This window comes from Roseomonas sp. F4, assembly GCF_053891155.1.
In genome coordinates, this window is the sequence record NZ_JBSSHK010000004.1 from 112,499 (window position 1) to 334,888 (window position 222,390).

A 222,390-nucleotide genomic window follows, 5' to 3' on the forward strand; every position below is an offset into this window, starting at 1 on the left:
TTCGTATCCGGCAGGCGTTCCATGTGCCGGACCATGTCGTAGCCGAGATAGCCGAACAGCCCCGCGGCAATGGAAGGCAGGCCAGCCGGCATCGGCATCCGCGTCGCCTGCACCAGGGTCCTCAGGCTGTCCAGCGGTGGTGCCGGATCGGCCTCGAAGGCATGCGGGGCGGAGAGTGCGTGGCGGTTGATCTCCGCGCGGCCATCGCGGCAGCGCCAGACCAGGTCGGGCTCCATGCCCAGCGCCGAAAAGCGGCCGCGCGCGGCGCCGCCTTCCACCGATTCCAGCAGGAAGGCGTTGTGGCGCCCCTGCACCAGGCGGAGATAGGCGCCGACCGGCGTGTCCAGATCCGCCACCCGCTCGCGGAACACCACCTGGCCCTGGCCGGCTGCGAGGCCCGCGGCGAAATTGGCAAAGCTGGACATGGCGCTCATGGAACCACCTGTTGCAGCAGGGTCGGGCTGATCTGCGGCGCGGCCCGTTCGCGCAGCGCCGCGACATAGGCGGCGTTCAAGTCATCGGCCATCTGCTGCTGCGTGGTGCGGCGGGCCGCGTCGAGCGCGGCCTGATCGGAGGCCGGATCGGTCGAGACGATCTCCAGAAGCTGGGCTACGGCAAAGCCGGCGGCGGTCGGCGCCATCGTCGGCTCATTTACCGCGATGCCGAATAGCACCGGCAGCAATTCGCGCGGCACGGTCAGGCCCGGCGCGCCCGGTTCCGGTTGGCGGCCGAAGGGACCCATGCGGGTGCTGGTCAGGCCGGCGGCGGTGGCTGCCGCCTCCAGAGTCTGGCCGCCGCGCACGGCCGCGAGCAGGCTGGCCGCCCGTTCCTCCTGCGCCCGGCGCCGGGCGTCGTTGGTCCAGGCGAGGCGGACATCGGCCTCCACCTCCTCGAAGGGCCGCAGCGCCGGGGCGCGCACGGCGCGGATCTCGATGCCCATGAAGCCCTGCGCCTCGCGGAATTCCTGCAAACGGGGGGCGGCGCCCTGATCGGCGGCGAAGATGGCACGCAGCGCCTCAGCCCGCGCGGCCACCGGCACGGGCAACACGGCGGGACGACCTTCCGCATCGCGCCCCTCGGCATCCAGGGTCACATTGGCGACGGTCAGGCCGAACTCGCGGGCCGCATCCTCCAGCGGCGTGCCGCCGGCAATGGCATCCTCCACGCGGTTGGCCCGCTCAAATGCCAGGTCGCCAGCGCGTTCCATGGCCACATCCTGACGCAGGCGGTCGCGCACCTCCTCCAGCGTCGAGGTGTGGCCCGGGGTGATGCCGGCCACGCGCATCACATGCCAGCCGAAGGGTGACTGGACCGGCTCGGTGACGCCACCCTGCGGCGCGCCAAAGGCGGCCTCGGCCAGCGCGGGCAAGGGCAGGTCGGCGCGCGGCACATTGCCGAGGGACAGCGCAGCGCCGCCGGCCGCCGTCGCCGCCTGTTCGATCGCTGCGAAGTCGGGATTGGCGCGCCAGGCCTCGGCGATGCGTCGGGCGGCGGCCTCATCCGGCAGCAGCGCCTGTTGCAGGTCGCGGCGCTCGGCGGTCTCGTACTGTCCGCGGCGCTGCTCATAGGCGGCGGCGAGATCGGCGTCCGAAACCTCGATCTGGTCGGCGAGGTTGTCGGCGGTCAGCACGGCAATCGTCGCCTCCCGCAGGGCGGGGGTGGAGAAGCGCTCGGGGTTGTTGGCATGGAAGCGCTGCAAGGCCGCCTCGGTCGGCGCCTCCGGCTCCGGCGCATCCAGCAGGGGCAGTTCCACCACCTGGGCGACGCGCCGTTCCTGCTCATAGCGCACCATGGCGCGGGCGAGCACATCCGGCGCAGGTGCGCCGGCGCGCACGGCGCCGGAGAGCTGGATCCGCTGGAGGTCGTCGCGGACGATGCGCAGGAACTGCGCCTCCGTCATGTCGTTCTGGCGCAGGAACTGGTCGAGCACGAGGCGATCGTACTGGCCGGCGGTCTGGAAATTCGGGATGGAGAAAATATAGGCCTGCACTGCCGCATCGGGCGTGGAAAGGCCGAGCCGTGCGGCCTCCGCGCGCTGGGCGCGTTCGGCGATCAACTGCTCGACCGCCTGCATGGCGATGGCGCGGCGCAGCGGCTCCTCCGCCTCGAAACCCTGGCCGAGCTGGGACTGCACCCGCTGCAATTCACGGCGGGCGGCCATCTGGGCCTCGGGCACCTCGATATCGCCGCCCTCCATGCGGACCACGGCGGTTTCCCGGCCGAAATTGCGCACGGTGTCCTCGATCCCCCATATGCCGAAGGACAGCACCAGCAGCATGAAGAGGACCTTGGCGAACCAGGTCTGGGTGAGCTTGCGGAACCAGGTGATCATGCCGTCCCGGTAGCCGGAAACGCCGCCGGTTGCCAGCCCGGCACGAGGTTGCTAGGCGAGCTTAACGCTCAAGGAGATGCCCGTGACCCCCGGAATCCGCCCCCTCATCGCCGGCAATTGGAAGATGCATGGCACGTTGCGGGAGGCTGTGGCGCTGGCCGAGGCGGTACGGGCCGGGGCCGGCGGGTTGCCGGCGGACCTGCTGATCTGCCCACCTTTCATCCACATTCCGGCCTTGGCCGCGATGGCGGGGCCGACAGTGGCCTTGGGCGCGCAGGATTGCCATGCGGCGGCCAAGGGCGCGCATACCGGCGACATCTCCGCCACCATGCTGCGCGATATAGGCGCCAGCCATGTGATCCTGGGCCATTCCGAGCGCCGCGCCGACCATGGCGAGACCGATGCCGTGGTTCAGGCCAAGGTGAAGGCCGCGCTCGGCGCCGGCCTGGTGCCGGTGGTCTGCGTCGGCGAAACCGAGGCGCAGCGCCTGGCGGGGGAGGCGGAGGCCGTGGTGCGCCGGCAACTCGCCGAGTCGCTGCCGGACGACTTTGCCGGCATCATCGCCTATGAGCCAGTCTGGGCCATCGGCACCGGCCGCACCCCGACCGAGGCCGACATCGCCGCCATCCACGCCACCATCCGCGACAGCCTGGTCGCGCGCTTCGGCGCAGCGGGGCAGGGCACGCATATTCTCTATGGCGGCTCGATGAAGCCGGGCAATGCGAGGGCGATCCTTGCCTTGCCGAATGTCGATGGCGGGCTGGTTGGCGGCGCCAGCCTGGTCGCGGCGGATTTCCTGGCCATCGCGGTGGCGGCAGGGTGATGATGCGGGCTCTGTCCCGGAGATGGGCGGAGCCGAGATAGGCCTCAGGCTGGCACTGATCGCCCGCCGCTACGCCGCGGCGCGGGCGTCGGTCGACGCCAGGACGGGCCACGTGACGGGTTCAGACATCGCCGCCGCTTAAGGTCGTTCCGTGCCGCTGGCCTTACAGCCAGAGACCCGCTAGAAGGCGCCCGCCATGACCAATCTCCTTCTTGTCATCTTCCTGCTCGTCACCCTGGCGCTGATCGGGGTCATTCTCGTTCAGCGCAGCGAGGGTGGCGGCCTGGGCATCGGGGCCTCCCAGGGCATGGGCGGCTTCATGACGGGGCGCGGCACCGCGAACCTGCTGACGCGCACCACGGCCGTACTCGGCACCATCTTCATGGCGCTGGCCCTGGTCCTGGCCATGCTCGGCAAGGGCCAGGCGCCGCGTGGCTCGATCCTCGACATGCCCGCGGGCAGCCCGCCGGGGGCCGCCGCACCGGCCGCCCCCGTGGCCCCGGCCGCGCCGACGGTGCCCAACAACTGATTTCCAACCCCGCGCCCTGCGCGCGGGTCATGCCTGACATTATCGGTTCCACTCGCCGGATGGGTTCCCAGACCCGTCCGGCTTCGCTATGAGAGGCGTCCATGACGCGGTTCGTATTCGTCACCGGCGGCGTGGTTTCCTCCCTCGGCAAGGGCATTGCGGCGGCGTCGCTTGGCGCGCTGTTGCAGTCACGCGGCTACAAGGTGCGCCTTCGCAAGCTCGACCCCTATCTCAATGTCGATCCGGGCACGATGTCCCCGTATCAGCATGGCGAGGTCTTCGTGACCGATGACGGGGCGGAAACCGACCTCGACCTCGGTCACTACGAGCGCTTCACCGGGGTCCACGCCTCCAAGCTCGACAACTGGACCACCGGGCGGATCTATTCCGACGTGATCGCGGCGGAGCGCCGCGGCGACTATCTGGGCGGGACCGTCCAGGTGATTCCGCACATCACCGACAAGATCAAGGCGGTGATCCAGGCCGAGACGGATGGCTACGACTTCGTCCTGGTCGAAGTCGGCGGCACCGTCGGCGACATCGAATCGCTGCCGTTCCTGGAGGCGATTCGCCAGCTCGCCAACGAACTCGGCCCGACCCGCAGCCTCTTCATCCATCTGACGCTGGTGCCCTATATCCCGTCCGCCGGGGAGCTGAAGACCAAGCCGACCCAGCACAGCGTCAAGGAATTGCTGGGCGTCGGCATCCAGCCGCAGATCCTGCTCTGCCGCTGCGACCGACAGATCCCCGAGAGCGAGCGCCGCAAGATCGCGCTGTTCTGCAATGTGCGCCCTGAGTCGGTGATCCCGGCCTATGACGCCGACAGCATCTATTCCGTGCCGATCAGCTACCATGCCGAGGGGCTGGACCGCGAAGTGCTGCGGCACTTCAACCTGTCCTTCTACGGTGAGCCCGACATGCGGCGCTGGGAGAAGATCGTCCAGTCGATCCGCGCGCCGGAGGGCGAGGTCTCGATCGCGGTGGTCGGCAAGTACACCAATCTGCTGGACAGCTATAAGTCGCTGGCCGAGGCGCTGGCCCATGGCGGCATCGCCAATAATGTGAAGGTGAGGCTGAACTGGGTCGACAGCCAGGTCTTCGAGGCCGGCGACGAGGAAGCCGTCAAGCAGCTGGAAGGGGTGCACGGCATCCTGGTGCCCGGCGGCTTCGGCGAACGCGGCTCCTCCGGCAAGATCGAGGCGGTGCGCTTCGCGCGCACCCGCAAGATCCCCTTCTTCGGCATCTGCTTCGGCATGCAGATGGCGGTGATCGAAGCGGCGCGGAACCTGGTCGGCCTGAAGGGCGCCTCCTCCACCGAATTCGGCAACTGCGCGGAACCGGTGGTGGGCCTGCTGACGGAATGGACCCGCGGCAACCAAGTGGAAACCCGGACGGCCGGCGGCGACCTGGGCGGCACGATGCGCCTGGGCTCCTATGTCGCGAAGCTGGCCGAGGGGTCCCTGGTGCGGGACGTCTATGACGGTGCGGCCGAGGTCACCGAGCGCCATCGCCACCGATTCGAGGTGAACGTCACCTATCGCGAACGGCTGGAGGAGGTGGGCATGCGCTTCGCCGGCATGTCCCCGGATGGCTCACTTCCCGAGATCGTCGAGGTGCCGGACCACCCCTGGTTCATCGGCGTGCAGTTCCATCCGGAGCTGAAGTCCAAGCCCTTCGAGCCACACCCGCTGTTCAAGGGCTTCATCGCCGCCGCCGTGCGGCAGGCGCGACTGGTCTGATGGACCCCCAGGCTCGCTTGCGGCGCTTCGGCATCGGCATGGCGGTCACCCTGGCGGTGACGGTGGTCGTGGGGATGCTGTTCGGATCGCTGGCGGTGCCCGTTGCCCTTACCGTCGGGCTGGGCGCGACGCTGCTGCTGGGCGGCGGTCGGGGCAAAGGCTGAACACGGAACGCTGATCAGGCCGCCCCCCGACCGTCAAGACATCGCTCATCTTTTTGCGATGCAATGGCCGCCATGCGCACATTGACCGGTGCTTCAGGCGTCGAATCCTATCTGTTCGAACCGGGCGACCTTGTGCGCCTGGTGCGCGATGAGGGCGGTGCGGTGAACACCGCCCGCGCTGGCGATTGGGGGCTGGTGACGCGGGTGCATCCCTGCGGCGCGCTGGACCTCAAGCTCGCTGGCTATAGCCGGGCCAAGGATTCGGTGCTGACCCGCGCGGTCTCCGTGCCCTGCGGCAAGGTCGAGCCCTGCGACCGGCAAGGCATGCCGCTGCGGCGTGGCTTCGCGGCGGTGTGGGACACCCGCCGGCCCAGGTGAGCATCAGCCCGGCCGCATGGCGCCCGGGGAGACGCCATAGGCCCGGGTGAAGGCGCGGTAGAAGGTCGCCACGCTATCGAAGCCGCATGAGAAGGCGATATCCGCCACCTTGCGTCCCCGGCCGCAGGGACCTCGCAGCAAAGCGCAGGCGTTTTCCAGGCGTCGGCGCGTAACATGGCGGGCAAAGCTCTCCCCGGTCGGCTCGAACAGCAGACTGAGCTGGCGCACGGAGATATGCAGCGCGGCCGCCGCTCGGGCCGAGTCGAGGGCAGGATCGGCCAGATGCCGTTCTACGAAGCGCTGCGCTTCCGCCAGTCGCGCGGCGCGCAGCGCCTGCTGGCCCTCCGGGGTCGGTTGGGGGCTGTCGGCCTGATGCAGCCCAACCAGGCCAATCAGATGGCGTAGCGCGGCCTCAGTGGTCGTGGGCTCCATGCGCGGCGCCTCTCGCAACAGGGACTCGAAGTAACGGCAGATCACGGCGCCCAGCCCGGATTCGCCACGTATCAACTTGCGCGGCAGGCGGCCACGTGCGCGCGTTGGCAGCATCGGGTCGAGCAGCGCGCGGGGAAACTTCACCAGATGGAACGCGGCGCGGCCCTGCTGGCGCACCGTCTGAGGAATGCTGGAACTTGTCAGGCCCAGATCGCCGGGCCGCAGCGCCACTTCCGCATCCCCCTCCGCCCGGACCAGGGCGGCGGCGGCGGGACAACTGGCGACCAGGGAATAGGTCTCATCATCGGTCCGCGCCACCTCCTGCCGCCCGCGCAGCCAGTCATGCGCGGGAGCCTGGAAGGCAACGAGGCTGAAGGCACCGAAGCGCGAGCCGGAAAGCGACGCCTCATAACCACTGGCATGGTCGAAGCGGCACGGCTGGAACTGGTAGAAATGCCGGCAGGCGGCCTCCCGCCAATAGTCGAACTGTTGGCGTGCGGGCAGGCCGGCGGTGGAGAGGATGGGCGTCATCGGGCTGTACGGGATCGGAACGGGAACCGCCATTCTAGCAGCACCAGGCAGGGGTGCGAGCGGTCCGCCGGCTTTTGCCGGGATTGAGATACCGCCCTGCCGGGATCGCGGCGCGGCGGGGCCGGGACAGGCGTAGCAGGCCTCCGCCAGGCGGTACCATTCCGGGCCGCCACCGGCCGGCAGAAGGCCGGCTGAGAGGGATAGGACCCGACCATGTCGCCTGAGATCGAAGACACCACTAATCTTGCCATCATCACTGGCACCGCGGGAGACGACAAACTGACCGGCGGCGCCGGCCCCGATGTGCTGATCGGGCTGGGAGGCCATGACGACTACATCGTCGATGACGCGGGCGACGTGGTGGTGGAAGCCGCCGAGCCCGGCATCGACGAGGTCTTCACCACGCTGAACACCTATACGCTGCCTGAGAATGTCGAGAACCTGATCTTCACCGGCACGGGCCATTTCACCGGCACGGGCAACGGTATCTCCAACTTTCTGATGGGCGGCGCGGGTGACGACACGCTGGATGGCGGTGCCTGGAACGACACCATGATGGGAGGTGCCGGGAGTGACGACTACTACGTCGACAATGCCTGGGATCAGGTCTGGGAGTCCGCCGAGCCCGGTATCGATGAGGTGTTCACCACGCTGAACGCCTATACGCTGCCCGAGAATGTCGAGAACCTGATCTTCACCGGCACGGGCAACTTCGCCGGCACCGGCAACGGCATCTCCAACTTCCTGATGGGCGGGGCGGGAGATGACACGCTGGATGGTGGCGTCTGGAATGACACCATGATGGGAGGTGCCGGGAGTGACGACTACTACGTCGACAATAGCTGGGACCAAGTCTGGGAATCCGCCGAGCCCGGCATCGACGAGGTCTTCACCACGCTGAACGCCTATACGCTGCCCGGGAATGTGGAGAACGTGATCTTCACCGGTAGCGGCAACTTCGCCGGCACGGGCAACGGCATATCCAACTTCGTGATGGGCGGCGCGGGCGACGACAGGCTGGATGGCGGCGCCTGGAACGACACCATGATGGGGGGCGCCGGGGACGACACCTATCTGGTCGATAACAGCTGGGATCAGGTCTGGGAATCCGCCGGCGGCGGCCAGGACCAGGTGCTGACCACGCTGAACGCCCTCAGCCTGGGCGAGCATGTCGAGGGGCTGCGCTTCACCGGCAGCGGCGACTTCACCGGCGTCGGCAATGCGCTCGACAACAGGCTGGAAGGCGGCACTGGCAACGATGTGTTCACCGGCCTGGCCGGCGCGGATGTGTTCGTGGCCGGGGCTGGTGCCGATCTCGTCACGGATTTCACCCTGGGCGAGGACCGCGTGGCGCTGACCGGCCATGGCAGCTTCGAGGATTTGCTGCCTTTCCTGTCGCAGCAGGGCAGCGATGTTCAGATCGCCCCGGGGGAGGGGGTGCTGACCCTGGCAGGGATCGAGCTGTCCGCGTTGTCGGCCTCCGACTTCCTGTTCGGCTGAGGCAGACGCCTGGTCGCGCGAGGCGGCTTGCCGATCCGTCGCCAGACCGTTAAGCGCGAGCGGGAATCCTCCCCCCGACACGGAGCCCAGCCCATGGCCGCCATCGCCGATATCATCGCCCGCGAGGTCCTCGACAGCCGGGGCAACCCGACGGTGGAGGCGGAGGTGATGCTGGACTCCGGCGCGGTCGGCCGGGCCATCGTCCCCTCCGGTGCCTCAACCGGCGCGCATGAGGCGGTGGAACTGCGCGATGGCGACAAGGCCCGCTTCGGCGGCAAGGGCGTGCAGAAGGCCTGCGCCCATGTGGAAGGCGAGATCTTCGACGCCATCGGCGGCATGGACGCCGCCGACCAGGTGAAGATCGACGAGACGATGATCGAGCTGGACGGCACGCCGAACAAGTCCCGCCTCGGCGCCAATGCCATCCTGGCCGTGTCGCTGGCCACCGCGAAGGCCGCGGCCGCCGATCTTGACATGCCACTTTACCGCTATGTCGGTGGCGTCTTCGCCCGCACCCTGCCGGTGCCGATGATGAACATCATCAATGGCGGCCAGCATGCCGACAACCCGATCGACATCCAGGAATTCATGATCATGCCGGTCGCCGCCGGCACCATCGCCGATGCGGTGCGGATCGGCTCGGAGGTCTTCGCGCAGCTCAAGAAGGCGCTGCACGATGCCGGCCACAACACCAATGTGGGCGATGAGGGCGGCTTCGCGCCGAATATCGGCAGCGCCGAGGAGGCCCTGGGCTTCATCAGCAAGGCCTGCGAGAAGGCCGGGCACCGGGTGGGGGAGGACATTCTGTTCGCCCTCGATGCCGCTTCCACCGAATTCTACAAGGACGGCCGCTACGTGATGGAAGGCGAGGGCAAGACCTTCGATTCCGCCGGCATGGTCGACTATCTGGAAGCCCTGACGAAGAAGTTCCCCATCGTCTCCATCGAGGACGGCATGTCCGAGGATGACTGGGAGGGCTGGAAGCTGCTGACCGAACGCCTCGGCGGCAAGGTGAACCTGGTCGGCGACGATCTGTTCGTGACCAATACCGAGCGCCTGCGCCGTGGCATCGAGACCAGCACGGGCAATGCGATCCTGGTGAAGGTCAACCAGATCGGCACGCTGACCGAGACGCTGGAAGCGGTGGAGACCGCGCATCGCGCCGGCTTCAAGGCCGTGATGAGCCACCGTTCCGGCGAGACCGAGGATGCGACCATCGCTGACCTCGCCGTCGCCACCAATTGCGGGCAGATCAAGACCGGCTCGCTCTCCCGCTCCGACCGTACCGCGAAGTACAATCAGCTGATCCGCATCGAGCAGGAATTGGGCTCCGCCGCCCGCTATGCCGGGCGGAGCGTGCTGCGCCGCTGATCAAGGCGTCGGACCGTGGCATGGAACGCACGGTCCACTCCTTAACGTATTGAGAGGGCGCGATTCCGCTGGACATGCGGGTCGCGCCCTTCTTCACTGCGCGCATTGGCGGGGGGGCCTGCGAGCGTGTCTGATATGTATCTGCCGCCACAAAGGCGGGGGGGTTTTGGCGCCTGGGTCCTGCGCAAACTGCGCGCGGCGGTGCTACCGGCGCTGTTGCTAGCGACAAGCGGCTATTTCGTCTGGCACGCGGTGCATGGTGAGCGCGGGCTGATCGCCCGTGACCTTCGACAGGAACGCATCCAGGAAGCACGGCTGGAACTGGAGCGCGTTCGGACGGAGCTGGAACTGGTGGAACGCCGCGTCGCCGGCCTACGTGGCGAACGGCTGGACCGTGACCAACTGGATGAACGGGCGCGCCAGTTGCTGAACCTCGTCGACAAGGACGAGATCGTGGTGCCCTATGAGGCCGATCGACGCCTGTTCTGATCGAAATCCGGCAGGCCCCGCAGTGGCGCCAGCGGGCTGGTAGCCACCACCAGAAGCGACAGGCCGAAGCCCAGCGCCGCCAGCCATAGCGCGGCGAGGAGGCCGAAGCCTGCGGCCACCGCGCCCCCGGCCAGCGCCCCAAGCGGGCGCACCCCGAACACCGCCACCTGCATCACCGCCCCCACGCGCCCCAGCAAGGCGGCCGGCGTGACAGCCTGCCGCAGGCTGGTCTGCGCCACCTGCCACAGCATTGGGCCGAAGCCGAGCAGCGCCATGCACAGGGCCAGGGTGGCGAAGCCGGGCGCCGCCGTCAGCCCCACCATTCCCGCCACGGACAGGCCTGGACCGCAGAGCAGGACCATCCCAAGCGGCATCACCCGGCTGAGCCCCGGCGCCACCAGAGCGCCCAGCACCAGTCCCGCGCCATAGGCGCCGAGCGCGAGGCCGGTGGTGCCGGCCTCCAGCCCCAGCGGCCCCAACGCCAGCGGTACCGCCACCGCCATCAAGGCGAAGAAGCCGGCATTCCAGGCGATGGCGGCCAGCGCGATGGCCCGCAGCAGCGGCTCCGCCAGGACATAGCGCGCGCCCTCCGCCACGGCGCGTGCCATGCCGGAGCGTTGGGGCTGGGGGGATGCGGGCAGGGCTGGCAGGCGCGAGGCGAGGATGGCGGCGGCGAGGCCCGCCAGCGCGGCCACGCCCAGCCCCACCTGAGGCGCCCCCCAGCCTGCCAGCGCGCCGGCGACCGGCGCGGCCGCCAGCGTCGCCAATGCCCGTCCCAATTCCAGCCGCGCGTTGGCGGCCGGCAGGGCAGGGCGCTCCACCAATGCGGGCAACAGGGCGAAGACCGCGAGTGCCGCGGCGACCACGCCGGCGGCACCGAGGAAGGCGGCCAAGGCCAGCAATATCGGCTGGCCAGAGAGCGGCAAAGCGAGGCCGAAGCCCAGCGCCGCGAGCAAGCCGCCACCGGCCAGCAGCCGGCGCCGGTCCATCCGGTCGGCCAGAACGCCGGCGGGCAGGGCCACCAGCAGCCAGGCGGCGCCCTGGGCGGCGACCAGCGCGCCGGTCAGGCCGGGTCCGGCGCCAAGGGCTAGGGCCGTGACCAGGGGAAGGACGGCCAGGGCGAGCTGATCCGCGCCGTGCAGCGCGGCAAAGGCCATGGGAAGGAGAATGCGATGATTGGGTGGCATCTGCGCGGTTCCAGATTCTTGCGGAACCAGGGGTGCCTCCGGCACGATTCAGGCGCCATCCGGCGGTTGCGCCGCAACGACGAAACAGCCCAAAAAACGAGTTAACCGATCTATGGTTAATCCTCGTATTGCATTGCACAATCAGCGCTTTTGCCGATGAAGACATGCTTGCACGGACCAGATTGCGCGCGTAGATGCGAGGACAGGGAAGCCCTGAGGAGGACACCGCATGGCCGAAACCGCCGCCCGACCAGCCCGCGGCAAGGGGGCCTCCAAGGGGGCCAATCAGCCCGCCATCAGCAAGGACGAGCTGACCCGCGCCTATCGTGACATGCTGCTGATCCGCCGCTTCGAGGAAAAGGCCGGCCAATTATATGGCATGGGCCTGATCGGCGGCTTCTGCCACCTTTATATCGGTCAGGAGGCCGTGGTGGTCGGCATGCAGCTCGGCCTGAAGCCGGGCGACCAGGTCATCACCTCCTATCGCGACCACGGCCATATGCTGGCCACCGGCATGGAGGCCCGCGGCGTGATGGCGGAGCTGACCGGCCGTATCGGCGGCTACTCCAAGGGCAAGGGCGGGAGCATGCACATGTTCTCCCGCGAAAAGGGCTTCTACGGCGGCCATGGCATCGTCGGCGCGCAGGTGTCGCTCGGCGCCGGCCTCGCCTTTGCCAATTGGTACCGCGGAGACGGTGCCGTGGCGCTGGCCTATTTCGGCGAGGGCGCCTCGAACCAGGGTCAGGTCTACGAAAGCATGAACCTGGCGGCCCTGTTCAAGCTGCCCTGCGTTTTCATCATCGAGAACAACAAATACGGCATGGGCACGTCCGTGGAGCGCGCCAGCGCCTCCCGCGACCTGTCGAAGAACGGCGCGCCCTGGGGCATCCCCGGTGAGCAGGTGAACGGCATGGATGTGATTGCCGTGAAGGAAGCCGGTGAGCGCGCCATCGCCCATTGCCGCGCCGGCAACGGCCCGTACCTGCTGGAGATGAAGACCTACCGCTACCGCGGCCATTCCATGTCCGACCCGGCCAAGTACCGGACGCGGGAGGAGGTGCAGAAGATGCGAGAGCAGAACGACTGCATCGAGACCGCGCGCAAGATGCTGCTGGAGGTCTTCGAGACCAGCGAGGCTGCGCTGAAGGTCATCGACGACGAGGTGAAGGCCATCGTGCAGGACAGCGCCGAATTCGCGCAGACCTCGCCGGAGCCCGATGAGAGCGAATTGTGGACGGACGTCCTGGTGGAGTCCCGCTGATGACGCAGATCCTGATGCCCGCCCTCAGCCCCACCATGACGGAGGGCAAGCTCGCCCGCTGGCTCAAGGCGGAAGGCGATACGGTGAAGGCCGGCGACGTGATCGCCGAGATCGAGACCGACAAGGCGACCATGGAAGTGGAAGCCGTGGATGAGGGCACGCTGACCAAGATCCTGGTGCCCGAAGGCACCGAGGGCGTTTCGGTGAACACTCCGATCGCCGAGCTGGACGACGGCAGCGCCGCGGCGCCGAAGCCCGAGGCCCCGAAGGCGGAAGCCGCTCCAGCCGAGCCCGCCAAGGCTGAGCCGCCGACCGCGGAGAAGATGGAAACGGCGAAGCCCGCCGCTGCCCCGGTGCCGGCTCAGGCCGCCGCCGCGCCGGAAAAGGATTGGGGCGCCACCAAGCCGATGACGGTGCGCGAAGCCCTGCGCGACGCTATGGCCGCCGAGATGCGCCTCGACAAGGACGTGTTCCTGATCGGCGAGGAAGTCGGCCAGTACCAGGGCGCCTATAAGATCAGCCAGGGTCTGCTGGACGAGTTCGGCCCGAAGCGCGTGATCGACATGCCGATCACGGAACACGGCTTCACCGGCATGGCGGTCGGCGCGGCGATGACGGGGCTGAAGCCCATCGTCGAGTTCATGACCTTCAACTTCTCCATGCAGGCGATTGACCAGATCGTGAATTCGGCGGCGAAGACGCTGTACATGTCGGGCGGCCAGCTCGGTTGCCCGATCGTCTTCCGCGGTCCGAACGGCGCGGCCAGCCGCGTCGCGGCGCAGCACAGCCAGTGCTACGCCAGCTGGTACGCGCATCTGCCGGGCCTGAAGGTGCTGGCGCCCTGGTCGGCGGCGGACGCCAAGGGCCTGTTGCGCGCCGCGATCCGTGATCCGAACCCGGTCATCTTCCTGGAGAACGAGATCCTCTACGGCCAGACCTTCGACTGCCCGACGGATGAGGATTTCATCCTGCCGATCGGCAAGGCGAAGGTGGAGCGCGAGGGCACGGATGTGACCCTGGTGGCCTTCTCCATCATGGTCGGCATGGCCATGCAGGCGGCCGAGGAACTCGCCGCCCAGGGCATCAGCGCGGAGGTCATCAACCTGCGCACGCTGCGGCCGCTGGATATCGAGACGGTGGTGAAGTCGGTGAAGAAGACCAACCGGCTGGTCACGCTCGAGGAAGGCTGGCCCTATGCCGGCATCGGTGCCGAGGTCGCCATGCAGATCCTGGAGAACTGCTTCGACGACCTGGATGCGCCGCCGGTGCGCGTGCACGGCCTGGATATCCCCATGCCCTATGCCGCGAACCTGGAGAAGCTGGCCCTGCCGCGCCTCGAACAGGTGATCGAGGCCGCCAAGCGCGTGACCTACAAGTAAGGGAGGCAGCTCATGGCCACGAACATCCTGATGCCGGCGCTGTCCCCCACGATGACCGAGGGCACGCTGGCGCGCTGGCTGAAGAACGAGGGCGACACGGTCAAGGCCGGCGACATCATCGCCGAGATCGAGACTGACAAGGCGACCATGGAAGTGGAAGCCGTGGATGAGGGCGTTCTGGGCAAGATCCTGGTCCAGGGCGGCACCGCCGGCGTGAAGGTCAACGACCCGATCGCCGTGCTGGTGGAGCCGGGCGAATCCGCCGATGCGGCGCCGGCTCCCGCCAAGGCGGAAGCCCCGAAGGCCGAGGCGAAGCCGGCACCCGCGCCCGAGACGCCAAAGACCGAACCGGCCGCCGCACCGAAGGCCGAGGCGCCGAAGACTGCCGAATCCGGCGACCGCACCATTGCCTCGCCCTTGGCGAGGCGCATGGCCGCGCAGGCCGGGCTGGACCTGGCCGGCGTCAGCGGCAGCGGGCCGAATGGCCGCATCGTGAAGACCGATGTGGAAGCCGCGCTGGCCAAGCCGCAGGTCGGGAAGGCGGAGCCTGCCAAGGCCGAACCGGCGCAGGCCCCGGCACCCATAGCCCCGGCCCCCGCCGCCGCACCGGCACCGAAGGCGTCGGCGCCCGTCATCACGGCGCCGCATACCGCCGTGCCGAACAGCAGCATCCGCAAGGTGATTGCGCGCCGCCTGTCGGAATCCAAGCAGACGGTGCCGCATTTCTACGTCTCGATGGATATCGAGATCGACGCGCTGCTGAAGCTGCGGGCGCAGTTGAACGCGACCTCGCCGAAGGACGGGCCGGGCGCCTTCAAGCTCTCGGTCAATGACCTGGTAATCAAGGCGGCGGCGGTGACGCTGCGACGGTTCCCGCAGGTGAATGCGACCTGGACCGAGGACGCGATCCTTCAGTACCACGACGTCGACATCTCGGTCGCCGTCAGCATCCCGGACGGGCTGATCACGCCCATCATCCGCAAGGCGGATCAGGCGGGTTTGGCCTCCATCAGCAACCAGATGAAGGATCTGGCGGCGCGGGCCAAGAGTGGAAGACTGAAGCCGGAGGAGTTCCAGGGCGGCGGTTTCTCCATCTCCAACATGGGCATGTATGGCGTGCGCGACTTCGCGGCCATCATCAACCCGCCCCAGGCCGGCATCCTGGCGGTCTCCGCCGGGGAGCAGCGGCCGGTGGTGAAGGATGGCGCCTTGGCGATTGCCACGGTGATGACCTGCACGCTGTCGGTCGACCACCGCGTGGTGGATGGCGCGCTGGCGGCGGAATGGATCGCGGCATTCAAGAATATCGTCGAGCAGCCGCTGAGCCTGATGCTGTAGTCGAGGTGAAGGCCCTCTCCCCCCGTTGGGTGGAGAGGGCTTTCGCCGCTTTCATCTGAAAGGCTGCATGTGACCAGCGGTCTCACCCTGCGCGACGCGACCGAGGCGGACCTCCCTGAGATCCTCCGCCTGGTCCGGGAGCTCGCGGATTACGAAAAGCTGCTGCACGAGGCGGTTGGCACCGAGGCCGATTTTCGCGAGGCCCTGTTTGGCTCGACCCCCCGCGTCTTCTGCACCCTGGCGGAGCGTGAGGGCAGGGCAATCGGCCAGGCGATTTGGTTCTACAATTTTTCGACTTTTACGGGCCGCCCCGGCATCTATCTCGAAGACATCTATGTCGAGCCCGCCCATCGCGGCCTCGGCGTCGGCGGCGCCTTCTTCCGGCATCTGGCCCAGCGGGCGGTGGCGGAAAACTGCACGCGGATGGAATGGCAGGTGCTCGACTGGAACGCCCCGGCCATCCGCTTCTATGACCGCATCGGCTCGGAAAGCCGCGATGAATGGCGCATACGGCGCCTCTCGGGCGACGCGCTGCGCGCCCTCGCAGGAGAATCCTGAAATGGCCGAGACTTTCGATCTCGTCGTCGTCGGCGGCGGCCCCGGTGGCTATGTTGGTGCCATTCGCGCCAGCCAACTCGGCATGAAGGTCGCGCTGGTGGAGCGCGAGAATCTGGGCGGCATCTGCCTCAACTGGGGCTGCATCCCGACCAAGGCGCTCCTGCGCGCCTCCGAGATCAATCACCTGCTGCACAGCCTGGATAGCTACGGCTTCGCCGCCGACAATATCCGCTTCGATTTCGCCAAGGTGGTGAAGCGCAGCCGGCAGGTGGCGGGCCAGCTTTCGGGTGGCGTCAAGCACCTGATGAAGAAGAACAAGGTCACGGTCTTCGATGGACACGGCAAGCTCGCCGGCCCGGGGAAGCTCTCCGTGACCAAGGACGGCAAGCCCGTCGCGGATATCGCGGCCAAGCACATCCTGCTGGCGACCGGCGCGCGCGCGCGCGTCCTGCCGGGGATGGAGCCGGACGGCAAGCTGATCTGGTCCTATCGCGAGGCGATGACCCCTGCCGCCCTGCCCAAAAAGCTGATCGTCATGGGAAGCGGCGCCATCGGCTCCGAATTCGCCAGCTTCTATCTGAACATGGGCGCCGAGGTCACGCTCATTGAGGTGATGGATCGCATCCTGCCGGTGGAGGACGAGGAAATCTCGGCCTTCGTCCACAAGGCTTTTGCCAAGCAGAAGATGCACATCATCACGGGCGCCCGCGTGCAGGGCGTCCGCAAGGGCGCGGACAGCATCACCGCCATCGTCGAGGCCGGCGGCAAGGTGCAGGAAATTACCGCGGACCGCATGATCTCGGCCGTCGGCATCGTCGGCAATGTCGAGGACCTCGGCCTCGAAGGCACCAAGGTGAAGGTGGAGCGGACCCACATCGTCACCGATGCCTATGGCAATACGGGCGAGCCCGGCGTCTATGCCATCGGCGACCTCACCGGCGCGCCATGGCTGGCCCATAAGGCGAGCCATGAGGCGGTGATCTGCGTCGAGGCCATCGCCGGCAAGCATCCACATGCCATGGACGTGCTGAACATCCCCGGCTGCACCTATTGCCGCCCCCAGGTCGCCAGCGTCGGCCTGACCGAGAAGAAGGCCAAGGAGCTGGGCCACGAGGTCCGTGTTGGCCGCTTCCCCTTCATCGGTAACGGCAAGGCCATCGCCATGGGCGAGCCGGAGGGCCTGGTGAAGACGGTGTTCGACGCCAAGACCGGCGAATTGCTGGGCGCGCACATGGTCGGACCGGAAGTCACCGAGATGATCCAGGGCTACGGCATCGCCCGCACCCTGGAATCGACCGAGGCAGAGCTGATGCACACCGTCTTCCCGCATCCCACGGTTTCGGAGACGATGCATGAGTCGGTGCTTGATGCCTATGGCCGGGTGATCCACATCTAGCGACATGGCCATACGCGTCGAAATCAACCACGCCCGCCCCGCCACCGAGCTCTCGGCGGCGGCGGCGAAAACCGGCGCCGAGAGGCATCCGGAAAAGGCGCGGCGCCCGGACAACCCCATCCAGCGGAAGCCCGACTGGATCCGGGTCAAGGCGCCCACCAGCCCGATCTACCGGGAAACCCATGCGCTGATGCGCGCCAATGGGCTGGTCACGGTGTGCGAGGAGGCGGCCTGCCCGAATATCGGGGAGTGCTGGTCGCAGCGCCACGCCACCATGATGATCATGGGCGACACCTGCACCCGCGCCTGTTCCTTCTGCAACGTCATCACCGGCATGCCCAAGGCGCTGGACACGGACGAGCCACGCCGGGTGGCGGATGCGGTGGCGAAGCTCGGCCTACGCCACGTGGTCATCACCAGCGTTGATCGCGACGACTTGGCCGATGGCGGGGCGGAGCATTTTGCCCAGACCATCCGCGCCATCCGTGCCGCGGCGCCGGAGACCACCATTGAAATCCTCACCCCCGACTTCCTGCGCAAGGATGGGGCGCTGGAGGTGGTGATCGATGCGCGGCCGGATGTGTTCAACCACAATCTGGAAACCGTGCCGGCGCTCTATCCCTCCATCCGCCCCGGTGCGCGCTACTACCACTCGCTGCGGCTGCTGGACCGGGTGAAGCAGCGCGACCCCTCCATCTTCACCAAGTCCGGCATCATGGTCGGGCTGGGGGAAAAGCGGATCGAGGTGCTGCAGGTGATGGACGACCTTCGCAGCGCCGATGTCGATTTCCTGACCATCGGCCAGTACCTCCAGCCCTCCGTGAAGCATGCGGCGGTGGACCGGTTCGTGACGCCGGATGAGTTCGCCGATTACGGCCAGGCGGCGCGCGGCAAGGGCTTTCTCCTGGTCTCCGCCACGCCTCTGACGCGGTCCAGCTACCACGCGGATCGCGACTTCGCGGCGCTGCGGGATGCGCGGGCGGCAAAGCTGAAGGCCGCCTGATGCCGACCCATGCGGAAAAGCGCGTGCTGCCCTACACGCAGGAGCAGCTCTTCGACATGGTGGCGGATGTGCGCCGCTACCCGGAATTTCTGCCCTGGTGCGTCGGCGCGCGCATCGTCTCCCGCACCGAGGACGAGCTGGTCGCTGACCTGACCATCGGCTTCAAGATGTTCCGGGAGACGTTTCGGAGCCATGTGACGCTGGAGCGGCCGCATCATGTGCATGTGCGCTACCTGACCGGTCCCTTCCGCTACCTGAACAACCATTGGCGCTTCAACCCGGTGGCCAACGGGACCGAAGTCGATTTCTTCGTCGATTTCGAGTTCAAGTCGCGTCTGCTCCAGGCCGTCATCGGCACCGTTTTCAACGAGGCGGTGCGGCTGATGGTGCGGTCCTTTGAACGCCGCGCGACAAACCTCTATCGCCGCGCGCCCCCGCCGCCGGCGGCGAGCCCCGCGCCTTCCGCCTGACGCGCGGATGCTGATCGCCCATCTGTCAGACCCGCATCTGCGGCCGCGGGGCGAGCTGTATCAAGGCTTGGTGGATTCCAACGCCATGTTCCAGGCGGCGTTGGAGCAGCTCGACCGAATGGCGCCGCAGCCCGATCTGGTGCTGCTGAGCGGCGATGTAGTGGACCATGGCACGGAGGCTGAATATGCCTTCGCAGCCGATTTGCTGGGGCGCATTCGGCCGCCCTTGGTGATCATACCCGGCAATCACGACGAACGCGCCGCCTTCCGTCAACACTTTGGGGATCCAGCAGGTTCAGGACCGCTGCATGTGGACGCCGGCGCGCATGGCCCGGTGCGGGTGCTGGGCCTGGATGTCACCGTGCCCGGCGCGCATCACGGCCAGATGGATGACGCCGCCTGTGAATGGCTGGAGGCGCGGCTGGCGGAGGACCCCACGCGCCCGACCATCCTGATGATGCACCAGCCGCCCTTTGCCAGCGGCATCCCGTTCATCGACCCCTATCGCTGCCTCGAAGGCGAACGTCTGGCTGCCATTGTCGCGCGCTATCCGGCGGTGGAGCGTATCCTCTGCGGTCACGTCCACCGCTTCATGTTGCTGCGCTTCGGCGGCACGATGCTGGTGACAGCGCCGAGCACCACCACGGCGCTGGCCCTGCGCCTGAACCCCGATGCCGCCCCGGCCAGCTTCGTGGAGCCCCCCGCCATGCTGCTGCATCATTGGCGGGCGGAGACGGGGCTGGTGACGCATCTGGTCCCGATCGGGGCCTTCCGGGGGCCGCTGCCCTTCTTCTGAACCTACGACGATCGGCCGCAATGCTTGCCGTTGGGCAGATAGGGCCAGAACAGCCGGTCATTCTTGTAGAAGCGCTCCAGCGCCGCCGGGCCCACCAGCAGGTCCGGCACGCCCAGGCGGAATGCCAGGTACAGGTCCTCCGGCTTCACGCCGCGATTGCGCTCGGCATCCAGCCAGTCATCCTGCGCGCCGTGCTGGATTTTGGTCACCAGCCGCCGGTTCAGCGCCTGCACCAGCTCCCGCGCCTCCGTCAGCCAGGCGCCGTATTTGGCGCCGGGCGTGGCGGCGGTGATGGGAATCTTGCGAAAGCCCGCACCCTCCTGCCGCCAGCAGCTCATGATGTCGTAGTCGGAAACCATCAGCAGGCCGCCCGGGCTGGTGACGGCGCCGGAGGTGCCGCTTTTCGCCGTGGTTACCGCGGTCTTGGCCGGCAGCAGCCCGTGCAGGGATCGCGCGGCGAGGTTGGGGCAGCGGAAGATCAGCAGCACGGCGCGGGCGGCGGTGATCTGGCGGATCGTCATGACATCCTGCGGGTCGAAGCCGCTGTCGCGGGCGTAGCGGATGTCGCTCGCCGAGGCGCCTTCCTGCCTTGCGGCTACCTCGCGCTGATCCGCCAGGATGTCGCCGATACTCACCTGCAAGCCGCTCATCCAGCCACGCCCCATTCCCTGCCGTTTGAAAGAAAGCATGGGCCGGCGATGGACGGATGGCGTGGGCGTTGCGCGTTGTTTCACGGCTTTGCGTCTGCCCTGGCGCAGGTAATCGGGGCAAGCTGCGCCGCATGACCTACATCCTCTACGGCGATGCCGGCTCCGGCTCCGCCCCGGTCGAGATGGCGCTGGCCGAGGCCGGCGCCGCGGTGGAACTTCGTGACGTACCGCTGGAGGGTGACCACCAGCTGCGCGCCGACTACCTCGCCATCAATCCGATGGGCCGGCTGCCGACGCTGATCCTGCCGGACGGCACGGTGATGACCGAGAGCCTCGCCATCCTGGTGACGCTGGCGGATATCCACCCGCGCCTTTTGCCGCCGCCCGGCGATTCCGGGCGGGCGCGGGCACTGCGTTGGATGGCGCTGCTGGCCGGCGAGTTCTACCCGCAGATCACCCGCTGGGATTACCCCGCCCGCTTCGGCGTCAGCCCCGACCAGCATCAGGCGCTGCGGGACGGCGCGCTGACTATGGCGCGCGACGTTATGCGGGTGGTGGAGGCGCATGCCGGCCTGACCGGCGACCCGGCCGCGCCTTTCCTGCTCGGCGCCCGGTTCAGCGTCGCCGACATTTACCTCACCGTGCTGTCGCGCTGGGCGGAGGGCCGGGTCTGGACGCCCGCCAACCTCCCGAAAATCGAGGCGCTGGCCCAGGCCGTGGCCCGGCGCCCGGCCATCGCGCCGCTCTGGCAGCGTCATGGACTCGCCGCCCCGGCTTGACGCAGACGGCGTCGCATAGCGGAGTGGGCCGGCACAACGCCGGAGCCCCGCGACATGGTCCACGCCCCCGAACGCCCGCCCGCCGGCGCGCCGCCCGTCCGCATTAACCTCTATTCGGACACCCAGACCAAGCCCGGCGCGGCGATGCTGGACGCCATGATGCGGGCCGAGGTGGGCGACGAGCAGCATGGCGACGACCCTACCGTCCATGCGCTCTGCGACCGCATGGCGGCGCTGATGGGCAAGGAGGCGGCGGTGTTCATGCCCTCCGGCACCATGTGCAACGTCGCCTCCACCCTGGTGCATTGCCGCCCAGGCGAGGAGATCATTGCGCATGAGACGGCGCATATCCTGACCAGCGAGGGCGGCGCCCATGCCGCGCTCGGCAGCGTACAGATCTACCCGCTGAAGGGTCCTCGGGGCATGTACACGCCGGACGCCCTGCGCGGCGCGCTGCGCGGCAAATCCCGCCACACGCCGACGCAGCGACTGGTGGAGGTGGAGCAGACGGCGAATACCGGCGGTGGCGCCGTCTGGGCCAAGGCGACGCTGGATGAGATCGCCGGCATTGCCCATGGCGCCGGCCTTTCTACCCATATGGACGGCGCCCGGCTTATGAATGCCTGCGTCGCCGCCGGCGTCGCCCCGGCCGATATGGTGGCGGGCTATGACAGCGTCTGGCTGGACTTCACCAAGGGCCTGGGCGCGCCGCTCGGCGCCGTGCTCTGTGGCAGCGCGGAGTTCATCGACGAGGCCTGGCGCTGGAAGCAGCGCCTCGGCGGCGCCATGCGGCAGGCGGGCATCTGCGCGGCGGGGTGCCTCTACGCGCTGGACCACAATGTCGATCGGCTGGCGGAGGACCACGCCAATGCCAAGGCTCTCGCCCGGGGCCTTGCGCAGATGGAAGGCGTGGAGGTGCAGGACCCCGACACCAACCTGGTTTTCTTCACGATCCCTGGCACCGGCGTGGCGGCGACCGAACTTGTGCGGCGGGTGCGGATGGAGGGGGTGGCGCTGTCCCTGCTTGGCGGCCGTCTGCGCGCCTGCACCCATCTCGATGTGACGCCGCCCATGATCGAGGACGCGCTGACCATCATTCGCGGGGCACTGGCGCGCGGGTAGGCCTGCGCGCACCTCGACCGGGCTGGGTTCTGCTGAACTCAGCTCGCTAGCGCGCCGGGTCCATGCCGAAGTGCTCCTGGAACAGGCGGCGATAGGTGCCGTCCGCCTTGCGGGCGCGGATGACGCCGCTCACCGCCTCCTCCATCTCAGGCTCTCCCTTGCGCAGGACGACGCCCTGAAAGGCGGGCTCCACGCCGCTGCCGGCGATGCGAAGCCCGGAATTGGGCGTATTGGCGAGGTAGTGGGAGGCAGCGAGCCCGCTGGTCACCATGGCGTCGATGCGGTTGGTACGGATATTGAGAATAAGGTCCGTGAAGCCCGGCAGGCTGCGCACCTCCCGCACACCGGGGATGGCCTTGGCGATGCTTTCCTGCTGCGATCCCGTGCCGGCGCCGACGACCAGGCCGCGCAGATCCGCCATCTCTCGCACCCGCGCATTGTCGGCGCGCACCACGGCGACGGTGTCGTCATAGGCATAGGGCTCGGAGAAGGCGAAGGTCTGCTGGCGCTGGTCGGTAATGGTGACGCCGGACATGACGGCATCATATTGCCCGGCCAGCAGTCCCGGCAGCATGCCACGGAAATCCAGCTTGGACCATTCCGCCCGCAGGCCGAGATCGGCGCAGATCAACTCCCCCCAGGCGATGTCATAGCCGGTCAGGCGGTTGTTCGAATCCGTATAGGTCCAGGGCACGCGGGTGCCGGTGGTGGCAATCTTCATCACGCCCGCGCGGCGGACGGATCGCAGATCCGCCCGCGCCAGGCGTGGCGCGGCAAGCATGGGGGCCAACGCCAGGCCCGCCAGGGCGAGCAGGCGGGAACGCGGGGTGAGGCGCATCAGCGGGGCTCCTTGGTTGGGCGGCTGGGTTTGGCCAGGCCGAGATTCGCGCGCAGCGTGGTGCCGGCATAGGCGTCCTGGAACAGGCCGCGACGGCGAAGCTCGGGGATCACGAGGTCCACGATCTCCCGCAGCGCGCCGGGGAAGGGCGGCATGATATTGAAGCCATCCGCAGCGCCGGCCAGGAAGCGTTCCTCCATCTGGTCCACGATCTGCGCGGGCGTGCCGACCAGCTCCCAATGCCCGCGCCCGCCCATGGTGGCGAGGTAGAGCTGCCGGATGGTCAGCCCATCCCGTCGCGCACGATCCAGCAGCGCGGCCTGGTGGCCCTTGCCCGCATTGGTCTCCGGCAATTCGGGCACGGGGCCATCCAGCGGATAGGCGGACAGGTCGATGCCGCCGAGCAGGGTGGAGAGCAGCGAAAGGCCGACCTTGGGATGCACCAGGGCCTGCAGCTCCTCGAACTTCTCCCGCGCCTCGGCTTCCGACCGGCCGACCATGATGAAGCAGCCGGGCATGATGTGCATCTGGTCCGGGGCGCGGCCGAAGGCGGCCATGCGGCCCTTCAGATCGGCATAGAAGGCCTGGGCGGCCGGCAGGGTCTGCTGGATGGTGAAGACCACCTCCGCCGTGCGCGCCGCCAGGTCCCGTCCAGCGTCGGAGGAGCCGGCCTGCACGATCACCGGCTGGCCCTGGGCGGAAGGCGGGACGTTCAGCGGGCCGCGCACCAGGAAGTGCTCGCCGGTGTGGTGCAGGATATGCAGGCGCTCGGGGTCGAAGAACAGGCCGCTGTCCTGGTCATGCAGGAAAGCGTCCTCCTCCCAGCTCGACCACAGGCCGCGCACCACATCGACGAACTCCTCGGCGCGAGCGTAGCGGTCGCCATGCGGCATCTGCACGGGGGTGGAGAAGTTCTGCGCCTCCGCCGCGAACATCGAAGTGACCAGGTTCCACCCCGCGCGGCCGCCGCTCAACTGGTCCAGCGAGGCGAAGCTGCGGGCGACGTGATAGGGCTGGGTGTAGGTGGTGGAGGTGGTGGCGATCAGGCCGATGCGCTGCGTCACCTGCGACAGCGCCGGCAGAAGCTGCATCGGGTCCAGGATGGCACCGCGGTCGCTGCGGCTGAAGAAGTCCATATCCGCCCAGACATTGTTGGTATCGGCGATGAACATGAAATGCAGGCAGGCGGATTCCGCGAGCTGGGCGAGATCCCGGTAGTAGCCGAAATCGATGCCGGCCATCCGCGTGGCGCCCGGGTGGCGCCAGGCGGCGACGTGGCGGCCATAGGGTTCGACGAAAAGGCCCAGCGTCATCTGCCGGCGTCGCGTCATCTCAATGCGCTCCCGTGGTGGGGTTCGAAAGGCTGGGCATGCGATGGCGGGCCAGCACGGCGGGATCAGGACGCAGGCCGAGGCCCGCGGCTTCGGGAAGGGTGAACTGGCCGTCGCGCAGCCGTGCGGCGCCGGGGAACAGCGCATCCCATATCGCCAGGCCGCGCACCGGCCATTCCAGCATCCAGCCATTCGGCATCGCGGCCAGCGCATGGGCATGGACCACCACATTCAGCAGCGTGGTGAAGGAATGGCTGCAGACGCGCGGCGCCATCGGGGCGGCGGCCATGGCGGCGAGGATGCCGCAGCGCGTCACATCAGGCTGCAACACATCCACAAGCTTTGCGATCCGCGACAGGCCGGGCAGCCCGCATTCGCCCTCGCCAGAGGCGATCGGCACCGGGCTGGCGGCGCGCAGCCTCGCCTGACCATCGAGGTCGTCGCGATCCAGGGGTTCTTCCAGCCAAGCCAGTTCGAAGCGGGCAAAGGCGCGGGCGCGGGCCAGCGCCGTCGGCTCATCGAAGGCCTGGGCGGCATCGACCATCAGCAGCGCGCCGGGCGCCGCGGCATCGCGCGCGGCTTCGAGGAAACCGAGATCGCCTTCCAGAGTCGCTCCGAAAGGCGGCCAGCCGATCTTATGCGCGGCGAAGCCGGCCGCACGCTCCCCGGCAATGCGTGCCGCCGTGCCCGCTGGCGTGGTGGCGACCTTGGCGCTGGCGTAGCAGGGCAGCGTGCTGCGCGGCGCGCGCGCCAGGAGCTTGGCCACCGGCAGCCCGGCGCGCTGGCCTGCCAGGTCCCATAGCGCGATCTCCGCCGCCGCGATGGCCTGCATCACGACGCCATCGCGCCCGATCCACTGCGTGCCCTTCTCCATCCGCCGCCGCAGCGCCGGCACGTCATCCGTGTTTTGCCCCAGCAGGATGTGGCGCAGCCCTTGCGCGGTCACATGGGTGATGGGCGCCTCCACCACGGCATGGCACAACCAGGGGCTGCCATGCGCCTCTCCCCAGCCTTCGCGCCCATCCTCTGTGACGAGGCGCAGCAGGAAGCATTCCTCCTGCCGTCCGCCGGGGGTCTCGGGGGGCAGGCGGAGCGGATGGGGCTCCACCGCCGTGATGCGCGTCACGCCTTCAGCACCTTGCCGAGAAAGGCGCGGCTGCGGGCTTCCTGCGGCGCCGCGAAGAACTCGGCGGGCCGGCCCTGTTCAACGATCGCGCCTTCCGCCATCAGCACGACGCGATGCGCCACTTCGCGTGCGAAGCCCATCTCATGCGTGACCACGATCATGGTCATGCCTTCGGCGGCCAACTGGGTCATCACCGCCAGGACTTCACCGACCAGCTCGGGGTCCAGCGCGCTCGTCGCCTCGTCGAACAGCATCACGCGCGGCTGCATGGCGAGCGCGCGGGCGATGGCCACGCGCTGCTGCTGGCCACCGGAAAGCTGCGCGGGATATTTCGCCGCATGGGCGGAGAGTCCGACACGTTCCAGCAGCGCGCCAGCGCGCGTCTCGGCTTCCCGCGGCGACAGCTTCAGCACCTGGCGCGGGCCTTCCATGACATTGCCGAGCGCGGAAAGGTGCGGCCACAGGTTGAAGGACTGGAACACCATGCCGACACGCTGGCGCAGCCGCGCCAGGTCACGCATTCGCTGGCCGCTGCCGATGGGTTCGCCATCGATCAGGATGCGCCCGCTGTCATGCTGTTCCAGCTGATTCACGCAGCGCAGCAGCGTCGATTTTCCGGCGCCGGAGGGACCGATGACGGTCACCACCTCGCCCTCCGCGATGTCGAGGGTGATGTCGCGCAGCACCTGCGCCGTGCCGAAGCGCTTGCAGACGCTCTGGAAGGAAACGACGCCCATCTACTTCACCGTATAATAGCCGAGCCGGCGCTCGAGCACCGTCTGGGCGATCTGCAACAGGCTGGTCATCAGCAGATACAGCAGGCCTGTCATCACCATGACCTCCACGACCCGGTAGGTGGAGGAGTAGATGCTCTGCGCCGTCAGCATCAGGTCCGGCACCGCGATGACGGAGACCAGCGAGGAATTCTTCAGCAGTGTCGTCGCCTGGCCGATATAGGGCGGCAAGGCGGGGCGCGCGGCCTGCGGCAGCACGATGCGGCGCATCGCCTGGGCGGGTATCATGCCGATGGCCAGCGCCGCTTCCCGCTGCCCGGCGGGCACGGCGCGGATGGCGCCGCGAAAGATCTCCGCGAAATAGGCGGAGGAATTCAGCGACAGGGCGATGATGCCACCCTCCCAGGGGCCGACGCGGATGCCGGCGGCGGGGAGCGCGTAGTAAATGGCGAAAAGCTGCAGCAGCAGCGGCGTGCCGCGCACGATCCACACATAGGTCCAGGCGAGGCCCGGCAGGACGCGGCCCGGCCCGATGCGGATCAGCGCGATGCCGAGCCCCATGATGCTGGACAGCAGCAGTGACGCCGCGCTGATGGTCAGCGTAATCCAGCAGGCCTCCACCAGATGCGGTCCATAGGTAGCAACGAAGCCCCAATCGACCATCGGATCAGGCCCTGCCATTCATGCGGTAGAAGGACTCGCTGACATCCAGATGCGCCAGCATGCTGCGGTGCCATGCATGGAAATGCGGCCGCAGAGCGTTGATGCCATCGATGCGCGCCTGCGGCGCCGGCGCAGCCTCATGCCGCGTCACATAGTCCCGCACTTCCTTGTACAGAGCTGCGACATCCAGGGTGGTGATGGCGCGATCGCGCATCACGACCTTGCCGTTGACGATGACGTCGGAGACATCTTGCCCCTTGGCCCGCCACAGCACGAGGTCCGGTATGGAAAGCCGGTCCGAGGTCCAGGGATCGCGCAGCAGGGATGACGTATCCAGCACAACGAGATCCGCCGGCGCGCCCGGCACCAGGCGGCCATGATCCGGTGCGAAGCCCAGCGTGCGCGCGGCATTCACCGTGCCCATCGCCAGCACTTGCGGCGCCGTCAGCACCGGCGTGGCACCAAGGTCGAAATCCGGCACGCGGGACAGGGTCGCGGCCAGGCGCAGTTCCATGAAGGGATCGTCGTCATCGTTCAGCGACTTGTCGTCGATGCCCATGGCGACATTCACGCCAGCGCGGATCATGTGCCAGATCGGGGAGATGCCGTTGCGCACATGCAGGTTGCAGGAGGCGTGATGGGTGGTGGAGGCGCCACGTGCGGCCAGCAATTCGATATCCGCCTCGTTCAGCCAGACGGCGTGGCCCAGCGTGGTCTGCGGCCCAAGCATTCCCTGCCGGTCCAGATGCGTGACCAGCGAATGGCCGTAGGTCTTGATGCTCCAGGCGCGCTGGTGCGGGGTCTGCTGCGTATGGATATGGATGGGCAGGCCGCCATGCGCCGCGGCACTGTCGCGGATACGGGCGAAGAAGGCATCCGTGGTGCCATGCGCCCAGGAAGGGCCATGGAAGATGCGCGACATCGGCCCGTCATGCGCCGCGTGCAGCGCATCGAACAGCGCCATGTACTGGCCCTGGATCGCCACCGGATCATAGCGCGTCATCGGCTCCACAAAGGCGCGCTGCGCTGGGGGCAGAGTGGCCAGGAAGCCCTGCTCATCGACGCAGAAGCGGTTGCGGTCCCGCATCGCCGGCGAATAAGCCAAGCGAATGCCGGAGCGGCGATAGGCCTCGATCGCCGCCTGCGCCTCCTCCAGCGCCCGCGGGCCCTCATCATTCCAGCCGGTGTGGTGGATGGTGGTGGCGCCCATGCGGAGATGCCGCACGGCCGAGAGCGCGGCGCAAAGCTCGTTCGGCAGGTAGACCATCGACGACCAGTCGAGGAAGGCGTTCTCCAGATAGTCGTAGAGCACGCCCTTCTGGATGGGGGACAGGCCGCGGCCATGCGAATGGGCGTCGATCAGACCGGGCATCACCACGGCATCCGCGCGGCCCATCACCGGCAATTCGGGATGCGCAGCCATCAGCGTGGCGGCATCGCCAATCTCCGCCACCTGGTCGCCCAGGATACGCACCGCGGCATCCCGCCGCACCGCGCCCGTCGAGGGGTCCGTGAGGACCCAGCCACCCCTGATCAGCATCGTCGCACGCCATCCATTTTGCCAGGCCGGGCACGACCAATGTCATGCCGCAGCTATGGACCTGAGCCGGTTGGACGTACTCCCGATTGTTATACGTTGATCCGGGAACGCAGACACGGCAAGAGCTTTTCTTGCGGTTATCAGAATGGCGCAGCGGCGGGGTGATGGCGCATGACGATATTCCGGCGCGGCAGGCCGGCCTGGCGCGCGACGCTGATCCCACTGCCGGAGATGATCGCCGATGCGGTCGCGGAAGCCATCGCGATGGGGCGCCTGCTGCCGGATGACCGGGTGGTGGAGGCTACGGTGGCCGCCGAGCTCGGCGTCAGCCGCGTGCCGACGCGGGAGGCGCTGAAGGTGCTGCACACGCAGGGCATCCTGACCGGCGGCCGCCGCGGCTTTCGTGTCGCCGCCTTCGATGCGGAGATGATCGCCCGCATCATGGAATTGCGGCTTATGCTGGAATGCCTGCTGCTACGCGACGCGATCGCCAATTGGCGCGCCGGCCGGGCCGATGTTGCGGCGCTGGATGCCGCGATCGCGGAGCTGGAGGGCGCCGCCAGGCGGGGCGAGAAGTTGGGCTCGCTGCGTGCCGATCTGGCCTTCCACCGCGCCATCGGCGTGGCGGCGCGGAACGGCATCACGCTGACGCTGTGGGAGGCAATCGCGCGGCATGCGCTGATCATTTTCAGCCGGCCGGAATATCGCGACGACGACCTGGCCGCGGTGGTGGCGCAGCACCGCGCCCTGCGGCAGTTCATCCACGACCAGATCACCGATCCGGGCACCCCTGACGCGCTGCGTCAGGGGATCGAGGCGCATCTCCTGCAGGTTCCGCGCGCCCGCGGCTTCCGGTAGGCGCGCGGATTATCCGGCCAGCTTTGCCAGCAGCCGCGCATGGCTGCGGGCACCCTGGTGGAAGCAGCGCAGGTCGAACTTCTCGTTCGGGCTGTGCACCTGGTCATCCTCAAGCCCGAAGCCCATCAGCACGGTATCCAGTCCCAGAACGTCCTTCATCGAGGACACGATGGGGATGGACCCGCCGCAGCCGATCATCGCGGCCGGCCGGCCATATTCGTCGGCCAGCGCAGCCTGCGCCGCCTTCACGAATTCACTGTCCGCCGGCACCTCGATCCCCGGGCTGGCGCCGCCGCCCTGGAAGGTGGCGGTCGCATCGGCGGGAAGCCGTGCCCGCACGAATTCCTGGAAGGCCGCAAAAACCTTCTCATGGTGCTGGCCGGGCACGAGCCGGAAGGTGATCTTGGCATGCGCCTCGCTGGGGATGACGGTCTTGCTGCCGGCGCCGGTATAGCCGCCCCAGATGCCGTTGATATCGGCCGTCGGCCGCGCCCAGAGCCGCTCCAGCGCGCCGCGATCCTTCTCCCCCACCGGCACCGAGAGCCCGATGGCGCCCAGGAAGTCGTGCTCCGAAAAGCCCAGCGCCTGCCATTGCGCGCGCAGCTCGGGCGTCAGATCGGGGATGCCGTCATAGAAGCCCGGAAGCTGCACACGACCATTGGCATCGTGCAGGTCGCCCAGGATCCTGGTGATCAGGTTGTTTGGGTTCAGCGCGCTGCCGCCATACATGCCGGAATGCAGGTCGCGGTTCGCCGCCTTGATGTCGAGCTGCACGAAGCACATGCCGCGCAGCCGGGTGCTCAGCGCCGGCGTGTCGATGTCCCACATGCCGGTGTCGCTGATGATCGCGACATCCGCCTTCAGCTCCGCGACATTCGCCGCCATGAAGGGGGCGAGGTTGGGGGAGCCGATTTCCTCCTCGCCCTCGATCACCGCGGTGATGGCGCAGGGCGGGCCGCCGGCCACCTTGTTCCAGGCGCGCAGCGCGTCGATCCACATCAAGGTCTGGCCCTTGTCGTCCACCGCGCCGCGCGCGACCACGCGCTGGCCATGCGGGCCATCCACCAGCACCGGCTCGAAGGGCGGGCTGGTCCACAGCTCCAGCGGGTCCGGCGGCTGCACGTCGTAATGGCCGTAATAGAGCAGGTGCCGCTTGGCGCCGCCGGCCGGGCCGGGGTGATGCGCCACCACCACGGGGTGCTTCGGCGTCTGCCGCAGGCTGGCCTCGAAGCCGAGTTCCAGAAGCTGGTCGCGCACCCATTCGGCGGCGCGCACGCAATCCCCCGCATGGTCGGGCTGCGCGCTGATGGAGGGGATGCGCAGCCACTCCACCAGCCGCGCCACCGCGGCGTCGCGATCGGCATCCAGGGCGGCGAGAATCTGGTCGGTCTGGCTCATGCAGTGGGCTCCAAGGCGCGGCGGATCAGGGTGAAGGCGGCGGCGACGGTGGCGGCGCGGATCGCCGTGCGGTCGCCGGGGAAGATCTTTTTCAGGGACAACGTGCGCAGACCGTCGCGGGCGCAGGCCATATGCACCAGCCCCACTGGCTTGGCCGCGCTGCCGCCGCCTGGCCCGGCGATTCCGGTGCAGGAGATGGCGAGGCTGGCGCCGCTGGCCCGCAGGGCGCCTTCGGCCATGCGACGGGCCACGGCTTCACTCACCGCCCCGACGCTGTCGATCAGCGCCGCTGGCACGCCGACCATCGCCGTCTTGGCCTCATTGGAATAGGTGACATAGCCGGCGAGCAGGGTGGCGGAGGAGCCGGGGATGGCGGTCAGCGCCGCGGCGATCAGCCCGCCGGTGCAGGATTCCGCCGTGGCCAGCGTCATGCCGCGCGCCTGTAACTCGGCCAGCAGGCGTTGCGCATCCTCCAGCGTGGTGGCGGGCAGCATCACGTCAGCACTCCCGGAAAAAACGCATGAAAGGCCAGCAGCGCCGCGCCGGCGATGGCACCGGCGATCACATCATCCAGCATCACGCCGAAGGCGCCGGGCTGCCGGTCGAACCAGGAAATCGGCCAGGGTTTCGCGATGTCCAGCAGCCGGAACAGGGCGAAGGCCAGCAGGGCGCCGGGCAGGGTGGTGGCCGGCAGGGCGGCCAGCGCCAGTAGCATGCCCGCCCCCTCATCCGCCACGAACCAGCCGGGGTCCTCCACGCCGTCGCGCAGCACCTCGCCGGCCGCCCACCAGCCCGCCACCAGGCACAGCGCCGCGAGGCCGAGGCAGGCGACCGGCCCCAGCCACAGCGCCGGCAGCACGATGGCGGAGCCCCAGGTGCCAGGCCCCGGCCGCAGCCGGCCGACGCCGCCCAGCGTCGCCACCATCAGGGCAGGGGTCATGGAATGCGGTCGAGGAAGGCGTCGAGGGCGGCGATGGCCGCCGGTTCCTCCAGCGTCGGGCAATGGCCGGTTTCCGCGATCTCGACGAAGCGCATGTCCTGGCGCAACTCGCCCATCCGCAGGGCCGTGTCCTCCGACAGCAGGGTGGACAGCGCGCCACGCACCAGCATCAGCGGCGCATGGGCCAGCGCGCCGAAGGCGGGCCACAGGTCGGGCATGGCGCCGGCGGCCGCCATCGCCCGGGCGATGCGGATGTCCCAGCGCGGGTGCCAGGCGCCATCCGGCCCGGCTCGGAAGGTGCCGGCGGCGAAGCGGCGCCAGCCGGCCTCGTCCATCACCAGCGGCGGCAGCACGGCCTTGAGATGGGCCACCGCCGCTTCCAGCCCCGGCAGCGCCGGGTCATGGCCGACAAAATCCCTGACATGGTCCAGCGCCACAGGCTCCAGCACCGGCCCCACATCATTCAGCACCACGCCGGTGAGCGCGGTCGGGCGCAGAACGCCCATGATCATGGCCAGGATGCCGCCGAAGCTGGTGCCAACCACCACGGCGCGGTGGCAATGCAGCGCGGCCATGGCGTCCAGCACGTCGCGCAGGCTGTCTTCCACGCCATAGCGCGCCACATCCGGCGCGCGGGCGCTTTCGCCATGCCCGGCGAAATCCAGCGCCAGCACACGCCGCTTGCCGGCATGGCGGTCCGCCAGCAGGTCGAAGTCTTCCGAAGTGCGGGTCAGCCCGTGCAGGCAGAGGATCGGCGTCCGACCCTCCGGCCCCGGATGGTCCAGCGCGGCGAGCTTCAGCCCATCGCGAGCGTGGAAAAAGACCCGCTTCATCGGCGGCCGGCCATCAGGCTGGCCAGCGGATGCGGCAGGTCGCCGGTGGCGGGGTTGCGGGCGCGATAGACCACCACATTCTCGATCACCCGCTGCACGTAGTTGCGCGTCTCGCCGAAGGGGATCTGCTCCATCCAGTCCAGGATATGCGGCCCTTCCGGCGTGCGCGGATCGCCATAGGTGCCGAGCCACTGGTCAACGCGCCCGGGCCCGGCATTGTAGCCGGCGGCGGCCAGCGGCATGGCGCCGCCGAAGCGCTCCAGCATCTGGTTGATGAAGGCGCTGCCGAGCCGCAGGTTATGCGCCGCATCGGTGGTCAGCATCGCCGTCGTATGCGGCACGCCCAGCCGCCGGGCCACGCTGGCGGCGGTGGCGGGCAGAAGCTGCATCGGCCCGCGCGCATTGGCGGAGGACACGGCCGAGAGGTCGAAATTGCTTTCCTGCCGCGTGATGGCATGGACCAGCGCCGGCTCCGCGCCATCGGTGGGCGCGGGGTAGGGGGTGGGCCAGCCATCTTCCAGCAGCATCACCCCATCCGCCCCCGCCCGTCGCGCCACCCAGACGGCGTGATCCGGCCGTCCGATGGCCACCCCCAGCCGGGCGATCAGCCAATGGTCGGAAGGCTCCGGCGCCAGCTCCTCCAACCGCAGCAGGAAGATGCGGGCGCGGTCGGACTGGCCAAGGTCGGACAGCGCGATCACCGCCCGCACCAGCTCCCGCCCCAGGAAACGCACGCCACCCTCCTGCGGCGGGGCCGGGCTTGGCACGCCGGCAATGCGGGCGGCGAGCTGGGCCGGACTCTCGCCCAGCGAGACACTGGCGAGTTGGCCGTAGAAGGCGGTGGGCAGCGTCGCCGCTTCCCGCCACTTCGCCTGGGCCTCGCCGGTGCGGCCAAGGCTGGCCAGCGCCGCACCTTCCCAATAGGCGCCGCGGGCGCGGGTGATGACGCTGCGGCTGCCCTCGCCGACGCGGGCGAAGTGGCCCAGCGCCTGGGCCGGCTGGTTCAGCACACGCAGTGCGATGAAGCCGGCGAGGAATTCCGCCTCCTGCCGCGGTTCGCCGGGCTCGGACTGGCCGTGATTGGCGGCGAGGCGATAGGCGCTGGCGGGGTCGCCCAGGCGCAGCAGCTTGCGCGACAGCACCTGGCGTTCGACCCAGATGGCGCGCTGCGCGGCGGGTGAGAGGTCGCGCTGCAGCGGCTCGGCGGCCTGCCAAACGGCGGCGGCCTCGGCATCGCGCTCGGCACGGCGCAGCAGGCGGGCGGTGTCATGCGCGGCGCCGATATGGCGCTGCGGGCCGGCATTGGCGGTGGCGGCAAGCCGCGCTTCCAGCGCCGCGCGGGCATTGGCATCCAGCATGGGAAGGAGCCGCGCGGCGGCGCCCGTCTGCCCGGCCCAGGCGAGGCGGTCCGCGCGGGCCGCATGGTCGGCGGAGGTCAGCGCGATGCCGTAGCGGGCCTGCACATCCTGCTCGGCAAAACCGTCGCCATCGGCATCGCGCCAGCCGGCGCGGATCGCGGTCGTTGCCTCCGCCGTTCGGCCGGCGCGCGCCAGCGCATCGGCGAAGCGCAGCGCGCCGGGCAGGGTGCGCGGCGCGCTACGGCCGAACTGGCGCAGCACCAGTGTGTCATCGGCATCGCCGACCAGCGCTTCCTCCGCCCGGGTGGCGACGGTGATGGGCATTGGCCAGTCGGGGTTGGCGTCCAGCCAGGACACGATCTCCGCGGCGCTGGCCCCGCCATTTCGGTTCTGCACCCGGCTCCAGACCACCAGCTTGCGCACCACCGGATCGGCGGCCAGCGACAGGCTGTCGGCTTCCAGGAAGCGGTTCTGGCGCAATGCCTCCAGCGCCTGGCGGCCGGCGACACGCGCCGAATCGCTTGCCCAAGGCTGTGCCATGGCCGGGGTTGCGAGAGCGAGAAGCAGGAGGAGCAGGGGGATACGGCGCATGCAGGTAGTCTAGCGCAAATCGCGCCGCGTCTCGCGCCCTTGTCGTGCCGAGCCCGGGCCATTAGGTTCTTTGGCCCACTCAACCACGCTGGAATGACCGGAAAAAACATGTTCAGGGGATCGCTGGTGGCGTTGATCACGCCCATGCAGGAGGACGGAACCCTGGACGCCAAGGCTTTCCAGGATTTCGTGAAGTGGCAGATCGCGGAAGGCACCCAGGGCCTTATCCCGGTGGGCACCACGGGCGAGAGCCCGACGCTGAGCCATGCCGAGCACCACCAGGTGGTCGATCTGTGCATCGCCGCCGCCGCCGGCCGCGTGCCGGTGATCGCCGGCACCGGCTCCAACAGCACGTCCGAGGCCGTGGACCTCACGCGCCACGCCAAGGCGGCGGGGGCGGATGCGGCGTTGGTGGTGACGCCCTATTACAACAAGCCGACCCAGGAAGGCATGTACCGCCATTTCATGGCGATCGCCGATGCGGTGGAGCTGCCGATCTTGATCTATAACATTCCGCCGCGAAGCGTGGTGGACATGTCCGTGGAGACCATGGCGCGGCTGGCCAAGCACCCGAATATCGTCGGTGTGAAGGATGCCACCGCCAACCTGACCCGCCCGCTGCACACCACCGCCGCCATCGGCCCGGATTTCTGCCAGTTGTCGGGCGAGGACCATACCGCGCTCGCCTTCCTCGCGGCCGGCGGACATGGCTGCATCAGCGTGACGGGCAACATCGCGCCGCGCCTGTGCCGGGAGATGCATGACGCCTGGGCCGAGGGGCGCATCAAGGACGCCATGGCGATCCAGGCCCGGCTGACCCCGGTGCATGACGCCATGTTCTGCGAGACCTCGCCCGGCCCGGTGAAGGTGGCCGCAAGCCTGCTCGGCCGCGGCACCGACCATTGCCGCCTGCCCATGGCCCCGGTGGCGGAGGCGACGCGCACCCGCGTTCGTGCCGCCATGACGGGCGCCGGATTGCTGAACTGATGGCAGAGCCCAAGAAGAAAAGCGCCCTCATCAGCCACGGCATCGCCGCCCAGAACCGCAAGGCCCGCTACGACTACAAGATCGGCGAGGAGATCGAGGCCGGCGTGATGCTGGTGGGGCCGGAGGTGAAGTCGCTGCGCGCCGGCCGCGCCACCCTGACCGAGGCCTGGGCCGGCGAGCGGGACGGGGAGATGTGGCTGTTCAACTGCTACATCCCCGAATGGCAGGCCGGCAGCCATGTCGCCACCTTCGAGCCGCGTCGCCCGCGCAAGCTGCTGCTGCACCGCAAGCAGGTGAAGGAGCTTTCGGCGAGCATCGCCCGGGATGGCATTTCGCTGGTGCCGCTGGCCATCCAGTTCAATGAACGCGGCGTGGCCAAGATCATGCTCGGCGTGGGCGAGGGCAAGAAGAAGCACGACAAGCGTGCCGCCATCGCGGAACGCGACTGGTCGCGCGACAAGGCGAGGCTGATGCGCGACCGGGGCTGAAAGCCCCTCGACGCGACTCCGAAAGGATCGCGAGGCTGCGGCATGCGCAACCTCGCTCCGATCCTGATCCTCCTGCTGGCCGTCGGATGCGCCAGCGCCCAGACTCCAGCGGCCGATCCCGGCCTGCTGGCCATCGAGGTCCCCGGCACGGGCCGGACCATCGAGGCGCGGCTCTGCCGGCCGGAAGCCGCCGGCCCCGCGCCGCTCGCTGTCATCAACCACGGCTCGCCCGCCAATGCCGCCGCCCGCGCCACCATGCAGCCAACGGCTTGCACGGCGGAGGCGGTGCGCTGGTTCCTCGATCGCGGCTTCGCCGTGCTGCTGCCGCTGCGCCGGGGCTATGGCGCGGCGGGCGGTGAATGGGCCGAAACCTATGGCCGCTGCGCCACGCCGGACTACGCGGCAGGTGGCCGGCAGAGCGCGCGGGACATCGCCGCAACGGTGGAATATGGGCGGCGGCTGCCCGGCATCCGGCCGCAGGGCGTGCTGGTGGTGGGGCAGTCGGCCGGCGGCTGGGGCGCGCTGGCCCTGGCGGCGAACCCGCCGGAGGGGGTGGTGGCCGTGCTGAACATGGCGGGCGGAAGGGGCGGCTGGGCCGGGGGGCAACCCAACACGGTTTGCACCCCGGACCAGCTGGTGGTCGCCGCGGGCGATTACGGGCGCAGCGCGCGGCTGCCGACGCTCTGGGTCTATACGGCCAATGACAGCTTCTTCGCGCCGGCGCTGGCCGCCGCGATGCACGGGGCCTTTACCGGGTCTGGCGGCAACGCCCAGCTCGCCGCGCTGCCCGCTTTTGGCCAGGATGGGCACAGCCTGTTCTTCGGACGTGGCGGTAGTGCCGTCTGGGGGCCGGTGGTGGAACCCTTCTTGGGCGCACATGGCTATGCCGCGCGTGAGCGCTAGGGGACTATTGCAGGCTGCCCCAGCGCCCCGTTGCCGGCTCGGCGGAGGCCCATTTCCAGCCCTCCGCCTGGCGGCAGGCCGTGGTCAGGAACCACTGGCTTTCGCCCTGGACCGAAAACAGCGCTTCCCGGCACTCGGCCAGGGCACTGTCGATCACTCGCACCAGCCGCAGCTCCCCCTCGCGGTTGCCGATGGGAATGCGATGGCGCACGGCCCAGCGGCCGGTGCTGTCCGGATCCAGCCCGCCGATGGCGGCGGCCAGGGCATCCTGTTCCTCTGTGCTGCGCCACCGCATGACTGTCTGCATCCCTGCGGTGACGCCGGCGCGGACGCTGATGCCCAGCGCATAGCCCAGCGCGGGATTGCTGCTGGCCAGCGCGGCGCCACCGCCGGCGACCGCGCCGGTGATCTCCGGCACCTGACCGCAGCCCGGCAGGGCCAGGGCCAGCAACAGCGCCAGGCGCTTCACTGCAGGCTGCCCCAGCGTTCCGTCGCGGGTTCGGCGGTCGCCCAGCGCCAGATGGTGCCGTCGCGGCAAATGGTGGCCGTGTAGAAGGCGCGGGCGGGCGGCTCCTCGACGGAGAAAACGATCTCCTTGCAATCCAGGTCGCCGGCGGCGATGCGGCGGACCACGGTGACTTCGCCGCGTTCCTCGCGCTCGATCGGCAGGGAATGGTCGGTGTCCCAGCGGGTCACGCCACCGACATCCAGCGTCCCCGCCACGGCGGCGAGTCGCAGCTGGGCGGCGTTGCGGCTGCGGCGCTGGGCATATTGCAGCCCGGCCCGGGCGCCGGCCTGCACGCCAAGGCCAATGCCCGTCGTCGCCGCCGCATTGGCGCCCACCGCCTCCGCCAGGCTGGCGCCACCGATACCGGCCGCAGCACTGCTGCCCTCGGACAGCAGGGCACCGCAGCCGGGCAGGGCAAGGCAGGCGAGGAGAAGGCCAAGGGGTCTGATGCGGATCATAGGCCAGGGTTGGCGGGAAGACGCACAATCCGGCAAGTCCCTTGCCGTTCACGGATCGTTGGGCAGGCGCCCCTTGCATCGGGACAAGGCATCGGCACCTATCAGGGCTGAGGAGCAAGCCATGGCCGACGACGAGGATGTGAAGCTCACCGGCAAGCTGCGTGAGAAGCTGGTGGAGGCGAAGCAGGGCTGGGCACGGGATGGGCGGCTGCTGACCGGCACCACCTCCACCCCCGAGGCCGATCGCCTGCCGCCGGGCCAGCGCCTGGTGACCGATTTTCCCGTGCTCGATCTCGGCGTGCAGCCGGATGTGAGTCGCGAGAAGTACCGCCTGCGGATCGAGGGGCTGGTCGCCGCGCCGCTGCGGCTGACACTCGATGAGTTTCTCGCGCTGCCGCAGGCCAGCCGCACCAACGACATCCACTGCGTCACCCAATGGTCGCGCTACGACAACAGCTGGCAGGGCGTGCCAGTGCCGGACCTGCTGGCGCTGGCGCGGCCGAAGGCAGAGGCGCGTTTCGTCGCCCTCACCAGCTACGACGGCTATACCACCAACCTCGCCATCGAGGATTTCGCGCGTCCCGAGAACCTGTTTGCCCATTCCTGGGAGGGGGCGCCACTGGAACGCCAGCATGGCGGGCCGCTGCGGCTGGTGGTGCCGCATCTGTATTTCTGGAAGAGTCCGAAATGGCTGACCCGCGTCGAGCTGCTGCGCGAGGATCGTCCCGGATTCTGGGAGGTGCGTGGCTACCACAATCGCGGCGATCCCTGGATGGAGGAGCGTTATGGCTGAGGTTTCGCGCCGCGCCCTGCTCGCCACGCCCCTGCTGATGGCCGCCGCCCCCGCACCAAACGTCTTCGACTTCCGGCTGGAGGCGCTGGAGGGCGGCCCTATGCCGCTGGCAGATTTTCGCGGTCAGGCGCTGCTGGTGGTGAATGCCGCCAGCTTCTGCGGCTTCACCCCGCAATATGAGGGGCTGCAACGCTTGCATGACCGTTTCGCGTCGCAGGGCTTTTCCGTGATCGGCGTACCCTCCAATGACTTCCGGCAGGAGAGCGCCGAGGCGGCGAAAATCCGCGAATTCTGCGAGACGGTCTACGGCATCACCTTTCCCATGGCCGGGCTGACGACGGTGCGCGGGCCTGGGGCGCATCCCTTGTTCGCCTGGCTCGCCGCCCGCGCCGGCGGCCCACCGCGCTGGAATTTTCACAAGTTCCTGGTGGCGCGGGATGGGGTGGCGGTGCGCAGCTTCCCTACCTCGGTCGCGCCGGACAATCCGGCGCTGCTGCGGGCGGTGGACGCGGCACTGGGCGGCCGTCCGATGGGCTGAATACGGAGTCTGCAACTTCTACGTTGCTGCCTCGTTGTCCCGCTGTCGTGAACCGAGGGACATTCTCATGAACAGCATCGTTTACATCGTCGGCGCCGTCGTCATCGTCATTGCCATTCTGAGCTTCCTCGGCCTGCGCTGAGGTGGGGGCAGGGGGTGTGGCGCGCCGCGCTCCCCAGCCCGCTCAACCCAGGCGACGGAGAATCTCCGCCACCACGGATTCGAACATCTCCGTCGTCAGCCGGCCGGTATTCGTGTTGTAGCGGCTGACGTGATAGCTGTCCGCCAGCAGCGTACCGTCAGGTAGAGCATGCATAGCGCCGTGCGCGAAGCGATGGCGCGCCGCTGGAATGCGATGGCTTTTCAGCACCGCGTTATGGGCGACCAAGCCTAATGCCAGCACCACACGCAGATTCGGCATCGCCGCCCGTTCAGCCGAGAAAAAGCGGTTGCAGGTGGTGATTTCCGCTGGCGTCGGCAGGTTGGCCGGCGGCACGCAGCGCACCGCATTGGCAATACGCACGCCCAGCAATTCCATGCCGTCCTTCGGATCTTCCCGGTACACACCGCGGGCCAAGCCGTACTTCAATAAGGTCGCATAGAGCAGCTTGCCGGCGTGATCGCCGGTGAAGGGGCGGCCGGTGCGGTTCGCCCCGCGCACGCCGGGCGCCAGGCCCGCGACCAGAATCGCCGCATCCTGCGGCCCCCAGCAGGGCACCGGGCCGTTGTGCCACTCCGGCCATGCGGCACGGTTGGCCAGGCGGTATTCGACCAGCCGGGGACAGAGCGGGCAGTCATGGCTGGGCGTCTCGGGCGGGTTCAAGGCGTGGTCTTTCCGGAACACTGGCAGTAGAGCGGCGGATATGATCCTGATCGCCCTTGGCGCCAACCTGCCCGGCCCGGATGGGCGCAATGCCATGGCCACCTGCCGGGCCGCCGCCGCCGCGCTGGATGCCTTGCCGGGGCTGCGGCTGCGGGCGCTGTCCCGCTGGTACGCCACAGCCCCTGTGCCGCCCAGTCCCGGCGCGCCCGACTACGTCAATGGCATGGCGCGCCTTGCCCCGCGCCCGGGCGCCGTGCCACCGGATCCCGCGGCGCTGCTCGCCGCTTTGCAGGAGATCGAAACCCGCTTCGGCCGGGTGCGTCCCTACCTGAACGCGCCGCGCACGCTCGACCTGGACCTGATCGATCTGGACGGGCTGCTGCGCGACGCGCCCGACCCCATCCTGCCCCACCCCCGCGCCCATCTGCGCGCCTTTGTCCTGGCACCGCTGGCGGATGTGGCGCCGGACTGGGTGCATCCGAGGCTCGGCAGCACGGTGGCAGCGCTGCTGGCGGAGGCGGATCGCACCGGGGTGCGCGTGCTGAGCTGAGCCACGGGATTGGCACGAGCCGCGCCTTGCAAGCTGCGCCCCGGCTGGCTACATGGAGCGTTCACCATAGGGTGGGGAGGGGAGTCCCGCGCGCAGAGTCTGCGTATCGGGTGCCCCGGACTATTCCCCCCGCATCGGGATTGGAGCCGCCATGGCGCGCGTAACCGTCGAGGACTGCATCCTCCGCGTCCCCAACCGCTTCGAGCTGGTGCTGCATGCCGCGCAGCGCGCCCGCAACATCAGCCGTGGCGAGGACCTGACCCTTGACCGCGACAACGACAAGAACCCGGTCGTGGCGCTGCGCGAGATCGCGGAAGCCACCGTCGACCTCGACCTGCTTCAGGCCGACCTAGTGAAGTCGCTGCAGCGCGCGCCGGAGCCGGAGCCGGCGGAGGAGGAGGTGCTCGACCTCATCGCCACCGACGAGAACATCTTTGGCGTCATGGATGTGAACGAGGAGCAGATCGGCGAAGGCGCCGGCCTGGAAGACCTCTCCGCCGACGATATCGAGGCGGCGATCGCCGCCGAACTCGGCGGCAAGCGCTGACCGCAGGCGGCCCGCGCGGGGGGTGTTCCCCCGCGCAGCCGACCAAGGCCCGGATGGGCCGCAGATGAACGCGCCCGCCGATCCCCCGGCCGCCTCCGGTATTGCGCTGGAGCCACCGCCCGCCGCGCCGCCGCTCGCCCCCGCCGGGCCGGCCCCTGCGCAGGAGACCATAGGGCAGGAACTGGCGCGCCTCGTCGCCGCCTATTCGCCCCGTGCCGACACATCCCTGATCGAGCGCGCCTGGCTCACTGCCGTGGCGGCGCATGAGGGGCAGAAGCGCGACAATGGCGACCCCTATATCATCCATCCGGTCGCGGTCGCCCGCACGCTGATCCATTATCGGCTCGACGTCGCCTCCATCGCCACGGCCCTGCTGCATGACGTGGCGGAGGACACCAAGGTCGGCCTGGCCGAGTTGGAGAAGCGCTTCGGGCGCGAGGTCAGCCGGCTGGTGGATGGCGTCACCAAGCTGACGCGGCTGGAGCTGCAGTCCGAACGCACCAAGCAGGCGGAGAACTTCCGGAAACTGGTCCTCGCGATGAGCGAGGATATTCGCGTTCTCTTGGTCAAGCTCGCCGACCGGCTGCACAACATGCAGACCCTGCATTTCGTCCCGCAGGAAGCCCGCCGCCGCAAGACGGCGCGGGAGACGATGGAGATCTTCGCCCCCCTGGCCGGCCGCATCGGCATGGATGCGCTGAAGACCGAGCTGGAAACCCTCTCCTTCCGCGAGCTGGAGCCGGACGCCTTCCAGTCCATCCTGGCCCGCCGCGGCTTCCTTTACGGCCAGGGCGCCGACCTGATCGCCGAAATCCGCACCGACCTCCGCCGGGTGTTGGAGGAATCGGGGATCGAGTTGCTGGAGCTGACGGGGCGGGAGAAGTCGCCCTATTCCATCTGGCTGAAGATGCACGGCAAGAGCATCGAATTCGAGCAGCTCTCCGACATCATGGCCTTCCGCGTCATCGTCCCGGACAAGGCCGCCTGCTACCAGGCGCTCGGCATCCTGCATTCGGCCTATCGCGTGGTGCCGGGGCGGTTCAAGGACTACATCTCCACCCCCAAGACCAATGGCTACCAGTCGATCCATACCGGCCTGACCGTGCCGGAACGGCGCAATGCCAAGATCGAGGTGCAGATCCGCACGCGGGAGATGCATGAGGTCGCGGAATACGGTGTCGCCGCGCACTGGATCTACAAGCAGGGCGGAGAGGCGGCGCGGGATCGCCAGAACTTCCCCTGGGTGAAGGCGCTGCTGGAAATCCTGGAACAGGCCAGCGAGCCGCAGGAATTCCTGGACGCCACTCGGATGGAGCTGCACCGGGACGAGGTGTTCTGCTTCACCCCGAAGGGCGAGCTGATCGCCCTGCCGCGCGGCTCCACCTGTGTCGACTTCGCCTATCAGGTGCACAGCCAGGTTGGCGACCAATGCGTCGGCGCCAAGATCAACGGCCAGATCAAGCCGCTTCGCACGCCGCTGGAAAACGGCGACCAGGTGGAGATCATCACTGCCCGCGGCGGCACGCCCAATCCGCAATGGGCGCGCTTCGTCGTCACCGGCAAGGCCCGCGCCCGCATCCGCCGCTTCGTCCATGCCGAGCAGCGCCAGCAGCAGCAGCAGGAAGGCCGCGCCGCCATCGCCAAGGTGTTCCGGGCGGAGGGGGTGGAGTTTTCCGAGAAGATCGTCGAGCCGGTGCTGAAGACGCTGAAGCAGACCGGCTTCGAGGAGCTGTGCCTGGTGGTCGCCTCCGGCGCCATCTCGCCCAAGGATGTGCTGCACGCGGTCTATCCGGAACTGCGCGGCCCGCCCCGCGCGGCGGACCCGTTGCCGCTGGCACGTTCCCGCCCCCGCGCGGTGCCGCTGGCCAAGGGCGGCTTCAAGCGCGACGTGACCATGGGCATCACCGGCCTCGTGGCGGGGATGGAGGTGCATTTCGCCGGCTGCTGCCACCCGCTGCCGGGCGACCGCATCGTCGGCATCGTCACCACGGGCAAGGGCGTGACGGTCCATAAGAACGACTGCCACAACCTCTCGGGCTTCGCCGAAAGCCCGGAACGCTTCATCGATGTGGACTGGGACTATGCCGATGGCAGCGGTGTCGCCCATACCGGGCGCATCGAGGTGGTCATCAACAACGAGCGTGGCGCGCTGTCCACCATCACCGAATCGATCGCACGCCAGGAAGGTGCCATCGAGAATATCCGCATCGTCCATCGCGGCCCGGATTTCCAGGAGATCGCGGTGGATGTGGAGGTGCAGGACCTGCGCCACCTGTCCAACATCATCGCCGCCCTGCGCGCCCTGGAAGGCGTGGCGCAGGTCGAGCGTTCCAAGGGCTGAGCTTTACATCTCCATGATCATAGGCCTCGGCAGCGACATCATCGACATCCGCCGGATCGAGCGGGTGATCGGCCAATATGGCGACCGCTTCCTCAACCGCATCTTCACCCCGGCCGAGCGCGCCAAGGCGGAACGGCGGACGGAGAAGATCCGCGCGGCGACCTATGCCAAGCGCTATGCGGCGAAGGAGGCCGCCTCCAAGGCGCTCGGCACCGGCTTCCGGGCCGGGGTGTTCTGGCGGGATCTGGGCGTGGTCAACCTGTCCTCCGGCCAGCCGACCCTGCGGATGACCGGCGGCGCCGCGGCACGGCTGGCGGCGATCACCCCGGCGGGGCTGGTCTCCCATGTCGCGCTGACCATGACGGACGAATTTCCCTATGCCCAGGCCATGGTGATCATCACCGCGGTACCGTTGCCGCGTATGTCACCGTGATGCTGCCTTCCTTGACAGGCGAGGCCGCGTCGCGCTCTATCCCGCCCCGCAGAGACGCGTCCGGCAATTGGGGCGTCCGTTGAGGATGCCCGCGCAAATTCCCTCCATGGTCAAACATAAGTCGGGCGGCTGGCTCGAATCCATCAAGACGGTGGTGTATGCGGGGCTGATCGCCATCGGCATCCGCACGGTGGCCTTCGAGCCCTTCAACATCCCGTCCGGCAGCATGATCCCCACCTTGCTGGTGGGCGATTACCTGTTCGTCTCGAAATATTCCTACGGCTATTCGCGGCATTCCATGCCGTTCAGCCCGAACCTGTTCCAGGGCCGCATCTTCGGCAGCCTGCCGGAGCGTGGCGACGTGGCGGTCTTCAAGCTGCCGCGTGACAATTCCACGGACTACATCAAGCGCATCATCGGCCTGCCCGGCGACCGAATCCAGGTCCGGGCCGGCGTGCTGTACCTGAACGGCCAGTCCGTGCGGCGTGAACTGATCGGCCCCTATACAGTGGAGGGCGACGGCCCCCGCCTGGTGGTACGCGAGTACCGCGAGCTTCTGCCGCCGCAGCCGGGCGTGACCGCCCATGCCCATAACATCCTCGAAATGTCCGACGACCAGCCCTTCGACAACACCCAGGAATACCGGGTGCCGGAAGGTCATGTCTTCGCCATGGGCGACAACCGCGACAACAGCCTGGACAGCCGGGCCCAGAATGCGGTGGGGTTCATCCCGGTGGAAAATCTGGTGGGGCGCGCGGAGTTCATCTTCTTCTCCGTCGACGGCTCCGCCCGCTGGTGGGAGGTCTGGGCCTGGCCGATGGCAATCCGCTGGAGTCGCCTGCTCAGCGCGGTACGGTGACCGCGACGGAGGAAGCGCGCCCCGATCCGACCCGTATCGAGCGCACGCAGCGCCGGAAGGACCGGAACCAGGCACGCCGCGTGGCGGAGGCTGTGACGACCCGCGCCGGGCATGACGCAGCGCTCGGCGATTTCGCCGCCACCCTGCCGCATCGCTTCCAGCGCCCGGAATTGCTGGTGGAGGCGCTGACCCATCGCTCCGCCGCCAATCCGCAGCAGCAGCAGCTCGACAGCAATGAAAGGCTGGAATTCCTCGGCGACCGCGTGCTGGCGCTGGTGATGGCCGAATGGCTGGCCGAGCGCTTTCCGCGGGAGCGGGAAGGGGCCCTGGGCAAGCGGCTCGGCGCACTGGTCTCGGCCGAGACGCTGGGCAAGGTGGCGGAACGCATGGAACTCGGCGCCGCCCTGCGCGTGCCGCCGGGCGAACAGCGTGCCGGCGTCATGGCCCGGCAGTCCGTGCTGGCCGATGCGCTGGAGGCGCTGCTGGGCGCGCTTTATGTCGATGGCGGGTTGGACCCGGCGCGGCTGCTGATCCGGCGGGAATGGGAGAGCTTCCTGGAAGCTTCCTCCCGCCCGCCCTCCTCGCCGAAGAGCCGGCTGCAGGAATGGACCTTGGGGCGGGCGTTGGGCCTGCCCGACTATATCCTCGTCGCCACCACCGGCCCCTCCCACAGCCCCATCTTCCGGGTGCGAGTCGTGGCGGCGGGGCGGGAGGCGGAGGCGACGGGCGACAACAAAAGGGCCGCCGAGCAGGCGGCCGCGGAGAAGCTGTTGACGATTTTGGGTGCGGCATGAGCGAGACGGAAACCCCCGTGTCTGTGGAGGGTCCGCGCCGCTGCGGGCTGGTGGCGATCGTCGGCGCGCCGAATGCCGGCAAATCGACGCTGGTGAATGCGCTGACCGGCACCAAGGTCACCATCGTCTCGCCGAAGCCGCAGACCACGCGCTTTCGAATCCGCGCTGTGGTCATGCAGGGCCTCGCGCAGCTGGTCCTGGTGGACACGCCGGGCATCTTCGCCCCGCGCCGCCGTCTGGACCGCGCCATGGTCGCGGCCGCCTGGGGTGGCGCGCAGGATGCCGACCTCGCGGTGCTGATCGTCGATGCCCGGGCTGGGCTGACCGATGCGGTGCGGGAGATCGCGGAGAAGCTGAAGCAGAGCAAGCGGCCCACCATGCTGCTGCTGAACAAGGCGGACCTGGTGGAGCCGCCGCGACTGCTGCCGCTGTCCCAGGCGCTGAACGAGATCATGGACTTCCAGGAGACGTTCATGGTCTCCGCGCTGAAGGGCAGGGGCCTCGACCGGGTGCTGGAGGTGCTGGCGCGCAACCTGCCTGAAGGCCCGTGGCTGTTCCCGGAGGACGACCTTTCCGACCTGCCACAGCGCATGCTGGCCGCCGAGATCGTACGCGAACAGGTGCTGCGCCAGACGCATGAGGAAGTACCCCACCACGCCACGGTGGAGACGGAAAGCTGGACGGAGCGCAAGGACGGCAGCGCCCGGATCGACGTGACCATCTACGTCACCCGCGCCACCCAGAAGGCGATCCTGATCGGCGATGGCGGGGCCAAGATCAAATCGATCGGCCAGTCGGCGCGGCGGGAGTTGGAGGCGCTGCTGGAGCGGCGCATCCATCTGTTTGTGAATGTGAAGGAACGCGCCGGCTGGGATGAGGAGCGGGGGCGCATCCGCGCGCTCGGGCTGGAAGATCAGGGCTGACTCGCGGCGGGGGCCTGATGCCCCCGCCAATGCGCCCGCAGGTCCATCACCACCTTCGCCACCACCAGCATCGCCAGGGCGATGGTCGCGTCGTTCGCGGCCATGGCGATGACGCCACCGAAAATGATGACGATGTGCAGCAGCACCACCCGGCCATAGGGCTGGTTCATCAGCACCTTGGGCTCCACCTGCCGCCACTCACCTTCGCCCAGGAAATTCAGCGCGTAGGACAGGCCATGGCTGGCGATCAGTGCCAGCAGCGCCCAGAGCAGCCCCGCCGGGGACAGAAGCTGCGCCACCGCCGCCTCCAGCGTCGCCCCGCCGCCAAGAAGCGTGGTCAGGAAGGAGCCGTGGACATAGGTGAAAAGTCCATAATGCACGGCGAAGAAGGGCATCAGGAACAGCATCTGCATCTCCCGCCGCAGCGCCAGCACCGTGCCCATGCGCAACAGCTGGAACAGGCCGATCACCACATTCTCGGCCCAGAACAGCAGCATCAGCTCGTAGCTCGACCAATAGCCCAGCAGCGCGCCGGCCAGCGGCACCAGGTTGGCCAGGACCAGCGCGACCGAGGAGGCGAGCAGGGGCGTTTTCAGTGCGACGAACATAGGACTTCCATCGCGGCATTCGGGTAGGGGTTCAAGCGCCGGGGCGGCCATAGGACGCCCGGCTGGAACGGCGGATCCATCTCTTCAGCGACATCAACGAAAGCATCAGCTGAAGCCGGATGCGCGGCGGCACCCGGCGCTGGGGTTGGATGGAACCCGGGGAAGGGACGCGTCAGCGCAGCACGACTTCAACGAAGCGATTCTGCGGGCTGAGCAGATCGTTCGGCACAAGGAGCCTGCGGATGACACGCGTGGTGATCTGGTTCTCCAAAACGCCAAGCCTCTCGAGTTCAGCCGCGACCGCGAGGGTGCGCTGCATGGCCAGGTTGAGGTTCGCGACCTCGGAGCTTTCCTCCTGCGCTGCGCCTTCCACATTGAGTTGCGGTGCGCGGCTCATGAGCACCCTCCTCGACTCATCCGAAAGTTCTTCCCGCGGAAGCCGCAGTGATGCTTCGTGATAGGCCAGAGCCCTTCGCAATTGCTCAGGCAGTTCGTTGAGAATCCGCCTGCAGCGCTCCGTCACGGCAGAACTTCCGGACTCGAAGAAGCAGATATAGGTGCGCGAAAGAGCCGCTGCCGGTGGCGCATCCAGCGCCAGGGCCAGACCGATCGCGGCCACTGCCGCACGCATCGTGCTGAAGCCTCGCATCGCCGCTTCCTTTCCGCCGCCTGCCACACCAGTCTGTCCGCCGTGACCATCGAATGGACCGCCCCCGCCATCATTCTCGACATCCGCCCGCATGGCGAGGGCGGCGTCATCGCGACGCTGTTGACGGAGGAGCACGGCCGCCATGCCGGCCTCGCCAAGGGCGGCGCCTCCCGCGGCCAGGCGGCGCTGTGGCAGCCGGGCAATCTGGTGGAAGCGCGCTGGGTGGCGCGCCTGCCGGAACAATTGGGCGCGCTGAGCGCGGAGCTGGTGCATCCGGCCGCGGCCCTGGCCATGGAGGACCCGCTGGCGCTGGCCGCGCTCCGCTCCGCCTGCGCGGTCGCCGAGGCCGCGCTGCCGGAGCGGGAGGCGCATCCGCGCATCTTCCACGGCCTGGTCGCCTTCATCGCCACCTTGGCGCGCGGCACGGAGCTGGCCTTGCCCGACCTGGTGCGGTGGGAGGCCGATCTGCTGGCCGATCTCGGCTATGGGCTCGATCTCACCACCTGCGCGGTCACCGGCAGCCATGATGACCTGACCTTCGTCTCCCCGCGCTCCGGCCGGGCAGTGTCGGAAGCGGCGGCGGGGGAATGGCGCGACCGGCTGCTGCCGCTGCCGGCCTTCCTACTCGGCCAGGGGCCTTCCAGCCCGCTGGACTGGGCGGCGGGGTTGCGGCTGACGGGGCATTTCCTGGCGCGCGACGTCTTCGGTGTGCAGCACAAGGGCCTGCCGGCGGCGCGGGGGCTGCTGGCGGATCGTGTGTTGGCGGGGACTTTGAGCGGGATAAGTTGAGGCGGAATCACCAGGAAGTCTGAATTCCGCGATCCAGTCGGCCCGCCTTCCCGTCAGTCGAAACGTGTCCCGATGCGGCTCAGGTCGCGGGACCAGATGATGAAACGTGGCTGTGCGAAAACCCGTGTCATCAGCACGAAGCCGAAGGACGTCATGGCGCGCGAATCGAGACTGTTGTCGCGGTGATCCCCCAGGACGAAGAGCTGCCCCTCTGGAACCCGATATTCGGGCGTATTGTCGAATGGCTGCCCGTCATCCTGCTCGAGCACGTCGAAGCTCACGTCGTCGCCCGGCAGCGTCTCGCGATATCGTTGCATGACGGTACGCCTGCCGGTCTCGTCGACCTCATGGCGCCCGATGAATTCGCGTGACACCGGCTGGCCGTTCAGGTGTAGACGGCCCTGCCGCATCTGGACCCGATCTCCCGGCAGGCCGATGACACGCTTCACCCAGCCGGTGGTGTCCGTGTCGTTGCGCCGGAAGATGATGATCTCGCCACGGCGGAACAGCTTCGGCACCGGGTCCCGGATGCTGTCGGCAAAGAAGATGTCGCCGATCACCAGGGCGGGGGCCATCGAACTCGCTGCGATGCTGAACGTCTCGGACCGGGCGGCCGTGGACCAGGCGCCCGCCGGCAATCCAATCAACAAACCCAGCCAGAGGCGCAGGGCATAGGATAGGCGGAAGCCGGGCCGTGTCCGGTCGGTCGGGCCTCTTGCTGCAGCCCTTGGCCGGCCCGGGCCAGGCGAGGGCAGGGAGCACCGCGCAGCGTCATCCGGCATGTCATCTCCACGGATTTGCATCGTATACCGAAATAAAGCATGGAAGCACGGCAGACGCCATCGCAGGTTTAGGCCGGATGGCGGCGAAGTCCTCTCACTGAAAGCCCCTCAACAGGGAGCGTCGGCTGGGCTAGAAGGGGCGTCAGACCGGAACGAAGCACGAATCACCACCCATGCCGGACGACATCACGCCGCCGCCCGAAGGCGGCAACATGCGGGAGACGGGGCTGGCCGCGGCCCTGTCCGAGCGCTACCTCGCCTATGCGCTGTCGACCATTGTCAGCCGCTCCCTGCCGGATGTGCGGGATGGGCTGAAGCCGGTGCATCGGCGGCTGCTCTACGCCATGCACCAGCTCAAGCTGGACCCCGCCTCCGGCTTCAAGAAATGCGCCCGCATCGTCGGCGACGTGATGGGCAAGTACCATCCGCATGGCGACAGCAGCATCTATGAGGCGCTGGTCCGCCAGGCGCAGGACTTCGCCGCGCGCTACCCGCTGGTCGAGGGCCAGGGCAATTTCGGCAATATCGACGGCGATAACGCCGCGGCCATGCGCTACACCGAAGCGCGGCTGACGGATGTCGCCCAGGCGCTGCTCGACGGCATCGAGGAGAACGCGGTCGATTTCCGCGCCACCTATGATGGCGAGGAGAAGGAGCCGCTGGTCCTGCCGGCGGCCTTTCCAAACCTGCTGGCCAATGGCTCGACCGGTATCGCGGTCGGCATGGCCACCTCCATCCCGCCGCACAATGCGGGCGAGCTCTGCGCCGCCGCCCTGGTGCTGATCGAGAACCCGCAGGCCGGCATCGACGAGCTGATGGCCCATGTGCGGGGGCCGGACTTCCCCACGGGCGGTCTGCTTGTGGAAAGCCCTGAATCGATGCGGGAGGCCTATGCCACCGGCCGGGGTGGCTTCCGGCTACGGGCGCAATGGACCGAGGAGAAGCTGAAGAACGGCACCTGGCACATCGTCGTCCACGAAATCCCCTACCAGGTCCAGAAGTCCCGGCTGATCGAGCAGATCGCGGCGCTGATGGAGGAGAAGAAGCTGCCTCTGCTAGGTGATGTGCGGGACGAAAGCACCGACAAGGTGCGGCTGGTGCTGGAGCCGAAGACGCGGGCGGTCGACCCGAAGCTGCTGATGGAGACGCTGTTCCGCAACACCCAGCTGGAAACCCGCTTCCCGCTGAACATGAACGTGCTGGACGCGGATCGCACCCCGCGGGTGATGGGGCTGCGCGACGTGCTGCGCTGCTGGCTGGACCACCGGCATGTGGTGCTGGTGCGCCGGGCGGAGCACCGGCTGCAGGCTATCGCGCGGCGGCTCGAGATCCTCGACGGCTATCTGATCGTCTACCTCAACCTGGATGAGGTGATCCGGATCGTGCGGGAGGAGGACAAGCCGAAGGAGGCGCTGATGGCGACCTTCAGCCTGACCGAGAACCAGGCCAATGCCATCCTCGACATGCGCCTGCGCGCGCTGCGCAAGCTCGAGGAAATGGAAATCCGCAAGGAACACAACAAGCTCAGCAAGGAGCAGTCGCGGCTGAAGGGCCTGCTGTCGAGCGAGGCGAAGCGCTGGGCGGCGATCGCGGATGAGGTGCGGGAGACGCGCCGCCGCTTCGGCGAGGAGACGGAACTGGGCCGGCGCCGGACGATCCCCGGCACCGTCGAGGCCAGCGGCCCGGTGGACGAGACGGCCTTTATCGAGCGCGAGCCGATCACCGTCATCCTGTCCGAAAAAGGCTGGATCCGCGCGCAGAAGGGCCATCTGGGCGCGGAGGCGGAGCTGCGCTTCAAGGAGGGCGACAGCCTCAAGCAAGCCATCCATGCCGAGACCACCGACCGCATCGTGGTGCTGGCGACGAATGGCAAGGCCTACACCGTGAAGGCCGACACCCTGCCGCGCGGCCGGGGCGACGGCCAGCCGGTCCGGCTGCTGCTCGATCTCGGCAATGGCGACGATGTGGTGACCCTGTTCATCCATCGCGAGGGCCGCCGCTTCCTGCTCGCCGCCACGGACGGCAAGGGCTTTGTCGTGAAGGGCGAGGACCTGCTGGCGGAAAAGCGCACCGGCAAGCAGGTGCTGGTGGTGGATGCGGCGGTGGAGACGCTGCTGTGTATCCCGGCGGAGGGTGACAGCGTGGCGACCATCGGCAGCAACAACCGCCTGCTGGTCTTCCCCCTGTCCCAGGTGCCGGAAATGGCGCGTGGCCGCGGCGTGCAGCTGATGCAGCTCAAGGATGGCGCCACGCTGCAGGACGCCAAGGTGTTCACGGCGAAGGAGGGTTTGTCCTGGCGCTATGGCACCGGGGTGAAGGTCGAGACCGACCTGCGCACCTGGTCCGGCCAGCGCGCCAGCGCCGGCAAGATGCCACCGGACCGCTTCCCGAAGAGCCGCAAATTCGGGGTTTGATTCCGAACTCGACATGAACGCGCCGGCCATGCTGTCCTCGCCCATCCGGGAGGACAGCATGGCCAAGAAGCCGAAAGAGGCCGCCAATGGCGGCTCGACCTTCATTCACTTCGCCACCAACCGCGCCCGCATGGATGCCGCCTTCGGCATGGATGCGGACAAGGCCGCGCCGGCCCGGCTCTGGCTGGGCCGGGTCGAGGTGGAGCTGCTTGGGAAGCCCGAGGCGACGGAGGCCAGGCGCGATCTGCTCCATCCGCCGGAGGTCGCCGGGCTCGACGATTTCATCGATCCAGCCGGCGGCGACTGCGCGCAGCTGCTGGATTCCTGGCTGGCGCAAGCGGTGTCGGATCAGGCGGTGCCGCTGCTGTTCATCCACGGCTTCTCCAACAGCTTCGAATCCGCGGTGACCCGAGCGGCGCAGCTACAGGAGTTCTACGGCGGGGCAGGGCTGGCCCTGGCGCCCCTGGTGTTTTCCTGGCCCTCGGATGGGAAGGTGATCGTGGCCGGCTCCGGCACGCTGATCGGCGGGGCGAAAGAACAGTACCGCCGCGACCAGCTCGATGCCGCCGCGGCCGGGCCCGCGCTGGCACGGTTGCTCGCCCAGATCCGCAATGCGCGCACACGGGTCGCCGGCAAGCCGCCGCGCCTTGCTTTGCTAGCCCATTCCATGGGCAATCACGCCTTGGCCTATGGGCTGCTGTCGCTCGCCAACGGGCTGATGTCGCGGGAGATGCGGGGCCTGTTCGGCGATGCGGTCATGGCCTCGGCCGATGTCGATTCAGGCGCCTTTGCCGCCGGCATGTCCCTGCGGATGATGGCGGAGCTGGCGGAGCGCGTGACCGTCGCGATCAGCCGCGACACCACGCTGAGCCTGGCCAGCCGGATCGCCAATGACGACAGCCGGCGGCTTGGCCATTTCGGGCCGGAGGATCTGACGGTGCTGCCTGCCAATATCCAGGTGGTGGATTACTGGCCCGGCCTGTCCTGGAACACGAAGGATGAGGTCCAGCCCACGGGTGGGACCGACTTCGATACCATCCAGCACCAGTGGTATCGCAACGACCGCAACGCCCGTACCGATCTGGCGGCGCTGCTGGCTGGCGGAAAGCCGCCCCGGCGCAAGAACCTGGCCGCAGAAGACCAGATGGTTTCGACCTTCGATGGTCCGATCAGGCGCCACGCCTATCTGCCGCAGCCCGGATCGTAGGGGACGCCATCCGCCGCCGTCACCCGGTGACGGTCAGCTTTTCTTCCGGCGCCAGGGCCTCGGCATGGTCCTGGTGTTCGCTGAGCACGCGCCAGACGCCGCCGGCCAGCGTCTCACTCGGCCGGAAGCGGGACTTATAGGCCATCTTGGCGCTCTGGGGGACCCAGTAGCCGAGATAGACGTACGGAAGCCCAAGCGCCCGCGCGCGGGCCACGAGCCACAGCACGATATAGGTGCCGAGGCTGCGGCGCCCCGGCTCCGCCTCATAGAAGGAATAGACGGCGGACAGGCCGTCTGACAGCCAGTCGGTCAGGCAGGCGGCGACCAGCCGGCCATCCGGGTCGCGGAATTCGACCACGCCCGTTGTGATCGGCGTGTCCTCGACCATGGCGCGATAGTCGTAGAAGCCCATCGCCGCCATGTCGCCATCGCCATGGCGCGCACCCTGGTAGCGTTGGAACAGGCTGAACTGCTCAGCACTGGCCCGCGCCGGAAGCTCGGCGGCGGTCAGGTCGGCGTTCTGGCGGAAGACGCGGCGCTGGGTGCGGTCTGGGATGAAGGCGCCGGCGACGATGCGGATCGGGATGCAGGCGCGGCAACCCGGGCAGACCGGCGAATAGGCGATATTGTGGCTGCGCCGGAAGCCGGCGCGGGACAGCCGGTCATGCAGCGGTTCGGCTTCGATGCCCGACAGCTCGGTCACGATCTTCCGTTCCGTCCGCCCGGCCAGATAGGGGCAGGGAAGCGGTGCGGTCGTGTAGAAGAATTGGGGGCGTCGTGCGGGGCGGTGCAACATCTGATTATCGGATAGTCTCCGCCTTCGCCCGCCGCAAATCAACCATCCTCGGCAGCCAGACCCCGATGATTGCGCACCTTTTCCAGATAGGCGCTACGCACCATCAACGTACCCGAGAACAGGTCGTGCAGCGTGCGGTGGCGTGAGGAGAACAGGGCTGCCAGCAGCGGCACGCCGCCCGCGGCCCAGGAGAGGGCATAGAGCGTGGTGGCGGTGAAGGCCTGGCCGAGGCTCGGCGCCGCGCCATCCACCTCCGACCGCACCGCCAACCCCATCATCGCCTGGCCCGGCGTGGCCGAGAGCGGGGAGGCGATGGACAGCGTGCCGTAGAGAATCGGCAGCATCAGCGCCCAGGGCAGCAGCAACAGCCCGCCCGCCAGACCCAGCGTCAGCATGGTGAGCATCGCCGCCCCGCCCCAGACCAGCCAGGACAGGATCAGCAGCAGTACTGCATCGATCATCCAGGCGATCAATCGGCGACCCAACACGCCGGCGAATGGGTCGGGGGAGGCGGACAAGGGCTACTCCACAGCGATTCAGGGACTCAGTCGGATGGATCCAGCCTCCGTATCCGGCTGCCTTCCGAGACGCACAACGTCACCGGACCGCCATGGTTGCAGCAGGGAGGCGAAATTGTCGGACATGGGGTGCCCCGACTGGCCGGTGGCGATGATCGCCAGCAGCCCATCCGTATCCGCTAGATCGGCCACCATGCGCAGCCCCGCCCCATGCAGATGGGCGAAGGGGTTGGTGCCAGCCTCCCGCATCCCGCCTCTGGACAGGGTTTCGTTGTCGCCGCCGGTCGGCGCCTCCAGCCGAGTCAGCCGGCCCAGCAGGGGCACAAAGCGCAGAAGCGGATGTTCGAAGGCGGCGACATGGGCGGTGCCCCAGCGCCAGGCGGCGGGGTCGCTGCCTTGGGCCGATTCCAGCTCCGCCGCCGCCTCGCCCAGTGCGCGCGCCAGCAGCGGGCCGCAACCCTCCGACCCGCACCAGGCTGTTCCGCGGGCGGGGTCGAGCAGCAGGCGGGCCAGGAATTCCGGGCCGGCCGTGGTGCCTTCTGGCGCGTCGCCGGCTTGCAGGACCAGTTGGCGGAAGCGGCGCAGCCAGGCGTGGTGGATCAGCGGCTGGGGCGCATCGGCGCGCATCGCGCCGTCCCAGTCTGCCAGCAGCGCATGCGCCTGGCTGGCAAGGCCCGCCGGGGGCGGCACCGCGCGCAGCACCGGCAGCAATTCGCGGGCGAGGAGGGAAACCACGTCATTCTGCATGGCCGCGAAGCCGGCGGCATCGTGGCGGGGGCGCTCGGCCAGCAATTCGCGGATGCGGCGCAGGCGCCAGTCGCCAAACCAGTCGCGTCCGAGGAAGACCGGGTGGTCCGCCGGAGCCGGGCGGGAATTGGCATTGGCGATCAGACCCGACTCCGGATCCTCGATATGCGCCATGGCGTCGAAGGGCACGAAACCCCGCCAGTCCATGCTGCCATCCCAGCCCCGCGCCGGCAGGCTGCCATCGCCGCTGGCGCGGATCGGCGTGCGGCCGACCAGATATTGCGCGATCCGCCCGGCGGCGTCGGCCACCAGCAGGGTCTGCGGCGGGCTGCTGAACAGGGCGGCTGCTTCCCGCGCCTCAGCGACCGATGTCGCGCGGTTCAGCCGCATGAGTGAGCTGGCGGCCGTGTCCTCCGGCGCCAGGTTCGCCATGGCGACGGCCAGCACATGGCCCTGCGGTGCCTCCGCCGGGTCGAGGTCGGAGATCACCGGGCCGTGCCGCGTTTCCCGCACCCGCAGCACCTCCGGCGCCTCCTGCCCACGCACCGCGATGCGTTCCTCCCGGATGGTGAAGGGAAGGGGGCCGTCGGGAGTGAGATAGGCGTCGGGGCCGGCCAGGCGCTCGACGAAGACGTCCTGCGTGTCCGAATGGGTGGTGGTGAAGCCCCAGGCGAGGGACTGGTTGCGGCCGATGACAATGCCTGGCACGCCGGGCGCGGTGGCACCCGCCCGGAACTGCCCATCCGGCAGGTCGATCCGCGCCAGGTACCAGAGGATCGGCGCGTTGAAGCCGAGATGCGGGTCATTCGCCAGCAGCGGCGCGCCGCTGGCACTTCGCCCCGGCGCCACGGCCCAGGCGTTGGAGGCGGAGCTGGGCAGGGGCGCGTCCTGACCAAAGACCGGGATCGCCGCCAGGATGCGGTCCAGGTTCAGCCCTGGCGGCAGGGCGGCGAGGTCGGCGCGGCCCGGGCTGGCATCGCGCGGCCAGAGATCCTCGACCTTCGCGGGCGGCAGCGCCGCTTCCAGCCGCGCCCGCTCCAGTTCCCGCCGCCAATTGCCCGACAGCCACAGGCCCATGACCTTGCCCCAGAGCAGGGAATGGGCGGGCCGCCAGGGCTCCGGCTCCCCCATCGCCAGGAATTCCGGCGCGGCGAGGCGGCCGCGAAGGGCGATCAGCGCATTCACCCCCTCGGCATAGGCTTCCAGCAAGGCACGGGTTTCGGGATCGAGCGCCGCGAAATCCGCCTCTGCCCGCTGCATCAGGCCCAGGGTGCGGGAGAGGCGGTCGAGCCGCAGGGCGGAGGCGCCGCCGATCTCGGCCAGGCGGCCGGCGGCGCCGCGGCGCATCACCTCCATCTGGAACATGCGGTCGCGGGCGTGCAGGTAGCCCAGCGCGCGCGCGGCATCCTGTTCATTCTCCGCGCGGATGCGCGGGATGCCGTGGGAGTCGAGGCTGATCGCGACCGGCGCGGACAGGCCCGGCAGGGTCTGCTCCTCCCGGATGTCTGGCAGGGCCGTGAAGACCAGGGCCATCGCGAAGGCGATGGCGAGGCCGGCGAGTAGGACGCCGAAGGGGATCAGCCGGGCGAGGAAGCCGAGGAGGAAGCGCATGCGGCGCCAGATGGACCGGATGCGGTGGGAAGGGAAGGGTGGGGCTGCGTCAGTTGCGGAAGAGCGGGCCGGCATGGGGCATGAGGACGGGCGCCGGATCGCGCATCTGCCATAGGCCGGTCAGCACCCAGCGTCCCTGCATCAGCCGCCATTGCGGTGGCCGTGGGCGCAGCACGCAGCCCGTCCAGCCTTCGTTCCAGCCGCCGGAACGCGGCTGGAAGCCGACGCTTTCGTAGAAGCCGCGCGTGCCGACGTCGGCCGTCAGCGTCACACGCCCGCCGGCGCCGCGGGACTGCGACAGGTTGGCGGCGAATTCGATGAGGATATCGCCCACATTCCGCGCCGCCGGGTGCCCCGCCAGACTGTCGATATGCACGCTGCCTTGGCGCAGCGATTCCGGCCGGTCGATGGACATCATTCCGACCGGCTTGCCGGAGTGGAAATAGGCATAGACCTGAAACTGCGCGGGATCGGTCTCCAACTCCAAAACCTCTCCCCGTTCCTGGGCGACGGTCAGGCGATTGGCGAATTCGGGCGTGTTGCCGGGCTCAGCTAGGAATTGCTTCAGAGCATTGATCAGCCAGCGGCCGCAGAGCGCCACCTCCCCCTCATCCAGCAGGCGTATGGGCGGATCGGTGACCCAGCCCAGGCTGAGATCCTGCCGGTCCGGCTGGAAGTTGAGGTTGGGCTGGTGTCCGGACATGACGCGCCTGATCCTCCCTGTTGCGGGGAGGATGGCAGGATTTCAGGGCGCGCCACAACCGGGACGTGTGGCGGCGCCCCTCAGCCCATATTCACCATGATGGTCTTCTTATGGGTGAAGTGTTCCAGCATCGCCTCCAGCGAGGCTTCCTTGCCGAGGCCGGAGGACTTCACGCCACCATAGGACAGGTTCGCCTGCACCACGAGGTTCTGGTTGATCTGCACCAGGCCTGCCTCCAGCCGATGCGCCAGATCCAGGCCGATCTTCAGGTTGTTGGTCCAGAGCGAAGCCGCCAGCCCGTATTCGCTGTCATTGGCCTCCGCCAGCACGGCTTCGGCCTCGTCGAAGGGCTGGATCACGGTGACCGGGCCAAAGATCTCCTCCCGCACTAGGCGGCTCGACCCATCGAGGCCGGTGAAGATCACCGGGCGGATGAACAACCCCTTCTTCAGCGCGGGGTCGGAGGGCATGGCGGAGCAGACCAGGGCGGTGGCGCCCGGCGTCTTCGTGCCCTCATCGATGAAGGCCTGCACCTTCTCGAACTGGCCCTGGCTGATGATGGTGCCGATGTCGGTCTTCTCATCCAGCGGGTCGCCCATCACCATCTTGTCCACCGCCTCCTTCATCGCCGCCACGAAGCGGTCGAAGATCGGGCGTTCGACATAGATGCGGCTGGCCGCCGTGCAGCTCTGCCCCTGGCGGGTGAAGCGCATGGAGGTGATGGCGCCGGAGACGGTCTTTTCGAAATTGCAGTCCGCGAAGACGATCATCGGCGATTTGCCGCCGAGTTCCAGGGTGACGGGAATCAGCTTTTCCGCCGCGGCCTTGGCCACGATCTTTCCCGTCTCGACCGACCCTGTGAACGTCACCTTCTTGACCAGCGGATGGGCCACCAGCGGCGCGCCGCATTCCGGGCCCTGGCCGGAGACCATGTTGAACACGCCGGGCGGCAGGATGCGGTTCATGATCTCGCAGATGCGCAGCACCGCCAGCGGTGCTTCCTCCGCCGACTTCACGACCACGGCATTGCCCGCCACCAGCGCCGGCGCGACCTTCAGCGCCATCAGCAGCATCGGCACGTTCCAGGGGATGATGGCGCCGACCACGCCCAAAGGCTCCCGCACCGTCACCGACAGCACATCGGGGGCGAAGGGCACGCTCTCACCCTTCAACTCGCCACCGAGGCCGCCGAAGAATTCGAAGATATCGGCCACCACATTGGCCTCGACGCGGCTTTCGGTGCGCAGCGCCTTGCCGGTTTCCAACGCGATCAGCAGGCCCAGCTCATCCACATGGGTGCGGATGGCTGCGGCGCAGGCATGCACCAGGGCGCCGCGCTTGCCGGCCGGGACCTTGGCCCAGGCCTTCTGAGCCTTTGCCGCATCCTGCACGGCGGCGTCGACATCCGCCGCATCCCCCTCCGCCGCGGTCGCCACCTGTTCGCCGGTCGCGGGATTCACCACGGCGAAGGTCTTGCCGGAGCGTGCCGGCACGTAGCGCCCGCCGATCAGATGCACGCCGGACAGGGCCTTCGCCAGGGCGAAGGGATCGGTGGTCGGCGCCTCGGGCGTCTTGTGGGGCAGGTCGAGCATGGGTTTCCTCCCGCGGGAACACGGCACTATAAGCGGCGACCACCATTCGCGGCGCCGAGGCGCAAGATGCGTCGCCAGGCGCCGGGCGGCAATGCCGGGACGAACACAGGGAAAGGGACTTCATTGACCATGGAGAAGGCGCCGAGCGGACCGTTGCGTGGCCTGAGGGTCCTTGACCTGACACGCGTGCTGGCCGGACCGACCTGCACCCAGATGCTGGGCGACCTCGGCGCCGAGGTCATCAAGATCGAGAAACCCGATTCGGGCGACGACACCCGCGGCTTCGCCCCGCCGGTCTGGCCGGAGACGAAGGAAAGCGCCTATTTCCTCGGCGTCAATCGCAACAAGAAGTCGCTGACGCTCGACATCTCCAAGCCTGAGGGCCAAGCGATCGTCCATCAGCTTCTGGATGGCTGCGACATCCTGGTGGAGAATTTCAAGGTCGGCGCCCTGGCCAAGTACGGGCTGGGCTTCGAGCAGCTGAGCCAGAAATTCCCCGGCCTGATCTATTGCTCCATCACCGGCTTCGGCCAGACCGGCCCCTATGCGCCGCGCCCGGGCTATGACTCGCTGATCCAGGCGATGGGCGGCGTCATGTCCCTGACCGGGGAGCCGGACGGGCTGCCGCAGAAGGTGGGCGTGCCGGTGGCGGACCTGTTCGCCGGCCTGTACGGCTGCATCGGCATCCTGGCGGCGCTGCGCCACCGGGAACGCACAGGCCAGGGCCAGCAGGTGGATATCGGCATGCTGGACACCAGCGTGGCCTGGCTGGCGAACCAGGGCATGAACTACTTGGCCACTAAGGAAAATCCGCCCCGCCTGGGCAACCAGCACCCAAATATCGTGCCCTACCAGGTCTTCCCGACCCGGGACGGCCACATCGTGCTGTCCGTCGGCAATGACCCGACCTTTGTCCGCTTCTGCGAGGTCACCGGCCAGCAGGCGCTGCTCTCCGACGAGCGCTTCGCCACCAATGCCGCCCGCGTCGCCAACCGTGACTTCGTGACACAGACCCTGACGCCCGTGATGCAGCAGCGCAGCACCGATGAATGGGTCGCCGCGCTGGAAGCCGCCAAGATCGGCTGCGGCCCGATCAATACATTAGAGAAAGTCTTCGCGGACCCGCATGTGCAGGCCCGCAAGGTGGTGGTGGAGATGGCGCATTCCTCCGGCGCCACGGTGGAAGTCATCGCCAATCCGGTGCGGCTGTCCTCCACCCCGCCGGATTATCGTGTGCCGCCGCCGCGGCTCGGCGAGCATTCGGAGGAGGTGCTCTCCGGCCTTCTCGGCATGAGCGAATCCGCGATCCAGGCGTTGCGGGACAAGGGCATCGTCTGAGATGCGCCATGGCAGGCTGCGCTACCTTCTGGGCGCGGCCTTCCATGGCCTCGCCTGGACCGAATGGGGGCCGCTGGATGGCGCGCCGGTGGTCTGCGTTCATGGCCTGACCCGCAATGGGCGCGACTTCGATGTGTTGGCGGGGGTGCTGGCCGGGCAGGGCAGGCGGGTGTTCTGCCCGGACCTGCCGGGGCGAGGCGCCTCCGACTGGCTGCCCGATCCGCGGCTTTACGTGCCGCCGAGCTATGTGGTGGCGCTGGGGCATCTGCTGGCGCGGCTGGATGGGCCGGTCGATTGGGTCGGCACCTCCCTGGGCGGAATCTGTGGCATGTTGTTGGCTGCGGCGCCGGGCTCGCCGATCCGCCGGCTGGTGCTGAACGATGTCGGCAGCCGCGTCCCCGCCTCCGCCGCCGCTCGGATCGCCGCCTATGTGCGGGAGGATCGGCGTTATGACGACCTGGCGGGGTTGGAGGCGCATTTGCGGGAGGTGCACGCCCCCTTCGGCGCGCTGACCGACGCGCAATGGCGCCATATGGCGGAAACCAGCGCCCGCAGCCTGCCGGAGGGCGGCATCGCCAGCCACCACGACCCGGCCATCGCCGTGCCCTTCGCCACAGCGGCGGAAGGGCCGATCGAACTCGGCATGGTCTGGGCCCATGTGAAGCAGCCCAGCCTGATCCTGCGCGGCGCCGAAAGCGATGTGCTGGAAGCCGCCACAGCGGCCGAAATGGCAGGGCGGCCGGGGGTGACCTTGGTGGAGATCGCCGGCGCCGGCCATGCCCCGGCGTTGATGGACCCGGCGCAGACGCGGCTGGTGGCGGACTACCTGGGACGCGACTGAGCCGCGTTGCCCGCCAGGGCTTTCGCCAACGGCCGGGGCGGCGCCGCGCCTTCCAGCCTCAGCAAGCCGAAACGCAGCGCCCAGGACTGCCAGCGGGCCAGGGCACCGGGGGGCGGCGCGGGAAGGGGGGAAAGTCGCGCCGCGGCTGCCGGCGCCATGTCCTGCAGACGCGCCTGCCGCGCCCGTTGCAGGCGCCACCAGGCCAGCACCCTGGCCTCGGCTTCCTTGGCATGGGTATAGGCCAGCAGGGCTTCCACCTCCGCCCGCTGGGCACGAATTCCGATGAGCGCGTCGTTGCTCATGTCTGGTTATGCCGCATCGCAGCAACCTACCGCTTTCGCGGTGGTTGCATCAAGCAAAGGCGAAGCCGGTGAAGCCCAGCACATCGTGCCCCTGCGGGGTGAACAGCACCGCGCCGTTATAGGGGTTCTCCAGCGTGATGCCGCCGAAGAAGGTCTGGATGTGCAGGCGCAGCGGGTCGCGGTCGGCGCGGTCCACCACCATGGTCAACTGCCGCACCGGCATGGACCGCACGCAGACCCCGCCCTGCACATAGCGCATCATCACGTCGCGGGGTGCGATGAAGCTCACCTCCAACCGCGCGCCTTCGGCCGCATGTTCACCGTTGAACATGGCGGCGAGGCCGGACTGGGCCTGGGGCGAATTGAGCAGCAGGCAGCCCATCTCCACCATATCGGCCCAGTCCGCCCAGGCGGTGACCATCTGGTACAGCGGTCCGCCCGGCTTCCATTTCCGGCCGCGCTCGGCCTCCGAGGCGCGGCGGGCGACGCGGCGTTGCTGCTGGGCCTCGATCATCGCCTCATAGCGGGCCAGCAGCTCGGCGTTGCTGAGCAACAGGTGGCGGCCGCGGGCATGGCCCTCGGCGCCGCCGCGATGGGTGGAGGCGACACCCTCGCTCGCCCGCAACAGCCCCTCGACATCCCGCTCGGTGAAGGCGTGGTGCTGCATGGATTGGTCCCCTCAGCCGTCCCGCAACCGCTGCGCCGCTTCAACCGCGAAATAGGTCAGGACGCCATCGGCGCCAGCGCGCTTGAAGCCCAGCAGGCTCTCCAGCATCGCGCGGTCATGATCGAGCCAGCCATTGCGGACGGCCGCCATGATCATCGCGTATTCGCCGCTGACCTGGTAGGCGAAGGTCGGCACGGAGAAACGGTCCTTCACGCGACGGACGATGTCCAGATAGGGCATGCCTGGCTTGACCATCACCATGTCGGCACCTTCGGCTAGATCCAGCGCCACTTCCCGCAGCGCCTCATCCGTATTGGCCGGGTCCATCTGGTAGGTCTTCTTGTCCCCACCCTTCAGCGAGGCGCCGGAGCCCACCGCTTCCCGGAACGGGCCATAGAAGGCCGAGGCGTATTTGGCGGCATAGGACATGATGCGCGTATGGATCAGGCCCTTCGCATCCAGCGCGGATCGGATCGCGCCAATGCGGCCATCCATCATGTCGGACGGCGCGATCACGTCGATCCCGGCCTCCGCCTGGATCACGGCCTGGATCGTGAGGATTTCGACGGTTTCATCATTGGCGACATACATGCCGCCCGGGCCGGGCCGCAGCACGCCGTCATGGCCGTGGTCGGTGTAGGGGTCGAGCGCCACGTCGCCGACCAGGCCGAGATCCGGAAATTCCCGCTTCAGCAGCCGGGCCGCGCTGCACATCAGGTTTTCCGGGTTCTTGGCCTCGGTCCCCTCGCCATCCTTCTTCGAGGGGTCGGTGGCGGGGAAGATGGCCAGGGCCGGAATGCCGAGCCGCGCCGCCGGCGCCACATGCGCCGCCAGCCGGTCCAGCGTCACGCGCTTCACGCCAGGCATCGAGGACACCTCGGTCTCGATCCCCTGGCCCTCGATGATGAAGATGGGCCAGATCAGGTCATCGACCGAGAGCTTGTTCTCCGCCACCAGCCGCCGGGTGAAGGCATCCACCCGGTTGCGGCGGGGGCGGATCGCCGGATAGCCGCTCATGCCGCGGCGGCCGCCAGGGCCTGGTCGAGATCGGCGATGATATCGTCGATATGCTCGATGCCGATGGACAGGCGCACATAGCCGGGGCTGACGCCCGACGCCGCCTGTTCCTCCACCGAAAGCTGGCTATGGGTGGTGGTGGCCGGGTGGATGGCGAGGCTGCGGGCGTCGCCGATATTGGCGACGTGATAGAACATCTTGAGCGATTCGATGAACTTGCGGCCGGCCTCGGCGCCCGCCTTCAGCTCGAAGCCCATCAGGCTGCCATAGCCGCCCTTCAACGCCTCATCCGCCCGGCGCTTGGCCTCGCCGGTTTGCAGGCTGGGGTGGATGACCTTTTCCACCGCCGGGTGGCCCGCCAGGAAGGCCGCGACCTTCAGGGCATTGGCGCAATGGCGCTCCATCCGCAGCGGCAGCGTCTCCAGCCCCTGCAAAGTCAGGAAGGCGTTCATCGGGGCCAGGGGCGCGCCGAGGTCGCGCAACAGGATCACCCGCATACGGATGATATAGGCGATCGGGCCGAGCGGCTTCACCGCCTGGGTCCAGACCGCGCCGTGATAGCTCGGGTCGGGCTTGTTCAGCGTCGGGAATCGGTCGGCATTGGCCTCCCAGTCGAAATTGCCGCCATCCACCACCACGCCGCCGATGCTGGTGCCATGGCCGCCGATCCACTTGGTGGTGGAATGCATGACCACGGCCGCACCGAGGGCCAGCGGCTTGCACAGCACCGGCGCCGCGGTGTTGTCCATGATCAGTGGCACGCCCAGCTTGCGGCCCAGCGCCGCCACTTCCGCGATCGGGAAGACCTGCAACTTCGGATTGGGCAGCGTCTCCGCATACCAGCAGCGGGTGCGGTCATCGGTGGCGTTGACGAAGGCCTGCGGGTCCGTCGGGTCCACGAAGCGGACCTCGATGCCGAAGGATTTCAGCGTATTGGCGAACAGATTCCATGTGCCACCGTAAAGGTCGGTGGAGGAGACGATGTTGTCCCCCGCCTCGCACAGGTTCATCACGCAGAAGGTCGTCGCCGCCTGGCCGGAGCCCAGCGCCAGCCCCGCCACCCCGCCTTCCAGCGCCGTGACGCGCTTTTCCAGCACGTCCACGGTGGGGTTCATGATGCGGGTGTAGATATTGCCCATCTCCGCCAGGCCGAATAGGCGCTGGGCGTGGCCGGTATCCTGGAACTGGAAGCTGGTGGTCTGGTGGATCGGCACCGCGACGGAGCCCGTTGTCGGGTCCGCACGCCAGCCGGCATGCAGCGCGATGGTTTCCGGATTTTCGGACGACGCCATGTTCTGTCTCTCCTGTCCCGGGCGCATCCGTTCCACGTCCCGGGGGGCGGAGGCAAGGCGGAGGCATTGCACCCTTGTTTCGTCCATGGCGCAGCGCGTGTTTCTTCTGTTGCGCCGCGCAGCGGAAGGTCCTGCCATGCGCTGGCGCGGGTCTGGGATGCGCTACAGCATCTGGCGTCGGTGGTTCCTGGCGGACACAGGAAGTGGTAACAGCCTTGGCATGACCCCCGCCGAAACACCCATCGCCCTCGGTTCCGACCATTCCGGCACCGCCCTGAAGGCCACGCTGCGCGCCACGCTGGAAGCCGCCGGTCATCCGGTGCTCGACCTCGGCACGCATGGTCCGGAAAGTGTGGACTATCCGGATTTCGCCGCCGCCGTCTGCGCCGCGGTGGCTGATGGCACGGCGCGCTTCGGCGTGCTGGTCTGTGGAACCGGCATCGGCATCTCCATCGCCGCCAACCGCCACCCCGACATCCGCTGCGGCCTTGTGCATGACGCGACCGGCGCGCGGCTGACCCGGCAACACAACGACGCCAATGTCCTCGCCCTCGGCGCCCGCCTGATCGGCACGGAAGTGGCGCTGGACGCGCTGAACGTTTTCCTCACCACACCTTATGAGGGCGGCCGGCATGACCGGCGCGTCCAGAAGCTCAGCCCCGGATGGAGCCCGTCCCGATGAATGAAACGACCCCGGCGATGACCCCCGCCCGTTTCTTCCAGGCCTCCGTGGCCGAGACCGATCCTGAGATCGCCGCCACGCTGCGCGATGAGCTGATCCGCCAGCAGGACGGCATCGAGCTGATCGCCAGCGAGAACATCGTCTCCAAGGCGGTGCTGGAGACGCAGGGCTCCGTCCTGACCAACAAATATGCCGAGGGTTACCCCGGCCGCCGCTATTACGGCGGCTGCGAGGTGGTCGATATCGCCGAGACCCTGGCGATCGAGCGGGCCAAGAAGCTGTTCGACTGCGGTTTTGCCAATGTCCAGCCGCATAGCGGCGCGCAGGCCAATCAGGCGGTGTTCTTCGCCCTGATGCAGCCGGGCGACACCTTCATGGGGCTCGACCTCGCCGCGGGCGGCCATCTGACTCACGGCGCTCCCGCCAATCAATCGGGCAAGTGGTTCAAGGTGCAGCCCTATACCGTGCGCCGAGAGGACCAACTCATCGACATGGAGGAAGTCGCCCGGATTGCGCGGGAGACGAAGCCCAAGGTCATCGTCGCCGGCGGCTCCGCCTATGCGCGGCACTGGGACTTTGCGCGGTTCCGCGCTATCGCGGATGAGGTCGGCGCCTATCTGATGGTGGATATGGCGCATTTCGCCGGGCTGGTGGCCGGCGGCGCGCATCCCTCGCCGCTGCCGCATGCGCATGTGACCACGACGACCACGCACAAGACCCTGCGCGGGCCGCGCGGCGGCATGATCCTCACCAACGACGAGGCGCTGGCCAAGAAGTTCAACAGCGCGGTCTTCCCGGGCCTGCAGGGCGGCCCGCTGATGCATGTGATCGCCGCCAAGGCGGTCGCCTTCGGCGAGGCGCTGCGGCCGGAGTTCCGGGCCTATGCGAAGCAGGTCGTGGCCAATGCCAAGGCGCTGGCGGTGGAGCTGAAGGCGCAGGGCTTCGACCTGGTGACCGACGGCACCGACAACCACTTGGTGCTGGTGGACCTGCGGCCGAAGAAGCTGACCGGCAAGGCGGCGGAAGGCGCGCTGAACCGCGCCCATCTGACCTGCAACAAGAACGGCATCCCCTTCGACCCCGAGAAGCCGATGGTCACCTCCGGCGTCCGCCTCGGCAGCCCGGCCGCGACCAGCCGCGGATTCGGGGAGGGTGAGTTCACCCAGATCGGTCAGATGATCGGCGAAGTGCTTGATGGCCTTGCAAAGGCCAATAGCGCCGAGGCGAATAAGGCCGTCGAGGGCGCCGTGAAGTCCCGCGTACTGGACCTCTGCCGTCGCTTTCCGATCTACGGGTGAACCACCCAATGGCGCTCCCCCCTCAGGGCGACTTGGGCCTGACGATTGGCGCCACCTGCGGCCCGCGCGCTTTAGCGGGCCGAGCGCCCGAAGGGCAGCCGCGCCCAGATGCACCGCATGGCCCGGCGAAACAGTGCAAGGCGCGTAGCCAAGCCGGCGGAGCCGGCGCCCGGCGCTTGAGGGCATAGATACATGCGCTGTCCCTTTTGCGGGCATGAAGATACGCAGGTGAAGGACAGCCGTCCGGCGGAGGATGGCGGGGCCATTCGCCGCCGCCGGTCCTGCCCGGCTTGCGGCAACCGCTTCACGACCTTTGAAAGGGTGCAGTTGCGGGAGCTGATCGTCATCAAGACGGACGGCCGCCGCGTGCCCTTCGACCGCGACAAGCTGGCACGGTCCGTCCGCGTCGCCCTGCGCAAGCGCCCCTTCGAGGAGGAGCGGATCGAGCGCATCGTCACCGGCATCCAGCGACGGCTGGAAGTGGAGGCGGATAGCGAGGTCACCTCCCGCCGCGTGGGTGAGGTGGTGATGGAAACGCTGCGCGACGTGGATGAGGTGGCCTATGTCCGCTTCGCCAGCGTCTACCGCAATTTCCGGGAAGCGAAGGATTTCCGCGCTTTCCTCGGGAAGATCGAAGGCTCCTGAGCGTGTCGGACGATCTGGCGCATATGCGGGCCGCGCTCGCGCTGGCGGCGCGCGGCCTTGGCAATACCTGGCCCAATCCGGCGGTGGGCTGCGTCATCGTGGCGGCGGATGGCCTGGTGGCCGGGCGTGGCTGGACCCAGCCGGGCGGTCGCCCGCATGCGGAGACAGAGGCGCTGAAATGCGCCGGCGCCCGCGCCCGGGGGGCGACCGCCTATGTGACGCTGGAGCCCTGCTGCCATTGGGGCCGCACGCCGCCCTGCACGGATGCGTTGATCGCCGCCGGTGTGTCGCGGGTGGTGGTGGCGCTGCGGGACCCTGATCCCCGCGTCGATGGCGAAGGCTTTTCGCGGCTGCACGCTGCCGGTGTCGTGGTGGAGGAAGGGCTTCTGGGCGAGGAGGCCGCGGCGTTGAATGCCGGCTTCATCAAGCGCCTGCGCCAGGGCCTGCCCATGGTCACGCTGAAGCTGGCCACCACGCTGGATGGCCGCATCGCCACCGCCACCAAGGAAAGCCACTGGATCACGGGGCCGGAGGCGCGCCGCTCCGCCCATGGCCTGCGCGCCCGGCACGATGCCATCCTGGTCGGCAGCGGCACGGTGCTGGATGACGATCCCGACCTGACCTGCCGTCTGCCCGGCGGCGTGCCGGTGCCCGCGCCCCGAATCGTCGCCGATGCCAGGCTGCGCATCCCGCCGACCGCGAAGCTGGTGCGGACGGCGCGCGAGGTTCCGACCCTGGTCGCCACCATCCCCGGCCATCCGGAGAGTGCCCTGGCACCCCTGCGCGAGGCTGGCGTGGAGATTCTGGAAGTGCCGCGGGGGCCGGAGGGTCTGGCCATGCGGGGCATCCTGGCGGCGCTCGCCCAGCGCGGCATTACCCGATTGCTGGCCGAAGGCGGGGCGGGCATCGCCGCGTCCCTGCTGCGGGAAGGGCTGGTGGATCGGCTGGCCTGGTTCCATGCACCGATGGTGATCGGCGGGGATGGCATTCCAGCCTCCTATCCTCTCCCATTGCCGGAACTCGCCAAGGCGCCCAAGTTCCGCCGCGTGGCGGTGCGCGCGCTGGGCGCGGATATGCTGACCGAATTCGAGCGTGAGGCTGGCTGAATGTTCACGGGGATCATCACTGCCCAGGGCGAGGTGACATCCATCACGCCGATCGGCGACGGGCAGGATATGCGGCTGACCGTGGCCGTGCCGGAAGGCTGGCTGGAGGGTGCCGTGATCGGCGCCTCCATCGCCTGTTCCGGTTGCTGCCTGACGGCGGTGGAACTCGAACCCGCCACCTTCACGGTCGAAGCCTCCGCCGAGACACTGGCCAAAACCTCGCTGGGCGGCTGGCAGGTCGGGCGGCGCATCAACCTGGAACGGCCCCTGAAAATGGGCGATGAGCTGGGTGGCCATGTCGTCTCCGGCCATGTCGACGGGCTGGGGGAGGTGTTGTCCTCCACGCCCGAGAATGGCTCCACCCGCTGGCGCTTCCGTGTGCCACCGGCCATCGCGCCGTTCATCGCCCCGAAAGGCTCGGTGGCCATTGATGGTGTCTCGCTGACCGTCAACGAAGTTGAGGGCCACGAATTCGGCGTGAACATCATCCCCCACACCACCGAGGTGACCGGCTTCGCGCAGCTCCGCCCCGGGCATCTGGTAAATATCGAGATCGACATGCTGGCCCGCTACGTCGCCCGCCTGCGGGAGTTCAACGCATGAGCACCGTCACCACCAAGACCACCAATTTCCACGACTTCCTCAGCCCCACTGAGGAATTGCTGGAGGAAGCCCGCCGCGGCCGCATGTTCATCCTGGTGGATGACGAGGACCGGGAGAATGAGGGCGACCTGGTCATCCCGGCGCAATTCGCCACGCCGGATGCCATCAACTTCATGGCCAAGCACGCGCGCGGGCTGATCTGCCTGGCGATGGCGCGGCAGCGCGTGGAACAGCTCGGCCTGCCGCTGATGGCGCAGTCCAACGGCACCCGCCATGCCACCGCCTTCACGGTGAGCATCGAGGCGCGGGACGGCGTGACCACAGGCATCTCCGCCGCCGACCGGTCGCGCACCGTGGCGGTCGCCATCAATCCGGAACTGGGCCGCGAGCACATCGTCACCCCCGGCCATGTCTTCCCGCTGGTGGCGCGCGATGGCGGCACGCTGGTGCGCGCCGGGCATACCGAAGCGGCGGTGGATTTCGCCCGCCTCGCCGGGCTGAATCCGGCCGGCGTGATCTGCGAGATCATGAATGACGACGGCTCCATGGCCCGGATGCCGGATCTGGTGGCCTTCGCCCAGCATCACGGGTTGAAGCTCGGCACCATCGCCGATCTGATCGCCCATCGCCGGCGCACGGAACGGCTGGTGCGGCGGGTGGAGGAAGGCAGCGTGGAGGGGGTCGGCGGCACCTGGCGCGTCGTGGTCTATGCCTCGTCGCTGGACCATGGCGAACATCTGGCGCTGGTGAAGGGGGACCTTTCGGGTCCCGCGCCGATGCTGGTGCGCATGCACGCCACCTCCCTGCTGCGCGACCTGGTTGGTGGCAAGGTGGAAGACGACCTGCATGCGGCGATGCGCGCCATCGCGGAGGCCGGGCGCGGCGTGGTGGTGATGCTGCGGGACTGGCGCCTCGATGGCCTGTCGCAGCAGGTGCGCGCGATGCGGGAACGGCGGCTGAATTCGCCGGAAATCCGCGACTATGGCATTGGCGCGCAGATCCTGGCCGATCTGGGCTTGCGCGACATCATCCGCCTGTCCGACAAACCTCGCCCCGTGGTGGGCCTCGAAGGCTACGGCCTGACCGTGGTCGAGACGCGACCGATTCCGAAGGACAGCAAGTGAGTACGAAGGACGCTCCCAACCGCGCGGCAAAAACCCTGGCCGGGGAGCCGCCGCGCATCCTGGTGATCCAGGCGCCCTATTACGGGGAGGTCGTCGGCGGGATGCTGGCCGGCGCCCGAGGGGTGCTGGAAGGCGTGGGCGCGAGCCTTGAGGTGGTCGATGTGGCCGGCGCCTTCGAAATGCCGGCGGCGCTGCGCATGGCGCTCGGCGCGCCGGATCGCTGGGACGGTTTCCTGCTGCTCGGCTGCGTGGTGAAGGGCGAGACGGACCATTACGACTTCATCTGCGCCTCGGTCTGCCAGGGCGCGATGACGGTCGCCTCCGAATATGGCGCGCCGCTGGGCTTCGGCCTGCTGACGGTGGCCAGCCTCGACCAGGCCATCGCCCGGTCCCGTGCCGACCACCACAATAAGGGCGCGGAGGCGGCGCATGCGGTGCTCGGCCAGGTCACCCTGGCGCGCCGCTGGCATTTCTCCCATTGGGCGCGCCGATGAGCGGCCAGAAACCCAAGGGTCCGAGGCCTGCCCCCTCTGGACGCCCGCGCACCGGCGCGCGCGTTGCCGCGGTGCAGGCGCTGTTCCAGAGCGAGCAGGCCGGCGAGAGCCCGGAGACGGTGATCGACCAGTTCGTCCGCCACCGCCTCGGCCCGAATGAGGCCGATGACGGTTTCGGCGAGGGCCGGATTCCGGAGGTGGATGCCAAGCTTTTCGCCCGCATCGTCCGCAACACCGCCGCGAAGATCGAAAGCCTGGACGAGACCATCGGCAAGGCCCTGGCCAAGGACTGGCCGTTGGAGAAGCTCGACCCCGTGCTGCGGGCCCTGCTGCGCGCCGCGGCTGGCGAGCTATCCATGCCCAACGACCCGCCGGCGCGGGTGGTGATCAACGAGTATCTGGACATCGCCAACGGCTTCTTCGTTGGCGACGAGCCGCGCTTCGCCAATGGCGTGTTGGACGCGCTGGCCCGGGCCTTTCGCGCCGACGAATTCGCCCCCGCGCCGCGCGGCTGAGAGCTTGTGAATTAATGCCCGACAGCGCCCAAAACGGCAGGAAAATTCTAATGATTTCAACGGGCATTAATACTCAAGCTCGATTCTTCTACGCGCTCTGACCATGGCGCTGCCCGGGGAGTTCGGGCTGATCGCGCGGCATTTCGCGCCCCTGGCGGGGCGCGGTGCGCTGGGCCTCGGCGACGATGCCGCGCTGCTCGACCCGCCGCCGGGGCGCACCCTGGTGCTGGCGGCGGATGCCATGGTGGCGGGCGTGCATTTCCTGGCGGATGACCCGCCGGAGACGTTGGGCCGCAAGCTGCTGCGGGTGAATCTGTCGGACCTCGCCGCCATGGGCGCGGTGCCGCTGGCCTATCTGATGACCACCGCCTTTCCACGCGGCGTGACCCAGGACTGGATCGCGGCCTTCGCGGCCGGGCTGGCGCAGGACCAAGCGGAATTCGCCATCGAATTGCTGGGCGGCGACACCGTGGCGACAGAAGGGCCGGCGACCTTCTCGCTGACCATTCTCGGCCATGTGGCGCCCGGCGCGGCGCTGCGCCGGGTGGGATCGCGGCCGGGGGATGATGTCTGGGTCTCGGGCAGCATTGGCGACGGGGCGCTGGGGCTGCTGGCGCTGACGGGGGGGCTGCCGGCCGATTCGCATCTGGCCGAGCGCTACCGGCTGCCACGGCCGCGCCTGGCGCTGGGCCAGGCGCTGGTCGGGCTGGCGCATGCGGCGATGGATGTCTCGGACGGGCTGGTGCAGGACCTCGGCCATCTGGCCCGGGCCGCTGGCTGCGCGGCGGTGATCGAGGCCGATCTGGTGCCGCTCTCCGACCCGGCCCGCGCGGCCCTGGCGGATGATGCGGCGCTGCTATCGCGCATCCTGACGGGCGGCGACGATTACGAGCTGGTCTTCACCGCCGACCCCGCCGCGCGGGACGCCGTGCACGCCCTATCTGGCACGACGAAGGTGACCCGCATCGGCCATATCGAGGCCGGGGAGGGGGTGCGTGTGCGGGATGCCGCCGGCCGTGCCCTGGATCTGCAAGCGACCGGCTGGAGCCACTTCTGATGACCGCGACCGACATGCAGGCCGAGCGCGCGATGAAGCGCGATGTCCGTCTGCTGTTCTTCTGCCAGGCGCTGATGAACGCCTCCGTCGTCGGCCAGGTCGCGATGGGCGGGCTGGTCGGCTACAGCCTGGCCACGGACAAGTCGCTGGCAACGCTGCCGCTGGCCTTGCAGATGGTGGCCACCATGACGGCCTCCATCCCGGCAGGGATCATCTTCGCCCGCCTTGGCCGGCGCGCCGGCTTCCTGATGGGGGCGGCGGGGTCTTTCTGCGGCGCGCTGACCTTCGCGCTGGGCATTTGGCTCGGCGATTTCTGGGTCTATGCGCTGGGCGCGCTGCCCGCCGGCATCGGATTCGGCATCGCCCAGCACTATCGCTTCGCCGCCGCCGAGGTCGCCAGCCCAGCCTATCGGCCCAAGGCCATCTCCCTGGTCATGGCCGGTGGCGTGCTGGCCGCGATCTTCGGGCCGGAACTGGTGAAGCACAGCAAGGATATGCTGGAGCCCTTCCTGTTCCTCGGCACCTATCTGCTGCTGTCGCTGCTGCCGATTCTTTGCGCCGTGCTGCTGACCATCGTGCGGCTGCCGCCGGCGCCACCACGGCCGAAGGTGGCGACGCCGATCATCGAGATCCTGCGCCGCCCCGCCTTCCTGGCCGCGGCCGGCACCGGCGCCATGGCCTATGGCACGATGAACCTGCTGATGACCTCGACGCCGCTGGAGATGATGGCCTGCGGCTTTGGCGTCGGCGCCAGCGCCACGGTGATCCAGGCCCATGCGGTGGCGATGTTCGCCCCCGGCTTCTTCACCGGCCGGCTGATCGCCCGCTTTGGCGCGCGGACCATCATCGCCACGGGCGCGGTGCTGAACGCGCTCTGCGTTGCGGTGGCGGTGCAGGACGAGACCTTCTGGCACTTCGTCGCCGCGCTGGTGCTGCTGGGGTTGGGCTGGAACTTCATGTTCACCGGCGCCACCACGCTGCTGGGCGAATCCCATGCGCCGGAGGAGCGGGTGCGCGCGCAGACGGCGAATGACTTCATCGTCTTCGGCACCGTCGCCTGCACGGCGCTGGGCTCCGGCGTCATCCATGCCACGCTGGGGTGGGAGGTGCTGAACCTCATGCTGCTGCCGGCGCTGGTCTTCGCGCTGGGGCTGACCCTGTTCCTGCGGCCGAAGCGCCCCCGGATGGCTTAGGGGCTAGCCTTCCACGACCGCCACATCCAGCAGCCGCTCGATCACCTCCGGCTCCTGCGCCCCGGCGATGGCATGGCGCCCCTGGACCACGAAGCAAGGCACGCCATTGATGCCCAGGCGATGGGCGCGGAGGTTGTCGGCATGCACCGCCTCCGCCTCCGCCGTGCTCGACAAAAGCCGGCGGGTGGTGCTGGGGTCCATGCCGAGGGCCGCGGCAATCCGTACCAGCACGCCCAGCTCCCCGATATCCTGCCCCTCGCAGAAATAGGCCTGGAACAGCGAATCGACTGCCTCGGTGGCGACCCCATGTCGGTCCGCGAGGCGCACCAGGCGATGCGCGTCGAGCGAGGGCGGGATGCGGCGGATCAGGTCGAACTGGAAGGCCACGCCCTCATTCCGGCCGAGCTCTGCGATGGTGGCGTGCAGGCGGCGGGCGCGGTCCTCGCCACCGAATTTGCGGATGATGTAGTCCTGGCGTGGCACGCCGCCCGCCGCGATGTCCGGGTTCAGCAGGAAGGGGCGCCAGGCGATGTCGGCGGCGATATCGGGCCGCATGCGCAGGGCGCGCCGCAGCCTGCGGGTGCCGAGGAAGCACCAGGGACAGACCAGGTCAAAGACCACATCGATCTGCAGACGCGCGCGGGGCGGGGCAAGGACGTTCACGCGACCATGTTAGCACCACGTCGTGCCGGACGTCAGGCCGGGATGGACCTCGATGCGGCAATGCGCGCCTGCCACAGGCAGAGCAGCGGTGTCACCAGCAACTCCATGCCCAGCGCGGCGCCCATCGGCAGGCCGGGCCAGCCCTGGCCCGGAAGCGCCGCCAGCCGCGCCAGCCCGCCCAGCACAACGATCACCGTCAGCAGGCGAAAGCGGGCGGTGCGATGGGGCAGGGCGGGAATCGTGCTCCAGAATCCCAGGCCGATCGCCAGCAGCAGGCCCGAGAGGTAGCGGAAGTGGCTGTCAGCCGCCGCATCGGCGGCGCCGATCCCGATCATGCCCGGCCCAAGCAGCACACCTGCACCACCGGCGAAAACCGGTACGCAGCCGCCAAGCGCCACGGCCAGGCGGAGCAGTTTCAACTGGGACAAGCTACCAGCGCTGCAGCGGGTCGTAGGGCTGCACGGCGGCAGGTGGGTCCAAGGCGGCGCTCACCACGTCACCAAGGCCCAGCAGCAGGGCAGCGAGCCCCCCGACCGCCACCACCACAAAGGCGGTACGGAACAGACGTCGTTGACGAATCTGGGCTGGCGACCGCTGCATGCGGCGGAAACTAGGATGGACCCGGCCGGCAAGTCTACCCAAGGTTGCGAGCTCGCATCGTTGACCCGGTTTGCGCGAATCGCGTCCCGGTTGTACCGCAGGCGGATCGTAAAACGCGGCCGTGCGGGCCCCTGGTTGCAGGCCCTTGCAAACCAAAAAGAAATTCGAGCCGGAATGATGTGACGGCTGTGCAGGTCTTGATAAGTGAGACATCGCCGATTGCGATCACTGTTTTAGCGCCAGGTGAAACGCTCGATGCGATGCGGGCTGGGACATCACAAATTCGTGACTTTACCTTCTTCCAGATCTCCCCTGGCCCGCGCCGCGGCATCCCGCGTTGCGACCAGGGCGGCCAGCATGGCGCGCGCCTGCTTCATCGCGGCGGCCTCGCCAGCATCGAGGTCAGCGACCTGTTCCTCGGCATGTCCGATGCCGGAGGAGAACTGCTCATGCAGTTCATCCAGCCGCTCGCGGATTTCCAACCGGTCCGCTTCGGGCGTGCCGAGCCACTCGCCGGCGATCACCTGAACCTCCCGTGCCATGCGGCCTGGCGCGGCGCCACGACCGGCCAGGGCCAGAAGGCGGGTGATCGCGGCGTCCACCGGGCGCGGCGCGCGTCGGGGACGCGACGCCTGATTGCGTGCAGCCATGATGAGGGACCTCTTTGGGACTCGCACCCTATCATATTCTAGTTTTGTTCCAAAGCGCCGCGCCGCTTATGGCGGGACAGCGCGGCCGAATGATCGCTATCGGCCATCCCGACTGTCCGGCGCAGTCCTAGGCTTCCAGATCGTCCAGGAAGCTCAGCACGGTATCGATATGGGCGGGCCAGTCCGGCGCCTCCCAGCCCGCCAGCCGGCGGAGCTGCGCGGCGCGCCGGGGCGCGTCGGGGCGGGCATAGTCCTGCACTGCCTGTTGCCAGGCGGGCAGGTCAAGCGGGTCGAGATATTCGGCGACGGGTCCGGCCAGTTCGCGATGCGCGGCGATATCGCTGCACAGCACCGGGGTGCCGCGGGTCAGCGCCTCCGCCACCGGCAGGCCAAAGCCCTCGGCGAAGGAGGGCATCAGCAGCGCGCGGGCATGGTCCATCAACCCGGCCACGATGCCATCCGAAACTCGGCCGAGTTCCACCAGATGCGGCCGCAGCCTGGCGCAGCGATCCAGCAGGTCCAGCACCTGTTCATTGTCCCAGCCGCGACTGCCGACGATGACCAGCTTCGGCACGGGCCCCGGCTGCTCCGCCAGGCGGCGCCAGAGATGCAGCAGCATCAGATGGTTCTTGCGCGGCTCAATGGTGCCGAGACACAGGAAGAAGGGCGCGTCGCCCAGCGCCGGCGGCAACGCGGCGGCACGACGCGGCACCACGCCCAGCGGCGCCGCCAGCAGCGGCAGTCCGGCTGGCAGCAGGGGCCGCAAGCTCGCCGCGGTGGCCGCGGAATTGGCAATCACGGCGCTGGCATGGTCGGTGATGGTGCGCAGCCGGCGGAGGTGCCGCGCTGTTTCCGCGGGCGACACATATTCGGGCCAGTCCAGCGGGATCAGGTCGTGCACCAGCGGCACCAGCCGCGCGCCGCTGCCGCGCAGCAGCCGCGCGACGGCGCCGGTATGCGCCAGCGGGTGGTGGGAGACATTGAGGTAGAAGGGCGCGGGTGCCCCTGGGGGCGCTGACGGCGCCCTGGCCCAGGGGGCGAGGCTGCCCGCGAACAGCGCCAGGGCGCGCGGGGCGAGTCGGGACAGGGTGCCTGCTTCCCAGGCCGGACCAATGGCGCGGACCAGCGCCGCGCAACGGTCATGCGGCAGCAGGCCGAAGCCGCCGCGATAATCGTAGGCCACGAAACGCAGACGATCGCCTGCCAGGGCGAGCAGATGTTCGGCATAGGCCAATTCGACCCGATCCACCCCCGTCAGCGTGCCCCGGAAAACGCGCCAGAGAAGGCGGGAGAGATCGAGCCAGAGCGGCGGCGGCGGACGATGGCTGCGCAACAGCCGCCCTGTCGCCGGGCAGGGCCTGCGCACCGTAAGGGCCGGCGGACTGTCCAGCAGCCGGAGCGCTGGCGCACTCATGCGACGCAGTCCGGGGTGGCCCGATCAACCAAGATGATTATCAGTTTTTGTTCTGAATCTCGCATTATTATACTGATCCATCACCCCATCCGCATGCTTGCACCGGCGTCATGCGAAGGTGTAATCATCTACCTTGAGTTGTTGACCAAAGGCAAATGGGAACGCACAGGCTGTGCATATTGGACATAAATCCCCGCCTGCGGGCCATCGCATGGGCCAGCGCCCGCGTCTGGCGATCATCAGTACCTATGATGAGCTCTGTGGAATCGCTGGATATACCCGTGCGCTTGAACGGCAGCTCCGGGACTCGATGGATGTTCGGGTCTTCGATCTTGACCAATATTTGCTGCGGAGTCCGCATCGTCAGGTCCAAGTTTTGGCGGATCAGCACATTAAAGAAATTGCGACGAGTCTCGCAGAATACGACAGTGTTAATATTCAGTTAGAGCATGGCACGCTCGGTCGCACGGCCGCACAGATTCTTCGGCGATTTCGCGTGCTGGCCCGTGCCGCGCCTTCCCTGTCTGTGACCTTCCACACCATCCTCGACGAGGTGGTGGTCCCCTATGGCGAAATCCTGCAACTCGCCGGCAAGCTGCGCCTGGTCCGCGCAGCCACCGTGACAGTGGAAAGCCTGCGCGCCTGGTCGCTCGCCACCGGCGTCTCCGCAGAGCTGCGGCGCCAGCAGCGGCGCAAGCCCGTGCATGTCATCGCCCATACGCGGCGCGACATGCGCCTGTTGCGGGACGTGCACAGGCTGGCCGATGTCCACCACCACCCGCTGGCCTTCGTGCCGGCCGCGGATGCCGCCGCCATTCGCGCCGCGGCGACGCGCGACGCCTTTCCGATGATGAAGCGGCTGCCGCCAGAGGCGAAGCTGATCGGCACCTTCGGCTTCCTCTCGCCCTATAAGGGCTTCGAGACGGCGGTGGAGGCGCTGCGCTACCTGCCGCCCGACCATCATCTGCTGGTCTTCGGCGGCATCCATCCCCAGGCCATCGCCCGCCATGCGCCGCGCGACGCCTATATCGACCGCCTGCTGACCAAGGGGCGGATCGGCCAGACCGTGATCGACGAGCTGCGCCAGGGCGGTGCCACCAACCTGACGCTGGATGCCTCCGCGCGGGATCTGCTGGCGCGGCATCCGCAGGATCTGCACGACCGGCTGCACTTCATGGGCGTGCTGGACGATTCCCAGTTCATGACCGCCATGGCGCTGTGCGACACGGTGGTGCTGCCCTATCTGGAGGTCGGGCAATCCAGCAGCGGCCCGATCGCCATGGCGGTGGATATGGGCTGCCGGGTCATCGCCTCCCGCACCCGCGCCTTCCTGCAATTCGCCCGCTACCATCCGGGGCGGGTGGAGTTTTTCGACATCGGCAACTTCGCCGAACTCGCCCGGCGGATCGAGGCCGGGCCGCCGCCGCCACCCGACCGGGCTTCGACCCATGACGCGCGCAGCAATGCGGCGCTGTATCTGAAGGTGAGCCTGCCGCCCGGCATGCTGCCGCCCGCGAAGCCCGAGGAGGCGTCGCTGGCCAGCCCCGTGCAGCTCATCCCCGCGCAGCCGGCCGAGGTGCTCGGCTGATGGCGCACAGCTGCTTCACGCGCTGCCCTGTCCGTGTTCCGCATGATGCGTCATGCGGCATGCGGGCAGGCCGCTAGGGGCCGCGTCGCGCCATGGTGCAGGATGCGCCGCGGCCCCTTTCGGCGATCGCCACCGCGATCGAATCCGGCCTGGCGCAAGAGGCTGCGATGCTGTTCGACCGCTGGCCTGATCCGCCGGCCGCGGAGGCGCTGCTCGCCGCCGTGCTCCTCGACCGCCGCGCCGCGCTGCCCAACCTGCTGACGGCGCGGGAGGTGACGCACCCACGGCTGGAGGCGGCGCTGCGCGAGATCGGCCTGCCGACGGATGCCCCGGGGCCGAGCCTCGTCGCCGCCCTGCTCGCCGCGGCGCGGGATCCGGAGGCGGAGGTGCCGCGGGTGCATTTTGCCTCCCTGATCCTGGTCGCCGGGCGGCATCAACTGGCGGAGGCGCTGCTGCTGCCGGCCTGGCGGGGCGGGGCCAGCAGCGCGATGGTTGCGCGCGCCCTGTCTGGCACCTGGATGCTGCTGGGGCGGGACGCGCCGGCGCTGGAAGCGGCGCGCATTGCGGCGGAAGCCGCGCCCGAGCAGCCGGAATTGCTGGAACATCTGGCCGGGCTGCTGCTGCGTGCGGCGCAGCCGGGACCGGCGCTGCTGGCGGCGGGGCGGGCCATCGGCGCCGCGCCGGACTCGCACCAGGCCTGGCGCCTCGCCTCCTCCGGCCTGCTGGAGCTGGGGCATACCGCGGATGCGATCAACGCGGCGAACCGGGCCGCCCGGCTGTCGGGCCTGCACCGGCCGCATGCCGAGCAGATCCGCGTGGCCCATGCCGCGGAAAAGCCGGTGCCGCCAACCATCGCGGAAGCTGTGCCCGCGCCGCGCGCCGTGCCGCAGCCAGGCTGGGCACGGGTGCCGGCGCAGCTGGCGCCGCCGCCGCCGCCGCCGCTGGGCCGCGCCATGGCAACCCGCGCGCGCATCGTCGATGCGCTGCTGCTGCGGGAAACCCGGACGATGTTCAGCAGCAGCCGCCTTGGCTACGCCTGGGCGCTGTTCGAACCACTGTCGCATGTGCTGCTGCTGAGCGCGGTGTTCCTGTTCCTCGGTCATGACAGCCAGCCGCCGATCGGCAACGCCATGCTGACCTTCTACATGACCGGCGTGCTGTCCTTCCTGTTCTTCGCGCATATGACGGAACGCGCGATGGACCTGCCGGCGGCCAACAGGTCGCTGCTGCTGGTGCCGGCGGTCGGGCTGTTCGACGTGCTGGCGGCGAAGTCGTTGCTCTCGGCGGTGACGGATCTGGTGGTCGCGGCGCTGACCTTCACGCTGCTGATCATCTTCGGCGTCGGCCATCTGCCGGAGGACCCGGCCTCGATGATCGCCTGCTACGTGATGCTGTTCCTGCTGTCCTTCGGCGTCGCCTGCGTGAACATGGTGGTCTCCACCTACAGCTCCGCCTGGGAGAAGCTGTGGCCGAGCTTCCTGCGGCTGCAATACTTCACCTGCGGCGTCTTCTACCATCCGCTCGACATGCCGGAGGATATCCGCAGCCTGATCCTGCTGAACCCGCTGGTGCATGTCACGGAATGGATGCGGCAGGCCTATTTCCACGGCTATGAAAGCCCGTTCCTCGACGTCGGCTATCTTTCGCAATGGACCATCGGCTGCCTGTTGGTTGGCACTGGCCTGTTCGCCGCGACGTCGCGCCAGATGCGGCGGCCCGCCTGATGGTGATCCTGGAAGGTGTCAGCAAATCCTACCGCACCGCAGATGGCGGCAGGCGGGCGATCCTGCGCGATGCGACCATGGCCTTTCCCGCCGGGCTGAAGGTGGGCGTGCTGGGGCCGAACGGCGCCGGCAAGTCCACGCTGCTGCGGCTGATCGCGGGGACGGAGCCGCCGGATACCGGGCGCATTCACCGCCATGGCCGCGTCTCCTTCCCCATGGGCTTTTCCGGCACCTTCCATCCGCAGCTCAGCGGGCGGGAGAATCTGCAATTCCTGGCTCGGATCTATGGGCTGGACGCGGCCGCCATGGTGCGCGCGGTCGCCGACTTCACCGAGTTGACGGTCGAGATGGATGCGCCGCTCGAGCACTACTCCTCCGGCATGATGGCGAAGTTCGCCTTCGGCGCCTCGCTCGCCATCGATTTCGATGTCTATCTCGTCGATGAAATCACCGAGGTTGGCGATGCGCGTTTCCGCGCGCGCTCCGTCGCCGCCTTCCGCGACAGGCTGCGGCACGCCTCGCTGATCCTGGTGTCCCACAACAGCCAGACCATTCGCAGCCTCTGCGACTGCTGCGCCATCCTGTCCGACGGCGCGCTGATCGCCTTCGACACGGTGGATGAGGCTCTGGACCGCTATGCCGAGATGATGGGGGTTGCCGATGCTTGAAACCGAGACTCGACCCCGGACCCTGGAGGATCTGCTGCGGCAGCAGCAGGGCGGCCAGCAGGCGCCATCGCACAAGCCGCCCACGCCAGTGCTGCGGCCGAAGCGGGGGAAGGGGCTGTTGCTGGGCTTCCTGCTGCTGGTGCTGCTGCCAACGCTGGCCTTCGGCGCCTGGCAGGTGGGCTGGGCCGCCGATCAATATGCGGTGGACATCCGCTTCGCGGTGCGCCCGGCCGACCCGGCCCGCGCGACCCTGCCCGCAGGCATGCTGGCGGGCGGCATCGCCGGCAATACGGATGCCTATGCGGTGGTGCAGCACCTGCAAAGCGCCGCGGCCATCCTGGCGGTCGGGCGCCATGCCGATGTGCGCGGCATTCTCGGGCGGGCGGAGGCCGATCCGTTGGCCTGGCTCGACCCCACCGCGCCGATCGAGACCGCGCTGCGCGCCTGGCGGCGACAGGTGCGGCCCTATTTCGACCGCGCCAGCGGCATCGTCACGGTGGAGCTGCGCGCCTTCACGGCGGCGGATTCCTTCGCCCTCGCCCAGGCGGTGGAAAAGGCGTCGGAGGAATTGGTCAACGACATGTCGGCGCGCAGCCGGGCGGAGCTGATGGCCGCCGCCGAGCGCGATGTCGCCCAGGCCGAGGCCCGCTTCGCCGCCGCCCGCATCGCCGTGCAGGCGTTTCGCGAGAATCGCCAGGTGGTCGATCCACGGCGCAATGCCCAGGCCTATTCGGAACATCTGGTGAAGCTGCAGTCGGACGTGATCGCCATGCGCGCGCAGCTGGCCAATCTGCGCGCGGTGATGAGCGACAGTGCCACGCCGGTGATGCAGCTGCTCGGCAATCTGCGCGCGACCGAGGCGCAGGTGGCGGAGGTGCAGGCGCGTCTGACCACGGCGGATGCGCGCGGCGGCGCCTTGAGCCAGAGCATCGGTGGCTTCGAGGCGCTGGAGACGGAGGCGATCTTCGCCCAGCGCGCCTATGAGGCCGCGATGTCCGCCTTGGAACGCAGCCGTGCGGAGGCGTCGCGCCAGCAGGTCTTTCTCGCCCCCGTGGTGCGGCCGGTGGCCCCGGAAGCGGCCATCTACCCGGCCCGCATCGCCAATACCGTCACCGTCTTCGCTGTCGCGCTGCTCGTCTGGTTCGTCGGCCTCATTGCCCTGCGCGCATTCCGGGAACATCTGGCATGAGCTATCTGGAAAGCCATGACGTCAGCTCGGCGATGTCCTCGCCATCGCAGCGGCGGGTGCTGCCCCTGGGGCCGGGGGAATTGCTGGTGGAGGCGGCCTGGGGCGGCTTCATGGTGGTGCCGGCCTTCAATCTGGACGTTGCCATCGGCGTGACGCGGGATGGGGTGCATGAGGCCTGGACCACGCGGCTGGTGCAGGAACTGCTGCGCCCCGGCGACACCTACCTCAATGCCGGGGCCAATTTCGGCTATTTCGTCTGCCTCGGCGGGCGTCTGGTTGGGTCGGAGGGGCGCGTCATCGGCGTCGAGCCGAACCCCCACATCCTGCCCTTCCTGATGAAGTCGCTCTACTGGAACGGCAGCATCGGCAACACCGACATCATCGGCCGCGCCTTGGCGGATGTGCCCGGGGAGACGCTGGAGTTCCATTTCGACCCGCAATATCTCGGCGGCGGCGCACCGCGCGGCATTTCCAGCCCGGTGGCGGAGGCGGCGGGGGACCATGCCGGTCTCGATCAGGCGCTGTGGTCGCCGGGCACCGTGCCCAAGCTGATGGATGCGGCCGGCTGCTGGGTGAAGGGCATGGGGCTGATGGTGCCCTTCACGACGCAGACCACCACCATCGACACGGTGATGGCACATCTCGCTCTGCCGAAGCTCGACCTGCTGCACCTGGATATCGAGGGGTCGGAGCCGCTGGCGCTGCTGGGTGCGAAGAACATCATCCACGCCTCGCCCCGCCTGCGCCTCATCACCGAATGGTCGGCCGGGCACTATTCCAAGGCCGGCCCGGCCATGCGCGCCGCCTTCGACGAGGTCTGGGCTATGTTGACGGGCCTTGGCTACCGCGTGCGGATGCTGCAGCCGGCGGTGGCGGCGGATGGCGGCATCCATGTCTCCCCACCGCTCAGCCACGAGACGATGACGGAGATGGCGCCGCATGGCGACTACGTCTGGATCAAGGCCGAGGAGGATCCCTTCCGTTGAATGCCCCCCTGACACAGCGGCCTCTGCCGGACCCGAATTCCACCACCACGCCACAGCGCCGGCCGGGCTGGGCCGCGGGGCGGCGGCTGGCCTTCCTGCACATTCCGAAGACCGCCGGCACCGCCTTCGGCGCGGCGCTGGCGCAGCATTTCGCGGCGGAGGAAATCGCCAGCACGCTGCGCCTGGCCCTCGCCGCGGGCGCGGCCGACCCGATGCTGGGTTGCGTCGCGCCAGCCTTTCGCGCGCTGGGTATCGGCAGCCATCTGGACCATGACAAGCTGGACGCGATCAATGCCTCGCTGCCGCCGGGGGAGAAGCTGTTCATCGTGACGGTGCTGCGCGATCCACGGGCGCGGCTGATCAGCCAGTATCGCCATTGGCGCCGCAGCGTCGATTCCACCCTTGCCGACCTGGCGCCTGAGCATCGGGAGGCCTTCCTGGCCGCCCGCCACATGTCGCTGGATGACTTCCTGGCCGCGCGCATCCCCTTCGCGGAAGATCATTTTCGCAACATGCAGGCACGTATGCTCAGTGGCTACGGCACCTCCGAGTTGATGGACGAGGCGACGCTGCTGGCCACCGCCCGGGCACGGATGGCGGCCATCGATGTCGTCGGCACCACGGATACGGTGGATGAAACGCTGGCGCGCATCGCCGAGGCCTATGGCTGGTCGCCGCCGGACAGCGTGCGGCCGCTGAACGTCGCGCCCGGCGAGGCGCCCGGGGAATTGGCGCCGGAGACGGAGGCGCTGATCGCCGAGCTCACCCGCGTCGACCGGGCATTGTGGGAGGAGGCGCAAGCCAGTGCCGACACATCGCCCTTACCGCGCGAGCAGCGCAGCTACTTCCTGCCGGATACGGCCATGACGGCGACGCTACTGGAAGGTGCGAAGATGCGCTTCGGCATGGACCAGGCGCTGGACGGCCAGGGCTGGCATGTGCGGGAAGGGGCGGGGGAGACGCTGTCCCGCTGGACCGGCCCCGGCCGCCGCGCCAGCATACGCCTGCGCGCGCCGCAGATGCGCCGCGTCGACCTCGCCATTCGCCTTGTCTCGGTACTGGACTGGGCGATGGTCGACGGCATCGCGCTGACACTGGATGGCGTGCCGCCGCGTGCGCCGCACCGGGTCGAACACGGTTTGCCCCAGCCGGTGCTGCATGCAAGCTTCGACATGCCGGATGCCGGCGACGGGCGGCGGGAGCTGGTGCTGGAGGTGCCCTTCACGAGGTCCCACCACGACATTGACCCGAGCATCGACGACACCCGCCAGAAGGGCATCGCGATCGGTGGGATCGTGCTCTCAGCGCCAGCGGACACGTCCGCCGGCCCGGCGACGTTGGGCGATCTGTTCTGGCCCGGCGCGCCCTGGTCGAACGCCAGCCCGGCCCAGCTGATGGATCTGGTGCCGTACCAGCCGCCGGAGGCGGAGCCGCCGGTCGCGGAGCGGCACATGACGCTCGACATGCCACTGCTGCGCGGCGTGCTGGAACTGGTCCAGCCGGACCATGTCTGGGCGGCCGCCTTGCAGACCTTCCTCGGTGCGGTCGAACGCGGCACGCCCCTGGCCCGGCCGTCGCCCGATGGGCGGCTCGCCGTGGTGGTGACGCTGTTCGAAATTGCGGCCCGCGGTGCCCCCATCGCCGCGCTGAGCGAGCGCTTCACGGAAGCGGTGCTGCTGTTGCCCTGCGCCGAGGACTTCCGGCTGCGTGAGGTGGCTGCGAGCCCGCTCTACGCGCCCTTCCTGCATATCGTCGGCTGCACCAATGGCGTGCTGGTCGCCAACCTGGCCGCGATGCGGCGGGAGGGGGGCCAGGCGCGGGTCGAGGCCCTGCTGCTCAAGCTGGAACGCATCTCCGCGACCATGCCGGAGAAGCTCGCCACGCTGCGCGGCGATTTCGCCCCGGCCTATGCGCTGCAACAGCTCGATGCGACTCTGCGCGGCATGGCGGCGTTGAATGACGGCACCGCCGGCACTCGCGACCTGCTGGCGACCCTGATGCTGGAAGCCGCGCCGCCAACGCCAAGCCCGGCCGCGTTGCGGGAGCGGGGGCGGGCGGTGCTTGCCAAGCCCGGCTCGCCGATCACGCTGGTGGAACCGGCGCTGCTGGGCCGGCTGGAGCAACTCCTCGATCAACTGGTCGCGGCATCCGAACCACAGGCCTGCTGGGACGCCGCCTTGGTGGCGCAGGAATGCGCCTTCCGCATCACCTCGATCCTGGCCGGCTGGCAGCGCTTCAACCTGTCGGGCAATGCCACGGGGCAGCTCGCTTTGGCGCTGCGTCCGGGGCTGCCCCGGCCGCCGCTCTATCCCAAGCCGGCCAAGCCCTTCGCCGAATACATCGACTTCTACAAATCCGAAGCCGTGGCCATGTCCCGCCATCCGCATGCGCCGGATCTCATTACCCGGCTCGACCTGCTGCGTGGCGGGCTGGACCATGTGACCCGCCTGAACCAGGCGGCGCGGGAGGTGGAGATCGCATTGCGGCTGCTGGGCGATCGTTTCCCCGGGGAGGAAATCCTCTGGGTCGATGCCGGCTGTTCCTACGGCGTCATCATGAATGCCGTGGTACCGCCGGCCAATATCCTTGGCCGCTGTGCCTTCCTCGGCTTTGACTTCAATGCTCCGGCGATCGAGGCGGCGCGGATCGTCGCGGGCAATCTCGGCCATGCCCATTGCCGCTACGAGATCGGCGATGTGGCGGAAGCGCGCAGCCTGGCGCAGGGGCGGCGCATCCATCTGATCACCGCCTTCGAGGTACTGGAGCATTGCCCCGACCCGGTGGCGGTGCTGCGCGACTACCGGGCGATGGAGCCGGGCATGCTGGTCATCGGCTCACCCCTAGCGGAAGCCCAGGGCATCTTCCCGGCGGAGCAGCATATCTGGGCCTTCAATGGCCGTGGCTTCGCCGAGATGGCGGAGGCGGCGGGCTTCACCGTCTATGGCATCAACCAGCGTCAGGTCGGGCATTTCGTGGGCGGCCATGACTGGGTAACGGTCGCCGCCACAACCGGGGACCCGAAGACGATGGCCATGCTCTGACGCGGTGACGTGGATGTGACCACCGCTGTTGCGTCTCGGCCGTGGGTGGCGGCGTTTGCTTGCGCCACCCGCAACGGATAGACCCGCGCCATGCGCAAAGCTCCGATCCTGCTGACCGTCCTCCTCGCCGCGACCCCCAGCTTCGGCCAGGGTCTGGTGCCCCGTCTCGGAGAGGCGCTGACGCCCACGGTGGGTGAGGTGACACCGCCGCCGCCGGACCCCTTCGGCAGCTGGACCTTCAACTACGAGAACGACACGCTGGGCGGCACCGACCGCAACTATACCAGCGGTTTGCAGCTCGCCTGGCGGTCGCCCTCCGCCGAATTGCCGGGGCCGCTGCGCTGGCTGAACGAACAGGCCACCCGGCTGCTCGGCCCCGGTCAGGTCCGCTGGGGTGCGGGCCTGTCCCAGGCAATCTACACGCCGGAGGATACGCAGCGGCGCAATCCGGACCCGCGAGACCGGCCCTATGCCGGGCATCTCTATGGCTCCCTCGTTTTGCAGCGGGACACCGGCTTCTCGCTGAACACGCTGGAACTCCAGGCGGGTGTCGTCGGCCCTTCCGCGCTGGGCGAGTTCGTGCAGAACACGGTGCATGAGGCGATCCGCGTCGACACTACCAAGGGCTGGGACAGCCAGCTCAAGGACGAGCTTGCGCTGAACCTGGTGTTCGAGCGCACGGTGCGGACCGCGCCGCTGGAATTCGGCAGCCTCCAGGCGGATATGCTGCCCTCCTATACCGTGGCGCTGGGCAATGTCTCGACCTATGCCGGCGTCGGCGTGACCTTCCGGCTGGGGCAGGGGCTGGAGGCGGATTACGGCGCGCCACGCATCCGCCCGGGGCTGGTGGGCTCCGCCTTCTTCCAGCCGCGTGAGGAATTCGGCTGGTACGGCTTCATCGGCGGCCAGGGCCGCGCCATCGCCCGCGACATCTTCTTGGACGGCAACACCTGGCGCGACGGCGGACCTTCGGTCGACAAGCGGCCCCTGGTGGCCGACGCCACGGCCGGGTTGGTGGTGCATTGGCGCGGCCTGCGCCTCGCCTATAGCCACGTCTGGCGTACCGAGGAGTTCTACGGCCAGCGGGGCGGGCTCGCGAGCTTCGGCTCGGTCGGCTTCACCGCGCGGTTCTGAGGCCGCGGGGCCTTACGCCCCGGCGGCACAGTCGCCGCTAGCGGAAATTTGCTGCATTGCGATAGGGCCGCAGGGCGCTGCCGCTATTTGCGCCACATTCCGCTGCTTAGACTGCGTCCATCGCCTATGCCGGCAGGGTCGTCGGCGCTGTGATGGAGCGAGCGATTTGGGCCGTTATCTGGTGACCGGCGGTGCCGGCTATGTGGGCAGCCATACCGTCCTGGCGCTGCGCGATCGCGGCGACGAGGTTGTGGTGCTCGATGACCTCTCCAAGGGCCATGCCGCCGCGGTGCCGGAGGGTGTCCGGCTGGTCGCCGGCCGCTGCGACGACCGCCGCGCCTTGACCGAGGCCTTCGGCACCGGCCGTTTCGACGCGGTGCTGCATTTCGCCGCCCTGTCCCTGGTGGGCGACAGCATGCGGGATCCGCTGCGCTACATGGCGGAGAACCTGTCGGGCCTGGCCGCCGTGGCGGGTGCCGCCGTGCAGCATGATTGCCGGCGCCTGGTGATGTCCTCCACCGCCGCGCTGTTCGGCTTTCCCGACCGCATCCCGATCGACGAGGAGCAACGCCTCGGCCCGGTTTCGCCCTATGGCGAGAGCAAGCTGATGTGCGAGCGGGCGCTGGACTGGGCGGAGAAGATCCACGGCCTGCGCTTCGCCTCGCTGCGCTACTTCAACGCCGCCGGTGCCGACCCCGAGGGCCGGGCCGGGGAGGATCATGACCCCGAGACGCATCTGGTGCCGCTGGCCATCGACGCGGCCTTGGGCTTGCGGCCGCCACTGATGGTCTTCGGCACGGATTATCCGACGCCGGATGGCACGGGCGTGCGCGATTATGTCCATGTGACGGATCTGGCGGATGCGCATCTGCGCGTGCTGCCGCTGCTGGAGGAACGCTCCGTCCGCTACAACCTGGGCAATGGCACCGGCTATTCGGTGCGCGAGGTGATCGACACGGTGGAGCGCGTCAGCGGCCGCCGGGTGCCGCATGCGCTGGGCCCGCGGCGGGAGGGTGATCCGGCGGTGCTGGTCGCTTCCTCCGCCCGCCTGCGGGCCGAGACCGGCTGGTCGCCGCGCTTCCCGAAGCTGGAGGATATCGTCCGCACCGCCTGGGATTGGCGCCTGGCCCATCCCGAAGGCTATGCGAAGGACCGTAAGGCGGCCTGACGGTCGCCCCCAATCGGCGCCCCTGTCGGCGTCAGCCGTTGAAGCGGAAGGCGCCGGCCACCTGGTCGGTGCCGCCAGCCTCGGCCTGCTGCTGCTGCTGCGTCTGCTGCGTCTGCATCGTCTCCCGCGCCTTGGCCTCGATCTGGCGCGTCACCTCCATCAGCACCTTGGCCAGATTCGGCAATTGCAGCACCGGCAGCACCAGCAGGGCGGAGGGTTCCGGCTTGTTGTCCTTGGAGCTGGCGGCGGTCTGCGCGCCAAGCGTGATGCGCGCCACGCCGCTGGCGACATGCACGTCGATGATGCCGTCGGCGAAAACGGTGGGAAGAGAGGTCATCAGGCGGTTCCTTACTGTTCGCGGAAGGCGCGGTGGAAACTGTCGATCAGCGGCTGGAGCATATAGCGGGCGAAGGTGCGTTCCCCGGTCTGGATCTGCGCCTCTACCGCCATGCCGGCGCGCAGGGTCATGCCCTCCAGCGCCGCGAGCTGCCCCTCATCGAGCCGGATCTGCACGCGATAGTAGCTGAGGCCGCGCCGCTCATCCTCCGTGACGTCGGAGGCCACAAAGGTAACGTGGCCGTGCAGATAGGGCACGACGCGCTGCTTGAAGGCAGGCAGGCGGATTTCGGCCTGCAGGCCCTGATGCACAAGGTCGATGTCGTTGGGCTGGACATGCACTTCCGCGATGATGCGGTCCTGTGCCGGCACCAGATCCATCACCGGATCGCCCGGCCGCACCACGGCGCCCAGGGTGAAGACCCGCAGGTTCAGCACCGTACCGGCCTCCGGCGCCGTGATCTCGAGCCGGGTGGAGACATTCTCGGCGGCCCGCAGACGCTCCTCCACCTCGGAAAGCCGCGCCCGCACGTCCCGCAACTCGGTCGAGGCCTCCTGGTCGCGGGTATTGCCGATCCGCTCCATTTCCCGCCGCGATTCCTCGATCTGGGCGCGGGATCGCAGGATCTGGTTGGTGATGTCAGTGATATTGCCGTCGGTGGAGGCGACCTGGCGTTGCAGCGCCAGCAATTGCGGCAGCCGCGCCAGGCCCTGGCGCAGCAGATCGGCCGTATTGCGTTCCTCCGCCTGTAGCAGCACCAGCATGCGCCGCTGCGCCGTCATCTGGCCCTCGGCGGCGGCGATGGTGGCGTTGTGCTGGTCGATCCGGGCGCGCTGGACCTGGATCTGGCTTTCTAGCGCGAGCCGGCGCGCCGCGAACAGCGCGATCTGGCCGGAGATCACCTCCGCCGCGCGGGGCTCGGTCGAGGCGCGGAGATCGGCGGGGAAGGCGATGTCCGAGCGATCGGCGAGTTCCGCCGCCAGCCGCGCATCCTGCGCCAGCAGCGCCCAGCGCTGGGCGCGCAGCGTTTCCGTCTGCTGTGCCGCCTGGGGCTGGTCGAGCCGCAGCAGCACCTGGCCGGCGGCGACGGTATCGCCGTCGCGCACCAGGATATCGCGCACGATGCCGCCTTCGAAATGCTGGACGGTGCGGCGCATGCCCTCCACCTTCAACTGGCCCGGCGCGATCGCGGCTTCGGCCAGCGGCACGGTGCTGGCCCAGAGGCCGAGGCCGACCACGAAGATGGCGAGGATGGCGTAGCCGATCAGCATCGGCACGCGGGTGCGCGGCTGCTCCGCATCCAGGATCAGTGACGCCTCGGCGGGCTGCCACAGCGCCGGGGGCGCGGCGGCGGGGCGGGGGGTGATCGCGCCGATCGGCTGGGAAATGGCCTCGCTCATCGCGCACCCTCCATACGGGCCGTGGGGGCTTCGGCCGGCCGGCCGATCTGCGACAGGCGCTTCAGCACCTCATTGCGCGGGCCAAAGGCCTCCGCCGCGCCGTCGCGCAGCAGCAGCACCTTGTCGACGCCCTGCACCAGGGTCGGGCGGTGGGAGACGAGGATCACCGTGGTGCCCTGCTTCTTCAAAGCCTCCAGCCCCTGGATCAGCGCCTGTTCGGCATCGCCGTCCAGGTTGGAATTGGGCTCGTCCAGCACGACGAAGCGGGGGCCGCCATACATGGCGCGCGCCAGGCCGATCAACTGGCGCTGGCCGCCGGAAAGGTGCTGGCCGCCATCGCCGATTTCCGTGTCGTAGCCCTGGGACAGGCGCAGGATCATCTCATGGCACCCGGCCAGCCGCGCCGCCTCGAACACGCCTTCCGGCGGTTCGTCGCGCATGCGGCTGATGTTCTTCATCACCGTGCCATCGAACAGTTCGACATCCTGCGGCAGGTAGCCGACATGGCGGCCGAAATCCTCCCGCTGCCAGGTGAAAACATCGGCGCCGTCGAGCCGCACGGTGCCGGCGGCAGGCTGGAGCGTGCCGATCAGCAGCCGGATCAGCGTGGTCTTGCCGGCGGCGGAGGGGCCGATGATCGCCATGCTCTCCCCGGCCGCGAGCTGGAAGGTGATGCCCTTGATGATGGCGACGGGTTGGCCCGGAAAGCCGAAGGTCACGCGCTCCGCGGAGACGCGGCCGGTCGGCGCGGGCAGGGCCATGCCGGGCGGACGGATGCGCGGCAGGGCCAGGAAGCCGAGTAGCCGGCGATAGGACTGCCGGGCCTGCACCAGTTGCTTCCAGCCGCCGATCATCTGTTCCACCGGCGCCAAGGCCCGGCCCATGATGATGGAGGCGGCGATGGAGGCGCCGGCGGTCATCTGCTGTTCCAGCACCAGATAGGCACCCGCACCCAGCACGCCCACCTGCACCGCGAGGCGGGAGAAGCGGGTGATGGAAAGCAGGATGGCGGCGCGATCCGCCGCGCGTTCCTGCGGCGGGATGCCGGTCGAAAAGCCCTCGCGCCATTTTTGCAGCACGGCGGGCGCCATACCCATGCTGTCGATCACCTCCGCATTGCGGACCATGCTCTCGGCGCGGCGCTGGCTGGTGAGGCTGGCGGTGCTGGCCTGCCGCACCAGGGCGCCGGTTGCCCATTCATTGGCCAGCGTCAGCAGGAACAGCAGCAGCGCGCCGCCCAGGGCGATCCAGCCTAGAATCGGATGCAGCGCGAAGATCACCGCGAGGTAGATCGGCACCCAGGGCACGTCGAACAAAGTGAGGGAGGCGGGTGATCCCAGCCAGGCGCGGCAGGCCGCCAGGTCGCGCAGCGCCTCCATCCGATAGGGGCGGCCGCGCAGCTGGCTTTCGATGGCGCGCAGGAAGGCCTCCGGCGCCACCTTGCCCTCCACCCACCCCGCCAGGCGCTGCATCACCTGGCCGCGCAGCCCGTCCAGCACCGCCATGACCAGCAGGGCGAAGAGCGCGATGGCGGTGAGGTAGTACAGCGTATCGAGGCTGCGGCTGCCCAGGACGCGGTCGAAGACCTGCATCATGTAGAGCGAGACGGTGAGTTGCAGCAGGTTCACCACGCCGCTGAACAGCCCGACGCCGATCATCTGCTGCCGGCAGGCCGCCATGGCACGGTGCAGCACGGTGTCGGAGGGACGATCGGTCGCGCCGGGCATGAGCGGTATGGGGGGGCGCATTCTCAGATCCCGATCATGGGCAGCAGCCCCTGGCGCCAGAGCAACAGGGCCAGCCCGGCGACAAGGCCGAGCGCCACCAGCTGTGCCGCGACCAGGCGGAGAAAGCCGGGGCCGCCGCGCAGCCCTGCCAGTTGTTCCCGCGCCGCTTCAAGCCGGATGGCCTCCACCTGGTTGTGCAGGCGGCGGAAGGCCATGGCGTCCAGCTCCGCCTCCGCCTTGGCGCGCAGGGCGTCGCGATCGGCGGGCGGGCCGGTCTCCACCGCCAGGGCGAAGGCCAGCAGGTCGCGCAGCCGCTCGTCGGGCTGGCCGGAGAGAAAAGCTTCCAGGCAGGGCTGGGGCAGGGCATCGGGCAACAGGCGCGCGATCGGGCGCGCTGTGGACAAGCGGGCCGCCGCCGCGCCGGTTGGCGACGGACCCGTGACGGAATCTGTAGACATGTTTTTGTCCGTAAGGCGTGCCGGCTAGGAAGCAGGGGACTGGCAGCCACCCAAATCTATAGCAAGAGACATCCTAATGAAATCATTCCGCCAGTCCCGATGCCGCCCGTGGCGGCCTGCTCATGCGGCCGCGGTCGGTGGCTCCGGGCCCTCCGGGAAGTCGGGCGCCGGGATGGCGAGATAGGCCATCCGTTTCGCCTCCATCCGTCCCCGCGTCACAGTATCCAGGATCAGCCCGCAGGCGAGCGACAGGAAGGCCAGCAGGACCAGCCCCATGGACAGGATGGCGGTGGGCAGCCGGGGCACCAGCCCGGTGGCGAAGAAGGTGTGCAGGACCGGGACGGCCAGCCCGACGCCCAGCCCCGCCAGCATCAGCGCCGCCAGGGCGAAGAAGGGCAACGGCCTTTCCCGGCGGACCAGCAGCAGGATCGCGCCAAGGATGCGAAAGCCGTCGCGCCAGGTGTTGAGCTTGGATTCACTGCCGGGCGGCCGGGCACGATAGGTGGTCGGCACCTCGCCCACCGGCATGCGCAGTTCCAGCGCATGGACGGTGAATTCGGTCTCGGTCTCGAAGCCCTCGGCCAGGGCCGGGAAGGATTTGGCGAAGCGGCGGGAAAAGACGCGGTAGCCGGAGAGCATGTCGGTGATGCGGTTGCCGAAGATCACCCGCACCATGCCGGTCAGCACCAGATTGCCCAGGACATGACCGGGGCGGTAGGCGGCTTCCGTCTCGGTGACGCGGGTGCCCGTCACCATGTCCAGTTTTTCCGCCATGGCGAGGCGCAGCATCTCCGGCGCGGCGGCGGCATCGTAGGTGTCGTCGCCATCGACCAGCACGTAGAAATCGGCCTCGATGTCGGCCAGCATTCGGCGCACCACATGGCCCTTGCCCTGCTGTGCCTCTCGCCGCACCAGGGCGCCGGCGGCGCGCGCGGCCTCCACGGTGCCGTCCTGGCTGTTGTTGTCATAGACATGGATGGCGGCGCCGGGCAGGGCGGCGCGGAAGCCGGCGACCACGCGCGGGATCGCCACGGCCTCGTTGTAGCAGGGGATCAACACCGCGATGCGGGGGGTCATCTCAGGCCCTCAAACGCCGGGCGCGCGCTCCGCGCGCTTGGCTTCGCCGCAGGGGCGGCGGCGGCCATCCGGCCGCTCGGCCGGCGAAGCCGCCGGCCGCAGGTGGTGCAACGGCTTGGGGTCATGCGGTTGCTGCCTTGAAGACGAAGCGGCGCGAGAGCCAGAAATTGCCGACCATGCCGGCCAGCGCGCCGGCGGCAACACCCAGTACGGGATGGGCGGCGACCAGCGGCACGAAGGCGATCAGCGCGGCGTAGGTGCCGTAATTGCAGGCGAAGCCGATCAGATTGACCAGCAGGAACAGCGCCCATTGCCGCGCCGCCGGCGCCTGGCCCGAATCCCGGAAGGTCCAGGCCCGGTTCAGCGCCCAGGTCGTCGTCGCCGCCGCGACATAGGAGACGGCGCGGCCGGAATAGAGGCCGAGTCCCAGCGCCAGCCCCGCATAGAGCACGGCGGTATCGACCACGAATCCCACCGTGCCGACCACGCCGAAGCGCAGGAATTGCAGCAGCCCGTCGCGGCGTGCCGGCCCCAGACGCGCCATGAGGGTTCGCGCGATCAGGGTTTCGGCGGCGTTGCGTGCGGGCATGTCGTTTCCATGGGCGTCAGTTGGGGACGCTGTCCGAACCGTCAAACCACCGCAGCGTGACCAAAAGGCGGCAGCTTGCCGGCAGCCGGATGGGCTGCGAGCCTTCGCGGCGAATGGGAATGAGGCAGGCGGATGCGGATCGGCGTCGTGGGGCTGGGGCAGATGGGCCTGGCCATGGCCGGGAGGCTGGTGGACCAAGGCGTGGAGGTTCTGGGCTTCGACCTGGATGCCGGCCGCCGCGCCGCGGCGCAAGCCCGGGGGGTGACGCTGGCGGAGACGGCGGAAGGCGTCGCGGCACCGGTCGTGCTGCTCTCCCTGCCGCAGGACCGCGCGGTGGAGGCGGTGCTGCTGGCGCTGTTGCCGGCGCTGCCGAAGGGCGCCGTCATCGCCGATACCTCGACGCTCGACCCGCAGGCCGCCCGGCGCTTCGCGGCGGCGGCGGCCGACTGGGGGGTGGACTATCTGGATGCGCCGGTCTCCGGCGGGCCGGCCGGGGCGGCGGCGGGGACGCTGGCGATGATGCTCGGGGGCGAGGCGGCGGCCATTGAACGCGCCTGTCCGGCCCTGGCCTTGGTGGCGGCAAAGCTGGTGCATGTGGGGGCCGCGGGCGCTGGGCAGGTGGCCAAGCTGGTGAACAACCTGATGGTCGCGACGCATCTGGCCGTGGCCGGGGAGGCGCTGCGCCTCGGCGCACTGGCCGGTGTGGCGCCGGAGGCGCTGCTGCCGGTGGTCAACGCCGCCTCCGGCCGTTCCGCCGCCACGGAGGTGAATTTTCCCCGCTGGATTTTGACGGGCGGCTTCGATTCGGGGTTCTCGGCCGGGCTGATGCGGAAGGATGTGCGGCTGGCCCAGGCGCTGGCCCTGGATGTCGGGGCGGAGCTTCCGGTCTGCGAGGCGGCCGTGGCGCGGTGGGAGACGAGCGAGGTCGAGGACGCCGCCGATTTCAACCGCGTCGCCGCCGCAATCCTGGGGGGCGCGTGAGCATGTTCGATGCCAAGGCGGTGCTGGCCGAGGAAGTGGCGCGGCTGCTCGGCGGGCGTATCGGCAGTGTGGTGCAGGGCGAGGTGCTGGAGGGGCAGGGGGCGACGATCGCCTTGCAGGACCCGGCCACCGGCCAGGTGATGGCCAGCTATGCCGATGCCGGCACGGATGTGGCGCGCCAGGCGGCGGAAGGTGCGGCCCAGGCGCAGCGAGTGTGGATGGCGCTGAGCGCCGCCGAACGCGGCCGGCGCATCTGGGCGCTGGGCGCGCTGCTGCGGCAGCATGCGGAGGCGCTGGCGCGGCTCGAATCCGCCAATGCCGGCAAGCCCCTGCGCGACTGCCGGGCGCAGGTCGCGCGCGTGGCGGAGATGGCGGAATACTGGGCCGGCTGGTGCGACAAGATTGAGGGGCGCACGGTGCCCGTGCCCTCCGGCCATACCGTTATCATCCGGCGGGAACCGATGGGCGTGGTGCTCGCGATCACGCCCTGGAACGCGCCGATCTTCACCTGTGGCTGGAACGTGTTGCCGGCCATCGCGGCGGGCAATGCGGTGGTGCTGAAGCCATCGGAATATACCCCGCTGACCTCGTTGGCCTTCGGGCTGCTGGCGGTGCAGGCGGGGCTGCCGCGCGGGCTGGTGCAGGTGGTCGCGGGGTTGGGGGCGACCAGCGGGGAGGCGCTGCTGGCGGCGCCGGAGGTGGCGATGGTGACCTTCGTCGGCGGCGCGGCGAGTGCCAGCCGCATCGCCGGGGCCTGCGCCGCGCGGATGATTCCCTGTGTGCTGGAGCTGGGCGGCAAATCCGCCAATATCGTCTTTGCCGATGCCGACCTGCCCGCCGCCGTGCAGGGCGCGCAGCAGGCCATCTTTGCCAGCAGCGGCCAGAGCTGCGTCGCCGGGTCCCGCCTGCTGGTACAGAGATCGGTGCATGACCGTTTCGTGGACATGCTGGCCGAAGCCTCCACCAAAATCCGGCTGGGCGATCCGCTGGATCTGGCGACCGAGGTCGGGCCGGTGGCGACCGCCCGGCAATTCGCCCATGTGACAGAAATGGTGGCGGCCGGCGTGGCGGAAGGCGGGCAGCTTCTGGCCTCGCCGCGCGCCCAAAACCTGCCGGGAGATGGCTTCTGGGTGATGCCCAGCATCCTCGCCGGCCTGTCCCATGACGCCCGTGCGGCGCAAACGGAAATCTTCGGCCCCGTTGTCGCGGCCATCCCATTCGACGATGAGGCGGAGGCCGTGGCGCTGGCCAATGCCACCCCCTATGGCCTGGCCGGCGCGGTCTGGACCCGCGATCTTGGCCGGGCGCATCGCGTGGCGGCGGGGGTGCGGGCGGGCAGTTTCTGGGTGAATGGCTACGGCACCATCCATGTCTCCGTGCCCTTTGGCGGCTTCGGTGCCAGCGGTCATGGCAGGTCTTCCGGGCTGGAGGCCCTGGCCGCCTACACGCAGTCCAAGGCGGTTTGGATCGAGACGGCGGAGACGCCCGCGCTCGGCTTTGGCCATCGTCCCGCCTGATTGTTGCGGTGCTTGCATCGGGACGGGGAAGACTGTTCCCTGTCGCCCGAGGTTTCACGCGGCGCCCCGCCGCGCGGGTTCATGCGGCGCGAGACCGCGCCAGACGTCTGGAGAGTGAAGAAGATGCTGCGACGCCACCTGTTGACCGGCGCCGGTGCGGCGCTTGGTGCCTCCGCCCTCGGCGCGCCCGCCTTCGGCCAGGGCACGCCCGCCGCCGCGCGGGTTCTGAAGTTCATCCCGCAGGCCGATCTGGCCGTGGTCGATCCGATCGTCACCACCGCCTATGTCACCCGCAACCACGCCTATCTGATCTGGGACACGCTGTACGGCTTCGATTCCGACTACAAGGCACAGCCCCAGATGGCGCAGGGCCATACGGTGGAGGATGACGGCAAGCGCGTCACCATCACGCTGCGCGACGGGCTGAAGTGGCATGACGGCACGGCCGTGACGGCGAAGGACTGCGTCGCCTCCATCCGCCGCTGGGCGGCGCGCGACGCGCTGGGCCAGGTGCTGATGACGCAGACGGATGAGCTGGCGGCACCCGACGACAAGACCATCCTGTTCCGCCTGAAGCGGCCCTTCCCGCTGCTGTTCGAGGCGCTGGGCAAGCCCTCCACCCCCGTTGCCTTCATGATGCCGGAACGGCTCGCCAGCCAGGACCCCGCCACGCCGATCCGCGGCGATCTGATCGGCAGCGGCCCGTTCAAGTTCGTGGCCGGCGAACGCGTGCCGGGCGCGCGCATCGTCTATGAGCGTTTCGCGGATTATGTGCCGCGCACGGGCGGCGAGGCGAGCTGGACCGCCGGGCCGAAGGTCGCGAAGTTCGACCGCGTGGAGTGGCATGTGACGCCGGATGCCGCGACGGCTTCCGCCGCCCTGCAGAACGGCGAGATGGATTGGTGGGAGCAGCCGACCGGCGACCTGCAGCCGGTGCTGCGGCGGAACCGCAATGTGGTGCTGGAAATTCCGGACCCGACCGGGCTTCTCGCAATCGCCCGCTTCAACCACCTGCATGCGCCCTTCGACAAGCCGGCGGTCCGCCGCGCCCTGCTCGGCGCCATCAACCAGGCGGATTTCATGACCGCAGTGATCGGCACGGATCGCAGCCTCTGGCGCGAGGGCATCGGCTTCTTCCCGCCGGGCACGCCGCTCGCCTCCGATACCGGGCTGGAGGCCATCACCAGCCCGCGCAACATGGACAAGGTGAAGGCGGATCTCGCGGCCGCCGGCTATAATGGGGAGAAGGTGACGCTGATCGCGGCCTCCGACTTCCCCTCGCTGAACGCTCTGGCGCAGGTCGGCAATGACATGCTGCGGCGCGCGGGCATGAATGTGGATTACATCTCCACCGACTGGGGCACCGTGGTGCAGCGGCGCGCGAGCCGGGAGCCCGGGGACCGCGGCGGCTGGAGCATGTTCTTCACCTTCTGGTCCGGCCTCGACATGTTCAATCCGGGCGTGCACCAGAGCCTGCGCGGCCATGGCCAGCAGGCCTGGTTCGGCTGGCCGACCATCCCGAAGATCGAGGAGCTGCGCGCCGCCTGGTTCGAAGCGCCGGACCTGGCCGCGCAGCAGGCGCTGGGCCGGCAGATCCAGGAAGTCGCCTTCCAGGAAGTGCCCTATCTGCCGCTCGGCCAGTACTTCCAGGCGACGGCCTATCGGCGCGATCTGACCGGCGTGTTGAAGGGCCTGCCGCTGTTCTGGAACGTGCAGCGCGGCTGAGAGGCGCGGGGAGGGGGCGGGCGCTCCCTCCCGCGCGGTTACGGCTTGCGGGATGCGGCAAGGGCTGGTCTGATCCGTTCTCGGGAAGGCTTGAACGGGAGATCAGTATGCTTCGCAGGGACCTGCTGAAGACGGGCGCGGCTGTGGCGGGCACCGCCGCATTGCCGCGCTTCGCCATCGCGCAGCCGGCGCAGAATCGCGTGTTGAAGATGGTGCCGCAGGCGAATCTCACCAGCCTCGATCCCGTCTGGACCACGGCGAATATCACCCGCAACCACGGCCATATGATCTACGACACGCTGTATGGGCTGGACGCGCAGTTCCGCCCGCAGCCGCAGATGGCCGCGGGCCATGTGTCGGAGGATGGCGGCCGGCGCATCATCATCACGCTGCGCGACGGGCTGAAGTTCCACGACGGCACGCCGGTTCTGGCAAAGGATGTGGTGGCCAGCGTCGCGCGCTGGATGAAGCGCAACCCCTTCGGCCAGAAGCTGGCGACGCTGACGGATGAGCTGAGCGCGCTGGATGACAAGCGGCTGCAATTCAGCCTGAAGCGGCCCTTCCCACTGCTGTTCGCAGCGCTCGGCCAGGTCTCCAACAGCCCGGCCTTCATCATGCCGGAACGCATCGCCAGCACCGACGCCTTCACGCAGATCCGGGAGACGGTCGGCAGCGGGCCGTTCCGCTTCAAGGCGGATGAGTACAATTCCGGCTCCATGGTGGTCTACACCCGCAACGCCGATTACGTGCCGGTGACCAGCGGCACGCCGAGCCTGACGGCGGGGCCGAAGATCGTAAATTTCGATCGCGTCGAATGGCACATCATCACCGATGCCGCGACCGCCGCCGCCGCGATTCAGACCGGCGAGATCGACTGGTACGAGCAGCCGCCGCCGGAGATCCAGCAGCTTCTGCGCCGCAACCGCAATGTGCGGATCGAGGCGATCGACCCGCTGCCGCTGACCGGCATTCTGCGCGTGAATCATCTGCACGCGCCCTTCAACAACAAGAAGATGCGCCAGGCGCTGCTGCCGGCCGTCAGCCAGTCCGACTTCATGCAGGCGATCGTCGGCACCGATCCGGCCCATTTCGACGCGGCCACCGGCTTCTTCACCCCCGGCACGCCGCTGGCGAATGACGCCGCCATGGGTGCGCTGACCGGGCCGCGCAGCATCGACCGCGCCAAGGCACTGATGCAGGAGGCCGGCTACAACAACGAGCTGATGCGCCTGATCGGCCCGACCGACATCCTCGCGCCCTCGGCCATGACCCAGGTGGGCGCGGATATGGTTCGCCGCATGGGTTTCAACGCCGACATCGTACTGACCGACTGGGGCAGCACCGTGCAGCGCCGTGCGTCGCGGGAGCCGGTTTCGGCGGGTGGCTGGAGCATGCTGTTCACCGCCTTCTCCTCCTTTGACTTCGCCAATCCAGCGGCGCATTTCCCGCTGCGCGGCAATGGCGCCGGCGCCTGGTTCGGCTGGCCCACCATTCCGAAGCTGGAGGAGTTGCGCGACGCCTGGTTCGAGGCGCCGGACGTGGCCACGGAACAGCGCCTGGGGCGTGAGATGCAGGAGGTGGCGATGGACGAGCTGCCCTACATCCCGGTTGGCGCCTACCTGTCTTTGACCGCGCTGCGCAGCAATCTTTCGGGTCGCGTGCCGGGCCTCGCGCTGTACTGGGGCATCAAGCGCGACTGAGGCTGCGACTGGCATCATTGAAACAGGGAGACTGACGGATGATTGGCAGGCGCGGATTGATGGCGGCTTCGGCCGCGGCAGTGGCGGCCCCCAGCGTGGTGTCGGCGCAGGGTGGCGCGCAGCGCGTGCTGCGGGTGATTCCGCAGGCGAACCTGACCTCGGTGGACCCGGTCTGGACCACCGCGGTGGTCACTCGCAACCATGCCTTCATGCTCTACGACCAGCTCTGCGCCCAGGACAGCAACGGCGACATCAAGCCGCAGATGGTGGAAGGCTGGACCGTCGCCGACGACCAGCTTTCCTGGACCTTCACGCTGCGCGAGGGCCTTGCCTTCCATGATGGGGAGAAGGTCCTGGCGAAGGATGCCGTCGCCTCCATCAAGCGCTGGGCGCGGCGCGATCCTTTCATGCAGGTGCTCAGCGCCAATGTCGCGGAAGTGGAGGCGATGGATGATCGCCGCTTCCGCTTCCGCCTGCACCGGCCGGTACCGCTGCTGACCATGGCGTTGGGCCAGACGCAGTTTCCCTGCTTCGTCATGCCGGAACGCATCGCCAGCACGGACGCCTTCACCCAGATCCGCGACACGGTGGGAAGCGGCCCGTTCAAATTCGTGCCCGGCGAGTGGAACCCGGGCCAGCGCGCCGTCTGGGCGAAGAATGAGCGCTATGTGCCGAGGTCCGAGGCGGTGGATGGCCTGGCCGGCGGGCGCCGCCCGAATATCGACCGCATCGAATGGACCATCATCACCGACCCGGCGACCAGCGCCAATGCGATGATGCAGGGCGAGCAGGACTACTGGGAATATCCGCTGCACGATCTGCTGCCGCTGATGCGCCGGAACCGGGAAATGGTGGTGCAGCAGCGGTTGCTGGACGGCACCTATGGCGTCTGCCGCTTCAACACCTTGCAGCCGCCCTTCAACAATCCCGCGATCCGTCGTGCGGTCGCCATGGCGGTGGACCAGCGCGACTATCTGCGCTCCGTCGCCGGCAATGACCCGGATGGCTGGGGCGTCTGCGAGGGCGTCTTCACCTGCGGCACGCCTCTGGCCAATGAAAATGGCAGCGAGGTGCTGAAGACCCGCAGTATCGAGCGTGCCAAGGCAGCCCTGGCGGCCGCCGGCTACAATGGCGAAAAGGTCGTGCTGATCGCGCCGGGCGACTATCCGCAGATCAATGCGCTGTCGCTGGTCACCGCCGATGTGCTGACGCGCATGGGCATGAACCTGGAGGTGATCTCCACCGACTGGGGCACGCTGGTGCAGCGCCGCGCCAGCAAGGAACCGGTGGAACGCGGTGGCTGGAGCATCATCCACACCACCTCCGCCGGCCAGTCGCTGTCGCTGCCGGTGTATCACCTGTTCCTGCGCGCCAATGCGGCGAATGCCTGGTTCGGTTGGCCGGATGTGCCGGAGATCGAACGGCTGCGCGGCGAGTGGGTGGAGGCCGGCGACCCGGCGCAGAGCCGCCGCATCGCGGAGCAGCTGAACGCCAAGGCGATGGAGTCGATGTACTACATCCCGCTCGGCTTCTACTGGCAGCCCAGCGCCTGGCGCCGCAACGTCACCGGCGTGTTCCGCGCGCCGGCCACCGTGTTCTGGAACATCGGCAAGGCGTGATCCCATGATGCAGATGACCAGGCGTGGCGTTCTCGGTGCGGCAGGTGCGGCGCTGGCAGCGCCCCGCCTGGCGTCGGCGCAGGTGGCGGCAAGCACCCTGCGCTTCGTGCCGCAGGCCAACCTCTCCAATATCGACCCGGTCTGGTCCACTGCCGTGGTGGTGCGCAACCACGGGCTGATGATCTACGACACGCTCTATGGCCTCGGCGCCGGTTTCCAGCCGAAGCCGCAGATGGCAGCGGGGCATGAGATCAGCGACGAAGGGCGGCGCTGGACCATCACGCTGCGCCCCGGGCTGCGCTTCCATGATGGCGCGCCGGTGCTGGCGCGGGATTGTGTGGCTTCCATCGCGCGCTGGTCGAAGCGGGACGTGCTGGGCCAGCGGTTGGATGGGCTGCTGGATGGCATGCGCGCGATCGACGATACGCGCTTTGAAATCCGCATGAAGAAGGCTTGGCCGGGGCTGGCCTTCGCCTTGGGAAAGCCGTCGGCCAATATCTGCGCCATCATGCCGGAACGGGTGGCGCAGACCGATCCCTTTACGCAGATCCAGGATTTCACGGGGAGCGGCCCGTTCCGCTTCCTGCGCGACGAATTTCGCGCCGGCGACCGCGTGCTTTACCAAAAGTTCGATGGCTATGTGTCGCGCGACGAGCCCACGGATTTCATGGCGGGCGGCAAACCCGTCAACTTCGACCGCGTGGAATGGCGGGTGATGCCAGATCCCTCCACCGCCGCCGCCGCACTGCAGAACAACGAGGTGGATTGGTGGGAGACGCCGCTGGCGGACCTGCTGCCGCTGTTGCGCCGCAACCGCGACATCGTGGTGGACTTGGTGAACGGCGCCGGCAATCTCGGCGTGCTGCGCTTCAACTTCCTGCACCCGCCCTTCGACAATGTCGCGGTGCGCCGCGCCATCCTGCCGGCGCTCGACCAGCGTGCCTTCATGGATGCGTCGATCGGCACGGATCCCGAAATGTCCCGCGTGCCGGCCGGCGCCTTCACGCCGGGCATGCCGCTGGCGAATGATGCCGGGCTCGAGGTGCTGTCCGGCCCGCGCAACCTGGCGGCGGCGCAGCGGGCGCTGCGCGAATCGGGTTATGCGGGGCAGCGGGTGGCGATGCTCTCGGGCACGGATATCCCGGTGCTGCAGAACCTGTCCGTGGTGGCGGCGGACCTGCTGACCCGCATCGGCTTCAATGTGGATCTGCAGGCGATGGATTGGGGCACGCATATCCAGCGTCGCACCAATCGCGGCCCCGTGGACCAGGGCGGCTGGAGCGCCTTCTGCACCACCTGGGAAGGCTTCGATGTTTCCGTCCCCGGCAGCCATCAGCCGATCCGCGGCCATGGCAGCGCCGCCTGGGCCGGCTGGCCCACGATTCCGCGGCTGGAGGAGTTGCGCGAGGCCTGGTTCGAGGCGCCCGACCTGGCCGCGGAGCAGCGGATCGCGGCGGAGATGCAGCGCGTGGTGTGGCAGGAGGTGCCCTTCATCCCCCTCGGCCAGGTGCTGCCGCGCATGGCCTATCGCCGCAGCATCACCGGCGTGGTGAAGGGCGGTCCGGCCCTGTTCTGGGGCGTCCGCCGCGCCTGATCCGGCACGGCATCGCTGCCTTGCCGGGAATGGCACGGGATGTGCACCGCAACGAAGGCAGGTGCGCAGTCCGGGGGGGAACCGCTCGGGGACGCTGGCGTGCCGCACAGGGATAAGGCAGTCTGCCCGGAATAGGGGCGGCTGGGGGCAAGGGAATCAGAACAATGGATCGTAGGTCGTTTCTCAAGGCCGGCGCCGCGGCCGGTGCCGTGGCGGCGTCAGGGGGCTATGCCGCCCCGGCCCTGTCGCAGGGCGCCAATGCCCGCACGCTGCGCTTCGTGCCGCAGGCCAACCTGGCCAATTTCGACCCGATCTGGGGCACCCAGTACGTCGTCCGCAACGCCTCCGTCATGGTGTGGGACACGCTCTACGGCTTCGACGACAAGCTGGTCCCGCAGCGCCAGATGGTGGAGGGGGAGACCACCTCCTCCGACGGGCTGGTCTGGACCTTCAAGCTGCGCAGCGGCCTGCGCTTCCATGATAATGAGCCGGTGCGGGCGCGCGATGTGGTCGCCTCCATCAACCGCTGGATGCCGCGCGACCCGATGGGCCAGCTGCTGCGCACCATCCAGAACGAGCTGGTGGCGGTGGACGACCTGACCTTCCGCTGGTCGCTGAAGGTGCCCTTCCCGAAGATGATGATGGCGCTGGGCAAGAATGCCACGCCGATGTGCTTCATCATGCCGGAGCGTATCGCCACCCGCTTCGACAGCTTCACCCAGATCAACGAATATGTCGGCTCCGGCCCGCTGCGCTTCCTGCGCGACGAATGGGTGCCCGGCGCGCGCGCGGTGTTCGGCAAGTTCGATGGCTACGTGCCGCGCGACGAGCCCGCGAGCTGGCTCGCCGGCGGCAAGCGCATGATGGTGGATCGCGTGGAATGGGTGGTGATGCCGGACCCGGCCACCGCCTCCTCCGCCTTGCAGAACGGTGAGATCGACTGGTGGGAAAACCCCATCACGGACCTGATCCCGCTGCTGCGGCGCAACCGCAACATCATGGTCGATATCGCGGACCCGCTGGGCAATATCGGCAGCTTCCGCATGAACCACCTGCACAAGCCGTTCAGCGACGTGCGCATCCGCCGCGCCGTGCTGATGGCGATGAGCCAGGAAGACTACATGACCGCCCTGGTGGGCAGCGATGCCAATCTGTGGAAGCCGCTGCCGGGCTTCTTCACGCCGGGCACGCCGCTGTACACGGAGGAAGGCGGCGACATCCTGAAGGGGCCGCGCAACCTGGATGGCGCCAAGCGCCTGCTGGCCGAGGCTGGCTACAACAATGAGCCTGTGACCTGCGTGGTGGCGCAGGACCAGCCCATCACCAAGGCGCTCGGCGATGTCACCGCCGACCTGCTGAAGCGCATGGGCATGAACGTCGATTTCGTGGCGACCGACTGGGGCACCACGGGCCAGCGCCGCGCGATGAAGAACCCGCCCGGCCAGGGCGGCTGGAGCATGTTCCACACCTGGCATGCGGGCGCGGATGCCATCAACCCGGCAAGCTACAACGCCGTGCGCGCCAATGGTGACGGCGCCTGGTTCGGCTGGCCGACCATCCCGGCGGTGGAGGCGGAGGTGCCCAACTGGTACGCCGCCTCGACCATCGAGGAGGAGCGCGCCGCGATCGGGCGCCTGAACCGGGCGGCGATGGAGGAGGTGGTCTATGCACCGACCGGCTTCTTCCTGAGCTATCAGGCCTGGCGGCGAAACGTCTCCGGCGTGGTGAAGGGGCCGATCCCCTTCGTCTGGGGTGTCAGCAAAACCTGATCCCGCGCGTGGTCCGGGCCCTGGCATGCGCCATGGCCCGGATGGCTGGATGAACTGAAAGGTCTGGGGAAGCGGATGTTCGCCTATATTGTCCGAAGAGTACTCGCCACCATCCCGGTGATGGCGATCGTCGCGCTGTTCGTCTTCTCGCTGCTCTACATCTCCCCGGGTGATCCGGCGGCGGTGATCGCGGGAGATCAGGCGACGCCGGATGATGTGGAGCGCATCCGCGCTAGCCTGGGCCTCGACCGCCCCTATCTGGTGCGCTTCGGCGCCTGGGTCTGGGACATCGCGCGCGGTGACCTCGGCGTGTCGATCTTCACCAACCTGCCCGTCAGCACCATGATCCAGCAGCGCATCGAGCCGACGCTCTCGCTGATGATCGTCACGCTGATCCTGGCCATCAGCATCGCCGTGCCGATGGGCGTGGTGGCGGCCTGGCGGCAAGGCACCACCATCGATCGCGCGGTGATGGCCTTCGCGGTGCTCGGTTTCTCCGTGCCCGTCTTCGTCGTGGGCTATGTGCTGGCCTATATCTTCGCGCTGGAGCTGGATTGGCTGCCGGTGCAGGGCTACACGCCCTTCTCCCGCGGCTTCTGGCCGTGGTTGCAGAACCTGATCCTGCCCGCCGTCGCGCTCGGCTCGGTCTATATCGCGCTGATCGCGCGCATCACCCGCGCCACGATGCTGGAGGTTTTGCAGCAGGACTATATCCGCACGGCCAAGGCCAAGGGGCTTGGCCAGCGGGCCATCCTCTTCGTGCATGCTCTGAAGAACGCGGCGGTGCCGATCATCACCGTCATCGGCATCGGCATCGCGCTGCTGATCGGCGGCGCCGTGGTGACGGAAAGCGTCTTCGCCATCCCGGGCCTCGGCCGCCTGACGGTGGATGCCATCCTGCGGCGCGACTACCCGGTGATACAGGGCGTCGTGCTGCTGTTCAGCTTCGTCTATGTGCTGGTCAACCTTGCCATCGACCTGGCCTACACCCTGTTCGACCCGAGGATCCGGTATTGAGCACCACCACTCTGCCACCCGGCGTGAACGCCGCGGTGCCGATGCAGGACATCATGCCGCCGGTGCGCGCGCGTGGTGGCGCCCTGGGCTTCCTGCGCCGCAACCCGACCATCGCCATCGGTGGTTTCCTGGTGCTGCTGATGATCGGCATTGCCGTCTTCGCGCCCTTCCTCTTCACCCGCGACCCCACGTCGCTGGCGCCGGCGCTGCGCACGCGTGAGCCTTCGGCGCAGTTCTGGTTCGGCAGCGACATGCTGGGGCGGGATATCTATTCCCGCGTGCTGTATGGCGCCCGCGTCTCGCTGACCGTCGGCTTCGCCGTGGCCATCTGCGCCTCCGCCATCGGGCTGTTCATCGGCCTGATCTCTGGCTTCATCCGGGTGGCGGACAGCATCATCATGCGGATCATGGATGGCATGATGTCCATCCCCTCGATCCTGCTGGCGATCGCGCTGATGGCGCTGACCCGCGGCAGCGTGGGCAATGTGGTGCTGGCCATCACCATTGCCGAGATTCCCCGCGTCTCGCGTCTGGTGCGTGGCGTGGTGCTCTCGCTCCGTGAACAGCCCTATGTCGATGCGGCCGTCGCTTCCGGCACCCGCACGCCGATGATCATCCTGCGCCACATCCTGCCGAATACGCTGGCGCCGCTGACCGTGCAGGCCACCTATATCTGCGCCAGCGCCATGATCACGGAGGCGATCCTGTCCTTCATCGGCGCCGGCACGCCGCCGATCATCCCGTCGTGGGGCAATATCATGGCGGAGGGCCGGGCGCTCTGGCAGGTGAAGCCCTATATCGTCTTCTTCCCGGCGCTGTTCCTCTCCATCACCGTGCTGGCCGTGAACCTGCTGGGCGATGGTCTTCGCGACGCGCTCGACCCGCGCATGGCCAAGAGGCTCTGATCCCCATGGCACTTCTCGAAGTCGATGCGTTGCAGACGCATTTCCGCACGCCGGACGGCATCAACCGTGCCGTCGATGGCGTCTCCTTCCATGTGAATGCCGGGGAGACGCTGGCGATCGTGGGCGAGTCCGGCTGCGGCAAGTCCGTGACCGCCATGTCCATCCTGCGGCTGATCCCGGAGCCGCCCGGCAAGATCGCCGGCGCCATCCGTTTCAACGGCCGCAACCTGCTGGAAGCCTCCGACAAGGAGATGCGGGCGATCCGCGGCAACGAGATCAGCATGATCTTCCAGGAGCCGATGACCAGCCTGAACCCGGTGCTGACGGTAGGCCGCCAGATCGGCGAGACGCTGCGCCTGCACCAGGGCCTGTCCGCCCAGGCGGCGGAGGACCGGGCGGTGGAAATGCTGAACCTGGTCGGCATCCCGGAAGCCAAGCGCCGCGTGCGGGAATATCCGCACCAGCTTTCGGGCGGCATGCGCCAGCGCGTGATGATCGCCATCGCCCTGGCGTGTAATCCGAAGCTGCTGATCGCGGATGAGCCGACCACGGCGCTGGACGTGACCATCCAGGCGCAGATCCTGGATCTGATGCGCGACCTGAAGCACCGCGTCGGCGCCGCCATCGTCCTCATCACCCATGACCTCGGCGTGGTGGCCGAAGTCGCGGAGCGTGTGGTGGTGATGTATGCGGGCAAGAAGGTGGAGGAGGCGCCGGTGGCCGACCTGTTCCGCAGCCCGCGGCACCCCTACACCCAGGGCCTGCTCGGCTCCGTGCCGAAGCTCGGCTCCTCGCTGACCGGGGAGGCGACGCGGCTGGCGGAAATCCCCGGCCTGGTGCCGAGCCTGAAGCAGAAGATCCCCGGCTGCGTCTTCGCCAGCCGCTGCCCGCATGCGACCGACCTCTGCACCGCCGTGGCGCCGGCGCTGGAGGAGAAGGCGCCGGGCCATGTCGCCGCTTGCCATTATGCCTTGCGTGAAGGGGCACTCGCCGCATGAGCACCGCGCCCCTGTTGCAGGTCAATGACCTGAAGAAGCACTTCCCGATCCATGGCGGGTTCTTCGGCGGCGTCACCGCGAAGGTCTATGCGGTGGATGGCATCTCCTTCGACATCGCGAAGGGGGAGACGCTGTCGCTGGTCGGCGAATCCGGCTGCGGCAAGTCCACCGTCGGCAAGGCGCTGCTGCGGCTGTTCCCGCTGACCGATGGCCAGGTGATCCTGGACGGCACCCGCATCGACGATATGCCGAGCGGCACCCTGCGGCCTATGCGCCGGCGGATGCAGGTGGTCTTCCAGGACCCCTTCAGCTCGCTGAACCCCCGCATGCGGGTGCGCGACATCCTGGCCGAGCCGATCCGCAATTTCGGCATTGCAAAGAACTCGGCCGATCTGGAGGCGCGGCTGGTCGCGCTGATGGACAAGGTCCGGCTGCCGAAGGATGCCATCAATCGCTGGCCGCATGAATTCTCCGGCGGCCAGCGGCAGCGTATCGGCATCGCGCGAGCCCTGGCAGGCGAGCCGGACCTGATCATCTGCGACGAGGCGGTCTCGGCGCTCGACGTCTCGGTGAAGGCGCAGATCGTCAACCTGCTGCAGGACCTGCAGAAGGAACTCGGTCTGGCCATGCTGTTCATCAGCCACGACCTGGCCATAGTGGAACACATGACGCATCGCGTCGCCGTGATGTACCTGGGCAAGATCGTGGAGGTGGCGCCGCGGCGCAGCCTGTTCGGTGCGCCGAAGCATCCCTATACGGAGGCGCTGCTTTCGGCCGTGCCGCAGCCGACGCCGGGCGTCCAGCGCCAGCGGGTGATCCTGAAGGGCGACGTGCCCAGCCCGATCAACCCGCCCAAGGGCTGCCGCTTCCACACCCGCTGCCCCTATGCCTTCGACCGCTGCCGGGTGGAGGAGCCGGTGCTGCGGCCCGTGGCGGATGCGCTGGGGGAGGGGCATGTCAGCGCCTGCCACCTGCATGACCGTCCGGCGGCGGAAAACCCACTCGCAGGGGCCAAGGGCGCGGCGCTTCTCGCCGTCGCCTGACGGTTTCGCCATCGCCACGCTTGACGAGGCGCGGTGCCGGGACGACTCTCCCCTCATCAGGGCGGCCCCCCAATCGGTGGCCGCAGAGGCCAAATCTGGGGAGAGGCGCGATGCCGCAGGTGACACTGACGGTCAACGGCACGAAACACACGGTGGAGGTCGAGGCCCGCACCCTGCTGGTGGAGACACTGCGGGAACAGCTTCGCCTCACCGGCACCCATGTCGGCTGCGATACCAGCCAGTGTGGCGCCTGCGTGGTCCATATGGGCGGGGACAGCGTGAAGTCCTGCACCATCCTGTCCGTCCAGTGCGACGGCAGCGACATCACCACCATCGAGGGCCTGGCGGCCGCCGACGGCACGCTGCACCCGATGCAGGAAGCCTTCCGGGAATATCACGCGCTGCAGTGCGGCTTCTGCACCCCGGGCATGGTGATGTCGGCCATCGATCTGGTCCAGAAGCACCCCGATGGCATGTCCGAGAAGGAGATCCGGGAAGGGCTGGAGGGCAACCTCTGCCGCTGCACCGGCTACCACAACATCGTGAAGGCCATCGCCGCCGCCCAGGATGTGATGCAGGGCCGCGTGCCGGAACTGGTGCGCGCGGCCGCCGAGTAAGCCGGGACTCCGGTTGGGTGCTCCGCGGACTTAGCCCCCCGGTAGAGGGGGCACCGCGGCGGGCCAGCCTGTTGCAACGCGACGGGGAGGAATCAAGCAATGAACGTGGTGACGCCCTTCGAGGGCATCGGCGCCAGCCTGCGCCGCAAGGAGGATTTCCGGTTCCTGGTGGGGCGCGGCCAGTATGTGGATGACCTGAACCGGCCGGGCCAGACCCATGCCGTGATGCTGCGCAGCCCGCATGCCCACGCGACCATCGACCGCATCGACACCTCCGCCGCCAAGGCGATGCCGGGGGTCAAGGCGATCTTCGTGGGGGAGGACATGGCGGCCGAGTCCATCGGCGGCATCCCCTGCGGCTGGCAGATTCACAGCAAGGACGGCTCCCCGATGGCGGAGCCGATGCACCCGGCGCTGGCCCTCGGCAGGGTGCGCCATGTCGGCGACCCGGTGGCCGTGGTGATCGCGGAGACGAAGTCCCAGGCGCGGGATGCGGCGGAAGCCATCATCGTCGACTACACGCCGCTGCCCGCCGTCTCCGGCACCGAGGCCGCGCTTCAGCCGGGTGCGCCCCAGCTGCATGAGGCGGCGCCGGGCAACCTCTGCTACGACTGGCACATTGGCGACAAGGCGGCGCAGGAAGCCGCCTTCGCCCGCGCCGCGCGGGTGGTGAAGTTCGAGACCACGAACAACCGCCTGGTGCCGAATGCCATGGAGCCGCGCGCGGCCATCGGCGATTTCGACAGCTTCTCCGGCGACTACACCCTCTACACCACCAGCCAGAACCCGCATGTGATCCGGCTGCTGATGGGCGCCTTTGTGCTGCATATCCCGGAGAGCAAGCTGCGCGTGGTGGCGCCCGATGTGGGCGGCGGCTTCGGCAGCAAGATCTACCACTATGCCGAGGAAGCCATCGTCACCTGGGCCGCCGGCAAGGTGAAGCGGCCGATCAAATGGACCTGTGAGCGGTCCGAATCCTTCATGTCGGACGCCCATGGCCGTGACCATGTCTCCACCGCTGAGCTGGCGCTGGATGCGGAAGGGAAAATCCTCGCGCTGAAGGTGCATACGCTGGCGAATATGGGGGCCTATCTCTCCACCTTCGCGCCCTGCGTGCCGACCTATCTCTACGCCACGCTGCTCTCCGGCGTGTATGCCATGCCGGTGATCTATGCGGAGGTGAAGGCGGTCTTCACCAACACCGTCCCCGTCGATGCCTATCGCGGCGCCGGGCGGCCGGAGGCGACCTATCTGCTGGAGCGGCTGATGGATGTCGCGGCCGCTGAGGCCGGGCTCGACAAGGTCGATTTCCGCCGGCGCAATTTCATCCGCCCGGACCAGTTCCCCTACCAGACGCCGGTCGCCCTGCAATATGACAGTGGCGACTACCATTCGACGCTCGCGGCCTGCCTGGAGACGGCCGGCTGGGCGGATTTCGAGGCGCGGCGGGCGGAGGCCAAGGGGCGTGGAAAACTGCGCGGCATCGGCATCTCCACCTATGTGGAGGCCTGCGGCATCGCGCCCTCCGCTGTGGTGGGCAGTCTGGGCGCGCGGGCGGGGCTCTATGAGGTCGGCACCATCCGTGTGCACCCGACCGGCAGTGTCACGGTGCTGACCGGCGCACATAGCCACGGGCAGGGGCATGAGACCACCTTCGCCCAGCTTGTGGCGGAAAAACTCGGCGTGCCGACGGCGAATGTGGACATCGTGCATGGCGACACCGCCAAGGTCCCCTTCGGCATGGGCACCTATGGCAGCCGGTCCCTGGCCGTCGGTGGGTCCGCGATGGACAAGGCGATGGACAAGATCATCACCAAGGGCAAGCGCATCGCCGCCCATCTGATGGAAGCCAGCGTCGAGGATATCGAGTTCGAAAAGGGCACCTTTCGAGTTGCCGGCACGGATCGCACCAAGAGCCTCACGGACATCAGCCTGGCCGCCTACGTCCCCCACAACTACCCGATCGACGAGATCGAGCCGGGGCTGGAGGAGACGGCCTTCTACGACCCGAAGAACTTCACCTATCCCGGCGGCTGCCATATCTGCGAGGTCGAGATCGACCCGGATACCGGGCGGACGGAGGTGGTGAACTTCACGGCCGTGGATGATGTGGGCCGGGTCATCAATCCGATGATCGTGGAAGGCCAGGTGCAGGGCGGCGTCGCCCAGGGCATCGGCCAGGCGCTGCTGGAAGCGGCGATCTATGATGCCTCTGGGCAACTCGTCTCCGGCTCCTTCATGGATTACACCATGCCGAGGGCCGGCGATCTTCCGGATGTCGGCGTCGCCACCCATGTCACGCTCTGCACCCACAACCCGCTTGGGGTGAAGGGATGCGGGGAGGTGGGGGCCATCGGCTCGCCGCCGGCGGTGATGAATGCGGTGGTGGATGCCTTGCGTGACTATGGCGTGCGCCATGTGGAAATGCCGGCGACGCCGCAGAAGATCTGGGGCATCGTCAACAGCCACAGGCTCGCGGCGGAATAGAGAGGGGATTCGGGACCATGTATGATTTCGCCTACCACAAGCCCGCCTCGGTCGCGGATGCCGTGAAGATCCTGGCCTCCGATCCCGAAGCGCGTCCGATCTCCGGCGGCATGACCCTGCTGCCGGCGCTGAAGCTGCGGCTGAACAAGCCGACCGCCGTGGTCGACCTCTCCGGCATCGCCGAATTGCGCGGTGTGAAGCGGGAGGGCGACAAGCTGGTGATCGGCGCCCTGACGAAGCATTTCGAGGTCGCGACCTCCGCTGAGGTGAAGGCCGCCATCCCCGCGCTGGCCGCCATGGCAAACACCATCGGCGACACCCAGGTGCGCAACCGCGGCACCATGGGCGGCTCCGTCGCCAATAATGACCCCTCCGCCGACTATCCGGCTGCGCTGCTCGCGCTGGGCGGCAGCATCCAGACCGACAAGCGCACCATCCCGGCCGATGAGTTCTTCAACGGCATGTTCACCACGGCGCTGGAAGTCGGGGAGCTGGTGACGGCGATCCACATCCCGATCCCGGAAAAGGCCGGCTACGCCAAGATGCGCAACCCGGCCAGCCGCTATTCCATGGCCGGCGTCTTCGTTGCCAAGGGCGCGGCGGGCGTGCGCGTGGCGGTGAACGGCGCCGGGTCCAACGGCGTGTTCCGCGAGAAGGCGATGGAAGCCGCGCTTTCGGCCAATTGGTCGCCGGATGCCGTGGCCGCCGTGAAGGTCGATGCCGGCCTGATGAATGGCGACATCCATGGTAGCGCCGAATATCGCGCGCATCTGGTCACGGTCATGGCCAAGCGCGCGGTGGTGGATGCCGGCTGAGCATCTGTCCCATGACGAGCTGGTGGCGCGGCACGAACGCGCCACCGACGGCATCCTTCACCTGCACGTCCCGAATCCGGCCAATACCGATCGCCGGCTGATCGTCACCTTCGCCACCCATAACAACGGTGCGCGCTACGCCTCGCTGGAAGCGATCCATCGGCGCTTGCCGATGGATATCCTGGCCTTCCGCGACCCCGCCAATGGCTACTACCTGTACCAGGACGGCGGCGCCCGCTTCGGTGCCCTGCTGCGGGAGCTGGTGCAGGGCTACGATCCCGCGCGCATCCTGTTCTTCGGATCCTCCATGGCCGGCTATGCCGCGCTGCGCTGGGCGATGGAGCTGGGGGCGAGTTGCGTGGTCTCCAACCCCCAGGTCAATCTCGATTCCGCCGCGGCCTTGGCCTGGGACACGCTGCGCACGAATATCCTGCGCATTCCCCAGCGGGTGAATCTGGATGAGCTGCCGCCCGGCCCGCGGCGGGCGGTGCTGACCGTGCTGCACAGCCGCCACCCGATGGATATCGACGCCATGCAGCGGCTGTTCAGCCTCTGGCTGAAGGCGCCCGGGATGGCCCTGAATCTGGAGCAGGTGGACGAGAAGGCGCATGCCTATCTCATCCGCGACTTCCCCCATTTCAATCGCCTGGTGCAGACCACGCTGGCGCAGAGGCAAGCCATGGAAGGCCCCGCGCCGCGCCGGCTGCCGGCCGGCATCGCCGCCTGACCCACCCTTTCCTTCGCCCCGCGTCGCCGTCAGGCTGCGCGGGGATTCAAGGAGAGACTCCGTGCGGATCGACGACCCTGCCGTGATCGCCGAAGTGCGCGAGGTGTTCGACCGCTATGAGGCGGCGCTAATGGCCAACCGCACGGAGATCCTGGACGCCATCTTCTGGGCGGACCCTCGCACCGTGCGCTTCGGCATCGCCGAAATCCTCTATGGGCATGAGGCGATCCGCGCCTTCCGCGCCTCCGTCACCGCCTATGCCCAGCGCATCCAGCGCCAGGTGCGCATCACCGCCTTCGGCCCGGATGTGGCCGCGACCCATCTGGAGTATGAGCGCATCGGCACCGGGCTGGTGGGCCGCGAGACCAAGATCATGGCGCGCATTCCGGGGGAGGGATGGCGCGTGGTCTCGGCGCATGTCTCGCTGCTTGCTGGTGGCGATCCGGGCCGTGTGATGGGGGATCAGCGGTGAGCGGCGACAGACAGATGCATGTGGTGGTGATCGGCGCGGGCATCATCGGCGCGGCGACGGCGTTGGGCGCGCTGCGGGAGGGCTACCGGGTCACCATCCTGGAACCCGGCGAGCCGGGCGGCGAACAGGCAGCGAGCTACGGCAATGGCTGCTGGCTCAGCCCGATGTCGGTGATCCCTCCCTCCAGCCCTGGCCTGTGGAAGAAGGTGCCGAAATTCCTGGCCGATCCGCTGGGCCCGCTGGCGATCCGCTGGTCCTATTTCCCGAAGGTGCTGCCCTGGCTGGCGCGCTACCTCTGGGCCGGCTGGACGGAGGCGAAGGTGGAAGCTACGGCGCGCGCCCTGCGGCCGCTGCTGGTGGGCTCCCCCGCGCTGCACAAGGACTTGGCCGAGCAGGCCGGCGTAGGCGCGCTGATCGAACAGCGCGGCCTCGTCTACATCTACGAGAACCGGCAGCAATTTGAGTCGGAGGCGCTGGCCTGGCGGGTGCGGAAGAAGGTCGGCATCGAATGGCTGGAACTCGACGCCGACGAGATGCGCCAGCGCGAGCCCGACCTCGACCGCCGCTACACCTTTGGCGCGCTGGTTGAGGAGGGCGGGCATTGTCGTGATCCGGGCGGCTACGTCGCCGCGCTGGTGGCGCTGGCCCAGTCCGAAGGCGCCGATTTGCGGCGGGACGCGGCGACGGGTTTCCGGATCGAGGGCGGGCGGCTGAAGGCGGTGCTGACCCAAGGCGGGGAGGTGGCCTGCGACCGCGCGGTGATCTGCGCCGGCGCCTATTCCAGGAAGCTTGCCGCCGCCGCCGGGTCGAAGGTGCCGCTGGAGACGGAGCGCGGCTATCACGCCATGGTGGCGGATGCCGAGGCCGGGCCGCGCATGCCGATGATGCCCTATGACGGCAAGATGTCGATCACCTGGACCGATCGCGGCCTGCGCTGCGCCGGCCAGGTGGAGATCGCGGGGCTGGAGGCGGCACCTAACTGGAAGCGGGCGGAAATCCTGCGCGACCATCTGCTGCGCAGCTTCCCCGGCTTGCCGCGCGACCTGCCGGCCAGCCGCGTGAAGATGTGGATGGGCCATCGCCCCTCGATGCCCGATGGGCTGCCCTGCATCGGCCCGGCTGCTGCCTCTCCGGACGTGCTCTGTGCCTTCGGCCATGGCCATGTCGGGCTGGTGGCGGCGCCGCGCACCGCGACGGCGGTGGTGGATTTGCTGGCGGGGCGGAGTCCCGCGCTCGCGATCGAACCATTCCGGCCCTCACGCTTCGGATAATTGCGCTTTTCGCTGGTTTTTCTTGCTACCTGGTGCAATCTTGCATGGTGGCGGCCCTGCATCGTGTCGGGTCGTGTCCACCAGTACGGATTGCATAAGATCGTGTTTCCCGACAACGAGCAGGGCGGCGCCGGGTCCGTCGAAGCCGAAGTGAAGTGGTACAATGCCCGCAAGGGTTTCGGCTTCGTCCTGGGACCGGATGGACAGGACGTCTTCTTCCACGCCTCGGCTTTGACCGAGGCGGGCATCGAGCCGCCGGAGACCGGCGACAAGCTGAACTGCGAGATCGGGACGGACCGTCAGGGCCGGCGCCTCGTCACGCGGATCTATTCCGTGATCAAGGGTCCAGGCGGTGGTGCGGGCGTTGGTGATCGGGGCCCACGCCCCGGTGGCTTCGGCGACCGCCCGCCTCGCCGTGATTTCGGCGGCGGCGGCTTCGGCGATCGTCCGCCGCGCCGCGACTTCGGTGGCGCCCCGGGCGGCTTCGGCGATCGTCCGCCGCGTCGCGATTTCGGCGGCGCCCCGGGCGGCTTCGGCGATCGTCCGCCGCGCCGTGACTTCGGTGGTGCACCGGGTGGCTTCGGCGGTGGCGCCGCGGGTGGCTTCGGCGCGCCGCGCGGCAATTTCGGCGATCGTCCGCCGCCGCGCCGCGACAGCCGCGACGAGGGCGGGCCGACCTATGCCGTCAGCGGCACGGTCAAGTGGTTCGACCAGGTGCGCGGCTTCGGCTTCGTGACCCCTGAAGACGGTGGCCAGGACGTGTTCCTGCACTCCTCCGTTCTGCAGCGCGCCGGCCGTGCCGATGTGCAGCAGGGTGAGAAGGTGGCGCTGGATGTGCGTGACGGCCAGCGCGGCCGCCAGGCCGTTAACATGAAGGAATAGGCCAGCTTCCCTGCGAAGCGGTGCCTTGCGAAACCCCGGCCGTGCCACGGCCGGGGTTTTTTGCGTTGCGGCGCCTGACGAAACCCAGGCTGGGCCACGACCAGGGTTTTTATGCTGTCTTCACGTTTTTTTGATCCATCCTCCGGCGGATTCAGATTTCTTTACTTCTTGTTCACAATTTGGTGAAAGTGTGGGGCACCGCGACGGCACGGCCGATGGGCGGAACGATCCAGACGGGAAGAACCCGGAGAAAAGCGCGATGTCGTCCACCCACCTCACCTCTCTGTCGCCCGCAGCTCAGACACCAAGGCGCAGCGATGCCGCCCTGTTTTGCGATCCGGCCCCGCGCCTTGGCATTTCCTGGCTTGATGACCCGGCGCCGCGCGTCACCGCCCGGCACCAGTCGACGGATGGCCTGATCCAGGCCGTCGTCGGCATCGTCGCCATCGCTGCCGAGCGCGCCCGGCTGGTGGGGGACCTTCCGGCACTGCGGGATGCGCTGGAGCGCGCGCTGGGTCAGACGCTGGTGGAGACCGAGGCCGCCGATCCGCGGGAGCAGGGGCTTCCGCTGCCCATGCCGATCCGCGACGCGGATCGCGGCAATGAGGTGGAGCGCCTGGGCACGCTGATGCGCCGCCAACTGCGCGGCTGATCTCAGCCGAAGCGGGTGGGGCGCAGCCCAGCCTGCAACCAGCTGACCAGCGTGTAGATGTCGTAGACGGGCAGGCCCAGCTCCGCCTGCAAGGCAGCGGCATAGGGTGGCATATTCGTGCATTCCAGCACGATGGCGCCAACCTCCGGATGCCGCGCGACCAGCGCGCGCCCCGCCTCCAGGATGTCCTGTTCGGCGAGCGCGACGTCGAGATCCTGCTTTTCCGCCTTGATCAGCACGCGGAAGAATTCACGCCCCGTCTCCGTGCCCTCCACGGGCACATCCAGCGGCACATTCGCCGCCTGAAGATGCGCGGGCGTCAGCGACCCGCGGCTGACGGTGATGACACCCACGCGGCGGCCGGGCGGCAGCATCGCCTGCACCCAGGGCACCTGCATGAGGGAGGAGGTCGCGACGGGAACCTGCACCGCCGCCGCCAGCTCCGCCTGGAACAGTGACAGGAAGCCGCAATTGGTGGTGATGGCCTCCGCGCCCAGATCCACCAGGTCCTTCGCCGCGGCGATGAAATCCGGCAGCAGCCCCCGCGCGCCGTTCAGCACCACCTTCTCCGGACTGGCGCCGCGCACCACGCGGAACAGCACGGGGAAGGGCCATGTGGTGCCGTTGCCCATGTCACCGGGGATTCGTGGAAAGCGCGCTTCCAGCATGAGGATGCCGAGCGGCGCGCCGTAGATGGATTTGCCCCCGCGCGCGAGGCGCGGAGCATTGGACAGGGTTTGCATGGACGAAGCCTAGCCCCGGCCGGCTTTCTGTCCAGACGGCCAAGGCAAGGGCTTGCGCCGCGGCGGCCGGGACGGTTCCTTGTGCCGTCAAACAGGCCAAACGGGATGCCAAAAGCCATGAAACTCCGACATCGTCTTCTTCTGCCGCTGCTGGCCCTGATGGGCGCCGCGCCGGCCGTGGCGCAGGACAACTGGCCCTCGCGGCCGATCGAATTCCTGGGCGGCTTTCCGAATGGCTCGGGCGTGGACATCTACGCCCGCCGCATCGCCGCGCCGCTGTCGCAGGCGCTGGGCGTGCCGGTGGTGGTCAACAACCGCGTTGGCGCCGGCGGCAACATCGCCTCCGACTACGCGGCCAAGGCACGGCCGGATGGCTACCTGATCCTGTTCGGCACCGCCGGCACCCATGCGATCAACGCGACGCTGTACCGCCGCCTGCCCTTCGACCCGCTGCGCGACGTGACGCATATTGCGCATCTGGGCGACGTGCCGAATGTGCTGACCACCAGCATCCAGCACCGCCCGCAATACACCAGCTGCGCCGCGCTGATCGCCGATGCCAAGGCCCGGCCCGGCGCGCTGAACTATGCCAGCACCGGCAACGGCGCCTCCACTCACCTGGCCGGCGCGGTCTTTGCCCGGGCGGCCGGGATCGACATGCTGCACATTCCCTTCCCCGGCCAGGGCCCGGCCGTCACCTCGCTGCTCGGCGGGCAGGTGGACCTGTTCTTCAACCAGGTCGGGCCGGCCATCGGCCTGATCCAGCAGGGCGCGGTCCGCGCGTTGGGCGTCACCACGCCGCAGCGACTGGCCGCGCTGCCGGATGTGCCGACCATCGCGGAGGCCTGCAACCTGCCGGGCTTCGAGAGCACCACCTGGTATGGCGTCTTCGGCCCTCCCGGCCTGCCGGCGCCGATCCAGCAGCGGCTGAATGTCGAGATCCGCAAGATCATCGAGGCGCCGGAATTCCGGGACTGGCTGGTGAACAACCAGGGCATCTCGCCTTCCACCGTCAGCACGCCCGAGGAGTTTCGGCGCGTGCATGAGCAGGACATCGCCCGCTGGGGCGCCGTGGTGCGCGCGGCCGGCGCCCAGGTGGATTGAGAGAAGGGGGAGGGGGCAACCGCCCCCTCCCGCATCAGGACAGGATGAACTCCGCCGCCGTCAGCTCATGCAGCCCGGCGAGCACCACATACATTTCCGGCACCAGATCCGGATCGGCGCTGTCGAGCTGGATCACCGTATTGCCGAGGTGATGCACGAAGCGCAGCCCCGGCGTGCCCGGCATGAAGCCGCCCGAACCCAGCAGGATGAATTCCTGGATGCCGGGCAGAGCCAGGTCGCCGTCGATGGCGGAAAAATCCAGCCTGTCCTCGCCCACGACGAAATCCAGAACCCGGTCGCGCGTCGCCAGGGTGCTTTCGTCCAGGGATGTCCAACGGAACACGTCGCGCCCGGCATCGCCGCGCAGCCTGTCGGCGCCAAGCCCGCCTTCCAGCGTGTCGTCCCCCGCGCCGCCCCGCAACTGGTCCTCGCCGGCCCCGCCCAGAAGCAGGTCCGCGCCTGCCTCGCCGAGCAGGTAGTCGGCGCCGTCGCCCCCGGCCAGCGTGTCCTGGTCATCACCGCCGAACAGCCGATCATCGCCATCGCCGCCATCCAGGCTGTCATCTCCGGCATCGCCCATCAGGCGGTCCCGATCCGCTCCGCCGAACAGCACATCCCCCCCATCACCGCCGGCCAGCGTGTCATTGCCGGCATCGCCGGACAGCGTGTCGGCGCCGAGCCCGCCTGAGATCAGATCGTCGCCGGCACCGCCCGAGAGGCTGTCATCGCCTGCCTCACCGAGCAGGCGGTCGCGTCCGAAGCCGCCTTCCAGCGTGTCGCGGCCATCGCCACCCACAAGACGGTCATCGCCACGGCCACCGCGCAGCAGGTCGTCACCGCCAAGGCCTAGCAGCGTGTCGTTCCCCGCGAGCCCGCTGATCGTATCGGCGCCTGACGTGCCCAGTCGCCGGTCATTGGTCGCCGGGTCCGGCGCGTCCTGCGTGCTGAAATCGAAGGAGTCGAAGCTGACGTAACGCGCGGCATCGGCGGGGATCAGCGTCATGCGCCCGGCTTCCAGCACCGTCTCCGTCACGTCATCGGCCAGCAGGAACAGCGTCACGCTCTGTTCCGTCTGACCGGCGGTGAAGCTGACGGTGCCGGAGAAGGCCGTGCCGGGGGCGAAGTCCGCCAAGGACAGGCCCTCGGTTTCGAAGACCCAGTTGAGCGTCCGGATGACCGCCACATCCGCGCCGCTGCGGGTGAAGCGGAAGGTGACGGCGGTATCTTCCTCGCCTTCCAGCACGAAGGAAGGGTCAGGCTGTATCACCAGGCCACTATCGTCACTCACGATCGTGCCGGTTGCGCTGCCTTGCAGGATCGGTTGGCCGACGGGGTTGGAGAGGGTGACGGTCAGCGTCTCATTCGGCTCCACCAGATTGTCGTCGGTGATCGCGACGTAGATCGCCTCGGTCGCCTGGCCCGGCGCGAAAATCAGCGTGCCGCTCGTCGCTGTGAAGTCCTGCCCCGCGGTCGCGGTGTTCCCGGCCACGGAATAGTCGACGCTGCCAGCCGTGCTCGTATCCTCGCGCGTCACAATGAAGACCAGCTCGCGCTCCGGGTCCCGCTCCCGCGCAGTGGCATCGAAGACACTGAAGCCGGGCGGGTCCCCGAGGTCGTCATCCAGGATCGTCACCACGACACTTTCCGTCAGCAGCACGCTGCCGCCTGGCTCCAGGAAGGTGACGGGCGTGGTGGAGAGGATGACCTGGAAGGTTTCGCCGGTGATGCCGAATTCGGGCAGGTCCTCGTCGATGGCGTCGCGAACGATCGGGATGAAAATGCTTTTCTGCGTCTCTCCTGGCGCGAAGGTAATGCTGCCGGTGAGCTGCAGCAGATCGTAGTCGATTTCGGCAAAGCCCAGGCCGCCGCCCAGTTCCATCGCTTCCCAATAGACGGTGACACTATGGTCCACGCCGGCCACCAGGCTGACCTCCACGGCCGCAAAGGTGGCCCCGGGGCCGGTGCCTTCCACCACCACCGCATCCGTGGCGCTGATTTCGGCGGTGACCCAGCCCTGACGATAGGCGAAGTGCCAGACGCCCGGCTGGCCAATGATGTTGCCGGTGGTGACCAGATCCAGGGCGGCATCCGGGTCTTCGGCGGCGGCGAGGCTCGGCGGCAATTCGGTGATGATCACCTCGCCATCCAGGACGGTCGCGAAATCCGTCATCACCGCGCGGCCGGCCATGGTTTCGAAGGCCGTGTTGTCGCGGAAATTGAAGGACGGCCACTCCAGCGATTCGTAGCGGAAGGTCACGTCGAAATCGATGGAGGTCGCGCCCGGATTGGTCGCGGGGCGGAGCACGAGTTGGAAGGCATTGCGGCCTTCCGCATCGTCGATCTCTGACCCGCCGCCGGAGGTCGGCAGCACATCGTCCCAGGTCACCACGAGCGTGCCGGTCGCCTCATCCAGATGGTACCAGACCAGGTTCGTGCCGCGGGATGTGCCGCCTTCGCTGGGCGGCAGGGGCGTCTGGTCCGTGTCCACCGGGCTCCAGAAGGGAGCCAGGATGGGTGCGATGGTCTCCCGCGTACCGACCCCCGGACCCTGCGACGGAATGTCGGGCAGTTCAGCCCTGTCGCCAGAGTCTGGGCGGAACTGGATGAACCCATCCTGGTTCACCCAAAGGGCCGAATAGAAGTTGCCGAGGAATTTGAGGCCAGAGCTGGCGTTGAAGAAGGCCGACAGGTCGATCGGCAGCAGGCTCCAGCGTGAATCGGCGGGAAGGGCGTTCTCGCCGAAGCCCGCGGGGCCGCCGAAGCCGTTGATCAACAGTGCCATGCCGGGTTCCTGCTTCTTGAACGTCCGGCATAGAGTGAGGTTGGCGCCGGGAGCGTCAACCTCGTTTCAGTTTCATCCGGTTTCGTGAAGCGGTCGTCAGTTGCGCCTACGACGTTGTGCGGCTTCTTCCTGCCGCATGGTCACGAAGACCTCGTAATCCGCATGCTGCGTCGGCACCCAGCCGATGACATTGCCGCGTTCCACCGCGCGGTGGATCTCCGGATGGGCGGCGGGCAGGGCCAGGTGGAAGGCGGTAATATCCGTCTTGAAGCCATCCGGCGTGTCCTTGCGGACCACGATCGGGCCATTCTTGATCGGGCGGGACTGCCAGATGATGCGCAGGTCGCGCATGTTCAGCAGGCCCTTTTCCGCCGTCGCCCGCAGCATGCCGCGGGAGAAGCCCTCCGAGGCCTCGCCCACGCCGGAGGCCCAGGTCACGCCCGCATCGAATTGTCGCCCCATCACGGCGACGATCGCCTGTTCATGCCCGCCAGCGAAGCCGGTGCGACCAAAATACTGCTCGGGGTTGATGCCGGCGGCGCGCAGCTCCGCGCGAGGGATCAGGTAGCCGCTGGCGCTGTTCGGGTCGGCCCAGGCCATGGTGCGGCCGCGCATCTGCTCGATGCTGGTGATGCCGCTATCGGCGCGGGTGTACATGACGGCGATGTAGCTGGTGCTCTGGTCGGCTTCCTGCGTCACCAGGATGGGTTCCACATTGCCGTTCGATTCCATCCAGCTCGCGGCATAGGCGGCGGGGGACATGGACGCCATCTCGATATGCTTGCCGGCAAAGGCCTGCACCACGCCGGAATAGTCGCTGGCCTGGAACAGGCGGACGGGGACGCCGAAGGTCTCCTCGATCAATCGGCCATAGGCGCCGTAGCGGCCGATGCGATCCGCCTCATTCTCCCCACCCAAGATGCCGATGCGGATTTGCCCGAGCTGCTCCGCCCATGGGCGGCGCCCCTTGGCGGGCATGGCCGGGGCGGGGGTCTGCGCCTTGGCGGCGAGGGGGGCCAGGGCGGCGGTGGCAAGCAGGGCGCGGCGGCGGATCAGCATGGGGCAATGCCTCGGTGACGGAGCCGAGACACTAACGTGACAGCCGCCAGGAATCACCAGGATTGGGCGTCGTGTCGCAGGATGGCCCTGGTTGTGGTGGCCAGGTTGCGCGGTTCGGGCTTCGGCATCTCCGGTCGCTCCATCCGCCCCCAGCCCGGCGCATCCAGCACCGTACCGCCTTCCATGACGATGCGGCCGCGAACGATGGTGGCGACCGGCAGACCCACCGTCTCCATCCCTTCGAAGGGGGTGAAGCGACTGCGGGTGCTGTGCAGCTCCGCGCCACGGATCACGCCTTCCTTTGCGGGATCGACCACGGCGATATCGGCATCTGCGCCGGGCTGGATCACGCCCTTGCGCGGATAGAGGCCAAAGGCGCGGGCCGGGGCGACGCAAGCCATGCGCACATATTGTTCCATGGTCATGCGCCCCCGATGCACCTGGGTCAGCATCAGCCGCATGGAGGTCTCGACGCCGGGGAAGCCGCAGGCATTGTCCCAGAAGCTGGCATGCTGCTTTTCCGCCATGGCATGCGGTGCATGGTCGGTGCCGATCATGTCGATGGTGCCGTCCAGAAGCGCCTGGAAAATGGGCTCCCGCTGCGCGCCCTCGCGGATCGGCGGGTTCAGGCGCGCGATGCGCGCCTTGTCGCCAACCAGATCCTCGGCGGAGAGCAGGAAGTATTGCGGGCCAGTCTCCACCGTGATGGGCACGCCGCGAGCCTTGGCATCCCGGATGATGGGGATGGAGCGCATGCAGGACTCATGCGCGATATGGATGCGCGCGCCAGTCCATTCCGACAGGGTGATGGAGCGGTTGAGGCTTTCCAGCGCGGCGATATCGGCGCGCGCCGCCAGATGCGCGAAGGCGTCGTCGCGGCCCGCTGCTTTCATCCGGTTCTCCCGCCAGAACAGGATGGGCGAGTTCTCCGCATGGATGGTGCAGCGCAGGCCAAGCCCGGCCAGGATCTCAAAACCTTCCAGCACCGCGCCGTCATTGGGTGCGGGCAGATTGCCGGTGGTATTGCCGTAGAACAGCTTGAAGGCGATGACGCCGGCCTCGGCCAGCGGCTCTATGGCATCCAGCGCGCGTTCGTCGAGCAGGCCGTACAGGCCGTAATTCACATGCGCCTGACGGGCCGCCGCTTCCTGCTTCATCGCCAGCGCGTCCAGCGACCAGACCGGCGGGTCGGTGTTCGGCATGTCGAAGATCGTGGTGACGCCGCCGGCGGCCGCGGCGCGGGTGCCGGTGGTCCAATCCTCCTTCTGCGTCATGCCGGGTTCGCGGATGTGGGTGTGCACATCGATGACGCCGGGGATGATGAATTTGCCACGCGCCTCCATGGTGCGCCGAGCGCGTGGCGCGAAGTCGCGATGGCCGACGAAGACGATCACCCCGTCCTTCACCGCGACATCCGCCGCGAAACGCCCGGTGTCGTTGACGACGGTGCCGCCGGTGATCAGCAGGTCGGCGTAGAGTTCGGTCATGATCAGATCACCCAGCCGCCATCGACGGTGAAATCCTGGCCCGTGGTCTGGCGCGACAGGTCGGAGGCGAAGAACAGCACGGCATTCGCCACATCCACATCGGTGCTGATGCGGCGCAACGCATATTCGCCGGCATGCTTCACGCGCGCTTCGTCGAGGCTGATGCCCTCCTTCCGCGCCATGGTGGCCAGCACATTCTCGAAGCGGTCGCCCTCCACCATGCCGGGGGCGACGCAGTTCACATTCACATTGTGCGGGCCGAGTTCCAGCGCCGCGGACTTCGTCAGCCCGCGCAGGCCCCATTTGCTGGCCGAATATCCTGCGCGGCCGGCACGGCCGCGCATGCCGAAGGTGCCGCCGACATTGACGATCTTTCCCGATTTTGCCGCGATCATCGTGGGCGCGAAGGCGCGCATGGTGAGGAAGCAGCCGGTGACGTTCAGGCGGAGGATTTCGTCGAATTCTTCCGGCGTGGTTTCCCAGAAGGTTTTTCCGAGCGGGCCACGGCCGCCGGCGATGTTGATCAGGGCATCGCAGCGGGGGAAGGAGGCCAGCACCGCCTTCGCCATGGACTCTACGCTGGCGGCGTCCATCAGGTCGCAGCCAAAAATCTCGGCGCGGCGGCCCATGGCGCGGACCTGCTCGGCGACGGGTTCGATAGCAGCGGTGTCGCGGCCGACCAAGGCGAGGTCGGCGCCGTGTTCGGCCAGCAGCAGGGTGCAGGCGGCGCCCATCCCCTTCGCGGGGCCGGTCACCACTGCCACGCGATCCTTCAACAGCATGTTCGATTCCTCCGCTGCGCGCCAAATGCCCCCACCCCGACCCTCCCCAGCAAGTGCGGGGGGTTGCGGCACTGCCGCAACGCCGAAGGCTGGTTGGGGTGGGGGCTCTTACCCTACTCTGCCTTCAACAGCCGCTTCGACCGCGTCCAGCCTTTGGCCATCGACCGGCAGTGACACGCTACATGTGGCGCCACCGCCTCGCACCAGGCGCGCGCCTCGGCATTCACGCCGCGCAGCCGCTCGGCCGCCTCATTGGCCGCCGATGCCAGCTTCGCCTCATCCAAACCTAGCACCTTGCGGTCGCGCAGCTTCCAGTCGCCGGCGACCATGACATCGGCGACCGCACTGCCATCCTCGGTCCAAACCATCTGGTTCGCCGCATCGTTCAGCGGCGCCCAATTCACATGCGTCAGGTCCAGCAGCACCAGATCGGCATTCTGCCCCACCTCGATGGTCCCACCGCCGAGCCCCATCAGCCTGGACGAGCCCTGCGTCGCCAGCCGCACCGTCTCCGCCGTGCCGAGCCAGTCGTCATCCTCCGCATCCTCCCAGAGGCGGGAGGCGAAGGCGGCGAGGCGCATCGCCTCGAACATGTTCTGGTTGTCGGAGGAGGAGGAGCCATCGGTGCCGATGCCCACGGTGACACCCGCCGCGATCGCCTTGCGCACCGGCGCGATGCCGGAGGCCAGCCGCATATTGGCGCCCGGATTGTGCGAGATGCCGGCGCCACGCTCCGCCAGCAAAGCGAGGTCACCCTCCGTCAGCCAAACGCCATGCGCCACGCTGAACCAGGGGCCGACCAGCCCTAGCTTGTCCATGTGGCCGAGCAGCGTCGCGCCCGCGTAGCGGATCTCGCCGCCCGCCGCCTGGTAGCGGGATTCGGCGACATGGCTCTGCATCGGCAGGCCGTGTTCGGCGGCCAGCGCGCGGCAGGCCTTCAGAAAATCGTCGGTGCCGTGCAGCGGGATGGTCGGCGCCACGCCGAAGCGAATATTCTTCGACCCATGCGACCAGCCCCGGGCGATGGCGTCCATCGCGCCCAGTGTCTGGGCCGCCGGCGCGGCGGACATTGCCGCGACCTTGCTCCGAAAGGGCTCGGGCAGGCTCTCGATCAGGCCGGGCGTCGCCTGGAAGAAGGTGAGGTCGCCCAGCATCGGCGCCAGCACGGCGCGGATGCCGACCGCCGCATAGGCCTCCGCCATCGCATCCAGCCCTTCGGCGGTCGGAAGCGGGATTTCGGAGGGCAGGTCATAGACCGCGGTGCAGCCCTTCTTCAGGTTCTCCACGGCGTTCAGCGCGCTGGACAGATACTTGTCCTGCAGCAGCCGCCCGCCAGTGACCCAGGGCGCATGGGCCAGCAGCAGCGCCAGGTCCCATTTGTCGCCCGAACCCTTGGCGAGGCCGCCATGACCGTGGCTGTGGCCATTCACCAGGCCGGGGATGATGAGGCGGTTGCCGGCATCATGCGTCTGCGCCGATTCCACCCGCGTGCCCGGCGGCAGCAGCGCGGCGATCCGGCCGCCCTCCACCAGTACATCCTGGAAACTGGTGGAAAGCGCATCCGGCGCCAGAACGCGGGCGCCGGTCAGCAGGATCTTGGACATACGTTCCTCGCGAACCATGCGGCCAGTGCCATTGCACTGGCCAAGCGGCCGGCCGGCCGCCGCCGCTCATGCGGCGGAGCCAGGCCGGCGTTTGTGGGCTAGGAAACCTTCCTCAGAACATCCGCTCGGACTTCGGCGGCAGGTAGCGATCGGTGAACATGCTGTCCGCGCTCGGCGGGTTGGCCACGCCGAGCGCCTCGGCATTCACCTGCACCAGCTGCTGGGCGCGGGCCATGTCGAGATAGCCCATGCCATTGGCGCGGCTGTTCGGCGTGATGATGGAACGGTCACGCGTCATCGCGAAGCGGCGGGATTCCAGCGCCTCGTCGAACAGCGCCTCGCGCCGCTTCAGCGCCGCCATGCCGCCCGGCACGTCGTTCAGCAGCAGCTTGAGGCCGTCGATCGAGGCCTTCACGAAGCGCGCCGCCGCTTCCTGGTTCCGCTCCAGCCACTCCGCGCGGACAAAGACGCCGGAGCCGTAGAGGTCGAGGCCATGCTCGGCATAGGGCCAGGAGAGGATATTGTCCTCCGGGATGCCGAGGCCCACCAGGTTGAAATGCACGGTGAAGAGGAAGCCCGTCACCGCATCCACCTGGCCCGTGCGCAGCATGGTGTCGCGGAGGTTCGCGGCCATGGAGGTCCAGCGCACGCGGCTGGTGTCGATGCCGGCCACCTTGGCGAAAGCCGGGAACAACAGGCGGGAGCCTTCACCCTCCGGCGCGCCCAGGCTCTTGCCCTGCACATCCTGCGGCTTCTCGATGCCGCGCCCGCGCATGGTGACGATGGCGGCCGCGGTGCGGTCGAACACCGGATAGAGCATCACCAGCCGGCTGTTGGGATTCTCCGCATTGAACTTCACCGCGCCGGAGAAATCCGCGAAGCCGATGTCATAGGCGCCGGAGCCCACCTTCACGAGCGCATCGCCCGAGCCGAAGCCGCGATCCATGCGGACGGCGAGCTGTTCGCGCCTGAAAATGCCGCGGTCCTCGGCCAGGGCCCACATGCCGTGATTGCCCTGCAAGGCCCAGTCCAGCGTGAAGCGGATGGCGGTCTGCGCCTGGGCGGTACGGATGGCGGGAAGGGCAAGCGTGGTGCCGGCAGCAGCGGCCATCAGGGTACGACGGTTCAGCATCGGGGTGTCCTCCTCGGTCGCCGCACCATAGCCGGGAAATGCGATCTGTCACCGCCCTGACGGGGGCGGGGGCATCCCTCTCGGCGTAAAACTGCCCGATTTTCGGGCAATCAGCCCGGAATGGGGCGCTGACTACGCTGGGCCAGGTACAGTGTGGCGCCCACCATGATGATCGTGCCCCAGAACAGGCCCCAGCCCGGCGTCTCGCCAAAGGCCAGCAGGCCGATCATCGCCGCCGCCGGGATCTGCACATATTCGATGGGCGCCAGCAGCCCCACCGGCGATCGCCGCGCGGCCCAGGAGGCGAGGAAATCCCCCAGCAGCGCGCAGGCCGACCCGGCCGCCAGGAACATCAGGGCACGAGGGGAGGGGGTCTGCCAGACGAAGGCGGCGACCGGCCCCCAGATCAGGACGGAGCAGATGGCATACCAGGCGACGACGCGCGCCGGCGGCTCGGTGGAGGCCAGGTTCTTCACCGCCACCAGCACCGCCGCGCCGCAGGCGCCGCCCGCCACGGCCGCCAGCGTGCCGGCCGTTGAGGCCGAGCCCAGGCTGAGCCCCGGACCTACCACCACCAGCACGCCCGCGAATCCGACCGCCGCCGCGATTGCCCGGTCCCAGCCCACCTTCTCGCCCAATAGAAGAAAGGCCAGAGGCAGCGCCCAGAGCGGCTTGGCATGCAGGATCGCCACCGCATCGGCCAGTGGCAGCCAGAGCAGGGCGAACATGGAGAGCAGGAAGCTGCAAGACCCGGCGGCGCAGCGCGCCAGATGGGCGCCTGGGCGACGGGTGGCCAGGGCTGGCATGCCAAGGCGCAGCAGCCAGGGCAGCAGGACCAATGTGGTGAAGACGCCGCGCGCGAATGGCACCAGCGGCACCGGAAGGCCATCCTGCATCGCCGCGCGGAAGCAGGCATTCATCCCGGCGAAGACCAGGCAGCAGGCCAGCATGAGGCCCATGCCGGCCAGCAGGCGGCGCCCCTCCGGGGACAGGGGCGCCGCCTGCATGGATTAACGGCGTTCCGGCGCCAGCTCCGCCTCCAGCTCCTTGATCCTGGCGATCAGGGTGGTCCGCAGGCTGGGCGAGTTGTGCGGCTTGATGCCGGCCAAAGTCTCCTTCAGCTCCGCCAGCAGGCGGCGCTTTTCCTGGGGAGAGCGGCGGATCGGGCGATTGTCGGAAAACTGCCCCTCATGCGAGCGCATCGGCGTGACCTTCCCGGGCTGTTGTTGAGCCCTGGGGTTAGGGGCAGCGGCGCCGGGCGTCAACGCGGGCAATGGGCCGCCCACGGCGTTGGCATCTGCCCATGTCGGGGGCAGACCAGGGGACGGATCGCGGCGGCCCGACCGGGCCGCTTGTCCGGACAGCTTGCTTGAAACACGGCGGCGGCGCAGATATCGGCTCGCGCGGGCTTCCGCCACCGCGACCGCGCGACAGGGACGAGCAACGGGGAACCGACAATGATGCCGAAAGCTTTCCAGCCCTCCCGCCGCGCTGTGCTGCTGGGGGCCGCCGGCGCCCTGGCGGCGCCCGCCATCCTGCGCGCGCAGCCTGCCGCCATCAAGCTGGGCATCCTCCAGCCCGTCACCGGCGCCCTGGCGCAGGATGGCGAATATGGCCGCCTCGGCGCCGAGCTGGCGATTGCCGAGATCAACGCCACCGGTGGCATCAAGGCCCTGGGCGGCGCGCAAATCCAGATGGTCTTCGGCGATGCCCGTTCCTCGCCCGAGGGCGGCACGGCGGAAGTCGAGCGCATGCAGGCGGAGGGTGTCGTGGCCGTGGTGGGCGGCTTCGCCAGCCCGATCTGCCTCGCCTCCTCCCAGGCCGCGTCGCGCTACGACCTGCCCTATATCGCCGATGTCGGCGTTTCGGATGCCATCGTCACACGCGGGCTGAAGAACACATTTCGCTTCTCGCCGGGCTTTGGCAGCATCACCGCGGCGGCGCTGGACAATCTGGTGAAGCTGAACGACGCGGCGGGCAAGCCGGCGAAGACCGTCGTCGTGGTGCATGAGGATGGGCTGTTCGGCTCGGGCATGGCCCGGCTGATGGGGACCGAGCTGCCGAAGCGTGGCTTCGAGGTGCTGGAGACGATCAGCCACCCGACCCCGGCGCGGGACATGTCCAACATCGCGCTGCGCATCCGCGCGCTGAACCCGGACCTGATCATCCCGTCCAGCTACTACGCCGAATTCGTGCTGCTGAGCCGTACCTTGCAGCAGCGCCGCATCCGGCCGAAGGGCATCTACTGCGTGCTGAACGGCGCGGCTTCGAACTATCGCTTCGTGCGGGAATTCCCGGATGCGGCGAATCTGGTGATGGACGTGAATCACTGGGCCGATCCGCGCAAGCCGAAGACGGCGGAGCTGCGCCGCACGGTGGAGGCGCAGAACCGCTTCTGGCTGTACAACACGCCGATGAACTACTCGGCCGTGATGCTGGTGGCCGATGCGCTGGAACGCGCCGGCGCTGCCGACCGCGCCAAGGTGATCGACGCGCTGGCCGCGACCGATGGCAAGTTCGACCGCCACATCATGCCCTATGGCCCGACGAATTTCGTCAATGGCCAGAACCAGGCGGGCCAGGCGGTGAACACGCAGGTCCAGGGCAACGACATCAAGGTGATCTTCCCGACCGACTTCGCCGACGCGCAGCCCGTCTTCCCCTGGCCGGCCTGATCCGCCTTGCGATCCTTTCCACCTGAGATCGTGATGGAGGCCGTGGCGAACGGCCTCCTCACCGGGGCCGTCTATGGCCTCGTCGCCCTGGGCCTGACGCTGGTCTATGGCGTGCTGCACATCATCAACTTCGCCCACGGCGCGCTGCTGACGCTGGCGATGTATGCCGCCTGGGTGGCCTGGGCCGCCTTCGGTCTCGACCCCTATGTCGCGATCCTGCCGCTGGTGCCGATCTTCTTCGCGCTGGGCTATGGCGTGCAGCGGCTCGTGATCGGCCCGGCGAGCGGCGGCAACGACCAGAACATCCTTCTGGTGACGCTGGGTCTGTCGATCGTGCTGGAGAACGCCATGCTGGCGATCTTCCGCTCCGACACGCTCTCCGTGCAGGTGGATTACGCGATGGAGGTGGTGGAGGCCGGCCCGATGCTGCTGTCCTTCCCGCGCCTGGTTGGCTTCGGCGTCGCCTTCCTGGTGGCCGCCGTGCTGTTCGTGCTGCTGCGAATGACAGATACCGGGCGGGCGATCCGTGCCGTGGCGAAGGAACGCACCGGCGCGGCGCTGGTCGGCATCGACGTCGGCCATGTCTATGCCGTGACCTTCGGCATCGGCACGGCCTGCCTCGCGGTCGCGGCCTGCCTGCTGCTGCCGTCCTTCTATGTGAATCCGCGCGTCGGCAACGCCTTCGTGCTGGTGGCCTTCACCATCGTGGTGCTGGGCGGCATGGGCAGCGTGCCGGGCGCGCTGGTTGGCGGGCTCGCGATCGGCGTGGTGGAGAGTCTGTCGGGGCTCTATCTCGGCGACAGCCTGGGGCAGCTCGGCATCTTCGTCATCTTCATCCTGGTGCTGCTGTTCAAGCCGACCGGCCTGTTCGGGGCGCGGGCATGACGGCGCGCGATGTCTGGCCGATCCTGCTGTTCGGCGCGATCGCGGCGCTGCTGCCGATCTTCGTCACCGCCGGCACGCTGCTGAACTTTGCCATATTTACGCTGATCCTGTGCCTGGCGGCGCAGGGGTGGAACATCCTCGGCGGCTTCGGCGGGCAATATTCCTTTGGGCATGCGGCCTTCTTCGGCACGGGGGCCTATACGGCCGCGGTGCTGCAGGTGCGCTATGGCGTGAACCCCTATGTCACCTTCCTGGCCGGCGTCGCGCTGGCCTCGGTGGTGGGCTGGGTGATCGGCTTCCTGTCCTTCCGGTCCGGCTTGCGCGGCAGCTATTTTGCCCTGGTCACGTTGGCCTTCGCGGAAGTGTTTCGCGTGCTGGCGAATGCGGTGCCCTTCACCGGCGGCGCAGCGGGGCTGCTGATTCCGCTGGATCAGCGCGCGGCCAACTTCCAGTTCGCCTCGCGCGGCTGGTTCTATCTGGTGGTGCTGGCGCTGGTCGTCGTGGCGCTGCTGCTGACCCGCGCACTGGAACGCTCCCGCCTCGGCGCCCAACTCGTGGCGGTGCGGGAGAATGAGGAAGCGGCGCGCGCCGTCGGTGTGGATGCGCTGCGGGTGAAGCTTTCCGCCATCACCCTGTCGGCGGCGATGACGGGCGCGGCGGGCGGGTTGTATGCGCAGTACTTCCTCTATCTCGACAGCACCATCGCCTATGGCACCTGGATCAGCGTGGAGGCGCTGCTGGCACCCATCATCGGCGGGGCAGGGACCGTCTTCGGCCCCGTCATCGGCGCTGTCATCCTGCACACGCTGGCGGAGCTGACCCGCATGATGGTGGGCCGCATCCCGGGCATCGACCTGGTAATCTTCGGCATCCTTCTGATCCTGGTGGTGCGCTTCCCGCCCCGGTACCTTCTGCGCTTCCTGCGGTGGCGCCGATGAGCTTTTTGCAGATCAAGAACGTCTCGATGCGCTTCGGCGGACTGCTGGCCGTCTCCGACGCCAGCTTCGAGGTGGCCGAGGGCAGCATCACCGGGCTGATCGGGCCGAATGGCGCCGGCAAGACCACGCTGTTTGCCATCGTCTCCGGCTTCCAGAAGCCAACCAGCGGCCAGGTGGTGTGGCGCGGCGCGGAGATCACCGCGCGGCCGCCGCATCTGCTGGCCGCCGAGGGCCTGTCCCGCACCTTCCAGATCGTGCAGCCCTTCGCGGGCCTCTCGGTGCGGGAGAATATCGCGGTCGGCGCCTTCCTGCGCCACAAGCGCCGCGCCGATGCCATCGCACTCGCGGAGCGGGTGGCGGAGCAGGTCGGGCTGACGGCGGAACTCGACAAGCCGGCCGCCGCGCTCACCGTCTCTGGCCGCAAGCGCGTCGAGCTCGCCAAGGCGCTGGCGACGCAGCCGAAGCTGCTGTTGCTGGATGAGGTGCTGGCCGGGCTCAACCCCAGCGAGGTGCGGGACATCGTGCCTGTGGTGCGCGCCATCCGTGATTCGGGCGTGACGGTGCTGATGATCGAACATGTCATGCAGGCGGTGATGAACCTGTGCGAAGCGGTGCATGTGCTGGCCCAGGGCCGCATCATTGCCAGCGGCACGCCGGCGGAGGTTGTCGCCACGCCAGCTGTGGTCGAGGCCTATCTCGGCCACGGCGCGGCCTCCAGACTGTCGGGGGGCGCGCATGCTTGAGGTGCGGGACCTGGTTGCGGGCTATGGGCTGACCCGCGTGCTGGAAGGCGTGTCGCTGGATGTCACGGCCGGCGAGATCGTCGCCGTTCTCGGCTCCAACGGCGCCGGCAAGACCACGCTGAACATGGTGCTCTCCGGCCTGGTGAAGCCGCGCGCCGGCGAGGTGCGGTTCGCCGGTGAACGCATCACGGGCCTGTCACCTGCGCAGGTGATGGCGCGCGGCCTGATCCAGGTGCCGGAAGGCCGCAAGATTTTTCCGAATCTGAACGTGCGGGAAAACCTGGAATTGGGGTCGTACCGCCGCGCCAAGGGCAACCGCGCGCGCAACCTTGAAAAGGTCTTCGCCACCTTTCCAAGGTTGCGGGAACGTGTGGCGCAGGCGGCCGGCACGCTTTCGGGCGGCGAGCAGCAGATGCTCGCCATCGGCCGCGGCATGATGGCGGAGCCAAAACTGCTGATCCTGGACGAACCCTCGCTCGGCCTATCGCCCTTGCTGGTGGAGGAAATGTTCGCCCTGATCAGCCGGCTGCATGACGAAGGGTTGGCGATCATGCTGGTGGAGCAGAATGTCGCACAGTCCCTGGACCTCGCGCAGCGCGCCTATGTGTTGGAACACGGGCAGTTTGTCCTATCCGGCCGCAGCAGCGACGTGTGCGAGAATCCGGAACTGAAACGCGCCTATCTCGGATTGTAGGGAAGGAAAAAATGCCATGGCCATCGTGACGCCGGGGGTGGTACCTGCCTCCACCCTGCTTGCCACATCGCCGCCGGCATGGCTCGGCGAATGGTCCGCCTTCGCGGCGCGGTCGCGCTTCGCCGACCTGCCGGCGGAGGTGGCGCAGCGCACGCGCCTCGCTTTGCTCGACTGCATCGGCGCCATCGCCGCCGGGGCGCAGGAGGGGGAGGTGCAGTCGCTCGCCACCCGGATGATCTGGCGCGAGGGCGGCGGTGACTCACCGGTGATCGGCTTCGGCGGCGGTGCGCGGCCCGGCACCGCGGCTTTCCTCAACGGCACCTCCGGCACCATGCTGGAACTGGATGAGGGCAATCAGTATGCGCGCGGCCATCCGGCCATCCATGTGGTGCCCGCGCTGCTGGCCGCACCGCGCGGCGATGGCGCCAGCTTCCTGATGGCGCTGGCGCTGGGCTACGAAATGGGCAGCCGCGTCGGCATCGCCAGCAAGCTGAATGTCGCGATGCATCCCCACGGCACCTGGGGCACGCTTGGCGCGGCCGTGGCTGTGGCCAAGTTGCATGGCGCCAGTGCGGCAGAGTTCCGCGGCACCATCAACATGGCCGCCTCGCTCGGCCTCGCCACCTCCCGCAAGAACATGCTGGAGGGCGGCACGGTGCGGAACACCTATGCCGGCGTGTCCAACATGCTCGGCCTGACGGTATGGGACCTGGTGCGCGCCGGCTTCGAGGGGGAGCGCGACGGCGTCGCCACCATCTTCGGCGAGGTCTCCGCCAGCGATTTCCGGCCGGAGGAGATGGTGCTGGAACTCGGCACGCGCTGGGAAGTGGCGCGCAACTACTTCAAGCGCCACGCCGCCTGCCGCTACACCCATGGCGCGCTGGATGCGCTGGCGCGGATCACCGCCAGCACGGGCAAGCTGGACGCCACGCAGATCGCCTCGATCGCGGTCGAGACCTACGTCTGGGCCGCACAGCTCGACAGCCCTGCGGCGCCGAACATGCTGGCGGCGAAGTTCAGCATTCCCTTTGCTCTGGCCACCTTCATCGTCCATGGCGCTGCGACGGTGCCCGCCTTCCGCGGGCCGGCGCGGGAAAATCCCGAGATCCTGGCGCTCGCCGCCCGCGTCACGGTGGATGAGGATGCGGCGATGACCGCGCAGCTTCCGGGCCTGCGCCCCGCCCGCGTCACGCTGGTGATGCGCGACGGCACGCGGCATGTGGCGGAGGTCACGACGAATCGCGGCGACACCGAGGACCCCTTCGCGGAGGCCGAGGTGCGCGAGAAATTCCATGAACTGGCTGATCCGGTTTATGGGCGCGACCGCGCCTCGGCGATCGAGGGCGCGGTGATGGGAATGGGGCCGCAGACCGAGGCCTCCGCATTGGTGGAACTGTTGAAATCATGAGTCTGGATGCCGTTACGCTGGCCGTGCTGAAGGGCCGGCTGGAACAGATCGCCGATGAGATGGATGCGACGCTGTACCGCAGCGCCTTCAATCCAATCATCGCCGAGGCTCGCGACGCCTGCCACGGGTTGTATCATGCGGAGAGCGGCGCGACGCTGGTGCAGGGCACCAAGGGCCTGCCGATTTTCGTCGGCGCCATGTCCTTCGCCGTGCAGGCCGTCATCAAGCGCGTGCAGGCCGGCGCGGGGCTGGAGCCCGGCGATACCTTCATCTTCAACGACCCCTATGAGGGCGGCACCCACCTCAACGATTTTCGACTCGTCCGCCCGGTGTTCCGTTCGGGCAAGCTGTTCTGCTGGCTGGCAAGCGTCGGCCACTGGCTCGACATCGGCGGCAATGTGCCGGGCAACTACAATCCGCGCGCGACCGAGAGCCACCAGGAAGGCGTGCGTTTTCCGCCGGTGAAGCTGATGCGCGCCGGGGTGATGCAGCAGGACATCCTGGACATCCTCGCGGCGAATTCGCGCGTGCCGCAATCCAACTGGGGCGACCTGAACGGCCAGCTCAACGCGCTGGATCTCGGCGAGCGACGCCTGCTGGAATTGCTGGATGATACCGGCGATGCGGTGGTCGATGCCGCCTTCGGCGCCCTGGCCGATCGCGCCGCCGCGCTGATGCAGGCGGAGGTCGAGGCGCTGCCCGATGGGCACTACGCCTTCGAGGATTACCTCGACAATGACGGCGTGGTGGATGAGCGGCTGGTCATCGCGCTGGACATGACGGTGCAGGGCGGGCGCATGACGCTCGACTTCTCACGGTCCTCGGGCGCCTGTCTGGGTCCGATCAACATCAGCTACGCGACCAGTGTCGCCGCCTGCTACGTCGCGCTGAAGCACGCCTTCCCGGATGTGCCGGCCAATGCCGGCGTTTTGCGGCCGATCGATTTTGTCATCCCCGACACGTCGCTGCTGGCCGTCGGCCCGCCGCGGCCGGTGGCGGGCTACACCGAAACCATTCTGCGGCTGATCGGCGTGATCTTCGGTGCGCTCGGCAAGGCCGTGCCGGAACGCGCCACGGCGGCGCCCTTCGGCACCATCAATGCGCTGTCGTTGTCGGGCCAGAAGCAGGACGGCACGCGCTGGGTCATGTTCTCCTTCTTCGGCGGCGGGCTCGGCGGCAATCCGGAATCGGATGGGCTGCACCACGCCAACAACCCGATCTCCACCGCGACGATTCCGCCGGCCGAAATCATGGAAGCCGCCTATCCGGTGATGTTCACTCAATGGGCGCTGCGGCCGGATAGCGGCGGCGCGGGCCTGCATCGGGGTGGCGTCGGCGCGGTCTATGAGATCGAGGCGCTGTCGCCCGGCACCACGGAAGTGGCCCTGCTCGGCGAGCGTGGCCGCTACGCGCCCTTTGGTGTCGCCGGTGGCAGCGAGGGCGCGCTGAACCGCTTCGCCTGGCAGGACGGCGAGGGCTGGCAGACGCCGCCCATGGCCAGCAAGATCGTCGGCGTGAAGCTACAGCGCGGCCAGCGGCTGCGGCTGGAAAGCCCCGGCGGCGGCGGCTGGGGCGACCCGGCGCAACGAACGAAGGACGCCGTGGCGCGCGATCTGCGCCTCGGCTTCATCACGCCCGAAGTGGCCAAGCGCGAATACGGATACGAGGCATGAGCGTGGACCATAAGGGCGGTGCCGTTGTCGGCGTCGATGTCGGCGGCACTTTTACCGACCTGTTTCTGTTCGACCCCTCGGCCGGCACCTTTCGCACCGCCAAGGTGCCGTCGAACCGGGGCGATGAGGCCGTGGGCTTCATGGCCGGGCTGCGCAAGCTGGGCGGCCCCGCGGGCTTCGAGGCGATCGTGCATGGCACGACGGTCGGCACCAATGCGCTGCTGGAACGCAAGGGCGCCAAGCTCGGCGTCATCACCACCGCCGGCTTCCGCGACGTGCTGGAAATGCGCCGGCGTGACCGCCGCAACACCTGGGGGCTGTGGGGCGAATTCTTCGCGGTGACCGACCGCGACATGCGCCTGGAGGTCGCCGAGCGCGTGCTGGCCGATGGCAGCATCCACACGCCCGTGAATGCGGAGGAGGTGGCGGCCGCGGCGCGGGAGTTGCTGGCGCGCGGGGCGGAAGCCTGCGCCGTCATCTTCATCAACTCCTACGCCAATGCCAACAATGAACGCGCCGCTGCGCTGGCGGTGCGCGCGGTTTGGCCGAATGCGCATGTCTCCGTCTCCTCCGAGATCCTGCCGGAGATCCGGGAGTTCGAGCGGGCGTCGACCACCGCGCTGAATGCCTATCTCCAGCCTGGCGTCGCCAGCTATCTCGGTAAGCTGGAAGCGGCGCTGGCGGAGGACGGCTTTGGCGGCCGCTTCCACATCGTGCAGTCGAATGGCGGCATCATGTCCACCGCCACGGCGCGCAGCGTGCCGGTGCGCACGGCGCTGTCCGGTCCGGCGGCGGGCGTGATCGCGGCGGCGGCCATCGCCAAGGCGGCGGGCTTCGAGAATGCCATCACCTGCGACCTCGGCGGCACCAGCTTCGACGTGTCGCTGGTCAGCCGCGGACGGATGGAATTGGCGGCGCAGGCCACCATCGACTTCGGCCTGGTGATCCGCAGCCCGATGATCGAGATCACCACCATCGGCGCCGGCGGCGGCTCCATCGCGCATGTCGATCGGGGTGGGTTGTTGCAGGTGGGTCCGGAATCCGCCGGCAGCCGGCCGGGCCCGGTCTGCTATGGCCAGGGCAATACCCGGCCGACGCTGACGGATGCCAATGTGGTTCTCGGCCGCATCAATGCCGACAAGCCCATCGGCGGCGCGCTGTCGCGGCTGGATGTGGAAGGCGCGAAGGCGGCCATTGCCGAGCATGTCGGCAACCCGCTCGGCCTCGATCCCATGCAGGCGGCGGAGGCCATTGTGCGGGTCGCCAATGCCAAGATGGCGGGGGCCATCCGCCTGGTCTCGATCGAGCGCGGGCATGACCCCCAAAAGTTCGTGGCGCTGCCCTTCGGCGGTGGCGGCGCGCTGCATGTGGGTGCGCTGATCAAGGAGGTCGGGCTCCAGGCGGCGCTGGTGCCGCGCTTCCCAGGTGTCACCAGCGCCATTGGCTGCGTCATCGCCGATGTGCGGCACGACCAGGTGCGCACGCTGAACCTGAACCTGGACGGCATCGACGCCGCCGCGCTGGATGCGCGCATGGTGGAGGAAGCCGCCGCCGCCCGCGCCGTGGTGGATGGTGCCGGCCTGCCGGTGACGCGCACCGAAATCCACTTCGAGCTGGACATGCATTATGCCGGCCAGACCCATACGGTGGGCGTGCCGGTGCCGGTGCATGTCATCAACGGCACCACGGGCGTGTCGGAGGCCATCATCCGCATGGCCTTCGAGGCGGCCTATCAGACCGCCTTCAGCCGTCTGCTGCCGGGCCTGCCGATCCGCATCGTCTCCCTGCGCACGGCGGCCATCGGCGTGCGGCCGGACTTCGACCTGAAGGCGTTGGCGCCGCCCAAGGATGCCACGGTGGAGGGCGCCGCGCGCGGTGTGCGTCAGGTGTGGTTCGACGGCGCCTGGCACGCGGCCAATGTGTGGTCGCGGCTGGATCTGCCGGAGGGCGCGCGGGTGCATGGCCCGGCGATCCTGGAACAGGGCGATGCCACGGTGGTGGTGGACCCCGATCTGGTCGCCCGCGTCGATGCCTATGGCAATCTGATCATCGAGCGGGAGTGACGCCGTGCTGACCGATACCGCGCTGCTGCTCTGTGACCTGCAGAACGATTTCATCCATCCCGATGGCGCCTATGGCAAGGCAGGGCAGGGGGCGGCGGATATCGCCGCCATCCCGGCCCGACTGAAGCCGCTGGCGGATGCGGTGCGGGCGAAGGGGGGGTGGATCGCCTCCACCCACTTCACCCTGTTCACCGGCAAGGGCGGCGAACCCTTCATCGACCCGCATCTCCGTCACCTGCGGCCCTTCCTGAAGAAGGGCGATTTCGTGCAGGGAAGCTGGGGCCATGCGGTGGTCGATGAGCTCGCACCCTCCGACCTGCCGGTGGAGAAGGTTGGCTACGATGCCTTCTACCAGACCCGTCTCGAATGGATTTTGCGCAAGGCGGGCGTGCGCAAGCTGCTGGTCTCGGGCATCGTCACCAATGGCGGCGTGGCCTCCACCGTGCGCGGCGCGCATGTGCGGGAGTTCGACGTGACGGTGCTGGAGGATGCCTGCGCCGCCTTCAGCCGGGAGGTGCATGAGACGGCCATCGCCGCCCTGCGCCCCGTCGCCAAGATCAGCACCGTCGCCGCCGAACTGGCAAAACTGCAATGAGCATCCGCCGCGAACAGGACCCGGTCTTCGATGCCGAGGTGCCCGTCGCCATCATCGGCGCCGGCGCCGCAGGCCTGGTCGCGGCGCTTGCCTGCCGCGGCGCGGGGGTGGAGCCGCTGCTGCTGGAGCGGGACCCGGTGCCGCGCGGCAGCACCTCCCTCTCCGCCGGCCTGATCCCCGCCGCCGGCACGCGCTTCCAGCGCGCCCATGGCATTGCGGATGATGCCGCCACCTTCGCCGCCGACATCCAGCGCAAGGCGCATGACCACGCCGAGCCCGGCACCGTCGCCACCGTGGCGCGGGAGGCGGCGCCGACGCTGGAATGGCTGGCCGATGCGCATGGCCTGGATTTCAGCGTCGTCCATGATTTCGACTATCCCGGCCACAGCCACCGCCGCATGCACGGCCTGCCCAGCCGCAGCGGTGCGGAGCTGGTGGACCGGCTGCGCAGCGCGGCGGAGGCGGCGGAAGTGCCGCTGCTGACGGAAGCCCGCGTCACCACCCTGATCCTCGACCAGCACGACACCCCGCGCGGCCTGATCGCGCAACGCCCCGATGGCAGCGAGGAGCGCATCGGCGCGAAGGCCATCGTGCTCGCCTGCTGCGGCTATGCTGGCAATAAGGCTTTGGTCGCCCGCTACATCCCCGATCTGGTGGAGGCCGTCTATTTCGGCCATCCGGGCAATGAGGGGGAGGCCCTGGCCTGGGGCGAGGCGCTGGGCGCGGAGCTGCGCGACATGACCGGCCACCAGGGCCACGGCTCCGTCGCGCATCCGCAGGGCATCCTGGTGTCCTGGGCCGTCATCATGGAAGGCGGCTTCCAGGTGAATGCCTCCGGCGCGCGCTTCTGGAACGAATCCAGCGGCTATTCGGAAGCCGGCGTCGCCGTGATGCGCCAGCCCGGCGCCATCGCCTGGGATATCTTTGACGGCCGCATTGCCGCCATCACCAGGCAGTTCGAGGACTTTCGGCAGGCCGAGGCGCAGGGCGCGGTACTTGTTGCGGACAGCATCGCCGAACTCGCCCGGATGACCAAGCTGCCGCTGGAATCGGAGATGGCGACCGTCGCCGCGCTGAAGGCCGCCGGCGCCACGGATGGTTTTGGACGCAACTGGCAAGGTGTCGCCCAGCTCGCGCCGCCCTATTGCGCCGTGCGGGTCACCGGCGCGCTGTTCCACAGCCAGGGCGGCCTCGTCGTGGATGGCGAGGCGCGCGTGAAACTTGCGGCGGGCGGGATCGTCCCAAATCTCTTCGCGGCTGGCGGTGCGGCCTGTGGCGTATCCGGGCCGGAGGCTTCGGGCTATCTGTCGGGCAATGGCCTGCTCAGCGCGGTCACCCTCGGCCGCATCGCCGGGGAGGCGGCCGCCGCGCTGGTGAATCGGGGATAGGGGAAGACAAGAATGGATGGCATGAGCAAGCAGGGCCTGGGCGAGCAGTTCGGCATCGGCCAGCCGGTCCGGCGGAAGGAAGATGTCCGCCTGCTGACCGGCCGCGGCACCTATACCGACGATGTCAACCTGCCCGGCCAGGCGCATCTCGCCATCCTGCGTTCTCCCCACGCCCATGCCCGCATCCTGTCGCTGGACACCACGGCGGCCCAGGCCGCGCCTGGCGTGCTGCTGGTGCTGACCGGCCATGACGCGGCTGCCGATGGCATCGGCCTGTTCCCGGTGATGGTGGATGTGCCGGCGCTGCCCGGCACGGCGCCGATGTACGCCCCGCCGCGCGCCATTCTGCAGACCGAGGCGGTGCGCTTCGTCGGCGATCCCGTGGTCGCCATCGTCGCCGAAACCCGTGCCCAAGCAATGGATGCGCTGGAGCTGGTCGAGGTTGACTACGACATGCTGCCCTCCGTCACCGATACGGCGCGGGCGCTGGACGCGGATGCGCCGGTGATCTGGCCGGAACATGGCAGCAACCTCTGTGTCACCTGGACAAACGGCCGCGCCGCGGAAACCGACGCGGCCTTTGCCAAGGCGCACAAGGTCGCGAAGGTCGAGCTGGTGCAGAACCGCCTGGTCGGCAACCCGATGGAGCCCCGCGTCGCCGTCGGCGCCTTCGACACCGTCCGCGACCGCTACGAGCTGCACAGCCCCAGCCAGGGCGTGATCAAGGTGCGGGAATCCCTGGCGAAATTCATCTTCAAGATCCCGCTGGAGAAGCTGCGCGTCGTCTCGCTGGATGTCGGCGGCGGCTTCGGCCTGCGCGGCAAGAACTTTCCGGAATCCGCCATGGTGCTCTGGGCGGCGAAGAAGCTGGGTCGCCCGGTGAAGTGGCGCGCCGACCGCACCGAGACCTTCCTTTCCGACCCGCATGGCCGCGACCAGGTGACTAAGGCGCAGATGGCCTTCGACGCGAACGGCAAGGCGCTCGGCATGCGCACGGACACCGTCGCGGCGATGGGCGCCTATCTGTTCGACATGGGCCCGCGCATTCCGACCGTGGCCGGCGCGCGCATCGCCGGCACGGTCTATGACCTTCAGGCGGTGAACCTGAACGTCCGCTGTGTCTTCACCAACACGCATTCCACGGATGCCTATCGCGGCGCTGGCCGGCCGGAAATCGCCTATACGGTGGAACGCCTGCTGGATGTCGGCGCCGGGCTTTTCGGCATCGGCAAGGACGAGATCCGCCGCCGCAACTACATCCGTGCCGACCAGATGCCCTATACCAATTGCGTGGGCAACGACCTCGACAGCGGCGATTTCGCCGGCACACAGCAGATGGCGCTCGACCTCGCCGACTGGGAAGGCTTTGCCGCCCGCCGCGCCGCGTCCGAGGCACGTGGCAAAAAGCGCGGTCGCGGCATCGGCTATTTCATCGAAGCCTCGGGCGGCCAGCCGCAGGAATGGGCACGGCTGCATATGTCCGCCGACGGCAAGGCGCGGCTGCATGTCGGCACTTTCAGCCATGGCCAGGGGCATGAAACGGCCTTCGCCCAGATCGTCCATGCCCGCCTCGGCATTCCCTTCGAGGATATCGAGCTGGTGCAGGGCGACACCGATACGGTGGAGCAGGGTTTCGGGACAGGCGGATCGCGTTCCTCCCAGATGGGCGGTGTCGCGACGTCCCGGGCGTCGGAGGCCGTGCTGGCCAAGGCGAAGCGCATCGCCGCGCATCTGCTGGAAGTGGGCAGCGCGGATATCGAGTTGGAGGGCAGCCGCTTCGTCGTCGCCGGCACCGACCTGTCCGTCACCTGGACCCAGGTGGCCGCCGCTGCCGCCGATCCGGCGAAGCTGCCGGAGGGTGAGGCGCCCGGGCTGGATGAGCAGGTGCTCTACAAGCGCAGCACCGAATGCAATTTTCCGAACGGCTGCCATGTGGCGGAAGTGGAGATCGACCCCGAGACCGGCGTGCTGACGGTGGATCGCTACGCGGCCGTGGATGATGTGGGTAATGTCATCAACCCGATGCTGGTGCATGGCCAGTCGCATGGCGGCATCGCCCAGGGCCTCGGCCAGGCCGTGTTGGAACATGCCGTCTATGACAGCGAGTCCGGCCAGTTCCTGACCGCCACCTTCCAGGACTATGCGATGCCCCGCGCGCAGGATCTGCCGGACCTCGCCATCGGCTTCAACATCGTCCCCACGCCGATCAACGAGCTGGGCGTGAAAGGCGCGGGGGAGGGCGGTGCCTGCGGTGCACCGCCGGCCATTGTCTCGGCGGCCTGCGACGCGCTGGGGCTGGACCATATCGACATGCCGCTGACGCCCGAGCGGGTCTGGCGCGCATTGGGGCGCTGACCCTCAATCCGCGAAGGACAGCCGCAGCTCGCCGCCACCGGGGATGGCACGCTGATCCACCCGCTCCGCCTGGCGGGTGGCGAGCCATAGCGCGAAAGCCTCCTGCGCCGCGATGGGGCCTTCGAGGTCGTTGATATCGGGGCGCGCCACCGGCTTCGGCATCGGCGCGCCGGGCCAGGTGGCGGTGACCAGCACATGGTCCGTCGCGTAATGCGCCTGCACCGTCAGCGTCGTGACACCGCGATCCGCCAGCAGCTCCGCCAGTTCCAGCAGGGCATGGCCGACATGGGTCATGGTCTGCCGCTGCGCGCCCCAGGCGCCGCCCAGCGCCTCCACTTGATCGAGTAGCTCCTGGTTCATCCCGGGCCCGGGCGTGAGGACGAAGCTGGCGCGCTGCACCACCAGCGGTGCTGTCAGCAGGTTCAGCAGGATCGCCGCGAGCGCGCCGGCGGTGACCGGCGACCGCAGCAGCGGCGGCAGCATTTCGAAGATCGGCGCATGCAGCAGCGTGCCGAGACCGATGGCGATGCCCAGCCCCACGGTGAAGGTGCGCCGCGCATCCAGCATGCGCGCGCCCATCAGCTGGCAACCGCTGGCGATCATGAAGCAGCACACATACAGAAGCATGGCCGCCGCAACCGGCTCCGGCACCAGAAGCAGCAGCGCCAGCAGCTTGGGGCAGCAGGCCAGCAGCAGCAGCGCCACCGCCGCGCAGATGGTGACCCGGCGTGCCAGCACCCGGGTCGCGATGGTCAGGCCGACGCAGGCGGAAGACGTGCCGGTGGGCGCCGCGCCGACCAGGCCGGACAGGGCCACGCAGAGGCTGCTGGCCATCAGCCCGCGCCGGATCGGCGGCGCATCCGGCCGCAGCCAACTGCCATCCGCCGCGCGCTGGATCGCCACCAGATCGCCGGTGGAGGAGGCCAGCGCCGCCAGCATGGCCACCAGGAAGGGTGGCAGCATGTTCAGGTCGATATGCGCCATGGCCGGCAGCATCGGCTGGGGCAGGGCCAGCCAGCGCGCCTGCCCGAGCAGCGCCGCATCGCCAAGCCCCACATCCAGCGCCAGAGCGGCGGAAATCCCGAGCGCCGCGCCGATCATCACCGCATAGCGGCCGAGCGCGCGCCCCTTCAGCGCCATGGCCATCATCGCCGCCAGCGTGCCGAAGGCGATGATCGGATACAGCATCGAGCCATCCGGCGTGGTGGTGGCGGCGAAGGCGCGTGGCAGCAGGCTGACGCCGATCAGGCAGACGACGACGCCCGCGACCTCGGTCGGCACCAGCTTCTGCATCCGCGGCAAGGCGGCCGTCAGCACCACGCCCGCCAGCCCCGCCACCACCGCCGCCGCACTGACGACCGCGAGGTTCGCCCCGGGTGCGGAGGCCATGTAGACGGCGACGAAGATCGGGGCCGGGATGGAAGCGACCGGATAGCCGGAGCCGATGGGGCCGCGCGGCAGGGCCTGGATCAGCCCGGCAACGCCGATCGCCGCCACCGACAGGGCCAGGAAGTTCAGCAGGTCCAGCGCCAGCAACCCGAACTGCATCCCGACCAGCCCAGGCAGGATCAGATAGATGGACTGGATCGTCACCTGCTGGGCGGCCAGCACCAGCAGCTGCCCCGGCGCGGGCCGATCGCTCAGCCCATGTTCCAACTGGGGTGGACGGGTGATCGGGCGATCACGGCGGGTGGCGAGAAGCAGGCGCAGCAGGCGCGCCGGCGCCATGGCTTGTAGCGAAAGGCGAATGCGTGGCGCTCCTTCCCCCAAAAAGCCCGCCCCAACCGGCCTGCCATGCCAGATCGCCGTTGAAGAAACGCAAAGGCGCTGGGTGGAAGAATGGAACGAAGAAAGTTACGTTACTGGATCGGATGTAGCCTTCATACCTCTATCATGGCCCGATGCCAGCGCAAGCTTTTCAATGGCCTGCCGGGCTTTGCACATGTGCTGCATTTTTGTATTTGGAGATCGAATTTTAAGTAATTTGTGAATCCTGATCCCGCTCCGGCAGCAGCAACACCGTGTGGCGGCGCAGCAGCCAGACGGCACGCTCGAACTGCGCGGTGGCGGCGAACAGGGCGGCACGGGTTGCCGGTGGCCAGGCCGAGCCATCCTGCACCAGGCGCCGCCGCAGGCCGTCCATCATGCCGCCGCGGTCGTCGGCCAGGTCCCGCAGCATCGCCGCATCCTCAGTATCACCTGTCTGCGCCAGTTCCGCCAATTGGCCGAGCAGCAGATGCAGCGCCTCCGCCATGCGCTGCGTCGTCTCGCGCAGCGCCGGGGGCGCCTGACTGGCGGTGAGGGCGAAGTCGCCCAAGGTCTCCCGCAGCGCGCCGAGGCCGGCATTCGCCGCCTCCAGCGTCACGGCCCGGTCCAGCACGGCCCGCCCGCCACCGCGCGCGATGGCCTCGGCGAGGAAGGTCGCGATGGCGCGCTCCAGCGTCGCACCGGCCTGCTGCGCGCGGGCAGCCTCACCGGCCGGGCGTTCCGGCTCCGCCCGCAGCGGATCCACCAGACCGGGCAGGCGGCGCACCAGGCGCAACTGTTCCCGCGCCACCAGGTCCAGCGCCGTCGGCGGATGGTCCAAGGCGCGGTCATACAGATAGCGCGGCCGCGCCGCCTGCTCCGCCGCGCTGTCCGGGCAGAGCCGCGCCAGCAGCGCCAGCGTCCGGCCGGGCGCTGCGATGCCGATCAGTGCGGAGGCCAGTTGCAGCAGGAGGAACAGCACGCCGATCCGCCCTGAGGCCTCCGGCAGCCAGGATGAGAGGGCGGCCATCAGCAGCGGCAGGCCGCTGGCCTGTTCCAGCAGCAGAAGCGCGAGGAACAGCAGCGCGCCCGCGGCCTTCAGCAGGGCCTGGAACACCACCAGCCGCCGCGCCGCGCCATGCAGCCCGGCGGCCAGCAGCAGCACGGCGCCACCCGAGCCCAGCGATGCGCCGCACACCGCGAGCGCCGCCTGGTCCAGGCCGATCACGGCGGAGGCATGCAGGGTCAGCGCCAGGATACTGACGGTGGAGGAGGATTGCGCCAGCAAGGTCACCGCTGCCCCGGCCAGGAAGGCCAGCGGAAGGCCGAAGCCGCCCTGCGGCCCCGCCATCCCCTGCCAGGCCCGCAGCGGCGCCGCGCCTTCCTTCACCAGATCCAGGCCCAGGAAGATCAGGGCCAGGCCAAGCAGCGCGCCGAGCGCCGGCTTGAAACGGTGGTCACGATCGAAGTTCAGCGCACCCATCAGCCCGACCAGGCCGATCACCCAGAGCACCGCGAGATGAATATCGATGGTGGCCAGCAGCACCAGCCCGGCGGTTCCGGGATTGGCGAAGGCGGCCAGCGGTAGCGCCTGGCGCAGGGACAGCACATTGGACTGCACCAGGGCGGTCAGGATGAAGGTCACCGCATTGCTGCTCTGGGTCAGTCCACCCAGCAGCAGGCCGGTGGCGGCGCTGGCCAGGGGGCCGCGCGTGGCCTGGGTCGCCACCGCCCGCATCCGCTGCCCGGCCAGGGATTTCAGATGCGTCCCCAGGCCCTTGATGCCGATCAGGAACAGCCCGATGCCACCCAGCAGCGCCGCCAGAAGATCGGTCAGCACCTCGAAATCCGTGTCATGAATTTATCATAAATCATTGAAATGGCGGCTGATGCCGAGAAACTGCCCGAAGCCTCCGACAAGGTCCAGGCATTGATTCCCGCCGCGGCTCGCTGCGCTTGCTTCGCAACCGAAGCCCCCGGGTTCTTGCTGCAAATTCAAACGCTTCTCGCCATCATGCCGCGCCGGCCCGTTCCGCCCTGCCGCGGATTGCGCTAGCGTCCCGCGAAACGCCGAGAGAGAGCACCGACGTGCCGCCAGCGCTCGACCTGACCTTCCCGCCCGAGACCGAGGAGGTCTCCCGCCTGCTCGATGCGCTGGAGAGCTTCGCCGAGGCGGCGGAGCTGTCGCCCAAGGCCGCGCACCGCCTGTCGGTGGTGCTGGAGGAACTGGCCGCCAATGTCGTCATGCATGGCAGCACCGGCCCCGGCGCCGCCACCTTCATCGCCGTGACGGTGCGGCGGGAGGCGGAGGCGCTGATCGCCACCATCGAGGATGACGGCCGCGCCTTCGACCCCCTGGCCCGCGCCGCGCCGGATACCGAGGCGGAGCTGGAAGATCGCGACATTGGCGGGCTCGGCGTGCATTTCGTGCAGCAGATGACACGCGACCTGCGCTACAGCCGGGAGGATGGCCGGAACCGGCTGGTCGCCGTGCTGGACGCGGCCGGCTGAGCGCCCGGCATGGCTGACACGGCCCTGGCCGTCCCCGCGCTCGGCGCGGTGCAGCAGGGCCTGGCCGGGCTGGCCGGCTTCGCGGAATCGGATGTGCTGCGCAACCGGCTGCTGCGCGCCGCCCCGCTGCTGCCCCGCCTGCCGCTGGACCGCGCCAGCATCGACCATCCGGATTGGGCGGCGCTGCTGGATGCGGTGACGGTGCAGGAGACGCGGATGTTCCGCGCCGCCGCGCAGATCGATACCTTCCGGCATCAGGTCCTGCCAACCCTGGGGGACGGCCCGCTGACCCTGATCTCCGCCGGTTGCGCGACGGGGGAGGAGGCCTGGACGCTTGCCATACTCGCCGCCGGCACCGGCCGGGACTGGCGGGTGGAGGGGCTGGATCTGTGCCGCCCGGCGCTGGAGGCGGCGCGCGCCGCCCGCTACCATCTCGGCCCGCCCGACGCGCTGCGGGAAGTGCCGCCGGCCGACCGGGCCTGGCTCGATATCGCCGATGGCTGGTTCGAACCGGTGGATGCGCTGCGGCCGCAGGTCGGCTTCCGCCGCGCCAATCTGTTGGACCCCGGCCTGCCGCCGGCGGCGGCCGACGCCATCCTGTGCCGCAACGTGCTGATCTATATGACGGAGGAAGGCCGGAACGCCGTCCTGCAACGGCTGGTCGCGGCGCTGCGGCCGGGCGGTGCGCTGCTGCTGGGGCCGACCGACCGTCCGCCGCCGGGGCTGGGGCTGGTGCCCTGGCATCGCGACATCATCGGCATCTGGCGGCGGGTGGGCACGGATGGCTGAGGCATTGCAGGCCGGCGGCCGCATCTTCGCCTTGCCGCCTGGCGCCGTGGCGGTGCCGGCCAGCCTGCTGCGGCCGGCGCCGCTCGCGGGACCCGGGCTGCTTGGCCTCGCGGCCGTTGGCGGACAGGTGCTGCCGGTGCTGGAAGCCGCGCCGGGCTGCGGCGGCGGTCCGGCCTGGGTGCTGTTGGACGGGCCGGGCGGCCGGGTCGTCGTGGCGGGTGAGGCGCTGTGTGACCTGCCCGAATGCGGCGCGCCACCCCTGCTGCCGCCGCGCCCGACCATAAGACGCCCGCCCGCACCTTTGCCGGCCGGCCCCGGCGGCTGGTCCGTGCCCATGCGCGGCGGGGCGCAGCGCCAGGCGGCGATGGCCGCGGAGCTCGGCGCGCTGCGGCTGGTGCTGCCCTTCCCGGCGCTGGAACGGGTGGTGCCGATGCCGGCACTGCGCCCGGCGCCCGCCGCCGGTCCGGCCGCGCTGGGCTATACCGTCGCCGCGGGCTTGCCCGCCCTGGTGCTCGACCCGGCCTGGCTGCTTGGGGCCGAGACGGAGACGGCGGAGGCCACGCTGCTGGTGCTGTTCCGCCATGGCGGCCGCCGGCTCGGCCTGCCTTGCGCCCGCATCGGCCCCGCCCGGCCAGGGGAGCCGACGCTGCTGCAGCGCCTTGATTCGGTGGCGGAGGCGCTGGTCGTCGCCCCTCTGGCCGAGGCCACCGTCCCGCCGCCGCCGGAGCCCAGCCGCGCCTTGCTGCTCTGCACCGCCGGCGGGCAGGCCTTCGCTTTGCCGGTCGAGGAGGTGCAGGCAGTGATCCCACCCATGGTCCCGACCCAGGCGCCGCATAGCCAGGGCGACCGGGAGTTGCCCGGCTTCCGCGGCATCGCGGCGCATCGCGGCGATGTTCTGCCGGTGCTGGATGCGGGGGAACGCCTGGGTGGCGCTTTCGTGCTGGCCTCGCCCCAGGCCGAGGCCCCGCTGCTGCGCCTGGCCGGCGGGCGCCCTGTGGCGCTGGCCGTCAGCCAGGTCACCGGCTTGCGGCGCATCCCCGAGAGGCTGATCTCCGCCGTGGCTGGGGAGGGGCTGGTCTCCGCCGTGGTGGCGCTGGGCGATGTGCCAATGCCGGTCTGCCGTGCTGCCGTGCTGGGGGCATGGCGATGATCCGCGTGCTCGTCGTGGACGACAGCGGCTTCATGCGCATGGCGCTGCGCCGGATCATCGAGGCGGAGGGCGATCTGCGCGTGGTCGGCGAGGCGGCGGATGGCGAGGCCGCGATCGAACAGGCCGCGAAGCTGCGCCCGGATGTCATCGCCATGGATGTGGAGATGCCGAAGCTCGACGGGCTGGAGGCGACGCGCCAGATCATGGCGCTGCCCGATCCGCCCGCGGTGCTGATGGTCAGCCATCATACGCGGGATGGCTCGGCCTCGGCGCTCTCGGCGCTGGATCGCGGGGCGGTGGACTACCTTTGCAAGGATGGCGATCTCGGCGGCGTCGATCTGTCCATGCTCGACCGCGAATTGCGCGGCCGGCTGCGGCACTGGGCGGGGCAGCGGGCCAAGGTGCGGCCGGCGGCGCGCGGTGCCGCCCCGGTGCGGGTGGTGAAGGCGGCGGGGGGCTGCGACGTGGTGGTGCTCGGCGCCTCCACCGGCGGGCCGGACGCGCTGGCCGCCTTCCTCTCCGCCGCCGGCCGGCTGTCCGTGCCCTGTGTCGTGGCGCAGCACATGCCGGCGGACCTGGCGCCGGACCTCGCCAAGCATCTGGCGCGGCTGTCCGGCGTGCCGGTCGGGGTCGGCCAGCCGGGGCAGAAGCTGATGTCGGGGGAGGTGACGGTCATTCCCGGCGGCACCGATGGGCATCTGGCGCGCGGCAGCGGCACGGAGCTGATCTTGCGGCTCGCGGTGGGCGTCGCGGCGGTGCATCCTTCGGTCGACCTGCTGTTCCAGTCGGCGGCGCTGGTGGCGCGGCGCGCGCTGGGCGTGGTGCTGACCGGGATGGGGCGGGACGGGCTGCTGGGGGCGCGGGCGATGCAGGACAGGGGAATGCCGGTGCTGGCCCAGACCGTGGCGAGCTGCGTCGTCGGCGGCATGCCCGGCGCGGTGATCGAGGGCGGGCTGGCCATCGAGACCGCCGACCCGGCGGGCCTCGGCCGGCGCGTGGCGTCCCTGGTGCGGGAGGTGGTGGCGTGACCACCTTGGACCGCGATCTGCTCGAGGCCTTCGTGCCGGAATTCGAGGCGGAAGCGGTGCGCCTCGCCATGGTGCGCGATGCCGCTGCCGCTGGCCGGGCGCTGGACCAGCTTCGCGCCATGGCCGCCGCGCTGGGCGCACCTTCGCTGGCCCTGCTGGTCGACCGCACGACCCAGGCGCTGGACCCGCTGGACTGGCCCGCCTTGCATGCGGGGGCGGAAGCCCTCGCGGCCCAGGCCCGTGCCGTGGGCCTGGCCGGGCGCGACGTGCCGCTGGCCGAAGCCGCGCCGGCGCCCGCTGCGGGGCCCGCCGCGCCGCCCGCCGCCTTCCTGGACCGGGAGATGCTGGAGGCACTGGCCCCGGAATTCGCCGCCGGCTGCGACCGGCTGGCCGCCGCGCGGGATGCGGCGGAGGCCGGCCGCGCGCTGGATGGGCTGCGCGCCATGGCCGGTGCGGTCGGCCTCGCCTCGCTGCTGACGCTGGCGGAGCGCGCCGCCGGGCTGCTGGACCCCTTCGATGCCCGGGGGATCGCCGCACTCGCCGAGGCGTTGGCGGCGCAGGCCGCGCGCATCGTCGCGGCCGGGGCGGATCTCGATGTGCCGGAGACGGCGGCGGAGGCGGTTGCCGCGCCGCTGGACCCCGAATTGCTCACCGCCTTCGCCCCGGAATTCGTCGCCGGCTGTGCCCGGCTGGCCACCGCCACCGATCCCGCCGCGGCTGCCCGCGCGGCGGAGGCGTTGCGCGGGATGGCGGGCGCGCTCGGCCTCGATTCCCTCGCCGTCCTGCTGGAGGGCGTGCCCGCGGAGCCCTTCGATGCCAGTGCCCTGCCGCCTTGCGCGGCCGCCCTGCGCCACCATGCGGAGGCCATCGCTGCCGCCGGCCACGACCTGCCAGTGGAGGCGGTGCCCCTCGCCGCGCCGCGGCGCCGCGTTCTGGTGGTGGATGACAGCGCCATGATGCGCCGGCTGGTGAAGGAAACCCTCGCCTTGGACCCGGATTTCGAGGTGGTGGGGGAGGCGGCGGATGGCATCCAGGCCTTGTTGGCCCTGCAACGCCTGACGCCCGACCTGACCATGCTGGATATCGAAATGCCGGAGCTGGACGGGCTCGGCGTGCTGCGGCGCTGGGCGCTGGAAGGCGGCGGCGCCATCGTCATCGTCTCCTCCGCCGCGCGGCCGGGCAGCGCCACGGCGGTGGAGGCGCGGCGGCTTGGCGTGTCGGGCATCGTGGGCAAGCCCTCCGGCGCGCTCAGCCCGGATTTGCGGGAACGGCAGGGGGCGTCGCTGCTGCGCACGGCGCGCCGCGCCGCCGGCCTGCCCGTGGAGGCGCCGAGGTGATCGAAGACGAAGCCCTCTGGCAGGAATTCGCGGGTGAGTCGGAGGATCACCTCGACACCATCGACCGCATCCTCTCGGCCGGTGAATCGGACCGCTCCGCGGTGGACCGCCTGTTCCGCGCCTTCCATTCTCTGAAGGGCATGTCGGATGCGCTGGGCGCGCCCGGCATGAAGAATGTGGCGCATCGCTGCGAAGACCTTCTGGGCCTGGCCCGCAACGGCAAGCTGGCCGTCGTCGGCGCCGTGGCCGATGGGCTGCTGGCGGCGGTCGATACGCTGCGGCGACAGCGCGCGACGGTGCTGGACGCCCATCGCGACGTGCCGGCCCCCGCCGATCTGCTGGCCCGGTTGGCGGCCCTGGCCGAGGGTGGCCCCATGCCCGCGCTGGCCGCCCCCCAGCCGGCTGCCGCACCGCCACCCAGCCTCGGCGCGGGCGAAGCCCTGCGCGGCGCGCTCGCCTCCCGCTTCCAGAATGCCGCGCCGCTGCTGGCTGGGCTGGTGACGGAACGGCGGGCCGATGCGGTGCGGGAGGCCGGCGAACTGGCGGAGGCCGCGCGTATGCTGGGTCTCACTCGGCTGGCGGAGGCGGTGGACCGGCTCGCGACCGGCGCGGGCACACCGGCCGCGCTGCCGGCGCTGGGTGGGCTGCGGCGCGGGTTGTCGCTGTTGCAGGAGGTGGCCGGGGAGGCGGCGGGGGCAGCGGCGCTGGCCGCGCCTGCGGGCGGTGAATCGGTGGCGCTCGGCCCGCGCCTCGCGGCGCTGGCGCTCCAGCTGGAAGCGGCGCTGGCCGGTGGCGATGCCACCGCCGCCATGGGCGGCGCGATGGAGGCGGCGGAGGTCGCCTGCGCCTTCGGGCTGGATGGGCTGGAACAGCTTCTGCTGGCGCTGGGCGACCTGGCCGATCGTGCCGCCGATCCCGATGCCGCCGCGCTGCTCGCGGCCCAGGGTCCGGCCATCGTCGAGCGGCTGCGCAATGCCTCCGAAGGCGGCCTGGCGGCGCTGCGCGCGGTGGCGGAGGGGCTGCCGGGTGGCGAGACCGCCGATGCGCGCATCCCCACCGCCTTCGCCACGCTGCTCGGCGCAGAGGGTCGCCGGCGGCTGATCGCGGCGGTGGAAGGCGGGCGGTTGCTTGTGCGGCTGCGGCTCGCGATCGGCCTGCCCGCGGAGCTGGAAGCGGCCATCACCGCGGCCCTCGCGGCGGAGGCGGAGGTGCTGACCAGCCGCACCGTGCTCGACGGCCAGCCACCGCATCTCGACATGCTGCTGGCCGGCTCGGCGGACTTCGAGGCTTTGTCCCGCGCCGTCACCGCCGCCGATCCGGCGCGGCGGGCGGTGCTGGACCTGGCCCCGGCGGAGATCGGCCCGGCGCCGGAGGCGGCGCCGCTGCGCAACGCGCCCGTGACCATGCGGGTGCGGCAGGAGACGATCGACCAGATCATCGCCCTGGAAACCGAGGTCCGCGCCGCCGCCCTGGCACTCGCCGAAACCCTGGATGATGGCGGCGCCAGCGAGGCCTTGGCGGCGCTCGGCGCGCTGGAACGGCGACTGCCGGGCGGGGTGGCGCGGGAACTGGGCATGGCGCTCGGCCGGCTGCGGCAGATGCAGGAGGCGCTGGAGCGTGCCGAAACGCGGCTCGCGGTCGGCATGCGCCGGCTGGATGATTCGGTGATGGAGCTTCGGGTGGTGCCCGTCGGCACCCTGTTCGGCCGCCTGCCGCGCGTGGTCCGCGCCGTCGCCCAGGCCTCCGGGCGGGAGGTCGAGCTGGTGATGGAGGGGGAGGACGTGACCATCGACCGCTCCCTGGTCGAATTGCTGGCCGATCCGCTGCTGCACCTGACCCGCAATGCCGTGGACCATGGCATCGAGCCGCCCGAGGCGCGGGAGGCCGCGGGCAAGCCGCGCCGGGGCGTGCTGCGCGTCTCCGCCGCCCGTCGCACCGGCCAGGTGCGGGTGCGCGTCTCCGAGGATGGGCGAGGCATCGACCGGGACAAGGTGCTGGCCCGCGCCATCGCGCGCGGCCTGGTCAGCGCCGAGCAGGCGGCGGCGATGGGGGAGGAGGAGGTCTTTGCGCTTTTGTTCCGCCCGGGGTTCTCCACCGCCGAGGCGGTGACCGAGACCTCCGGCCGTGGGGTCGGGCTGGATGTGGTCCAGGACGCCATCCGCCGCGCCGGGGGCACCGTGGAAGTGGCCAGCAGCCCCGGCCAGGGCACCAGCTTCACCCTGCGCCTGCCGCTGACCGCCGCGGTGCAGACCGTTCTGTTGGTGGAGGCTGCGGGCCACCCCTATGCGCTGCCGGCGGCGCGGGTGGAGGCGGTGCTGGAGGCCGGCGCCTCCGCCGGCTGCGAGGTGCTGGACCTGGCGGAGCTGGTCGGCGGGGCTCGCGGCAAGACATCCGGGGGCGCCATCGTCATCGTGAAGTCCGGCGGCCGCAGCTTCGGCCTGGCGGTGGACCGGGTGCAACGACGCACGGATCTGCTGCTGCGGCCGCTGCATCCGGCCCTGGCGGCCCTACCGGGCATCGGCGGCGTCGGCGTGCTGGGCAATGGCGAACCGGTGGTCGTGCTCGAACCGGATGGATTCGCGCCCGAAGTGGCGATCGGGTGAACGATACGGCGACCGCCCACCGCTGGACTGGCGCGCACAGCGCCGCTAGAGCCGGCGCAACAAGCCGTGTTTGGCGATTCGCCGCGCGGTTTGAGACAGGTCGATCGTCTTTTGGGGAAGGACTGCCCGTGATTGCCCGACGCCACGCGCTTGGAGCCGGCGGCCTCGCGCTGCTACTGGCCGCTTGCGAGAAAATCGTTCCGCCCCGCATCCTGCCAGAGGACGGCACCATCGACCTGCTGACGCTGCTCAGCGGCAAGCCGGAGCATCGCCGCTTCGCCGCCGCCTTGCAGGTGGGCGGCGCTGTGCCGCGCCTGGGCCTGCGCAGCGGCGCGGTGACGCTGTTCGCGCCGGTGAATGAGGGCTTCGATGGCCTGCCGGCCCCCGTGCTCGCGCTGCTGGACAATCCCCCGGCGAACCCCACCGAGGCGCAGCGCGCCCTGGTGCAGCCCATCGTCTTCGCCAATGCGGCCTTCGGCCTGCTGCGCTTCGAGGATATCGCGGCGCGGCGGAACACCGTGGTGACCTGGGATCGTGGCCGCCTGCTGCTGCAGCCCAGCGGCGCCCGCAGCGCGACGCTGACGCGGGAGGGTGTGACCCCGGTGGCTGGCCGCGCGCCCATCACCGTCACCCGCGGCAATGTGCTGGCGGCCGATGGCGTCTTCCACGTGACCAGCGCGCCGGTGCTGCCGGGCTGAGGTTTTAGAAGTCGTAGAGGCGCGCCGGGTTGTCCACCAGCACGGCGCGCCAGACGGCTTCATCCGGCACCCAGTCGCCCAGCAGGGCGAGAAGCGGGGCTACCTCCGGCTTCGGCTCGGCCTGGTTGGGATGCGGCCAGTTGGAGCCCCAGACCAGCCGGTCCGGTGCCGCCGCCACCAGCCTGCGCGCCAGCGCCGCCACATCTGCATAGTCCGGCGGCCCGCTGCGCGAGGTGCCATAGGGTGAAGACAGCTTCACCCAGACATGCCCGGCCTCCACCAGCCGGAGCAGCGCCCGCATCGACGGGGCATCGGGCGCCACCGGCGTCTCGAAACGGCCGATATGGTCGATCACCACCGGGCAGGGCAGGGCGCGGATCAGCGACTCCCGTGCCTCCATCTCCCCGCCGTCGAATTGCAGCTGCACATGCCAGCCCAGCGGCGCGACATGGGCGGCCAGGGCGTGCAGCTCCTCCCACGGCACCAGCCCGCCCTTGAGCAGGAAGGCGCGGGCGCCCCGGGCACCGGCGGCGTGCAGCCGATGCAACTCCGCCAGCGGCGTTTCCGGCGTCACCACGGCGACGGCCCGGGCCGAATCCAGCCCCAGCGCGGCCACCGCATCCATGGTGCAGGCATTGTCGGCGCCATAAGCGGTCGGCTGCACCACCACGGTGCGGCCCAGCCCGAGCCGCGACCGCAAGGCCGCATAGGCTGGCAGGTCATAGGCGAAAGGCACGGGGGAAGGGTTGCTGGGTGCGACCGGGTAGCGGGACTCAGGCCCGTAGATATGCATGTGGCAATCGGTCGCCTCGGCGGGGACCGGGAAGCGGGGGCGGGTCATGGCGTCTCCTCTGCCGCGCAGCGAAGCCGCGAGCCGAAAGGTTGTCCAGCCGCGCCACGGGCCATAGGGTGCCGGCAATCCGAATCGGGAGGAAAAAATGTTGCATCGCAGGACAATCCTGGCCGGCGCGGCCGGTCTTGGCGCGGCGTCGCTCACGGCCGGCACGGCGCGAGCGAGTTGGGAACCGACGCGGCCGGTCCAACTCATCGTTGGCTTTGCCCCGGGTGGCGGCGCCGACCTCGCCGGGCGCGCCATCGCCGAGGCCTCTTCCAGCTTCTTCCCCGCGCATCTGGTGGTGATCAATCGGCCGGGCGCCGGCGGGGCGATCGCCGCGCAGCACGTCGCCGGCTTGCCGCCGGATGGGCTGAACCTGCTGGTGGGCGGCGGCAGCGAAAGCACCTCCCTGCCAGCCTTCCGGGATCTGCCCTATGACCCGAAGCGGTCCTTCCGTTCCATCATCCGGCTGACGCGCCAGCCGCTGGTCATCGTGTCCAAGAAGGGCGGGCGCTTCCCAGACATCGCCTCGGTCGTCGCGGCGGCGAAGCGGGACCCGGGCGGCGTGCCGCATGGCTCCTCCGGCCTGGGCTCGATCTACCACGCGGTCTTCGTGCTGTTTTCCAAGTCAGCGGGCATCGACCTGCTGCACGTGCCCTTCAGCGGCGGCGCGCCGTCCTTGCAGGCGCTGCTGTCCGGCACGGTGGAGCTGGCGGTGCTGGCGCCGGAGGAGATGGCCGGGCTGTTGCAGGCGGGGGAGGTGCTGCCGCTGGCGGTCGCCTCCGAGCAGCGGCTGGAGCTCATGCCGCAGGTGCCGACGCTGCGCGAGTCCGGCTACGACGTGGTGGTGGAGAACATGAAGGGCCTCTGCGCCCCCGCCGGCCTTTCGGATGCGGCCGCGGCGTCGCTGCACGACCGTTTCAAGCAGGGGATGCAGCAGCCGGTCTGGCGGACCTTCCTGGAACGGACGGGCGCGATGGATGGCTATCTGGACGGGCCGGGCTTCCAGGCGGCGATGGACGCCGTGCTGGACGCGCTGCGGGCCAGCATCGGCCGGACGGGCTGACCGGAAAAGGGGGCGCAGCGCGCCCCCTCGAATGCCTATTGGACGGTGATGCCCTTGCTGCGCACGACCTCGGACCAGCGGTCCAGGTCGCTGCGCATCACGGCGGCAAGGGCAGGGCCGTCGCCGGCCACCGGCGTTGCGCCCTGCTGCACGAAGCGGTCGCGCACTTCCGGATTGGCGAGCATCTTGCCCACTTCCTCCTGAATCCGGGCGACCACCGCCGGGTCCATCCCGCGCGGGCCGAGCAGCCCGTACCAGAAGGAATAGGTGAAGTCGAAGCCGAGTTCCTTGGCCGTCGGCACATCCGGCAAGGCCGGCATGCGACCGCCGGTGGTGCCGATGGCGATCGCCCGCGCCCTTCCATCCCGCACCGCGCCCAGCACCGTGGGCGGGGCGGCGATCAGCAGGCCGACGCGGCCTGCCATCAGGTCGGTGAAGGCCGGACCCATGCCGCGATAGGGCACATGGGTCATGCGGATGCCGGCGATGTCCTGCAGATACTCGGTATAGAGATGCGGGGAGGAGCCGGAGCCCATCGAGCCGTAGAAATTGCCCTCCGCCGCCTGGCTGCGCGCGGCCTCCACATAGTCCCGCAGCGTGCGGGACGGGGCATTGCCGGGCACGACGAAGACGGTCGGGTAGTCCACCATCAGCGAGACGGGCGTGAAATCCGTCATCACGTCGAAGCCGAGATTGGGAAACAGCGGCGGCGCGGTGGCCAGGGAATTGTCGGTGACCAGCAGGGTCGAGCCGTCATTGGCCGCACGCACCACATTGGTCCAGCCGATCACGCCACCGCCGCCGGAGCGGTTGTCCACCACGAAATTGCCACCGGTCTGCTCGCCCAGGCGCTGCGCCAGCAGGCGCGCCACGAAGTCGCTGGTGCCGCCGGGCGGATAGGTGACGACGATGCGGACCTGGCGCGTGCCGGGCCAGGCGGGGCTTTGCGCAACCGCGGGCAGGGCGGCCATCAGCGCGGCGGCGGCGCCCAGCAGGATTCGGCGGAACATGGCGTTTCTCTCCTTGTTAGTCCCGGCCGTTTGCGGCCTTGGGGCGGGCTCGGCCGGTTTCGGCCTTGGTCTTGGCTTGGACGGCGGACGCCGGATGGTGCAGAGCCAGCACATCAGGGGCGCAGCCGCTCGGTCGCGATCCGCGCGCCCTCGCTCATGCTGCGCAGCTTGGCCCAGACGACATCGGCCGAGACGCGGCCGCGCCCGGCCGCCGTGTCGAAGCCGCAATCGGTGCCGGCCATCAACCGGCGCGGATCGCCGAGGCTCTCGGCGATGCGTTCGAGCCGTTCGGCCACCACTTCCGGGTGCTCGACGAAGTTGGTGAGCGTGTCGATGACGCCGGCGACCAGGATCTGATCCTCGGCCAGCGGCTGCTTGCGGAACAGGCGGTGTTCATGTGCGTGGCGCGGATTGGCGAAGGGCAGCACGAAGCCGCCGACCTTGGCCTGGAGGATGGTGGGCAGGATGTCCACCAGCGGCACGTCGGCGTCGTGCGGGCCTTCGTAATTGCCCCAGCAGACATGCAGGCGGATACGGTCCTTCGGCAGACCCTCGATGGCGCGGTTGATGGCGGTGACGACGCGCTCGCAGAAGCCGATGAAGTCGGACAGCGGCCGGTCCTGGTAGGAGGCGTGGCGTTCGAGCGCCAGGTCGGGGCAGTCCAGTTGCAGGATGAAGCCGGCATCCAGGATCGCCTGGTATTCCCGGCGCAGTGCCGTGGCCAAGGCGGCCAGATAGGCTTCCTCCGTGTCATAGTGCTTGTTCTGCACCACGGCGGCGACGATGCCGGGGGAGGGCGCGGCGAGGAAGGCTTCCCGGTACTGACCCTTGGCCGGCGCTAAGGCGCGGGCGAATTCGGCGCATTCGGCGGCCATGGCGGCATCGCCGATATAGCGCACATCGCCCACGGCGGCGGGCAGGTTGGCGGTCATGCTCGCCGTCTCCTTGCCCGCATTGGCGGCCTGGAGGTCGGCCTTGAACTCCGGATAGGCGTCGATGTCCTGCCAGCCGCCGCGCAGGCTTTCGCCGCCCAGCCCGGTCAGCCGGTCGCGCAGGTACAGCACGAAGGATTCGCGGCCCTGCTCGCCATTGTTCGGAATGTCGATGCCGGCGGCGATCTGCTTCGGGACGATGGCCTCCACCGCCGCCTGTGCCGCCGCTTCCAGCTCCGCCGCGTCCACTGCTTCACCCCGCGCGCGGCGGGCATGCAGGCGCGTCAGGGCGCGCGGGCGCGGCAGGCTGCCGGTATGGCTGGTCAGGATGCGCTCGGCACCGTTTGGCATGATGTTTCCCCCGATTTGGGAAAACCTTACCTTCGCAAACCATCCGCCACCAGGGTGCAGCCCGCCACGGCCAGGAGGATGGCGAGCCCCGGCCAGACGGCGACCCAGGGCGCGCTGAACACCAGGTCCTGCGCATTGGCGAGCATATTGCCCCAGCTCGCCGCGGGGGGTGCGATGCCGAGGCCCAGAAAACTCAGCGTGCTCTCGGCCAGGATGGCGCCAGCCACCGTCAGCGCCGCTGCGATGGCGATGGGGCCGGCGATATTGGGCAGGACATGGCGCAGCAGCACCCGCGCCTCGGATGCGCCCAGCGCGCGGGCCGCCCGCACATAATCCCGCGCGAGGACGGAGAGCGCCGCCGCGCGCGCCAGCCGCGCCACGCCGACCCAGCCGAAGACGGACAGGATGGCGACAATGCGAAAAATGTCGGCGGCGGCCTCACCGCGCGGCAGGCCGATGCGCCCTGTGTCGACTGCGGCCAGCACCACCAGCACGGGCAGGGCCGGCAGGGCCAGCATGCCATCCGCGAGCCGCATCAGCACCGCATCCACCGCCCCGCCGCGCCAAGCCGCCAGAAGCCCGATGCCGGTGCCGAGCAGCGTCGCCGCCAGCGCGGTTGCCACGCCCACGGCGAGCGACACACGCGCGCCCTCCAGCAACCGCAGCAGCACGTCCCGTCCGAGGTCGTCGGTGCCGAGGGGGCTGGTGGCGGAGGCCGGAGCGAAGCGATTGAACAGGTCCGGCGCAAAGGGGTCGAGGCCCATCCAGCCGGCGACCAGCGGCGCGGCGAGGCCGCCAATGGCGAGCAGGCCAAGCAGGAAAAGCCCGAGACGAAGTCTCATCGCTTCACCCTCCCCCGCAAGCGGGGGAGGGAGAGATGTGGCGCTCTCCCCTCATACCAGCCGTGGGTCCAGCGCCCGTTGCGCCACATCGGCGGCCAGCGTTGCCAGCATGGTCACCAGGGCCACCAGCAGCAGCGCCACCAGCGCCAGGTTGGTGTCATTGCCCATCACCGCGTCATAGATCAGCTTGCCCATGCCGGGCCGGGCAAACAGCGTTTCGGTGATCAGCGCGCCGCCCACCAAGCTGCCGGCATCCAGCGCCGCCACCTGCAACACCGGCACCGCCGCATTCGGCGCGGCGTGGCGCAGCAGGATGCGCATCTCCCCGGCGCCACGCGCGCGGGCGGCGGTGATCCAGGGGGCGTGCAGCACATTGGTGAGCTCCGCCGCGCTATGGCGTGCATAGGCGGCGAGGTTTGCCACGGCCAGCGTCGCCACCGGCAGCACCAGGAAGCGCAGTGCCTCCGCGCCGCCGGCCTCGGCGGAGCCGCCGGCGGGCAGCCAGCCCAGCGTCACGGCGAAGATGATGATCAGCAGGATGCCCAGCCAGAAGCTCGGCGCGGACTGGCCAAGGATGGCGATGGCATCGGCGAAGGGCGCGAAGCGGGGCCGCATCGCAGCCAGGGCGCCGAGCGCGAGGCCCAGCAGGGCGGAAACCGCCACAGCCGCACCCAACAGCACCAAAGTGGAGAGCAGCGCCGGGCCGAGGATCTGCGCGACGGGTTGCGCGAACAGCCGCGAATAGCCCGCCTCTCCGGTCAGCAGCGACCCGGCCCAGGCGACATACCGGATCATCAGTGGCTGATCGAGGCCGTGCAGCGCGCGCATCCGCACCGCATCCTCCGCCGTCAGACGGGGATCGCCGGCCAAAGCCAGGTCGATGGGATCGCCGGGCATCAGTCCGATCAGCAGGAACATCGCCAGCGACAGCAGCGCCAGCGTCACCGCGATCTGCACCAGCCGCCCGGCGAGCAGGCGGATCATGTCTCGGCCCGGTGGCAGACGGCTTCCACTCGGTTGCCGTCCGGGTCGCGCAGGAAGGCGGCATAGTAGTCCGGGTGGTAGTGCGGCCGTAGCCCCGGCGCGCCATCGTCACTGCCGCCCGCCGCGACCCCGGCAGTATGGAAGGCCTGCACCGCCGCGCGGTCCGGCGCCCCAAAGGCCCAGTGGCAGGCCGGGTCGGCGGCGGCGGCGCCGAGGCGGATGGTCAGGTAGCCGGCCGCATCCCGCGCGCCATAGCCGATGGCCCGATCCTCCCGCCACACGCAGCCCATGCCGAGCAGCGGCATCACGGCGTCGTAGAAGCGGGCGGCGCGGGGTAGGTCGGTGACGGCGATGGACACATGGTCCAGCATCAGCGAGTCACCCGCCATTCCTCGACCCAGTTGGAGGAGGGGCTGAGATGCCCGGTCGGCCGCACCCCGTCCAGCCAGGTCGGCCAGACATGCGCGTCGGAACGGAACCACAGCGGGATGACCGGCAGTTCCTCGGCATAGATGGCCTGGAGGCGATGCCACAACACGCGGCGGCGTTCCCGGTCCAACTCGATGGGCAGGGCTTCCAGCAGGCTGTCCATCTCCGCATTGCGGAAGCCGGTGTAGTTCTGGCCGGACCAGTTGCGGGCGGCGGTCGGGATTTCGTCGGAATGCAGCGTGGTGCGCGGCACGTTCTCGGGGCTGCTGATCCAGGCAAACAGGGCGGCGCCGGTGAAGCGGCGGCGGCTGACGGTCTCGCTGAAGAAGACGCGCGGCGGCTCGTTGCGGATGCGCGCTTCGATGCCGGCCTGGCGCCACATGCCCTGGATTACCTGCTGCACCGCTTCCCGCCCCCGATTGCCGGCGGTGGTCATCAGTTCCAGGGTGAGGCGATCCCCGGCCGCATTGCGGCGGATGCCATCGGGGCCTGGGGTCCAGCCGGCCTCGGAGAGCAGGGCGGCCGCGCGGGCCGGGTCGAAGGGCCATTGGCGCACGGCGTCGTCATGCATGCCGTCCAGCGGATTGACGGTGGTGTGCGCGATGGGCTGGCGGCCCTCGAACAGCCGGGCGACGATCTGGCCGCGGTCGATCGCCATGACCAGCGCCTGGCGCACCCGCAGGTCGGCGAGGATCGGATTGTCCAGCATCAGGTCGAGATGTTCGTAGACCAGGCCGGGCTTGTATTCGATGCGGAAGCGGTTACGGGTGCGGCGCTCCAAAGCGGAGACCTGTTCCAGCGGCAGGCCGAGTTCCCCCGCCACCATGTCGATCTGCCCGGCGAGAAGCTGCGCTTCCAGCGCCGCGGTGTTCTCGATGGTGCGGATGTTGATGCGCCGGAAGGCCGGGGCTGGGCCGGACCAATGGGCGTTGCGTTCCAGCGTCACGCCGGTGCCGGGCTGGGTGGCGGTGACCCGGTAGGGGCCGTTCCACAGGCCGGGATTGGTGGGCTCCGTCTCATAGGCGCTGCGGGTGCGGTAAGTGCGCGGCTCGGCTTCCCAGCGAGCGCGTTCGATATGGGCGGGCAGGGGCACCCAGTCGCCGCTGGCGCCGTATTCGAAGGTGACCTGGTCGAAGCGCAAGGTGATGCGACGGGGGGATTCGACGATGGCCTCATAGGCGCGACGATAGAATTCGCTGCCGCCGAAGCCGGTGGAAAAGTCGCGGCCGGCCTGCCAGGCGAACAGCAGGTCCTCGGCCGTCACCGGCGTGCCATCGCCCCAGGCCCAGCCTTCCCGCAATTCCCAGGTCACGCGGATGCCGGATTTGCCATCCGGCGTCTGCTCCAGCGTGGCGAGGCCGTTCTCCAGGCTGGGGACGGTGACGCAGCCGAGGCACGTCAGGTTCCAGTCGGGGTCACGGCTCGTCAGCGGCCGGCGGGTGAAGCCGCCGACATAGGACTTGGCCGCCATGGATTCGATGTTGGGGTGGAAGGTCGCCGGGTATTGGGTGATGCCGATGGTCAGACTGTCCCGCGCCGGCTGGGCGAAGGCGGGGGCGGCGGCGAGGAGGAAAGCGAAGGTCAGCCGGCGCGTGCGGGCCATGGATCGGTTCCCCTGCTGATACCGTGAATGCGAACCCCCCCCACCGTGACCCGGTCGCTCAGCCGGTACCGGCCGCCGGCGATGAGGAGGTAACGGTCATTGCCACCGGCGGAGATGCCGAGGTGTGGAAAATCGGCCAGCCGCTCGGCCGAGAGTGCCAGATCCTCGGCAAGCCGTCCGGCCGCTTTCGCACTGCGTGATGCGAGGGCCGCGACCAGGGCCTTGGCGTCATCCTGGGCGCCAAGCGTCCAGTAGACCCTCAATCGCGCCCTTCCCGTGCGTCGGCCGCGTCGACGATGCCGCGCAGGCTCGCCATGACCTCCTCATGCGGGACGATCCGACCAGCGGCGAGGTCCGCCTCGCCGCGAAGGATACGGGCGCGCATTTCGAGCGAGGCGGCGACATGTTCGGCGACGGCATCAAGCACCAGGCTCTCTGGCGCGCGCCCCTCGGCGCGCGCCATCTCGGCCAGGGCGTCCCCGATGGTCTCGGGCAGGGATACCGTGAGGTTCATCTCCGCCATCGCCTACTTCCTTACTCCGTGCCGTCCTTCGGCTTCGCCTCGGCCAGCGAGGAAATGCCGCCATGGGCGCCGGACCAGCCCACCGGGTCTTCCAGGAACTTGCGCACTTCCTTCAGCGCGGCTTCCGAGAAGTAGGGGCGTTCGCGGCAGACTTCCAGCACATCCCACCAAGTGCAGAGGTGGTGCAGATTGAGGCCCATGGCCTTCATCTGCTCGAAGCTGCCTGGGAAGACGCCGTAGTAGAAGACCACGAAGGTGTGGTCGCAAATCGTCCCGGCCTCCCGCAGCGCATTGGCGAAGCGGATCTTGGAGGCACCATCGGTGGTCAGGTCCTCGACCAGCAGGGTGCGCTGGCCGATCGGAACCTCGCCCTCGATCTGGGAATTGCGCCCGAAACCCTTGGGCTTCTTCCGGACATAGGCCATGGGGGCCATCATGCGGTCGGCGATCCAGGCGCCGAAGGGAATGCCGGCGGTCTCGCCGCCCACCACCACGTCGATGGATTCGTAGCCGATGTGTCGGCCGATCTTCTCCACCGCCAGGTCGCAGATGCGGTTGCGGGCGCGGGGGAAGGAGATGATCTTGCGGCAGTCGATATAGACCGGGCTCTTCCAGCCCGACGTGAAGGTATAGGGCTCCTCCGGCCGGAAATTCACCGCCTTGATCTCCAGCAGGATCCGCGCGGTGGTCAGGGCGGCGTCGCGGTCCCAGTCGGAGGCGTGCGGGATGGCCATTGTTGCGAGTTCCTCATGCGCGGAGCGATGCGCCGTTGGTAGCCCTGCGACGCGGCGCCGTCCATGACGGTTGAGCAGGTCTGGGTGCTGGCCGACCCGCGCGCCGGCACGGCGGCGCAGGCGTTGGGCATCGCGGAACGGCTGCCGGTGCCGCATCGGGTGGTGCCGCTGGAATGGGGAAAGCTGGCCCGGCTGCCCCTGCCTTTTCCCACTTTGCTGGGCCTGACCGGGCCGGCGCGCGCGGCTTTCGTGCCGCCCTGGCCGAGGCTGGTGATCTCCGCCGGGCGACGCGCCGGGCCGGTGGCGCGCTGGCTCGGGCGGCGCGGTGCGCGTGTGGTGAACTGCATGCGGGCCGCTGGGCATTTCGACCTGTCGGTCATCGGCCGCCACGACGACCCGCCCGATTCGCCCGATGTGCTGCCGATTCTGGGCGCGGCACATCGCGTGACGCCGGCGCGCCTCGCCGCAGCGCGGGAGGAATGGTCGGCGCTGGCGGCGCTGCCCGGGCCAAGGGTGGCGCTGCTGCTGGGCGGGCCGGTGCGGGGAGAGGGGTTGGCCCCGGCCCTCGCGACCGCGCTTGGCGAGCAGGTCGCGGGTTTCGCCGGCAGCGTCATGGCCAGCGCCAGCCGCCGTACCGGCGGGGCGGCGACCGAAGCCCTCGCGCAGGCGCTGTCCGCGGTGCCGCACCGGCTGCATCGTTGGGGTGGGGAGGGGCCGAACCCGTATCTCGGCTTCCTGGCCTGGGCGGATGTGGTGGTGGTCAGCGGCGACAGTGTCTCGATGCTGTCGGAGGCGCTGGTCGGCCCCGCGCCGCTGTTCATCGCGCCGCTGGGCGGGGAGGGACGGCGGCATCTGGCGCTGCACCAAAGCCTCTACGCTGCTGGCCAGGCGCGGCCTCTGGACCAGGCGCCGGCGCCTTTTGTCAGGCCGCCTGTGGATGAGGTGGGGCGGGTCGCCGCTGAAATCCTGGCGCGCGGATGGCTGTGAGGCGGAACCGGGGCGCCGCTGCCGGCGAAGCACCCACCATGTCCAGCACCACCCTCACCGGCTTCCCCATGCCCTGGCGCGATCGCGCCGGTCGCTTTTCCTGGCTGCGCGCCCTGGTGCTGGGGGCGGCGCTGATGCCCGGCCTGGCGCTGCTGTTCTTTCTCGGCACCGGCCAGATGGGCGCCGAGCCCTGGAAGGCGGCGACGCGGGAGGCCGGCACCCATGCGCTGCGCTTCCTGCTGATCTCGCTGGCGGTGACGCCGCTGCGTTACCTGGCGGATTGGCCGAAGGTGCTGACGCTACGCCGCATGCTGGGGCTGGTGGCGCTGGGCTACGCGCTGCTGCACCTGATTCTCTATGCCGGCCACATGGCCTGGGACCTGGCCGAGATCACCAGCGAGATCCTGCTGCGTTTCTATCTGACGCTCGGTTTCACGGTGCTGCTGGGGCTTTGCGTGCTGGGCTGGACTTCGACCGATAGCTGGCAGCGGCGGCTCGGGCGGCGGTGGAAGCGGCTGCACAAGGGCGTCTATGTCCTGGCCGCGCTCGGCATTTTTCACGCGTTTCTGCAGGCCAAGTCGCGCGCGGATTCCACGGTCGTGCTGGCCGGGCTGTTCCTGTGGTTGATGGGATGGCGGCTGCTGCCGGGCTGGGCGCGGGCGCATGGCGCGGCGCTGGCCGGGCTGGCGGTGCTAGCGACGCTCGGCGCGGCCGGGCTGGAATGGGGCTGGTACGCAGGCACCACCAACCTGCCCGCCGGGCGCATCCTGGCCGCCAATCTGGATCCGGCCGCCGGGTGGCGGCCGGCCCAGGGCGTGCTTCTGGCGGGTCTTGCGGTGGCCGCGCTGACTGCGCTGCACCGCCGCCTGACCCGCCCGGTGCCTAAACCCCGGGGACGGTAATCTGCTGGTCGTTCTGGCCGCGCATGGCCCAGCCCGTGGTGCGGTTCTCGATGGCGACCGCCGCGACATACATCGCCACGCCCATTACCGCCGTCACGATCAACCCGGCGAAGACCAGCGGCACGTCGAAGCGGCTGCTCGCCAGGATCATCAGATGGCCGATGCCCTTATTGGCCGCCACCGTCTCCGCGATGATGGAGCCGACGAAGGCCACCGTGATGGCGATCTTCAGCGAGGCGAAGAAATACGGCATCGCCCGCGGCAGCCCGACCTTGCGGATGATGTCGGAAGGCCGCGCCCCAAGCGCGCGCAGCACGTCCCGAAGCTCCGGCTCCACGGTCGCGATGCCGGTCGCCACGTTCACCACGATCGGGAAGAAACTGATCATGAAGGCGGTGATGACGGCCGGGACGGTGCCGATGCCGAACCAGATGACCAGGATCGGCACCACGGCCACCTTCGGCACGGAGTTGAAGCCGATCAGCAGTGGGTAAAGCCCGTGATACAGCAGCGAGGAACTGCCGATCGCCACCCCCAGCAGCAGCCCGAAGATGACCGCCAGGAAGAAGCCGATCAGCGTCGTCATCAGCGTCTGCCAGCTATTGTCCAGCAGCGGCACCCACCACTTCACCATGCTCTCGGCGATGGCGGAGGGCGCCGGCAGCACGAATTGCTGCACGTTGAAGGCGCGAACGCCGATCTCCCAGATCACGAACATGCCGATGATGACGAGCCAGGGCAGCCAGGCCTGAAGCCGGCGACGGCGGCGCTGCGCCACGGCCATGGCCGTCAGCCGGCGCAGCGCCTCCGGCGACATGGTGGCGTCACTGGCCGGGTGGAGAGTGCTCTCAGTGGCCATGGACGACCTCCTCACCCTTGCGGGCGGCGCTGATATGTTCGCGGAGATCATGCACCAGCGAGACGAATTCGGGCTTGTAGGTCGTCTCCAGCGTGCGGGGCCTTGGCAGGTCCACCACACGCTCCGCGATGATCCGGCCGGGGCGGGAGGACATGACCAGCACGCGGTCCGCCAGATAGGCGGCTTCGCGCAGGTCATGCGTCACCAGGATCACGGTCGGCTTCCGCGCCATCCACACATCCTGCAGCACCGCCCAGAGATCCTCGCGTGTGAAAATGTCGAGCGCCGCGAAGGGCTCGTCCAGCATCAGCAGCGCGGGCTCATGGATCAGCGCGCGGCACAGGCTGGCGCGCTGCTGCATGCCGCCCGACAGCTCATGCGGGAATTTCTTGTCGAAGCCGCCGAGGCCGACCAGCTTCAGCAGGTCCTGCGCCTTCGCCTCATACATCGCGCGCTGGGCGCGGAGCTGACGGCGATGCGGCTCCACCACTTCCAGCGGCAGCATCACGTTGTCGATGATGTTGCGCCACGGCAGCAGCGTCGGATTCTGGAAGGCCATTCCGGCGATGGAAAGCGGCCCGTCCACCTCCTGCCCCGCGACCAGCAGCGTGCCGGCGGTGGCGGGCCAGAGGCCGGTGACCAGCTTCATCAGGGTCGATTTGCCGCAGCCCGATGGACCGACGACGGCGATGAACTCGCCCTTGCCGACCGACAGCGTGGCATTCTGCAAGGCCAGCGTGCCCTCCACGCCGCCATAGCGCATGGCCACGTTGCTGATCTCGACGAAAGGTCGCTCCATCCGATTTCCCCGGCCTTCCCTTTGGCGCGACGGGTCGCGCACAGTCCTGTGTGCGACAGGGGGTGGGTTCGGCGCAAGACGCGCTGCGCCGCACAAGAGGCTGTTTGAGGCAGGATTGGGCGATTTTCTGGCGCGCCTTCAGGCAGATCGCCTGATTTGGCGTCAACGCCCCTGCATCACGGCCTGGCAGGCCAGCGGCAGGCGCGGCGGCGGGCCGGGGCGCGCCGGGCGGCGGGGCGGGGTGCGCGCCTCCTCGCTGAACCACCAATCCAGCGAGGCGTCGCAGCCATCCCCCGGCGGCGGCGGGCCGATGTCGCGGCAGTCCGGACTGTCCGGCGGGCAGCGCAGGCGGATGTGCATATGGCTGTCATGGCCGCGCCAGGGCCGCACCCGGCGCAACCAGGGCGCGCCGGCATGGTCGGCGCAGAGCCGCCGCTTGATCGCGGGATTCACCAGCAAGCGGTCGAGCCCTGGCGCCTCCGCCGCGATGCGGATCAGCGTGGCGTGGCGCGCGGTCCAGCGGCTCGAATCCACATCCTGCCCATCGGCGCGGACCAAAGACGGGATGGTCAGATCCTCCCGCATCGCCGCCGGCACGCGCGGCTTCGGCCGCAGGTCGAGCCAGATATCCACATCCAGCCCGCTTTGATGGCTGGCATGGCCCCAGGGCATCGGCCCGCCGCGCGGCTGCCCCAGGTCGCCGATCCAGAGATCTGGGAGCCCCGCCGCCTGGGCCCGGCCGGCCACATGCGCGACCAGTTGCAGCGTGGCTGGATGCCCCCAATGCCGGTTGCGGGAGGTGCGGATGGCCTGCCAGCCGGGCCCCTCCGGCGCCAGGGACTGGCCGCCGGCGAGGCAGCCGAGATTGGTGGTGCCGATGGATCGCGTCGGCCCGGCAGTCGGACGCGCCAGTGCCGCCCAGTCCTCCGCACGGGCCAGTGGCCCCTGTTGCGCCAGGGCGGAGGGGGCCAGCGCCAGAAGGCCGAGGGCCAGACACAGTCGAAAAGGGGCATGGCGCATGGGCTGATGATGACGGGGCGGGCGGGTCGGCTCAAGGCGGCCGGGATCACGTCCTTGCAGGCTGGGGCTTGCATCTGCAATCGATTGCGGGCACCTTGCCGCCGTCGCTACCGGCTGCCGGGGCGGCGGGAAGAAACGGACCCTCATCATGAACAAGACGCCCGAAGGCGCTGGCCTTGGCCGGCGCGCGTTGATGGCCGCCGGCGCAGCGGCGGCCGTGGCGACGACGGGTGCGACGCAGGCCACGGCGCAGGCGCCCGATCCGGCGCGGCCGATCCTGCTGCGCGGCGCGCTGATCCTGTCCATGGACCCCGCCATCGGTGATCTGCCAAGCGGCGATATCCTGATCGAGCGCGGCGCCATCCGCGCCGTGGCGCCCAGCATTCCGGCGCCGGAGGGCGCCGAGGTGATCGAGGCCGCCGGCCGCATCGCCATGCCGGGCATGGTCAACGGCCATATCCACCTGGCCCAGTCGATGCAGCGCGGCCTGTCCACCGAGCATTCCTTCGGCGGCTACTTCCAGACCATCGTGCTGCGCCATTCCAACCGCATGACGCCGGCCGATGTGCAGCTCGCCGACCAGGCCGGCGCGCTGGAACAGATCGCCGCCGGCGTCACCACGGTGATGGACTGGTCGCGGGAGACGATGTCGCCCGACCATGCCGATGCGGCGCTGGCCGGGTTGGACGCCGCCGGCATCCGCGCCGTGCTGGCCTATACCGCGCCGCCGATCCCGCAGGGTGGCGATGCGGCCGCCATCAACGGCCGCATGATCGCCCATGCCCGCAGCCTGCTGGCGCGGCGGGCGGAGGGGCTGGTGCGCATCTGGACCTGCCTGCAAGGCCCGGACTTCATGCCGCTGGCGCCCGCGCTGGCCGATATGAAGCGCCTGGCGGAACTCGGCGTGCCGATCGCCATCCATACCGGCGCCGCCATCTACCCGAACCGCAAGACCCGGCTGCTGGCGCAGCTTGATGCGGAGGGGCTGCTGAACGAACGGCTCCAGATCGTCCATTCCAACACGCATGAGGCGGATGAGTACAAGCTGGCCGCCGAGAAGGGCGTGATGCTGTGCTCGACGCCGGAGGTGGAGATGCGCATGGGCCATGGCCACCCCGCCATGTTCCAGGCGGCCGCCGCCGGGATGAAGGTGGCGGTCGGCACGGACATCCCCTCCATGGTCGGCGGCGGCATCCTGCCGCAGCTGCGCGTGGCGATGGCGGCGGAGCTGCACCGGATCAATGTCGCGGCGCTGGCGGCCGGGCAGGGGGTGCCCGCGACACCGCCGGTCACCGCGCGCCAGATGCTGGAATTCGCGACGATCGGCGGCGCGCGCGGCCTCGGGCTCGATCGCCTCACCGGCAGCCTGACGCCGGGCAAGCGCGCCGATATCCTGCTCGTCCGCGCCGACAGCCCGCTGACCGCGCCGCGCAGCGATCCGGCCGGCCTGGTGCTGTTGCAGGCCGGGCCGGGGGATATCGAAACCGTCATCGTCGATGGCCGCATCCGCAAGCGCGACGGCCGTCTGGTGGATCCCGGCGCCGCGGCGCTGTTCACCCGGCTCCAGGCGCGGGCGGAGGAGATGGCGGCGGCGGCGCGTTGAAGCCGGGTCCATCTGGCGCATCCGTGCGTTGCCCCGGCCCCCCGGCCTGTGGCATCCAGCGCCGATGATTCCCACCCGGCGCCTCCTCCTCTCCGCCACCGCCTCCCTGCTGGCCACGCAGGCCCTGGCGGCCAGCCAGGACTTTGACAGTTTTCTGGAAGGCGTGCGTGCGGATGCGCGCCGCGCCGGCGTGTCGCAGAACACGCTGGCCCGGGCGCTGAACGGCCTTCGCCCGAATGACCGCGTGCTGGAGCTGGACCGGCGGCAGCCGGAATTCACCCAGACCTGGGAACAGTACCGCGACGCCCGCCTGTCGCAGCAGCGCATCGATGCCGGTCGCCGCGCCTTCGCCGACAACCGCACGACTCTGGAGGATGTGCAGGGCCGCTTCAGCGTCTCCCCGCGCGTCGTCACCGCGATCTGGGGGCTGGAGACGAATTACGGCGGCTTCACCGGCAATATGAATGTCATCCAGTCCCTGGCGACGCTGGCCTGGGATGGCCGTCGCGCCAGCTATTTCCGCAATGAGCTGATGGCCGCGCTGAAGATCCTGGATGCCGGCCATGTGGCGCCGGACCGCATGCGCGGCAGCTGGGCCGGCGCCATGGGCCATCCGCAATTCATGCCGAGCAATTTCGACCGCCTGGCGGTCGATATGGATGGCGATGGCCGCCGCGACATCTGGGACAACCGGGCCGATGCGCTCGGCTCCATCGGCAATTACCTGTCGCGCTCCGGCTGGCGCGGCGATGAGCTTTGGGGGCGGGAGGTGGTGCTGCCCGCCGGCTTCGACACGGAACAGGCGCGGCGCGAGAATATGCGCCCGCTGCGCGACTGGGTGCGGATGGGGGTGCGCCGTCCGGATGGGCAGGAGCTTCCGGCACTCGACATGCCGGCGGCCATCCTGATCCCTGGGCCGAGCGGACAGGCCTTCGCCGTCTACCACAACTTCAACGTCATCCGTCGCTACAACCCTTCCAACTTCTACGCCCTGGCGGTCGGAATGCTGTCGGACCGCGTCGCCTGATGATCCGCCGCCGGTCCGGGCTGGTCGCGACGCTCGCACTTGCCGCGCTGGCGGTTGGCTGCGCCCGCACGCCCCCGCCACCGGCGGCACAGCCGCGCTATATGGTGGGCGAGCCCTATCAGCTGGGTGGGCTGTGGTCCTATCCGCGTGAGGACTTCGCCCTGGTGGAGACCGGCCTCGCCGTGGTCGCCAGCGATACCCGCGCCGGCCGTCGCACCAGCAACGGCGAGATCCACGACCCCGCCGCGCTGTCCGCCGCGCATCGCACCTTGCAGATGCCCGCGGTGCTGGCCGTGACCAATCTGGAAACCGGCCTGCAGATCGAGGTGCGGATGAATGACCGCGGCCCGTCCCAGCCCGGGCGCGTCGTCGCTTTGTCGCGCCGCGCGGCGGAGCTGATCGGGCTGCGGCCGGGCGGCACGGCGCAGGTGCGCGTCGAGGTGGTTGGCGAAGCCTCCCGCGCTCTGGCTTCCGGCCTGCCGAGCCAGGAGGTGCGGGAGCTGGCGATCAGCGCCGCGCCGCTGGGCGCGGTGGAGCGGGAGACCCTGGCCCCGCCCCCCGGCGCCACCCAGGCCAGCCGGCTGCGGGAGGCCCGGCAATTCCCCGGCGCCGGCCGCGCCGGCGGGGCCACCGCCGCCAGCACCGGCCCCGCGCCGCCGCTGCGCCTGCCGGAGCGTGTGACGCGAGTCGCCGTGCGGCCCGGGCTGCTCTGGGTGGATCTCGCCACTTTCTCCCGCCGTGACATGGCGGATCGGCAGGCGGCGCGGCTGGCCGGGCTGCGGCCGCGGGTGGATGTGCTGGGCGGGCGCGGGCGCGGGTCGCAGCCGACCTACCGGGTTCGGCTCGGCCCGTTCAACAGCGTGGCGGAGGCGGATCGCGCGCTGGAGGGAACGCTGCGGGCAGGCGTTTCGGAGGCACGGATACTCGTCGACTGATGGCGACGGGCGCTTTCAGCGACTCGTCGTTGCCCCTATCCTGGCAGGAAGCGTCGGCGGGGCCTCGGGCCGCTCGTCCGGCTTTGGCGGACGCCAGCCACCAGCACGACCTCGTCGGACATTGCGTAGAATAGGAAGGAGGCTGCCCATGCGCCGCCGGGACATTATGGGGGCTACCGCCGGCCTCGCCACCGGCCTTTCCACCGGGCTGCTGCCCAGCGAGGCCAAGGCCCAGCGCCAGGCGCCCGCCGCGCGCGCGCCGCGTCCCGCCCCGCTGCCGACCAGCCCGGCGACCACGCCGCTGGGGCCGCTGGACACCACGGCGCGGCACGCCATGATCGTGGATTACGACACCGGCGCCATCCTGCTGGAAAAGGCGGCGGATGACCGCATGCCGCCATCCTCCATGTCCAAGCTGATGACCATGTATGTGGTCTTCGAACTGCTGAAGAACGGCCGGCTGCGGCTGGATCAGCAACTGCCAGTCAGTGAGCGCGCCTGGCGCATGGGCGGCAGCAAAATGTTCGTCGAGGTCGGCGGCTCAATCAGCGTGGAGAATCTGGCGCGCGGCGTGATCGTGCAGTCGGGCAACGACGCCTGTATCGTGCTGGCCGAGGGCATCAGCGGATCGGAGACGCAGTTCGCCGAGCTGATGAACGAGACGGCGCGCCGCATTGGCCTGCGTGACAGCGTGTTCCGCAACGCCACCGGCTGGCCCGACCCGGAACACCGGATGAGCTGCCGCGACTTGGCACATCTGGCACGGCGGATCATCCACGATTTCCCGGAATATTACAGCTACTACAACGAGCGCAGTTTTCGGTGGAACGACATCACGCAGGAGAACCGCAACCCGGCGCTCAGCCGCGTGGCCGGGGCGGATGGCTTGAAGACGGGTCATACGGAGGAGGCCGGCTATGGCCTGACGGCCTCGGCCATCCGTGGCGGGCGACGGCTGATCCTGGTGGTGAACGGCCTGCCTTCGATGCGCGCGCGCGCCGAGGAAAGCGAGCGTCTGTTCGAATGGGCCTTCCGCGAATTCGAGAATGTCGTGGTTTTCCGCGCCGCCGATACGGTGGAGGAAGTGCCGGTCTATCTCGGCGATCGCGCCACGGTGCCGCTGGTCGCCGGCCGCGACCTGGTGCTGACCCTGCCGCGCCAATGGCGGCGCAATCTGGAAGTGCGGGTCCGCTATGATTCGCCGGTGCAGGCACCGGTCAGCAAGGGACAGGGGATCGGCACGCTGCTGATCTCCGGCCAGGGCGTGCCGGAGATGAACGTGCCGCTGATCGCCGGCGCCGATGTGGACCGGCTCGGCCTGTTCCCGCGTATCCCGGCAGTGATCGGGCGCTGGTTCGGCGGCTGAATTGGACCTGACCATCTCGGACCGGGCCATGCGACGGCCGGGCCGATTCATCACGCTGGAAGGCGGGGAGGGGGCAGGCAAGTCCACTCAAGCACGCTGGCTCGCCGCGCATCTGGCTGGGCGCGGTCTGCCGGTGGTGCTGACGCGCGAGCCGGGCGGCGCGCCGGGGGCGGAGGCGATGCGCCGGCTGTTGCTGGGCGGGCAGGGGCTCGACCCGGTGGCGGAGGCGCTGCTGGTGTTCGCCGCGCGGCGCGACCACTTGGTCAGCACCATCCGTCCGGCTTTGGCGGCGGGAATGTGGGTGATCTCCGACCGCTTTGTGGACAGCACGCGCGCCTATCAAGGGGCCGGGCAGGGCGTGCCATCCGAGGCGATCGAGCAGTTGGCGGCGATCGCGCTGGAGGGCCAGGCGCCCGACCTGACGCTGGTGCTGGACCTGCCGGTGGAAACGGGCATGGCCCGGGCACGGCAGCGCGGCGTGGCGGCGGATCGCTATGAAAGGCTCGATGCCGCCTTCCATCAGCGCATCCGCGACGCCTTCCTGGCCATCGCCGCCGCCGAGCCCGCGCGCTGCGCCGTGGTGGATGCACGGATGGATGCCGGCACGGTGGCCTGCGCCATTGCCGCCCTGATCGACAGCCGCCTGCCATGAGCCGCGCACCCCGGGCCGCCAAGGAACAGCAGTTCGAGGACGACCCGGACCTTCCCGTTCGCTCGATGCCCGACCTGTTCGGCCATCACACCGCGGCGGAGACCCTGCAAAAGGCGGCGCAGTCCGGCCGCCTGGCGCATGCCTGGATGCTCGCCGGGCCGCCCGGCATCGGCAAGGCGACGCTCGGCTATCGCTTCGGCCGCTGGCTGCTGGCTGGCGGGGCGGAGGGCGGGCTTCCGGAGGGGGCGACCCCGCTGCACCTCGACCCCGGCCACACCACCTTCCGGCGCATTGCCGCCGGCGCCCATGCCGATTTGCGCGCGCTGCGGCCCAATACCGGCGAAAAGGGCGGGGTGAAGCTGGTGATCCGGGTGGAGGATGTGCGCGCGGCCATCCGCTTCCTGGCGATGACCCCGGCCGAGGGCGGCTGGCGTTTCGTGTTGGTGGATGGCGCGGAGCTGCTGCGGCCGGAGGCGGCGAATGCCCTGCTGAAGACGCTGGAGGAACCGCCGCTGCGCGCCGTGCTGGTGCTGACCACGGCGGCGCCGGATCGGCTGCTGCCCACCATCCGCAGTCGCGTCCGTCGGCTGGACCTGTCGCCGCTCGGCATGGCCGATCTCGACCCGCTGCTGATGCGGCTGCTGCCGCAGCTTTCCACCACGGAACGCGCCACTCTGGGGCGTATCGCGGAAGGCTCGGCCGGCCAGGCGGTGGCGCTGGCCGAAGGTGAGGGGCTGGCGATGCAGGCGCTGGTCGATCAGGCGCTGGCCGATCCCGGCAATCGCCGTGCCTGGCACGCCATGGCGGATAGCGTGGCGGCGAAGCGCGATGGCAGCGGCTTCGCCACCTTCATCGCCCTGCTGCGGCGGGCGATTTCAGCCGGCGTGCGCCAGGCGGCGCGCGGCGAGGCGAGGCCGGAATGGCTCGTGGACCGTCCGCTTGCCGACTGGTCCACCCTGTGGGATAGGCTGGGACAACTCGCAGCCGAGACGGATGTGCTCAGCCTGGACCGCAAGCAGGCGGTCCTGACCGCGCTTCTCTGGCTTGCGCCGCCCCGGCGCTGAGGCGCGGGCTGATCGTGAAACCGGATACAAATGCCGTGACCTCAAGCTCCTATATCACGACGCCCATCTATTACGTGAACGACAAGCCGCATGTCGGGCACGCCTATTCGACCTTGGCCGCGGATGTGATGGCGCGTTGGCGGCGGCTGCAGGAGCGAGAGGTCTTCTTCCTGACCGGCACGGATGAGCACGGCCAGAAGGTGGAGAAGGCGGCGCAGGATGCGGGGATGGACCCGCAGGCCTTCACCGACAAGGTCAGCCAGAGCTTTCGCGACCTGACCGCCACCATGGGCTTCTCCAACGACGCCTTCATCCGCACGACGGAGGAGCGCCACAAGCGCGCCTGCCAGGCGCTTTGGACGAAGCTGGTCGAAAAGGGCGAGATCTATCTCGGCGCCTATGAGGGCTGGTACGCGGTGCGCGACGAGGCCTTCTACGGGCCGGACGAATTGGTGGAGCGGGACGGGGTGAAATACGCCCCCTCCGGTGCGCCGGTGGAATGGGTGAAGGAGCCGTCCTACTTCTTCCGCCTCTCTGCCTGGCAGGACCGTCTGCTGGCCTATTACGACGCCAACCCGGATTTCATCCTGCCGGCCAGCCGGCGGAATGAGGTGGTGGCCTTCGTGAAGTCGGGGCTGTCGGACCTGTCCATCTCCCGTACCTCCTTCACCTGGGGGGTGAAGGTGCCGGGGGACGACAGCCATGTGATGTATGTCTGGATCGATGCGCTGACCAACTACATCACCGCGCTCGGCTACCCGGACGAGACCGCGCCAGCATGGAAGCTGTGGCCGGCGGAGGTGCATTTCGTCGGCAAGGACATTCTGCGGTTCCACGCCATCTATTGGCCTGCCTTCCTTCTCGCCGCCGGCCTGCCGGTGCCGAAGCGCGTCTTCGCGCATGGCTGGTGGACCAATGAGGGCCAGAAGATCTCGAAGTCGCTGGGCAACGTCATCGACCCAGTGGCGCTGGTCGAGGAGTTCGGCCTGGACCCGCTGCGCTACTTTCTGCTGCGGGAAGTGCCCTTCGGCCAGGATGGCGATTTTTCGAAGACCGCATTGGCCAACCGGCTGAATGGCGAGCTGGCGAATGCGCTAGGCAACCTGGCGAACCGCACCCTTTCGCTGATCCAACGCAATGCCGAGGCGCTGCTGCCGGAGGCGACCGCGCCCACCGAGGCCGATGCCGCGCTGGCTGCCCAGGTGGCGGCATTGCCGACGGTGGTCGGCGCGCATCTGGACCGCCAGGAATTCCACCTGGCGCTGGAGGCCATCATGGCCGCGGTGCGCGACGCCAATGGCTATATCACCGTCGCCGCCCCTTGGGCCTTGAAGAAGACCGATCCGGTGCGCGGCCTCGCCGTGCTGCGCCACCTGCATGACGCGCTGCGCGCCTTCGCCACGGTGCTGCAGCCCTTCATGCCCGGGACCATGGCGAAGCTGCTGGATCAGCTCGGCGTGCCGGAGGCGGCGAGGGGGCTCGACGCGCTCGCTACCCCGCTGCCCGCCGGCCTGGCTCTGCCGCCGCCGGAGCCGCTGTTCCGCAAGATCGAACAGGCCGCCTGACCATGCTGATCGTCGACAGCCACTGCCACCTGGATCATTTCCAGGGGGTGGAGCAGGAGGATGTGGTGGCCCGCGCCAAGGCGGCCGGCGTCGGGGTGATGGTCTCCATCGGCACCCGGCTCGGCGCCCAGGCGGCGACGGTGCGGGAGATCGCCGATCGCTATGAGGGCGTCTTTTGCACGGTCGGCGTCCACCCCCAGAACGCCGGCGAGGAACCGGTGCCGGAAGTCGCACAGATCTTGGCCGAGGCGGATCATCCGCGCGTGGTGGGCCTCGGCGAAAGCGGCCTCGACTATTTCTACGACAAGGCGCCGCGGGACGTGCAGCAGCTCGGCTTCCGGCGGCACATCGCGGCCGCACGGCAGTCCGGCCTGCCGCTGGTGATCCATGCGCGGGATGCAGATGCGGATATTGCAACGATCCTGGAGGAGGAGGATGCGGTCGGGAAATTCCCCTTCCTGCTGCATTGCTTTTCCTCCGGCGCGGAGCTGGCGCGGCGGGCGGTGGCACTCGGCGGCTACATCTCCTTCAGCGGGATGCTGACCTTCCCGAAGTCCGACGCCATCCGTGCGGTCGCCGCCGAGACGCCGGCCGACCGACTTCTGGTGGAGACGGACAGCCCGTACCTCGCGCCCGTCCCCTTGCGTGGAAAGCGCTGCGAGCCGGCCTATGTCGTGCATACGGCGGCGAAGCTGGCGGAGGTGAGGGGGCTCGGCATCGCCGCCCTGGCGGAGCTGACCACCGGCAATTTCCATCGCCTGTTCACCCGGGCTCTCTAGACCATGATCCGTAAAAACGGATCATGGTCTAGCCTTCGCCGTGAGGGTGATTCACCGCTACGGCGATTCCGCCTTCGCGGATCACGCTCTAGATGCGGGTGACGCTGCTGGGCTGCGGCGGTTCGGCCGGGGTGCCGCAGCTTGGCGGGCCGGATGGGCGCGGCGACTGGGGCGTCTGCGACCCCGCCGAGCCGCGCAACCGGCGCACCAGGACCTCCGCGCTGGTCGAGGATGCCGCCGGGCGGCGGCTGCTGATCGATGCCGGGCCGGATCTCCGCCAGCAGCTTCTTTCCTGCGGCATCGCAACGATTGATGCGGTGGCCTTCACCCATGCCCATGCGGATCATGTGCTGGGCGCGGACGACTTGCGCATCATCAACCGGCTGCGGGGCACGGCGCTGGACGCCTTCGGCGATGAGATGACGCTGGCGCTGCTCGGCCAGCGCTTCGACTACGCCTTCCGCCCGCCGACACCGCCCGGCTTCTTCCGCCCGGCGCTGACCGCCCGGATGGTGGCGCCTGGCGAAACCGTGGAGATGGCCGGGATGCCGGTGCGGGTGCTGCGCCAGGACCACCGGGTGATGGAGACGCTGGGCTTCCGGATCGGCCGCTTCGCCTATTCCACCGATGTGGTGGCACTGCCGGAGGAGAGCCTGGCGGCGCTGGAGGGGTTGGACACCTGGGTGGTCGGCTGTTTCCAGCGCAAGCCTCATCCGGTGCATGCCGGGCTGGAGCAGATGCTGGACTGGGTGGCGCGGCTGCGGCCGCGGCGGACGGTGCTGACGCATATGGGCACCGACATGGATTTTGCCGAGCTGCGCCGCGTGCTGCCGGCGGGCGTCGAGCCGGGGCATGACGGGATGGTGCTGGAGCTGAGCTGAGTTCACCCTCCGTTCCAGCGCACCCCCGGTCAAAGCCGGGTGGCCAGGCTTTCGTCCTGCCAATCCACATGAAGTGCCCGAGTTGATCCCAGGCTTATCCCCATGTCTGTTTTTTCCATAATATTCCTTATGCGACAAACAGGCATGGGGATAACGGCGACCGGGTTTGGGGATTGATCGCCCTGCGTCAGGATGGCGGCCTTCCCCGGAGAGTCGCCCGCCATGCCGCCCACCGATCCCGCCCCAAATCCCGCTGGCGCCCTGACGCGGCTTCTCGACATCATGGTCCGGCTGCGTGCCCCGGATGGCTGCCCCTGGGACCAGGTGCAGGATTTCGCCTCCATCGCCCCCTACACCATCGAGGAAGCCTATGAGGTCGCGGATGCCATCGCCCGCGGCCCGGATTTTCCCCAGCTAATGGATGAACTCGGCGACCTGCTGTTGCAGGTCGTCTACCACGCCCAGATGGCGGCCGAGGCCGGCCATTTCGGCTTCGCCCAGGTGGCCGAAACCATCTCCACTAAGATGATCCGCCGCCATCCGCATGTGTTCGGCGAGGCCGCCGCCCGCGACGCCGGCATGCAGAACACGGCCTGGGAGGCGCAGAAGGAGGCCGAGCGCGCCGCCAGGGCCGAGACTGGCACCCTCGCCGGCATCCCGCCGGGCCTGCCCGCCCTCACCCGCGCGCTCAAGATTTCCCGCCGCGCCGCCCGCGTCGGCTTCGACTGGCCGGATGCCAATCAGGTGCTGGACAAGCTGGAGGAGGAAGCGGCGGAGCTGCGGGCGGAGCTGCCTGCGATGGACAAGGCCCGCCAGGCGGATGAGCTGGGCGACCTGTTCTTCGTCATGGTGAACCTGGCCCGCAAGCTGAATCTCGACCCGGAGCAATGCCTCGCCGGCGCCAATGCCAAGTTCGAGCGCCGCTTCCGGGCCGTGGAAGGCCGTCTGGCGGCGCGCGGCCTGGCGCCTGCGGATGCGGGGTTGGAGGCGATGGAGGCCGAATGGCAGGCGGTGAAGGTGGCCGAGAAAGGCTAGGCCAGAGGCGCATGTCCGGCATGTAGTAGCGCTACATCGCTTAACTGTAGTGCTACATTCGGGGTTGGCCTGCGAAGATCTGTGCCCCGCAGGCTCGGGGACCTCTGGAACGGAGGGTGAACATGTACGAATTTCAAAAATGAACGTTGCTTGAGGACAACCAGACCTTCATTCATGAGGCTGAACGCGAAAGGAGGGGCGATCCGGAATGATCGAGACAGGTGTCGCCCTGCCCGCCGGCCTCCACCGCCTCTTGCAGAAGCTGGACCCGCGCCAGCGGCGCGTCGCCGCGCTGATCCGCGCCGGCAATGCGGCCCGGGACCGGCGGGACTGGGCAAGGGCCGCCGCGAGCTATGACGCAGCGCTGGCGCTCGACCCCCGGCGCGCGCCCATCCGGGTTCAGCAGGGCCATGCGCTGAAGGAGATGGGCGATCCTGAGGCTGCGCTGCTGGCCTACCGCGCCGCACTCGCCTTGGCGCCGGGGAACACCGACACGGCCTTGCATCTGGGCTATCTGCTGGCCCGCGAGGGTCAGCGGCAGGAAGGATTGCGCGTGCTGCGCGCAGCCGGTGGCGCGGACCCGCGCCTGCAGGCCGCGATCACGGAGGTGACCTGGCAAGGCTTTGACGTGGCCTGGCGCGCGGCGGAAGCCGCCCTCGCCGCCGGTGACCAGGCCGCCGCCGCCTCGGGCTATCTGGCCGCCACCGCCTATGCGCCGGCGGATGCCGCGATCCTGGCCTTGCTGGCAGACCGGCTCTACCAGACAGGGTCCCGCCAGGCGGCCGTCGCCGCCGGTCAGCAAGCGCTCGCCCTCAGCCCCGGCCAGCCTCAGGCCGAGACGGTGCTGGCGCTGGCGGCGCGGGATGACGGCGACCACGACGCCGCCTTCGCCCGCCTGACCGATACGCTCCAGCGGCACCCTGACAACCCAAGGGCACGGGCGGCGCTACAGGAGCTGCGCGCCGCGATGAACCTCGACATTCGCCACCGCATCGCCGTCGAGCGCGGGGTGCGGGCGGAGGATCTGCCGGCCGCGTTCGACTTCGTCTGCTTCGGCACCACCGGCACCTGCAATGCCTCCTGCGCCCATTGCCCGACCAACAAGCCGGAAACCGCCCTGTCGCCGCGGCACCCGATGCCGATGGCGCTGTTCGAAGGCATCCTGCGGCAGATGGCGGAGCATCATTTCTCCATTTTCGGCCAGATCTCGCTGGGGTTGTTCGGCGACGGGCTAGTCGACCCGATGGTGGTGCAGCGGGTCCGGATGGCCCGCGAGCTGTTCCCGGAAGCGGTCATCTCGGTGAACACCAATGGCGCAGCGTACAATCCCCAGCGCCACCGCCCGCTTTTCGACAGCGTCACCCACATCGCCCTGCATGTGGAATCGCTGGTGCCAGAGACCTATGGGCAGTTGATGGCCCCGCTGCGGCTGGAACGCGTGCTGCCGAAGGTCGAGGCGGTGCTGCGCGACTTCCCCGGCAAGGTGAATGTCAGCGTCCCGGTCAGCCGGCTGAACCGGGCGGAGCTGCCGGCGATCCGTGCATGGTTCCTGGAACGTGGCGCCAACGGTGTCGCCTTCGACGGGCTGAGCAGCCGCTGCAGCCGCGACCGCACCGTCTTCGACCGGCTGAGCCTGCACGCCACCCCGATCCGTTGCCGGCCGGACGAAATCTTCGACAACCTGATCATCGATTGCGACGGCGCCGTGATGATCTGCTGCGCGGATTTCGAGCGGCGCGAGCCGGTCGGCAACCTGGCGCAGGACAGCCTGATCGACACGCTGCTGTCCCCCGCCCGGCGCGAGGTGCTGGAGTTGTTCGCCGCCGGGCGCCATGCGGAGCGGGAAAGCTGCCGGCTCTGCTATGGGGACGCGCCGACCGTTCTCGCCTGACCTTTTGTTTGATCGCATGATTCAGACCTTCGGTGCCTTCGCACCTTCGGTCATCATGCTCAGCTGGTCGGCGCCCCCTCCCCGGCCCGGACCACCTTCTTCTCGGGCAGCGGAATCCATTCCGTCTCGCCTGGCACCGGGGCGCCGAAGCGGTCGCGATTCCAGTCGGCCTTGGCCTGCTCGATCCGCTCCCGCGAGGAGCTGACGAAGTTCCAGAACAGGTAGCGCGGCCCATCCATGCTGGCGCCGCCCAGCAGCAGCAGCCGCGCGCCGAGCGGCCCTGCCTTCAGGGACATGCGGTCGCCGGAGCGGAAGACCAGCATGCGGCCGGCCTCGAACACCTGGCCCGCCACCTCGACGCTGCCTGAGAAGACATAGGCGCCGCGCTCCTCCTGATGGTCCGGCATCGGCACCTGGGCGCCGGGGGCCAGCACGGCATCGGCGTAGAACAGCTCGCTGGGCGTCGCGACCGGGGAGGCGATGCCCCAGGCGTCGCCGGCCACCAGCCGCAGCTTCACACCCTCCGCATCCAGGGTCGGCAGCTGGGCCGCGCCGTGATGGACGAAGGCGGGCGCCGTCTCCTCATGCGACTTCGGCAGCGCCACCCAGGACTGGATGCCGGAGAGGCGATGTGGCGCCACGCGGCGCTGCTTCGCCGTCCGCTCGGAATGGACGATGCCCTGCCCCGCCGTCATCCAGTTCACGTCGCCGGGCGCGATGGCCAGCTCTGTGCCCAGGCTGTCGCGGTGCTCGATCTCACCCTCGAACAGATAGGTGACGGTGGACAGGCCGATATGCGGATGCGGGCGCACATCGACGCCGGTACCGGTCAGGAACTCGCCGGGGCCCATCTGGTCGAAGAAGATGAAGGGGCCGACCATCTGCCGTTCCTTGGCCGGTAAGGCGCGCCGCACCTCGAAGCCGCCGATGTCATGGGTGCGGGGCAGGATGACGGTCTCGATGCCCTGGGGCAGCGGGTTGGTCGGGTCGATGAGGGTGGACATGGCGCTTTCTCCCGATGGGTCGATGCACCAGATGGACCGGCGGCATCCTGAGGGCGAATCATCGCCCGGGATAACCACCATCCGCAAATCGCATCAGCGGGCGAGGCGGAATTCGGCCAGCACCCGCCGCCCTTCCGGCGACATGCCCGGTGCCGCCTCCACCAGCAGCGCGGCGAGGCTCTGGGCCAGGGCGGCCCGGCCCTGCTGCACCGTCTCGATCGCGCGGCCCAGCGCGGCCGGGTCGGGCCGGTCGCGGGTCAATTCCCGCCGCACCGCCGCCAGGGCGTCCCGCTGCGCCAGGAACTGCGCCATCACGGTGCCGCGGCGCGGCGCGAAGGCCTGGCGCAGGCGTGCGGCATCCGCCTCCGGCAGCGCCTGCATCAGCCGCAGCAGCGGTCGGTCACCCAGTTCCAGCGCCAGGCCGGCCGTCTCCAGCGGGGGTGTGTCGCGCCAGGTCTGGGCGGCGAAATAGGCGCCTGCGAACAGGTTCAGCGCGAGCGAGGCGAGCAGCACCAGCCGCAAGCGGGTCAGGCTGGTCATGGGGTGTCCTCCTCGAACAGGGCCAGGGGCTCGGTCAGCAGCAGATCGAGCAGCGCATCGCCGGAGGGCGGCAGCGGCACCCCATGACCGGCGAACCAGCCCGCCAGCACCACCCCGGCCAGCCCGACGCCAACCGGACGGGCCAGCAGCCAGCTCCATTCCTGCCGGATCCGCCGCCACGGCCCTGCCTCCCGCCGCGCCTGCTCCGCCCGGATGCGGGCCATGCTGGCGGCGACCACGGCGGTGGCGCGCAGGCGGTCGGCGGGGGTTTCCTCCGGCCTTGCCCGCAGCAGCGCCTCCAGCCGAGCGGCCTCCATCCAGACGGCGCGGGCGGCCGGATCGCGGTCCCGCAACGCCAGGGCGGCGGCGCGCCGGCCGGGCGGCCATCGCGCCGGGTCGGCGCCATAAGTGTCGAGCATCTCGGCAAAATCGTGGATCTGCATGGTCAGACTCCCTGCATCCTCGCGCGCAGCGCCGCCCGGCCCCGGCGCAGCAGCGACCAGAAGGCCCGCAGGTCCAGCCGCAGCGCGGCCGCGGCCTCCGGCCCCTCCATCTCCTGGTGGTAGAACAGCGTCAGCGCGGCACGCTGGCGGTCCGGCAGGGCCGCCAGATGCGTCTCCAGCGCCGCCAGTTCCGCGCGGCGACTTGCGGCTTCCAGGGGTGACGGCGCGGCATCCGCAGTCTCCGCCGCCATCTCCAGCGGCAGGTCGGCACCGCGCCGGCGCAGCCTGTCGAGGCACAACCGCCAGGCGATGGCATGCAGCCAGGTGCCGAGCCGCGCCCGCGCCGGATCGAAGCGGCCGGCCTGGCGCCAGAGCCGCAACAGTACCTCCTGCACCACCTCCTCCGCCTCCGCCCGGTTGCGCAGCATGCGGTCGGTGAAGCGCAGCAGCGCGGGGGTGTGGCGTTCCGCGACCAAGCGGAAGGCCGCCGAATCGCCGGCCGCGATGGCCTGCATCAGCTCCGCCTCGCCAGGTTCGGCCAGCGCGGGGCTGGAGACCCATTCAGCCGTCACACCCATCCCGCCCTGCCCGCATCGCGCCCATCTCCGCTGCTTTCAGGCGGTGATACGGGCGGGATCGGTGGAATCGTCGCGCGGTGGTGATGAAATTTCCACAGGCCGGTCGCGGCGACTTTGCCCGGACGCCGCGTATCACGGCCGATGACCCATCGCCCCACCCGCCGCCTCCTCTGGCTGACTGCATGGCTGCCGCTGGCGGCCTGCAGCACCCACAGCGTGGAGTGCCTGACCCTGGATCTCGAATCCGGCCTGGCCTGGCGCAGCCGGGCCCAGTCCTGGCGGCTGCTGGGTGTGGCGGAGCCGGTGAGCTGCGCGCCCCCGGCCCTGCCGCCACCGGCCGATGGACCACCCAGCCTGCCGCCGCCGCCGGGTTCGCCCGGCACGGCGCCGATGCGCAGTTGAAGGAGACGTCGCCATGCCTCGCCTCGCCTTTCTGCCGATCCTGACCGCCCTGGTCGCCCTGCCCGGAATGGCCTCGGCCCAGGCCTATATCATCGCCCCCGCGCCGCCGGTCGTGATCCGGAAAGCGCCCGTGGTGGTGGTGCCGCGCCCGGTGGTGGTCCGCCCGCCGGTGGTGGTCGTGCCACGCCCGGTCGTCATCCGCCCGCCCGTTGTGGTGCGAGGCCCTGTCGTCATCCGCCGCTGGTGAGCGGAAGCCCCTCGCTGAAAGGAAACCAAGATGTCGCGAAGCCTGATCCTCGTCACGCTGCTCGTCACCGCCGCGGTCCTGCCCGCCGCCGCGCAGCAGCCGCAACAGCAGCGCGCCCTGCTGAATGCCTGCGGCGCCGACTACCGCACCCATTGCGCCAATACCCCACGCGGCGAGGGCCGCATTCTGGCCTGCCTGCGCCAGAACAGCGCCCAGCTGACGCAACCCTGCCGCGACGCGCTGGCGCGGCTGCCGAGCCGGTGAGCGCCATGCGCCGTATCCTTCTTCTCGCCGCCACCGCGATGCTGATCGCGCCGGCCGCCGGCGCCTGGGAAAAGTCGGGCAGCGTGACGACGCCGAACGGCACCTGGACCGGCAGCCGCTCGGCGGCTTGCGCCGATGGTACGTGCAGCCGCGCCGGCAGTGTGACGAACCCGCAGGGGCAGGTCTGGTCCCGCCAGGGCCAGGTCACGCGACAGGCGCCGGGCCAGTGGAGCGGCAGCCGCAGCGCCGCCGGGCCGAATGGCCAGGGCTATTCCCGGAACTGGACGCGCAGCCGATAGGTCAAGCGGGCGGATAGGCGATCGCCACCACCTCGATCTCCTCCACCCCCGCCGGGGTGCGGAGCTTGCGTGTATCGCCGACCCGCGCGCCGAGCAGCGCACGGGCCACCGGCGCGACCCAGGAGATGCGGCCGGCCGCGCTGTCGGCCTCATCCACACCCACAATGGTGATCGTGACCTCGGCATCGTCGGACAGGCGGGCATAGGTGACGGTGGCGCCGAAGAAGACCTGGTCGCGCCGCGTCTGCGCCGCCGGATCCACCACCTGCACCCGTTCCAGCCGTTTGCGCAGGAAGCGCACCCGGCCGTCGATCTGGCGCAGTCGGCGCTTGCCATATTGGTAGTCCGCATTCTCCGACCGGTCGCCGAGGCCGGCGGCCCAGGAGACGATCTCGACCACCTTGGGCCGTTCCTCGTCCCAAAGTTTCCGCAATTCGGCGCGCAGGGCCTCATGCCCCGCGGGGGTCATGTAGAAGGGGGTGCCGGGTGGCAGGCCGGGCGGGCCTTCATCGTCCTCGTCGTCATCCTGGGGCATCACGCGGTACTGCCCGAGACGCCGGCGGCGCGAAAGCCCGCCCGATGGGTTCAGCGGCTGACCGGGCGGGCCGCGATATCGACAAAAGGCTGCGGCAGGCCCTGCACGCCCAGTTGGATCAGCGCCCGGGGCCAGTCGAACTGGTCCCAATGTTCGGCGAGCATGCCGTCCCGCACCGACCAGAGGTCGATGACGTCGAACTCAACACGCTGGCCGCGTGGCCCGATGCCGAGGAAGCCGGGCCCGGTCAGCGTGCCCGTCCAGGTCCATCGGGTGACGACCCGGTCCGTGGTGGCGAAGACATCGTGCAGGATGAAGCGGGCATCCGGCATCGCCTGGTAGATCACCGGCAGGAAGTCGATCAGCCCCTGCCGGCCCTGCGGCACCAGGGGGTTATGCTGGATGTAGTCGCGCGCCACGATCCGTTCGAGGATCGCGACGCGGCTCGCCTGGTCCCGCGTGTTCAGCAGGACCTCGGAGAAGGTGCGGCCGAGCCAGGTGTTGTAGGCGACCGTGCCGGCCGGTGCGGGCGGCGTCAGGCTCTGGGCAGTGGCGGGGGCGGCGGCAAGGGCGGCCATGGCGGGGGCGGCCAGGGCGCCAAGCTGTCGGCGGGTCATGGGAATGCCTTTCGGGACCGGGCGCGGCACGGGCCGTGCCGCTTCACCCGAGCGGCATTATTGATCGATCAATCCTGAACAAGGGCTATCTTGCGAATTATTGAGCGACCGACCAACTATGTGCGGCACGAGGAGGCACGGCATGGCGCGGCCGCGGGAATTCGACACGGAGGCGGTGGTGCGCCAGGCGATGGAGGTGTTCTGGCGCCGCGGCTACGCCGCCACCGCCATGTCCGACATCTATGAAGCGACGGGGCTGAAGCCCGGCAGCGTCTATGCCGCCTTCGGGGACAAGGAGACGCTGTTCCAGCGGGCTTTCGCGGCCTATGCCCGCCACTTCCGCGCCACCCTGCCCACCGGCCCGACCGGGCTGCCCGCCATCCGCGCCTGGCTCGACGCGCAGGTGCGACTGGCCACCGAGGACCCGGAGCGGCGCGGCTGCCTGATCGTCAATACGGTGATGGAGCGGGAGGTGCATTCCGAGGCCACCCGCGCATTGGCGCAGGGCCGGCTTCAGGAAATCCGCGACTTTTTCGTCGAGCATGTGGCGCTGGCGGTCCGCGACGGCGCCCTGCCCGACGGCACGGCCGTGCCCGCGAAGGCGGATGCGCTGCTGGGTGCCGTGGTCGCCATCATGTCACTCGGCCGCGCCGGCGCGGACCGGACCACCATCGCCCATGTCGCCGAGGGCGCGATCGCGGCGCTCAATCCAACGCCTCATTCTTGATTGATCGATCCTGCGCGGTAGCGCCTGAAGGTCGTTAGCCGTCGCCCAGCAGCGCGTCCCGCGCTTCCTGCCAGGAGGCCTGGTCGGGCGCGCAGATCAACCCGCCGGTGACATGGTGGCTGGCCTCGTAGGGGCTGCCGTCGAAACGGGCGGAATAGCCACCAGCCTCCCGGTGCAGCAGCCAGCCTGGCGCGTGATCCCAGGGCATCAGCTTGTTGTAGAACAGCAGATGGGCATGGCCGCTGGCGGCCAGCCGGTATTCATGGGCGGCGCAGCGGAAATTCACGATGCCGGCGAGCTTCGGCAGGCGCGACGCCACCTGAGTCCGTTGCGGCTCCTTCAAAAAGCCCCAGGAGACGGCGCCGATCATGCGGTTCATCGGCACGGGGGCGGCGACGCGGAGATCGGCGAAGCGCTTGCCCTCCGCATCCTCGAACCAGGCCCCCTCCCCGCGCAGCGCCACCGCGGTGTCGTCGCCCAGCGGGTCGTGGATCCAGCCGGCGACCACCTCCCCCTTCACGAAGGCCGCCGCCATGCAGCCGAACAGCGGCATGCCCGCGGCGAAGTTGGCGGTGCCATCCACCGGGTCCACCACGAAGGCGAGGTCGGCGTCGGCCAGCTTGGAGAGCAGCGAGGCATCGGCGGCCGTCGCCTCCTCCCCCACCACCACGCAGCCGGGGAAGCGGGCGCGCAGCGCCGCCTCGATCATGCGTTCGGCGGCCTCGTCGGCCTCCGTCACCAGGTCGAGCGGGCTCGACTTGGTGCGGACATCGCCGGCGGCCAGGCGCCGGAAGCGCGGCAGGATCTCGGCGCGCGTGGCGTCGCGCAGCAGCGCGGCCACATCGCGCGCGGCCTTGGTGTCGAAGCGCATCAGGATCCCCGTTGTTCGAAGCGTGCCCGATCGGCCGGCGTCAGGCGCACCGTGACGCGGATCGCGTCCTCCGCATCCTCCCGACCCAGCACCTCGCCATGCTCATAAAGCCAGGCGAGGCCGGCACCGTCGCCCGGGGCGATGCGGTATTCCGCCGTCTGCATCCCGGCGGTCATCCGCGCATCCAGCGCGTCGCGCAGCGCATCCAGCCCGTCGCCCGTCAGGGCAGAGACGGCGATGGCGCCGGGAATTTCCGGCACCGAATCCACCCCGCCCATCAGGTCGGCCTTGTTCAGCACCTCGATGACGCGGTTGGGCCAGGATTCGTCCATGGCCGCGTCGTCGCCCTCCGCCATCTCGCCCAGCACGCCAAGCACATCGGCGCGCTGCGCGGCGCTGTCCGGATGCGCGGCGTCGCGGACATGCAGGATGATGTCGGCCGCCGCCACCTCCTCCAGCGTCGCCCGGAAAGCCTCGACCAGCTGGGTCGGCAGGTCAGAGATGAATCCCACGGTGTCGGAAAGGATGACCGTGCGGCCGGAAGGCAGCTTGATGGCCCGCATGGTTGGGTCCAGCGTGGCGAACAACTGGTCCTGCGCGAAGACGCCGGCCCCGGTCAGGGCATTGAAAAGCGTGGATTTTCCCGCATTGGTGTAGCCGACCAGCGCGACAACCGGATAGGGCACGCGGGCGCGAGCGGAACGGTGCAGGCCGCGCGTGCGGCGCACCTGCTCCAGCTCCTTCTTCAGCCGGATGATGCGTTCGTCGATCAGCCGCCGGTCGATCTCGATCTGCGATTCGCCTGGACCGCCGAGGAAGCCGAAGCCGCCGCGCTGACGCTCAAGGTGGGTCCAGGACCGGACCAGCCGGGTGCGCTGATAGGAGAGATGGGCGAGTTCGACCTGCAACGCGCCTTCCTTGGTCCGCGCGCGTTCGCCGAAGATCTCGAGGATCAGACCGGTGCGGTCGATGACCTTGGCGCCCCAGGCACGTTCGAGGTTGCGCTGCTGCACAGGCGTCAGGGCGGCATCGACCACCACCACGCTGACGCCGTGGCGCTCACATTCCTCATGCACCATGGCGACCTGGCCCTCCCCCAGCAGGCTGGAGGAGCGCATGGCCCGCAGGGGAAAGATCGCCGAATAGACGACGGTCAGACCGATGGAGGCGGTGAGCCCCACCGCTTCGGCAAGCTTCGCCTCCGCCGCGCGATTGGACGCGGCCTCTCCGCCGCGCAGGGTGCGGTCATGGGGCAGGATCACAGCGGCCCGGGTCGGGCCGTCGCGGGTGTCCTTCAGGCTCCGGCCAGGGCCGGATTCGGCCGGGCTGGTCGGGTTAATCGCGCGATCCGACAGGTGTCACCTCTCGCCCCAGGGTCAGCCGGTTCGGGGCCGGTGCGCCCATGCCTTCCGCGGATTGCGTCGCCGTGCCGGCGCCGGCACCCGCCGCCGTCGCGTCGAACAGCATGATCGGCGCGCCCGGCATCACCGTGCTGATGGCGTGCTTGTAGACCAGCTGGGTGTGCCCGTCCCGGCGCAGCAGCACGGAGAAGTTGTCGAACCAGGTGATGATGCCCTGCAGCTTGACGCCGTTCACCAGGAAGATCGTCACCGGGGTCTTGGATTTGCGAACATGGTTCAGGAACACGTCCTGCACGTTCTGGGATTTCTCGGCGGCCACGAGGGTCGTTCCTTCTTTTTCTTGGCCAGACGGGGAGGTCTGGCCCTGGGCGGGGAGGCGCGGCATTGCCCAGGTGGCATTCATACCACCATCAAGGCCATGCCGGATGTCGCGGCCGTTTCAGGCCGCCACCGCCGCTAATGTCCCCCGGCGACCCCCGCGCTGGCAAGGTCTCGCAACCACGTCGCAAGCGCATGGCCGTCATCGAAAACGTGATCCGGCCGCGCCGCCGCCACGCCGCCATCATGCGCCGCCCGGCCGAGCAGCACGGCGGTGCAGCCGGCAGCCCGCGCCGCATCCATATCCAGCACCGTGTCGCCGATATACCAGACCGCCGGGCCGGCCGGCAGGCCGCAGGCGGCGAGCGCCATCAGGATCGGCGCCGCGCTGGGCTTGTCCGCGCTGGCATCCCCCGCACCAACCAGCGTGACGAAGTGGCCGGCCCAGCCGAGATGCGCCGCTTCCGCCCGCAGCAGCGGCCCCTGCTTGTTGGAGACGACCCCCTGCGGACCCAGGGCGCCGGCGGCCGCGATGGCCTCCGCCGCGCCCGGCATCGGGTTCAGCACATCCAGATGGCAGGACCGCACGGCGGTGTAGAAGACATCCCGCGCCCTCTCCCACTCCGCGCCGAACATCCCCGGGAAGGTGTCCCGCAGCGACCCACGGACATTGGCCAGCACCGTTTCACGGTCCCAGGACGGCATGCCGAACTCGGTGAATGTCGCGTTCAGCCCGTGCTGGATGGCCGCCCAGCCATCCACCAGGGTGTTGTCCCAGTCCCAGAGGATGCAGGCAGGCGGGGTCATGCCGCGTTCTTCACATCGCCCTTCACATGGCGTGCAAAAATGTCGAACAGCCGCCGCACCACCGGCCCGACCTTGCCATCCCCCACCGGCTGCCCGTCGATCTTCGTGATCGGCTTCACGAAGGAGGTGGCGGAGGTGATGAAGGCCTCGCGCGCCTTCCGCATGTCGTCCACCGAGAATTCCCGCTCGTCATAGGCGATGCCCAGCGTCCGCAACTCCGCCATCAGCGCCGCGCGGGTGCAGCCGGGCAACACCACATGGTCGAGGAAGCGGGTGCGGATGGCGCCGTTCTCATCGACGATCCAGAAGGTGGTTGCCGCCCCCTCCGTCACCATGCCGGTCTTCTCGTCGAACAGGATCGCCTCGATCGCACCGGCCTCCCGCGCCTTCTGCCGGGCCAGGCAGTTCGGCAGCAGGTTCACCGACTTGATGTCGCGTCGCGCCCAGCGCAGGTCCGGCAAGGTGATGCAGGCGGCCTGCCACTTGTCGACATCGGTGGGATAGGCCGGCACGCGGCGGATGGTCACCACCAGGGCGGGCGGCACGGGCTTCGTCGGGAAGGCATGGTCGCGACGCGACACGCCGCGCGTCACCTGCATATAGAGCAGCCCTTCCCGAACCCGGTTCCGCTGCGCCACTTCCCGCAGCACCATGGACAACGCGGCGCGGGACATCGGCATGGGCAGCGCGATCTCGCCCAGGGACCGCTCCAGCCGCGCGAGGTGCAGATCCTCATCCACATAGCGGCCATCATGCAGATGGACGACCTCATAGATGCCATCGCCGAACTGATAGCCGCGATCCTCGATGTTCACCGAGGCCTCGGACTGCGGCAGGTAGCGACCATTCACATAGGCGATCTTAGACATGATTGACTTTCCCTCAGACGCCGGGCGCGGCCTTCGGCCGCTTGGCTTCGCCGCATAAGCGGCGGCGCCCGTTCGGGCGCTCGGCCTGGGCAAAGTGGCCCAGGCCGCAGGTTGCGATGCACTTCGTCGTTTGTTGTTGGTCTGGCTATCCGCCCGCCGCTGCCGCGGGCGCGCGGTCCTCGGCATGGACGCCGAGGAACTTCAGCTTACGATGCAACGCGCTGCGTTCCATCCCCACGAAGGACGCCGTGCGGCTGATATTGCCGCCGAAGCGCAATAGCTGCGCCTCCAGATACTGCCGTTCGAACAGCTCGCGCGCCTCCCGCAGGGGCAGCGTCATGATCTCCGAGGATCGGTCCAGCTTCAGCACGGCGGGGGCGGAGGCGCCGACCTGGGGTGGCAGCATGTCCGGCCGAATCGGCTCCCGCGCATCGCCCGGCGCCATGATCAGCAGCCAGTCGATCAGGTTGCGCAGCTCGCGCACATTGCCGGGCCATTCATAGGCCTGCATCGCCGCCAGCGAATCCTCCGACAATTCGCGGGAGGCCATGCCGGAGGTCTCCCCCGAGCGCTTCATGAAATGCCGCGCCAGCGCCGGAATATCCTCCCGCCTCTCGCGCAGCGGCGGGATTTTCAGCGGCACCACGGCCAGGCGGTAATACAGATCCTCCCGGAACCGGCCGCCGGCGATCTCGGCCTGAAGATCGCGGTTGGTCGTCGCGATGACGCGGACATCGACCGTCACGCGTTGCGCCCCGCCGATGCGGACAAAGCCCTGTTCCTGCAAGGCGCGGACGATCTTGCCCTGGGTTTCCAGCGGCATATCCGCCACCTCGTCCAGCAGCAGCGTGCCGCCATGGGCGCGTTCCAGCACCCCGGCCCGGCGCGGCTGGGCGGATGGGTCTGTGCCGGCCTCCACACCGAACAGCTCCTCCTCGAAGCGGGAGGGGGCGAGGGTCGCGCAATTCAGTGCGACGAAGGGGCCATCGGCACGGCGCGACCGGCTGTGCAGCATCCGCGCCGCCACTTCCTTGCCGGACCCGGCCGGGCCGCTGATCAGCACGCGGGACCCGGTGGGCGCCACCCGGTCGATCGCCTGGCGCAGCTGGGTGACCGGGGCGGAAACGCCCACCAGCTCCGCCTCCGCCCCCGCCCGCAACCGTAATTCGCTGTTTTCCCGCTGAAGGCGGGAGGCTTCGAGGGCACGGGAGATGACCAGCAGCAGCCGGTCCGACTTGAACGGCTTCTCGATGAAGTCATAGGCGCCGTTCTGAATCGCCTGCACGGCCGTCTCGATGGTGCCGTGGCCGGAGATCATGACGCAGGGCACCCGCGGCTCCTCGCCATGCAGCGCCGCCAGGATGCCCAGCCCGTCCAGCCGCGAATTCTGCAGCCAGATATCCAGGATCACCAGCGAGGGCCGGCGCGCCTTGAAGGCGGCGATCGCCTGGTCCGAATTGGCCGCCTGCCGCGTCTCATAGCCCTCATCCGACAGGATGCCCTCAATCAGGGCCCGGATATCCGGCTCATCGTCGACGATCAGGATGTCATGCGCCATGGTCAGCCCCGTCGCGCCCCAGTGATGCGCCCTTCACAGGCGTGTCCTCTCGTCCTTGTAGCGGAACCGCACCCGAGTCCTTCGCGCCCTTCGGCGCGACGCGCGGCAATATCAGCAGGGCGCGGGCGCCGGGGCCATCCGGTCGGTCTTCCAGCTCCAAGCGACCCCCATGGTCCTCCATGATCTTCTTGACGATGGCAAGGCCGAGGCCAGTGCCTTTCACCTTGTGCGTCACATAGGGCTCCGTCAGCTGCGCCCGTTCCTCGCCCTCTGGCAGGCCGATGCCGTTATCCTGGACCACCACCGCCACATCCTCGCCCCGCGACTCGACCAGCAGGTCGATCCGGCCCACCTCGCCTTCCGCCCTTGGCGCGGAGGCCACGGCATCGGCGGCGTTCTGCAGCAGGTTGGTCAGGGCCTGGCCAATCAGGCGGCGATCCATGGGCAAGGGCGGCAGATCCTCCGGAATGCTAGTTTCGTAGTGGATTTCAGGATGCGCACCGCGTTGCAGCACCAGCGCCTCCCGCACCACCTGGTCCAGGCGATCGGGCCGGATGACGGGCTGGGGCATGCGGGCGAAGGCCGAAAACTCGTCCACCATCCGGCCGATATCGCCGACCTGGCGCACGATGGTGTCGGTCAGCGTCCGGAAGGTCTCCGGGTCGCTGACGATCTCCTTCAGGTATTTGCGCTTCAGCCGCTCGGCGGAGAGCATGATCGGTGTCAGCGGGTTCTTGATCTCATGCGCGATGCGCCGTGCCACATCCGCCCAGGCGGCCTTGCGCTGGGCCGATTGCAATTCGGTGATGTCGTCGAAGGTCAGCACGAAGCCGGCGACCCGGCCAGGCTGGCCCTCCGCGCCGATGCGGGCGATCAGGCTGCGGCGATGGGCGGGCGGGCCGATGGGGATTTCGGCGGTGCGGGCGCGGTCCGGATGGTCCCGCGCCTCCGCCACCAAGGCGCCGAATTCGGGCGCGACGCGGGCCAGTGGCAGCCCGATCGCGGCGGAGAGATCGACCCCGAGCAATTCGCTGGCGCTGCGATTGGGCAGGTTGATCCGCCCTTCCGCATCCAGGCCGATGACGCCGGCGGACACGCCGGAGAGCACCGTTTCCGTGAAGCGCCGGCGTTCGTCGATCTGGCGATAGGCCCCCATCAGTTCGCCCCGCTGGGCCGACAACTGGCTGATCATGCGGTTGAAAGCGCGGGACAGGCTGGCGAGTTCGTCATCCTGCGTCCCCTCCTCCACCCGCGTCGCCAGGTCACCGGCCCGCACCCGCTCGGCGGCGGTGATCAGGCGGGAGATCGGGCGGGCCATCTGGTTGGCGAAGACCAGCCCGACCAGCACCGCGGCCAGCAGCACCAGCAAGGCCGCGCAGGCGAAAATGAGAGCAAAAGTGATCTGGAGGCTGCCGCGATTGCGGTCGAGCTGGTCGTACTCCTGGAAGGCCAGTTCCGTGGTGCGCATATGGTCCAGCACGCTGCCATCCAGCGGCCGGCCGATCAGCAGCAGCAGCCCCGGCGGGATGTCGAGGTTGGTCACGGCGCGGACCCGGGCATCCGATTCGCCCGGCACCACCGCCACCTCCCCCTGCCGGACCTGTTCCAACGCCCAGCCGGGCGGCGGTTCGATCATCGCGCCCGGGGTGAAGCCGGCGGCGGCCAGCACCCGGCCCAGCGTCGGCTCGAAAACCACGGCCTCGGTCAGGCCGCGGATCGAGGTCTGCGTCGCCAGCAGCCGCTCGAAGGCCGGCAGGTTGTCGGGCAGGAAGACCTGGGCGGCGCGGTTCAGATCGGCGGCCATGGCCAGGGCATCGACCCGGATCTCGTCCCGGTGCTGGTCCATCCAGGCGCGAGAGGCCACCAGCGAGGCTTCGAGGGTCGAGCGCACCCGGTCGCTGAACCAGGCCTGGATGCCGAGATTGAAGAACACGGCGGCGAAGGCCGCCACGATCAGCGCCGGCACCACGGCGACGCCACCGAACAGCAGCACCAGCCGCACATGCAGCCGCGCCCCGGCACTGCCCCGCCGCCGTTCCGCCCAGACCCGTACCAGGCGGGCGACCAGGGAGCCGGCCAGCAGCAGCAGCACCCCGGCATTGAGCAGCACAACAAAGACGATCTGCCCCGGGCTGGTCGGCCCGAAGGGGCTGCCGCCGGCCAGCAGCACGAAGGTGGCGATCCCCAGCAGAACGGCCGTGACCGCCAGACCGAAGGTCGTCGCCCGGCCGAAGAAGATGTCGCCGATTCGCCGCCAGCCAAATGCCATGGCCCGCATCTATCCCAGGCCCGGCCGAGACCAAAGCGTGGCGGCGCGGAAAATCGCGCCGATGGGGTGGGCTGGGATCAGGGCAGGCCCCGTACCACCGGCAGATCCAGCTCCCGCAGCTTCTTGCGCAGCGTGTTGCGGTTCAGGCCGAGCATGGCGGCCGCCTTGATCTGGTTGCCGCGGGTGGCCGACAGCGCGAGTTTCAGCAAGGGCCGCTCCACCTCCGCCAGCACCCGGTCATAGAGGTCGCGGATCGGCATGCCGTCCTTATGCGCGGACATGAAGCCGGCGAGGTGGCGTTCCACCGACTGTTCCAGCGTCTCCGGCGCGCGGGGGCCTTCCTCGGGTGGGGCGGCGGCCTCGGCGAGTTCGGCGCCCACGGCATCGGCGCCGATGATCTCCTGCGGATAGAGCGCCGCCATGCGGCGCATCAGATTCTCCAGCTCCCGCGCATTGCCCGGCCAAGCGTGCTGCTTCAGGCGGTCCATGGCGCCTTGGTCGAGCTGCTTCTGGGGCAGCCCGGCGGCCCGGGCGCGTTCGAGGAAGTGGCGCGCCAGCAGGGGGATGTCCTCCAACCGCTCGCGCAGTGGCGGCAGACGGATCGGCACGACGTTCAGGCGGTAGAACAGATCCTCGCGGAACATGCCGCCGCGGATGGACTGGCGCAGGTCGCGATGGGTGGCGGCGACGATGCGGACATTGGCCTTGATCGGCTGGCGGCCGCCAACGGTGGTGAACTCGCCCTCCTGCAACACGCGCAGCAGGCGGGTCTGCGCCTCCGGCGGCATGTCGCCGATCTCGTCCAGGAACAGGGTGCCGCCGGCCGCCTGTTCGAAGCGGCCGACGCCGCGGTTCAGCGCCCCGGTGAACGCGCCGCGCTCATGGCCGAACAGCTCCGATTCGATCAGCTCGCGCGGGATAGCCGCCATGTTGATGGCCACGAAGGGCCCGCCCCGGCGGCGGCCGTAATCGTGCAGGGCGCGGGCCACCAATTCCTTGCCGGTGCCGGACTCGCCCGTGATCATCACCGTCAGGTCGGTGGTGGTGAGGCGGGCGACCGTCCGGTAGATTTCCTGCATGGCGGCGGAACGGCCGACCAGCGGCAGCCTCTCCTCCGGCTCCTCCGCATCCGCCACCGAAGGCTGCGAGGGCGCCGCCAGCGCACGGCCGACAACCGCCAACAATTCCTTCAAATCAAAGGGCTTGGGCAGGTAATCGAAGGCGCCGCGCTGAGTTGCCTTCAGCGCGGTGGAGAAGGTGGACTGCGCCGACATCACCACCACGCGCAGATCGGGCCGCACCCGGCGGATGCGCGGCACGAGGTCGAGCCCGTTCTCATCCGGCATGATGACGTCGGTGATGACCAGATCACCCTCCCCATCCTCCACCCAGCGCCAGAGCGTGGCGGCGGAAGATGTTGCGCGTACATGGTAGCCGGACCGGCCAAGTGCCTGGGACAGAACGGTTCTGATAGCCCTGTCGTCATCGGCGATCAGGATGGTGCGCGTGGTTGCGGAGACCGCGGCGGCGTCACTCATGCGGCTACTCCAGGCAGGCGGCGGGGTGTGGGGGGCGGCAAAGGCAGGGACAGGCGGAAGGCCGTACGGCCCGGCCGGCTGTCGCATTCGATCAGCGCGCCCTGGTCGCCCACCAGCTTGGCGACCAGGGCCAAGCCGAGGCCCTGCCCGCCGCGCTTGGTGGTAACGAAGGGCTCGAACAATGTGGCGCGGACCACATCCGGGATGCCGGGGCCATTGTCGCGGACGATGACCTGCAAGGGCAGGTCCACCCGCTCCAGGCTCCCCGGCACGGCGATGCGGACGCCATGGTGGTAGGCCGTGGTGAGGACGATCTCGCCATTGCGTGAATCAACGGCTTCCGCCGCGTTCTTCACCAAATTCAGCAGAATCTGCACCAGCAGATCCCGGTTGGCCCAGACCGGCGGCAGGGAGGGGTCGTAATCCTGCAGGATCTTCAGATGCGCGGCGAAGCCGGACAGGGCGATGCGGCGGACATGGTCCAGCACCTCATGGATATTCACCTCCGCCTGCGCCACCGGACGGTCGGAGAACATGTCCATCCGCTCCACCAGGTTGCGGATGCGGTCCACCTCATCCTGGATCAACTGGCACAGTTCCCGGTCACCCTCGCTGGCGCCCTGTTCCAGAAGCTGGGCGGCGCCGCGAATGCCGGATAGCGGGTTCTTGACCTCATGGGCGAGCATCGCCGCCATGGCGGAGGCGCTGCGCGCCGCGCCCCGAAAGTTCAGCTGGCGATCCAGCATCTGCGCGGTGGAACCGTCCTGCAGCGTCAGCACCACGCTGCCCGGCATTTCGGGCAGCGGCGCGCCATGGGCGGCCACGCCGAGCCGGCGCAGGCGCGGGCTTTCCAGCGCAAGGTCATGGTCGGAGACCGGCGCTTCATGGGCGCGCACCTGCTCCAGCATGGCGAACAGCCGATGGTCCGGCGGCAGCAGGTCCCGCAGCGAATAGCTGCGGAGGGAGGCAGCGGAGTGCTGGAAGAACAGCTCCGCCGCCGGATTGGCGAAGCGGAAGCGGTCCTCCGCATCCAGCACCACGGCGGCGATCGGCAGGGCGCCGAGCACGGCGATGGCATCCGGCGGCAGCACGGGCGCGGTGGGCACCGGCAGGCGCAGCGCCCGGGCGGCACGGGTCAGGGCGGTGGCCCTCATGCGGCGAGCCGGTCCTCATGGCCGCCCTCGATGAGCGGCAGGTAGAACCGATCGATCAGCGCCAGCACCGCCTCGACGGTGTCCGTCCGATTGACCTCAGACCGGAATTCCGCCGATCCATGCAGGCCCTTGGAATACCAGGAGATATGCTTGCGGGCGAGGCGCATGCCCGGGTCCCGCCCATGATGGGTCAGCATGGCGTGGTAATGCGCCAGCAGCGTCTCATACTGCTCCAGCAGGCTCGGCTCCTCCGGCAGCACACCGGTCTGGAGATAGGTGGCGACCAGGCGCGGCAGCCAGGGGCGGCCGTAGCAGCCGCGGCCGATCATCACGCCATCGGCGCCGGACTGGCGCAGCGCCTCCGCCGCATCCTGCGGCGTCAGGATGTCGCCATTGACGATGACGGGCAGGTCCACGGCCGCCTTCACCTGCGCCACGAAGGCCCAGTCGGCAGTGCCGTTGTAGAACATCTGCCGGGTACGGCCATGCACCGTCACCATGCGGATGCCGCTCTCCTGCGCGATGCGCGCCAGCTTCGGGGCGTTCAGCGACTGGTGGTCCCAGCCCATGCGCATCTTCAGCGTGACCGGCACTGGCACGGCCTTCACCACAGCTTCCAGGATGCGCGCGGCGCCGATCTCGTCCCGCATCAGGGCGGAGCCGGCGGACTGGCCGAGCGCCACCTTCTTCACCGGGCAGCCGAAATTGATATCGACGATGGCCGCGCCATGCTGCACCACCAGCTTCGCCGCTTCCGCCATCACGGTCGGGTCGCAGCCAGCGAGCTGGACGGAGGCCCCTTCCCCATCCACCTCCACCATCTTCAGCGTGGTCCGATTCTCCCGCACCATGGCGTTGGAGGCGATCATCTCGCTGACCACCAGGCCGGTGCCCTGGGCACGGGCGAGGCGCCGAAAGGGCAGGTCCGTCACGCCGGACATCGGCGCCAGGATGACCGGCATCTGGATGACCGCGCCGCCGAGGTCGATCGGGCGCAGCCGGGGCAAATGGGGTGTCATGCTCATGATTTGAGCAAGGTAGAGGCCGAAGCGCCCGGAGGCAATGCGATCCGTGCAGTCCGGAACAAAGCTGCCACTTATTCCGGCACCATATGGCTTAGGCTGAGGCCAGGATGGGCCAGGCGCCGCGCTTCGGCTAGCCTGTCCGCATGACATCTGTGGCCCTTTTGATGGCGGCCGGCAGCGGCAGCCGTTTCGGCGCCGACCGGCCGAAGCAATACCTGTCCCTGGCCGGTAGGCCGGTGCTGCGCCATGCGGCGGAGGCGCTGCTGCGGGAGGGCGGGGTGGACGTCGTTCTGCCCGTCTGCGCCGCGGACAGCCTGGCGCTTGTCGCGCAGCTTCTGGAGGGCCTGCCCATCCTGCCCCCGGTCGCCGGCGGTGCCACCCGCCAGGCGAGTGTTCGCGCCGGGCTGGAAGCGCTGGCGGCCGACCCGCCGGATGTTGTGCTGGTGCATGACGCCGCCCGGCCGGTGGTGCCGCCGGGCACCGTGCCAGCCCTGCTGGCGGCCTTGGCACAGCATCCGGGTGCCATTCCGGCCCAGCCGGTGACGGATACGCTGAAGCGCGGCGTGGCCGGGCTGATCGAGGCGACGGTGCCGCGCGCCGGCCTGTTCCGCGCCCAGACCCCCCAGGCCTTCCGATTCGCCCCCCTGCTCGCCGCCCATCGCGCCGCGACGGCCGAGGCGACGGACGATGCGCAGCTGCTGGAAGCGGCCGGGCTGGCCGTGGCTCTGCTGCCGGGGCACGAACAGAACATCAAGATCACCTGGCCGGAGGATCTGGCCCGCATGGAGGCCGCCCTGACCCCGCCCCTCATCCCCCGTGTTGGCACCGGCTTCGATGTCCACCGCCTGGTCGCCGGCCGGCCCATGGTGCTCTGTGGCGTGACCATCCCGGGCCCGATGGGGCTGGATGGCCATTCGGATGCGGATGTCGGCCTGCATGCGTTGTGCGACGCCATCTACGGCGCCCTGGCCGAGGGCGATATCGGCCGCTGGTTCCCCCCCAGCGAGGCGCAGTGGAAGGATGCCGACAGCGCCCGCTTCCTGCGCCACGCCGCCGGCCGCATCGCCGCGCGGGGTGGGGTTCTGGCCAATGCCGACGTCACCTTGATCTGCGAACGCCCGAAGATCACGCCCCACGCCACCGCGATGCGCGAAAGGCTGGCGGCGCTGCTGGAGGTGCCGCTGGACCGCATGTCGGTGAAGGCGACCACCACCGAGCGCCTGGGCTTTCCGGGCCGCGGCGAGGGTATCGCGGCGCAGGCGGCCGTCTGCGTGCTGCTGCCTGGCTGAAACCCGCGGTTAAGCCCGTTCAGGCATGCTCCGCATCACGATGATGCGAGGCCAACGTCCATGCGCAGGTTGAGTCTGAGCGCGCTGCTCTATCTGCTGGCGGGCCTCGCCCTGCTCAGCGTGCTCGCCATGGCGGCCCCCGAGGCCGGGCGGGTCTATGGGGTGTGGCGCGAGACGGACCGGATGATCCGGCTGGAGGCGCTCAGCGGCGCCACCACACGGTTTCTCGACAGCCTGCCGATCGAGGCGACCAGCTCCGTCCCAGTGCTCCAGCAGGGCACGCCGGAGGCGATTGCCGCGAATGCGCGTGCGGCGCGGGAGACGGACGCTGCCTTGGCGGCGCTGCGGGAGCGGGCGGCGGCGGTGCCGGACCTCGCGCCGGCCGCGCAGGCGTTCCTGCGGCAGATTTTCGACCAGGTGCCCCGCATCGCCGACTTCCGTAGCCGGCTTGCGGCGCGAAGCGTCGGGCCCACCGATTCCGCCGCGCTCTTCGTCCCGATCTCGGAGATCGCGCTGGCGCTCAGCGGGCAGCTCGCCATCGCGACGCAGGATGGCGTGCTGACCCGCATCGGGCTGGCCAACCACGCGCTGCTGAACCTGCACAACGGCAATATGATGGAACGGGGCGGCGGCCTGCGCATGCTGGGCCAGGCAACGCCGCCGCCTGCCGCCATCGCCCTGTTCCAACGTGGCCTGGTGGTGCAGGCGGTCTATCGCGAAAGACTGGGCAGCCTCGGCTCCCTTGCGCTGAACGCCCGCATCGCCGCCTTCGACGCCACGCCGGCGCGCGCCGCACTGCTGGCGCAGCGCACGGCGATGCAGGCCGGCCAGGGCACGACCGTGCCCGCCGAGGCCTGGCTGGCCAGCTTCACCGCCCAGTCGGAGGCCTATGCCGCGATCATCGCAGCAGGGCAGCAGGAACTGGCGGAGGCGGTGGCGCTGCGCCGCGAGGCCGCCGGGCAGCAGGCCATGCTGCTGTTTGTCGGCGTCGGCGCCATCCTGGCCATTCTGCTTCTGGTGACCCAGCGGATCCTGCGCATGGTCTCCCGCATCGTGGGTGAGATCGGCCAGAGCCTGCATGCGCTGGGCGAAGGTCAGTTCGACGTGGCAATCCCCGGCGTGGAGCGCCAGGACGCGCTGGGCCTGATCGCGCGGTCCGCCCACCAGATGCGCGACAGCCTGGCCGAGGGCCGGCGCCTGCAACAGGCGCAGGAGGCGGAAGCAAGGGCGCGCGAGGAACGCGCCCTGCGCATCGCCGGCCATGTCCGCGGCTTCCAGCAGACCATCGGCACGCTGGTCCGCACCGTCTCCGATGCCTCCGCCACCCTGACGGACACCGCCCGTGGCATGAGCCAGGGCGCGCGGCAGGTGGATGACCAGAGCAATCAGGTCGCGAACAGCGCGGATCTGGCCAATTCCAACGTGCAGGCCGTCTCCGCCGCGGCGGAGGAGCTGGCCTGCTCGGTGCAGGAGATCAGCCGCCAGCTGGCGCGCTCCACCGAAGTGACCAGCCGGGCCGTGGAGGAGACGCGGCGCAGCGATGCGCTGGTCGGCTCCCTGGCCGATACCGCGCAGAAGATCGGCGACGTGCTGGGCCTGATTTCCACCATCGCCGGCCAGACCAATCTGTTGGCGCTGAACGCCACCATCGAGGCCGCGCGCGCGGGCGAATCCGGCAAGGGCTTCGCCGTGGTGGCCAGCGAGGTGAAGGCCCTCGCCGCCGAAACAGCCAAAGCGACGGAGGAGATCGGCGCGCAGATCGGCCAGATCCAGGGCGCCACCGGGCATGTGGTGGAGGCCTTCCGCAGCGTCTCCGCCGTGATCGAGGAGGTGAACCAGATCGCCGCCGCCATCGCCGCGGCAGTGGAGGAACAGGGCGCCGCGACTCAGGAGATCGCCCGCAGCATCCAGGCGGCGGCCAGCGCCACGCGCGACGTCGCCGGCACCATCCAGGGCGTGCGGGACAGCGCCTCCGGCAGCGGCCGTGCGGCGAATGACGTGCTGGGCGCGGCCGAGATCCTGTCGGCCCAGGCCACCACCCTGTCGCAGGAGGTGGGGACCTTCATTGGGCGGGTGGAGGCGGCTTAGGGCATCCGTTCGAGGATCGAGCAGTAATTTGCCACCGCCGCGCCGCCCATGTTGAAGACGCCGGCGCGGTCCGCCTTCGGCAATTGCATCTCGCCCGCCGTGCCGGTGAGCTGCATCGCGGCCAGCACATGCATGGACACGCCGGTGGCCCCGATCGGATGGCCCTTGGATTTCAAGCCGCCGGAGGGGTTCACCGGCAGGCGGCCGTCCTTGGCGGTCCAGCCCTCTAGCGCCGCGCGGGCGCCCTGCCCTTCGGCGGCCAGGCCCATCGCCTCATATTCGATCAGCTCGGCGATGGTGAAGCAGTCATGGGTTTCAACGAAGGACAGGTCGGACAGGCTCAACCCCGTCTCCGTCAAGGCCCGGCCCCAGGCCGCGCGGGCGCCCTCAAACCGAATGATGTCGCGGGCGGCGATGGGCATCAGGTCGGTGGTCTGCACCGCGGCGCGGAAGCGCACGGCCTTGGCCATGCCGCGGGCGGTCTCTTCATCGGTCAGAACCAGCGCCGCGGCGCCGTCGCTCACCAGGGAGCAATCGGTCCGCTTCAGCGGCGGCGCAACAAAGGGGTTTCTTTCAGATTCAGCGCGGCAGAAGGCGAAGCCGAGATCCTTCCGCATCTGCGCGTAAGGGTTGGCGACGCCGTTCCGGTGGTTCTTCGCGGCGATCGCGGCCAGCGCGTCGGACTGGTCGCCATGGCGCTGGAAATAGCTTTCGGCGATCCGGCCGAAGACGCCGGCGAAGCCCGCCGGAATCTCGCCCTCATCCTTGCGGTAGGACGCGCCGAGCAGGATGTCGCCCACCTGCGCGCCCGGCGTCGCCGTCATCTTCTCCGCCCCCACCACCAGGGCGAAGCGGCCGCGTTTCGCCGCCAGGAAATCCAGCGCGCCATGGATGGCGGCGGAACCGGTGGCGCAGGCGTTCTCGTAGCGCGTGGTGGGCTTGAAGCGCAGCTCCGGCACGCTTTGCAGCAGAAGGCCTGAGAAAAAGTCCTGCTTGGAAAAGCCGCCATTGAAGACGCCGACGAAGGCCGCATCGACCTCCGCCGCGCCGATGCCCGCATCCTCGATGGCCGCCCGGGCGACACGGCCGAACAGGCCCTCGATGTCCGGATCGTCCAGCTTGCCGAAGGGCGTATGCGCCCAGCCGATGATGCAGGCGGTCATGGCGGCCTTCTCCTATCTCACGCCAGCATCCAGCTCGGCTTGCGGCGCTGCTTGAAGCTGGCGATGCCCTCCTCCGCCTCCGGGCTGGTGGCACGGCGGGCGAAGCTCTGGGCGCCGGCCTCGGCATAGGCAGGGGGCGCCACGGGGCCGAGGGCCGCCAGCAGCGCCTTGGTTTCCGCCAATGCGCCCGGGGCACCCTGGACGATGTCGGCAATGGTCGCCTGCACCGCGGCTTCCAGCGCCGCCGCATCGGGCAGCACCTGGTGCACCAGCCCGGCGCGCGCGGCCTCCGCCGCATCCATCACATGGCCTTGCAGGCAAAGCCGCGCCGCCTCGCTGCGGCCCATGCGGCGCACCAGCCAGGGCAGGATCTGCGCCGGCACCAGCCCACGCCGCACCTCCGGCGCCGAGAAGCGCGCATCGGCGGCGGCGAGGCAGATATCGGCGGCGGTGACAAAGCCGAGGCCACCGGCATAGGCCGCGCCCTCCACCGCCGCGATCACCACCTGCGGCAGTTCGGCGATGGCGTTGAAGCGGGCGCCGGTCTTCTGGTTGCGGGCGTGCTGGCGGGCGAGCTTTTCCTCCGGCGTCTCCACCGCACCGACCTCGGTCAGGTCGAGCCCCGCGCAGAAGTGGCCCCCTGCCCCGGACAGCACCAGCACGCGGGCGGAAGTGTCGGTCTTCAGCTCCGCCAGCAACACGTCCAACGCCTCCACCAAGGCCTGGCTCATGGCGTTGCGGCGATGCGGGCGGTTGAGCACGGCACGCACCACCGGGCCGTCCCTGGTCACCAGAACGGGGTTTTCGTCGGTCATGCGCAGCGCTTCCTATCCCTTGGGGGGCGGAAACCTCGACCCGACGCCGGCAAGCGTCAAGCCGGGGCCATACGCCGTCAGGCGTCAGATCGTGGTCAGACGCCCTCGCATTCGCCCTCGCGTTGCTTGCTGCGCAGTGTCGCAAGCTCGCTGCGCAGCGCCACCATCTCCGCCCGAAGTGCGGAAAGCTGTTCGCCCACGGGGTCCTCGTCCACTGCCGCGCTCAGCCCATAGCCAATCGAAGGGTCCTGGCAGGGCTGACCACGGGGCGGACGGGCCGGAATGCCGACCACGGTGCAGCCGGGTGCGACCGGCGCCACCACCACGGCATTGGCGCCGACCCGCGCGCCGCGGCCGATGCGGATCGGGCCCAGCACCTGGGCGCCAGCGCCGACCGTCACATGATCCTCCAGCGTCGGATGCCGCTTGCCGGGCTGGCCGGACAGGCCACCGAGGGTGACGCCGTGATAGATCAGCACGTCATCGCCAATCTCCGCCGTCGCCCCGATCACCACCCCCATGCCGTGGTCGATGAACAGTCGCCGGCCGATCCGGGCGCCGGGGTGGATCTCGATGCCGGTCAGCCAGCGCGCCAGATGCGAGGAAAAGCGCGCAGCTGCCGGCAGGCCCAGCTTCAGCAGCGTATGCGACAGCCGGTGCCACAGCACGGCATGCAGCCCGGCATAGCAGAGCATCGCCTCCACCCAGCTCGGCCGCGCCGGGTCGCGGGCGCGGATGGTGCGGGCCAGCTCGATGATTTCGAGCGCCATGATGACGTCACTCCAGCCAGGGCGGCGTAGGCAGGCCACGCTCGCGCAGGAAGGCGGGGTTGAACAGTTTTGATTGGTAGCGCGCGCCGCCGTCGCAGAGGATGGTCACGACGGTATGGCCAGGGCCGAGGTCGCGCGCGACGCGAATGGCGGCCGCCACATTCAGCCCGGCGCTGCCGCCGACCGAAATGCCTTCTTGCATCTGCAGGTCGAAGACCTGTTCCAGCATCTCGGGGTCCTCGATGCGGATGGCGTCGTCGATCAGGTCGCGGGCCTCGGCGAGGTTGCCTGGCGCGCGGGCGGCCTGGCCGATGCCCTCGGTGATGGAACTGCCTTCGGCGCGTGGCGTGCCGGTCTTCACCCAGTCGAGCAGGCCGGAGCCACCGGGATCGGCCAGCACGATCCGCACATCCGGCTTCCGCGCCTTCAGGGCGCGGGAGATGCCGGCCAGCGTGCCGCCGGTGCCACAGGCGCAGGTGAAGGCATCCAACTTCCCGTCCGTCTGGTCCCAGATCTCGGGGCCGGTGGTCGCCTCATGCGCCGCGGCATTGGCCAGGTTATCGAACTGATTGGCCCAGACCGCGCCCAGCTCCTCCGCCAACCGCTTCGAGACATGCACGTAGTTGCCGGGATCGCTGTAGGGCTTGGGCGGCACCAGGCGCAGATCGGCGCCGATCATCCGCAGATAGTCCAGCTTTTCCCGGCTCTGCGTTTCCGGCACGACGATGACGCTGCGCCAGCCCATGGCATTGGCGGCCAGGGCGATGCCGATGCCGGTATTGCCGGCCGTGCCCTCCACGATCGTGCCGGGCTGGAAGGGCGTCAGCTTCCCCTCCGCCATGGCGGCGGAGAGGATGCCAATGGCGGCGCGGTCCTTCACGCTGCCGCCGGGGTTCATGAACTCCGCCTTGCCCAGAATCTCGCAGCCCGTCGCCTCCGAGGCGCGGCGCAGGCGGATCAGCGGTGTGCGGCCGACCGCGCCCCAGAACCCATCGGCGATGCCGGACATCGCGATCAGGCCTTCACCTCGACCCAGCGGAGATAGGGGCGCTCCGCCTCCCACCCCTGCGGGAACAGCGCCTTGGCCTGCTCGTCCGAGATCGACGGGGGGATGATGGCGCGGTCGCCGGGGCGCCAGTTCACCGGGGTGGCCACCTTCTGGCCATCCGTCATCTGCAGGCTGTCGATCACCCGCAGCACCTCGTCGAAATTCCGGCCGGTGCTGGGCGGATAGACTAGGAACAGCCGTACCTTCTTGTTCGGATCGATGACGAAGACGGTGCGCACGGTGATGGAGGGATCGGCCTCCGGATGCACCATGCCGTAGAGGGTAGCGACCTTCTTCTCCGGGTCGGCGATCATGGGGAAGTTCACGGCGTGGCCCTGGGTATCGGCGATATCCGCCTCCCACCCCGCATGACGTTCCAGGCTGTCCACCGACAGGCCGATGACCTTCACATTGCGCTTGTCGAATTCCGGCTTCAGGCGGGCGGTCTCGCCGAGCTCGGTGGTGCAGACCGGGGTGAAGTCCTTCGGATGGCTGAACAGCACGCCCCAGGAATTGCCGAGCCACTCATGGAAGTTGATCACCCCATGGGTCGTGTCGGCGGTGAAATCCGGGGCTACCTGGCCGAGTTGGATGGTCATGGCGTCACCTTCTTGTTCGTCCAAGGGCCGCTGCAAGGCAGCCGCGACTGGACGATAAGGGCATTTCGGAGGCGGATTCCAGCGGGGTCGCGGAGGCGTTTCCGCGCCGCACGGCATCGTGCATGCTCGGCACGCATGGCCGCGCCGCTTGTCTTTCCCTGGCGCTGCCAAATGGAGACGGAGATGGCTGCGGTGCCCATGGATCAGGGAAAAATATTCAGCGAGCAAAATGTTGTCTGGCTCTACACCAACGACCTGGACCGCCTCGCCCAATTCTATGGGGAGGTGCTGGGCCTGCCGCAGGTGATGGACCAGGGCATCTGCCGCATCTTCCAGGTCAGCCCCACCGGCTTCCTCGGCGTCTGCAACAAGGCGGACCGGCCGCGCGGGACCAAGGGGATGATGTTCACCTTCCTGGTGCCGGACCTGGATGCCGCCTATGCGCGGCTGCTGGCGCGCGGGGTGACGTTTGACGGGCCGCCGGAGCTATCAGGCGGCGGCATGGTCTATTCCTGCTTCCTGCACGATCCGGAGGGCTACTGGCTGCAATTGCAGGAATTCCGCGATCCCCGCTGGCCCTATCCGGAGGGGCGCAGGCCGCGCGCGGCATGAGCCCGGACCAAGCCGGATCGCTGGGCCATGTTGGCGCCGACTGAGCGAGTCACTGATCGGCGCATCGGTCGTAGCGGGTTCGGCGCCAATCCTTGAGGCTGCCGAACGCCTCCTCGATGCGGTGGCACCAGAACAGAAAGTTTGTGGCAATCGCGTCACGATGGTCGATGGGGACGCGACGGAGCTGGTGCCGTTCTCACGGGCCAACATCAAGGCGGTGATGGCACCTCGCCTGATGCTACGCTTGCGCCTCTGCTTGCCCTTCATAAAACCGCCACCAAGACAGTGGACAAGAAGACGATCGCGTCGAAACTGCAATGGCCATTCGCGGCGAGATGACAAGCAAACCAAAGCACTCCGTATGCGTCTTCTCGCTCCCGGTTGGCCAAGCGCTTCTTCACAGGATCGGCGTAATCGCAGGCTCGTCAACGCCTTCGACGCCTCCATTGCCTAGGCCAACACCTTCCTCTACGTTGTTTCTGTCAGAGTCCTCCTGCGCCGTATCGCTCGTTCTGAGTGATTCGAGACAGACTCAGAGAGAGGGCCGTCAACGTCCAAAATCATGATATCGTCGGAATATTGACGTGGTTGTATCCTGTTTCCTGCAGGGAGATCTGTGAGTGCGTCATTCCACATTCAAGGGCGAAGTCGAGATCGATTACGTTCTGCGTAAGTCGCCGAACAAATCGGATATCCTTGTGGTGTCTTTCCCCGGGGCTGGGGGAGACAGATTCAGGGCCGACTCCCTTGGTCTGGGCTACATGATGACAATAGGGCAGTTCAACGTGAACGCCCTTTATATCAAGAATTCCAGTAAAGATTTCATTCGAGCATGGTTCGTGGGTTTCGAGGGCGACTTCGCAATCGAAAGGGCGATGATTGAGCTTGTCAATTTTGCTTGCGAACAGACCGGCGCCACGCGTTGTGTCGGCATAGGCTCGTCCCTGGGTGGGAATAGCGTGCTTTACTACGGCCTGAAATACAATTGGGATATTATTTCTGGCGGTGCGCGAGCGAAGAAAGGATATGTGGGCAAGCTGATTCGGGAGATGATTCCGACTGCGAAGGAGAATGGCTTCAACAAGCACGTCTATATGTGCTGGGGGCGGGGTGAGCCCATGTGGGTGGATCCAAACGAGGCTCCATCGATGGTGCGCATCTTCGATGAGTCCAACGTTCCTTATAAAATGGAGCTTTTTAACTACTCCGTCCACGCCAACATATCCAAAATGTTTCCATCTATTATTAAGCGTGAGCTCGGTGCGTTGCTCGGGGTCAAAGCTGCGGTCGAAAACGAACAGGCGGCACCTACCGCCGCGGAAATTACAGCGGAAATCAATACGTCGATTCAGGATCTGAAAATACACGCAGGCGAGCTTGAGCAGACGGCCCCCAATTATGCGATACAGAACCGCCTCAATCACGGCGATCTAAGCAGCAGCGTCATGCTGCGAACTTTTGTCTACGCTGCGCAAGGCTACCACTGGCTGCCGGGATCAAGCGTGCCGGTGCGTCACGAGCCGGGTAAATTCTGGCAGACCGCGGCTCTTCTGACGGGTGACTACGCCAGTGCCATGTGGTTTCAGTCCACGATTCTCAATTACTATAAGGCAACCGGCGACGCCGGTGCGCTGAGGGTTGTCGCCGACAGCATTGCAGAGTTCCTGCAGCTGCCTGTGCCCGCAAAAGAAGCTAAGTCGGAAGCCAAAAAATGGTGGTCGACCCAGCGGCGCGCGCAAGCCCTCATTGACTTCGCTTGCATCGTTCATGAACGCGATCCGGAAGCCTCAGCCGGTGATCTGGATCAACTGCGCCTTGATGTCATCAAGAAGATCGATTGGGCGAGGCTGCGCGCCGAAATAATCGTGGCGCTGACGCGCTCGGTAGGCGCCGAAGCGCTTTTGACCGATGTCAAACAAAGCTATTCCAGGCTGTATTTTCTGCTGCTGGCTGCGGTAGTCTTCAAGGAAAATGAGGCGTTTTACGCCGAGACTTATGATCGGGTCATGAAGGCGGCGGTCACCCTCACAAACTACTACTTTGATGACAATGGCTTGTGCATTTACGAACAGGTGCAGGGGCATCACGACGCGCTGCGATACCTCAGGCAGATCGTCGATTTCGCCGAAGCCAACGGATTCAAGGTCAATCCTGACTTCAGGAAGATCAAGCGTAAGCTTGGCGCCATCGAGACCGCTGCTGCCTATCTCACCAATGAGGACGGTGTGATGCCGAACCTCGGGCACAGCGATCTCGCCAAAACGACCACTGCACCCGCGAGCGGAAACCTGATCAAAACGTCGTCGAATATTGCCGTCCTGTCGGGTGGCGGTGCCTATATCACTATAGGCGGCGGTTCAAACGTCCACTCGTCCTACCGGCACTGTGACCTGCTATCGTTCACATTCAGATATGATGGCAAACAGCTGGTGTGGGACGCGGGCGGCGGTAAGGACGGCCTGGCAGACTATGCCCGCTCAGCCGTGGCGCACTCAGCGCTCTTTTGTGACGAGATCGACTATGTCACGCCGGACTACGCTGACTGGACGGCCCTGGATGATGCCGCAGAAGCGGATGAGTACGTCTTCGTTGCAGGCAAGCATATGTTGATAGATGGCGTGACCTTGTCGCGCCGTTGGCTGTGGCTGAAGCCCAATATCATAGTTATTTACGATGAGGCGCAGAGCGAGAGCGAACACCTTTATACCCAGAATTTCCTGTTGCCGGACTTGAAGTTTGATGACCGGAAGGAGCGCCAGATTACATTCTCTGTCGGCAAGGGGGCCACATTCAGTGTCACGCAGTTGCCCATTGATGGTGACTTCCAACTGAAGAAGTTCTTTGGCGATACCAACGCCGCGGCTTCCGAAAAAACACTGCGTGGCTCAAGGGTGGTCGGATTCAGGAAGCTCGCGAAGCTCACCAATCTTGCCTATGAAAAGCGCGCAAAAAGTGCAAAGTTTATTACCGTATTGGAAGCCCACAGTGGCAAGGAAGGCGAACTTGTCTTCGGTAGCGCGAACGTCGCGAACGGAATGCTGAACGCAACCGCGTCACTTGGTGATAAGACAATCAGCGTTAGCGAGAAGCTGGACCGCGAGGTCATGTGATGCTGCTGCGCTCCTCCCTCATCGATCGACATGCCACTGCTCGTCCGGCGCCACGGCTAAGGAGTAACAGTCTTCCTGAAGCGGAATGCGGATATATGGAGGGCATCATGCGCTCCATTGCCTGTTTCAGCGGGAAATTCAGACGAATCGGTATGTGAGGACGGAATGCTTTATAATATTCAAGTCACTCAGGAGATAATCGATTTCCTGAACCAAAAGCATATACTTCTACTCAATTCAGAGTTCACTAAGGATTCCTCCATAAAAATCGGCGATGTTCTGACATTCGATAAGAATCTTGAGGTTCATCCCTATGCTGCATTTCAGTACGGGGGAAATGTTTTGTTCAGCATGGGTGCGTTCAGCTATGCGCGCTCCTGTCTGGGTGGTGATGAGGGCAGGAGCAATGTTCAGAATGTGAAAATCGGCCGATATTGCTCCGTTGCTGACAACGTCCGGATTTTCCAGGCTGACCACGATATCCGCAATTTTACCACCAGCACATATATTTATGCCATGCCGGCCTTCCGCAGAGAAGGATATGTGGTGAAGGCTCGCGCCAAGGAAGTGGGTCGCCAGCTACAGGCCGCAAAAATCAAAACCGTAACCAGCCCGGTGGTGACGATTGGGCATGATGTATGGATCGGCGGCCACGCGGCGCTTCGCCCAGGGATTACAATTGGGGATGGCGCCTGCATAGCGACCGGCTCGGTTGTCACGAAGGACGTGCCGCCCTACGCCATTGTCGGGGGCGTTCCGGCAAGAGTTATCAAGTACCGGTTTGAAGATCCAGTCATTGAAAGGCTGCTCGCGCTTCAATGGTGGCAGTATGATTTTCTTGGCTTCCGGGTGAAGGCGGATGCGCCCATGGAATTGTTCCTTGAGTCAGTTGCGGAGCAGGTTGCGGCCGGCGAACTCACTCCGTGGGAAACGGTACCGATCACCGCCGAGGATCTACTCGAAATCAGCGGGGAGCGCCGCGCGGCGGGATCGGGCAATGCGGCCGGGCCCACGGTGGGCGACAGTTAGGCACCTGGTCGGGTCGCCGTAAAAGTCTAAGGGGACGATGGGATGCTGAAAGGCAAAAACGCGGTCGTTACCGGTGCCAGAACTGGAATCGGGCGAGCCGCCGTTGAGAAGCTTGCGGTCAACGGGGCCAATATATGGGCTTGCGCAAGGCAGCGAGATGAGGCGTTCGAGGCTGATATGCACAGCATCGCCGAAAAATGCGGCGTGTGGGTCAAGCCCGTCTATTTTGATTTCGCGGACAAGTCTCAGATCGCCGCGGGCGCAAAGCAGATTCTCGACGAGAAGCTCCCGGTCAACGTTCTGGTCAACAACGCTGCGATAAACCAGATCGAGCTTTTCATGCAGACCAAAGTTGAAAAGATAGAGGAGTTGTTTGCTGTCGATTTCTTCGGACCGCTGTTTTTCACGCAAAAGCTGATCAAGCGAATGATTCGGGAGAAAGGCGGAAGCATCATTAACATATCATCGGTTCGGGGATTGCGTCCTGCGCCGGGTAGGCTGGCTTACTCTTCAGCCAAGGCCGCGCTGAAGATGGCGACGGAAACGCTTGCACTTGAACTCGCCGCATCTGGTATCCGGGTCAATGCCATTGCGCCGGGGCAAATAGGTTCGGAACGGATGATGGAGGAGCTGAAGGAAAAAAATACCACGATCAGCAACGCCCTTGGGCGCTTCGGAACTCCTTCGGAAGTGGCTGACGTCATCCTTTTTCTGGCCAGCGGCATGTCGAGCTATATGACCGGCGAGACCATCCCGGTCACCGGTGGGACGGGTGTGGATTTTGCGGCATCTTGAGATAACCCAGTTCGCACAGTAGGGTCCGCCGGCGCTTTCAGTGCGCGATGAATCAACCACCTTGGAGAGATGAAAATGCTGGAAACCTATAAGAAGCTCTTCTGCGAAGCCTTCGAGATCGAGAGCGATGAGGCGGAGACCGCGACGCCCGAGACATTGGGCACCTGGGATTCGCTCCGCCATATGAACCTGATTGCCGCCCTGGAAGACGAGTTCGGCGTCGAGTTCGAGCCGGATGACGTTATGGGGTTGAATTCCTATAACGCGGGCATCGAGCTGCTCAAGAAATACGGGGTTGCTCCCTGATGTTTTTGCTTCTGGACCGAAAGCCACCGCAGGATTGCGCCGTCAAGGACGACAGCGGCGGCTCGCTGACCTATGGTGAAATAGCGACGTTCGCGCAGCAATTGAAAGCTGTCGTTCCGAACAGGTCCTTGGCTTTTTGCTTGTGCGCCAACGATTGTGGCTCATTGGCGGGCTATCTGGCCCTCTACGAGAGCCGCATCGTGTCTCTGCTGCTGGACGCGTCAACCGACCAGCAGCTGCTCGATAATCTGATCGACGCCTACGCCCCCGGATATATGTGGTGCCCGGAGGATCACAACGATGCTCCGCCGCTCATCTCCTTCAAGGGCTATAAGCTGGTCCGCATGGCTGACGATGGCCCGGCCATGCACGATCAGCTGTCCTTCCTGCTCACGACAAGCGGTTCGACCGGCAGCCCTAAGCTGGTGCGGCACAAATATGGCAATTTGGAACATAACGCCAAGGTTGTGGCGGAAGTGTTCAATTGGTCGCGGGATGAGCGCGGTCTTTGTCAGCTTCCGATGCACTACACCATGGGGCTGAATGTCGTTAACAGCCTTCTTCATGCGGGCTCCACCGTGCTGCTCTCGAAAAGCAGCCTGATGTCCCGGGAATTCTGGGCGTTCTTCAAGGCGCACGAACCCACCAGCTTCACCGGTGTTCCCTACAGCTACGAAATCATGCTGAAGATGAAGTTGCTGAGGATGGATGCGCCTCACTTGAAGGTTCTCTCTTCGGGGGGCGGAAAATTGCCCGAGGAGATATTCATCAAGCTGGCTGAGTATGCCGAAGCAACGGATCGGAAGTTCTTTTCCACCTTCGGCACAACCGAAACATCGGCCCGTTTGTCGTATTTGCCGCCCGAGATCGCGCTGAGAAAGATCGGCAGCATCGGCCGCGCTTTTCCAGGTGGGGAAATGTATCTCATTGACCCCGATGGGGCCAGGATTGAGCAGCCCGACATGGAGGGCGAGCTGGTCTTCCGCGGTGATAACGTCACCATGGGCTACGCGCAAAGCCAGGCAGATCTTTTGCTGGGAGACGAGTTCCAGGGCGAATACCGCACTGGAGATATTGCCCGCCGCGATGCGGACGGCCATTTTTACATCGTCGGCCGGATGTCGCGCTTTCTGAAGCTATTTGGGCATCGCGTGAGTTTGGACGCCTGCGAGAAGCTGGTCTCGGAACGCTTCGGCACGGAATGCGTCTGCACGGGCACCGACAAGCAGATGGCCATTTTCGTGATGAATGGCGAGGTTCTGGGCGATGTGCCGCCGTTCCTCGCCGAGACGACCGGCTTGCCCAGAACGGCCTTCAAGGCTTACGCGACCAGCCAAATTCCCAGAACAAACAGCGGCAAGGTCAACTACAAGGAATTGGCGCGCGATCTGCTCTGATTGCTGACGTACTTCAGGACCGCGTGCGGTACTTAATCCCGCCCCTTCATCACGCCAGATGGAGGGGAAGGATGGAACTGTATCGGGGTGATGAAAACAAAATGGCGCACCCGGAGGGATTCGAACCCCCGACCCACGGAGTAGAAATCCGATGCTCTATCCAGCTGAGCTACGGGTGCGAAGCCGGGGCGGTCAGTGGGACCAGTTCTCGCCGCGGCCGAACTTGAAGTTGTCCGCATAGGCCTTCGGCTTGATATCGGCCCGCACCACCGGCGGCTGCGCGACTTCATAGGTCCAGCCGCGGCTCTCGGCATAGGCGATGGCGGCCTCGGCGGTCGGGAAGCGCAGCTTCACCTGGGCCTGGGTGTCGCCGGATCCGGGCCAGCCGGTCATCGGGTCCAGCCGCTTCTTCTCACCGGGGGCGAATTCCAACAGCCACTGCCCGGCGCCGGCGCCGGCGCGGCCGGACTGCATGGCGGATTTGGGCTGGCGGTGGATGCGGGCAATCTGGCTGTCGCGCGACATGGGGCGGCGGTCTTCCCTCGGCAGGGTCGGTAGGCTCGCTGCTGCATACCACAACACGCGGCATCTTGTCGCGACCCCTGCCCTCGCTAACCCCTGGTCAAGCAAGCGCATCCGATACTGCGGCCTCGCCAAAGGAGGCCTCCCTTGCCCCTCTCCCATCCCGGCCTCGCCTACTGATGCCCGCCCTCCTGTCCTTCTATGAACTGCCCGATATCGCGGTCTACGCGATCTTCATGCTGGTCTCGGCCGGCCTGGCCGCGGGCGCCTGCGCCACCATCTCGCCGCGTCTGAGCCTGCCGGATCGCAAGGACCATCTGGACATGGCCCTGCGCAGCACCGCCGCGGTGGTCTCCGCCCTCACCCTCACCCTCGCCTTCTGCGCCATCCAGGCCCGCACCCAGCAAAGCGAGGCGCAGCGGCTGATCTCGGCGGAGGTCTCGGCGATCAGCGGCATGGCGCGGTTGGCGGACCGGCTCGGGGCCTCCGGCACCGCGTTGCAGACCGGCATCCGCGCCTATCTCACCAGCATCACGGAGCAAGAATTCCCCGGCATGGCCGATCGCGGCCGCCACCCAGCCACCCAGGAAGTGGCGGAGGCGCTGGAACATGCGATCTACGCCACAGCCGCCGCCATGTCCGACGTCATGGCCCAGGACCTGCTGCAGGAGGCGGATGACCTGGATACGGCGCGGGAACAGCGCCTCAATCATGCCACGGACGGGCTGCCGAAGCCGTTCTGGATCCTGATCAAGCTGCTGATGCTGTTGCTGATCGCCAGCGGCGCCATGTATCCGGCGCGCCGGCACGTGCTGGGCCTGCTGGCCATCCAGGCCGCCGGCGTCGGCGCACTGGTGGCCTTCGTCTTTCTGATGGACCAGCCCTTCCGGGGCAATCTCGCAGTGTCCCCGGCGCCCTATCACACGCTGATGCGCAGCATCATCCACCGCTCGGAAGTCGCGGCCACGATCCGGCGCGGGCTGATGGTGGCGCAGCCGCCAGCCGTCGCGGCCGAGGATTCCACCCGCCTCGCCGGGGATGACCTGCCGCAGCCCAGGCCGTAAAGACCCCTCCGTGGCGGAGGAGTAGGGAACGTGGCCTGGATCTACCTGGTCGGTGCCGGTCTGCTGGAGATCGGCTGGGCGATGGGGCTGAAGCACACGCAAGGCTTCACCCGGCTGGTGCCGTCCCTGCTCACCGTCACCTGCATGGCGGCCAGCTTCTGGCTGTTGGCGCTGGCCCTGAAGACGCTGCCGATCGGCACCGCCTATGCGATCTGGACCGGCATCGGCGCGGTCGGCACCGCCATCCTCGGCATCTGGCTGCTGGGGGAACCGGCCAGCCTAGGCCGCCTGGCCGGGGTGGCGCTGATCGTGGGCGGCATCGTCACGCTGAAGATGGCAAGCTGAGGCCGGGCTTGACGCCCCGGGCCGGCGCCGCGACCGTGGCCTTGTATCCCAGGAGGCAGCGATGACCGAAACCCTTGAAAAACTGGAAAAGTGGCGCGGCTTCGTGTCGGATGAGGAGTTGGAGACCTATCGCAAAGGCGGCTTCGCCCGCCGCATCGGCATCGGCCGCCGCCCGGCGCTGCTCAACATCGACACCACCTATATGTTCGTCGACCCCGAATACTCCCAATGCGGGCGGGAGGATCCGGCGCTGCTCGCCGCGTTGGAACGGCTGACGGCGCTGTTCCGGGAACTCGACCTGCCGATCTATTACAGCCGCCGTGACGACCGCACCCATCCCAGCTATCGCGGCATCTGGAACCTGAAGCTCGGCACCGCCGGGGACTTCCAGTACAGCCGCGACCCCCGCGCCGACGAATGGCCCGAAGCCTATGCGCCGCGCGAACAGGACCGGGTGGTGATGAAGAACAAGCCCTCCTGCTTCTTCGCGACGCCGCTCGAAGCCTTCCTGCGTTATGACGAGGTCGACACCGTCATCATCTGCGGCATCTCCACCAGCGGCTGCGTGCGGGCCGGCGCCATGGACGCCTTCTCGCACAACTTCCGGGTCGTGCTGGTGGAACAGTGCTGCGGCGACCGCAGCCCCAGCGCCCACAAGGCCAACCTCTTTGATCTCGACATGAAGTTCGCCGATGTCGAGAGCCTGGAGTATGTCGAGCGGGAGCTACGCGCGCGCTTCGGCCTGGCGCGCGCCGCCGAATAGATCAGGGGCTGGCCGCCGGGGTGACGCCGATCATCGAATCGCGCGTCACCAGCGCGGCCAGTCGCGCCGCGTCCCAGCCCTCGGTGCCCGCCGGGCGCGCGGGGACCACCAGGTAGCGCAGCTCCGCATTGCTGTCGTGCACGCGCAGTTCGGTCCCCTCCGGCAGCGTCGTGCCGAATTCGGCCAGGATGCCACGCGGGTCGCGCACCGCGCGGGCGCGGTAGGCGCGGCTTTTGTACCAAGCGGGCGGACGGCCGAGGATGCTGCGCGGGTAGCAGGAACACAGGGTGCAGACGACCAAATGATGCCGCCGTTCCGTGTTGAACAGCGCGGCCAGCTTCGTCCCCGCCGAATCCAGGCCCAGCTCCGCCGCCGCGGCCACCGCATCCTTCGCGAGTCGTCGCGCGAAACCCGCATCGGTCCAGGCGCGCACCACCAGGGCGGCGCCGTTATGCGGGCCACGCGCATCCATCCGCGCGATCTCCTCGCGGATTTCCGTCGCCGTCAGGATTCCCTTGGCCAGTAGCAGGTTACGCACCGCCATGCCGCGCAGCCGCAGCGGGGAGAGCACAGTCTCCGCCGCGTCGTGATCCTCCTGATAGGGATGATCGTCGTCGTGGTCATGATCGTGGTCGTCATGGTGGTGATGCCCCGCCGGCTCTCCCTCCACCCGATCCAGGCCTTCGGCGCGCAGCCGCGCCTCCTCAGCCTGCAACTCGGCCTCCGGCAGCGTCCCCTTCTTGATCAGCAGGCTGGAGAAGGCGAGAATCCAGCGCTCGTAATAGGGCATCGCCCAATAGGTCGCGGAATCGAGCTGTTCCTGCACGCGTCGGCTTTCATCCGTGGTGAACAGGCGGTGGCCGGCCAGCAGCATGCGGATCGCATCGGCCTCCTTCTCCCAATGCGCCGCCTCACGCTCCTCCCGCAGCACGGGGCCGTCGAAGCGGCCGCCGGCGTCATGGGGCGGATGGTCCTGCGGCAGCGTGGTCATGGCTCTCTCCCGGGAAGCGTCGCGCAAGCCTCGACATGGCGCGCGGCCCGCGTCAACGTGGCTGAAATACAACTGGGAGACAGATGGGAATGACGATGCAGAAAACCCTGTTCGGGCGCCGTTTCCTGCTGGCCGCCGCGGGCGGCGCCCTCGCCGCGCCCGCCATCGCGCAGCCGGCCTGGCCGCAGCGCGACCTGCGGCTGATCGTGCCCTTCCCGCCCGGCGGCACCACCGACGTCGTGGCTCGCATGGTGGCGCTGGCGATGCGCGACCGGCTGGGTCGCGCTGTGGTGGTGGAAAACCAGCCGGGCGCCGGCAGCACCACCTCCGCCGCCCGTTTCGCGCGGGAGGGTGACGACCATGCGCTGTTTGTTTCCCAGATCGCCTCCCACGCCATCGGGCCGGCGCTGTATCGCAACCTCGCCTATCGCCCGATCGAGGATTTCCGCGCGGTGACGCTGATGGTCACCGTGCCGAATGTCTGGATGGCGCATCCCGCCAAGGTGCCGGGCGATATCCGCAGCTTCCTGCGCGATGCCCGGGCGCGGCCCAATGAACGCAACTTCGCCTCCGCCGGCAACGGCACCTCCACCCATCTGACCGGGGAGCTGATCGCCCAGCTGGCCCGCGCGCCGATGCAGCACGTGCCCTATCGCGGCGCCGGCCCCGGCATGGTGGCGGTGATGGGCGGCGAGGTGGACAGCTTCATCGATAACCTGACCACCGCCCTGCCGCAGATCCGCGCCGGCACGGTGAAGGCCCTGGCCGTCACCTCCCCACGCCGCCTGCCGGACCTGCCCGACGTGCCGGCGCTGGCGGAGCTCGGCGCGGAGTTCGGCATGGAGGGCTTTTCGTCGGAGGCCTGGTTCGGGTTGCACACCCACCGCACCGCCTCCGACGCCGTGGTGGCGCGGATGGCGGCGGCGGCGCGCGACGCGCTGGCCGACCCGACCCTGCGCCAGCAGCTGGCCGAACGCGGCACCACGCCGCAGGGCAATGCGCCGGAGGAATATGCCGCCCTGGTCAGCGCGGAGCTGGAGCGGTGGCGTGATGTCGTGAGCCGGGGCAATATCCTGGTGCAATGACAAACCCGCCACCCGACCTTCCCCCCGACCTCATCGAGGACCTGCTCGGCCTCGCGCCGGATAGCCCCCTGGGCGTGCTGCGCCGCCGCCGCCCCGAAGCCCTCCGCCATGCGGAGGGCGCCTTTCGCGAATTGGTGCTGCCTGATAATCCGGGCGGCATCAGCCGGGCGGAGCGCGCGCTGCTCGCCTGGCATGTGGCACGGCGGGAAGGCGATTTGGCGCTGGCCGCGCGCTATCGCGACCTGGCTGGGGAGGTGCCGCCCTCCCCGCGCCTCGATGCGCTGCTCGCCTATGCTGAGAAGGTGGCGATGACGCCGGAGACGACGACGAAGGCGGATATCGACGGGCTGGCGGCGCTGGGCCTGTCCTCCCGCGACATCGTGGCGGCGACGCAGTTGATCGCCTTCGTGCCCTATCAGCTGAGGATGCTGGCCGGGCTGCGGGCCATGCAGCAGGAGAAGGCGGCATGACCCGCTTCACCATGAAGCCCGTCGGCTGGCGGCCGCGCCTCGCCCCCGTGAAGGCGGAAACGGCGACGCCCGAGCAGCTCGCGGCGCTGGAAGCCTGCCCGCCGGCGCAGCGCCGCTCCACCTACTTCCTGACGCTCGCACATGATCCCGGCTCGCTGGGTGAGCGTGGCGCGCTGTTCAACATCGTCATGTATGCCGAGGGTGGGCTGGGTCGCGCCGATCGCGAATTGGCCACCGCCGTGGTCTCCATGGTGAATGGCTGCGTCTACTGCACATCCGTCCATGCGAAGCGCTTCGTGGAGCTCAGCGGCGACGAGCCCGCGATGCAGCGCATCCTGGACGAAGGCTGGGCGGCGGAGCGCGACCCGCGCCGCAAGGCCATCGCCGAGGTGACGGAGGCCCTGACCCGCGACCCTGGCGCCGTCACCGCCGCGCATCTGGCGCCACTACGGGCCGTCGGGCTGGACGACCTCGAGATCCTCGACCTGCTGCATTCCATCGCCATGTTCGCCAATGCCAACCGGCTGATGCTGACGCTCGGCGACCCGCTGCTGCCGCGGGTGATGTAGGCATATCAAGCGGCGAAGGGCGGTCGCGATTTGTCACGATGCGCGCGGTGGCAGCCTGCCGTTTGAGGCATGGACTTCCAGCACCGCACTATCCCAGCCGGCAATCCGCTCTGGCCCGGCTGGGTGCGTGTCCAGCATGCCCGTCTCTGCCCGGCCTGAAGCGCGTGCCATCGTGACGAGAAAGCCGCGCGCCTTATCGAGATCGATTTCTGATCGATACAAGATAAGAGCGGCCAGATAATCGGCCTCACGCTCCTGCTCTTTCGAGAATGAGATGCGTCCGATGGCGCCCCCGAGGTTGGCACCGGCCTCGACGCTGCTGCGGCTCAGGTTAGGATCGTAATAGCCGCCACGTGCCGCGTAAGCGCCCGCCGCTCCGACGATGAGCGCGCCGATCAGCGCTCCAACGGCTTGATTTTTCTGGGTATTCACGATGTGATTCGCTGCCTGATGACCCATTTCATGGGCCAGCACGAGGGCGACCTCTTCCTCGTTCGCTGCATACTCAACGATGCCACGATTGATCACGATGGCGCCGTTCGACCCTGCTCCAGCATTGAGGGTCCGGTCCGGAAGTGCGCGGAACGTCCAGGTGCATACCCCGACGTTCATCTCCCTGCAGAGTTGCTCCGCTGCTGGGCGGATTCGTCGGAGCGCCGAGCGCATGGTGTCGAGAACTTCGTCATCGCTGATCTCGCGGCGCGGCGGTGGCCCCTCTGAGGTCCGGATCTCGCCTTGCGCCAAGCTGATATTGCCATTCGAGATCTGGGGCAGCCTGTGGATCGCCCCGCCGCAGCCGCAGAGCAAGGACGAACCTGCCGTCGCGAGGAATGAACGCCGACGCATCTTCCTTTTCCACTTTCCATCTATCATTACATCGTAATGATAAGACATTCTGCCGCGCAAGTTTGTAATTTCGATTTCAATATGAAAAACGATTCACATAAGTAACGCGAAGCACACCGCATACCCGCCCCCACTTGATTCGATATCATAACAGCATCAGCATGGTGACGGGAGTGCCCGCTGATTGCTCTGCGGTAGGAAAAGGGAACGCTATGGAACGGTTTCGAGCCGGGCGGTTGGTCGCCCTGATGATGATCCTGCTGATGCCAGCATGCGCGGTGCAACGAGACTATATCGAAGTCCGACACGTTCCGACCGTTGCGCCGCCGCAGGTACCTGGTGCGCAGGATGTGGCAGTTTCCGTCGTGACCCGCGATGATCGGAGCGGCAACCGTGAACGGGTCTCCGTCAAGAAGAACGGCTACGGCATGGAGATGGCGCCCATCGTCGCGACCAACGACGTCGTCGCCGAAGTTGGGCGTCTGGCAGAGGTGACGCTCCAAGGGATGGGCTTCCAGACCAACCAGGAGCGCGATGGCGCCGTCACGGTGGAGGTCCATAAAATCTGGAACGACTTCAAGCTCGGCTTCTGGTCAGGCCAGGCCGTGTCCGAGGTGAATACGACCATCGCCGTGCGCGCCCGGGATGGCCGGGTCGTGTTCAGCCGCATGTACAGTGTTGAGGCTGCCGTGCCCGAGATCATGATCATGTCCGGCGAGAATGCGCGGCTGTCGCTCGTGCAAGCCTTCGACCGATTGGCGCAACGCCTGGCCACGGACCGGGACCTGGCTCAAGCGCTGCTGACACTCAACGCCGCTCCGGGCACCGCACCGCCGCCGGTCGCGGCGCCTCCGCCGCGACAAACTATTCCTCGGGGCGGCGTGCCCTTGAGTTGATGACGCCGGGCAGGCGGCCAAGGCAAGCGGTCGGACCACATCCGAGGTCAGCCGGCCGCGACCCCTCCCCTCAGTTGATCTGGGCGCCCGAAATCCGCACCAGTTCCGCGTGGCGACCCAGCTCCTCCCGCAGATAGGTCGCCAGGCGTTCCGGCGTGCCGCCGCCATCGAAAGCCATGCCCGCCGCTTCCAGCCGCTGCCGCGCGGCGGGGTCGGCCAGCACCTCATTGGCCAGGGCGTTGAGCCGCGCGACGAGGGCGGGCGACGCGCCGCGCGGCAGCATCAGGCAGAACCAGGTACCGAAAGCGAGCCCGGGCATGCCGAGTTCCGCCGTGGTCGGCACATCCGGCAGTTGCGGCACGCGGTGGTCGGAGAAGACCGCGATGGCCCGCACCCGCCCGGCATCGACCAGCGGCTTGGCGCCGGTCACCAAATTGAACATCGCCTGGATGCGCCCGGCGATGAGGTCCGTAGTGGCCGCCGCCGGCGCCGCATAGGGCACATGGGTCAGTTGCGTCCCGGTGCGGGAGGCGAAAAGCTCCGCCGCCAGATGCATGGAGGACCCATTGCCGGTGGTGCCGTGATTGATGACGCCTGGGTTCGCCTTGGCATAGGCGGCGAAGGCGGCCAGGTCGCGCACCGGCACGTCGTTGTTCACCGTCAGGATGTTCGGCACGCTGCCGATCAGCACCACCGGCGTGAAATCCCGCACCGGGTCGAAGGGCATATCGCGATACATGGCCGGGTTGGTGGCCAGCGTGCCGGCCCAGCCCCAGAGGATGGTGTGCCCATCCGGCTCCGCCCGCGCCGCCGCCGTGGCGCCGATATTGCCGGCGGCGCCGCCGCGGTTCTCGATCACCACCGGCTGCGGCAGGCGCTTTTCCAGCTCCTGCGCGAAGATGCGGGCCAGGGTGTCCGCCGTGCCGCCGCCGCCCGGCGCCGGGACGATGATGCGGATCGGGCGGTTCGGCCAGGCGGGGGCCTGGGCCAAGGCGGGCGCCGCGGCGCCGATGGCCGCGGTGGCGAGAAGGCTTCGGCGGCTGAGGCTCATGGCGATGGCTCCCTGGGGAATGCCGGAACGCTAGGGCCCCCGCCGACCGGCCTCAATAGCCTCGCGCGGGGTCCACGCGGTTCGGCGCCGGCTGGCCTGCCCTCATGGCGAGCAGATTGGTGAAGAGGATGTCCAGCGTGTGGTCGTTATAGGTCTCCGGGTCGTCGGAGGAGACATGGGGCACCACCAGCATCCCCGGCATGCGCCACATCCGGTGGCCAGGCGGCAACGGCTCCGGCACCGCCACATCCGTCACCACGCCGGCGAGCGCGCCGGCCTCCAGCGCGTCGCAGACCGCGTCCTGGTCCCAGACCGCGCCGCGCGCCATGTTCACCAGCTTGGCGCCGGCGGGCAGCAGGCCGATGCGGCGGCGGTCGATCAGGCCGCGCGTCTCGGGCGTCAGCGGGCACGCGAGCAGCAGGAATTCGGCGCGCGGCAGCACGGCATCGAGCCCGGCCATGGTCACCACCTCGTCGCATTCCGGATGCGGGGTGGCGCTGTTCCGCACGCCGATCACCT

General features: G+C 68.7%; 217 protein-coding genes, 1 tRNA gene and 1 pseudogene (2 of these 219 only partly in view). 126 read left to right on the forward strand and 93 right to left on the reverse strand.

From position 1 onward, the window contains the following. Both trpE and ACVFYP_RS16940 read right to left on the reverse strand, forming a co-directional pair. Positions 1-434: the start of an anthranilate synthase component I gene (trpE, locus tag ACVFYP_RS16935; protein ID WP_499201380.1), read on the reverse strand. 1,072 nt of this gene lie to the left of the window's left edge; only the first 434 of its 1,506 coding nucleotides appear in the window; its start codon is at positions 432-434; the stop codon falls past the left edge of the window. Continuing rightward, positions 431-2,332 (reverse strand): peptidylprolyl isomerase, encoded by a 1,902-nt coding sequence (locus ACVFYP_RS16940; RefSeq protein WP_499201381.1) that lies wholly within the window; start codon positions 2,330-2,332, stop codon positions 431-433. The genes trpE and ACVFYP_RS16940 overlap by 4 nt, the downstream gene beginning before the upstream one ends. A gap of 94 nt (positions 2,333-2,426) precedes the next feature. Here ACVFYP_RS16940 and tpiA point away from each other — a divergent pair, with 94 nt between their 5' ends. From tpiA to ACVFYP_RS16965, 5 genes are all read left to right on the forward strand, one after another. Further along, entirely contained in the window at positions 2,427-3,155 is a 729-nt protein-coding gene (gene tpiA, locus ACVFYP_RS16945; RefSeq protein WP_499201915.1) for a triose-phosphate isomerase, read from the forward strand. Positions 3,156-3,351: 196 nt separating this feature from the next. Beyond that, on the forward strand, positions 3,352-3,684 hold the full coding sequence (secG, locus tag ACVFYP_RS16950; protein ID WP_499201382.1) for a preprotein translocase subunit SecG: 333 nt from the start codon (positions 3,352-3,354) through the stop codon (positions 3,682-3,684). A 101-nt stretch (positions 3,685-3,785) separates the two neighbouring features. After that, positions 3,786-5,423, forward strand: a complete 1,638-nt coding sequence (gene pyrG, locus ACVFYP_RS16955; protein ID WP_499201383.1) for a CTP synthase — start codon at positions 3,786-3,788, stop codon at positions 5,421-5,423. Further along, on the forward strand, positions 5,423-5,587 hold the full coding sequence (locus ACVFYP_RS16960; RefSeq protein WP_499201384.1) for a hypothetical protein: 165 nt from the start codon (positions 5,423-5,425) through the stop codon (positions 5,585-5,587). Before pyrG ends, ACVFYP_RS16960 begins: the two co-directional genes overlap by 1 nt. A gap of 72 nt (positions 5,588-5,659) precedes the next feature. Then, on the forward strand, positions 5,660-5,965 hold the full coding sequence (locus ACVFYP_RS16965; protein WP_499201385.1) for a hypothetical protein: 306 nt from the start codon (positions 5,660-5,662) through the stop codon (positions 5,963-5,965). Between the two features lie 3 nt (positions 5,966-5,968). On the opposite strand, the gene ACVFYP_RS16970 is transcribed toward ACVFYP_RS16965, so the two are convergent. After that, positions 5,969-6,961 (reverse strand): helix-turn-helix domain-containing protein, encoded by a 993-nt coding sequence (locus ACVFYP_RS16970; RefSeq protein WP_499201386.1) that lies wholly within the window; start codon positions 6,959-6,961, stop codon positions 5,969-5,971. A 180-nt stretch (positions 6,962-7,141) separates the two neighbouring features. On the opposite strand from ACVFYP_RS16970, the gene ACVFYP_RS16975 reads away from it, so the two are divergent. From ACVFYP_RS16975 to ACVFYP_RS16985, 3 genes are all read left to right on the forward strand, one after another. Next, positions 7,142-8,428: a calcium-binding protein gene (locus ACVFYP_RS16975; protein WP_499201387.1), complete on the forward strand. Its 1,287-nt coding sequence runs from the start codon at positions 7,142-7,144 to the stop codon at positions 8,426-8,428. Between the two features lie 93 nt (positions 8,429-8,521). After that, on the forward strand, positions 8,522-9,799 hold the full coding sequence (gene eno / locus ACVFYP_RS16980; protein WP_499201388.1) for a phosphopyruvate hydratase: 1,278 nt from the start codon (positions 8,522-8,524) through the stop codon (positions 9,797-9,799). A 135-nt stretch (positions 9,800-9,934) separates the two neighbouring features. Then, entirely contained in the window at positions 9,935-10,288 is a 354-nt protein-coding gene (locus ACVFYP_RS16985) for an FtsB family cell division protein (RefSeq protein WP_499201916.1), read from the forward strand. Here the strand turns inward: ACVFYP_RS16985 and ACVFYP_RS16990 are convergent. Further along, positions 10,261-11,475, reverse strand: coding sequence for an MFS transporter (locus tag ACVFYP_RS16990; protein WP_499201389.1), 1,215 nt, complete (start codon positions 11,473-11,475; stop codon positions 10,261-10,263). The genes ACVFYP_RS16985 and ACVFYP_RS16990 overlap by 28 nt on opposite strands. Before the next feature lie 229 nt (positions 11,476-11,704). On the opposite strand from ACVFYP_RS16990, the gene pdhA reads away from it, so the two are divergent. The 8 genes from pdhA (at position 11,705) to ACVFYP_RS17030 (ending at position 19,676) form a co-directional block, all read left to right on the forward strand. Next, a complete protein-coding gene (gene pdhA, locus ACVFYP_RS16995; RefSeq protein WP_499201390.1) occupies positions 11,705-12,736 on the forward strand; it encodes a pyruvate dehydrogenase (acetyl-transferring) E1 component subunit alpha in 1,032 nt (343 codons plus the stop codon). Then, positions 12,733-14,115: a pyruvate dehydrogenase complex E1 component subunit beta gene (locus ACVFYP_RS17000; protein WP_499201917.1), complete on the forward strand. Its 1,383-nt coding sequence runs from the start codon at positions 12,733-12,735 to the stop codon at positions 14,113-14,115. Before pdhA ends, ACVFYP_RS17000 begins: the two co-directional genes overlap by 4 nt. Before the next feature lie 12 nt (positions 14,116-14,127). Continuing rightward, complete coding sequence (locus tag ACVFYP_RS17005; protein ID WP_499201391.1) at positions 14,128-15,453, forward strand: pyruvate dehydrogenase complex dihydrolipoamide acetyltransferase; 1,326 nt, start codon at positions 14,128-14,130, stop codon at positions 15,451-15,453. Positions 15,454-15,522: 69 nt separating this feature from the next. After that, positions 15,523-16,011: a GNAT family N-acetyltransferase gene (locus tag ACVFYP_RS17010; RefSeq protein ID WP_499201392.1), complete on the forward strand. Its 489-nt coding sequence runs from the start codon at positions 15,523-15,525 to the stop codon at positions 16,009-16,011. Between the two features lies 1 nt (position 16,012). Continuing rightward, the gene (gene lpdA, locus ACVFYP_RS17015) at positions 16,013-17,407 is read left to right on the forward strand and encodes a dihydrolipoyl dehydrogenase (RefSeq protein ID WP_499201393.1); all 1,395 of its coding nucleotides are present in this window, start codon (positions 16,013-16,015) and stop codon (positions 17,405-17,407) included. Between the two features lie 10 nt (positions 17,408-17,417). After that, positions 17,418-18,410, forward strand: coding sequence for a lipoyl synthase (gene lipA, locus ACVFYP_RS17020; RefSeq protein WP_499201918.1), 993 nt, complete (start codon positions 17,418-17,420; stop codon positions 18,408-18,410). Further along, a complete protein-coding gene (locus tag ACVFYP_RS17025) occupies positions 18,410-18,880 on the forward strand; it encodes a type II toxin-antitoxin system RatA family toxin (RefSeq protein ID WP_499201394.1) in 471 nt (156 codons plus the stop codon). Before lipA ends, ACVFYP_RS17025 begins: the two co-directional genes overlap by 1 nt. A gap of 7 nt (positions 18,881-18,887) precedes the next feature. Beyond that, positions 18,888-19,676, forward strand: coding sequence for a phosphodiesterase (locus ACVFYP_RS17030; RefSeq protein ID WP_499201395.1), 789 nt, complete (start codon positions 18,888-18,890; stop codon positions 19,674-19,676). Positions 19,677-19,678: 2 nt separating this feature from the next. On the opposite strand, the gene ACVFYP_RS17035 is transcribed toward ACVFYP_RS17030, so the two are convergent. After that, positions 19,679-20,311 (reverse strand): hypothetical protein, encoded by a 633-nt coding sequence (locus ACVFYP_RS17035; protein ID WP_499201396.1) that lies wholly within the window; start codon positions 20,309-20,311, stop codon positions 19,679-19,681. A 146-nt stretch (positions 20,312-20,457) separates the two neighbouring features. Between ACVFYP_RS17035 and ACVFYP_RS17040 the strand changes: the two genes are divergently transcribed. Both ACVFYP_RS17040 and ACVFYP_RS17045 read left to right on the forward strand, forming a co-directional pair. Then, positions 20,458-21,105, forward strand: a complete 648-nt coding sequence (locus ACVFYP_RS17040) for a glutathione S-transferase family protein (RefSeq protein ID WP_499201397.1) — start codon at positions 20,458-20,460, stop codon at positions 21,103-21,105. Between the two features lie 54 nt (positions 21,106-21,159). Then, positions 21,160-22,227, forward strand: coding sequence for a threonine aldolase family protein (locus tag ACVFYP_RS17045; protein ID WP_499201398.1), 1,068 nt, complete (start codon positions 21,160-21,162; stop codon positions 22,225-22,227). 46 nt (positions 22,228-22,273) lie between these two features. On the opposite strand, the gene ACVFYP_RS17050 is transcribed toward ACVFYP_RS17045, so the two are convergent. From ACVFYP_RS17050 to ACVFYP_RS17075, 6 genes are read right to left on the reverse strand one after another with little or no spacing between them, the layout of a single operon-like run. Then, positions 22,274-23,065, reverse strand: coding sequence for a substrate-binding periplasmic protein (locus ACVFYP_RS17050; RefSeq protein WP_499201399.1), 792 nt, complete (start codon positions 23,063-23,065; stop codon positions 22,274-22,276). Next, positions 23,065-24,396, reverse strand: a complete 1,332-nt coding sequence (locus tag ACVFYP_RS17055) for an LLM class flavin-dependent oxidoreductase (RefSeq protein WP_499201400.1) — start codon at positions 24,394-24,396, stop codon at positions 23,065-23,067. The genes ACVFYP_RS17050 and ACVFYP_RS17055 overlap by 1 nt, the downstream gene beginning before the upstream one ends. 1 nt (position 24,397) lies before the next feature. Continuing rightward, positions 24,398-25,522 (reverse strand): mandelate racemase/muconate lactonizing enzyme family protein, encoded by a 1,125-nt coding sequence (locus ACVFYP_RS17060; protein ID WP_499201401.1) that lies wholly within the window; start codon positions 25,520-25,522, stop codon positions 24,398-24,400. Continuing rightward, a complete protein-coding gene (locus ACVFYP_RS17065) occupies positions 25,519-26,259 on the reverse strand; it encodes an amino acid ABC transporter ATP-binding protein (RefSeq protein WP_499201402.1) in 741 nt (246 codons plus the stop codon). The genes ACVFYP_RS17060 and ACVFYP_RS17065 overlap by 4 nt, the downstream gene beginning before the upstream one ends. Beyond that, positions 26,260-26,919, reverse strand: a complete 660-nt coding sequence (locus ACVFYP_RS17070) for an amino acid ABC transporter permease (protein WP_499201403.1) — start codon at positions 26,917-26,919, stop codon at positions 26,260-26,262. Positions 26,920-26,923: 4 nt separating this feature from the next. Further along, the gene (locus ACVFYP_RS17075; protein ID WP_499201404.1) at positions 26,924-28,459 is read right to left on the reverse strand and encodes an amidohydrolase family protein; all 1,536 of its coding nucleotides are present in this window, start codon (positions 28,457-28,459) and stop codon (positions 26,924-26,926) included. Positions 28,460-28,630: 171 nt separating this feature from the next. Here ACVFYP_RS17075 and ACVFYP_RS17080 point away from each other — a divergent pair, with 171 nt between their 5' ends. Then, positions 28,631-29,317, forward strand: a complete 687-nt coding sequence (locus ACVFYP_RS17080) for a GntR family transcriptional regulator (protein ID WP_499201405.1) — start codon at positions 28,631-28,633, stop codon at positions 29,315-29,317. A 9-nt stretch (positions 29,318-29,326) separates the two neighbouring features. Here ACVFYP_RS17080 and ACVFYP_RS17085 read toward each other — a convergent pair whose 3' ends face one another. The 5 genes from ACVFYP_RS17085 to ACVFYP_RS17105 are packed head-to-tail and all read right to left on the reverse strand — an operon-like array spanning position 29,327 to position 34,386. Further along, entirely contained in the window at positions 29,327-30,715 is a 1,389-nt protein-coding gene (locus tag ACVFYP_RS17085; RefSeq protein ID WP_499201406.1) for a dipeptidase, read from the reverse strand. Further along, entirely contained in the window at positions 30,712-31,209 is a 498-nt protein-coding gene (locus ACVFYP_RS17090; protein ID WP_499201919.1) for a CinA family protein, read from the reverse strand. The genes ACVFYP_RS17085 and ACVFYP_RS17090 overlap by 4 nt, the downstream gene beginning before the upstream one ends. Continuing rightward, entirely contained in the window at positions 31,209-31,655 is a 447-nt protein-coding gene (locus ACVFYP_RS17095) for a phosphatidylglycerophosphatase A family protein (RefSeq protein ID WP_499201407.1), read from the reverse strand. Before ACVFYP_RS17095 ends, ACVFYP_RS17090 begins: the two co-directional genes overlap by 1 nt. Then, on the reverse strand, positions 31,652-32,488 hold the full coding sequence (locus ACVFYP_RS17100; RefSeq protein WP_499201408.1) for an alpha/beta fold hydrolase: 837 nt from the start codon (positions 32,486-32,488) through the stop codon (positions 31,652-31,654). The genes ACVFYP_RS17095 and ACVFYP_RS17100 overlap by 4 nt, the downstream gene beginning before the upstream one ends. After that, positions 32,485-34,386 (reverse strand): lytic transglycosylase domain-containing protein, encoded by a 1,902-nt coding sequence (locus ACVFYP_RS17105; protein WP_499201409.1) that lies wholly within the window; start codon positions 34,384-34,386, stop codon positions 32,485-32,487. Before ACVFYP_RS17105 ends, ACVFYP_RS17100 begins: the two co-directional genes overlap by 4 nt. 159 nt (positions 34,387-34,545) lie before the next feature. Here ACVFYP_RS17105 and dapA point away from each other — a divergent pair, with 159 nt between their 5' ends. From dapA to ACVFYP_RS17120, 3 genes are read left to right on the forward strand one after another with little or no spacing between them, the layout of a single operon-like run. Continuing rightward, a complete protein-coding gene (gene dapA / locus ACVFYP_RS17110; RefSeq protein ID WP_499201410.1) occupies positions 34,546-35,424 on the forward strand; it encodes a 4-hydroxy-tetrahydrodipicolinate synthase in 879 nt (292 codons plus the stop codon). Beyond that, positions 35,424-35,912, forward strand: coding sequence for an SsrA-binding protein SmpB (gene smpB / locus ACVFYP_RS17115; protein WP_499201411.1), 489 nt, complete (start codon positions 35,424-35,426; stop codon positions 35,910-35,912). Before dapA ends, smpB begins: the two co-directional genes overlap by 1 nt. 42 nt (positions 35,913-35,954) lie before the next feature. Beyond that, complete coding sequence (locus ACVFYP_RS17120; RefSeq protein ID WP_499201412.1) at positions 35,955-36,815, forward strand: alpha/beta hydrolase family protein; 861 nt, start codon at positions 35,955-35,957, stop codon at positions 36,813-36,815. A gap of 4 nt (positions 36,816-36,819) precedes the next feature. On the opposite strand, the gene ACVFYP_RS17125 is transcribed toward ACVFYP_RS17120, so the two are convergent. Together ACVFYP_RS17125 and ACVFYP_RS17130 are read right to left on the reverse strand one after the other, a co-directional pair. Continuing rightward, a complete protein-coding gene (locus ACVFYP_RS17125; RefSeq protein WP_499201413.1) occupies positions 36,820-37,284 on the reverse strand; it encodes a hypothetical protein in 465 nt (154 codons plus the stop codon). Further along, positions 37,281-37,781, reverse strand: coding sequence for a hypothetical protein (locus ACVFYP_RS17130; RefSeq protein ID WP_499201414.1), 501 nt, complete (start codon positions 37,779-37,781; stop codon positions 37,281-37,283). Before ACVFYP_RS17130 ends, ACVFYP_RS17125 begins: the two co-directional genes overlap by 4 nt. Before the next feature lie 121 nt (positions 37,782-37,902). Between ACVFYP_RS17130 and ACVFYP_RS17135 the strand changes: the two genes are divergently transcribed. Together ACVFYP_RS17135 and ACVFYP_RS17140 are read left to right on the forward strand one after the other, a co-directional pair. Further along, a complete protein-coding gene (locus tag ACVFYP_RS17135; protein ID WP_499201415.1) occupies positions 37,903-38,574 on the forward strand; it encodes a sulfite oxidase-like oxidoreductase in 672 nt (223 codons plus the stop codon). Further along, the gene (locus ACVFYP_RS17140; RefSeq protein WP_499201416.1) at positions 38,567-39,112 is read left to right on the forward strand and encodes a glutathione peroxidase; all 546 of its coding nucleotides are present in this window, start codon (positions 38,567-38,569) and stop codon (positions 39,110-39,112) included. Before ACVFYP_RS17135 ends, ACVFYP_RS17140 begins: the two co-directional genes overlap by 8 nt. Positions 39,113-39,296: 184 nt before the next feature. On the opposite strand, the gene ACVFYP_RS17145 is transcribed toward ACVFYP_RS17140, so the two are convergent. Further along, positions 39,297-39,935: a uracil-DNA glycosylase gene (locus tag ACVFYP_RS17145; protein ID WP_499201417.1), complete on the reverse strand. Its 639-nt coding sequence runs from the start codon at positions 39,933-39,935 to the stop codon at positions 39,297-39,299. Positions 39,936-39,975: 40 nt separating this feature from the next. Here ACVFYP_RS17145 and folK point away from each other — a divergent pair, with 40 nt between their 5' ends. From folK to era, 7 genes are all read left to right on the forward strand, one after another. Continuing rightward, positions 39,976-40,485, forward strand: coding sequence for a 2-amino-4-hydroxy-6-hydroxymethyldihydropteridine diphosphokinase (gene folK, locus ACVFYP_RS17150; RefSeq protein ID WP_499201418.1), 510 nt, complete (start codon positions 39,976-39,978; stop codon positions 40,483-40,485). 151 nt (positions 40,486-40,636) lie between these two features. Then, positions 40,637-41,032 (forward strand): DNA-directed RNA polymerase subunit omega, encoded by a 396-nt coding sequence (rpoZ, locus tag ACVFYP_RS17155; RefSeq protein WP_499201419.1) that lies wholly within the window; start codon positions 40,637-40,639, stop codon positions 41,030-41,032. Between the two features lie 64 nt (positions 41,033-41,096). Next, complete coding sequence (locus tag ACVFYP_RS17160) at positions 41,097-43,373, forward strand: RelA/SpoT family protein (protein ID WP_499201420.1); 2,277 nt, start codon at positions 41,097-41,099, stop codon at positions 43,371-43,373. A 13-nt stretch (positions 43,374-43,386) separates the two neighbouring features. Then, the gene (acpS, locus tag ACVFYP_RS17165; RefSeq protein ID WP_499201421.1) at positions 43,387-43,806 is read left to right on the forward strand and encodes a holo-ACP synthase; all 420 of its coding nucleotides are present in this window, start codon (positions 43,387-43,389) and stop codon (positions 43,804-43,806) included. A gap of 106 nt (positions 43,807-43,912) precedes the next feature. Next, positions 43,913-44,665 carry a signal peptidase I gene (gene lepB, locus ACVFYP_RS17170; protein WP_499201422.1) on the forward strand — a complete coding sequence of 251 codons (753 nt, stop codon included), beginning with the start codon at positions 43,913-43,915 and terminating at the stop codon, positions 44,663-44,665. Positions 44,666-44,757: 92 nt separating this feature from the next. Beyond that, entirely contained in the window at positions 44,758-45,459 is a 702-nt protein-coding gene (gene rnc, locus ACVFYP_RS17175; RefSeq protein ID WP_499201920.1) for a ribonuclease III, read from the forward strand. Continuing rightward, positions 45,456-46,382 carry a GTPase Era gene (gene era, locus ACVFYP_RS17180; protein ID WP_499201423.1) on the forward strand — a complete coding sequence of 309 codons (927 nt, stop codon included), beginning with the start codon at positions 45,456-45,458 and terminating at the stop codon, positions 46,380-46,382. Before rnc ends, era begins: the two co-directional genes overlap by 4 nt. On the opposite strand, the gene ACVFYP_RS17185 is transcribed toward era, so the two are convergent. Together ACVFYP_RS17185 and ACVFYP_RS17190 are read right to left on the reverse strand one after the other, a co-directional pair. Then, positions 46,373-46,990, reverse strand: coding sequence for a DUF6498-containing protein (locus ACVFYP_RS17185; protein ID WP_499201424.1), 618 nt, complete (start codon positions 46,988-46,990; stop codon positions 46,373-46,375). The genes era and ACVFYP_RS17185 overlap by 10 nt on opposite strands. A 172-nt stretch (positions 46,991-47,162) precedes the next feature. Then, on the reverse strand, positions 47,163-47,639 hold the full coding sequence (locus ACVFYP_RS17190; protein WP_499201425.1) for a hypothetical protein: 477 nt from the start codon (positions 47,637-47,639) through the stop codon (positions 47,163-47,165). Between the two features lie 48 nt (positions 47,640-47,687). Between ACVFYP_RS17190 and recO the strand changes: the two genes are divergently transcribed. Continuing rightward, complete coding sequence (recO, locus tag ACVFYP_RS17195) at positions 47,688-48,428, forward strand: DNA repair protein RecO (protein ID WP_499201921.1); 741 nt, start codon at positions 47,688-47,690, stop codon at positions 48,426-48,428. 53 nt (positions 48,429-48,481) lie between these two features. Here the strand turns inward: recO and lepB (ACVFYP_RS17200) are convergent, their stop codons facing one another. After that, positions 48,482-49,231 (reverse strand): signal peptidase I, encoded by a 750-nt coding sequence (lepB, locus tag ACVFYP_RS17200; protein WP_499201426.1) that lies wholly within the window; start codon positions 49,229-49,231, stop codon positions 48,482-48,484. Between the two features lie 152 nt (positions 49,232-49,383). On the opposite strand from lepB (ACVFYP_RS17200), the gene parC reads away from it, so the two are divergent. Both parC and ACVFYP_RS17210 read left to right on the forward strand, forming a co-directional pair. Then, positions 49,384-51,624, forward strand: coding sequence for a DNA topoisomerase IV subunit A (parC, locus tag ACVFYP_RS17205; protein ID WP_499201427.1), 2,241 nt, complete (start codon positions 49,384-49,386; stop codon positions 51,622-51,624). 28 nt (positions 51,625-51,652) lie between these two features. Beyond that, positions 51,653-52,831, forward strand: coding sequence for an alpha/beta hydrolase (locus ACVFYP_RS17210; RefSeq protein WP_499201428.1), 1,179 nt, complete (start codon positions 51,653-51,655; stop codon positions 52,829-52,831). A 19-nt stretch (positions 52,832-52,850) separates the two neighbouring features. Here ACVFYP_RS17210 and ACVFYP_RS17215 read toward each other — a convergent pair whose 3' ends face one another. From ACVFYP_RS17215 to ACVFYP_RS17235, 5 genes are all read right to left on the reverse strand, one after another. Further along, positions 52,851-53,627, reverse strand: coding sequence for an arginyltransferase (locus ACVFYP_RS17215; protein ID WP_499201429.1), 777 nt, complete (start codon positions 53,625-53,627; stop codon positions 52,851-52,853). Between the two features lie 38 nt (positions 53,628-53,665). Then, complete coding sequence (locus ACVFYP_RS17220; protein ID WP_499201922.1) at positions 53,666-54,115, reverse strand: RDD family protein; 450 nt, start codon at positions 54,113-54,115, stop codon at positions 53,666-53,668. 48 nt (positions 54,116-54,163) lie between these two features. Further along, positions 54,164-56,503: a penicillin acylase family protein gene (locus ACVFYP_RS17225; RefSeq protein WP_499201430.1), complete on the reverse strand. Its 2,340-nt coding sequence runs from the start codon at positions 56,501-56,503 to the stop codon at positions 54,164-54,166. A 49-nt stretch (positions 56,504-56,552) separates the two neighbouring features. After that, the gene (locus ACVFYP_RS17230; RefSeq protein WP_499201431.1) at positions 56,553-57,206 is read right to left on the reverse strand and encodes a GNAT family N-acetyltransferase; all 654 of its coding nucleotides are present in this window, start codon (positions 57,204-57,206) and stop codon (positions 56,553-56,555) included. 80 nt (positions 57,207-57,286) lie between these two features. Next, entirely contained in the window at positions 57,287-58,798 is a 1,512-nt protein-coding gene (locus tag ACVFYP_RS17235; RefSeq protein ID WP_499201432.1) for an aldehyde dehydrogenase family protein, read from the reverse strand. 129 nt (positions 58,799-58,927) lie between these two features. Between ACVFYP_RS17235 and ACVFYP_RS17240 the strand changes: the two genes are divergently transcribed. Together ACVFYP_RS17240 and ACVFYP_RS17245 are read left to right on the forward strand one after the other, a co-directional pair. After that, the gene (locus ACVFYP_RS17240; protein ID WP_499201433.1) at positions 58,928-60,136 is read left to right on the forward strand and encodes a CaiB/BaiF CoA transferase family protein; all 1,209 of its coding nucleotides are present in this window, start codon (positions 58,928-58,930) and stop codon (positions 60,134-60,136) included. 1 nt (position 60,137) lies between these two features. After that, complete coding sequence (locus ACVFYP_RS17245; protein ID WP_499201434.1) at positions 60,138-60,977, forward strand: alpha/beta fold hydrolase; 840 nt, start codon at positions 60,138-60,140, stop codon at positions 60,975-60,977. On the opposite strand, the gene ACVFYP_RS17250 is transcribed toward ACVFYP_RS17245, so the two are convergent. From ACVFYP_RS17250 to ACVFYP_RS17265, 4 genes are read right to left on the reverse strand one after another with little or no spacing between them, the layout of a single operon-like run. Beyond that, complete coding sequence (locus tag ACVFYP_RS17250) at positions 60,959-61,279, reverse strand: hypothetical protein (RefSeq protein WP_499201435.1); 321 nt, start codon at positions 61,277-61,279, stop codon at positions 60,959-60,961. The two genes, ACVFYP_RS17245 and ACVFYP_RS17250, sit on opposite strands and share 19 nt — an antisense overlap. A 49-nt stretch (positions 61,280-61,328) precedes the next feature. Beyond that, entirely contained in the window at positions 61,329-61,946 is a 618-nt protein-coding gene (locus ACVFYP_RS17255; protein ID WP_499201436.1) for a hypothetical protein, read from the reverse strand. Positions 61,947-61,958: 12 nt separating this feature from the next. Next, positions 61,959-62,963 carry a porphobilinogen synthase gene (gene hemB / locus ACVFYP_RS17260; protein ID WP_499201437.1) on the reverse strand — a complete coding sequence of 335 codons (1,005 nt, stop codon included), beginning with the start codon at positions 62,961-62,963 and terminating at the stop codon, positions 61,959-61,961. Next, on the reverse strand, positions 62,960-64,255 hold the full coding sequence (locus ACVFYP_RS17265) for an O-acetylhomoserine aminocarboxypropyltransferase/cysteine synthase family protein (RefSeq protein WP_499201438.1): 1,296 nt from the start codon (positions 64,253-64,255) through the stop codon (positions 62,960-62,962). The genes hemB and ACVFYP_RS17265 overlap by 4 nt, the downstream gene beginning before the upstream one ends. 220 nt (positions 64,256-64,475) lie before the next feature. On the opposite strand from ACVFYP_RS17265, the gene rpiB reads away from it, so the two are divergent. From rpiB to ACVFYP_RS17315, 10 genes are all read left to right on the forward strand, one after another. Further along, a complete protein-coding gene (gene rpiB, locus ACVFYP_RS17270; RefSeq protein ID WP_499201439.1) occupies positions 64,476-64,937 on the forward strand; it encodes a ribose 5-phosphate isomerase B in 462 nt (153 codons plus the stop codon). Further along, positions 64,934-66,235: a serine hydroxymethyltransferase gene (gene glyA, locus ACVFYP_RS17275; protein WP_499201440.1), complete on the forward strand. Its 1,302-nt coding sequence runs from the start codon at positions 64,934-64,936 to the stop codon at positions 66,233-66,235. The genes rpiB and glyA overlap by 4 nt, the downstream gene beginning before the upstream one ends. 192 nt (positions 66,236-66,427) lie before the next feature. Then, positions 66,428-66,880 carry a transcriptional regulator NrdR gene (nrdR, locus tag ACVFYP_RS17280; RefSeq protein ID WP_216877852.1) on the forward strand — a complete coding sequence of 151 codons (453 nt, stop codon included), beginning with the start codon at positions 66,428-66,430 and terminating at the stop codon, positions 66,878-66,880. A 2-nt stretch (positions 66,881-66,882) separates the two neighbouring features. Further along, entirely contained in the window at positions 66,883-67,986 is a 1,104-nt protein-coding gene (gene ribD, locus ACVFYP_RS17285) for a bifunctional diaminohydroxyphosphoribosylaminopyrimidine deaminase/5-amino-6-(5-phosphoribosylamino)uracil reductase RibD (RefSeq protein WP_499201441.1), read from the forward strand. Next, positions 67,987-68,589, forward strand: a complete 603-nt coding sequence (locus ACVFYP_RS17290) for a riboflavin synthase (protein WP_499201442.1) — start codon at positions 67,987-67,989, stop codon at positions 68,587-68,589. Next, entirely contained in the window at positions 68,586-69,713 is a 1,128-nt protein-coding gene (gene ribB / locus ACVFYP_RS17295) for a 3,4-dihydroxy-2-butanone-4-phosphate synthase (RefSeq protein ID WP_499201443.1), read from the forward strand. The genes ACVFYP_RS17290 and ribB overlap by 4 nt, the downstream gene beginning before the upstream one ends. Next, positions 69,710-70,207, forward strand: coding sequence for a 6,7-dimethyl-8-ribityllumazine synthase (ribH, locus tag ACVFYP_RS17300; protein ID WP_499201444.1), 498 nt, complete (start codon positions 69,710-69,712; stop codon positions 70,205-70,207). The genes ribB and ribH overlap by 4 nt, the downstream gene beginning before the upstream one ends. Continuing rightward, positions 70,204-70,722, forward strand: coding sequence for a transcription antitermination factor NusB (gene nusB, locus ACVFYP_RS17305; protein WP_499201445.1), 519 nt, complete (start codon positions 70,204-70,206; stop codon positions 70,720-70,722). The genes ribH and nusB overlap by 4 nt, the downstream gene beginning before the upstream one ends. Before the next feature lie 103 nt (positions 70,723-70,825). Beyond that, complete coding sequence (gene thiL, locus ACVFYP_RS17310; RefSeq protein ID WP_499201446.1) at positions 70,826-71,779, forward strand: thiamine-phosphate kinase; 954 nt, start codon at positions 70,826-70,828, stop codon at positions 71,777-71,779. Next, positions 71,779-72,972, forward strand: coding sequence for an MFS transporter (locus tag ACVFYP_RS17315; protein ID WP_499201447.1), 1,194 nt, complete (start codon positions 71,779-71,781; stop codon positions 72,970-72,972). The genes thiL and ACVFYP_RS17315 overlap by 1 nt, the downstream gene beginning before the upstream one ends. A 3-nt stretch (positions 72,973-72,975) precedes the next feature. Here ACVFYP_RS17315 and ACVFYP_RS17320 read toward each other — a convergent pair whose 3' ends face one another. The 5 genes from ACVFYP_RS17320 to ACVFYP_RS17340 form a co-directional block, all read right to left on the reverse strand. Beyond that, positions 72,976-73,635, reverse strand: coding sequence for a DsbA family oxidoreductase (locus tag ACVFYP_RS17320; RefSeq protein WP_499201448.1), 660 nt, complete (start codon positions 73,633-73,635; stop codon positions 72,976-72,978). A 32-nt stretch (positions 73,636-73,667) separates the two neighbouring features. Continuing rightward, complete coding sequence (locus ACVFYP_RS17325) at positions 73,668-74,054, reverse strand: DUF4345 domain-containing protein (RefSeq protein WP_499201449.1); 387 nt, start codon at positions 74,052-74,054, stop codon at positions 73,668-73,670. Between the two features lie 10 nt (positions 74,055-74,064). After that, entirely contained in the window at positions 74,065-74,235 is a 171-nt protein-coding gene (locus ACVFYP_RS17330; protein ID WP_499201450.1) for a hypothetical protein, read from the reverse strand. Positions 74,236-74,510: 275 nt separating this feature from the next. Beyond that, positions 74,511-74,885: a hypothetical protein gene (locus ACVFYP_RS17335; protein ID WP_499201451.1), complete on the reverse strand. Its 375-nt coding sequence runs from the start codon at positions 74,883-74,885 to the stop codon at positions 74,511-74,513. Between the two features lie 127 nt (positions 74,886-75,012). Then, positions 75,013-76,299 (reverse strand): glycosyltransferase family 4 protein, encoded by a 1,287-nt coding sequence (locus tag ACVFYP_RS17340; protein ID WP_499201452.1) that lies wholly within the window; start codon positions 76,297-76,299, stop codon positions 75,013-75,015. 496 nt (positions 76,300-76,795) lie between these two features. On the opposite strand from ACVFYP_RS17340, the gene ACVFYP_RS17345 reads away from it, so the two are divergent. From ACVFYP_RS17345 to galE, 8 genes are all read left to right on the forward strand, one after another. After that, positions 76,796-77,887, forward strand: coding sequence for a glycosyltransferase family protein (locus ACVFYP_RS17345; protein ID WP_499201453.1), 1,092 nt, complete (start codon positions 76,796-76,798; stop codon positions 77,885-77,887). Positions 77,888-77,979: 92 nt separating this feature from the next. Further along, the gene (locus tag ACVFYP_RS17350; protein ID WP_499201454.1) at positions 77,980-79,611 is read left to right on the forward strand and encodes an ABC transporter permease; all 1,632 of its coding nucleotides are present in this window, start codon (positions 77,980-77,982) and stop codon (positions 79,609-79,611) included. Continuing rightward, positions 79,611-80,279 (forward strand): ABC transporter ATP-binding protein, encoded by a 669-nt coding sequence (locus ACVFYP_RS17355; protein ID WP_499201455.1) that lies wholly within the window; start codon positions 79,611-79,613, stop codon positions 80,277-80,279. The genes ACVFYP_RS17350 and ACVFYP_RS17355 overlap by 1 nt, the downstream gene beginning before the upstream one ends. Continuing rightward, complete coding sequence (locus ACVFYP_RS17360; RefSeq protein ID WP_499201456.1) at positions 80,272-81,468, forward strand: KpsE/RkpR family capsule polysaccharide export protein; 1,197 nt, start codon at positions 80,272-80,274, stop codon at positions 81,466-81,468. Before ACVFYP_RS17355 ends, ACVFYP_RS17360 begins: the two co-directional genes overlap by 8 nt. After that, positions 81,465-82,454: an FkbM family methyltransferase gene (locus ACVFYP_RS17365; RefSeq protein WP_499201457.1), complete on the forward strand. Its 990-nt coding sequence runs from the start codon at positions 81,465-81,467 to the stop codon at positions 82,452-82,454. Before ACVFYP_RS17360 ends, ACVFYP_RS17365 begins: the two co-directional genes overlap by 4 nt. Continuing rightward, positions 82,451-85,495, forward strand: a complete 3,045-nt coding sequence (locus ACVFYP_RS17370) for a methyltransferase domain-containing protein (RefSeq protein WP_499201458.1) — start codon at positions 82,451-82,453, stop codon at positions 85,493-85,495. Before ACVFYP_RS17365 ends, ACVFYP_RS17370 begins: the two co-directional genes overlap by 4 nt. A gap of 90 nt (positions 85,496-85,585) precedes the next feature. Then, the gene (locus tag ACVFYP_RS17375) at positions 85,586-86,629 is read left to right on the forward strand and encodes a lipid A deacylase LpxR family protein (RefSeq protein WP_499201459.1); all 1,044 of its coding nucleotides are present in this window, start codon (positions 85,586-85,588) and stop codon (positions 86,627-86,629) included. A gap of 166 nt (positions 86,630-86,795) precedes the next feature. After that, positions 86,796-87,797, forward strand: coding sequence for a UDP-glucose 4-epimerase GalE (gene galE / locus ACVFYP_RS17380; protein WP_499201460.1), 1,002 nt, complete (start codon positions 86,796-86,798; stop codon positions 87,795-87,797). Positions 87,798-87,828: 31 nt separating this feature from the next. Here galE and ACVFYP_RS17385 read toward each other — a convergent pair whose 3' ends face one another. From ACVFYP_RS17385 to ACVFYP_RS17410, 6 genes are all read right to left on the reverse strand, one after another. Then, positions 87,829-88,134 carry a hypothetical protein gene (locus ACVFYP_RS17385; protein WP_499201461.1) on the reverse strand — a complete coding sequence of 102 codons (306 nt, stop codon included), beginning with the start codon at positions 88,132-88,134 and terminating at the stop codon, positions 87,829-87,831. Positions 88,135-88,145: 11 nt separating this feature from the next. Then, positions 88,146-89,534, reverse strand: coding sequence for an HlyD family type I secretion periplasmic adaptor subunit (locus ACVFYP_RS17390; RefSeq protein WP_499201462.1), 1,389 nt, complete (start codon positions 89,532-89,534; stop codon positions 88,146-88,148). After that, positions 89,531-91,282 (reverse strand): type I secretion system permease/ATPase, encoded by a 1,752-nt coding sequence (locus tag ACVFYP_RS17395; protein WP_499201463.1) that lies wholly within the window; start codon positions 91,280-91,282, stop codon positions 89,531-89,533. Before ACVFYP_RS17395 ends, ACVFYP_RS17390 begins: the two co-directional genes overlap by 4 nt. A 2-nt stretch (positions 91,283-91,284) precedes the next feature. Beyond that, on the reverse strand, positions 91,285-91,665 hold the full coding sequence (locus ACVFYP_RS17400; RefSeq protein WP_499201464.1) for a hypothetical protein: 381 nt from the start codon (positions 91,663-91,665) through the stop codon (positions 91,285-91,287). A 174-nt stretch (positions 91,666-91,839) separates the two neighbouring features. Continuing rightward, entirely contained in the window at positions 91,840-92,796 is a 957-nt protein-coding gene (locus ACVFYP_RS17405) for a glycosyltransferase family 2 protein (protein ID WP_499201465.1), read from the reverse strand. A 121-nt stretch (positions 92,797-92,917) separates the two neighbouring features. Continuing rightward, the gene (locus tag ACVFYP_RS17410; protein WP_499201466.1) at positions 92,918-93,385 is read right to left on the reverse strand and encodes a GtrA family protein; all 468 of its coding nucleotides are present in this window, start codon (positions 93,383-93,385) and stop codon (positions 92,918-92,920) included. 132 nt (positions 93,386-93,517) lie between these two features. Between ACVFYP_RS17410 and ACVFYP_RS17415 the strand changes: the two genes are divergently transcribed. From ACVFYP_RS17415 to ACVFYP_RS17505, 19 genes are all read left to right on the forward strand, one after another. Further along, on the forward strand, positions 93,518-94,366 hold the full coding sequence (locus tag ACVFYP_RS17415) for an NAD(P)-dependent oxidoreductase (protein ID WP_499201467.1): 849 nt from the start codon (positions 93,518-93,520) through the stop codon (positions 94,364-94,366). Between the two features lie 2 nt (positions 94,367-94,368). Beyond that, positions 94,369-95,883 (forward strand): aldehyde dehydrogenase family protein, encoded by a 1,515-nt coding sequence (locus tag ACVFYP_RS17420; RefSeq protein WP_499201923.1) that lies wholly within the window; start codon positions 94,369-94,371, stop codon positions 95,881-95,883. Between the two features lie 123 nt (positions 95,884-96,006). Then, complete coding sequence (locus ACVFYP_RS17425) at positions 96,007-97,608, forward strand: ABC transporter substrate-binding protein (RefSeq protein WP_499201468.1); 1,602 nt, start codon at positions 96,007-96,009, stop codon at positions 97,606-97,608. Between the two features lie 107 nt (positions 97,609-97,715). After that, positions 97,716-99,308, forward strand: coding sequence for an ABC transporter substrate-binding protein (locus ACVFYP_RS17430; protein ID WP_499201469.1), 1,593 nt, complete (start codon positions 97,716-97,718; stop codon positions 99,306-99,308). 59 nt (positions 99,309-99,367) lie between these two features. Then, positions 99,368-100,927, forward strand: a complete 1,560-nt coding sequence (locus ACVFYP_RS17435; protein ID WP_499201470.1) for an ABC transporter substrate-binding protein — start codon at positions 99,368-99,370, stop codon at positions 100,925-100,927. A gap of 13 nt (positions 100,928-100,940) precedes the next feature. Then, on the forward strand, positions 100,941-102,521 hold the full coding sequence (locus ACVFYP_RS17440; protein WP_499201924.1) for an ABC transporter substrate-binding protein: 1,581 nt from the start codon (positions 100,941-100,943) through the stop codon (positions 102,519-102,521). 164 nt (positions 102,522-102,685) lie between these two features. Beyond that, a complete protein-coding gene (locus ACVFYP_RS17445; protein ID WP_499201471.1) occupies positions 102,686-104,290 on the forward strand; it encodes an ABC transporter substrate-binding protein in 1,605 nt (534 codons plus the stop codon). A 75-nt stretch (positions 104,291-104,365) separates the two neighbouring features. Then, positions 104,366-105,307: an ABC transporter permease gene (locus ACVFYP_RS17450; protein WP_499201472.1), complete on the forward strand. Its 942-nt coding sequence runs from the start codon at positions 104,366-104,368 to the stop codon at positions 105,305-105,307. After that, entirely contained in the window at positions 105,304-106,212 is a 909-nt protein-coding gene (locus ACVFYP_RS17455) for an ABC transporter permease (RefSeq protein ID WP_499201473.1), read from the forward strand. The genes ACVFYP_RS17450 and ACVFYP_RS17455 overlap by 4 nt, the downstream gene beginning before the upstream one ends. Positions 106,213-106,217: 5 nt before the next feature. Next, positions 106,218-107,210, forward strand: a complete 993-nt coding sequence (locus tag ACVFYP_RS17460; RefSeq protein WP_499201474.1) for an ABC transporter ATP-binding protein — start codon at positions 106,218-106,220, stop codon at positions 107,208-107,210. Then, positions 107,207-108,253, forward strand: a complete 1,047-nt coding sequence (locus tag ACVFYP_RS17465; protein ID WP_499201475.1) for an ABC transporter ATP-binding protein — start codon at positions 107,207-107,209, stop codon at positions 108,251-108,253. The genes ACVFYP_RS17460 and ACVFYP_RS17465 overlap by 4 nt, the downstream gene beginning before the upstream one ends. A gap of 110 nt (positions 108,254-108,363) precedes the next feature. Continuing rightward, the gene (locus tag ACVFYP_RS17470) at positions 108,364-108,870 is read left to right on the forward strand and encodes a (2Fe-2S)-binding protein (protein WP_499201476.1); all 507 of its coding nucleotides are present in this window, start codon (positions 108,364-108,366) and stop codon (positions 108,868-108,870) included. Between the two features lie 99 nt (positions 108,871-108,969). Beyond that, positions 108,970-111,357: a xanthine dehydrogenase family protein molybdopterin-binding subunit gene (locus ACVFYP_RS17475; protein WP_499201477.1), complete on the forward strand. Its 2,388-nt coding sequence runs from the start codon at positions 108,970-108,972 to the stop codon at positions 111,355-111,357. 17 nt (positions 111,358-111,374) lie between these two features. Then, positions 111,375-112,172, forward strand: a complete 798-nt coding sequence (locus ACVFYP_RS17480) for an FAD binding domain-containing protein (RefSeq protein WP_499201478.1) — start codon at positions 111,375-111,377, stop codon at positions 112,170-112,172. Then, positions 112,162-112,899: a hypothetical protein gene (locus ACVFYP_RS17485; protein WP_499201479.1), complete on the forward strand. Its 738-nt coding sequence runs from the start codon at positions 112,162-112,164 to the stop codon at positions 112,897-112,899. The genes ACVFYP_RS17480 and ACVFYP_RS17485 overlap by 11 nt, the downstream gene beginning before the upstream one ends. Positions 112,900-112,960: 61 nt before the next feature. Then, positions 112,961-113,371: an AtzH-like domain-containing protein gene (locus ACVFYP_RS17490; protein WP_499201480.1), complete on the forward strand. Its 411-nt coding sequence runs from the start codon at positions 112,961-112,963 to the stop codon at positions 113,369-113,371. Further along, on the forward strand, positions 113,368-114,642 hold the full coding sequence (locus ACVFYP_RS17495; RefSeq protein ID WP_499201481.1) for an NAD(P)/FAD-dependent oxidoreductase: 1,275 nt from the start codon (positions 113,368-113,370) through the stop codon (positions 114,640-114,642). The genes ACVFYP_RS17490 and ACVFYP_RS17495 overlap by 4 nt, the downstream gene beginning before the upstream one ends. Then, positions 114,643-115,524 carry a cold-shock protein gene (locus tag ACVFYP_RS17500; protein ID WP_499201482.1) on the forward strand — a complete coding sequence of 294 codons (882 nt, stop codon included), beginning with the start codon at positions 114,643-114,645 and terminating at the stop codon, positions 115,522-115,524. It begins immediately after the preceding gene. 259 nt (positions 115,525-115,783) lie between these two features. Next, entirely contained in the window at positions 115,784-116,176 is a 393-nt protein-coding gene (locus ACVFYP_RS17505) for a hypothetical protein (RefSeq protein ID WP_499201483.1), read from the forward strand. Positions 116,177-116,178: 2 nt separating this feature from the next. On the opposite strand, the gene ACVFYP_RS17510 is transcribed toward ACVFYP_RS17505, so the two are convergent. Then, entirely contained in the window at positions 116,179-116,919 is a 741-nt protein-coding gene (locus tag ACVFYP_RS17510) for an aspartate/glutamate racemase family protein (RefSeq protein WP_499201484.1), read from the reverse strand. Positions 116,920-117,036: 117 nt separating this feature from the next. Between ACVFYP_RS17510 and ACVFYP_RS17515 the strand changes: the two genes are divergently transcribed. Then, a complete protein-coding gene (locus ACVFYP_RS17515) occupies positions 117,037-118,023 on the forward strand; it encodes a Bug family tripartite tricarboxylate transporter substrate binding protein (RefSeq protein ID WP_499201485.1) in 987 nt (328 codons plus the stop codon). A gap of 34 nt (positions 118,024-118,057) precedes the next feature. On the opposite strand, the gene ACVFYP_RS17520 is transcribed toward ACVFYP_RS17515, so the two are convergent. From ACVFYP_RS17520 to ACVFYP_RS17555, 8 genes are all read right to left on the reverse strand, one after another. Continuing rightward, complete coding sequence (locus ACVFYP_RS17520) at positions 118,058-120,805, reverse strand: Calx-beta domain-containing protein (protein ID WP_499201486.1); 2,748 nt, start codon at positions 120,803-120,805, stop codon at positions 118,058-118,060. 96 nt (positions 120,806-120,901) lie between these two features. Beyond that, entirely contained in the window at positions 120,902-121,864 is a 963-nt protein-coding gene (phnD, locus tag ACVFYP_RS17525; RefSeq protein ID WP_499201487.1) for a phosphate/phosphite/phosphonate ABC transporter substrate-binding protein, read from the reverse strand. A 53-nt stretch (positions 121,865-121,917) separates the two neighbouring features. After that, complete coding sequence (locus tag ACVFYP_RS17530) at positions 121,918-123,351, reverse strand: dihydroorotase (RefSeq protein WP_499201488.1); 1,434 nt, start codon at positions 123,349-123,351, stop codon at positions 121,918-121,920. A gap of 2 nt (positions 123,352-123,353) precedes the next feature. After that, positions 123,354-124,133: an SDR family NAD(P)-dependent oxidoreductase gene (locus ACVFYP_RS17535; RefSeq protein WP_499201489.1), complete on the reverse strand. Its 780-nt coding sequence runs from the start codon at positions 124,131-124,133 to the stop codon at positions 123,354-123,356. A gap of 113 nt (positions 124,134-124,246) precedes the next feature. Beyond that, positions 124,247-125,737: an amidohydrolase family protein gene (locus ACVFYP_RS17540; RefSeq protein WP_499201490.1), complete on the reverse strand. Its 1,491-nt coding sequence runs from the start codon at positions 125,735-125,737 to the stop codon at positions 124,247-124,249. A gap of 112 nt (positions 125,738-125,849) precedes the next feature. Continuing rightward, positions 125,850-126,869 carry an ABC transporter substrate-binding protein gene (locus ACVFYP_RS17545; RefSeq protein ID WP_499201491.1) on the reverse strand — a complete coding sequence of 340 codons (1,020 nt, stop codon included), beginning with the start codon at positions 126,867-126,869 and terminating at the stop codon, positions 125,850-125,852. 110 nt (positions 126,870-126,979) lie between these two features. Then, complete coding sequence (locus ACVFYP_RS17550) at positions 126,980-127,876, reverse strand: DMT family transporter (protein WP_499201492.1); 897 nt, start codon at positions 127,874-127,876, stop codon at positions 126,980-126,982. Between the two features lie 3 nt (positions 127,877-127,879). After that, complete coding sequence (locus ACVFYP_RS17555) at positions 127,880-128,071, reverse strand: hypothetical protein (protein ID WP_499201493.1); 192 nt, start codon at positions 128,069-128,071, stop codon at positions 127,880-127,882. 255 nt (positions 128,072-128,326) lie between these two features. Between ACVFYP_RS17555 and ACVFYP_RS17560 the strand changes: the two genes are divergently transcribed. Genes ACVFYP_RS17560 through ACVFYP_RS17610 form a run of 11 tightly spaced genes read left to right on the forward strand, consistent with a single transcriptional unit; the run spans position 128,327 to position 142,286 of the window. Then, complete coding sequence (locus tag ACVFYP_RS17560; protein ID WP_499201494.1) at positions 128,327-129,544, forward strand: ABC transporter substrate-binding protein; 1,218 nt, start codon at positions 128,327-128,329, stop codon at positions 129,542-129,544. A gap of 33 nt (positions 129,545-129,577) precedes the next feature. Next, positions 129,578-130,429 (forward strand): branched-chain amino acid ABC transporter permease, encoded by an 852-nt coding sequence (locus ACVFYP_RS17565; RefSeq protein ID WP_499201495.1) that lies wholly within the window; start codon positions 129,578-129,580, stop codon positions 130,427-130,429. Next, entirely contained in the window at positions 130,426-131,367 is a 942-nt protein-coding gene (locus tag ACVFYP_RS17570) for a branched-chain amino acid ABC transporter permease (protein WP_499201496.1), read from the forward strand. The genes ACVFYP_RS17565 and ACVFYP_RS17570 overlap by 4 nt, the downstream gene beginning before the upstream one ends. Further along, a complete protein-coding gene (locus ACVFYP_RS17575) occupies positions 131,364-132,110 on the forward strand; it encodes an ABC transporter ATP-binding protein (protein WP_499201497.1) in 747 nt (248 codons plus the stop codon). The genes ACVFYP_RS17570 and ACVFYP_RS17575 overlap by 4 nt, the downstream gene beginning before the upstream one ends. Further along, on the forward strand, positions 132,103-132,804 hold the full coding sequence (locus ACVFYP_RS17580) for an ABC transporter ATP-binding protein (protein ID WP_499201498.1): 702 nt from the start codon (positions 132,103-132,105) through the stop codon (positions 132,802-132,804). The genes ACVFYP_RS17575 and ACVFYP_RS17580 overlap by 8 nt, the downstream gene beginning before the upstream one ends. Positions 132,805-132,820: 16 nt before the next feature. After that, positions 132,821-134,212 (forward strand): MmgE/PrpD family protein, encoded by a 1,392-nt coding sequence (locus ACVFYP_RS17585; protein WP_499201499.1) that lies wholly within the window; start codon positions 132,821-132,823, stop codon positions 134,210-134,212. Then, complete coding sequence (locus ACVFYP_RS17590; protein WP_499201500.1) at positions 134,209-135,885, forward strand: hydantoinase B/oxoprolinase family protein; 1,677 nt, start codon at positions 134,209-134,211, stop codon at positions 135,883-135,885. The genes ACVFYP_RS17585 and ACVFYP_RS17590 overlap by 4 nt, the downstream gene beginning before the upstream one ends. Further along, positions 135,882-137,948 carry a hydantoinase/oxoprolinase family protein gene (locus ACVFYP_RS17595; RefSeq protein WP_499201501.1) on the forward strand — a complete coding sequence of 689 codons (2,067 nt, stop codon included), beginning with the start codon at positions 135,882-135,884 and terminating at the stop codon, positions 137,946-137,948. The genes ACVFYP_RS17590 and ACVFYP_RS17595 overlap by 4 nt, the downstream gene beginning before the upstream one ends. Before the next feature lie 4 nt (positions 137,949-137,952). Beyond that, entirely contained in the window at positions 137,953-138,543 is a 591-nt protein-coding gene (locus tag ACVFYP_RS17600) for a cysteine hydrolase family protein (protein WP_499201502.1), read from the forward strand. Further along, positions 138,540-139,931 (forward strand): FAD-dependent oxidoreductase, encoded by a 1,392-nt coding sequence (locus ACVFYP_RS17605; RefSeq protein ID WP_499201503.1) that lies wholly within the window; start codon positions 138,540-138,542, stop codon positions 139,929-139,931. The genes ACVFYP_RS17600 and ACVFYP_RS17605 overlap by 4 nt, the downstream gene beginning before the upstream one ends. Before the next feature lie 21 nt (positions 139,932-139,952). Then, a complete protein-coding gene (locus tag ACVFYP_RS17610; RefSeq protein ID WP_499201504.1) occupies positions 139,953-142,286 on the forward strand; it encodes a xanthine dehydrogenase family protein molybdopterin-binding subunit in 2,334 nt (777 codons plus the stop codon). A 3-nt stretch (positions 142,287-142,289) separates the two neighbouring features. On the opposite strand, the gene ACVFYP_RS17615 is transcribed toward ACVFYP_RS17610, so the two are convergent. Beyond that, positions 142,290-144,014: a solute carrier family 23 protein gene (locus ACVFYP_RS17615; RefSeq protein ID WP_499201505.1), complete on the reverse strand. Its 1,725-nt coding sequence runs from the start codon at positions 144,012-144,014 to the stop codon at positions 142,290-142,292. Between the two features lie 247 nt (positions 144,015-144,261). After that, positions 144,262-145,872 (reverse strand): Na/Pi symporter, encoded by a 1,611-nt coding sequence (locus ACVFYP_RS17620; protein WP_499201506.1) that lies wholly within the window; start codon positions 145,870-145,872, stop codon positions 144,262-144,264. 248 nt (positions 145,873-146,120) lie between these two features. Here ACVFYP_RS17620 and ACVFYP_RS17625 point away from each other — a divergent pair, with 248 nt between their 5' ends. From ACVFYP_RS17625 to ACVFYP_RS17655, 7 genes are all read left to right on the forward strand, one after another. Continuing rightward, positions 146,121-146,543: an ATP-binding protein gene (locus ACVFYP_RS17625; RefSeq protein ID WP_499201507.1), complete on the forward strand. Its 423-nt coding sequence runs from the start codon at positions 146,121-146,123 to the stop codon at positions 146,541-146,543. A gap of 9 nt (positions 146,544-146,552) precedes the next feature. Next, a complete protein-coding gene (locus ACVFYP_RS17630) occupies positions 146,553-147,332 on the forward strand; it encodes a CheR family methyltransferase (RefSeq protein ID WP_499201508.1) in 780 nt (259 codons plus the stop codon). Continuing rightward, positions 147,325-148,482 carry a chemotaxis protein CheW gene (locus ACVFYP_RS17635; RefSeq protein WP_499201509.1) on the forward strand — a complete coding sequence of 386 codons (1,158 nt, stop codon included), beginning with the start codon at positions 147,325-147,327 and terminating at the stop codon, positions 148,480-148,482. The genes ACVFYP_RS17630 and ACVFYP_RS17635 overlap by 8 nt, the downstream gene beginning before the upstream one ends. Continuing rightward, on the forward strand, positions 148,479-149,510 hold the full coding sequence (locus ACVFYP_RS17640; protein ID WP_499201510.1) for a chemotaxis protein CheB: 1,032 nt from the start codon (positions 148,479-148,481) through the stop codon (positions 149,508-149,510). Before ACVFYP_RS17635 ends, ACVFYP_RS17640 begins: the two co-directional genes overlap by 4 nt. Next, complete coding sequence (locus ACVFYP_RS17645) at positions 149,507-150,847, forward strand: response regulator (RefSeq protein ID WP_499201511.1); 1,341 nt, start codon at positions 149,507-149,509, stop codon at positions 150,845-150,847. The genes ACVFYP_RS17640 and ACVFYP_RS17645 overlap by 4 nt, the downstream gene beginning before the upstream one ends. After that, complete coding sequence (locus ACVFYP_RS17650; RefSeq protein ID WP_499201512.1) at positions 150,844-153,450, forward strand: chemotaxis protein CheA; 2,607 nt, start codon at positions 150,844-150,846, stop codon at positions 153,448-153,450. The genes ACVFYP_RS17645 and ACVFYP_RS17650 overlap by 4 nt, the downstream gene beginning before the upstream one ends. 128 nt (positions 153,451-153,578) lie before the next feature. After that, positions 153,579-154,148 carry a fasciclin domain-containing protein gene (locus ACVFYP_RS17655; RefSeq protein ID WP_499201513.1) on the forward strand — a complete coding sequence of 190 codons (570 nt, stop codon included), beginning with the start codon at positions 153,579-153,581 and terminating at the stop codon, positions 154,146-154,148. A gap of 4 nt (positions 154,149-154,152) precedes the next feature. Here ACVFYP_RS17655 and ACVFYP_RS17660 read toward each other — a convergent pair whose 3' ends face one another. Continuing rightward, the gene (locus tag ACVFYP_RS17660) at positions 154,153-154,989 is read right to left on the reverse strand and encodes an amidohydrolase family protein (protein WP_499201514.1); all 837 of its coding nucleotides are present in this window, start codon (positions 154,987-154,989) and stop codon (positions 154,153-154,155) included. Positions 154,990-155,089: 100 nt separating this feature from the next. On the opposite strand from ACVFYP_RS17660, the gene ACVFYP_RS17665 reads away from it, so the two are divergent. After that, positions 155,090-156,049, forward strand: a complete 960-nt coding sequence (locus tag ACVFYP_RS17665; RefSeq protein WP_499201515.1) for a tripartite tricarboxylate transporter substrate binding protein — start codon at positions 155,090-155,092, stop codon at positions 156,047-156,049. A gap of 35 nt (positions 156,050-156,084) precedes the next feature. Here ACVFYP_RS17665 and ACVFYP_RS17670 read toward each other — a convergent pair whose 3' ends face one another. The 9 genes from ACVFYP_RS17670 to ACVFYP_RS17710 all read right to left on the reverse strand — a co-directional run bounded on the left by ACVFYP_RS17670 (position 156,085) and on the right by ACVFYP_RS17710 (position 163,457). Further along, positions 156,085-157,059, reverse strand: coding sequence for a Bug family tripartite tricarboxylate transporter substrate binding protein (locus tag ACVFYP_RS17670; protein WP_499201516.1), 975 nt, complete (start codon positions 157,057-157,059; stop codon positions 156,085-156,087). 113 nt (positions 157,060-157,172) lie between these two features. Beyond that, positions 157,173-158,342 (reverse strand): cobalamin-independent methionine synthase II family protein, encoded by a 1,170-nt coding sequence (locus ACVFYP_RS17675; RefSeq protein ID WP_499201517.1) that lies wholly within the window; start codon positions 158,340-158,342, stop codon positions 157,173-157,175. Between the two features lie 26 nt (positions 158,343-158,368). After that, positions 158,369-159,184 (reverse strand): ABC transporter permease, encoded by an 816-nt coding sequence (locus tag ACVFYP_RS17680; protein WP_499201518.1) that lies wholly within the window; start codon positions 159,182-159,184, stop codon positions 158,369-158,371. 51 nt (positions 159,185-159,235) lie between these two features. After that, positions 159,236-160,168: an ABC transporter permease gene (locus tag ACVFYP_RS17685; RefSeq protein ID WP_499201519.1), complete on the reverse strand. Its 933-nt coding sequence runs from the start codon at positions 160,166-160,168 to the stop codon at positions 159,236-159,238. Next, complete coding sequence (locus ACVFYP_RS17690) at positions 160,165-160,557, reverse strand: VOC family protein (RefSeq protein WP_499201520.1); 393 nt, start codon at positions 160,555-160,557, stop codon at positions 160,165-160,167. Before ACVFYP_RS17690 ends, ACVFYP_RS17685 begins: the two co-directional genes overlap by 4 nt. Further along, entirely contained in the window at positions 160,539-162,200 is a 1,662-nt protein-coding gene (locus ACVFYP_RS17695; protein WP_499201521.1) for a peptide ABC transporter substrate-binding protein, read from the reverse strand. Before ACVFYP_RS17695 ends, ACVFYP_RS17690 begins: the two co-directional genes overlap by 19 nt. Next, positions 162,179-162,463 (reverse strand): hypothetical protein, encoded by a 285-nt coding sequence (locus ACVFYP_RS17700; RefSeq protein WP_499201522.1) that lies wholly within the window; start codon positions 162,461-162,463, stop codon positions 162,179-162,181. Before ACVFYP_RS17700 ends, ACVFYP_RS17695 begins: the two co-directional genes overlap by 22 nt. After that, positions 162,460-162,723, reverse strand: a complete 264-nt coding sequence (locus ACVFYP_RS17705; RefSeq protein WP_499201523.1) for a CopG family ribbon-helix-helix protein — start codon at positions 162,721-162,723, stop codon at positions 162,460-162,462. The genes ACVFYP_RS17700 and ACVFYP_RS17705 overlap by 4 nt, the downstream gene beginning before the upstream one ends. A gap of 11 nt (positions 162,724-162,734) precedes the next feature. Beyond that, complete coding sequence (locus tag ACVFYP_RS17710; protein ID WP_499201524.1) at positions 162,735-163,457, reverse strand: orotate phosphoribosyltransferase; 723 nt, start codon at positions 163,455-163,457, stop codon at positions 162,735-162,737. A 63-nt stretch (positions 163,458-163,520) separates the two neighbouring features. Between ACVFYP_RS17710 and ACVFYP_RS17715 the strand changes: the two genes are divergently transcribed. Further along, on the forward strand, positions 163,521-164,444 hold the full coding sequence (locus tag ACVFYP_RS17715; RefSeq protein WP_499201525.1) for a mitochondrial fission ELM1 family protein: 924 nt from the start codon (positions 163,521-163,523) through the stop codon (positions 164,442-164,444). A gap of 38 nt (positions 164,445-164,482) precedes the next feature. Continuing rightward, the gene (locus tag ACVFYP_RS17720; RefSeq protein WP_499201526.1) at positions 164,483-165,346 is read left to right on the forward strand and encodes a protein-methionine-sulfoxide reductase heme-binding subunit MsrQ; all 864 of its coding nucleotides are present in this window, start codon (positions 164,483-164,485) and stop codon (positions 165,344-165,346) included. Here the strand turns inward: ACVFYP_RS17720 and ACVFYP_RS17725 are convergent. The 3 genes from ACVFYP_RS17725 to mepA form a co-directional block, all read right to left on the reverse strand. After that, positions 165,327-166,205 (reverse strand): ABC transporter permease, encoded by an 879-nt coding sequence (locus ACVFYP_RS17725; protein WP_499201527.1) that lies wholly within the window; start codon positions 166,203-166,205, stop codon positions 165,327-165,329. The genes ACVFYP_RS17720 and ACVFYP_RS17725 overlap by 20 nt on opposite strands. Continuing rightward, a complete protein-coding gene (locus tag ACVFYP_RS17730; RefSeq protein WP_499201528.1) occupies positions 166,195-167,004 on the reverse strand; it encodes an ABC transporter ATP-binding protein in 810 nt (269 codons plus the stop codon). Before ACVFYP_RS17730 ends, ACVFYP_RS17725 begins: the two co-directional genes overlap by 11 nt. Before the next feature lie 162 nt (positions 167,005-167,166). Continuing rightward, complete coding sequence (mepA, locus tag ACVFYP_RS17735; protein WP_499201529.1) at positions 167,167-168,024, reverse strand: penicillin-insensitive murein endopeptidase; 858 nt, start codon at positions 168,022-168,024, stop codon at positions 167,167-167,169. Between the two features lie 148 nt (positions 168,025-168,172). Between mepA and ACVFYP_RS17740 the strand changes: the two genes are divergently transcribed. The 11 genes from ACVFYP_RS17740 (at position 168,173) to ACVFYP_RS17790 (ending at position 180,822) form a co-directional block, all read left to right on the forward strand. Then, positions 168,173-169,627 (forward strand): amidohydrolase family protein, encoded by a 1,455-nt coding sequence (locus ACVFYP_RS17740; RefSeq protein ID WP_499201530.1) that lies wholly within the window; start codon positions 168,173-168,175, stop codon positions 169,625-169,627. A gap of 64 nt (positions 169,628-169,691) precedes the next feature. Further along, on the forward strand, positions 169,692-170,654 hold the full coding sequence (locus ACVFYP_RS17745; protein WP_499201531.1) for a lytic murein transglycosylase: 963 nt from the start codon (positions 169,692-169,694) through the stop codon (positions 170,652-170,654). Then, positions 170,654-171,589: a septal ring lytic transglycosylase RlpA family protein gene (locus ACVFYP_RS17750; protein ID WP_499201532.1), complete on the forward strand. Its 936-nt coding sequence runs from the start codon at positions 170,654-170,656 to the stop codon at positions 171,587-171,589. The genes ACVFYP_RS17745 and ACVFYP_RS17750 overlap by 1 nt, the downstream gene beginning before the upstream one ends. A gap of 148 nt (positions 171,590-171,737) precedes the next feature. Beyond that, positions 171,738-172,955: a D-alanyl-D-alanine carboxypeptidase family protein gene (locus ACVFYP_RS17755; RefSeq protein WP_499201533.1), complete on the forward strand. Its 1,218-nt coding sequence runs from the start codon at positions 171,738-171,740 to the stop codon at positions 172,953-172,955. Positions 172,956-172,983: 28 nt separating this feature from the next. After that, positions 172,984-173,607 carry a dTMP kinase gene (tmk, locus tag ACVFYP_RS17760; protein ID WP_499201534.1) on the forward strand — a complete coding sequence of 208 codons (624 nt, stop codon included), beginning with the start codon at positions 172,984-172,986 and terminating at the stop codon, positions 173,605-173,607. Then, on the forward strand, positions 173,604-174,671 hold the full coding sequence (locus tag ACVFYP_RS17765) for a DNA polymerase III subunit delta' (protein WP_499201535.1): 1,068 nt from the start codon (positions 173,604-173,606) through the stop codon (positions 174,669-174,671). Before tmk ends, ACVFYP_RS17765 begins: the two co-directional genes overlap by 4 nt. Positions 174,672-174,706: 35 nt before the next feature. Then, on the forward strand, positions 174,707-176,236 hold the full coding sequence (gene metG / locus ACVFYP_RS17770; RefSeq protein WP_499201536.1) for a methionine--tRNA ligase: 1,530 nt from the start codon (positions 174,707-174,709) through the stop codon (positions 176,234-176,236). Positions 176,237-176,238: 2 nt separating this feature from the next. Further along, complete coding sequence (locus ACVFYP_RS17775) at positions 176,239-177,015, forward strand: TatD family hydrolase (protein WP_499201537.1); 777 nt, start codon at positions 176,239-176,241, stop codon at positions 177,013-177,015. A 92-nt stretch (positions 177,016-177,107) separates the two neighbouring features. Next, positions 177,108-177,896, forward strand: a complete 789-nt coding sequence (locus ACVFYP_RS17780) for an MBL fold metallo-hydrolase (RefSeq protein WP_499201538.1) — start codon at positions 177,108-177,110, stop codon at positions 177,894-177,896. A gap of 222 nt (positions 177,897-178,118) precedes the next feature. Beyond that, entirely contained in the window at positions 178,119-178,931 is an 813-nt protein-coding gene (mazG, locus tag ACVFYP_RS17785; protein WP_499201539.1) for a nucleoside triphosphate pyrophosphohydrolase, read from the forward strand. 208 nt (positions 178,932-179,139) lie between these two features. Further along, positions 179,140-180,822: a tetratricopeptide repeat protein gene (locus ACVFYP_RS17790; RefSeq protein WP_499201540.1), complete on the forward strand. Its 1,683-nt coding sequence runs from the start codon at positions 179,140-179,142 to the stop codon at positions 180,820-180,822. Between the two features lie 59 nt (positions 180,823-180,881). Here the strand turns inward: ACVFYP_RS17790 and ACVFYP_RS17795 are convergent, their stop codons facing one another. The 4 genes from ACVFYP_RS17795 to ACVFYP_RS17810 all read right to left on the reverse strand — a co-directional run bounded on the left by ACVFYP_RS17795 (position 180,882) and on the right by ACVFYP_RS17810 (position 183,387). After that, on the reverse strand, positions 180,882-181,826 hold the full coding sequence (locus ACVFYP_RS17795; protein WP_499201541.1) for a pirin family protein: 945 nt from the start codon (positions 181,824-181,826) through the stop codon (positions 180,882-180,884). A gap of 93 nt (positions 181,827-181,919) precedes the next feature. Continuing rightward, entirely contained in the window at positions 181,920-182,366 is a 447-nt protein-coding gene (locus tag ACVFYP_RS17800; protein ID WP_499201542.1) for a periplasmic heavy metal sensor, read from the reverse strand. Beyond that, positions 182,363-182,809: a hypothetical protein gene (locus ACVFYP_RS17805; protein ID WP_499201543.1), complete on the reverse strand. Its 447-nt coding sequence runs from the start codon at positions 182,807-182,809 to the stop codon at positions 182,363-182,365. Before ACVFYP_RS17805 ends, ACVFYP_RS17800 begins: the two co-directional genes overlap by 4 nt. A gap of 2 nt (positions 182,810-182,811) precedes the next feature. Beyond that, a complete protein-coding gene (locus ACVFYP_RS17810) occupies positions 182,812-183,387 on the reverse strand; it encodes a sigma-70 family RNA polymerase sigma factor (protein WP_499201544.1) in 576 nt (191 codons plus the stop codon). 141 nt (positions 183,388-183,528) lie between these two features. Here ACVFYP_RS17810 and ACVFYP_RS17815 point away from each other — a divergent pair, with 141 nt between their 5' ends. The 4 genes from ACVFYP_RS17815 to ACVFYP_RS17830 are packed head-to-tail and all read left to right on the forward strand — an operon-like array spanning position 183,529 to position 184,599. After that, on the forward strand, positions 183,529-183,789 hold the full coding sequence (locus ACVFYP_RS17815) for a hypothetical protein (protein WP_499201545.1): 261 nt from the start codon (positions 183,529-183,531) through the stop codon (positions 183,787-183,789). Positions 183,790-183,802: 13 nt separating this feature from the next. Next, the gene (locus ACVFYP_RS17820) at positions 183,803-184,036 is read left to right on the forward strand and encodes a hypothetical protein (protein WP_499201546.1); all 234 of its coding nucleotides are present in this window, start codon (positions 183,803-183,805) and stop codon (positions 184,034-184,036) included. A gap of 30 nt (positions 184,037-184,066) precedes the next feature. Next, a complete protein-coding gene (locus ACVFYP_RS17825) occupies positions 184,067-184,300 on the forward strand; it encodes a cysteine rich repeat-containing protein (protein ID WP_499201547.1) in 234 nt (77 codons plus the stop codon). 5 nt (positions 184,301-184,305) lie between these two features. Then, complete coding sequence (locus ACVFYP_RS17830; protein ID WP_499201548.1) at positions 184,306-184,599, forward strand: hypothetical protein; 294 nt, start codon at positions 184,306-184,308, stop codon at positions 184,597-184,599. A gap of 1 nt (position 184,600) precedes the next feature. Here ACVFYP_RS17830 and greB read toward each other — a convergent pair whose 3' ends face one another. Beyond that, positions 184,601-185,134, reverse strand: a complete 534-nt coding sequence (greB, locus tag ACVFYP_RS17835) for a transcription elongation factor GreB (protein ID WP_499201549.1) — start codon at positions 185,132-185,134, stop codon at positions 184,601-184,603. Positions 185,135-185,184: 50 nt separating this feature from the next. After that, complete coding sequence (locus ACVFYP_RS17840; RefSeq protein ID WP_499201550.1) at positions 185,185-185,751, reverse strand: ester cyclase; 567 nt, start codon at positions 185,749-185,751, stop codon at positions 185,185-185,187. A 142-nt stretch (positions 185,752-185,893) separates the two neighbouring features. Between ACVFYP_RS17840 and ACVFYP_RS17845 the strand changes: the two genes are divergently transcribed. After that, a complete protein-coding gene (locus ACVFYP_RS17845; RefSeq protein WP_499201551.1) occupies positions 185,894-186,478 on the forward strand; it encodes a TetR/AcrR family transcriptional regulator in 585 nt (194 codons plus the stop codon). Positions 186,479-186,512: 34 nt separating this feature from the next. Here the strand turns inward: ACVFYP_RS17845 and ACVFYP_RS17850 are convergent, their stop codons facing one another. The 10 genes from ACVFYP_RS17850 to dusB all read right to left on the reverse strand — a co-directional run bounded on the left by ACVFYP_RS17850 (position 186,513) and on the right by dusB (position 198,248). Further along, positions 186,513-187,349 (reverse strand): inositol monophosphatase family protein, encoded by an 837-nt coding sequence (locus ACVFYP_RS17850; protein ID WP_499201552.1) that lies wholly within the window; start codon positions 187,347-187,349, stop codon positions 186,513-186,515. Then, the gene (hflX, locus tag ACVFYP_RS17855; protein WP_499201925.1) at positions 187,349-188,647 is read right to left on the reverse strand and encodes a GTPase HflX; all 1,299 of its coding nucleotides are present in this window, start codon (positions 188,645-188,647) and stop codon (positions 187,349-187,351) included. Before hflX ends, ACVFYP_RS17850 begins: the two co-directional genes overlap by 1 nt. A gap of 37 nt (positions 188,648-188,684) precedes the next feature. Further along, complete coding sequence (hfq, locus tag ACVFYP_RS17860; protein ID WP_499201553.1) at positions 188,685-189,029, reverse strand: RNA chaperone Hfq; 345 nt, start codon at positions 189,027-189,029, stop codon at positions 188,685-188,687. Between the two features lie 137 nt (positions 189,030-189,166). Beyond that, on the reverse strand, positions 189,167-189,835 hold the full coding sequence (locus ACVFYP_RS17865) for an HAD family hydrolase (protein ID WP_499201554.1): 669 nt from the start codon (positions 189,833-189,835) through the stop codon (positions 189,167-189,169). Beyond that, the gene (locus tag ACVFYP_RS17870) at positions 189,832-190,704 is read right to left on the reverse strand and encodes a D-amino-acid transaminase (RefSeq protein ID WP_499201555.1); all 873 of its coding nucleotides are present in this window, start codon (positions 190,702-190,704) and stop codon (positions 189,832-189,834) included. Before ACVFYP_RS17870 ends, ACVFYP_RS17865 begins: the two co-directional genes overlap by 4 nt. Positions 190,705-190,849: 145 nt before the next feature. Then, positions 190,850-192,262 (reverse strand): nitrogen assimilation response regulator NtrX, encoded by a 1,413-nt coding sequence (gene ntrX, locus ACVFYP_RS17875; RefSeq protein ID WP_499201556.1) that lies wholly within the window; start codon positions 192,260-192,262, stop codon positions 190,850-190,852. Next, positions 192,252-194,531 carry a sensor histidine kinase NtrY-like gene (locus tag ACVFYP_RS17880; protein ID WP_499201557.1) on the reverse strand — a complete coding sequence of 760 codons (2,280 nt, stop codon included), beginning with the start codon at positions 194,529-194,531 and terminating at the stop codon, positions 192,252-192,254. The genes ntrX and ACVFYP_RS17880 overlap by 11 nt, the downstream gene beginning before the upstream one ends. Positions 194,532-194,608: 77 nt before the next feature. Next, positions 194,609-196,069, reverse strand: a complete 1,461-nt coding sequence (gene ntrC / locus ACVFYP_RS17885; protein WP_499201558.1) for a nitrogen regulation protein NR(I) — start codon at positions 196,067-196,069, stop codon at positions 194,609-194,611. After that, entirely contained in the window at positions 196,066-197,223 is a 1,158-nt protein-coding gene (locus tag ACVFYP_RS17890) for a two-component system sensor histidine kinase NtrB (RefSeq protein ID WP_499201559.1), read from the reverse strand. Before ACVFYP_RS17890 ends, ntrC begins: the two co-directional genes overlap by 4 nt. After that, positions 197,220-198,248 (reverse strand): tRNA dihydrouridine synthase DusB, encoded by a 1,029-nt coding sequence (gene dusB / locus ACVFYP_RS17895; RefSeq protein WP_499201560.1) that lies wholly within the window; start codon positions 198,246-198,248, stop codon positions 197,220-197,222. Before dusB ends, ACVFYP_RS17890 begins: the two co-directional genes overlap by 4 nt. A 143-nt stretch (positions 198,249-198,391) precedes the next feature. Here dusB and ACVFYP_RS17900 point away from each other — a divergent pair, with 143 nt between their 5' ends. Beyond that, positions 198,392-199,537 (forward strand): bifunctional 2-C-methyl-D-erythritol 4-phosphate cytidylyltransferase/2-C-methyl-D-erythritol 2,4-cyclodiphosphate synthase, encoded by a 1,146-nt coding sequence (locus ACVFYP_RS17900; RefSeq protein ID WP_499201561.1) that lies wholly within the window; start codon positions 198,392-198,394, stop codon positions 199,535-199,537. Between the two features lie 60 nt (positions 199,538-199,597). Next, positions 199,598-201,625, forward strand: a complete 2,028-nt coding sequence (locus ACVFYP_RS17905; protein WP_499201562.1) for a methyl-accepting chemotaxis protein — start codon at positions 199,598-199,600, stop codon at positions 201,623-201,625. On the opposite strand, the gene ACVFYP_RS17910 is transcribed toward ACVFYP_RS17905, so the two are convergent. The 5 genes from ACVFYP_RS17910 to ACVFYP_RS17930 all read right to left on the reverse strand — a co-directional run bounded on the left by ACVFYP_RS17910 (position 201,622) and on the right by ACVFYP_RS17930 (position 206,020). Continuing rightward, positions 201,622-202,788 carry an acetyl-CoA acetyltransferase gene (locus tag ACVFYP_RS17910; RefSeq protein WP_499201563.1) on the reverse strand — a complete coding sequence of 389 codons (1,167 nt, stop codon included), beginning with the start codon at positions 202,786-202,788 and terminating at the stop codon, positions 201,622-201,624. The two genes, ACVFYP_RS17905 and ACVFYP_RS17910, sit on opposite strands and share 4 nt — an antisense overlap. Before the next feature lie 17 nt (positions 202,789-202,805). Next, positions 202,806-203,603 (reverse strand): enoyl-CoA hydratase/isomerase family protein, encoded by a 798-nt coding sequence (locus ACVFYP_RS17915; RefSeq protein WP_499201564.1) that lies wholly within the window; start codon positions 203,601-203,603, stop codon positions 202,806-202,808. A gap of 95 nt (positions 203,604-203,698) precedes the next feature. Beyond that, positions 203,699-204,373 carry a serine O-acetyltransferase gene (cysE, locus tag ACVFYP_RS17920; RefSeq protein WP_499201565.1) on the reverse strand — a complete coding sequence of 225 codons (675 nt, stop codon included), beginning with the start codon at positions 204,371-204,373 and terminating at the stop codon, positions 203,699-203,701. 7 nt (positions 204,374-204,380) lie between these two features. Beyond that, complete coding sequence (locus tag ACVFYP_RS17925) at positions 204,381-205,382, reverse strand: cysteine synthase A (RefSeq protein ID WP_499201566.1); 1,002 nt, start codon at positions 205,380-205,382, stop codon at positions 204,381-204,383. Between the two features lie 5 nt (positions 205,383-205,387). Beyond that, entirely contained in the window at positions 205,388-206,020 is a 633-nt protein-coding gene (locus ACVFYP_RS17930) for a peroxiredoxin (protein ID WP_499201567.1), read from the reverse strand. A 183-nt stretch (positions 206,021-206,203) separates the two neighbouring features. On the opposite strand from ACVFYP_RS17930, the gene ACVFYP_RS17935 reads away from it, so the two are divergent. The 6 genes and pseudogenes from ACVFYP_RS17935 to ACVFYP_RS17960 all read left to right on the forward strand — a co-directional run bounded on the left by ACVFYP_RS17935 (position 206,204) and on the right by ACVFYP_RS17960 (position 213,269). Beyond that, positions 206,204-206,632 carry a VOC family protein gene (locus ACVFYP_RS17935; RefSeq protein ID WP_499201568.1) on the forward strand — a complete coding sequence of 143 codons (429 nt, stop codon included), beginning with the start codon at positions 206,204-206,206 and terminating at the stop codon, positions 206,630-206,632. A gap of 620 nt (positions 206,633-207,252) precedes the next feature. Next, on the forward strand, positions 207,253-209,742 hold the full coding sequence (locus ACVFYP_RS17940) for a heparinase II/III domain-containing protein (protein ID WP_499201569.1): 2,490 nt from the start codon (positions 207,253-207,255) through the stop codon (positions 209,740-209,742). Positions 209,743-210,366: 624 nt separating this feature from the next. Next, positions 210,367-210,573 (forward strand): annotated as a pseudogene (locus ACVFYP_RS17945) (CatB-related O-acetyltransferase); the annotation flags it as partial. 240 nt (positions 210,574-210,813) lie between these two features. Continuing rightward, positions 210,814-211,566, forward strand: coding sequence for an SDR family NAD(P)-dependent oxidoreductase (locus ACVFYP_RS17950; protein WP_499201570.1), 753 nt, complete (start codon positions 210,814-210,816; stop codon positions 211,564-211,566). A 75-nt stretch (positions 211,567-211,641) separates the two neighbouring features. Then, a complete protein-coding gene (locus ACVFYP_RS17955; RefSeq protein ID WP_499201571.1) occupies positions 211,642-211,872 on the forward strand; it encodes an acyl carrier protein in 231 nt (76 codons plus the stop codon). Next, the gene (locus tag ACVFYP_RS17960) at positions 211,872-213,269 is read left to right on the forward strand and encodes an AMP-binding protein (RefSeq protein WP_499201572.1); all 1,398 of its coding nucleotides are present in this window, start codon (positions 211,872-211,874) and stop codon (positions 213,267-213,269) included. The genes ACVFYP_RS17955 and ACVFYP_RS17960 overlap by 1 nt, the downstream gene beginning before the upstream one ends. Positions 213,270-213,371: 102 nt before the next feature. Here the strand turns inward: ACVFYP_RS17960 and ACVFYP_RS17965 are convergent. Together ACVFYP_RS17965 and ACVFYP_RS17970 are read right to left on the reverse strand one after the other, a co-directional pair. Next, a tRNA-Arg gene (locus tag ACVFYP_RS17965) sits at positions 213,372-213,448 on the reverse strand. A gap of 13 nt (positions 213,449-213,461) precedes the next feature. Beyond that, positions 213,462-213,794 carry an ETC complex I subunit gene (locus ACVFYP_RS17970; protein WP_499201573.1) on the reverse strand — a complete coding sequence of 111 codons (333 nt, stop codon included), beginning with the start codon at positions 213,792-213,794 and terminating at the stop codon, positions 213,462-213,464. A gap of 176 nt (positions 213,795-213,970) precedes the next feature. Between ACVFYP_RS17970 and ACVFYP_RS17975 the strand changes: the two genes are divergently transcribed. From ACVFYP_RS17975 to ACVFYP_RS17985, 3 genes are all read left to right on the forward strand, one after another. Further along, complete coding sequence (locus ACVFYP_RS17975) at positions 213,971-214,855, forward strand: bestrophin-like domain (RefSeq protein WP_499201574.1); 885 nt, start codon at positions 213,971-213,973, stop codon at positions 214,853-214,855. 30 nt (positions 214,856-214,885) lie between these two features. Continuing rightward, positions 214,886-215,200 carry a quaternary ammonium compound efflux SMR transporter SugE gene (gene sugE / locus ACVFYP_RS17980; RefSeq protein ID WP_499201575.1) on the forward strand — a complete coding sequence of 105 codons (315 nt, stop codon included), beginning with the start codon at positions 214,886-214,888 and terminating at the stop codon, positions 215,198-215,200. Between the two features lie 61 nt (positions 215,201-215,261). After that, the gene (locus ACVFYP_RS17985; RefSeq protein ID WP_499201576.1) at positions 215,262-215,963 is read left to right on the forward strand and encodes an isochorismatase family protein; all 702 of its coding nucleotides are present in this window, start codon (positions 215,262-215,264) and stop codon (positions 215,961-215,963) included. 1 nt (position 215,964) lies between these two features. On the opposite strand, the gene ACVFYP_RS17990 is transcribed toward ACVFYP_RS17985, so the two are convergent. Beyond that, positions 215,965-216,954, reverse strand: a complete 990-nt coding sequence (locus tag ACVFYP_RS17990; RefSeq protein WP_499201577.1) for a nitrile hydratase subunit alpha — start codon at positions 216,952-216,954, stop codon at positions 215,965-215,967. 89 nt (positions 216,955-217,043) lie between these two features. Between ACVFYP_RS17990 and ACVFYP_RS17995 the strand changes: the two genes are divergently transcribed. From ACVFYP_RS17995 to ACVFYP_RS18005, 3 genes are read left to right on the forward strand one after another with little or no spacing between them, the layout of a single operon-like run. Next, a complete protein-coding gene (locus tag ACVFYP_RS17995; protein ID WP_499201578.1) occupies positions 217,044-218,039 on the forward strand; it encodes a Bug family tripartite tricarboxylate transporter substrate binding protein in 996 nt (331 codons plus the stop codon). Beyond that, positions 218,036-218,509 carry a CMD domain-containing protein gene (locus tag ACVFYP_RS18000; protein ID WP_499201579.1) on the forward strand — a complete coding sequence of 158 codons (474 nt, stop codon included), beginning with the start codon at positions 218,036-218,038 and terminating at the stop codon, positions 218,507-218,509. Before ACVFYP_RS17995 ends, ACVFYP_RS18000 begins: the two co-directional genes overlap by 4 nt. Then, positions 218,506-219,078, forward strand: coding sequence for a peroxidase-related enzyme (locus ACVFYP_RS18005; RefSeq protein WP_499201580.1), 573 nt, complete (start codon positions 218,506-218,508; stop codon positions 219,076-219,078). Before ACVFYP_RS18000 ends, ACVFYP_RS18005 begins: the two co-directional genes overlap by 4 nt. A gap of 33 nt (positions 219,079-219,111) precedes the next feature. Here ACVFYP_RS18005 and ACVFYP_RS18010 read toward each other — a convergent pair whose 3' ends face one another. Then, on the reverse strand, positions 219,112-219,972 hold the full coding sequence (locus ACVFYP_RS18010; protein ID WP_499201581.1) for a M48 family metallopeptidase: 861 nt from the start codon (positions 219,970-219,972) through the stop codon (positions 219,112-219,114). A 200-nt stretch (positions 219,973-220,172) separates the two neighbouring features. Between ACVFYP_RS18010 and ACVFYP_RS18015 the strand changes: the two genes are divergently transcribed. Beyond that, complete coding sequence (locus ACVFYP_RS18015; RefSeq protein WP_499201582.1) at positions 220,173-220,820, forward strand: YajG family lipoprotein; 648 nt, start codon at positions 220,173-220,175, stop codon at positions 220,818-220,820. A 70-nt stretch (positions 220,821-220,890) separates the two neighbouring features. Here the strand turns inward: ACVFYP_RS18015 and ACVFYP_RS18020 are convergent, their stop codons facing one another. Both ACVFYP_RS18020 and ACVFYP_RS18025 read right to left on the reverse strand, forming a co-directional pair. After that, positions 220,891-221,871: a Bug family tripartite tricarboxylate transporter substrate binding protein gene (locus ACVFYP_RS18020; protein WP_499201583.1), complete on the reverse strand. Its 981-nt coding sequence runs from the start codon at positions 221,869-221,871 to the stop codon at positions 220,891-220,893. A gap of 52 nt (positions 221,872-221,923) precedes the next feature. Then, positions 221,924-222,390, reverse strand: the end of a protein-coding gene (locus ACVFYP_RS18025; RefSeq protein WP_499201584.1) for a D-2-hydroxyacid dehydrogenase. Its footprint extends 526 nt past the window's final position; 467 of the gene's 993 nt are visible here — the last part of the coding sequence; the start codon falls outside the window, past its right edge — the gene reads right to left on this strand; the stop codon is at positions 221,924-221,926.

Excerpts from the sequence above, each read along its gene's own strand:
- ACVFYP_RS17935 (WP_499201568.1), top strand. The coding sequence starts at position 206,204 with ATGGCTGCGGTGCCCATGGATCAGGGAAAAATATTCAGCGAGCAAAAT.
- ACVFYP_RS16965 (WP_499201385.1), top strand. The coding sequence starts at position 5,660 with ATGCGCACATTGACCGGTGCTTCAGGCGTCGAATCCTATCTGTTCGAA.
- ACVFYP_RS17465 (WP_499201475.1), top strand. The coding sequence starts at position 107,207 with ATGAGCACCGCGCCCCTGTTGCAGGTCAATGACCTGAAGAAGCACTTC.
- era (WP_499201423.1), top strand. The coding sequence starts at position 45,456 with ATGAGCGAGACGGAAACCCCCGTGTCTGTGGAGGGTCCGCGCCGCTGC.
- ACVFYP_RS17535 (WP_499201489.1), bottom strand. The coding sequence starts at position 124,133 with ATGCTGTTGAAGGATCGCGTGGCAGTGGTGACCGGCCCCGCGAAGGGG.
- ACVFYP_RS17815 (WP_499201545.1), top strand. The coding sequence starts at position 183,529 with ATGACCCATCGCCCCACCCGCCGCCTCCTCTGGCTGACTGCATGGCTG.
- ACVFYP_RS17075 (WP_499201404.1), bottom strand. The coding sequence starts at position 28,459 with ATGCTGATCAGGGGTGGCTGGGTCCTCACGGACCCCTCGACGGGCGCG.
- ACVFYP_RS17190 (WP_499201425.1), bottom strand. The coding sequence starts at position 47,639 with ATGCGAGGCTTCAGCACGATGCGTGCGGCAGTGGCCGCGATCGGTCTG.
- ACVFYP_RS17530 (WP_499201488.1), bottom strand. The coding sequence starts at position 123,351 with ATGACCGAACTCTACGCCGACCTGCTGATCACCGGCGGCACCGTCGTC.
- ACVFYP_RS17085 (WP_499201406.1), bottom strand. The coding sequence starts at position 30,715 with ATGAGCCAGACCGACCAGATTCTCGCCGCCCTGGATGCCGATCGCGAC.
- ACVFYP_RS17765 (WP_499201535.1), top strand. The coding sequence starts at position 173,604 with ATGAGCCGCGCACCCCGGGCCGCCAAGGAACAGCAGTTCGAGGACGAC.
- ACVFYP_RS17090 (WP_499201919.1), bottom strand. The coding sequence starts at position 31,209 with ATGCTGCCCGCCACCACGCTGGAGGATGCGCAACGCCTGCTGGCCGAG.
- ACVFYP_RS17685 (WP_499201519.1), bottom strand. The coding sequence starts at position 160,168 with ATGATCCGCCTGCTCGCCGGGCGGCTGGTGCAGATCGCGGTGACGCTG.
- acpS (WP_499201421.1), top strand. The coding sequence starts at position 43,387 with ATGATCATAGGCCTCGGCAGCGACATCATCGACATCCGCCGGATCGAG.
- ACVFYP_RS17615 (WP_499201505.1), bottom strand. The coding sequence starts at position 144,014 with ATGGCGCCGGCGCGCCTGCTGCGCCTGCTTCTCGCCACCCGCCGTGAT.
- ACVFYP_RS17985 (WP_499201576.1), top strand. The coding sequence starts at position 215,262 with ATGACCGAAACCCTTGAAAAACTGGAAAAGTGGCGCGGCTTCGTGTCG.
- ACVFYP_RS17135 (WP_499201415.1), top strand. The coding sequence starts at position 37,903 with ATGGCCGACGACGAGGATGTGAAGCTCACCGGCAAGCTGCGTGAGAAG.
- ACVFYP_RS17395 (WP_499201463.1), bottom strand. The coding sequence starts at position 91,282 with ATGCGCCCCCCCATACCGCTCATGCCCGGCGCGACCGATCGTCCCTCC.
- ACVFYP_RS17540 (WP_499201490.1), bottom strand. The coding sequence starts at position 125,737 with ATGTCCAAGATCCTGCTGACCGGCGCCCGCGTTCTGGCGCCGGATGCG.
- dusB (WP_499201560.1), bottom strand. The coding sequence starts at position 198,248 with ATGAGCATGACACCCCATTTGCCCCGGCTGCGCCCGATCGACCTCGGC.
- cysE (WP_499201565.1), bottom strand. The coding sequence starts at position 204,373 with ATGGCGCTCGAAATCATCGAGCTGGCCCGCACCATCCGCGCCCGCGAC.
- ribB (WP_499201443.1), top strand. The coding sequence starts at position 68,586 with ATGAGCACCGTCACCACCAAGACCACCAATTTCCACGACTTCCTCAGC.
- ACVFYP_RS17415 (WP_499201467.1), top strand. The coding sequence starts at position 93,518 with ATGCGGATCGGCGTCGTGGGGCTGGGGCAGATGGGCCTGGCCATGGCC.
- ACVFYP_RS17245 (WP_499201434.1), top strand. The coding sequence starts at position 60,138 with ATGCGCCATGGCAGGCTGCGCTACCTTCTGGGCGCGGCCTTCCATGGC.
- ACVFYP_RS17805 (WP_499201543.1), bottom strand. The coding sequence starts at position 182,809 with ATGCAGATCCACGATTTTGCCGAGATGCTCGACACTTATGGCGCCGAC.
- ACVFYP_RS17720 (WP_499201526.1), top strand. The coding sequence starts at position 164,483 with ATGTCCAGCACCACCCTCACCGGCTTCCCCATGCCCTGGCGCGATCGC.
- lepB (WP_499201422.1), top strand. The coding sequence starts at position 43,913 with ATGGTCAAACATAAGTCGGGCGGCTGGCTCGAATCCATCAAGACGGTG.
- ACVFYP_RS17470 (WP_499201476.1), top strand. The coding sequence starts at position 108,364 with ATGCCGCAGGTGACACTGACGGTCAACGGCACGAAACACACGGTGGAG.
- secG (WP_499201382.1), top strand. The coding sequence starts at position 3,352 with ATGACCAATCTCCTTCTTGTCATCTTCCTGCTCGTCACCCTGGCGCTG.
- dapA (WP_499201410.1), top strand. The coding sequence starts at position 34,546 with ATGTTCAGGGGATCGCTGGTGGCGTTGATCACGCCCATGCAGGAGGAC.
- pdhA (WP_499201390.1), top strand. The coding sequence starts at position 11,705 with ATGGCCGAAACCGCCGCCCGACCAGCCCGCGGCAAGGGGGCCTCCAAG.
- ACVFYP_RS17830 (WP_499201548.1), top strand. The coding sequence starts at position 184,306 with ATGCGCCGTATCCTTCTTCTCGCCGCCACCGCGATGCTGATCGCGCCG.
- ACVFYP_RS16985 (WP_499201916.1), top strand. The coding sequence starts at position 9,935 with ATGTATCTGCCGCCACAAAGGCGGGGGGGTTTTGGCGCCTGGGTCCTG.
- rpoZ (WP_499201419.1), top strand. The coding sequence starts at position 40,637 with ATGGCGCGCGTAACCGTCGAGGACTGCATCCTCCGCGTCCCCAACCGC.
- ACVFYP_RS17725 (WP_499201527.1), bottom strand. The coding sequence starts at position 166,205 with ATGGCCACTGAGAGCACTCTCCACCCGGCCAGTGACGCCACCATGTCG.
- ACVFYP_RS17505 (WP_499201483.1), top strand. The coding sequence starts at position 115,784 with ATGTCGTCCACCCACCTCACCTCTCTGTCGCCCGCAGCTCAGACACCA.
- ACVFYP_RS17405 (WP_499201465.1), bottom strand. The coding sequence starts at position 92,796 with ATGACCCCCCGCATCGCGGTGTTGATCCCCTGCTACAACGAGGCCGTG.
- ACVFYP_RS18000 (WP_499201579.1), top strand. The coding sequence starts at position 218,036 with ATGACAAACCCGCCACCCGACCTTCCCCCCGACCTCATCGAGGACCTG.
- ACVFYP_RS17915 (WP_499201564.1), bottom strand. The coding sequence starts at position 203,603 with ATGACCGACGAAAACCCCGTTCTGGTGACCAGGGACGGCCCGGTGGTG.
- nrdR (WP_216877852.1), top strand. The coding sequence starts at position 66,428 with ATGCGCTGTCCCTTTTGCGGGCATGAAGATACGCAGGTGAAGGACAGC.
- ACVFYP_RS17550 (WP_499201492.1), bottom strand. The coding sequence starts at position 127,876 with ATGCAGGCGGCGCCCCTGTCCCCGGAGGGGCGCCGCCTGCTGGCCGGC.
- ACVFYP_RS17025 (WP_499201394.1), top strand. The coding sequence starts at position 18,410 with ATGCCGACCCATGCGGAAAAGCGCGTGCTGCCCTACACGCAGGAGCAG.
- rpiB (WP_499201439.1), top strand. The coding sequence starts at position 64,476 with ATGACCCCCGCCGAAACACCCATCGCCCTCGGTTCCGACCATTCCGGC.
- ACVFYP_RS17695 (WP_499201521.1), bottom strand. The coding sequence starts at position 162,200 with ATGGCCCGCACGCGCCGGCTGACCTTCGCTTTCCTCCTCGCCGCCGCC.
- ACVFYP_RS17910 (WP_499201563.1), bottom strand. The coding sequence starts at position 202,788 with ATGACCGCCTGCATCATCGGCTGGGCGCATACGCCCTTCGGCAAGCTG.
- ACVFYP_RS17515 (WP_499201485.1), top strand. The coding sequence starts at position 117,037 with ATGAAACTCCGACATCGTCTTCTTCTGCCGCTGCTGGCCCTGATGGGC.
- ACVFYP_RS17845 (WP_499201551.1), top strand. The coding sequence starts at position 185,894 with ATGGCGCGGCCGCGGGAATTCGACACGGAGGCGGTGGTGCGCCAGGCG.
- ACVFYP_RS17795 (WP_499201541.1), bottom strand. The coding sequence starts at position 181,826 with ATGTCCACCCTCATCGACCCGACCAACCCGCTGCCCCAGGGCATCGAG.
- ACVFYP_RS17130 (WP_499201414.1), bottom strand. The coding sequence starts at position 37,781 with ATGATCCGCATCAGACCCCTTGGCCTTCTCCTCGCCTGCCTTGCCCTG.
- ACVFYP_RS17555 (WP_499201493.1), bottom strand. The coding sequence starts at position 128,071 with ATGCGCTCGCATGAGGGGCAGTTTTCCGACAATCGCCCGATCCGCCGC.
- ACVFYP_RS17460 (WP_499201474.1), top strand. The coding sequence starts at position 106,218 with ATGGCACTTCTCGAAGTCGATGCGTTGCAGACGCATTTCCGCACGCCG.
- ACVFYP_RS17675 (WP_499201517.1), bottom strand. The coding sequence starts at position 158,342 with ATGCCAAACGGTGCCGAGCGCATCCTGACCAGCCATACCGGCAGCCTG.
- lpdA (WP_499201393.1), top strand. The coding sequence starts at position 16,013 with ATGGCCGAGACTTTCGATCTCGTCGTCGTCGGCGGCGGCCCCGGTGGC.
- ACVFYP_RS17235 (WP_499201432.1), bottom strand. The coding sequence starts at position 58,798 with ATGCTCGACCTGCCCCACAAGACGCCCGAGGCGCCGACCACCGATCCC.
- ACVFYP_RS17005 (WP_499201391.1), top strand. The coding sequence starts at position 14,128 with ATGGCCACGAACATCCTGATGCCGGCGCTGTCCCCCACGATGACCGAG.
- ACVFYP_RS17100 (WP_499201408.1), bottom strand. The coding sequence starts at position 32,488 with ATGAAGCGGGTCTTTTTCCACGCTCGCGATGGGCTGAAGCTCGCCGCG.
- ACVFYP_RS16940 (WP_499201381.1), bottom strand. The coding sequence starts at position 2,332 with ATGATCACCTGGTTCCGCAAGCTCACCCAGACCTGGTTCGCCAAGGTC.
- ACVFYP_RS17690 (WP_499201520.1), bottom strand. The coding sequence starts at position 160,557 with ATGGCGGGTGACTCGCTGATGCTGGACCATGTGTCCATCGCCGTCACC.
- ACVFYP_RS17385 (WP_499201461.1), bottom strand. The coding sequence starts at position 88,134 with ATGACCTCTCTTCCCACCGTTTTCGCCGACGGCATCATCGACGTGCAT.
- ACVFYP_RS17840 (WP_499201550.1), bottom strand. The coding sequence starts at position 185,751 with ATGACCCGCCGACAGCTTGGCGCCCTGGCCGCCCCCGCCATGGCCGCC.
- ACVFYP_RS17365 (WP_499201457.1), top strand. The coding sequence starts at position 81,465 with ATGAGCTATCTGGAAAGCCATGACGTCAGCTCGGCGATGTCCTCGCCA.
- ACVFYP_RS17055 (WP_499201400.1), bottom strand. The coding sequence starts at position 24,396 with ATGACGCGACGCCGGCAGATGACGCTGGGCCTTTTCGTCGAACCCTAT.
- ACVFYP_RS17635 (WP_499201509.1), top strand. The coding sequence starts at position 147,325 with ATGGCTGAGGCATTGCAGGCCGGCGGCCGCATCTTCGCCTTGCCGCCT.
- ACVFYP_RS17580 (WP_499201498.1), top strand. The coding sequence starts at position 132,103 with ATGCTTGAGGTGCGGGACCTGGTTGCGGGCTATGGGCTGACCCGCGTG.
- ACVFYP_RS18020 (WP_499201583.1), bottom strand. The coding sequence starts at position 221,871 with ATGAGCCTCAGCCGCCGAAGCCTTCTCGCCACCGCGGCCATCGGCGCC.
- ACVFYP_RS17865 (WP_499201554.1), bottom strand. The coding sequence starts at position 189,835 with ATGACCCCGCCTGCCTGCATCCTCTGGGACTGGGACAACACCCTGGTG.
- ACVFYP_RS17740 (WP_499201530.1), top strand. The coding sequence starts at position 168,173 with ATGAACAAGACGCCCGAAGGCGCTGGCCTTGGCCGGCGCGCGTTGATG.
- ACVFYP_RS17810 (WP_499201544.1), bottom strand. The coding sequence starts at position 183,387 with ATGGGTGTGACGGCTGAATGGGTCTCCAGCCCCGCGCTGGCCGAACCT.
- ACVFYP_RS17360 (WP_499201456.1), top strand. The coding sequence starts at position 80,272 with ATGCTTGAAACCGAGACTCGACCCCGGACCCTGGAGGATCTGCTGCGG.
- ACVFYP_RS17390 (WP_499201462.1), bottom strand. The coding sequence starts at position 89,534 with ATGAGCGAGGCCATTTCCCAGCCGATCGGCGCGATCACCCCCCGCCCC.
- ACVFYP_RS17210 (WP_499201428.1), top strand. The coding sequence starts at position 51,653 with ATGCTGTCCTCGCCCATCCGGGAGGACAGCATGGCCAAGAAGCCGAAA.
- ACVFYP_RS17160 (WP_499201420.1), top strand. The coding sequence starts at position 41,097 with ATGAACGCGCCCGCCGATCCCCCGGCCGCCTCCGGTATTGCGCTGGAG.
- ACVFYP_RS17290 (WP_499201442.1), top strand. The coding sequence starts at position 67,987 with ATGTTCACGGGGATCATCACTGCCCAGGGCGAGGTGACATCCATCACG.
- mepA (WP_499201529.1), bottom strand. The coding sequence starts at position 168,024 with ATGCGCCATGCCCCTTTTCGACTGTGTCTGGCCCTCGGCCTTCTGGCG.
- ACVFYP_RS18015 (WP_499201582.1), top strand. The coding sequence starts at position 220,173 with ATGATGATCCTGCTGATGCCAGCATGCGCGGTGCAACGAGACTATATC.
- ACVFYP_RS17780 (WP_499201538.1), top strand. The coding sequence starts at position 177,108 with ATGCGGGTGACGCTGCTGGGCTGCGGCGGTTCGGCCGGGGTGCCGCAG.
- ACVFYP_RS18005 (WP_499201580.1), top strand. The coding sequence starts at position 218,506 with ATGACCCGCTTCACCATGAAGCCCGTCGGCTGGCGGCCGCGCCTCGCC.
- ACVFYP_RS17225 (WP_499201430.1), bottom strand. The coding sequence starts at position 56,503 with ATGCGCTTCCTCCTCGGCTTCCTCGCCCGGCTGATCCCCTTCGGCGTC.
- parC (WP_499201427.1), top strand. The coding sequence starts at position 49,384 with ATGCCGGACGACATCACGCCGCCGCCCGAAGGCGGCAACATGCGGGAG.
- ACVFYP_RS17510 (WP_499201484.1), bottom strand. The coding sequence starts at position 116,919 with ATGCAAACCCTGTCCAATGCTCCGCGCCTCGCGCGCGGGGGCAAATCC.
- ACVFYP_RS17705 (WP_499201523.1), bottom strand. The coding sequence starts at position 162,723 with ATGGCGGAGATGAACCTCACGGTATCCCTGCCCGAGACCATCGGGGAC.
- hemB (WP_499201437.1), bottom strand. The coding sequence starts at position 62,963 with ATGAGCGGCTATCCGGCGATCCGCCCCCGCCGCAACCGGGTGGATGCC.
- ACVFYP_RS17870 (WP_499201555.1), bottom strand. The coding sequence starts at position 190,704 with ATGTCTAAGATCGCCTATGTGAATGGTCGCTACCTGCCGCAGTCCGAG.
- ACVFYP_RS17430 (WP_499201469.1), top strand. The coding sequence starts at position 97,716 with ATGCTTCGCAGGGACCTGCTGAAGACGGGCGCGGCTGTGGCGGGCACC.
- ACVFYP_RS16960 (WP_499201384.1), top strand. The coding sequence starts at position 5,423 with ATGGACCCCCAGGCTCGCTTGCGGCGCTTCGGCATCGGCATGGCGGTC.
- ACVFYP_RS17610 (WP_499201504.1), top strand. The coding sequence starts at position 139,953 with ATGAGCAAGCAGGGCCTGGGCGAGCAGTTCGGCATCGGCCAGCCGGTC.
- ACVFYP_RS17420 (WP_499201923.1), top strand. The coding sequence starts at position 94,369 with ATGTTCGATGCCAAGGCGGTGCTGGCCGAGGAAGTGGCGCGGCTGCTC.
- ACVFYP_RS17450 (WP_499201472.1), top strand. The coding sequence starts at position 104,366 with ATGTTCGCCTATATTGTCCGAAGAGTACTCGCCACCATCCCGGTGATG.
- ACVFYP_RS17925 (WP_499201566.1), bottom strand. The coding sequence starts at position 205,382 with ATGTCCGGCATCGCCGATGGGTTCTGGGGCGCGGTCGGCCGCACACCG.
- ACVFYP_RS17790 (WP_499201540.1), top strand. The coding sequence starts at position 179,140 with ATGATCGAGACAGGTGTCGCCCTGCCCGCCGGCCTCCACCGCCTCTTG.
- ACVFYP_RS17095 (WP_499201407.1), bottom strand. The coding sequence starts at position 31,655 with ATGACCCCTGCCCTGATGGTGGCGACGCTGGGCGGCGTCGGCCGGCTG.
- lepB (WP_499201426.1), bottom strand. The coding sequence starts at position 49,231 with ATGCAAATCCGTGGAGATGACATGCCGGATGACGCTGCGCGGTGCTCC.
- ACVFYP_RS16975 (WP_499201387.1), top strand. The coding sequence starts at position 7,142 with ATGTCGCCTGAGATCGAAGACACCACTAATCTTGCCATCATCACTGGC.
- ACVFYP_RS17730 (WP_499201528.1), bottom strand. The coding sequence starts at position 167,004 with ATGGAGCGACCTTTCGTCGAGATCAGCAACGTGGCCATGCGCTATGGC.
- ACVFYP_RS17080 (WP_499201405.1), top strand. The coding sequence starts at position 28,631 with ATGACGATATTCCGGCGCGGCAGGCCGGCCTGGCGCGCGACGCTGATC.
- ACVFYP_RS17755 (WP_499201533.1), top strand. The coding sequence starts at position 171,738 with ATGCGCCGCCGGGACATTATGGGGGCTACCGCCGGCCTCGCCACCGGC.
- eno (WP_499201388.1), top strand. The coding sequence starts at position 8,522 with ATGGCCGCCATCGCCGATATCATCGCCCGCGAGGTCCTCGACAGCCGG.
- ACVFYP_RS17950 (WP_499201570.1), top strand. The coding sequence starts at position 210,814 with ATGCTGAAAGGCAAAAACGCGGTCGTTACCGGTGCCAGAACTGGAATC.
- ACVFYP_RS17990 (WP_499201577.1), bottom strand. The coding sequence starts at position 216,954 with ATGACCACGCTGCCGCAGGACCATCCGCCCCATGACGCCGGCGGCCGC.
- ACVFYP_RS17630 (WP_499201508.1), top strand. The coding sequence starts at position 146,553 with ATGGCTGACACGGCCCTGGCCGTCCCCGCGCTCGGCGCGGTGCAGCAG.
- nusB (WP_499201445.1), top strand. The coding sequence starts at position 70,204 with ATGAGCGGCCAGAAACCCAAGGGTCCGAGGCCTGCCCCCTCTGGACGC.
- ACVFYP_RS17330 (WP_499201450.1), bottom strand. The coding sequence starts at position 74,235 with ATGCAGCGGTCGCCAGCCCAGATTCGTCAACGACGTCTGTTCCGTACC.
- ACVFYP_RS17680 (WP_499201518.1), bottom strand. The coding sequence starts at position 159,184 with ATGAGACTTCGTCTCGGGCTTTTCCTGCTTGGCCTGCTCGCCATTGGC.
- ACVFYP_RS17105 (WP_499201409.1), bottom strand. The coding sequence starts at position 34,386 with ATGGCACAGCCTTGGGCAAGCGATTCGGCGCGTGTCGCCGGCCGCCAG.
- ACVFYP_RS17240 (WP_499201433.1), top strand. The coding sequence starts at position 58,928 with ATGGAGAAGGCGCCGAGCGGACCGTTGCGTGGCCTGAGGGTCCTTGAC.
- ACVFYP_RS17255 (WP_499201436.1), bottom strand. The coding sequence starts at position 61,946 with ATGCAGCACCACGCCTTCACCGAGCGGGATGTCGAGGGGCTGTTGCGG.
- ACVFYP_RS17520 (WP_499201486.1), bottom strand. The coding sequence starts at position 120,805 with ATGGCACTGTTGATCAACGGCTTCGGCGGCCCCGCGGGCTTCGGCGAG.
- smpB (WP_499201411.1), top strand. The coding sequence starts at position 35,424 with ATGGCAGAGCCCAAGAAGAAAAGCGCCCTCATCAGCCACGGCATCGCC.
- ACVFYP_RS17575 (WP_499201497.1), top strand. The coding sequence starts at position 131,364 with ATGAGCTTTTTGCAGATCAAGAACGTCTCGATGCGCTTCGGCGGACTG.
- ACVFYP_RS17480 (WP_499201478.1), top strand. The coding sequence starts at position 111,375 with ATGTATGATTTCGCCTACCACAAGCCCGCCTCGGTCGCGGATGCCGTG.
- ACVFYP_RS17820 (WP_499201546.1), top strand. The coding sequence starts at position 183,803 with ATGCCTCGCCTCGCCTTTCTGCCGATCCTGACCGCCCTGGTCGCCCTG.
- ACVFYP_RS17030 (WP_499201395.1), top strand. The coding sequence starts at position 18,888 with ATGCTGATCGCCCATCTGTCAGACCCGCATCTGCGGCCGCGGGGCGAG.
- ACVFYP_RS17040 (WP_499201397.1), top strand. The coding sequence starts at position 20,458 with ATGACCTACATCCTCTACGGCGATGCCGGCTCCGGCTCCGCCCCGGTC.
- ACVFYP_RS17265 (WP_499201438.1), bottom strand. The coding sequence starts at position 64,255 with ATGGCGTCGTCCGAAAATCCGGAAACCATCGCGCTGCATGCCGGCTGG.
- ACVFYP_RS18010 (WP_499201581.1), bottom strand. The coding sequence starts at position 219,972 with ATGTCTTATCATTACGATGTAATGATAGATGGAAAGTGGAAAAGGAAG.
- ACVFYP_RS17315 (WP_499201447.1), top strand. The coding sequence starts at position 71,779 with ATGACCGCGACCGACATGCAGGCCGAGCGCGCGATGAAGCGCGATGTC.
- ACVFYP_RS17485 (WP_499201479.1), top strand. The coding sequence starts at position 112,162 with ATGCCGGCTGAGCATCTGTCCCATGACGAGCTGGTGGCGCGGCACGAA.
- ACVFYP_RS17070 (WP_499201403.1), bottom strand. The coding sequence starts at position 26,919 with ATGGTCGATTGGGGCTTCGTTGCTACCTATGGACCGCATCTGGTGGAG.
- tmk (WP_499201534.1), top strand. The coding sequence starts at position 172,984 with ATGCGACGGCCGGGCCGATTCATCACGCTGGAAGGCGGGGAGGGGGCA.
- ACVFYP_RS17560 (WP_499201494.1), top strand. The coding sequence starts at position 128,327 with ATGATGCCGAAAGCTTTCCAGCCCTCCCGCCGCGCTGTGCTGCTGGGG.
- ACVFYP_RS17215 (WP_499201429.1), bottom strand. The coding sequence starts at position 53,627 with ATGTTGCACCGCCCCGCACGACGCCCCCAATTCTTCTACACGACCGCA.
- ACVFYP_RS17605 (WP_499201503.1), top strand. The coding sequence starts at position 138,540 with ATGAGCATCCGCCGCGAACAGGACCCGGTCTTCGATGCCGAGGTGCCC.
- ACVFYP_RS17435 (WP_499201470.1), top strand. The coding sequence starts at position 99,368 with ATGGCGGCTTCGGCCGCGGCAGTGGCGGCCCCCAGCGTGGTGTCGGCG.
- ACVFYP_RS17425 (WP_499201468.1), top strand. The coding sequence starts at position 96,007 with ATGCTGCGACGCCACCTGTTGACCGGCGCCGGTGCGGCGCTTGGTGCC.
- ACVFYP_RS17250 (WP_499201435.1), bottom strand. The coding sequence starts at position 61,279 with ATGAGCAACGACGCGCTCATCGGAATTCGTGCCCAGCGGGCGGAGGTG.
- ntrC (WP_499201558.1), bottom strand. The coding sequence starts at position 196,069 with ATGAGTGACGCCGCCGCGGTCTCCGCAACCACGCGCACCATCCTGATC.
- ACVFYP_RS17355 (WP_499201455.1), top strand. The coding sequence starts at position 79,611 with ATGGTGATCCTGGAAGGTGTCAGCAAATCCTACCGCACCGCAGATGGC.
- ACVFYP_RS17890 (WP_499201559.1), bottom strand. The coding sequence starts at position 197,223 with ATGAGGGCCACCGCCCTGACCCGTGCCGCCCGGGCGCTGCGCCTGCCG.
- ACVFYP_RS17975 (WP_499201574.1), top strand. The coding sequence starts at position 213,971 with ATGCCCGCCCTCCTGTCCTTCTATGAACTGCCCGATATCGCGGTCTAC.
- ACVFYP_RS17715 (WP_499201525.1), top strand. The coding sequence starts at position 163,521 with ATGACGGTTGAGCAGGTCTGGGTGCTGGCCGACCCGCGCGCCGGCACG.
- ACVFYP_RS17800 (WP_499201542.1), bottom strand. The coding sequence starts at position 182,366 with ATGACCAGCCTGACCCGCTTGCGGCTGGTGCTGCTCGCCTCGCTCGCG.
- ACVFYP_RS17565 (WP_499201495.1), top strand. The coding sequence starts at position 129,578 with ATGGAGGCCGTGGCGAACGGCCTCCTCACCGGGGCCGTCTATGGCCTC.
- ACVFYP_RS17585 (WP_499201499.1), top strand. The coding sequence starts at position 132,821 with ATGGCCATCGTGACGCCGGGGGTGGTACCTGCCTCCACCCTGCTTGCC.
- ACVFYP_RS17335 (WP_499201451.1), bottom strand. The coding sequence starts at position 74,885 with ATGGCTGCACGCAATCAGGCGTCGCGTCCCCGACGCGCGCCGCGCCCG.
- thiL (WP_499201446.1), top strand. The coding sequence starts at position 70,826 with ATGGCGCTGCCCGGGGAGTTCGGGCTGATCGCGCGGCATTTCGCGCCC.
- ACVFYP_RS17120 (WP_499201412.1), top strand. The coding sequence starts at position 35,955 with ATGCGCAACCTCGCTCCGATCCTGATCCTCCTGCTGGCCGTCGGATGC.
- ACVFYP_RS17410 (WP_499201466.1), bottom strand. The coding sequence starts at position 93,385 with ATGCCCGCACGCAACGCCGCCGAAACCCTGATCGCGCGAACCCTCATG.
- ACVFYP_RS17775 (WP_499201537.1), top strand. The coding sequence starts at position 176,239 with ATGCTGATCGTCGACAGCCACTGCCACCTGGATCATTTCCAGGGGGTG.
- ACVFYP_RS17930 (WP_499201567.1), bottom strand. The coding sequence starts at position 206,020 with ATGACCATCCAACTCGGCCAGGTAGCCCCGGATTTCACCGCCGACACG.
- pyrG (WP_499201383.1), top strand. The coding sequence starts at position 3,786 with ATGACGCGGTTCGTATTCGTCACCGGCGGCGTGGTTTCCTCCCTCGGC.
- ACVFYP_RS17045 (WP_499201398.1), top strand. The coding sequence starts at position 21,160 with ATGGTCCACGCCCCCGAACGCCCGCCCGCCGGCGCGCCGCCCGTCCGC.
- ACVFYP_RS17745 (WP_499201531.1), top strand. The coding sequence starts at position 169,692 with ATGATTCCCACCCGGCGCCTCCTCCTCTCCGCCACCGCCTCCCTGCTG.
- ACVFYP_RS17850 (WP_499201552.1), bottom strand. The coding sequence starts at position 187,349 with ATGCGCTTCGACACCAAGGCCGCGCGCGATGTGGCCGCGCTGCTGCGC.
- ACVFYP_RS17570 (WP_499201496.1), top strand. The coding sequence starts at position 130,426 with ATGACGGCGCGCGATGTCTGGCCGATCCTGCTGTTCGGCGCGATCGCG.
- glyA (WP_499201440.1), top strand. The coding sequence starts at position 64,934 with ATGAATGAAACGACCCCGGCGATGACCCCCGCCCGTTTCTTCCAGGCC.
- ACVFYP_RS17440 (WP_499201924.1), top strand. The coding sequence starts at position 100,941 with ATGACCAGGCGTGGCGTTCTCGGTGCGGCAGGTGCGGCGCTGGCAGCG.
- ACVFYP_RS17660 (WP_499201514.1), bottom strand. The coding sequence starts at position 154,989 with ATGACCCGCCCCCGCTTCCCGGTCCCCGCCGAGGCGACCGATTGCCAC.
- ACVFYP_RS17340 (WP_499201452.1), bottom strand. The coding sequence starts at position 76,299 with ATGAGTGCGCCAGCGCTCCGGCTGCTGGACAGTCCGCCGGCCCTTACG.
- folK (WP_499201418.1), top strand. The coding sequence starts at position 39,976 with ATGATCCTGATCGCCCTTGGCGCCAACCTGCCCGGCCCGGATGGGCGC.
- ACVFYP_RS17595 (WP_499201501.1), top strand. The coding sequence starts at position 135,882 with ATGAGCGTGGACCATAAGGGCGGTGCCGTTGTCGGCGTCGATGTCGGC.
- ACVFYP_RS17545 (WP_499201491.1), bottom strand. The coding sequence starts at position 126,869 with ATGCTGAACCGTCGTACCCTGATGGCCGCTGCTGCCGGCACCACGCTT.
- ACVFYP_RS17880 (WP_499201557.1), bottom strand. The coding sequence starts at position 194,531 with ATGGCATTTGGCTGGCGGCGAATCGGCGACATCTTCTTCGGCCGGGCG.
- ACVFYP_RS17995 (WP_499201578.1), top strand. The coding sequence starts at position 217,044 with ATGACGATGCAGAAAACCCTGTTCGGGCGCCGTTTCCTGCTGGCCGCC.
- ACVFYP_RS17140 (WP_499201416.1), top strand. The coding sequence starts at position 38,567 with ATGGCTGAGGTTTCGCGCCGCGCCCTGCTCGCCACGCCCCTGCTGATG.
- ACVFYP_RS17065 (WP_499201402.1), bottom strand. The coding sequence starts at position 26,259 with ATGGGCGTCGTTTCCTTCCAGAGCGTCTGCAAGCGCTTCGGCACGGCG.
- ACVFYP_RS17640 (WP_499201510.1), top strand. The coding sequence starts at position 148,479 with ATGATCCGCGTGCTCGTCGTGGACGACAGCGGCTTCATGCGCATGGCG.
- ACVFYP_RS17375 (WP_499201459.1), top strand. The coding sequence starts at position 85,586 with ATGCGCAAAGCTCCGATCCTGCTGACCGTCCTCCTCGCCGCGACCCCC.
- ACVFYP_RS17590 (WP_499201500.1), top strand. The coding sequence starts at position 134,209 with ATGAGTCTGGATGCCGTTACGCTGGCCGTGCTGAAGGGCCGGCTGGAA.
- ACVFYP_RS17710 (WP_499201524.1), bottom strand. The coding sequence starts at position 163,457 with ATGGCCATCCCGCACGCCTCCGACTGGGACCGCGACGCCGCCCTGACC.
- ntrX (WP_499201556.1), bottom strand. The coding sequence starts at position 192,262 with ATGGCGCATGACATCCTGATCGTCGACGATGAGCCGGATATCCGGGCC.
- ACVFYP_RS17050 (WP_499201399.1), bottom strand. The coding sequence starts at position 23,065 with ATGCGCCTCACCCCGCGTTCCCGCCTGCTCGCCCTGGCGGGCCTGGCG.
- ACVFYP_RS17230 (WP_499201431.1), bottom strand. The coding sequence starts at position 57,206 with ATGTCCGGACACCAGCCCAACCTCAACTTCCAGCCGGACCGGCAGGAT.
- ACVFYP_RS17750 (WP_499201532.1), top strand. The coding sequence starts at position 170,654 with ATGATCCGCCGCCGGTCCGGGCTGGTCGCGACGCTCGCACTTGCCGCG.
- ACVFYP_RS16990 (WP_499201389.1), bottom strand. The coding sequence starts at position 11,475 with ATGCCACCCAATCATCGCATTCTCCTTCCCATGGCCTTTGCCGCGCTG.
- mazG (WP_499201539.1), top strand. The coding sequence starts at position 178,119 with ATGCCGCCCACCGATCCCGCCCCAAATCCCGCTGGCGCCCTGACGCGG.
- ACVFYP_RS17905 (WP_499201562.1), top strand. The coding sequence starts at position 199,598 with ATGCGCAGGTTGAGTCTGAGCGCGCTGCTCTATCTGCTGGCGGGCCTC.
- ACVFYP_RS17350 (WP_499201454.1), top strand. The coding sequence starts at position 77,980 with ATGGTGCAGGATGCGCCGCGGCCCCTTTCGGCGATCGCCACCGCGATC.
- ACVFYP_RS17970 (WP_499201573.1), bottom strand. The coding sequence starts at position 213,794 with ATGTCGCGCGACAGCCAGATTGCCCGCATCCACCGCCAGCCCAAATCC.
- ACVFYP_RS16970 (WP_499201386.1), bottom strand. The coding sequence starts at position 6,961 with ATGGCGGTTCCCGTTCCGATCCCGTACAGCCCGATGACGCCCATCCTC.
- ACVFYP_RS17960 (WP_499201572.1), top strand. The coding sequence starts at position 211,872 with ATGTTTTTGCTTCTGGACCGAAAGCCACCGCAGGATTGCGCCGTCAAG.
- ACVFYP_RS17185 (WP_499201424.1), bottom strand. The coding sequence starts at position 46,990 with ATGTTCGTCGCACTGAAAACGCCCCTGCTCGCCTCCTCGGTCGCGCTG.
- ACVFYP_RS17475 (WP_499201477.1), top strand. The coding sequence starts at position 108,970 with ATGAACGTGGTGACGCCCTTCGAGGGCATCGGCGCCAGCCTGCGCCGC.
- ACVFYP_RS17445 (WP_499201471.1), top strand. The coding sequence starts at position 102,686 with ATGGATCGTAGGTCGTTTCTCAAGGCCGGCGCCGCGGCCGGTGCCGTG.
- ACVFYP_RS17670 (WP_499201516.1), bottom strand. The coding sequence starts at position 157,059 with ATGTTCCGCCGAATCCTGCTGGGCGCCGCCGCCGCGCTGATGGCCGCC.
- ACVFYP_RS17825 (WP_499201547.1), top strand. The coding sequence starts at position 184,067 with ATGTCGCGAAGCCTGATCCTCGTCACGCTGCTCGTCACCGCCGCGGTC.
- ACVFYP_RS17955 (WP_499201571.1), top strand. The coding sequence starts at position 211,642 with ATGCTGGAAACCTATAAGAAGCTCTTCTGCGAAGCCTTCGAGATCGAG.
- ACVFYP_RS17900 (WP_499201561.1), top strand. The coding sequence starts at position 198,392 with ATGACATCTGTGGCCCTTTTGATGGCGGCCGGCAGCGGCAGCCGTTTC.
- greB (WP_499201549.1), bottom strand. The coding sequence starts at position 185,134 with ATGCCCCAGGATGACGACGAGGACGATGAAGGCCCGCCCGGCCTGCCA.
- phnD (WP_499201487.1), bottom strand. The coding sequence starts at position 121,864 with ATGCTGATCCGCCGCCGCGCCCTGCTTGCCACCGCCGCCCTGGCCCCC.